This is a genomic window from Thermomonospora cellulosilytica (assembly GCF_014138835.1).
In the GTDB taxonomy this organism is placed as follows: domain Bacteria; phylum Actinomycetota; class Actinomycetes; order Streptosporangiales; family Streptosporangiaceae; genus Thermomonospora; species Thermomonospora amylolytica.
This window is the reverse complement of sequence record NZ_JACJII010000001.1, coordinates 1,240,582-1,464,787: the sequence shown is the minus strand read 5'-3', so window position 1 is coordinate 1,464,787 and position 224,206 is coordinate 1,240,582. Positions and strand designations below refer to the sequence as shown.

At 72.5% G+C, this 224,206-nt stretch carries 225 protein-coding genes, 3 tRNA genes and 2 pseudogenes (2 of these 230 running past the window's edge); 106 read left to right on the top strand and 124 right to left on the bottom strand.

Features of this window, described 5'->3' with window-relative positions; genetic code table 11:
• Both purM and HNR21_RS07155 read left to right on the top strand, forming a co-directional pair.
• A protein-coding gene (gene purM, locus HNR21_RS07160; protein WP_182704546.1) for a phosphoribosylformylglycinamidine cyclo-ligase crosses the window boundary here: on the top strand, positions 1-894 show its 3' portion. It extends 129 nt beyond the left edge of the window; 894 of the gene's 1,023 nt are visible here — the last part of the coding sequence; the start codon falls outside the window, past its left edge; it ends in the stop codon at positions 892-894.
• A gap of 291 nt (positions 895-1,185) precedes the next feature.
• Positions 1,186-1,866: a SanA/YdcF family protein gene (locus HNR21_RS07155; RefSeq protein WP_376766576.1), complete on the top strand. Its 681-nt coding sequence runs from the start codon at positions 1,186-1,188 to the stop codon at positions 1,864-1,866.
• An 82-nt stretch (positions 1,867-1,948) separates the two neighbouring features.
• On the opposite strand, the gene HNR21_RS07150 is transcribed toward HNR21_RS07155, so the two are convergent.
• The gene (locus tag HNR21_RS07150; protein ID WP_119726621.1) at positions 1,949-2,164 is read right to left on the bottom strand and encodes a DUF3073 domain-containing protein; all 216 of its coding nucleotides are present in this window, start codon (positions 2,162-2,164) and stop codon (positions 1,949-1,951) included.
• Positions 2,165-2,544: 380 nt separating this feature from the next.
• A complete protein-coding gene (locus HNR21_RS07145; protein WP_182704545.1) occupies positions 2,545-3,633 on the bottom strand; it encodes a Leu/Phe/Val dehydrogenase in 1,089 nt (362 codons plus the stop codon).
• A 129-nt stretch (positions 3,634-3,762) separates the two neighbouring features.
• Here HNR21_RS07145 and HNR21_RS07140 point away from each other — a divergent pair, with 129 nt between their 5' ends.
• Together HNR21_RS07140 and bldC are read left to right on the top strand one after the other, a co-directional pair.
• Entirely contained in the window at positions 3,763-4,722 is a 960-nt protein-coding gene (locus HNR21_RS07140) for a DUF8083 family protein (protein ID WP_182704544.1), read from the top strand.
• 237 nt (positions 4,723-4,959) lie between these two features.
• Entirely contained in the window at positions 4,960-5,163 is a 204-nt protein-coding gene (bldC, locus tag HNR21_RS07135) for a developmental transcriptional regulator BldC (protein WP_012850682.1), read from the top strand.
• 433 nt (positions 5,164-5,596) lie between these two features.
• Here bldC and HNR21_RS07130 read toward each other — a convergent pair whose 3' ends face one another.
• Positions 5,597-6,289, bottom strand: a complete 693-nt coding sequence (locus HNR21_RS07130) for a TetR/AcrR family transcriptional regulator (RefSeq protein ID WP_233358879.1) — start codon at positions 6,287-6,289, stop codon at positions 5,597-5,599.
• A gap of 345 nt (positions 6,290-6,634) precedes the next feature.
• Here HNR21_RS07130 and HNR21_RS07125 point away from each other — a divergent pair, with 345 nt between their 5' ends.
• The 4 genes from HNR21_RS07125 (at position 6,635) to HNR21_RS07110 (ending at position 10,590) form a co-directional block, all read left to right on the top strand.
• A complete protein-coding gene (locus tag HNR21_RS07125) occupies positions 6,635-7,711 on the top strand; it encodes a LacI family DNA-binding transcriptional regulator (RefSeq protein ID WP_233358878.1) in 1,077 nt (358 codons plus the stop codon).
• 167 nt (positions 7,712-7,878) lie between these two features.
• Complete coding sequence (locus tag HNR21_RS07120) at positions 7,879-8,142, top strand: hypothetical protein (protein ID WP_119731555.1); 264 nt, start codon at positions 7,879-7,881, stop codon at positions 8,140-8,142.
• 134 nt (positions 8,143-8,276) lie between these two features.
• The gene (locus tag HNR21_RS07115; protein ID WP_312880893.1) at positions 8,277-9,107 is read left to right on the top strand and encodes an N-acetylmuramoyl-L-alanine amidase; all 831 of its coding nucleotides are present in this window, start codon (positions 8,277-8,279) and stop codon (positions 9,105-9,107) included.
• A gap of 34 nt (positions 9,108-9,141) precedes the next feature.
• Complete coding sequence (locus HNR21_RS07110) at positions 9,142-10,590, top strand: DUF7059 domain-containing protein (RefSeq protein ID WP_182704543.1); 1,449 nt, start codon at positions 9,142-9,144, stop codon at positions 10,588-10,590.
• On the opposite strand, the gene HNR21_RS07105 is transcribed toward HNR21_RS07110, so the two are convergent.
• On the bottom strand, positions 10,587-11,669 hold the full coding sequence (locus tag HNR21_RS07105; RefSeq protein WP_119726616.1) for a quinone-dependent dihydroorotate dehydrogenase: 1,083 nt from the start codon (positions 11,667-11,669) through the stop codon (positions 10,587-10,589). The genes HNR21_RS07110 and HNR21_RS07105 overlap by 4 nt on opposite strands.
• Before the next feature lie 125 nt (positions 11,670-11,794).
• Here HNR21_RS07105 and HNR21_RS07100 point away from each other — a divergent pair, with 125 nt between their 5' ends.
• Positions 11,795-12,805 carry a hypothetical protein gene (locus HNR21_RS07100; RefSeq protein WP_119726615.1) on the top strand — a complete coding sequence of 337 codons (1,011 nt, stop codon included), beginning with the start codon at positions 11,795-11,797 and terminating at the stop codon, positions 12,803-12,805.
• Positions 12,806-12,990: 185 nt separating this feature from the next.
• Positions 12,991-13,887: a DMT family transporter gene (locus tag HNR21_RS07095; RefSeq protein ID WP_182704542.1), complete on the top strand. Its 897-nt coding sequence runs from the start codon at positions 12,991-12,993 to the stop codon at positions 13,885-13,887.
• 42 nt (positions 13,888-13,929) lie between these two features.
• Here HNR21_RS07095 and HNR21_RS07090 read toward each other — a convergent pair whose 3' ends face one another.
• Both HNR21_RS07090 and HNR21_RS07085 read right to left on the bottom strand, forming a co-directional pair.
• The gene (locus HNR21_RS07090; protein WP_246442008.1) at positions 13,930-14,103 is read right to left on the bottom strand and encodes a hypothetical protein; all 174 of its coding nucleotides are present in this window, start codon (positions 14,101-14,103) and stop codon (positions 13,930-13,932) included.
• Between the two features lie 10 nt (positions 14,104-14,113).
• Positions 14,114-15,316 (bottom strand): RNA-guided endonuclease InsQ/TnpB family protein, encoded by a 1,203-nt coding sequence (locus tag HNR21_RS07085; protein WP_312880892.1) that lies wholly within the window; start codon positions 15,314-15,316, stop codon positions 14,114-14,116.
• 27 nt (positions 15,317-15,343) lie between these two features.
• Between HNR21_RS07085 and HNR21_RS07080 the strand changes: the two genes are divergently transcribed.
• The gene (locus HNR21_RS07080) at positions 15,344-15,616 is read left to right on the top strand and encodes a hypothetical protein (RefSeq protein WP_182704541.1); all 273 of its coding nucleotides are present in this window, start codon (positions 15,344-15,346) and stop codon (positions 15,614-15,616) included.
• 43 nt (positions 15,617-15,659) lie between these two features.
• Here HNR21_RS07080 and HNR21_RS07075 read toward each other — a convergent pair whose 3' ends face one another.
• The 6 genes from HNR21_RS07075 to HNR21_RS07050 are packed head-to-tail and all read right to left on the bottom strand — an operon-like array spanning position 15,660 to position 20,920.
• Positions 15,660-16,769, bottom strand: coding sequence for an NAD(P)/FAD-dependent oxidoreductase (locus HNR21_RS07075; protein ID WP_182704540.1), 1,110 nt, complete (start codon positions 16,767-16,769; stop codon positions 15,660-15,662).
• A gap of 57 nt (positions 16,770-16,826) precedes the next feature.
• Positions 16,827-17,333, bottom strand: a complete 507-nt coding sequence (locus HNR21_RS07070) for a GNAT family N-acetyltransferase (protein ID WP_376766617.1) — start codon at positions 17,331-17,333, stop codon at positions 16,827-16,829.
• Between the two features lie 18 nt (positions 17,334-17,351).
• Positions 17,352-18,020: a response regulator transcription factor gene (locus HNR21_RS07065; RefSeq protein WP_182704539.1), complete on the bottom strand. Its 669-nt coding sequence runs from the start codon at positions 18,018-18,020 to the stop codon at positions 17,352-17,354.
• Complete coding sequence (locus HNR21_RS07060; RefSeq protein ID WP_182704538.1) at positions 18,017-19,171, bottom strand: sensor histidine kinase; 1,155 nt, start codon at positions 19,169-19,171, stop codon at positions 18,017-18,019. Before HNR21_RS07060 ends, HNR21_RS07065 begins: the two co-directional genes overlap by 4 nt.
• 4 nt (positions 19,172-19,175) lie before the next feature.
• On the bottom strand, positions 19,176-20,705 hold the full coding sequence (locus HNR21_RS07055; RefSeq protein WP_182704537.1) for a multicopper oxidase family protein: 1,530 nt from the start codon (positions 20,703-20,705) through the stop codon (positions 19,176-19,178).
• A complete protein-coding gene (locus HNR21_RS07050) occupies positions 20,702-20,920 on the bottom strand; it encodes a hypothetical protein (RefSeq protein WP_182704536.1) in 219 nt (72 codons plus the stop codon). The genes HNR21_RS07055 and HNR21_RS07050 overlap by 4 nt, the downstream gene beginning before the upstream one ends.
• 296 nt (positions 20,921-21,216) lie before the next feature.
• On the opposite strand from HNR21_RS07050, the gene HNR21_RS07045 reads away from it, so the two are divergent.
• Entirely contained in the window at positions 21,217-22,257 is a 1,041-nt protein-coding gene (locus HNR21_RS07045; protein ID WP_182704535.1) for a zinc metalloprotease, read from the top strand.
• 114 nt (positions 22,258-22,371) lie between these two features.
• On the opposite strand, the gene HNR21_RS07040 is transcribed toward HNR21_RS07045, so the two are convergent.
• Positions 22,372-25,446, bottom strand: coding sequence for an AfsR/SARP family transcriptional regulator (locus HNR21_RS07040; protein WP_182704534.1), 3,075 nt, complete (start codon positions 25,444-25,446; stop codon positions 22,372-22,374).
• A 324-nt stretch (positions 25,447-25,770) separates the two neighbouring features.
• Here HNR21_RS07040 and HNR21_RS07035 point away from each other — a divergent pair, with 324 nt between their 5' ends.
• From HNR21_RS07035 to HNR21_RS07025, 3 genes are all read left to right on the top strand, one after another.
• Positions 25,771-25,938, top strand: coding sequence for a hypothetical protein (locus HNR21_RS07035; RefSeq protein WP_182704533.1), 168 nt, complete (start codon positions 25,771-25,773; stop codon positions 25,936-25,938).
• Positions 25,939-26,093: 155 nt separating this feature from the next.
• A complete protein-coding gene (locus HNR21_RS07030; protein WP_182704532.1) occupies positions 26,094-27,326 on the top strand; it encodes a hypothetical protein in 1,233 nt (410 codons plus the stop codon).
• Positions 27,323-27,808, top strand: coding sequence for a hypothetical protein (locus tag HNR21_RS07025; protein ID WP_182704531.1), 486 nt, complete (start codon positions 27,323-27,325; stop codon positions 27,806-27,808). Before HNR21_RS07030 ends, HNR21_RS07025 begins: the two co-directional genes overlap by 4 nt.
• Here HNR21_RS07025 and HNR21_RS07020 read toward each other — a convergent pair.
• The 6 genes from HNR21_RS07020 to HNR21_RS06995 form a co-directional block, all read right to left on the bottom strand.
• A complete protein-coding gene (locus HNR21_RS07020) occupies positions 27,774-28,280 on the bottom strand; it encodes a tetratricopeptide repeat protein (RefSeq protein ID WP_182704530.1) in 507 nt (168 codons plus the stop codon). The two genes, HNR21_RS07025 and HNR21_RS07020, sit on opposite strands and share 35 nt — an antisense overlap.
• The gene (locus HNR21_RS07015) at positions 28,187-29,959 is read right to left on the bottom strand and encodes an AAA family ATPase (protein WP_182704529.1); all 1,773 of its coding nucleotides are present in this window, start codon (positions 29,957-29,959) and stop codon (positions 28,187-28,189) included. The genes HNR21_RS07020 and HNR21_RS07015 overlap by 94 nt, the downstream gene beginning before the upstream one ends.
• A gap of 255 nt (positions 29,960-30,214) precedes the next feature.
• The gene (locus tag HNR21_RS07010; RefSeq protein WP_182704528.1) at positions 30,215-30,580 is read right to left on the bottom strand and encodes a hypothetical protein; all 366 of its coding nucleotides are present in this window, start codon (positions 30,578-30,580) and stop codon (positions 30,215-30,217) included.
• Positions 30,581-30,854: 274 nt separating this feature from the next.
• Entirely contained in the window at positions 30,855-31,544 is a 690-nt protein-coding gene (locus HNR21_RS07005) for an IclR family transcriptional regulator (RefSeq protein ID WP_182704527.1), read from the bottom strand.
• The gene (locus HNR21_RS07000) at positions 31,541-32,803 is read right to left on the bottom strand and encodes a cytochrome P450 (RefSeq protein WP_182704526.1); all 1,263 of its coding nucleotides are present in this window, start codon (positions 32,801-32,803) and stop codon (positions 31,541-31,543) included. The genes HNR21_RS07005 and HNR21_RS07000 overlap by 4 nt, the downstream gene beginning before the upstream one ends.
• A complete protein-coding gene (locus tag HNR21_RS06995; protein WP_182704525.1) occupies positions 32,800-34,023 on the bottom strand; it encodes an alpha/beta fold hydrolase in 1,224 nt (407 codons plus the stop codon). The genes HNR21_RS07000 and HNR21_RS06995 overlap by 4 nt, the downstream gene beginning before the upstream one ends.
• 627 nt (positions 34,024-34,650) lie before the next feature.
• Between HNR21_RS06995 and HNR21_RS06990 the strand changes: the two genes are divergently transcribed.
• The 3 genes from HNR21_RS06990 to HNR21_RS06980 all read left to right on the top strand — a co-directional run bounded on the left by HNR21_RS06990 (position 34,651) and on the right by HNR21_RS06980 (position 37,416).
• Positions 34,651-35,745 carry an LLM class flavin-dependent oxidoreductase gene (locus HNR21_RS06990; RefSeq protein WP_182704524.1) on the top strand — a complete coding sequence of 365 codons (1,095 nt, stop codon included), beginning with the start codon at positions 34,651-34,653 and terminating at the stop codon, positions 35,743-35,745.
• A complete protein-coding gene (locus HNR21_RS06985; protein ID WP_182704523.1) occupies positions 35,742-36,359 on the top strand; it encodes an FMN reductase in 618 nt (205 codons plus the stop codon). The genes HNR21_RS06990 and HNR21_RS06985 overlap by 4 nt, the downstream gene beginning before the upstream one ends.
• An 88-nt stretch (positions 36,360-36,447) precedes the next feature.
• Entirely contained in the window at positions 36,448-37,416 is a 969-nt protein-coding gene (locus HNR21_RS06980; protein WP_182704522.1) for a trypsin-like serine peptidase, read from the top strand.
• 180 nt (positions 37,417-37,596) lie between these two features.
• Here HNR21_RS06980 and HNR21_RS06975 read toward each other — a convergent pair whose 3' ends face one another.
• The 4 genes from HNR21_RS06975 to HNR21_RS06960 all read right to left on the bottom strand — a co-directional run bounded on the left by HNR21_RS06975 (position 37,597) and on the right by HNR21_RS06960 (position 39,204).
• Positions 37,597-37,794 (bottom strand): DUF397 domain-containing protein, encoded by a 198-nt coding sequence (locus HNR21_RS06975; protein ID WP_182704521.1) that lies wholly within the window; start codon positions 37,792-37,794, stop codon positions 37,597-37,599.
• A gap of 90 nt (positions 37,795-37,884) precedes the next feature.
• A complete protein-coding gene (locus HNR21_RS06970) occupies positions 37,885-38,073 on the bottom strand; it encodes a DUF397 domain-containing protein (RefSeq protein ID WP_182704520.1) in 189 nt (62 codons plus the stop codon).
• A 99-nt stretch (positions 38,074-38,172) separates the two neighbouring features.
• Complete coding sequence (locus tag HNR21_RS06965) at positions 38,173-38,358, bottom strand: DUF397 domain-containing protein (protein ID WP_182704519.1); 186 nt, start codon at positions 38,356-38,358, stop codon at positions 38,173-38,175.
• Positions 38,359-39,204 carry a helix-turn-helix domain-containing protein gene (locus tag HNR21_RS06960; protein WP_182704518.1) on the bottom strand — a complete coding sequence of 282 codons (846 nt, stop codon included), beginning with the start codon at positions 39,202-39,204 and terminating at the stop codon, positions 38,359-38,361.
• A 234-nt stretch (positions 39,205-39,438) separates the two neighbouring features.
• On the opposite strand from HNR21_RS06960, the gene HNR21_RS06955 reads away from it, so the two are divergent.
• Positions 39,439-40,002, top strand: coding sequence for a hypothetical protein (locus tag HNR21_RS06955; protein WP_182704517.1), 564 nt, complete (start codon positions 39,439-39,441; stop codon positions 40,000-40,002).
• Positions 39,999-40,262, top strand: a complete 264-nt coding sequence (locus HNR21_RS06950) for a hypothetical protein (protein ID WP_182704516.1) — start codon at positions 39,999-40,001, stop codon at positions 40,260-40,262. Before HNR21_RS06955 ends, HNR21_RS06950 begins: the two co-directional genes overlap by 4 nt.
• 182 nt (positions 40,263-40,444) lie before the next feature.
• Here HNR21_RS06950 and HNR21_RS06945 read toward each other — a convergent pair whose 3' ends face one another.
• The 11 genes from HNR21_RS06945 to HNR21_RS06895 all read right to left on the bottom strand — a co-directional run bounded on the left by HNR21_RS06945 (position 40,445) and on the right by HNR21_RS06895 (position 48,357).
• A complete protein-coding gene (locus HNR21_RS06945; protein ID WP_182704515.1) occupies positions 40,445-42,277 on the bottom strand; it encodes an acyl-CoA dehydrogenase in 1,833 nt (610 codons plus the stop codon).
• Positions 42,278-42,453: 176 nt separating this feature from the next.
• Entirely contained in the window at positions 42,454-42,816 is a 363-nt protein-coding gene (locus tag HNR21_RS06940; protein WP_312880890.1) for a gas vesicle protein K, read from the bottom strand.
• Entirely contained in the window at positions 42,809-43,063 is a 255-nt protein-coding gene (locus HNR21_RS06935) for a gas vesicle protein (protein ID WP_198679316.1), read from the bottom strand. Before HNR21_RS06935 ends, HNR21_RS06940 begins: the two co-directional genes overlap by 8 nt.
• Positions 43,064-43,126: 63 nt before the next feature.
• Entirely contained in the window at positions 43,127-43,921 is a 795-nt protein-coding gene (locus HNR21_RS06930) for a GvpL/GvpF family gas vesicle protein (protein WP_182704514.1), read from the bottom strand.
• Entirely contained in the window at positions 43,914-44,345 is a 432-nt protein-coding gene (locus tag HNR21_RS06925; protein ID WP_182704513.1) for a gas vesicle protein, read from the bottom strand. Before HNR21_RS06925 ends, HNR21_RS06930 begins: the two co-directional genes overlap by 8 nt.
• Positions 44,345-44,677 carry a gas vesicle protein GvpO gene (locus HNR21_RS06920; protein WP_119726602.1) on the bottom strand — a complete coding sequence of 111 codons (333 nt, stop codon included), beginning with the start codon at positions 44,675-44,677 and terminating at the stop codon, positions 44,345-44,347. The genes HNR21_RS06925 and HNR21_RS06920 overlap by 1 nt, the downstream gene beginning before the upstream one ends.
• A gap of 29 nt (positions 44,678-44,706) precedes the next feature.
• On the bottom strand, positions 44,707-44,949 hold the full coding sequence (locus HNR21_RS06915) for a gas vesicle protein GvpG (protein WP_182704512.1): 243 nt from the start codon (positions 44,947-44,949) through the stop codon (positions 44,707-44,709).
• A gap of 10 nt (positions 44,950-44,959) precedes the next feature.
• Complete coding sequence (locus HNR21_RS06910) at positions 44,960-45,727, bottom strand: GvpL/GvpF family gas vesicle protein (protein ID WP_182704511.1); 768 nt, start codon at positions 45,725-45,727, stop codon at positions 44,960-44,962.
• A 1-nt stretch (position 45,728) separates the two neighbouring features.
• Positions 45,729-46,181, bottom strand: a complete 453-nt coding sequence (gvpJ, locus tag HNR21_RS36740) for a gas vesicle protein GvpJ (protein ID WP_182704510.1) — start codon at positions 46,179-46,181, stop codon at positions 45,729-45,731.
• Positions 46,178-47,680 (bottom strand): SRPBCC family protein, encoded by a 1,503-nt coding sequence (locus HNR21_RS06900; protein ID WP_182704509.1) that lies wholly within the window; start codon positions 47,678-47,680, stop codon positions 46,178-46,180. Before HNR21_RS06900 ends, gvpJ begins: the two co-directional genes overlap by 4 nt.
• 5 nt (positions 47,681-47,685) lie before the next feature.
• A complete protein-coding gene (locus HNR21_RS06895; RefSeq protein ID WP_182704508.1) occupies positions 47,686-48,357 on the bottom strand; it encodes a hypothetical protein in 672 nt (223 codons plus the stop codon).
• 533 nt (positions 48,358-48,890) lie between these two features.
• Here HNR21_RS06895 and HNR21_RS06890 point away from each other — a divergent pair.
• The 3 genes from HNR21_RS06890 (at position 48,891) to HNR21_RS06880 (ending at position 51,993) form a co-directional block, all read left to right on the top strand.
• Entirely contained in the window at positions 48,891-49,676 is a 786-nt protein-coding gene (locus tag HNR21_RS06890; protein WP_119726597.1) for a sporulation protein, read from the top strand.
• Positions 49,677-49,762: 86 nt separating this feature from the next.
• Positions 49,763-51,208 (top strand): hypothetical protein, encoded by a 1,446-nt coding sequence (locus tag HNR21_RS06885; protein ID WP_312880889.1) that lies wholly within the window; start codon positions 49,763-49,765, stop codon positions 51,206-51,208.
• 29 nt (positions 51,209-51,237) lie between these two features.
• Positions 51,238-51,993, top strand: a complete 756-nt coding sequence (locus HNR21_RS06880) for an SDR family oxidoreductase (RefSeq protein WP_182704507.1) — start codon at positions 51,238-51,240, stop codon at positions 51,991-51,993.
• 6 nt (positions 51,994-51,999) lie between these two features.
• Here the strand turns inward: HNR21_RS06880 and HNR21_RS06875 are convergent, their stop codons facing one another.
• From HNR21_RS06875 to HNR21_RS06840, 8 genes are all read right to left on the bottom strand, one after another.
• Positions 52,000-52,563 carry a rhomboid family intramembrane serine protease gene (locus HNR21_RS06875; RefSeq protein WP_119726596.1) on the bottom strand — a complete coding sequence of 188 codons (564 nt, stop codon included), beginning with the start codon at positions 52,561-52,563 and terminating at the stop codon, positions 52,000-52,002.
• Positions 52,564-52,741: 178 nt separating this feature from the next.
• Positions 52,742-53,698 carry a hypothetical protein gene (locus HNR21_RS06870; protein ID WP_157995683.1) on the bottom strand — a complete coding sequence of 319 codons (957 nt, stop codon included), beginning with the start codon at positions 53,696-53,698 and terminating at the stop codon, positions 52,742-52,744.
• Positions 53,695-55,644, bottom strand: a complete 1,950-nt coding sequence (locus tag HNR21_RS06865; protein ID WP_182704506.1) for a protein phosphatase 2C domain-containing protein — start codon at positions 55,642-55,644, stop codon at positions 53,695-53,697. The genes HNR21_RS06870 and HNR21_RS06865 overlap by 4 nt, the downstream gene beginning before the upstream one ends.
• Positions 55,645-55,685: 41 nt before the next feature.
• On the bottom strand, positions 55,686-56,354 hold the full coding sequence (locus HNR21_RS06860) for a vWA domain-containing protein (protein WP_182704505.1): 669 nt from the start codon (positions 56,352-56,354) through the stop codon (positions 55,686-55,688).
• 9 nt (positions 56,355-56,363) lie between these two features.
• Complete coding sequence (locus HNR21_RS06855) at positions 56,364-56,828, bottom strand: hypothetical protein (protein ID WP_312880888.1); 465 nt, start codon at positions 56,826-56,828, stop codon at positions 56,364-56,366.
• A complete protein-coding gene (locus HNR21_RS06850; protein ID WP_182704504.1) occupies positions 56,825-58,267 on the bottom strand; it encodes a coiled-coil domain-containing protein in 1,443 nt (480 codons plus the stop codon). Before HNR21_RS06850 ends, HNR21_RS06855 begins: the two co-directional genes overlap by 4 nt.
• A gap of 213 nt (positions 58,268-58,480) precedes the next feature.
• Entirely contained in the window at positions 58,481-58,765 is a 285-nt protein-coding gene (locus HNR21_RS06845; RefSeq protein WP_119726591.1) for a WhiB family transcriptional regulator, read from the bottom strand.
• Positions 58,759-59,154: a hypothetical protein gene (locus tag HNR21_RS06840; protein WP_157995679.1), complete on the bottom strand. Its 396-nt coding sequence runs from the start codon at positions 59,152-59,154 to the stop codon at positions 58,759-58,761. The genes HNR21_RS06845 and HNR21_RS06840 overlap by 7 nt, the downstream gene beginning before the upstream one ends.
• 77 nt (positions 59,155-59,231) lie before the next feature.
• Between HNR21_RS06840 and HNR21_RS06835 the strand changes: the two genes are divergently transcribed.
• Complete coding sequence (locus tag HNR21_RS06835) at positions 59,232-59,732, top strand: GNAT family N-acetyltransferase (protein ID WP_312880887.1); 501 nt, start codon at positions 59,232-59,234, stop codon at positions 59,730-59,732.
• Between the two features lie 38 nt (positions 59,733-59,770).
• On the opposite strand, the gene HNR21_RS06830 is transcribed toward HNR21_RS06835, so the two are convergent.
• The 3 genes and pseudogenes from HNR21_RS06830 to HNR21_RS06820 all read right to left on the bottom strand — a co-directional run.
• Positions 59,771-60,445, bottom strand: a complete 675-nt coding sequence (locus HNR21_RS06830) for a DUF2637 domain-containing protein (protein WP_157995678.1) — start codon at positions 60,443-60,445, stop codon at positions 59,771-59,773.
• Between the two features lie 110 nt (positions 60,446-60,555).
• The gene (locus HNR21_RS06825; protein ID WP_182704503.1) at positions 60,556-61,050 is read right to left on the bottom strand and encodes a GyrI-like domain-containing protein; all 495 of its coding nucleotides are present in this window, start codon (positions 61,048-61,050) and stop codon (positions 60,556-60,558) included.
• A 159-nt stretch (positions 61,051-61,209) separates the two neighbouring features.
• Positions 61,210-62,190, bottom strand: a pseudogene (locus HNR21_RS06820) (sigma-70 family RNA polymerase sigma factor); the annotation flags it as partial.
• Positions 62,191-62,237: 47 nt separating this feature from the next.
• Here HNR21_RS06820 and HNR21_RS06815 point away from each other — a divergent pair.
• Together HNR21_RS06815 and HNR21_RS06810 are read left to right on the top strand one after the other, a co-directional pair.
• Positions 62,238-63,917 (top strand): hypothetical protein, encoded by a 1,680-nt coding sequence (locus HNR21_RS06815; RefSeq protein WP_182704501.1) that lies wholly within the window; start codon positions 62,238-62,240, stop codon positions 63,915-63,917.
• A 109-nt stretch (positions 63,918-64,026) separates the two neighbouring features.
• A complete protein-coding gene (locus HNR21_RS06810) occupies positions 64,027-65,568 on the top strand; it encodes a CYTH and CHAD domain-containing protein (RefSeq protein WP_182704500.1) in 1,542 nt (513 codons plus the stop codon).
• Here HNR21_RS06810 and HNR21_RS06805 read toward each other — a convergent pair.
• The 5 genes from HNR21_RS06805 to HNR21_RS06785 form a co-directional block, all read right to left on the bottom strand.
• Entirely contained in the window at positions 65,565-66,485 is a 921-nt protein-coding gene (locus tag HNR21_RS06805; RefSeq protein ID WP_119726584.1) for an NUDIX hydrolase, read from the bottom strand. The two genes, HNR21_RS06810 and HNR21_RS06805, sit on opposite strands and share 4 nt — an antisense overlap.
• Positions 66,478-68,562 carry an RNA degradosome polyphosphate kinase gene (locus HNR21_RS06800; RefSeq protein WP_233358873.1) on the bottom strand — a complete coding sequence of 695 codons (2,085 nt, stop codon included), beginning with the start codon at positions 68,560-68,562 and terminating at the stop codon, positions 66,478-66,480. The genes HNR21_RS06805 and HNR21_RS06800 overlap by 8 nt, the downstream gene beginning before the upstream one ends.
• A 145-nt stretch (positions 68,563-68,707) precedes the next feature.
• A complete protein-coding gene (locus HNR21_RS06795) occupies positions 68,708-69,103 on the bottom strand; it encodes a gamma-glutamylcyclotransferase family protein (RefSeq protein WP_182704499.1) in 396 nt (131 codons plus the stop codon).
• Positions 69,100-69,465 (bottom strand): MmcQ/YjbR family DNA-binding protein, encoded by a 366-nt coding sequence (locus tag HNR21_RS06790; RefSeq protein WP_182704498.1) that lies wholly within the window; start codon positions 69,463-69,465, stop codon positions 69,100-69,102. The genes HNR21_RS06795 and HNR21_RS06790 overlap by 4 nt, the downstream gene beginning before the upstream one ends.
• 72 nt (positions 69,466-69,537) lie before the next feature.
• Complete coding sequence (locus HNR21_RS06785; protein ID WP_157995677.1) at positions 69,538-69,702, bottom strand: hypothetical protein; 165 nt, start codon at positions 69,700-69,702, stop codon at positions 69,538-69,540.
• 241 nt (positions 69,703-69,943) lie between these two features.
• Here HNR21_RS06785 and HNR21_RS06780 point away from each other — a divergent pair, with 241 nt between their 5' ends.
• The 3 genes from HNR21_RS06780 to HNR21_RS06770 all read left to right on the top strand — a co-directional run bounded on the left by HNR21_RS06780 (position 69,944) and on the right by HNR21_RS06770 (position 72,075).
• A complete protein-coding gene (locus HNR21_RS06780; RefSeq protein WP_182704497.1) occupies positions 69,944-70,786 on the top strand; it encodes an arylamine N-acetyltransferase family protein in 843 nt (280 codons plus the stop codon).
• 144 nt (positions 70,787-70,930) lie between these two features.
• Positions 70,931-71,482 carry a hypothetical protein gene (locus tag HNR21_RS06775; protein WP_182704496.1) on the top strand — a complete coding sequence of 184 codons (552 nt, stop codon included), beginning with the start codon at positions 70,931-70,933 and terminating at the stop codon, positions 71,480-71,482.
• Positions 71,482-72,075, top strand: a complete 594-nt coding sequence (locus tag HNR21_RS06770) for an OmpA family protein (RefSeq protein ID WP_182704495.1) — start codon at positions 71,482-71,484, stop codon at positions 72,073-72,075. Before HNR21_RS06775 ends, HNR21_RS06770 begins: the two co-directional genes overlap by 1 nt.
• Positions 72,076-72,175: 100 nt before the next feature.
• Here HNR21_RS06770 and HNR21_RS06765 read toward each other — a convergent pair whose 3' ends face one another.
• Positions 72,176-72,487 carry a hypothetical protein gene (locus HNR21_RS06765; RefSeq protein ID WP_312880884.1) on the bottom strand — a complete coding sequence of 104 codons (312 nt, stop codon included), beginning with the start codon at positions 72,485-72,487 and terminating at the stop codon, positions 72,176-72,178.
• Positions 72,488-73,088: 601 nt separating this feature from the next.
• Between HNR21_RS06765 and HNR21_RS06760 the strand changes: the two genes are divergently transcribed.
• From HNR21_RS06760 to HNR21_RS06750, 3 genes are read left to right on the top strand one after another with little or no spacing between them, the layout of a single operon-like run.
• Positions 73,089-73,298, top strand: coding sequence for a hypothetical protein (locus tag HNR21_RS06760; RefSeq protein ID WP_119726577.1), 210 nt, complete (start codon positions 73,089-73,091; stop codon positions 73,296-73,298).
• 45 nt (positions 73,299-73,343) lie between these two features.
• Positions 73,344-74,306, top strand: a complete 963-nt coding sequence (locus HNR21_RS06755) for an ATP-grasp domain-containing protein (RefSeq protein WP_182704494.1) — start codon at positions 73,344-73,346, stop codon at positions 74,304-74,306.
• Complete coding sequence (locus tag HNR21_RS06750; protein ID WP_182704493.1) at positions 74,303-76,060, top strand: ABC transporter ATP-binding protein; 1,758 nt, start codon at positions 74,303-74,305, stop codon at positions 76,058-76,060. The genes HNR21_RS06755 and HNR21_RS06750 overlap by 4 nt, the downstream gene beginning before the upstream one ends.
• An 87-nt stretch (positions 76,061-76,147) precedes the next feature.
• Here HNR21_RS06750 and HNR21_RS06745 read toward each other — a convergent pair whose 3' ends face one another.
• The 4 genes from HNR21_RS06745 to HNR21_RS06730 all read right to left on the bottom strand — a co-directional run bounded on the left by HNR21_RS06745 (position 76,148) and on the right by HNR21_RS06730 (position 79,527).
• Positions 76,148-77,422, bottom strand: a complete 1,275-nt coding sequence (locus tag HNR21_RS06745; protein ID WP_182704492.1) for an endonuclease Q family protein — start codon at positions 77,420-77,422, stop codon at positions 76,148-76,150.
• A gap of 237 nt (positions 77,423-77,659) precedes the next feature.
• Positions 77,660-78,211: an NAD(P)-binding domain-containing protein gene (locus HNR21_RS35050; RefSeq protein ID WP_312880883.1), complete on the bottom strand. Its 552-nt coding sequence runs from the start codon at positions 78,209-78,211 to the stop codon at positions 77,660-77,662.
• On the bottom strand, positions 78,208-78,750 hold the full coding sequence (locus HNR21_RS06735) for a carboxymuconolactone decarboxylase family protein (RefSeq protein ID WP_182704491.1): 543 nt from the start codon (positions 78,748-78,750) through the stop codon (positions 78,208-78,210). The genes HNR21_RS35050 and HNR21_RS06735 overlap by 4 nt, the downstream gene beginning before the upstream one ends.
• A 435-nt stretch (positions 78,751-79,185) precedes the next feature.
• Positions 79,186-79,527 (bottom strand): VOC family protein, encoded by a 342-nt coding sequence (locus HNR21_RS06730; RefSeq protein ID WP_182704490.1) that lies wholly within the window; start codon positions 79,525-79,527, stop codon positions 79,186-79,188.
• Positions 79,528-80,120: 593 nt separating this feature from the next.
• On the opposite strand from HNR21_RS06730, the gene HNR21_RS06725 reads away from it, so the two are divergent.
• The 4 genes from HNR21_RS06725 (at position 80,121) to HNR21_RS06710 (ending at position 83,210) form a co-directional block, all read left to right on the top strand.
• Positions 80,121-80,996 (top strand): hypothetical protein, encoded by an 876-nt coding sequence (locus HNR21_RS06725; RefSeq protein ID WP_182704489.1) that lies wholly within the window; start codon positions 80,121-80,123, stop codon positions 80,994-80,996.
• Between the two features lie 439 nt (positions 80,997-81,435).
• The gene (locus tag HNR21_RS06720; RefSeq protein ID WP_182704488.1) at positions 81,436-81,972 is read left to right on the top strand and encodes an RNA polymerase sigma factor; all 537 of its coding nucleotides are present in this window, start codon (positions 81,436-81,438) and stop codon (positions 81,970-81,972) included.
• On the top strand, positions 81,969-82,946 hold the full coding sequence (locus tag HNR21_RS06715) for a CU044_5270 family protein (RefSeq protein WP_182704487.1): 978 nt from the start codon (positions 81,969-81,971) through the stop codon (positions 82,944-82,946). The genes HNR21_RS06720 and HNR21_RS06715 overlap by 4 nt, the downstream gene beginning before the upstream one ends.
• 69 nt (positions 82,947-83,015) lie before the next feature.
• A complete protein-coding gene (locus HNR21_RS06710; RefSeq protein WP_182704486.1) occupies positions 83,016-83,210 on the top strand; it encodes a hypothetical protein in 195 nt (64 codons plus the stop codon).
• An 80-nt stretch (positions 83,211-83,290) separates the two neighbouring features.
• Here the strand turns inward: HNR21_RS06710 and HNR21_RS06705 are convergent.
• Positions 83,291-83,361 (bottom strand) — tRNA-Gly (locus HNR21_RS06705).
• A 119-nt stretch (positions 83,362-83,480) separates the two neighbouring features.
• On the opposite strand from HNR21_RS06705, the gene dcd reads away from it, so the two are divergent.
• The gene (dcd, locus tag HNR21_RS06700) at positions 83,481-84,056 is read left to right on the top strand and encodes a dCTP deaminase (protein WP_119726564.1); all 576 of its coding nucleotides are present in this window, start codon (positions 83,481-83,483) and stop codon (positions 84,054-84,056) included.
• Positions 84,057-84,250: 194 nt separating this feature from the next.
• Here the strand turns inward: dcd and HNR21_RS06695 are convergent, their stop codons facing one another.
• The 8 genes from HNR21_RS06695 to HNR21_RS06660 form a co-directional block, all read right to left on the bottom strand.
• Positions 84,251-84,505 carry a type 2 periplasmic-binding domain-containing protein gene (locus HNR21_RS06695; protein WP_182704485.1) on the bottom strand — a complete coding sequence of 85 codons (255 nt, stop codon included), beginning with the start codon at positions 84,503-84,505 and terminating at the stop codon, positions 84,251-84,253.
• 1 nt (position 84,506) lies between these two features.
• Positions 84,507-85,379 (bottom strand): ectoine hydroxylase, encoded by an 873-nt coding sequence (gene thpD, locus HNR21_RS06690; protein WP_182704484.1) that lies wholly within the window; start codon positions 85,377-85,379, stop codon positions 84,507-84,509.
• Between the two features lie 41 nt (positions 85,380-85,420).
• Entirely contained in the window at positions 85,421-85,816 is a 396-nt protein-coding gene (locus HNR21_RS06685) for an ectoine synthase (protein ID WP_182704483.1), read from the bottom strand.
• 189 nt (positions 85,817-86,005) lie between these two features.
• Positions 86,006-87,265, bottom strand: a complete 1,260-nt coding sequence (gene ectB, locus HNR21_RS06680) for a diaminobutyrate--2-oxoglutarate transaminase (protein ID WP_182704482.1) — start codon at positions 87,263-87,265, stop codon at positions 86,006-86,008.
• 48 nt (positions 87,266-87,313) lie between these two features.
• Entirely contained in the window at positions 87,314-87,847 is a 534-nt protein-coding gene (ectA, locus tag HNR21_RS06675) for a diaminobutyrate acetyltransferase (RefSeq protein WP_119726560.1), read from the bottom strand.
• 520 nt (positions 87,848-88,367) lie between these two features.
• Positions 88,368-90,494: a (Fe-S)-binding protein gene (locus tag HNR21_RS06670; RefSeq protein ID WP_182704481.1), complete on the bottom strand. Its 2,127-nt coding sequence runs from the start codon at positions 90,492-90,494 to the stop codon at positions 88,368-88,370.
• Between the two features lie 304 nt (positions 90,495-90,798).
• On the bottom strand, positions 90,799-91,719 hold the full coding sequence (locus tag HNR21_RS06665) for an NADP-dependent oxidoreductase (protein WP_182704480.1): 921 nt from the start codon (positions 91,717-91,719) through the stop codon (positions 90,799-90,801).
• Positions 91,720-91,749: 30 nt separating this feature from the next.
• A complete protein-coding gene (locus HNR21_RS06660; protein WP_182704479.1) occupies positions 91,750-93,201 on the bottom strand; it encodes an MFS transporter in 1,452 nt (483 codons plus the stop codon).
• Between the two features lie 101 nt (positions 93,202-93,302).
• Here HNR21_RS06660 and HNR21_RS06655 point away from each other — a divergent pair, with 101 nt between their 5' ends.
• The 3 genes from HNR21_RS06655 (at position 93,303) to HNR21_RS06645 (ending at position 95,768) form a co-directional block, all read left to right on the top strand.
• Complete coding sequence (locus HNR21_RS06655; RefSeq protein WP_182704478.1) at positions 93,303-94,229, top strand: LysR family transcriptional regulator; 927 nt, start codon at positions 93,303-93,305, stop codon at positions 94,227-94,229.
• 180 nt (positions 94,230-94,409) lie between these two features.
• Positions 94,410-95,048: an SAM-dependent methyltransferase gene (locus HNR21_RS06650; RefSeq protein ID WP_182704477.1), complete on the top strand. Its 639-nt coding sequence runs from the start codon at positions 94,410-94,412 to the stop codon at positions 95,046-95,048.
• A gap of 174 nt (positions 95,049-95,222) precedes the next feature.
• Positions 95,223-95,768, top strand: coding sequence for an alpha-ketoglutarate-dependent dioxygenase AlkB (locus HNR21_RS06645; RefSeq protein WP_182704476.1), 546 nt, complete (start codon positions 95,223-95,225; stop codon positions 95,766-95,768).
• A gap of 187 nt (positions 95,769-95,955) precedes the next feature.
• Here HNR21_RS06645 and HNR21_RS06640 read toward each other — a convergent pair whose 3' ends face one another.
• The 3 genes from HNR21_RS06640 to HNR21_RS06630 all read right to left on the bottom strand — a co-directional run bounded on the left by HNR21_RS06640 (position 95,956) and on the right by HNR21_RS06630 (position 98,087).
• Positions 95,956-96,531 carry a GNAT family N-acetyltransferase gene (locus HNR21_RS06640; RefSeq protein ID WP_182704475.1) on the bottom strand — a complete coding sequence of 192 codons (576 nt, stop codon included), beginning with the start codon at positions 96,529-96,531 and terminating at the stop codon, positions 95,956-95,958.
• A gap of 138 nt (positions 96,532-96,669) precedes the next feature.
• Entirely contained in the window at positions 96,670-96,960 is a 291-nt protein-coding gene (locus HNR21_RS06635; RefSeq protein ID WP_182704474.1) for a hypothetical protein, read from the bottom strand.
• Positions 96,927-98,087, bottom strand: coding sequence for a helix-turn-helix domain-containing protein (locus HNR21_RS06630; RefSeq protein ID WP_182704473.1), 1,161 nt, complete (start codon positions 98,085-98,087; stop codon positions 96,927-96,929). Before HNR21_RS06630 ends, HNR21_RS06635 begins: the two co-directional genes overlap by 34 nt.
• Before the next feature lie 143 nt (positions 98,088-98,230).
• Here HNR21_RS06630 and HNR21_RS06625 point away from each other — a divergent pair, with 143 nt between their 5' ends.
• From HNR21_RS06625 to HNR21_RS06615, 3 genes are read left to right on the top strand one after another with little or no spacing between them, the layout of a single operon-like run.
• Positions 98,231-98,605 (top strand): hypothetical protein, encoded by a 375-nt coding sequence (locus HNR21_RS06625; RefSeq protein WP_182704472.1) that lies wholly within the window; start codon positions 98,231-98,233, stop codon positions 98,603-98,605.
• The gene (locus HNR21_RS06620) at positions 98,605-98,865 is read left to right on the top strand and encodes a hypothetical protein (RefSeq protein WP_182704471.1); all 261 of its coding nucleotides are present in this window, start codon (positions 98,605-98,607) and stop codon (positions 98,863-98,865) included. The genes HNR21_RS06625 and HNR21_RS06620 overlap by 1 nt, the downstream gene beginning before the upstream one ends.
• Positions 98,866-98,904: 39 nt before the next feature.
• A complete protein-coding gene (locus HNR21_RS06615) occupies positions 98,905-99,339 on the top strand; it encodes a hypothetical protein (protein WP_182704470.1) in 435 nt (144 codons plus the stop codon).
• 43 nt (positions 99,340-99,382) lie between these two features.
• Here the strand turns inward: HNR21_RS06615 and HNR21_RS06610 are convergent, their stop codons facing one another.
• From HNR21_RS06610 to HNR21_RS06580, 7 genes are all read right to left on the bottom strand, one after another.
• Positions 99,383-100,552 carry a CU044_5270 family protein gene (locus HNR21_RS06610; RefSeq protein ID WP_182704469.1) on the bottom strand — a complete coding sequence of 390 codons (1,170 nt, stop codon included), beginning with the start codon at positions 100,550-100,552 and terminating at the stop codon, positions 99,383-99,385.
• Positions 100,549-101,085, bottom strand: coding sequence for an RNA polymerase sigma factor (locus HNR21_RS06605; RefSeq protein WP_182704468.1), 537 nt, complete (start codon positions 101,083-101,085; stop codon positions 100,549-100,551). Before HNR21_RS06605 ends, HNR21_RS06610 begins: the two co-directional genes overlap by 4 nt.
• Positions 101,086-101,254: 169 nt before the next feature.
• Positions 101,255-104,557, bottom strand: a complete 3,303-nt coding sequence (locus HNR21_RS06600; RefSeq protein WP_182704467.1) for a S8 family peptidase — start codon at positions 104,555-104,557, stop codon at positions 101,255-101,257.
• Between the two features lie 120 nt (positions 104,558-104,677).
• On the bottom strand, positions 104,678-105,829 hold the full coding sequence (locus HNR21_RS06595; RefSeq protein WP_182704466.1) for a CU044_5270 family protein: 1,152 nt from the start codon (positions 105,827-105,829) through the stop codon (positions 104,678-104,680).
• Positions 105,822-106,418, bottom strand: coding sequence for an RNA polymerase sigma factor (locus HNR21_RS06590; RefSeq protein WP_182704465.1), 597 nt, complete (start codon positions 106,416-106,418; stop codon positions 105,822-105,824). Before HNR21_RS06590 ends, HNR21_RS06595 begins: the two co-directional genes overlap by 8 nt.
• Before the next feature lie 97 nt (positions 106,419-106,515).
• Complete coding sequence (locus HNR21_RS06585) at positions 106,516-107,631, bottom strand: CU044_5270 family protein (RefSeq protein WP_182704464.1); 1,116 nt, start codon at positions 107,629-107,631, stop codon at positions 106,516-106,518.
• Positions 107,628-108,215: an RNA polymerase sigma factor gene (locus HNR21_RS06580; protein WP_312880879.1), complete on the bottom strand. Its 588-nt coding sequence runs from the start codon at positions 108,213-108,215 to the stop codon at positions 107,628-107,630. The genes HNR21_RS06585 and HNR21_RS06580 overlap by 4 nt, the downstream gene beginning before the upstream one ends.
• A 343-nt stretch (positions 108,216-108,558) precedes the next feature.
• Here HNR21_RS06580 and dnaK point away from each other — a divergent pair, with 343 nt between their 5' ends.
• The 6 genes from dnaK (at position 108,559) to HNR21_RS06550 (ending at position 115,988) form a co-directional block, all read left to right on the top strand.
• Entirely contained in the window at positions 108,559-110,412 is a 1,854-nt protein-coding gene (dnaK, locus tag HNR21_RS06575; RefSeq protein ID WP_182704463.1) for a molecular chaperone DnaK, read from the top strand.
• Positions 110,409-111,068 carry a nucleotide exchange factor GrpE gene (grpE, locus tag HNR21_RS06570; RefSeq protein ID WP_119726546.1) on the top strand — a complete coding sequence of 220 codons (660 nt, stop codon included), beginning with the start codon at positions 110,409-110,411 and terminating at the stop codon, positions 111,066-111,068. The genes dnaK and grpE overlap by 4 nt, the downstream gene beginning before the upstream one ends.
• 93 nt (positions 111,069-111,161) lie before the next feature.
• Positions 111,162-112,319: a molecular chaperone DnaJ gene (dnaJ, locus tag HNR21_RS06565; RefSeq protein WP_182704462.1), complete on the top strand. Its 1,158-nt coding sequence runs from the start codon at positions 111,162-111,164 to the stop codon at positions 112,317-112,319.
• A 5-nt stretch (positions 112,320-112,324) separates the two neighbouring features.
• On the top strand, positions 112,325-112,774 hold the full coding sequence (locus tag HNR21_RS06560; protein ID WP_182704461.1) for a heat shock protein transcriptional repressor HspR: 450 nt from the start codon (positions 112,325-112,327) through the stop codon (positions 112,772-112,774).
• A 20-nt stretch (positions 112,775-112,794) separates the two neighbouring features.
• Positions 112,795-115,392: an ATP-dependent chaperone ClpB gene (clpB, locus tag HNR21_RS06555; RefSeq protein ID WP_182704460.1), complete on the top strand. Its 2,598-nt coding sequence runs from the start codon at positions 112,795-112,797 to the stop codon at positions 115,390-115,392.
• Positions 115,393-115,820: 428 nt separating this feature from the next.
• On the top strand, positions 115,821-115,988 hold the full coding sequence (locus HNR21_RS06550; RefSeq protein WP_182704459.1) for a hypothetical protein: 168 nt from the start codon (positions 115,821-115,823) through the stop codon (positions 115,986-115,988).
• A 259-nt stretch (positions 115,989-116,247) separates the two neighbouring features.
• On the opposite strand, the gene HNR21_RS06545 is transcribed toward HNR21_RS06550, so the two are convergent.
• The 3 genes from HNR21_RS06545 to HNR21_RS06535 all read right to left on the bottom strand — a co-directional run bounded on the left by HNR21_RS06545 (position 116,248) and on the right by HNR21_RS06535 (position 119,275).
• Positions 116,248-117,366, bottom strand: coding sequence for a serine hydrolase domain-containing protein (locus tag HNR21_RS06545; RefSeq protein ID WP_182704458.1), 1,119 nt, complete (start codon positions 117,364-117,366; stop codon positions 116,248-116,250).
• Positions 117,367-117,521: 155 nt separating this feature from the next.
• Positions 117,522-118,313 carry a MerR family transcriptional regulator gene (locus HNR21_RS06540; protein ID WP_312880878.1) on the bottom strand — a complete coding sequence of 264 codons (792 nt, stop codon included), beginning with the start codon at positions 118,311-118,313 and terminating at the stop codon, positions 117,522-117,524.
• A gap of 68 nt (positions 118,314-118,381) precedes the next feature.
• On the bottom strand, positions 118,382-119,275 hold the full coding sequence (locus HNR21_RS06535; RefSeq protein ID WP_182704457.1) for an SDR family oxidoreductase: 894 nt from the start codon (positions 119,273-119,275) through the stop codon (positions 118,382-118,384).
• Between the two features lie 149 nt (positions 119,276-119,424).
• On the opposite strand from HNR21_RS06535, the gene HNR21_RS06530 reads away from it, so the two are divergent.
• The 3 genes from HNR21_RS06530 (at position 119,425) to HNR21_RS06520 (ending at position 123,445) form a co-directional block, all read left to right on the top strand.
• On the top strand, positions 119,425-121,017 hold the full coding sequence (locus HNR21_RS06530; protein ID WP_182704456.1) for an alkaline phosphatase D family protein: 1,593 nt from the start codon (positions 119,425-119,427) through the stop codon (positions 121,015-121,017).
• 383 nt (positions 121,018-121,400) lie between these two features.
• The gene (locus HNR21_RS06525; protein ID WP_182704455.1) at positions 121,401-122,738 is read left to right on the top strand and encodes an NYN domain-containing protein; all 1,338 of its coding nucleotides are present in this window, start codon (positions 121,401-121,403) and stop codon (positions 122,736-122,738) included.
• A gap of 122 nt (positions 122,739-122,860) precedes the next feature.
• The gene (locus HNR21_RS06520; protein ID WP_233358870.1) at positions 122,861-123,445 is read left to right on the top strand and encodes a tetratricopeptide repeat protein; all 585 of its coding nucleotides are present in this window, start codon (positions 122,861-122,863) and stop codon (positions 123,443-123,445) included.
• An 11-nt stretch (positions 123,446-123,456) separates the two neighbouring features.
• Here HNR21_RS06520 and HNR21_RS06515 read toward each other — a convergent pair whose 3' ends face one another.
• A complete protein-coding gene (locus tag HNR21_RS06515; protein ID WP_182704454.1) occupies positions 123,457-123,981 on the bottom strand; it encodes a hypothetical protein in 525 nt (174 codons plus the stop codon).
• Positions 123,982-124,076: 95 nt separating this feature from the next.
• Between HNR21_RS06515 and pyrE the strand changes: the two genes are divergently transcribed.
• Complete coding sequence (gene pyrE / locus HNR21_RS06510; RefSeq protein WP_119726534.1) at positions 124,077-124,613, top strand: orotate phosphoribosyltransferase; 537 nt, start codon at positions 124,077-124,079, stop codon at positions 124,611-124,613.
• Positions 124,614-124,661: 48 nt separating this feature from the next.
• On the opposite strand, the gene HNR21_RS06505 is transcribed toward pyrE, so the two are convergent.
• Positions 124,662-125,111, bottom strand: coding sequence for a hypothetical protein (locus HNR21_RS06505; protein ID WP_157995671.1), 450 nt, complete (start codon positions 125,109-125,111; stop codon positions 124,662-124,664).
• Positions 125,112-125,120: 9 nt separating this feature from the next.
• On the bottom strand, positions 125,121-125,825 hold the full coding sequence (locus HNR21_RS06500; protein ID WP_233358869.1) for a DedA family protein: 705 nt from the start codon (positions 125,823-125,825) through the stop codon (positions 125,121-125,123).
• Positions 125,826-126,067: 242 nt separating this feature from the next.
• Between HNR21_RS06500 and fbaA the strand changes: the two genes are divergently transcribed.
• The 6 genes from fbaA (at position 126,068) to HNR21_RS06470 (ending at position 131,827) form a co-directional block, all read left to right on the top strand.
• Positions 126,068-127,090 (top strand): class II fructose-bisphosphate aldolase, encoded by a 1,023-nt coding sequence (gene fbaA, locus HNR21_RS06495; protein WP_119726531.1) that lies wholly within the window; start codon positions 126,068-126,070, stop codon positions 127,088-127,090.
• 113 nt (positions 127,091-127,203) lie between these two features.
• Complete coding sequence (locus HNR21_RS06490) at positions 127,204-127,653, top strand: winged helix-turn-helix transcriptional regulator (RefSeq protein WP_119726530.1); 450 nt, start codon at positions 127,204-127,206, stop codon at positions 127,651-127,653.
• 107 nt (positions 127,654-127,760) lie between these two features.
• A complete protein-coding gene (locus tag HNR21_RS06485) occupies positions 127,761-128,279 on the top strand; it encodes a GNAT family N-acetyltransferase (protein ID WP_246442001.1) in 519 nt (172 codons plus the stop codon).
• Positions 128,280-128,367: 88 nt separating this feature from the next.
• Positions 128,368-128,793: a DUF3151 domain-containing protein gene (locus tag HNR21_RS06480; RefSeq protein WP_119726528.1), complete on the top strand. Its 426-nt coding sequence runs from the start codon at positions 128,368-128,370 to the stop codon at positions 128,791-128,793.
• Positions 128,794-129,319: 526 nt separating this feature from the next.
• A complete protein-coding gene (locus tag HNR21_RS06475; protein ID WP_182704452.1) occupies positions 129,320-130,603 on the top strand; it encodes an adenylosuccinate synthase in 1,284 nt (427 codons plus the stop codon).
• A 300-nt stretch (positions 130,604-130,903) separates the two neighbouring features.
• Positions 130,904-131,827: a glycerophosphodiester phosphodiesterase family protein gene (locus HNR21_RS06470; RefSeq protein WP_312880876.1), complete on the top strand. Its 924-nt coding sequence runs from the start codon at positions 130,904-130,906 to the stop codon at positions 131,825-131,827.
• 123 nt (positions 131,828-131,950) lie between these two features.
• Here the strand turns inward: HNR21_RS06470 and HNR21_RS06465 are convergent, their stop codons facing one another.
• Positions 131,951-133,051, bottom strand: coding sequence for a magnesium and cobalt transport protein CorA (locus HNR21_RS06465; RefSeq protein WP_220500059.1), 1,101 nt, complete (start codon positions 133,049-133,051; stop codon positions 131,951-131,953).
• Between the two features lie 397 nt (positions 133,052-133,448).
• Here HNR21_RS06465 and purD point away from each other — a divergent pair, with 397 nt between their 5' ends.
• Positions 133,449-134,699 carry a phosphoribosylamine--glycine ligase gene (gene purD / locus HNR21_RS06460; RefSeq protein WP_182704451.1) on the top strand — a complete coding sequence of 417 codons (1,251 nt, stop codon included), beginning with the start codon at positions 133,449-133,451 and terminating at the stop codon, positions 134,697-134,699.
• Positions 134,700-134,884: 185 nt separating this feature from the next.
• On the opposite strand, the gene HNR21_RS06455 is transcribed toward purD, so the two are convergent.
• Positions 134,885-135,448: an NAD(P)H-dependent oxidoreductase gene (locus tag HNR21_RS06455; protein ID WP_182704450.1), complete on the bottom strand. Its 564-nt coding sequence runs from the start codon at positions 135,446-135,448 to the stop codon at positions 134,885-134,887.
• Between the two features lie 122 nt (positions 135,449-135,570).
• Here HNR21_RS06455 and HNR21_RS06450 point away from each other — a divergent pair, with 122 nt between their 5' ends.
• The 9 genes from HNR21_RS06450 to HNR21_RS06410 all read left to right on the top strand — a co-directional run bounded on the left by HNR21_RS06450 (position 135,571) and on the right by HNR21_RS06410 (position 146,241).
• Positions 135,571-136,221, top strand: a complete 651-nt coding sequence (locus tag HNR21_RS06450) for a TetR/AcrR family transcriptional regulator (RefSeq protein WP_182704449.1) — start codon at positions 135,571-135,573, stop codon at positions 136,219-136,221.
• Positions 136,222-136,350: 129 nt separating this feature from the next.
• Entirely contained in the window at positions 136,351-136,941 is a 591-nt protein-coding gene (locus tag HNR21_RS06445; RefSeq protein WP_182704448.1) for a hypothetical protein, read from the top strand.
• A 56-nt stretch (positions 136,942-136,997) separates the two neighbouring features.
• On the top strand, positions 136,998-138,308 hold the full coding sequence (gene purB / locus HNR21_RS06440) for an adenylosuccinate lyase (protein WP_119726521.1): 1,311 nt from the start codon (positions 136,998-137,000) through the stop codon (positions 138,306-138,308).
• A gap of 22 nt (positions 138,309-138,330) precedes the next feature.
• The gene (locus tag HNR21_RS06435) at positions 138,331-139,119 is read left to right on the top strand and encodes an MOSC domain-containing protein (protein ID WP_182704447.1); all 789 of its coding nucleotides are present in this window, start codon (positions 138,331-138,333) and stop codon (positions 139,117-139,119) included.
• Positions 139,116-139,973: a phosphoribosylaminoimidazolesuccinocarboxamide synthase gene (locus HNR21_RS06430; protein ID WP_182704446.1), complete on the top strand. Its 858-nt coding sequence runs from the start codon at positions 139,116-139,118 to the stop codon at positions 139,971-139,973. The genes HNR21_RS06435 and HNR21_RS06430 overlap by 4 nt, the downstream gene beginning before the upstream one ends.
• Before the next feature lie 304 nt (positions 139,974-140,277).
• On the top strand, positions 140,278-141,564 hold the full coding sequence (gene murA, locus HNR21_RS06425; protein WP_119731537.1) for a UDP-N-acetylglucosamine 1-carboxyvinyltransferase: 1,287 nt from the start codon (positions 140,278-140,280) through the stop codon (positions 141,562-141,564).
• A gap of 651 nt (positions 141,565-142,215) precedes the next feature.
• Complete coding sequence (locus tag HNR21_RS06420) at positions 142,216-143,490, top strand: transcriptional regulator (RefSeq protein WP_233359120.1); 1,275 nt, start codon at positions 142,216-142,218, stop codon at positions 143,488-143,490.
• A gap of 196 nt (positions 143,491-143,686) precedes the next feature.
• Positions 143,687-145,204 carry a serine/threonine-protein kinase gene (locus HNR21_RS06415; RefSeq protein ID WP_182704445.1) on the top strand — a complete coding sequence of 506 codons (1,518 nt, stop codon included), beginning with the start codon at positions 143,687-143,689 and terminating at the stop codon, positions 145,202-145,204.
• Between the two features lie 56 nt (positions 145,205-145,260).
• A complete protein-coding gene (locus HNR21_RS06410) occupies positions 145,261-146,241 on the top strand; it encodes an EamA family transporter (RefSeq protein WP_246441998.1) in 981 nt (326 codons plus the stop codon).
• 293 nt (positions 146,242-146,534) lie between these two features.
• Here HNR21_RS06410 and hisC read toward each other — a convergent pair whose 3' ends face one another.
• The 11 genes from hisC to HNR21_RS06355 all read right to left on the bottom strand — a co-directional run bounded on the left by hisC (position 146,535) and on the right by HNR21_RS06355 (position 159,454).
• Entirely contained in the window at positions 146,535-147,602 is a 1,068-nt protein-coding gene (hisC, locus tag HNR21_RS06405; protein ID WP_182708508.1) for a histidinol-phosphate transaminase, read from the bottom strand.
• A gap of 59 nt (positions 147,603-147,661) precedes the next feature.
• Positions 147,662-148,336, bottom strand: coding sequence for an NUDIX hydrolase (locus HNR21_RS06400; RefSeq protein WP_119726513.1), 675 nt, complete (start codon positions 148,334-148,336; stop codon positions 147,662-147,664).
• A 109-nt stretch (positions 148,337-148,445) separates the two neighbouring features.
• Positions 148,446-149,165: a hypothetical protein gene (locus HNR21_RS06395; protein ID WP_157995669.1), complete on the bottom strand. Its 720-nt coding sequence runs from the start codon at positions 149,163-149,165 to the stop codon at positions 148,446-148,448.
• A gap of 270 nt (positions 149,166-149,435) precedes the next feature.
• A complete protein-coding gene (locus HNR21_RS06390) occupies positions 149,436-150,110 on the bottom strand; it encodes a lysophospholipid acyltransferase family protein (protein WP_182704444.1) in 675 nt (224 codons plus the stop codon).
• A gap of 335 nt (positions 150,111-150,445) precedes the next feature.
• Positions 150,446-151,273, bottom strand: a complete 828-nt coding sequence (locus HNR21_RS06385) for a glutamate ABC transporter substrate-binding protein (RefSeq protein WP_182704443.1) — start codon at positions 151,271-151,273, stop codon at positions 150,446-150,448.
• A 22-nt stretch (positions 151,274-151,295) separates the two neighbouring features.
• A complete protein-coding gene (locus tag HNR21_RS35910; RefSeq protein WP_312880874.1) occupies positions 151,296-152,786 on the bottom strand; it encodes a GlnX family signal transduction membrane protein in 1,491 nt (496 codons plus the stop codon).
• A 6-nt stretch (positions 152,787-152,792) separates the two neighbouring features.
• Positions 152,793-153,548 carry an FHA domain-containing protein gene (locus tag HNR21_RS06375; protein ID WP_119726509.1) on the bottom strand — a complete coding sequence of 252 codons (756 nt, stop codon included), beginning with the start codon at positions 153,546-153,548 and terminating at the stop codon, positions 152,793-152,795.
• A 4-nt stretch (positions 153,549-153,552) separates the two neighbouring features.
• The gene (locus HNR21_RS06370) at positions 153,553-154,842 is read right to left on the bottom strand and encodes a vWA domain-containing protein (protein WP_119726508.1); all 1,290 of its coding nucleotides are present in this window, start codon (positions 154,840-154,842) and stop codon (positions 153,553-153,555) included.
• Positions 154,843-154,849: 7 nt separating this feature from the next.
• Positions 154,850-155,890: a PP2C family protein-serine/threonine phosphatase gene (locus tag HNR21_RS06365; RefSeq protein ID WP_246441996.1), complete on the bottom strand. Its 1,041-nt coding sequence runs from the start codon at positions 155,888-155,890 to the stop codon at positions 154,850-154,852.
• 1 nt (position 155,891) lies between these two features.
• Positions 155,892-158,246 carry a serine/threonine-protein kinase gene (locus HNR21_RS06360; protein ID WP_182704442.1) on the bottom strand — a complete coding sequence of 785 codons (2,355 nt, stop codon included), beginning with the start codon at positions 158,244-158,246 and terminating at the stop codon, positions 155,892-155,894.
• On the bottom strand, positions 158,246-159,454 hold the full coding sequence (locus HNR21_RS06355; protein ID WP_220500055.1) for a hypothetical protein: 1,209 nt from the start codon (positions 159,452-159,454) through the stop codon (positions 158,246-158,248). Before HNR21_RS06355 ends, HNR21_RS06360 begins: the two co-directional genes overlap by 1 nt.
• Positions 159,455-159,632: 178 nt before the next feature.
• On the opposite strand from HNR21_RS06355, the gene HNR21_RS06350 reads away from it, so the two are divergent.
• Entirely contained in the window at positions 159,633-159,980 is a 348-nt protein-coding gene (locus HNR21_RS06350) for a hypothetical protein (RefSeq protein ID WP_182704440.1), read from the top strand.
• Positions 159,981-159,984: 4 nt separating this feature from the next.
• On the opposite strand, the gene HNR21_RS06345 is transcribed toward HNR21_RS06350, so the two are convergent.
• The 3 genes from HNR21_RS06345 to HNR21_RS06335 all read right to left on the bottom strand — a co-directional run bounded on the left by HNR21_RS06345 (position 159,985) and on the right by HNR21_RS06335 (position 162,744).
• A complete protein-coding gene (locus HNR21_RS06345) occupies positions 159,985-160,485 on the bottom strand; it encodes a YfbM family protein (protein ID WP_182704439.1) in 501 nt (166 codons plus the stop codon).
• Positions 160,486-160,631: 146 nt separating this feature from the next.
• Positions 160,632-161,438, bottom strand: a complete 807-nt coding sequence (locus HNR21_RS06340) for an MBL fold metallo-hydrolase (protein ID WP_182704438.1) — start codon at positions 161,436-161,438, stop codon at positions 160,632-160,634.
• Positions 161,439-161,907: 469 nt separating this feature from the next.
• A complete protein-coding gene (locus tag HNR21_RS06335) occupies positions 161,908-162,744 on the bottom strand; it encodes an undecaprenyl-diphosphate phosphatase (protein WP_119726502.1) in 837 nt (278 codons plus the stop codon).
• A 449-nt stretch (positions 162,745-163,193) separates the two neighbouring features.
• Here HNR21_RS06335 and HNR21_RS06330 point away from each other — a divergent pair, with 449 nt between their 5' ends.
• A complete protein-coding gene (locus tag HNR21_RS06330; RefSeq protein ID WP_119726501.1) occupies positions 163,194-163,694 on the top strand; it encodes a DUF6790 family protein in 501 nt (166 codons plus the stop codon).
• Positions 163,695-163,781: 87 nt separating this feature from the next.
• Positions 163,782-164,222 (top strand): tyrosine-type recombinase/integrase, encoded by a 441-nt coding sequence (locus HNR21_RS06325; protein WP_220500054.1) that lies wholly within the window; start codon positions 163,782-163,784, stop codon positions 164,220-164,222.
• On the opposite strand, the gene HNR21_RS06320 is transcribed toward HNR21_RS06325, so the two are convergent.
• Positions 164,196-164,268: transfer RNA gene (locus HNR21_RS06320), tRNA-Arg, on the bottom strand. The genes HNR21_RS06325 and HNR21_RS06320 overlap by 27 nt on opposite strands.
• 645 nt (positions 164,269-164,913) lie before the next feature.
• Here HNR21_RS06320 and HNR21_RS06315 point away from each other — a divergent pair.
• From HNR21_RS06315 to HNR21_RS06270, 11 genes are all read left to right on the top strand, one after another.
• The gene (locus HNR21_RS06315) at positions 164,914-165,822 is read left to right on the top strand and encodes a GH25 family lysozyme (RefSeq protein WP_182704437.1); all 909 of its coding nucleotides are present in this window, start codon (positions 164,914-164,916) and stop codon (positions 165,820-165,822) included.
• A 377-nt stretch (positions 165,823-166,199) separates the two neighbouring features.
• Entirely contained in the window at positions 166,200-167,306 is a 1,107-nt protein-coding gene (locus tag HNR21_RS06310) for a glycerophosphodiester phosphodiesterase (protein WP_182704436.1), read from the top strand.
• Positions 167,307-167,444: 138 nt separating this feature from the next.
• Positions 167,445-167,834, top strand: coding sequence for a hypothetical protein (locus HNR21_RS06305; protein ID WP_119726498.1), 390 nt, complete (start codon positions 167,445-167,447; stop codon positions 167,832-167,834).
• Positions 167,835-167,983: 149 nt separating this feature from the next.
• Positions 167,984-168,073, top strand: a tRNA-Ser gene (locus tag HNR21_RS06300).
• A gap of 501 nt (positions 168,074-168,574) precedes the next feature.
• The gene (locus HNR21_RS06295) at positions 168,575-169,018 is read left to right on the top strand and encodes a lamin tail domain-containing protein (protein ID WP_312880873.1); all 444 of its coding nucleotides are present in this window, start codon (positions 168,575-168,577) and stop codon (positions 169,016-169,018) included.
• Positions 169,019-169,192: 174 nt separating this feature from the next.
• Entirely contained in the window at positions 169,193-169,570 is a 378-nt protein-coding gene (locus tag HNR21_RS06290; RefSeq protein WP_312880872.1) for a VOC family protein, read from the top strand.
• 12 nt (positions 169,571-169,582) lie between these two features.
• On the top strand, positions 169,583-169,729 hold the full coding sequence (locus HNR21_RS36295; protein WP_312880871.1) for a hypothetical protein: 147 nt from the start codon (positions 169,583-169,585) through the stop codon (positions 169,727-169,729).
• On the top strand, positions 169,722-170,525 hold the full coding sequence (locus HNR21_RS06285; RefSeq protein WP_182704435.1) for a MerR family transcriptional regulator: 804 nt from the start codon (positions 169,722-169,724) through the stop codon (positions 170,523-170,525). The genes HNR21_RS36295 and HNR21_RS06285 overlap by 8 nt, the downstream gene beginning before the upstream one ends.
• Before the next feature lie 402 nt (positions 170,526-170,927).
• A complete protein-coding gene (locus HNR21_RS06280; RefSeq protein ID WP_182704434.1) occupies positions 170,928-171,656 on the top strand; it encodes a DUF1963 domain-containing protein in 729 nt (242 codons plus the stop codon).
• 618 nt (positions 171,657-172,274) lie between these two features.
• On the top strand, positions 172,275-172,400 hold the full coding sequence (locus HNR21_RS35905) for a hypothetical protein (RefSeq protein WP_267898971.1): 126 nt from the start codon (positions 172,275-172,277) through the stop codon (positions 172,398-172,400).
• 116 nt (positions 172,401-172,516) lie between these two features.
• A complete protein-coding gene (locus HNR21_RS06270) occupies positions 172,517-173,638 on the top strand; it encodes a suppressor of fused domain protein (RefSeq protein ID WP_182704433.1) in 1,122 nt (373 codons plus the stop codon).
• 19 nt (positions 173,639-173,657) lie between these two features.
• Here HNR21_RS06270 and HNR21_RS06265 read toward each other — a convergent pair whose 3' ends face one another.
• The 7 genes from HNR21_RS06265 to HNR21_RS06235 form a co-directional block, all read right to left on the bottom strand.
• The gene (locus HNR21_RS06265; protein ID WP_182704432.1) at positions 173,658-173,852 is read right to left on the bottom strand and encodes a hypothetical protein; all 195 of its coding nucleotides are present in this window, start codon (positions 173,850-173,852) and stop codon (positions 173,658-173,660) included.
• A 99-nt stretch (positions 173,853-173,951) separates the two neighbouring features.
• Positions 173,952-174,569 carry a dihydrofolate reductase family protein gene (locus tag HNR21_RS06260; protein ID WP_182704431.1) on the bottom strand — a complete coding sequence of 206 codons (618 nt, stop codon included), beginning with the start codon at positions 174,567-174,569 and terminating at the stop codon, positions 173,952-173,954.
• Between the two features lie 62 nt (positions 174,570-174,631).
• Positions 174,632-175,660, bottom strand: a complete 1,029-nt coding sequence (locus HNR21_RS06255) for a sigma-70 family RNA polymerase sigma factor (protein ID WP_182704430.1) — start codon at positions 175,658-175,660, stop codon at positions 174,632-174,634.
• A 45-nt stretch (positions 175,661-175,705) separates the two neighbouring features.
• Entirely contained in the window at positions 175,706-176,092 is a 387-nt protein-coding gene (locus HNR21_RS06250) for a hypothetical protein (RefSeq protein WP_119726490.1), read from the bottom strand.
• Positions 176,093-176,239: 147 nt separating this feature from the next.
• Positions 176,240-177,913 carry a glycerol-3-phosphate dehydrogenase/oxidase gene (locus HNR21_RS06245; RefSeq protein ID WP_182704429.1) on the bottom strand — a complete coding sequence of 558 codons (1,674 nt, stop codon included), beginning with the start codon at positions 177,911-177,913 and terminating at the stop codon, positions 176,240-176,242.
• Between the two features lie 105 nt (positions 177,914-178,018).
• On the bottom strand, positions 178,019-179,536 hold the full coding sequence (gene glpK, locus HNR21_RS06240; RefSeq protein WP_182704428.1) for a glycerol kinase GlpK: 1,518 nt from the start codon (positions 179,534-179,536) through the stop codon (positions 178,019-178,021).
• A 44-nt stretch (positions 179,537-179,580) separates the two neighbouring features.
• A complete protein-coding gene (locus HNR21_RS06235) occupies positions 179,581-180,447 on the bottom strand; it encodes an MIP/aquaporin family protein (protein ID WP_182704427.1) in 867 nt (288 codons plus the stop codon).
• Positions 180,448-180,697: 250 nt separating this feature from the next.
• On the opposite strand from HNR21_RS06235, the gene HNR21_RS06230 reads away from it, so the two are divergent.
• Together HNR21_RS06230 and glpK (HNR21_RS06225) are read left to right on the top strand one after the other, a co-directional pair.
• On the top strand, positions 180,698-181,465 hold the full coding sequence (locus HNR21_RS06230) for an IclR family transcriptional regulator (protein WP_119726486.1): 768 nt from the start codon (positions 180,698-180,700) through the stop codon (positions 181,463-181,465).
• Positions 181,466-181,507: 42 nt separating this feature from the next.
• The gene (gene glpK / locus HNR21_RS06225) at positions 181,508-183,109 is read left to right on the top strand and encodes a glycerol kinase GlpK (RefSeq protein ID WP_182704426.1); all 1,602 of its coding nucleotides are present in this window, start codon (positions 181,508-181,510) and stop codon (positions 183,107-183,109) included.
• 222 nt (positions 183,110-183,331) lie between these two features.
• Here the strand turns inward: glpK (HNR21_RS06225) and HNR21_RS06220 are convergent, their stop codons facing one another.
• Positions 183,332-183,697, bottom strand: coding sequence for a hypothetical protein (locus HNR21_RS06220; RefSeq protein ID WP_182704425.1), 366 nt, complete (start codon positions 183,695-183,697; stop codon positions 183,332-183,334).
• A gap of 20 nt (positions 183,698-183,717) precedes the next feature.
• Positions 183,718-187,617 (bottom strand): tetratricopeptide repeat protein, encoded by a 3,900-nt coding sequence (locus tag HNR21_RS06215; RefSeq protein ID WP_182704424.1) that lies wholly within the window; start codon positions 187,615-187,617, stop codon positions 183,718-183,720.
• 366 nt (positions 187,618-187,983) lie between these two features.
• On the opposite strand from HNR21_RS06215, the pseudogene HNR21_RS06210 reads away from it, so the two are divergent.
• A pseudogene (locus HNR21_RS06210) lies at positions 187,984-188,094 on the top strand (IS5/IS1182 family transposase); the annotation flags it as partial.
• Positions 188,095-188,855: 761 nt separating this feature from the next.
• Here the strand turns inward: HNR21_RS06210 and HNR21_RS06205 are convergent.
• Together HNR21_RS06205 and HNR21_RS06200 are read right to left on the bottom strand one after the other, a co-directional pair.
• The gene (locus HNR21_RS06205) at positions 188,856-190,076 is read right to left on the bottom strand and encodes a CU044_5270 family protein (protein ID WP_182704423.1); all 1,221 of its coding nucleotides are present in this window, start codon (positions 190,074-190,076) and stop codon (positions 188,856-188,858) included.
• Positions 190,069-190,638: an RNA polymerase sigma factor gene (locus tag HNR21_RS06200; protein ID WP_233358860.1), complete on the bottom strand. Its 570-nt coding sequence runs from the start codon at positions 190,636-190,638 to the stop codon at positions 190,069-190,071. The genes HNR21_RS06205 and HNR21_RS06200 overlap by 8 nt, the downstream gene beginning before the upstream one ends.
• Positions 190,639-190,807: 169 nt before the next feature.
• On the opposite strand from HNR21_RS06200, the gene HNR21_RS06195 reads away from it, so the two are divergent.
• On the top strand, positions 190,808-191,290 hold the full coding sequence (locus HNR21_RS06195) for a hypothetical protein (RefSeq protein ID WP_182704422.1): 483 nt from the start codon (positions 190,808-190,810) through the stop codon (positions 191,288-191,290).
• Positions 191,291-191,440: 150 nt separating this feature from the next.
• On the opposite strand, the gene HNR21_RS06190 is transcribed toward HNR21_RS06195, so the two are convergent.
• The 5 genes from HNR21_RS06190 to HNR21_RS06170 all read right to left on the bottom strand — a co-directional run bounded on the left by HNR21_RS06190 (position 191,441) and on the right by HNR21_RS06170 (position 196,744).
• Positions 191,441-193,684: a sulfatase family protein gene (locus HNR21_RS06190; protein ID WP_182704421.1), complete on the bottom strand. Its 2,244-nt coding sequence runs from the start codon at positions 193,682-193,684 to the stop codon at positions 191,441-191,443.
• Positions 193,685-193,987: 303 nt separating this feature from the next.
• Positions 193,988-194,542 carry a DUF4240 domain-containing protein gene (locus HNR21_RS06185; protein WP_182704420.1) on the bottom strand — a complete coding sequence of 185 codons (555 nt, stop codon included), beginning with the start codon at positions 194,540-194,542 and terminating at the stop codon, positions 193,988-193,990.
• Positions 194,543-194,667: 125 nt separating this feature from the next.
• On the bottom strand, positions 194,668-195,240 hold the full coding sequence (locus tag HNR21_RS06180; RefSeq protein ID WP_220500053.1) for a DUF4240 domain-containing protein: 573 nt from the start codon (positions 195,238-195,240) through the stop codon (positions 194,668-194,670).
• A gap of 299 nt (positions 195,241-195,539) precedes the next feature.
• Positions 195,540-196,085 (bottom strand): hypothetical protein, encoded by a 546-nt coding sequence (locus tag HNR21_RS06175; protein WP_182704419.1) that lies wholly within the window; start codon positions 196,083-196,085, stop codon positions 195,540-195,542.
• 29 nt (positions 196,086-196,114) lie between these two features.
• Positions 196,115-196,744 (bottom strand): DsbA family oxidoreductase, encoded by a 630-nt coding sequence (locus tag HNR21_RS06170; RefSeq protein WP_182704418.1) that lies wholly within the window; start codon positions 196,742-196,744, stop codon positions 196,115-196,117.
• A gap of 58 nt (positions 196,745-196,802) precedes the next feature.
• Between HNR21_RS06170 and HNR21_RS35900 the strand changes: the two genes are divergently transcribed.
• Both HNR21_RS35900 and HNR21_RS06165 read left to right on the top strand, forming a co-directional pair.
• Entirely contained in the window at positions 196,803-196,928 is a 126-nt protein-coding gene (locus HNR21_RS35900) for a hypothetical protein (protein WP_281402027.1), read from the top strand.
• Positions 196,925-197,152, top strand: a complete 228-nt coding sequence (locus tag HNR21_RS06165) for an ADP-ribosylglycohydrolase family protein (RefSeq protein ID WP_246443099.1) — start codon at positions 196,925-196,927, stop codon at positions 197,150-197,152. The genes HNR21_RS35900 and HNR21_RS06165 overlap by 4 nt, the downstream gene beginning before the upstream one ends.
• On the opposite strand, the gene HNR21_RS06160 is transcribed toward HNR21_RS06165, so the two are convergent.
• Positions 197,147-198,109 carry a helix-turn-helix transcriptional regulator gene (locus HNR21_RS06160; protein WP_182704417.1) on the bottom strand — a complete coding sequence of 321 codons (963 nt, stop codon included), beginning with the start codon at positions 198,107-198,109 and terminating at the stop codon, positions 197,147-197,149. The genes HNR21_RS06165 and HNR21_RS06160 overlap by 6 nt on opposite strands.
• A 90-nt stretch (positions 198,110-198,199) precedes the next feature.
• Between HNR21_RS06160 and HNR21_RS06155 the strand changes: the two genes are divergently transcribed.
• The 5 genes from HNR21_RS06155 to HNR21_RS06135 all read left to right on the top strand — a co-directional run bounded on the left by HNR21_RS06155 (position 198,200) and on the right by HNR21_RS06135 (position 203,534).
• Positions 198,200-198,649: a VOC family protein gene (locus HNR21_RS06155; protein ID WP_182704416.1), complete on the top strand. Its 450-nt coding sequence runs from the start codon at positions 198,200-198,202 to the stop codon at positions 198,647-198,649.
• Positions 198,650-198,715: 66 nt separating this feature from the next.
• The gene (locus tag HNR21_RS06150; RefSeq protein WP_312880867.1) at positions 198,716-199,465 is read left to right on the top strand and encodes a phytanoyl-CoA dioxygenase family protein; all 750 of its coding nucleotides are present in this window, start codon (positions 198,716-198,718) and stop codon (positions 199,463-199,465) included.
• 144 nt (positions 199,466-199,609) lie between these two features.
• A complete protein-coding gene (locus tag HNR21_RS06145) occupies positions 199,610-200,011 on the top strand; it encodes a MerR family transcriptional regulator (RefSeq protein ID WP_182704414.1) in 402 nt (133 codons plus the stop codon).
• A 149-nt stretch (positions 200,012-200,160) separates the two neighbouring features.
• Positions 200,161-202,410 (top strand): LodA/GoxA family CTQ-dependent oxidase, encoded by a 2,250-nt coding sequence (locus tag HNR21_RS06140; RefSeq protein WP_182704413.1) that lies wholly within the window; start codon positions 200,161-200,163, stop codon positions 202,408-202,410.
• Positions 202,407-203,534: an NAD(P)/FAD-dependent oxidoreductase gene (locus HNR21_RS06135; protein WP_182704412.1), complete on the top strand. Its 1,128-nt coding sequence runs from the start codon at positions 202,407-202,409 to the stop codon at positions 203,532-203,534. The genes HNR21_RS06140 and HNR21_RS06135 overlap by 4 nt, the downstream gene beginning before the upstream one ends.
• Here the strand turns inward: HNR21_RS06135 and HNR21_RS06130 are convergent.
• Positions 203,497-204,126 (bottom strand): hypothetical protein, encoded by a 630-nt coding sequence (locus tag HNR21_RS06130; RefSeq protein ID WP_182704411.1) that lies wholly within the window; start codon positions 204,124-204,126, stop codon positions 203,497-203,499. The genes HNR21_RS06135 and HNR21_RS06130 overlap by 38 nt on opposite strands.
• 163 nt (positions 204,127-204,289) lie before the next feature.
• Here HNR21_RS06130 and HNR21_RS06125 point away from each other — a divergent pair, with 163 nt between their 5' ends.
• A complete protein-coding gene (locus HNR21_RS06125) occupies positions 204,290-204,772 on the top strand; it encodes a hypothetical protein (RefSeq protein WP_182704410.1) in 483 nt (160 codons plus the stop codon).
• A 101-nt stretch (positions 204,773-204,873) separates the two neighbouring features.
• On the opposite strand, the gene HNR21_RS06120 is transcribed toward HNR21_RS06125, so the two are convergent.
• Positions 204,874-205,227 carry a DUF8129 domain-containing protein gene (locus tag HNR21_RS06120; RefSeq protein WP_182704409.1) on the bottom strand — a complete coding sequence of 118 codons (354 nt, stop codon included), beginning with the start codon at positions 205,225-205,227 and terminating at the stop codon, positions 204,874-204,876.
• Between the two features lie 219 nt (positions 205,228-205,446).
• Between HNR21_RS06120 and HNR21_RS06115 the strand changes: the two genes are divergently transcribed.
• The 3 genes from HNR21_RS06115 (at position 205,447) to HNR21_RS06105 (ending at position 207,845) form a co-directional block, all read left to right on the top strand.
• Positions 205,447-206,040 carry a sigma-70 family RNA polymerase sigma factor gene (locus tag HNR21_RS06115; protein ID WP_119731530.1) on the top strand — a complete coding sequence of 198 codons (594 nt, stop codon included), beginning with the start codon at positions 205,447-205,449 and terminating at the stop codon, positions 206,038-206,040.
• A gap of 320 nt (positions 206,041-206,360) precedes the next feature.
• Positions 206,361-207,581: a PucR family transcriptional regulator gene (locus HNR21_RS06110; protein WP_182704408.1), complete on the top strand. Its 1,221-nt coding sequence runs from the start codon at positions 206,361-206,363 to the stop codon at positions 207,579-207,581.
• Positions 207,582-207,632: 51 nt separating this feature from the next.
• On the top strand, positions 207,633-207,845 hold the full coding sequence (locus HNR21_RS06105) for a hypothetical protein (protein WP_182704407.1): 213 nt from the start codon (positions 207,633-207,635) through the stop codon (positions 207,843-207,845).
• A 121-nt stretch (positions 207,846-207,966) separates the two neighbouring features.
• Here HNR21_RS06105 and HNR21_RS06100 read toward each other — a convergent pair whose 3' ends face one another.
• Positions 207,967-208,179: a hypothetical protein gene (locus tag HNR21_RS06100; protein WP_157995666.1), complete on the bottom strand. Its 213-nt coding sequence runs from the start codon at positions 208,177-208,179 to the stop codon at positions 207,967-207,969.
• Between the two features lie 101 nt (positions 208,180-208,280).
• On the opposite strand from HNR21_RS06100, the gene HNR21_RS06095 reads away from it, so the two are divergent.
• The 4 genes from HNR21_RS06095 to HNR21_RS06080 all read left to right on the top strand — a co-directional run bounded on the left by HNR21_RS06095 (position 208,281) and on the right by HNR21_RS06080 (position 211,653).
• The gene (locus HNR21_RS06095) at positions 208,281-209,465 is read left to right on the top strand and encodes a site-2 protease family protein (protein WP_182704406.1); all 1,185 of its coding nucleotides are present in this window, start codon (positions 208,281-208,283) and stop codon (positions 209,463-209,465) included.
• A gap of 120 nt (positions 209,466-209,585) precedes the next feature.
• Entirely contained in the window at positions 209,586-209,984 is a 399-nt protein-coding gene (locus HNR21_RS06090; RefSeq protein ID WP_182704405.1) for a hypothetical protein, read from the top strand.
• An 81-nt stretch (positions 209,985-210,065) separates the two neighbouring features.
• The gene (locus HNR21_RS06085) at positions 210,066-211,031 is read left to right on the top strand and encodes a GlxA family transcriptional regulator (RefSeq protein ID WP_119726466.1); all 966 of its coding nucleotides are present in this window, start codon (positions 210,066-210,068) and stop codon (positions 211,029-211,031) included.
• A 1-nt stretch (position 211,032) separates the two neighbouring features.
• Complete coding sequence (locus tag HNR21_RS06080; protein WP_182704404.1) at positions 211,033-211,653, top strand: DJ-1/PfpI family protein; 621 nt, start codon at positions 211,033-211,035, stop codon at positions 211,651-211,653.
• Positions 211,654-211,703: 50 nt separating this feature from the next.
• Here HNR21_RS06080 and HNR21_RS06075 read toward each other — a convergent pair whose 3' ends face one another.
• Together HNR21_RS06075 and HNR21_RS06070 are read right to left on the bottom strand one after the other, a co-directional pair.
• Positions 211,704-212,828, bottom strand: coding sequence for a low temperature requirement protein A (locus HNR21_RS06075; protein WP_220500052.1), 1,125 nt, complete (start codon positions 212,826-212,828; stop codon positions 211,704-211,706).
• Positions 212,829-212,865: 37 nt separating this feature from the next.
• Entirely contained in the window at positions 212,866-213,669 is an 804-nt protein-coding gene (locus tag HNR21_RS06070; RefSeq protein WP_182704403.1) for an SDR family NAD(P)-dependent oxidoreductase, read from the bottom strand.
• A 261-nt stretch (positions 213,670-213,930) separates the two neighbouring features.
• Between HNR21_RS06070 and HNR21_RS06065 the strand changes: the two genes are divergently transcribed.
• Entirely contained in the window at positions 213,931-214,779 is an 849-nt protein-coding gene (locus HNR21_RS06065; protein ID WP_182704402.1) for an LLM class F420-dependent oxidoreductase, read from the top strand.
• Positions 214,780-214,903: 124 nt separating this feature from the next.
• Positions 214,904-215,662, top strand: a complete 759-nt coding sequence (locus HNR21_RS06060; RefSeq protein ID WP_119726462.1) for a MerR family transcriptional regulator — start codon at positions 214,904-214,906, stop codon at positions 215,660-215,662.
• Between the two features lie 8 nt (positions 215,663-215,670).
• Here HNR21_RS06060 and HNR21_RS06055 read toward each other — a convergent pair whose 3' ends face one another.
• The 3 genes from HNR21_RS06055 to HNR21_RS06045 all read right to left on the bottom strand — a co-directional run bounded on the left by HNR21_RS06055 (position 215,671) and on the right by HNR21_RS06045 (position 220,055).
• Complete coding sequence (locus tag HNR21_RS06055; RefSeq protein WP_182704401.1) at positions 215,671-217,368, bottom strand: sigma factor; 1,698 nt, start codon at positions 217,366-217,368, stop codon at positions 215,671-215,673.
• 295 nt (positions 217,369-217,663) lie between these two features.
• A complete protein-coding gene (locus HNR21_RS06050; protein ID WP_220500573.1) occupies positions 217,664-219,289 on the bottom strand; it encodes a long-chain fatty acid--CoA ligase in 1,626 nt (541 codons plus the stop codon).
• 238 nt (positions 219,290-219,527) lie between these two features.
• Positions 219,528-220,055, bottom strand: a complete 528-nt coding sequence (locus HNR21_RS06045; protein WP_182704399.1) for a SigE family RNA polymerase sigma factor — start codon at positions 220,053-220,055, stop codon at positions 219,528-219,530.
• 321 nt (positions 220,056-220,376) lie between these two features.
• Here HNR21_RS06045 and HNR21_RS06040 point away from each other — a divergent pair, with 321 nt between their 5' ends.
• Positions 220,377-221,345 carry a hypothetical protein gene (locus HNR21_RS06040; protein ID WP_246441991.1) on the top strand — a complete coding sequence of 323 codons (969 nt, stop codon included), beginning with the start codon at positions 220,377-220,379 and terminating at the stop codon, positions 221,343-221,345.
• Positions 221,346-221,347: 2 nt separating this feature from the next.
• Complete coding sequence (locus HNR21_RS06035; protein ID WP_182704398.1) at positions 221,348-222,286, top strand: MauE/DoxX family redox-associated membrane protein; 939 nt, start codon at positions 221,348-221,350, stop codon at positions 222,284-222,286.
• A 186-nt stretch (positions 222,287-222,472) separates the two neighbouring features.
• Here the strand turns inward: HNR21_RS06035 and HNR21_RS06030 are convergent, their stop codons facing one another.
• Together HNR21_RS06030 and wrbA are read right to left on the bottom strand one after the other, a co-directional pair.
• Positions 222,473-223,666, bottom strand: a complete 1,194-nt coding sequence (locus HNR21_RS06030; RefSeq protein ID WP_182704397.1) for an ATP-binding protein — start codon at positions 223,664-223,666, stop codon at positions 222,473-222,475.
• Between the two features lie 301 nt (positions 223,667-223,967).
• Positions 223,968-224,206: the final stretch of an NAD(P)H:quinone oxidoreductase type IV gene (gene wrbA / locus HNR21_RS06025; protein ID WP_119726456.1), read on the bottom strand. It continues 391 nt past the right edge of the window; 239 of the gene's 630 nt are visible here — the last part of the coding sequence; the start codon falls outside the window, past its right edge — the gene reads right to left on this strand; it ends in the stop codon at positions 223,968-223,970.

The window sequence follows — 224,206 nt, the reverse complement described above, 5'->3', positions numbered from 1 at the left end:
TTCGACGCCTCGGCGCTGCTGCGCTACCGCCGCCCGCTGCTGGCGACCTCCACCGACGGGGTCGGCACCAAGGTGGACCTGGCCCGCCGTCTCGGCGTCTACGACACCGTCGGCCACGACCTGGTCGGCATGGTGGTGGACGACCTGGCGGTGTGCGGGGCCGAGCCGCTGTTCATGACCGACTACATCGCCTGCGGCAAGGTGGTCCCCGAACGGATCGCCGACATCGTGGGCGGCATCGCCGAGGCGTGCGCCCTGGCGGGCTGCGCGCTGGTGGGCGGCGAGACCGCCGAGCACCCGGGCCTGCTGGAGCCCGACGAGTTCGACATCGCGGGCGCCGCCACCGGGGTCGTCGAGGCCGACGAGATGCTGGGCCCCGACCGGGTCCGCCCCGGCGACGCGATCGTGGCGCTGGCCTCCTCCGGCATCCACTCCAACGGCTACTCCCTGGTCCGGCACGTGCTGCGCAACAGCGACCTGACCCTGGAGTCCCGCCCCGCCGAGCTGGACCGCACCCTGGGCGAGGAACTGCTGACCCCCACCCGCATCTACGCCCGGGACTGCCTGGCCCTGGCCAGGGCCGGCGGCGTCCGGGCGTTCGCCCACATCACCGGCGGCGGCCTGGCCGCCAACCTGGCCCGCTCCCTGCCCGCCACGGTCGACGCCCGCCTGGACCGCTCGTCGTGGACCCCGCCGCCGATCTTCACCCTCCTGCAGGAGCACGGCGGCATCCCCCAGCCGGAGATGGACAGGACCTTCAACCTCGGCGTGGGCATGGTCGCCGTCGTCGCCCCCGACGCCGCCGACGCCGCCCTCCGCCTCCTGGCCTCCCGCGACGTCCCCGCCTGGATCCTCGGCGAGACCACCGAGGGCACCGGCGCTTGTCACTTGTAGGGGGGCGACCCCCTACGACCCCCGCGCGCGGATCCGGGCATCCTCGCCGACCCCGGCTCCGCTCGCCTGGGGGCTCGGCTCCGCCGGGGTCGGCTGCGGTGCCCGGACCGCGCTCAGTCGTCCGGAGCTCCGCCCTGGGGGCTCCGCTCCGGCCGACTGAGGGGTGGTTGGTCTGGGGTTGCTGTGGAAGTTCTGGGGGCTCCGCCCCCAGACCCCCGCCTGTTCCTGTTCGCTCGTTCCTGCGTGTTCTGGGGGTGGAAACCTTCGGGCGGGGACGGGCGTCGAACGGGTGTGATCTTGCGGTGGGTTCGCGGGGTCGTCCGGTCGCCGTGGGCGGGGCCGGGGGCCGTGGTGCTGGGCCTTGCGGTGTACGCGGGGTTGCTGCCGAGCGCGTGGATGAACGCGGAGACGGCGCCGTACCGGATGGACGTGGCGGACGTGCGGCCGGCTCCGGTGGCGATCGTGCTGGGCGCCGGGGCGTGGGGGGATCGGCCGTCGCCGTTCCTGGCGGGCAGGCTGGACGTGGCGCTGCGGCTCTACCGGGAGGGCAAGGTCCGGGTCATCCTGGCGTCGGGGGACAACAGCCGCCGCGACTACGACGAGCCCACGGTGATGTGGCGGTACCTGGTCGAGCGGGGCGTGCCCGGCGACAGGGTGGTGCGCGACTACGCCGGGTTCGACACCTGGGACTCGTGCGTGCGGGCCAGGCGGATCTTCGGCGTGGACCGGGCGATCGTGGTCAGCCAGGTGTTCCATCTGCCGCGGGCGGTCACGTTGTGCCGGGCGGCGGGCGTGCGGGCCACCGGCGTCGGGCACGACAGCATGGACGTGCAGGCGACCACCACCCGATACGGCTATCTGCGGGAGGGACTGGCCTCGTTCAAGGCGATGGTCGACGTCGCCCGCAAACCCGAACCGCGCTTCCTCGGCCCCCGGGAACCCGGCGTGCGGCGCGCACTGCAGGGCCCCTGACCCCGGAAGGGAAGCACCCCGGTGTGACAAACGCCACCGCCCTGCCGGAGCAGGGCAGTGGCGGGGTCACGCGGAAGACGGCTCAGCGCCCCGGCCGGTCGTCCTCGCCGTCATCGGTGTCGGCGTAGTCCGCGTACTTCTCGATGAGGTCGTCGTAGGAGTCGTCATAGGGGTCGTGGTGGTTCGACGACGGGACTCCCAGTTCCTCCTTTAGGCGGTCGAGATCCGTGCCGCCGCTGTTGTACTTCAGCCGGCGGGCAACCTTTACCTGCTTGGCCTTGGCTCGGCCGCGCCCCATGGCTCGACCCCCTCGATGGTCAGGACCTTTGCGTCCCATCTACGCTCGCGTACGCCACACGCATCGGCTCGACCTCAGCCGTGCGTCAGCACGGATACAACCGTACCCGTTTTGCGCCCGGCTCGGTACGTGCTCGAACGTCATGGCCCGCTCGCTGCGGCGTCTCCAAGTGTATCCGGTGATTGCAGATGCACTCACCTGACCCGGGCGGACTCCCTTCCGCCCCCGGGAAACCCGGCTCTCGCAAACCCGGCGGCGGCGCCCCGGATCACGGGAACGCCGCCGCCGGACGAACGGGTCGGACGGGCCGGACGACCGCGGCGAAGCGAGGATCGCCCGACCCGCCCCTCGGGTCCGGGGTCGCCCCCCGGACGGATTCGTCAGTTGTCGAGCCAGATGCCGCGGAGGCGGCCGATGGCGGCCATGCGGCGTTCGGCGAGGCGGTCGGCGGCCACCGCCGGCGGCACGCCCTCCTCGGCGGCCAGGGCGAAGATCCGTCGGGTGGTGTCGAAGATCTGGGTGGCCTTGGCCTTGGCCCGCTCGAAGTCGAAGCCCTCGATCTCGTCGGCGACCTGGATGACGCCGCCGGCGTTGACCACGTAGTCCGGGGCGTACAGGATCCCGCGGTCGGCCAGCCGCTTCTCGATGCCGGGGTGGGCGAGCTGGTTGTTGGCGCCACCGCAGACGATCTTGGCGCGCAGGACCGGGACGGTGTCGTCGTTCAGCGAGCCCCCGAGCGCGCACGGCGAGTAGACGTCCAGGTCGGCGCGGACCAGCGCGTCGCCGTCGTCCACCACCTCGACCTCCGGGTGCCGGGCGCGGATCCGTTCGATCGCGGCCTCGTTCACGTCGCAGATCACGATCTCGGCACCCTCCTCGCGCAGGTGCTCCACCAGGCGGTGCCCGACCTTGCCGACGCCCTCGACGCCGACGCGGCGGCCGCGCAGCGAGGGGCTGCCCCACAGCGCCTCGGCGGAGGCGCGCATGCCCTGGTAGACGCCGTACGCGGTGAGCACGGAGGAGTCGCCCGCGCCGCCGTGGGCGACGGTGCGCCCGGTGACGAACGTGGTCTCGCGGGCGATGACGTCCATGTCCTCGCTGTAGGTGCCGACGTCGCAGGCGGTGTAGTAGCGCCCGTTCAGCGACTGCACGAACCGGCCGTAGGCGCGCAGCAGCGCCTCGGACTTGTCGATGTTCGGGTCGCCGATGATGACGGCCTTGCCGCCGCCGAGGTCCAGCCCGGCCATCGCGTTCTTGTACGCCATGGCCTTGGACAGGTTGAGGACGTCGGCGAGCGCCTCGTCCTCCGAGCCGTACGGGTAGAAGCGGGTGCCGCCCAGCGACGGGCCGAGCGCGGTGGAGTAGATCGCGATGATCGCGCGCAGGCCGCTGGCCTCGTCCTGACAGAAGACGACCTGCTCGTGGGAGGGTCCGGTGCCCTTGTGGGGCGCCCCGAAGACATTGGTCACGGTGGTGACTCCTTTCTGCCTTGGGTTCAGCGTAGGACGACGGACACCGGAGGGAACCCCCGACCCGGCCAAGAGGTGACACGCGCCAAGGTCCCCGCGTCGGGAACGGCGGCATGTCACGATGCGCACGTGTTGCCCTACGCCGCTTACCTACGGGTCTATGAGCCGGTCATCGCGTTCCCCGAGCCGTTGCGGTCGGTGTGGACGGCGTACGCCGAGTCGGGCGCGCGGCCCCGGCGGGCCGAGGCCCTGGCCGCCGAGCACGAGGAGGCGGTGCGACGGCTGGCGTCGGCCGCCCCCGTGGTGGCCCCGCACACCGAGAGCCGGCACGCGTACGTGCGGCGGGCCGGCGGGATGACGTTCGTGTGCCCGTGGGAGACCCGGCTGCGGTCCTGGCTGGCGTTCGCGGAGCTGGACGGGGGCGGGATGCCGGCGGGGCTGGCGGGCGCGCTGGTGCCCGCGGCCGAGGCGCGCCGGGTGGCGGCGGAGTTCGAACGCTGGAAGGCGGGCGGGCGGACGCTGCGGCCGCACATCCGGTCGAGCACCTGGCACGTCCCGCCGGCCTGGTTCACGCTGTTCGACCCCGGCGAGCGGTGCCTGCTGCTCGGGGACGGCCCGGCCGCCCCGGCCGACCCGGAGGACGAGCCGCCCGGACCGCGCGGACCGGCGGGGACGTGGATCGCCGGGGCGGGCGCCGGGCATCCGGAGGGCGGCGGGAGCAACGGCCCCACAACGGCGCCTCCGACCCGTACCCTCATCTATGTCACGACCATGCGCGATGCACGCGGCCGGCTGGCGCGTGCGCGGCGGGTGGCGGCGGCCGGGCCGGAGGACGGGCCGACGGCGGGCGAGCTGGCCGACGTGGACCGCTGGCTGGCCGAGTTCCATCCGCTGGCGCTGGTGGAGCTCGACTACGGCGGGCTGGTCTGCCTGATCGACGACGACCGGCTGCGGGCCGACGAGTCGGTGCACGAGACGGCCGTGGCGCTGGCCGCCCTGGAGCGGGGTGAGGTGGAGCTCACCGTCGCGATGTACCAGCGGCTGCGGGCCCGCTGGCGGGCGGTGCGGGCGCTCGAATCCGCGAACTGACCAAAATTCCTAAATCCGCGGGCGATGCGACCATACGTGTCGCTAGAATCACGCAGCGTGATGCAGTCACCACGAACACGCAGTTGCCGCCAGGGACTTGATTGTGGCGCTCTGTGGTGGCAAGGTTACACCTTGTGATGTCATAGTGGCTCTTTCGGGCCATAGGGGACATCGGTGACCGCGCGAGATCAAGACATCGCAGGATCGTGATCGGTCCACGGAGGAGAGGCCGCAAACATGTCAGCACGTACGCCAGAGGCCGAGCCCCTGTTGACGCCGGCGGAGGTGGCGACGATGTTCCGCGTCGACCCCAAGACCGTCACCCGCTGGGCGAAGGCAGGCAAGTTGACCTCCATCCGCACCCTGGGTGGCCATCGTCGCTACCGCGAGGCCGAGGTGCGCGCGCTGCTGGCGGGGATCCCGCAGCAGCGCTCGGAGTAACGCGTCCCGACCCTCCGCCGGGGGGAGGGCGCATCACCGAGAGCACCGAGTGCCGGGCCGAACGCCTGGTCGGGGGGGCGGCTAGGAGACCGCTGAACTCCACGGTCCGCGGTGGCCGGGAGCCGTCAGCGATCCCCTGGACGACGGTCCGGCAGCCGGACGCCAAGCGCCGGCCGGCCGGGAGACACGACCCGGTGTTCGGCGACGCCCCGTCCGTGCCCGTACGCCAAGCCGTACGGGCGCGGACGGGGCTCGTTCGCGTCCGGGGCCCGGTGGGTGCGGCCGACTCCGGCCGACTCCGGCCGAAGGGCGGCGCGGGCGGGCCCCGGTGCGGTTCACTGGGAGGGCCGTTCCAGCCGACCGCCGCCGCAGAGCACCCATGCAGCCGACCCGCCCTCCGGGGGCCTGGGAGGCGCGCCCCAGACGGGACGCCTCAGCCCAGTTCCTCCTCGGTGAGCCGGGCGAACAGTTCGGCGATCCGGGCGTCGTGCCGGCCGGCCGTGTGCAGCAGGACCACGATCTGGTCGACCAGCAGCCGCTCCAGGTCCTGGCGTGCCATGTCGCGGTGCTCCAGCCAGTCCATGGCGGCGGTCTCCACGCACGCCATCCACGAACGCAGCGTGACCCGCAGGACCGGTCCCGGCTCGGGGGTGCCGAGCGCCACCAGGATCCGGTCCAGCAGCAGGTTGCGGATCCCGTTGACGATCTCCCCGACCTCGCCGGTGCGGTCGGCGGGCCCGCCGCGCAGCAACGCGCTGTAACCGGAGGCGTGGCTCTCCACGAAGCCGAAGTACCGCGCCAGCGACAGCCGCAGCCGGTCCAGCGGCCGTCCCTCGGTGGGCGGCTCGAGCAGGTCGGTGAGCTGGGCGGCGGCGCTGCGCAGGGCCGCCACGTACAGCTCGTACTTGCCGCCGAAGTAGTGGTAGACCAGCGCCCGCGACGCGCCCGCGGCCGCCGCGACGTCGTCGATGGACACCTCGTCCGGAGGACGGGTGCTGAACAGGCCGAGCGCGGCGGCGATCAGCTCCTCACGCCGCTCGTCGACGCTGAGCCTGCGCCTGCCCCGCTGCCCGCGCCGGCCCGGCGCGGGGGCGGTGGCGCGTTCGCTGGTCACTTGAACGTCCACCGATCCGTCCGCTGTCGCTGGCGGGCGATGCCGGTCCGGCGATGTCCCCGGCACCGGCCGCCGCCCTGGGTCACCCTGCGCAGCGTAGCCGAGGAGCGCACCGATCGAGCCCTGTGCGGGTCAAGCCCTCACGGTTGCCCGGGAACGCTGTGATTCGTGACACCACATGCCCCAACCCCCCTTTGACGGCTGTCCGTTACTCGTTGTTGCGACCATTTGGAGCCCCTCCGATGCATCATGGGCTATCTCCTCCTTCGAGGATCAGGTCCCGTGCCGGGTCGCCGTCGATCAGGTGGCGGGGTGCAAGGCGGCAAGTCCTGCAACGCTCCCCCCGACAGGAGTGCCATGTCAGCTCGTGAAGGTGTCCCCCCCGCCAGATCCGGCCAGGGCGGAGAGTCCCCACCGGGTCCGCCCGCGCCCCGGCCGGCCACCCCCAAGCCGACGATCCGCAACGTCGCCGAGCGCGCCGGGGTGTCCAAGTCCCTGGTCTCGCTGGTGATGCGCGGCTCCCCGCACGTGAGCGAACGGCGCCGCCAGGCCGTGCTCAAGGCCGCCCGCGAGCTGGGCTACCGGCCCAACGCGGTGGCCCGCAGCCTGGTCGAGGGACGCACCCGGCTGATCGGCGCGATCGTGGCCGACCTGCACAACCCGTTCTTCGCCGAGTTCCTGGACGGCCTGCAGGAGAGCCTGCACGGCGAGGGGCTGCGGATGCTGGTCGGCAGCGGGCGCTGGGACCCGCTGTTCGAGGCCGAGGCGGTCGAGGCGTTCCTGGAGATGCGGGTGGACGGGCTGGTGCTGCTCAGCGTGGTGCCCGACTCGCTGCGCGAGGCCGCGGCCAGCGTCCCGGTGGTGGTCGTCGGCGAACGCGACGTGGCCGGCGTGGACATCGTGGTCGACGACGACGAGCTGGGCGCCAGCCTGGCGGTCGACCACCTGGTCCGGCTGGGGCACCGCCGCATCGCGCACATCGAGGGCGCCCCCTCCACCACCGCCCGTTACCGGCGGGCCGGCTACGAGAACGCGATGCGCAAGCACGACCTGGCCGACCAGATCGTGGTCGAGACCGGCGACTTCACCGAGGAGGGCGGCTACCGGGCGGCCCGCAGCCTGCTGTCGCGGCCGGACCGGCCGACCGCCATCTTCGCCCCGAACGACCTGGTCGCCACCGGCGCGCTGTCGGCGGCCGACGAGCTGGGGCTGGGGGTGCCCGCGGACGTGTCGATCGTCGGCTACGACAACACCCACCTGGCCGCGATCCGGCACATCTCGCTGACCAGCGTCGACCAGCCCCGCCGCGACATGGGCCGGATCGCCGCCGAGATGCTGTGCGCGCGGATCGAGGACCCGTCCCGGGAGGCCCGGCAGAACCTGGTCGTCCCGCATCTGGTGGTGCGTTCCACCACCGGCCCGGCCCCCTCCTGACGCCCGCCGGACCGTTCCCGTCGCCCGGCTCCCGGTAAGAGGTCGGTCAAGGCTCGCGCAACCGCGGGTCGCCCCGCCGCCCCCGGGTGGTTAATGGGTGGCGCCGTCCCCGCAGGCCGGCGACGTGCCGGACGGGGACGATCATGCTCACTCAGGGGGTGGAGTCCGTGCGTGATCCGGAGTTGGTGTCGTGCGCCCAGCGTGCGGCGAGCGAACTGGAGCGCGCCTGGTCGCAGTGGCGGCACGCGCGCGGCCTGACCGACGGCGGCCACGAGTCGGTGGCCAGCTACGTGGCCCACTCGATCGACCATCCGTGGGGCCGCCCGCGCGTGGTGCTGGGCCTGGACGCCGAGGAGGCGCATGCGCTCGCCGCGCTGCTCGGGCGGGCGGAGACCGGCCCGGTGTGGGAGAGGACGCCCGCGGACAGGTGACATTTGCCACACTGGCCTCGGCGGTCGCACCGGCCGCCGCCCCGCCGGAGCCGTCCGCGCAGGCCGTTTTGACGTACGCGGACGCACGGGCAGACTGGCAGGGTCGATAACGAATCCGTCACGGGGGGTACATCGTGGGCATCCGTCGATGCAGGTCGGCGGCGGTCGTGCTGGCCTTGGGCGCCGCCGCGCTCACCGCCTGCGGAGGCGGTGACGACGGCGGCGAGGGCGCCCGCAACGCACCCGCCCCCACGACCGCCACCCAGGACGGCGGCGGCTCCCCCGGGCGGGAGGAGGGCTCGGGGCTGCGCGGCAGGACCATCGTGATCGACCCCGGCCACAACGGCGGCAACGCCCGCAACCCGGACGTCATCAACCGGCAGGTGGACATCGGGAACGGCAAGAAGGCCTGCGACACCACCGGCACCGCCACCAACGCCGGCTACCCCGAGCACGCCTTCACCTGGGACGTGTCGGTCAAGCTGCGCGACATCCTGACCGAGCAGGGCGCCAAGGTGCTGCTCACCCGCCCCGACGACAAGGGCGTCGGCCCGTGCATCGACCGCCGCGCCGAGATCGGCAACCGGGCGAACGCCGACGCGGTCATCTCGGTGCACGCCGACGGGGCGGCCCCGAACCAGCACGGCTTCCACATCATCGAGCCCGCCCTGGTCCGCGGCGTCACCGACCCCGAGATGGTGGAGGAGTCGCACGAGCTGTCGCTGGCCGTCCGCCAAGCGTTCCGCGACGGCACCGGACTGCCGTACTCCAACTACCGCGGCGACGGCGACGCCATCGACCGCCGCAACGACCTCGGCGGCCTCAACCTGTCCGACGTGCCGAAGATCTTCATCGAGTGCGGCAACATGCGCAACGCCGGCGACGCCGCCAAGCTCTCCAACGAGCAGTTCCGCGAGCGCATCGCCCAGTCCCTGGCCCAGGGCCTGAAGGACTACCTGTCCTGACCCCGCCCATCCGTTCATCCGCCAGGATGGGCGGGTGGGGCTTTTCGAGGATGCGCGAGGACGGATTCGCGAGGCGTTCGGGCGGGCCGGGTACACGGTGGCCGGGGTGCGGGAGCTGCTGGGGCCGGTGGCCGGGGGCGCGCTGGCCCGGGAGGAGATCGTTCCGGCGCTGCGGGCGACGGGCGGCGGGAGCGCGCTGGAGGTCTTCACCCGGCTGTTCTGGTTGCAGGTGCCGGTGGCGGCCGACGCCGTGCCGGAGGAGTTCTTCGCGGCCGGGCTGGTGGAGCGTTCCGGGGGCGAGGCGCGGGCGCTGCTGCACGTTCAGCCGCTCGAGGGGCACGACGGGCGGCACCTGGGGTACGTGGTGTCGGATCTCAAGGTGCGGCCGGGGTCGGGGACGGCGTTGCGGGCCGATCATGTGGTCGGGTCGGGCGGGGCTTCCGCGGGGCTGGCACAACTGGTTGCCCACAGGGCTGTGGACAGTGCGCTCGATCTCGGCACGGGGTGCGGGGTGCAGGTGCTGCATCTGGCGGATCGGGCGCGGCGCATCACCGCGACCGACCTGAACCCGCGGGCGCTGGAGCTGGCGCGGATGAGCTTCGCACTGTCCGGGGTGGACGGCGTGGAACTGCTCGAGGGGTCGTTGTTCGAGCCGGTGGCGGACCGGCGGTTCGACCTGATCGTGTCCAATCCACCGTTCGTGATCTCGCCCGAGGGCGGTCTGACGTACCGGGAGTCGGGGCTGCCCGGGGACGAGGTGTGCCGGCGGCTGGTGGCCGGTGCGGCGGAGCGGCTGAACGAGGGCGGCTGGTGCCAGATGCTGGCGAACTGGCTGCACGTCGAGGGTGAGCCCTGGGAGGAACGGCTCGCCGGATGGGTGCCCGCCGGCTGCGACGCGTGGATCGTCCAGCGTGACGTGCAGGACCCCGCCGAGTACGCCGAGCTGTGGCTGCGGGACTCCTGCGAGGTCGGCGCCCCCGAGTACGCCGCGCGGTACGACGCCTGGCTGGACTGCTTCGAACGGTGGCGGGCGACGGGCGTCGGGTTCGGCTGGATCACGCTGCGCCGGACCGGCGCCGAGCACCCCGCCGTGCGGGTGGAGGAGATCCGGCACGCGGTGGAGCAGCCGGTCGGCGCGTACGTGGAACGGGTGCTCGACGGGCTGGCCGCCGGACCGAAGTTTTCCACAGATTGTCCACAGGGATTGCGCACGGCTGTGGACATCGTGCAGGAGCAGGTCGGCGCGCCCGGGGCCGAGGATCCGGAACGCATCGTGCTCCGCCAGCGCGGCGGGCTGCGCCGGGCCGCCGCGGTCGGCACCGTCGAGGCCGCGCTCGCCGGGGTGTGCGACGGGACGCTGCCGCTGCCGCCGCTGCTGGACGCCATCGCCCAGCTCATGGACCTGCCACCGGAGCAGGTCCGGGCGCACGCCGACGCGGTGCTGCCCGAGCTGATCGCGGACGGGTTCTTCGAGACGGTCTAGCCGCGGGGGCCGATGGCGTCCTGGACGGTGGCGTACGCGCTGCCCCGCAGGCGGCGGGCCAGGTCGCGGTGGACCTTGTGCGCCCACAGCGGGCCGCCGTAGATCATGCCGGTGTAGGCCTGCACGAGGGTGGCCCCGGCGCGCAGGCGCTCCCACACGTCGTCGGCGTTCTCCACGCCGCCGACCGAGATCAGCACCAGCCGGTCGCCGACCCGGGACCGCAGCCGCCGCAGCACCTGCGTCGACCGTTCCCTGAGGGGCGCGCCGGACAGGCCGCCGGTCTGCGCGGTCAGCTCGGGGGCGCTGCGCAGGCCCTCGCGGGCGATGGTGGTGTTGGTCGCGATGATGCCGTCCAGGCCCAGGTCCAGGGCCAGGTCGGCGACCGCGTCGACGTCCGCGTCGGCCAGGTCCGGGGCGATCTTGACCAGCAGCGGCACCCGCCGTCCGGGGCTCGCCTCGTCGGCGGCCGCGCGGACCGCCGCCAGCAGCGGGCGGAGCCGCCGCACGGCCTGCAGGTCGCGCAGGCCCGGGGTGTTGGGCGAGCTGACGTTGACGACCAGGTAGTCGGCGTGCGGAGCCAGGCGGCGGGCGCTGGCCACGTAGTCGGAGATCGCCTCCTCCTCCGGCACCGCCTTGGTCTTGCCGATGTTCGCGCCCACGATCACGCCGGGCCGCCGGTCGCGCAGCCGCCGCGCCGCCGCCTGCGAGCCGTGGTTGTTGAAGCCCATCCGGTTGATCACCGCCCGGTCGGCGGGCAGCCGGAACAGCCGCGGCGTGGGGTTGCCCGGCTGGGGCCGTCCGGTCACGGTGCCGACCTCCACATGGCCGAACCCGAACGCCCCCAGCGCCTCGTACGCCTCGGCGTCCTTGTCGAACCCGGCGGCCAGCCCCAGCGGCCCGGGGAACTCCAGCCCCAGCGCCCGTACCCGCAGCGCCGGATCGCGCGGCGCCAGCATCCGCCGCAACAGCCCGGTCAGCCCGGGAACGGACTGCAGCCACCGCAGCAGCCGCAGGGTGAGCCGGTGCACGGTCTCGGCGGGGATCCGGGCGATGACCAGAGAGAAGAGCAGCGAGTACATCGGCGTCGATTCTGTCAGGCGCGTCGCGGCCCGGTTGAACCCGCCCGGCGGGAGTGCCCGTACTGCCTGCCGACCCGGGAGTTCGGCGCCGCTCCCACGCACAGCCCCTTATCGGAGGACACGCAATGGACATTCCCCGCTGGACGCTCCCCGTGGCGGCGCTGGCCACCTCCGCGATGCTGCTGGCCGCGTGCGGCAACGACTCCGGCGGCGGACAGCGCAACGTCGCCGCCGGGACCGGGCAGACCGCCGAGCCGCTGGAGGACCCGTCCGCCGACCCGTCGGCCGGTGCCGAGGCCACCCTGGAGGTCGCCGACGATCCCGAGCTCGGCAAGATCGTCGTGGACGGCCAGGGCCGTACCCTCTACCGCTTCGACAAGGACAGCGCGGACCCGCCGGCCTCCAACTGCGAGGGCCAGTGCGCCCAGGCCTGGCCGCCGGTGACCACCGCGGACGAGGCCACCGTCAAGGGACTGGATCCCGAACTGGTCGGCACCGTCCAGCGCTCCGACGGCACCAAGCAGGTGACGCTGGGCGGCTGGCCGCTGTACCGGTACGCCAAGGACACCCAGCCCGGTGACACCAAGGGGCAGGGCGTGCAGGGCACCTGGTACGTCAGCACCCCGACCGGCAAGAAGGCCGGCGCGCCGGTGGCCTCTCCCCCGCCCGCCCAGCCTCCGCAGCAGAACAACGGCAACGGCAACGGCGGCCGCTGGGCGGGCAAGACGGCGCTGCGGGCCGTGCAGAACGACCAGCTCGGCCCGATCGTGGTGGACGGCAGGGGCCTGACCCTCTACCGCTTCGACAAGGACAAGCCGGGCTCGGGCACCTCGAGCTGCAACGGCCAGTGCGCCAAGGCCTGGCCGCCGGTGAAGTTCACCAAGAACATGAAGCTCACCGGCATCACCGGCAAGATCGGCAACATCATGCGCGCCGACGGCATCTGCCAGGTCACCCTGAACGGCTGGCCGCTGTACCGGTTCGCCAAGGACACCCAGCCCGGTGACATCCGCGGCCAAGGCGTGCAGGGCACCTGGTTCGTCTCCGACCCCAGCGGCAAGAAGGCCCTCGGCTCCGGCGGCGCGGGCGGCGGTGGCGACACCGGAGGCGGCGGAGGCGGCGGCTACGGCTACTGATCTCTCCCCCGGCCACCCCCCAGACCCGGCGTGATCCCGCGACCCCACCCGCGGGGTCACGCCGGCGTCATGTCCGTGCAAGGTGGTCCCGCCATGAGCGGCCTGCTGCTCCGTTGACGGGAAACCGCTGTTGGATGACCGAAAATCGCTGGTCGCCGGGGAACGCCCGGTCCTAGCGTTGCCGGGTGACTTCGCAGACGGCTTCCGGCCCGCAGGCCGACTCGGGGAAGGCGGCGGCGCTGGCCGCGGTGGCGACCACCATCGTGGCGTGGGCCTCGGCGTTCGTGGCGATCCGGTGGGTCGGCCGCAGCTACGAGCCCGGGACGCTGGCGCTGGGGCGGCTGCTGGTCGGCACGCTCGCGCTCGGCGGCATGGTGGCGGCCCGCCGCGCCTGGGTGACCCCCACCCGCCGGGAGTGGGGGCTGCTCCTGCTGTGCGGGGTGGCCTGGTTCGCCGTCTACAACGTCGCGTTGAACGCCGCCGAACGGGAGGTGGACGCCGGGACCACCGCGATGCTGGTGAACATCGGCCCGATCCTGATCGCGGTGTTCGCCGGGCTGCTGCTGGCCGAGGGCTTCCCACGCTGGCTGCTGGCCGGGCTGGCGGTCGCGTTCGCGGGCGCGGTGCTGATCGGCCTGGGGACCTCCGGCGAGGGCGACGCCTCGGTGACGGGCGTCCTGCTGTGCCTGGTCGCCGCCGTCACCTACGCCGTCGGGGTGCTCAGCCAGAAGCCCGTGCTGCGCCGCCTGCCCGCCCTCCAGGTGACCTGGCTGGCCTGCGCGATCGGCGCGGTCGCCTGCCTGCCGTACGCCCCGGCGCTCGTCGCCGACGTCCGGGACGCCCCGGCGGGGGCGACCGCCGGGCTGGCCTACCTCGGGCTGGTGCCGACCGCGCTGGCGTTCAGCACGTGGGCGTACGCGCTGGCCCGGATGGACGCCGGGCGGCTGGGCGTCTCGACGTACCTGGTGCCGCCGGTGACGATCGTGATGGCCGCGGTGCTGCTGGGTGAGTTCCCCCGGCCGCTGGCCCTGCTCGGCGGGGCGCTCTGCCTGGCGGGCGTGGCGCTGTCCCGCCGGAAATGACATCGCGCAGGGGCCGGCCGCCCCTGCGCGATGCCCGCCCGGTCAGAACGAGGTCGGGATGGTCGGGTGGCGTTCGAAGAGGACCGTGCTGCGGACGATCGTCTCCTTGTAGCGGGCGGCGAGGCGGCCGGTCAGGACGGCCTCGCGCGGGCTGTCGTCGGCGCGCACGAACTGGATGAGCCCGTCCTTACGGCCCAGGCTGATGCACTGGGTCAACTACCCGTCTCTAGCGGGGCGGGTTTGCGGCTCGTGACTGCCCCCGACGATAGGACGGTGACACGGCCGCATCAGGCGTGTTGACGAACACCCACGCCGTGCGCGCCCGGGTGCGGACGTTCACGGCGGCGATGTGGTCGGCCGGGCCAGCGAGCCCGCACACCACACAACAGAAGGCGTCCCGGCTGGGACGGTTCATACGGGACACGTGCCCGCAGCGCGGGCACGTCTGGGAGGTGTAGGCCGCGTCCACCTCCAGCACCGGCACGCCGACGCGGCGGGCCTTGTAGGCGATGAACTCGCCCAACTGGTGGAACGGCCAGGACGAGTGGGTGGCCCGCTGGTGCCGCCTGAGCCGTACCCGGTCGCGGATACCGTCGAGAATCTCGAGGGCGATGCCGCGGCCGGTGCGTTGGGCATCGGCCACCACCGTCTTGGCGATCGTGTGGTTGATGTGCGCGGCGTGCCGCGCCTCCCGGCGCGCCCGCCGCCTCAGTTTCCTTTTGGCGGACTTGGTGCCCTTGGCCTGTAGCTCGGCCCGCACCCTGGCCATCCGCCGCCGATACCGCTTCAAACCCCGGCCCTGGTGGTTGTCCCCGTCGCTGGTGGTGGCCAGGTTGACGATCCCGCGATCGACCCCGATCCAGTCGGCCGGATCGGTGTTCAGCGGCGCCTCGGGTACCTCACAGGTGACGGCCAGAAGCCACTTCCCATCGCGGTACACCAGGTCCGACTCACCCTGGCGGTGCTCGGCCAGCGTTTTGAGCTGGGACGGCTCACCGGTGAACGCCAGATTCTTCATCCGGCCGCGCACCGTCCAGATCGACACCGTCCGGGCGTCCACCTGCCACGACAGACACCGGTCATCGAACGGCTGCGCGGCGTCCGGCCGGAAACGAACCGGCTTGCCCTCGGCCTTGACGCGGCGCGGCGACTCCGGCTCGCCGAGCAGCCCGGCGGCGATCTGAGCCCGCAGAACGGTGTAGGCATCGGCGACCTTGCGGATCACATGCAACGCCGGCTGCGCCGACAGCCCCCGTGCCTTCATCTCGCCGTACACGAGCTCCTGCAGCCTGGCGCGGGAGAACACCTTCCGCTCGAACGCCACCCGGGACACGAAACCGGCGGCGGAATTACAGGCGTGCAGGGTCTCTGCCAGCGCCGCCGCCTGCTCAGGCGTCGGCAATAGCTTCACCCACACCACCAATTTCACAACCCGTGACCATAACATAACCCTGCCGTGAATGACAGGAGCCACGAAGATGTCGATAGAGACGTGCGTGCCAGTAATCGAAGTCGGTTCTCCTCGCTGTACTGGATCAGCCACGAACGGCCACGCGGTGAGAATCTCGCGTTTCCGGTCGGTGAGAAGGCCAAGCGGAAGTCGACAAAGCACCATCAGCCCAGCACGACCAGGGCCAACAGCCACTCCGCCGGTAACGATCGTGTGGCCACGGTGCTGATCGGCGATGTGCTTTTCCTGGCGGGCGTGGCGCTGTCCCGCCGGAAATGACCATCGCGCGGGAGCCTGCCGCTCCCGCGCGATACCCGCCCGGTCAGAACGAGGTCGGGATGGTCGGGTGGCGTTCGAAGAGGACCGTGCTGCGGACGATCGTCTCCTTGTAGCGGGCGGCGAGGCGGCCGGTCAGGACGGCCTCGCGCGGGCTGTCGTCGGCGCGCACGAACTGGATGAGCCCGTCCTTGCGGCCCAGGCTGATGCACTGGTTAAAGTAGCGGAACTTGAGCGGCTTGGGCTCCTTGCCGGCCAGCCGGGCGGCGATCGCCTTCATGGCGGCCTGCGCGGCCGGCAGGCCGGTGGCGCAGGCCATCCGGAGTTCCTGGCCGTCGGGCCGCCGGGCCGCCGCCGCGTCGCCGATGCCGTACACCTCCGGGTGCGACACCGAACGCAGCGTGCCGTCCACGATCATGCGGCCGTATCCGTCCACCTCGAACCCGGCCTCCCGCGCCAGGTCCGGCACCCGGAACCCGGTCGTCCACACCACGGTGTCGGCGTCGACGAGGTCGCCGCCCTCCAGGACCAGCCCGTCCGGGCCGACCTTGGCGACCCGCACGTGGTCCCGGACGCCGATGCCCAGCCGGTCGAACGTCCTGCGCAGGTACGCGCGGCCCTTCCGGGACAGCGCCTCGCCGAACTCGCCGCCGGTGACCAGTTCGACCTTGAGGTCCGGATGGCTCTCGGCGATCTCGGTGGCGGCCTCGATGCCGGTCAGCCCGCCCCCGACGACGGCGACCGTCTTGCCGCCGTCGCGGAGCCGTTCCCGCAGCCGCCGGGCGCTCTCGACGTCGGTGACCGTGTACGCGTGCTCGGCCGCCCCGGGCACCGAGTCCAGGTCGGCCCGGCTGCCCAGGGCGTAGACGAGCAGGTCGTAGTCCAGGTCCGGCACCGGCCCGGCCAGCCGCACCTTCCGGGCGCCGGCGTCGATCCCGGTCACCCGATCCACCACGAGCGACACCCCGGTCCCCTCCAGCAGGTCGCTCAGCGGCAGGTCCCGGAGCCGGTCCCCCGCCGCGAGCTGGTGCATCCGCACCCGCTCCACGAACCGGTCCCGCTCGTTCACCAGCGTCACCCGGGCGTCCGTCCACCGGGCGGCGAGCTTGGCCGCGGCGAGCCCGGTGTAGCCGCCGCCGAGAACCACGATCTGCATGTCGCGCTCCCTTCGTCCTCACCCCCAAGGACGGGACGGGCCGCCGATGTGTGACATTCAGTCCCGGAGCTCTTCGGCGAGCAGGTCCATCAGGAGGCCGTCGTGCCAGCCCCGGCCGTCGGGGTCGCGTTCGTACCGGCGCATGCGGCCCACGGGACGGAAGCCCACGGCGGCGTAGCAGCGGATGGCGGGCTCGTTGTCGGCGGCCGGGTCGATGGTCAGGCGGTGGTGGCCGCGGTCGTGGACGAGGTGGCGGGCCAGGGTGCGCACGGCGTCGCGGCCGACTCCCCTGCCGTGGACGGCGGGGTCCACGAAGATGTCGATGGAGGCGTGCCGGTAGTCGGGGTCGGTCTCCTCGCTGTACTGGACCAGCCCGCGGACGGCCCCGTCGAGCAGGATCGTGTAGACGGCGGTGTCCGGGTCGTCGAACGGCCAGTCCGGCTCCCGGTCCACGTCGCCCCAGCGGTCCCGCACCTCGGGGGTCCGGCGGATGCGCCTCAGCTCCTCGACGTGCTCGGCGGTCACCGGGGTCAGGACCACGTTCCGCCCGGTCAGTTCTGCCACGTCTGCCACGGTCGGAGGCTAGCCGAGGCGGCCGGGGGTCACCAGGCCGGATTCGTAGGCGATGACGACCAGCTGGGCGCGGTCGCGGGCGCCGAGCTTGGCGATGATCCGGGTCACGTGGGTCTTGGCGGTGAGCGGGCTCATGTGGAGGCGTGCGGCGATCTCGGCGTTGCCGAGCCCGGCGGCCACGGCGGCGAGCACCTCGCGTTCCCGGTCGGTGAGGACGTCCAGGCGGGGATCGGGAGCGGGCTCGGCGGGGGCGGAGAAGTACTCGACGACGCGGCGGGTCACGTCGGGGCTGAGCAGCGCATCGCCGGCGGCGGCGATGCGGACGGCCTGGCGGAGCTCGTCGGGGCGGATGTCCTTGGCCAGGAAGCCGCTGGCGCCGGCGCGGAGGGCGGCGAAGATGTACTCGTCCATCACGAACGTGGTGAGGATGACGACGTGGACGCCCGCCAGTTCCGGGTCGGGGACGATCCGGCGGGTGGCCTCCAGGCCGTCGATGCCGGGCATCCGGATGTCCATCAGCACCACGTCGGGGCGCAGCTCGCGGGTGAGGGCCAGCGCCTGCAGCCCGTCGGCGGCCTCGGCGACGACCTCGATGTCGGGGGCGCGTTCGAGCAGGCTGCGGAAGCCGGCCCGGACCAGGTGCTGGTCGTCGGCGATCAGGACGCGCAGCGCGGTCATCGGACGGCCTCGCCGAGCGGCAGCCGTGCGCGCACCTGGAAGCCTCCCGTCTCGCCGGGTCCGGCGGTGAGCGTACCGCCGACGCCCGCCGCGCGCTCGGCCAGCCCGACCAGGCCGTGGCCGCCGCCGCCCGATCCGGACGGGCCCCGGCCGTCGTCGGTGACCTCGATGCGCAGGGCGCCCTGGTCGTGCCCGACGCGGACCTCGGCGCGGGACGCGGACGCGTGCTTGACGACGTTGGTCAGCGCCTCCTGGACGATCCGGTACGCGGTCAGCGCGACGGTCGGGGACACCGGCCCGGGCGTCCCGGTCCGGTGCAGGGTCACCCGCAGGCCGGTCGCGCGGGCCCCGTCGACCAGGGCGTCCAGCTCGGGAAGGCCGGGCGGAGGGGCCGTGACCAGGCCGCCGGGGTCGCCGGGATCGTCGCGCAGGACCCGGACGGCGGTGCGCAGCTCGTCGATCGCCTGGCGGCTCACGTCCGCGGCGACCTCCAGCGTCCGCCGGGCCTCCTCGGGCTCGTCCGGCAGGGCGTCGGCGGCCACGTTGATCTGGACCGCGACCACGGCGAGGGTGTGCGCGGTGATGTCGTGGATCTCGCGGGCGATCCGCAGCCGGTGCTCCGTGATCGCCTGGCGGGCCTGGCGTCCGGTCTCCTCCTCGACCCGGCGCAGCCGTTCCCGGGTCTCGGCCGCCCAGCCGCGGCGGCTGCGGACCGCGTCGCCGAGCGCGACGGCCAGCCCCGACACCACCACGTCCGGCACCGACATGGCGACGACCGGGAGCACCGGATGTCGTTCGGCGACCAGCAGCCAGCCCGTGTCCAGCGCCGTCATCGCCGCGCCCGTCCCGACGGCGACCGCGAGGTGCCCGGCCGCGGCGGCGGTGTAAAGCCCCAGCAGCATCGGCCACACGAACCCGATCCCGGCGAAGCCCGCCATGTTGTAGGCCACCGTCACCAGCGCCAGCCCGGCCAGTACGCCCACCGGGTGGCGGCGGCGCACCAGCAGCAGGCCCACCACGACCAGCGCCAGCAGCCACCCGGCCAGGTCGGACGAACGGCTCCCCGGCTCCTCGGCCGACAGCGCGGCGGTCGCCACGATCGCCCCGGCACCGAGCGCGAGCCCGGCGTCGACCACCCGCGCCCTGCTCATGGCGTCAATGATGACCGCCCGGCGGCCGGACCCTGCCGCGGTCCCGCGGGGACACGACGACGAACTGGCCCATCATCCCGGCGTCCTCGTGGGCGAGCAGATGGCAGTGGTACATGTAGGGGTGCGCCGGGTCGGACCACCGGCCGAACCGCATGGCCAGCCGCATCGTGGTGCGCGGCGGGACGAACACCGTGTCCTTGCGCCCCCGCAGATGCGCGGCCGGGGGCCTGCCGTTCACGTCGAGCACCTGGAAGCCGACCTCGTGGACGTGGAAGCTGTGCGGCAACCCGTTGGCCGGGAACCCGCCCGCGTTGGTGACCCGCCAGATCTCCACCGAGCCGGCGGTGACGACCTGGTCGATCCGGCCGTGGTCCATGGTCCGGCCGTTCAGGGTGAAGTCGCCCATCACGAACTCGCGGGTCAGGGTCCGCGGGGTGACCGGGATCGGCTCTGGCTCGGCAAGGCGGGCGGGCAGCGGCGGCGACTGCTCCAGCCGCGCCGCCGCCCGGATCTGCAGCAGGTCGAACGCGTCGTCCCCACCGGTCAGCCGTTCGTAGATCCGGTTGGCCCCCATCCGGGGCGGATGGCCGCGCAGCACGGCGCGCTCTCCGGGCCGGAGGACCACCACGATCTCGGCGCGTTCCCCGGGCGACAGCATGATCCGCCTCATCCGCTGCGGCGCGGCCGTCAGCCCCGCGTCCGTCGCGACCAGCCAGAACGGCCGGTCGTCGGCGAACCCGATGTCGTAGACGCGGGCGTTGGAGGCGTTCAGCAGCCGCAGCCGGGTGTGCGTCCGGGTGACCTCCAGGTACGGGTCGTAGGTGCCGTTGACCAGGATCGTGTCGCCCAGCAGCCCGGTCAGCGACAGCCCCTGGAACGTGATGCCGCCGTCATCCAGCGAGCCGTCGTCGTGGAACTTCTTGTCCTGCACGATCACCGGCACGTCGTCCACCCCGTACTCGCCCGGCAGCCCGTCCGGCCCGTCGTCGTCCACCAGGAACATCCCCGCCATCCCCCGGTAGACGTGCGCGGCGGTGCGCCGGTGCAGGTGCGGGTGGTACCAGAGGGTCGCGGCGGGCTGCTCGACCGTCCAGTACGGCCGCCAGGTCGCCCCCGGCCCGATCGGCTGGTGCGGCCCGCCGTCCATCACCGCGGGCAGCCGCATCCCGTGCCAGTGCGTGGTGGTCGTCTCCCCCAGCCCGTTGGTCAGCTCGATCGCCACCCGGTCGCCGCGCGCCGCCCGCAGAGTCGGCCCCAGGTGGGCGCCGTTGTAGCCCCATGTGCGGGTGCGTCTGCCGGGCAGCAGTTCCGCCGTTCCCTCCTGGGCCCGCAGGACGAACGTCTTGCGTCCGTTCCGTTCCGTCGGCGCCGGCAGCGGCGGGATCCGCAGCCGGTTGCGGAACGACAGCCGGCCCACGTTGGACCGCCCGCTGCCGGCGTACAGCCAGCCGCCGTAGCCGATCACCGGCCCCAGCGCCACCAGCCCGGTCGCCCCGCCCCAGCCCAGCACCGCCCGCCGGGTCGGCCGCCTCACCGGCGCTCACCGCCCCGCGCGGACAGCAGCACCACCAGCCCGATCCCCGCCAGCCAGAATCCGGCGAGCCCTTCCGGAATCCACCGGATCTCCGGGTCCCGGACCAGTTCCGGGATCAGCGCGTGCGGCGGCACGAACGCGAATCCCGACGCGACCGCGACCCCGGCCGCCGTCAGGACCGCGCCGATCCACATCCGGCCCCGTCTCATCGGCATCGACCTCCCACGTTCCTCGCGAGCCCGGTCGGCACGCTAGGAACGCAGGTCACCGCGCGCGTACACCGCACGGTGCCGATCTCCGTACACCACCGGGAGTACAGGGCCTTTTTCAATCACTTTCCACTTATGGGCGGGTTCGCTGGGTTTTGGTTTGATTCGGGGCTGCGCTTCACCCTTGACCGGGTATGTGACGAAATTGTCAAAACCGGGTGGTCGCCCGCCTCGCGGGACGGCCGAGCGCGGGCGTCCGCACCTCCCGCCCGGAACTGCCGACACAGGACGAGGAGACGGGCATGACCTACGCCCCAGAACAGCTCACCGATCTCAGCCCCGACGACATCGTGCTGGAGAGCCTGCCGGAGGAGATCGTCGCCGCGATGGAGAGCCGCGACCGCTGGGTCGCCGGCCTGCCCCAGCCCACCGACGCCTTCGAGTTCCTGGTCTCGGACGTGCAGGCCTGGGCGCCGGACCAGGTCGTCCGGGTGGCGTTCATGGGCGGGGACACCACCCTGCACAACAAGATCGCGGACGCCTGCCAGGAGATCACCGACGCCTGCGGCATCACGCTGGACTTCGGCGGGGGACGCGGCGGCTTCCGCACCTGGACGACCCGGGACACCGAGCACGCCGCCGAGATCCGGGTCAGCTTCGACATGGGCGGCTACTTCTCGCTGGTGGGCACCGACAGCATCTCGACGTTCGTGCCCCACCAGTCGCCGGTCGGCGGCCGTCCCAACCAGCGCAGCCTGAACCTCGGCGGCTACGACCAGGCGCTCCCGCCGCGCTGGAAGGGCACGGTGCTGCACGAGTTCCTGCACGCCCTGGCGTTCCACCACGAGCACCAGAACACGCGGGGACCGTGCGAGGCCGCGTTCCGCTGGGACGACGACCCCGGCTACCAGCCGGTCCAGGACAGGCGGGGCCGCTTCATCCCCGACGCGAGCGGGCGCCGCCCCGGGATCTACACCTACCTGTCGGGGTTCCCGAACTTCTGGTCGCGCGCCAAGGTCGACCACAACCTGCGGGGCCTCCGCGAGGGCGGCGGGATCACGGCGGGCAGGTTCGACCCCGCCTCGATCATGCTCTACCGCTTCCCGGCGATGTTCTACCGCACCACCCCCAGCCCGTGCGCCCCGATCGGGGACGGCGAGAGCCTGTCCGAGGGCGACAAGGCCGCCCTGCTGCGGCTCTATCCGGAGATTCCCGACGACCGCAAGCAGATCGTCGAACGCCGGATGGCCGTCGCCGACGAGATCGAGCAGCAGGCCCGGGAGATGCCGGCCGCGACGTTCATCGAACCCACGGTCACCCAGCTCCGCGCCGGAATCACCTGACCCGCCCGCCCAGGGAACACCCCCTGACCACCGCAGGGGCCGACGCGCACCACAGGCGCCCGGCCCCTGCACCCACCACCGGGCACATCCCCGACTCCGACATGCCCCGCGCCGTCAGCCGAGCTCGTGGTCGACTCCGTCGAGGTCCTGCAACCTGATCGCGACTGTCTTCGCCTCGGGCACACCGAGTTCCTGATAGATCGCCAGAGCCTGCCGCCAGTGGATGCGCGCCTCGTTCGGTCCGCGCAGGAGGAACGTCGTCTGCGCGATGCCCTCGTGAGCCCTGGCCTCCTGGTACAGGTCGCTGATGTCGCGGGCGATCTCTCCGGCTCTGCGGTAGACGTCGAGGGCGGTCTGCAGCTGTCCGTTCATCCGGTGGGCGTCGGCCATCCCGCACAGGGCGCGGGTGTGCTGGTACGGGTCCTCGACCTGGGTGGCCAGTTCCTCGGCGTTCTGGAAGTGGATGAGCGCCTCGGCCGTCCTGCCCTCCATGAGATAGGTCGCGCCCAGGCCGATGAGGGTGTCGGCGACGTTGCGACGGTCGCCCGTGTCACGGAACACCGTCACCGCCTCGCGGTAACAGGCGCGCGCCTGCGCGTAGTCGCCCTTGTAGTGGTGCACGTAGCCGATGTTGCCCGCGATGATGGCGGCGTTCTGGACGCCGTCGATGTCCTGAAAGATCTCGCTGGACTCCAGGTAGCACCGCATCGCGTCGCGGTGGTAGCCGCGCTGCCGCTGTACCTCCCCGATGTTGTTGAGCGTCTTGGCCTCACCGCGCCGGTCCCCCACCGCCCGGTAGCCCTCCAGCGCCCGCCGCAGATGCCGGATCGCCTCGGGGTAACGCCCCAGATGCCACAGGCTGATGGCGGTGTGGGCGAGGGTGTCGGCCTCGCCGTGCAGGTCACCGGCCGACCGGTACAGTGCCCACGCCTCCTGGAAGTGCGCCTGCGCCTCCCGGTAACGGGCGGTGGCGCACAGCACCATGCCGACCCTGTCGAGGGTCTCGGCCTCGGCCTGGCGGTCGCCCAGCCCGCGGTGGATCGGCAGCGCCTCGCCGTACCGCTGCAACGCCTCGGTGTGGTCGCCAAGCCGGAACAGGGCGAATCCCAGGTCGGTCAGGACCCGGGCGACGAGTTCGGGCTCCTCGGTCTCGCGGGCCGCGCGCAGTGCCGTCTCCAGGGCCTGACGGGCGGCCGTATGGCCACCCTGCGTCTCCAGAAACGCGCACAGCAGGTGCACCATCAGCACGCCCTCGCGCTGCCGTTCGCAGGCGAAGGCGTGGTCGGCCACGGACAGCGCGTTCCGCCACTCCTCCCTGAACCACCGCCGCGCCTCGGCGTCGGTCACGGGTTCGGGCGTCCGGGGAACGAGGAGCCGCCGCCGGTGCGGGTGCAGCCGCCGGTCGGCTCGTGCGGCGTCGCGCAGGTAGTGGTCCAGCAGTTGGAGCAGGAAACGTCTTCGCTCATACCCGGTGTCCTCGGCGACGGAGCGGGCGCGGGCGAACTCCCGGACCAGGTCGTGCATCCGCAGCCGACCCGGCTGGTGCTCCTGGAGGAGGTGGTGGTCGAGCATCGCGTCGAACGCCGGCCGCAGCGCCTCGACCGGCAGGTCCGCGCAGGCCGCGATCGTCGCAACGGTGAAATCGGTGCAGGGCAGCAGGCCGAGCCGGCGGAACACCCGGCGGTGCCGCTCGTCCAGCGCCCGATAGGACAGCTCGAACGCCGCCCGTGCCGCGCCGTCGCGCACTCCGGTGAGGAACTCGCCGACCAGGCCGTCGGTCCCGGGGACCGCGGGAACCGCACGGGCGACCAGCCGCAGCGCCAGCGGGAGGCCCCCCGACCGGGCCACGATGTCGTCGGCCACCCGCCGGTCCAGGCCGCCGCCGGCGATCCGGGCGACCAGCTCGGCCGCGTCCGCGGGCGGCAGCACGTCCAGCGAGAGGTGCCGCGCCCCGGCCGGGCCGATCAGTCTTCGGCGGCTGGTGACCAGGATCCGGCAGTTCGGCGCGCCCGCGACGACCGGCCCGAACTGCTCCACGTCGGTGGCATCGTCCAGCACGATCACCGCGCGACGGTGCGCCATCTCCTCCCGCCACGCCTCGGCGCGCCGGATCGGGTCGGCGGGGATGCGGGTGGCCGGGACGCCCGTCAGCCGCAGCAGCTCGGCCAGCACGGCGGGCGCCGACAGGGGCGGCCGCTGCGGATGATGTCCATACAGGTCCAGGTGGATCCGGCCGTCGGGGAAGCGCCGGGCCAGCCGGTGCGCCGCGTGCAGCGCCAGGGCGCTCTTGCCCACCCCCGCCATCCCGGTGATCACGGTGACCCCGGTCTGCTCCGGGTCGAGCAACTGCCTGAGCTCCCGGTCCCGGCCGGTGAAGTCGGGGATGTCGGGCGGCAGCGTCCCGTTCAGGGCCGCGTCCCTGTATCGGGGAACGGCCGCCAGCTCGGTGTCCTGCCGGAGGATTCGCTCGTGCAACGTGCGGAGCCGGGGCGATGGCTCGGACCCGTGCTCGGCGGCGAGCCGCCGGTGCAGGCTCCGGTAGGCCGTCAGCGCGTCGGCCTGACGGTCGCAGCGGTACAGCGCCGTCATCAGGTGAGCGGTGACGGTCTCGTCGAACGGCCGGGCCGCCGCCAGCTCGCGCAGCTCGCCGACGACCTCGCGGTGCCTGCCGAGCCGCAACTGCAGCTCGACCCGTTCCAGCCGGACGGCGTGGCGTTCCTCCTCCAGGCTCTCCCGCAGGTTCCTGGCCCAGTCTCCGGGCAGGCCCGCCAGCGGTTCGCCCCGCCACAGCCCCTCGGCCTCGGTCAGCAGCTCCAGGGCGTGCTGGTCGTCGCCGGTACCGGCGATCGCCCTGGCCTGCCGGTAGAGCCGGCGGAACCGGTGCAGGTCGATGATGTCGCGGTCGACCGTGAGGGTGTGCCCGCCGGCCTTGGAGGCGATCGGCGGCGTCCCTCCGGTGGCCCGCCGCAGCCTGCCGCGCAGCCGAGACAGATAACTGGTCAGCGTGGTGCGCGCGTTCTGCGGCGGATGCTGCCCCCATACCCGCCTGGCCATCATGTCGGTGCTGACCACCCGGCCGCATTCGACCGCCAGCACCGCCAGGACGCACGCCTCTTTCAACGAGCCGGGCGCCAGCGCCTTTCCGCGTACGCGCAGCTCGATCGAGCCGAGGAGTGAAATCTCCTCCATGGCCCCTCCCCGTCCAGGCCCGCTCCCCCCGCCCGAACAGCCTCGAGTCTGACACGCAATTTGTCCGGTTTCCACCCTTATTTACCGCGTTGCAACTCCCTGTCCACGGCGGCCGCCGGGGCCGCTGCGCACACCTGCACGAACGCCTCTCACCTGGCGCGAATCGACCACACGGTCACGGAAACGGGCCTTCGTCATTACCTCGGAACAAGTGTCCCGAATACCACAGAGCGCCAATATCAGGCGGTACTCTTCCTGTGGCCATTCGTTCAGGAGTGAACCGAGTGATTGCACATCACATCGATTTGCTCCATGATCTCCTTCATGAACTTGCGCCTGCACTTGCAGGTGCACGACCCTTCCAAGGAGACAAATATGCGCCTGATGCGCATGCTCAACGTCGCGCGTGCACTGATGGCCCGAGCCATGACCCAGGCGGCGCACTCGCCCACCGCCGCGGTCCTCGCTCTCTGCCTCATCTTCATGTTCTAAGCCCTCCGCGGTGGGGCGGGCATACCCCGCCCCACCCTTCCTGACCTGGGCTGCAGCAATGGCATCCAGTTCCGTGCAAGAGGTCCGTCCACAGTGGGGCCGCATCGTCCCGGGTGGTGGCCGGCGCGGTCGCCGGCCGAGCACGGGAGGATGCGATGTCATGTGACGGATGGGCGCCGGGCCCGTTCGGGCTCGACGCGGCGAAGGGCTCGACGATCGCCGCCGAGCGGACGGTGCTGGTGGTGGTGCACCACCTGACCGCCGCCACGCGGCTGGCCGACGTGGTGCCGCTGGTGGGGCGGGACCGCCGGATCCAGACGGTGTTCACGGCATCGGCGGCATCGGTGCTGTCGGCCGGGATCGGCGAGCACCTGCGGGCCTGCGGCGGGGTGGTGATCCCGTTCCGGCAGGCCACGCAGATCCGGTTCGATCTGGCGGTGGCCGCCGGTGACGGCGACCTGGCCCGGGTGCACGCGCCGGTGCTGCACCTGCAGCACGGAATGGGGCCGGGAGTCCGCTCGCACCGCTGGGCCGGTGCGGGGCCCGCTGCACCGCGCCCGATGCCGGGACTGCGCCGGGAGACCCTTCTGGGAGGCGGCCGCATCATCCCGGCCGTGATCGGGCTGCCCCACCGGGGCGACCTCAACCGGCTGGCGGAGATCTGCCCGGAGGCGCTCCCGGCGGCGCGCGTGGTGGGGGATCCGGCGTTCGACCGGCTGACGGCGAGCCTGCCGCTGCGGGAACGGTACCGGCGGGCGCTCGGCGTGACCGGCGGGCGGCGGCTCGTGGTGGTGTCGTCCACCTGGGGACCGCGCGGGCTGGTCGGCAGGTATCCCGGCCTGCTCTCCCGGCTGGCCGCCGAACTGCCCGCCGACCGGTACGCGGTGGTCGCCGCGCTGCACCCGGTGATCTGGGCCTGGCACGGACCCCAGCAAATCCTGGCGTGGTTCGACGACTGCCGACGGCGCGGGGTGGGGCTGCTGCCACCGCAGGAGGGCTGGCGGGCCGCCCTGGCCGCCGCCGACCTGGTCGTCGGCGACCATGGGTCGGTGACTCACTATGCGGCGGGGGTGGGGATCCCGGTGATGCTGGGCGCGTTCCCGGACGACGACGTGGTGCCGGGAACGGCGGCCGACCGGCTTCGCCTGACGGCGCCCCGCCTCATGCCGGACCGGCCCCTGCGGGAGCAGATCGACGCCTTCCTGGCGGCGGGCACCGCCGGTGCCGACGCGGTGCTGCGCGACCGGCTGACCTCCGAGCCCGGCAGGTCGGCCGTCCTGCTGCGCCGGGTGATGTACGAACTGCTGCGCCTGCCGGAGCCGGTGGAGCCGCCGTCCGTCGACCCGGCACCGCTTCCCGTTCCGATCGACCAGGAGGGCGTCCGGTGAGCGTTCACCTGGTACGGGTTCATCCGGTCCCCCGCCGCGCACCGGCGGACGGCGAGGCCGTCGTCACCGTCCCCGGGACGGCCGGAATGCTGCTGGCGGCCCTTCCCCTCCCGCCGGGCGGCCTCGCCGCCGTCCGGGAACCGGCCGGCGCGGTGCTCGACGAGCACCTGGTGGTCCAGGCGGACGAGCGGCGGTGGCTGCCGCTGGCGGACGTCGTCATCGGCCCACCGCGGTCCGGTTCCGCGGCGCTGGTGAGCTGTGACGCGAACGGCGTCCTGACCACTCCGCGAGGCCGTTTCCAGATCCGGTACGAGGCCGGGAACGACGCGTCGGCGTGGGTCGCCTCGTTCGTCCACGCCTGGCTGGTGGCGGGACACGACCTGCCGGACCTGGTGAACGTCCCCCTGTGCGTCGACTGTGCCGGGGCGGGTCGGACCGGCGTGCGGCTCAGCGGGGAGCCTGCGGGTCCGGCCGCCGCCTGAGCTCGGCGAGCCGTGCCGCGACGGCCTCACCCCGCCGGGCGCCGAGCTCCTGGAACAGGGCCACGGCCTGCTCCAGGTGCCGGCGCTCGGCGGCGGGGTCGCCGAGCAGCCGGGCGACGTCGGCCAGGCTCTCGTGGATCCCGGCGACCTCGCGGCGCGCCCCCACGGCACCGGCCGCGTCCAGGGCGTCGTGCAGAGCCGTGCGGGCGTCGGCGGCGCGGCCGTCCGCGACCAGGGCGCGGGCCAGCCCGGACAGGACGCGGGCACGGTTGTAGTGGTCTCCCCGGCCGGTGAAGAAGGCCAGCGCCTCGGTCAGCGGACCGATCGCCTCGCGCGGCCGGTCCTGGGCGACCAGCGCCTCGCCGACCCGCCGGGTCATCATCGCGACACCGCGCTCGCTCCCGAGCCTCCGGTTGACCTGCAGCGCGTGGGTGAACATGGCCAGGGCCGCGGCCCCGTCACCGGCGGCCATCCGGGCCACCCCCAGGTACTCCAGCGCGGTGGCCTCGCCGCGCAGATGCCCGCTGGACCGTTCGAGGTCCAGCGCCTGCTCCGCCAGACGGGCGGCGGTCGCGAAATCCTCCACGTTGAGATGGGCGAACGCCAGTCCCTCCAGCATCCGGGCGTGAGCGCGGGGGTCGCCGCAGGCGGCGGCGGACTCCACCCCGAGTTCGTGCGTCCGGATCCACGCCGCGTAGTGCTTGCGGTACACGAACAGCCCCACAGGGCCTCGCACACCTGCCACACCTGCCGGTGCAGCCCCCGGTCGTGCGCCTCCTGGACGAGGTCGGTCAGGTTCGCCAGTTCGGTCTCCAGCCAGTCGATGGCCGCCGGCACGTTCTCGAAGGAGACCACCGGCGGACGCTCGTAGTACGGGCCGAGACGCCAGCGTTCGGGGATGATGACCCGGTCGGCGGCGACCGCCGTGGCCAGGTAGTGCTCCAGCAGCCGGACGAACGCGCCGGCCCGCTCGTCCGCCGGGTCGGCCCGTTCGGCGATCTGCCGCGCGTGCAGCCGGGCCAGGTCGTGCAGCCGGTAGCGGCCGTCCGTTCCGGCCTCCAGCAGGTGGGCGTCCACCAGGTGCTCCAGCCGTGCGGTGGCCTCGGCGTCGTCCACCTCGGCGAGGGCGGCGACGGCGGCGGCGTCGAAGTCCGCACCGGGGTGCACGCTCAGCAGCCGGTAGAGCGCCGCGGTCTCGGGCGGCAGATCCCGGTAGGCCAGGTCGAAGACCGCTTGCACGGAGGTTCCCTCCTCACCGCCGAGTGCCGCCAAGCGCCCGCTCTCGTCGGCCAGTTCCGCCACCACCCGGCTGATCGGCAGGTGCCCGCGGGACGCCAGCCGGGCCGCCGCGGTGCACAGTGCCAACGGCAGCCGCCCGCACAGCTCGGCCAGCTCGTCGGCCGCCCCCTGCTCGGCCCGGGTACGGGACATGCCCAGCATCCGGTCCAGCAACTGCCGCGCCCCGTCCTGGCCCAGCGGCGCCAAAGGCAGGAACGCGGCCCCGTCGACGGCCAGCCCGGACAGCCGCCGCCGGGACGTCACCGCGACGACCACCGGTCCCTGTCCGGGGAGCAGCGGCCGGACCTGGGCGGCGGTGGCGGCGTTGTCGAGCATGATGAGCATCCGCCGGTCGGCGAGAAGGGAACGGAACAGGGCCGCCTGCTCGTCGGCGTCGGGCGGGGTCCGTTCCGGCGGCACCCCGAGTGCGCGCAGGAAGCGGCCGAGCAGTTCGCCGGGGTCGCGGGGGACGCCCGCGGAGACGGCGGTGAACGCCCGCAGGTCGGCGAACAACTGGCCGTCCGGGAACGCGGAGCGGATGCGGTGCAGCCAGGTCAGCGTCAGCGAGGTCTTCCCCACGCCGCCCACCCCGGTGATCACCACGACCGCCGGGGAGCCGCCGGCCAGTGCCGCGTCACTGAGCTCCGTCAGCCGGTCCAGTTCCCGGGCGCGGCCGGTGAAGTACGGCGGCGGCGCGGGGAGCTGCGCGGGCACGGGCGGCACGGCCGGGGCGACGTGCAGGTTGACGTCACCGCCCACGGAGCCGACCTGGACCACGGTGCCGTGCGCGCCGCCGGACACCTCGTTGCGCGATGCCGGGGGCCGCCCGTCCGGCCTGCCGGGTTCCGGCCGCCGGGCATCACGATCGCGCATGACCGGAATTTCGCTCCACGAAAATCGGATTTGACAATTCGCGTCAAGGTAACTCCGGATCCGCGCTCCGGGCAAGGCCGGGAAGGTCTTGCGGCGGGGTCAGATCAATGCATCCGCAGCATCCCGGAAATGACCTTCGGTCGTTCGAGGTGGCCTTTCCCCGGCGCCGGCCCGGCCCGCACGAACGGATGTGCGGTTCGGTGGGCGTGTGTCACCCGATGCGATCGGACGCCTGCGGCCGTTCGCGGCACCCGTTCACCGGTGCAGCGGCGTGCCGCCCCCGGCGCCGGGGCGTGCCCGCGCGGCGGCGCGGGCCTCCTGCAGGATGCGCATCCATTCGGGAATGACCGCCGGGCCCGGATCGGTCGCCAGGGCCATGGTCTCGAAGGCCCGGCGCTGGCAGGAGAGCACGAACGCGGCCACCCACCCCGCTGACGGCGGATTGGCCCGGCGACCGGACAGCACGGCGCTGATCGCGCTGACCGACAGCGTGGGCAGATCCCTTTCGGCCTGGTCCGGATACAGCTCGGTCAACCGCCGGGACACCGCCGCCAGTGACCGGTACGCGGGCGCCCCGCACGCCTCGTGGAATTCTCGTAACCGTGCCGCGAAAGCCGCCACCGCAGCATCGTCACGCATTCACCGCCCCCGTGCCTCGTTCGTCCAGCCTTGCCCGCACGATTTTGCCAGAGCGTCGCGACTCTCCGGCACGGCATTTTATTCCCGAAATGTTTCGCCTTGTTCCGCCCCGTATCGGGGCGCTGAACAGCGGCTACCCGGCCCGCCGACCGACAGCACCGCCGCGAGAGCGCATTCTCCGATCGGGGCCGGACGATATTCTCACCAGACCAGTCAACTGCTTGTTATGGGGGATGTTCCGCACATTGGGCGCCGGTCACAGCAGGCGGGCTATGTGGTGGGCGGCGGTCAGGACGCGGGGGGCGATGGCGGTCTCGTCCTGCTCGCCTATGGTCACGATGCCGACGCTGGCCTCGGCGGGACGGTCGTCGACGCAGATGGGGGCGGCCAGGCCCCAGGCACCGGGTTGCAGTTCCCCGGCGGTGACCGAGTAGCCGGCGCTGCGGGCCGTGGTGACGGCCGCGCGCTCGCCGGGGCGGGGCGGGCGGCCGACCAGGATGGCGATGCCGGAGGCGCCCCGGTCGGCGGGATGCCGGTTGCCCGCCCGGTAGGCGACGTGGATGTTGGAGCCGCGCGGCTCCACCACGGTCAGCACCACCGCCTCGTCCTCGGTGTCCAGGACGGTGATGAACGCGGTGGCGTGGCAGGCGTCGGCCAGCTTCTGCAGCTCGGCGGCGGCGGCCCGGCGCAGCCGCTGCCGGACGGCCGCGTTCAGCTCCACGATGCCCAGGCCCAGGGAGTAGGTGTGGCCGTCGCGGGTCACCAGCCGGTGCCGGCCCAGCGCGGTCAGGTGCCGGGTGACGGCGTTGCGGTGCAGGCCGGAGGCGCGCGAGAGCTGGCTGACGGTGAGCCCGTCGGGGTGGTCGCGCAGGATCTCCAGCAGGCCCAGCCCGGCGTCGATGGTCTTGGACCCCGTCTGCGCCTGGGGGCGGTCGGTCGTCTTCATCGGGCATCACCGATCCTGCGGGCCGGCGTGAACCGGACGGGCAGATGCTTGATCCCGGCGATGAAGTTGGACACCAGCCGGGTGGGCTCGGCGACCGGTTCCAGGTCCGGCAGCCGCCACAGCAGCTCGGCGCAGAACGCGCGGAGCTGGAGCCGGGCGAAGTGCGCGCCCAGGCACACGTGCGGGCCGTCGCCGAACGCCACGTGGTCGTTCGGGCGCCGGGCGACGTCGAACCGCATCGGGTCGGGGAACCGCCGCTCGTCGTGGTTGGCCGACCCGTGGAAGACCACCACCTTGTCCCCGGCGACGATCGGCCGTCCGGCCAGCACCGTGTCCCGGACGGCGGTGCGGCGGAAGCCGATCACCGGCGGATGGCGGCGCAGCATCTCCTCGACCGCCGTGTCCAGCAGGCCCGGGTCGGCCAGCAGCCTGCGGTGCTCGGCGGGGTGCGACAGCAGCGTCCACAGTCCGCCGGGCAGGGCCGCGCGGACGGTGTCGTTGCCCGCGATGACCAGCAGGAAGAAGAACATCGACAGCTCGCCGTCGGTGAGCCCGGCGGTGGCCAGCGCGGTCATCAGGTCGTCGGCGGGGTCGCGGCGCTTGCGCTCGGCCAGCCGGTGGGCGTACTCGAACATGTCGGCCAGCCGCGCCGGGGACCGCGGGTCGACCGGCCGCCCGGCGGCGTCGCGGACGGTCTCGGCGTGCTCGGGGTCCTGGTAGCCGATGACCCGGTCGGTCCACTCCCTGATCAGCTCCCGGCCCTCGGGCGGGATGCCCAGCAGGTCGGCGAGGTTGCGCACCGGGTAGTCGTCGGTCACGTCCACCGGCAGGTCGCACTCGCCGCGTTCGGCGATCCGGTCGACCAGCGCCCGGGCCCGCGCCGCCGCCTGCGCGGCGAACCGTTCGATCCGCCGGGGGGTGAACGCCCCCGACACCAGCCGCCGCAGCCGCCGGTGCGCGGGCGGGTCCATGTTGAGCATCATCTGCCGGATGAACGGCAGGTCCTCCGGGTCGGGGTCGCGGATCTGCGTGGCCCCGATCCAGGAGCTGTACTCGTCCGGGCTGCGCAGCACGCGCACCACGTCGTCGTACCGGGTCACCGCCCAGAACCCCGGCCCGGCGGGCCAGCCGCCGACCTCGTGCTCGGCCTGCCAGGCCACGGGGTTCTCGTCGCGCAGCGTCCGGTACGCGTCGTGCGGCAGGCCGCGGGCGTAGACGCGGGGATCGAACACGTCGATCCGCTGCCGCGTACCCGTCATCCCAGGAAGCGTTCGATGTGGGAGATCAGGGCGAGGGGGGTCTCCTCGACGGCGTAGTGGCCGGCGTCGGCCAGCACCGCCAGCTCGGCGTTCGGGTACCACTCCAGCCAGGTCTGCCGCATCACGTCGGGGGACAGCGCCGGGTCGTGGGCTCCGGCGATGACCAGGGCGGGGGTGGGGTTGCCGACGATCTCCTTGTGGTAGTCGGTGCGCGCCCAGGCGTCCAGGTAGGCGCGGAACGCGGCCGGGTCGCAGTTGCCGACCGAGGCGGCGACCATCTCGTCCAGCCAGCGGGACGGCATCCGGTTGCCGGTGGTGAAGTCGATGATGGCGCGGCGGTTGGCGGGCTCGGCGGCGGCCCCGGCGAACAGCGCCCAGCCCTCCTCGTCGAACGGCACCCCGGAGGCGGGCACCGGGGAGACGCCCACCAGCCGCCGCACGCGGCCGGGCGCGTCCAGCATGACCCGCTGCATGACCGTTCCGCCCATCGAGTGGCCGACCAGCGAGAACGTGTCCCAGCCGAGCTTGTCGGCGAGGGCGATCACGTCCCCGGCGATCTCCGTCAGGGTGTAGTCGCCGGTGAGGTCGCGGGCGTCGCCGTACCCGCGGTACTCGGGGAACGCGTAGGTGAAGGCGTCGCCGTCCAGGTACGGGTGGAGCCTGCGCCACTGGGTGCGGTCGCCGAACCAGCCGTGCAGCGCGATCACCCGGTTGGGCCCGGATCCGAGGATGTCGTGGGGGAGGGCGACGGGCATGGGGGTCTCTCCTTCGTCCGGGCCTTCGGGGGGTGCGCCGGTGCACGGGACGCTGAACCAGACCCGCTTGCCGCGCCCGCCCGGGTCTCGGACGGCGCCCCATTCCGTGGCCTGCACGTTCACCAGGAAGAGGCCGCGGCCGCTCTCGGCCACCCAGTCGGGTTCGCGCACCGTCGGCAGTGCGGGGTCGGGGTCGTGCACCTCGACGCGGACGGTCCCGCCGCCCGCGCTCATCCGGATCGCCAGTTCGCGCCGGCCGCGTTCGGCCGGGGCGGCGTGCACGATCGCGTTGGTGACCAGTTCGCTGGTGAGCTCCACCAGCAGGGCGGCGGCCTCGTCGGTCAGGACCAGGCCCCACTGCCGGAACGTCTGGGCCACCCACCGCCGGGCGATGGCGGGAGCGCGCAGCGAGTCGGGAAGCTGCCGGGCCGCGGCCGGCCGGTGCCGCGCGGGAGCGGTGGTCACGTCTGGTCCGCCTAACACCATGACCATGCCCGGATAGTGGGCATGGTGATCAAAATGTGGGCATCTTTGAGAAGATTCGACCGCCGCCGCCGCGTTGTCAATGGAAATGCCGAAACTGCTCGGGCGACACCGTGAACGGATCGCATTCTCCCAGGTGAGCGGAAGAATGGCGGGGGCCGCGGGCCATCGGCGGCCGTCGGCGCCAGTCCGGCGGGCGTCCGCGTCGCGTTGCCGCCGGCCGCCGGGACGCGCCCGGCGCGGTGCCGGAGCTGCCGCGCATCGGGACGCGACCGGGAAGGCGATCCGCTTTCAACCGGATGTCCTGGACATATTCGAGTGAATCGGGTGCGGCGATCCGATGGCCGCCGAAGGCGTCACCCGGACCACCGGCCGCACTCGCCATCGCGAACACGAGTTGAACATGAATTTTTCTCACTCGCCTTTACCGCCGCCGATCCCGCCGCCGATCCCGCCGCCGATCCCGCCGCCGTCCCGCCGGAGCCCGATCCGGCGACCGCGGCGGACGTACGGACACCCCCGGCCCGGCAGGCCCCGGTCCATGCTGGAATAACCGGGCGGGGGCACCGGTTGAGATAGTTGAAACTTCTACTAGCGGAGGCGGTCGCCATGCAGTTCGGGATCTTCACGGTGGGCGACGTCACCCCCGATCCCACCACCGGCCGCACCCCCACCGAGGCCGAGCGGATCAAGGCCATGGTGCGGATCGCGCTCAAGGCCGAGGAGGTCGGGCTGGACGTGTTCGCCACCGGCGAGCACCACAACCCGCCGTTCGTGCCGTCCTCGCCGACCACCATGCTCGGCTACGTCGCCGCCCGCACCGAGCGGCTGATCCTGTCCACCGCGACCACGCTGATCACCACCAACGACCCGGTGAAGATCGCCGAGGACTTCGCGATGCTGCAGCACCTGGCCGACGGGCGGGTGGACCTGATGCTGGGCCGCGGCAACACCGGGCCGGTCTACCCGTGGTTCGGGCAGGACATCCGGCAGGGCATCCCGCTGGCCATCGAGAACTACCACCTGCTGCACCGGCTGTGGCGCGAGGACGTGGTGGACTGGCAGGGCAAGTTCCGCACCCCGCTGCAGGGCTTCACCTCCACCCCGCGTCCCCTCGACGGGATCCCGCCGTTCGTCTGGCACGGCTCGATCCGCAGCCCGGAGATCGCCGAGCAGGCCGCCTACTACGGCGACGGGTTCTTCGCCAACAACATCTTCTGGCCCAAGGAGCACTTCCAGCGGCTGATCGGCCTGTACCGCAGGCGGTACGAGCACTACGGGCACGGCTCGGCCGACCAGGCGATCGTGGGCCTGGGCGGGCAGGTGTTCATGCGCAAGAACTCCCAGGACGCGATCCGCGAGTTCCGGCCGTACTTCGACAACGCCCCGGTGTACGGGCACGGCCCGTCACTGGAGGAGTTCATGGCCGAGACCCCGCTGACCGTGGGCAGCCCCCAGCAGGTCATCGACCGGACCCTGCAGTTCCGCGAGTACTTCGGCGACTACCAGCGCCAGCTGTTCCTGATGGACCACGCCGGGCTGCCGCTGAAGACCGTGCTGGAACAGCTCGACATCCTCGGCGAGGAGGTCGTCCCGGTGCTGCGCAGGGAGTTCGCCGCCCTCCGGCCGGCCCACGTGCCGGACGCCCCCACCCACGAGAGCCTCAGGAAGGCCGCCGCAGCGAAGGAGACCGCGAACCGATGAGCCCGCGCAAGATCGCCGTCGTGTCCGCCGGGCTGAGCGTCCCGTCCGCCACCCGGCTGCTGGCCGACCGCCTCGCCGCCGCCGTCACCGACGCCCTGCGGGAACGCGACGTCAAGGCCGAGGCGCAGGTCGTGGAGCTGCGCGACCACGCCCACGCCGTCACCGACAACCTGCTGACCGGCTTCCCCTCCGCCGCGCTGCGCGAGGTGCTCGAAAGCGTCGCCGAGGCGGACGCGGTGATCGCGGTGACCCCGGTGTTCAGCGCCTCCTACAGCGGCCTGTTCAAGTCGTTCTTCGACGTGCTCGACCCCGATGCACTGGCCGGGAAGCCGGTCCTGGTGGCCGCCACCGGCGGCACCGCCCGGCACTCGCTGGTGCTGGAGCACGCGCTGCGCCCGCTGTTCTCCCACCTGCGCGCGTTCGTCGTCCCGACCGCCGTGTACGCGGCCTCGGAGGACTGGGGCGGGGGCGGCGACGGCGCGCAGGCCCTCACCGACCGGATCGCCCGCGCCGCCGGGGAGCTGGCCGACCTGGTCGCCGAACGGGCTCCCGCGGTGCGCAACGACCCGTACGAGAACCCCACACCGTTCGAGGACCTGCTCTCCGGGGCATGACACAGCGTCCCATATCGGTCACCCTATGGACGGAAAATCGGGCAAAGGGTAGCTTCCCACCCAGGTTCCCCCTCCGAAAGTGGTGACCATGGCCCCCACCCCCCGCAGACGCGTCCTCGTCACGCTGAGCACCGCCGCACTGGCCGCCCCGCTGCTGGTCCCGGCCACCGCCCACGCCCGGACCACCGCCGCTCCCCACCCCGTCGCCCGCGCCCAGGCCACCAGCACCGCCGTGCAGCAGCAGGTCCGGGCGTTCTGGACGCGGGACCGGATGCGCTCGGCGGTGCCCATGGAACGGCTGCTGGAGCTGACGCCCGCCCAGCGGCGCAAGCTCACCCGGACCCAGGCCCCGGGGCAGGTGACCCCGATGGCGTTCCCCCACGGCGGCGGCACCTGGACCGGCGGCGGCCAGGTGGTCCGCTCCACCGGCCGGGTGTTCTTCACCTACCAGGGCCGTACCGCCTCCTGCTCGGGCAGCGCGGTGGTCAGCCAGAACAAGAGCACCGTCATCACCGCCGGCCACTGCGTCAAGATGGACGGCGCCTGGCACACCAACTGGGTGTTCGTCCCGGGCTACGACAACGGCAACACCCCGTACGGCACGTGGACCGCCCGCCAGACGCTGGCCACCTCGCAGTGGGCGGCGTCGGAGAACATCACCTACGACGTCGGCGCGGCCGTGCTGAACCCCCTGAACGGGCAGAGCCTCACCGACGTCGTCGGCGGCCGGGCGATCGCGTTCAACCAGTCGCGGACGCAGCGGATGTACTCGTTCGGCTACCCGGCGGCGGCCCCCTACGACGGCTCCAAGCTGACCTACTGCAGCGGCACCACGTCGTCCAGCCTGCTGTACGGGTCGATCGGCATGGTGTGCAACATGACCGGCGGCTCCAGCGGCGGCCCGTGGTTCAGCGGCTTCGACGAGTCCACCGGCGTCGGCACCCTCAACTCGGTCAACAGCTACCGGATGAACCTGCCGATCCTCAACCGCTACATGTACGGCCCCTACTTCGGCCCCGAAGCCCAGGCCCTCTACACCCAGGCCCAGAACGCCTGACCCGTTCCCGCGCGGGGACCGGCACACCCCGTGCCGGTCCCTTCGCCTTCCGTACGAGGAACGACATCAGCGCGCCATCGCGCAAGTCGGTGGTCCACGGCACCGACACCCGGCCGCCGGGACGGATGCTCCGCCCCGGCATGGGGGATCCGCTCGGCCGCAGCGGTGACGATCACCCGGTCAGGCCCGGCGGGCGGCCTCCAGCAAAGCGGCCAGGCCATCGCGCGTGACGCTGAGAACGGGACCCTCGGGATCCTTGGAGTCGCGGATGCCGACGACCCGGCCGAGGTCGGCCAGCTCGACGCAGGAGTTGCTCCCGCCACCGCTATATGAGCTCTTGCGCCACCCAGACCTCCGCAGGCTGGGGAAGTTGCCCATCCTTCACAGCTCCTTCATGGTGGTGCGGATCAGCGTCACCGAGCCCAGGCGTGGGGGATCCGCCCGGCCGCGGCGGTGACGATCACCCGGTCAGGCCCGGCGGGCGGCCTCCAGCAAAGCGGCCAGACCGTCGCGCGTGACGCTGAGGACAGGACCCTCGGGATCCTTGGAGTCGCGGACGCCGACGACCCGGCCGAGGTCGGCCAGCTCGACGCAGGCTTCGTTGCCGGTGGCACTGTGGCTGCTCTTGCGCCACTGCGGGCGGGAAACCTCGCTCATTCACATCTCCTCTGCGATGGTGCGGATGAGTCCCGCCGAGTCCTTCTCGTCAAGGGCGGCATGGGGGTCCGCTCGGCCGCGGCGGCGCCGATCACCCGGTCAGGCCCGGCGGGCGGCCTCCAGCAGAGCGGCCAGACCGTCGCGCGTGACGCTGAGAACGGGACCCTCGGGATCCTTGGAGTCGCGGATGCCGACGACCCGGCCGAGGTCGGCCAGCTCGACGCAGTCAGGACCACCGCCGGAGTAGCTCGACTTACGCCACTGCGGGCGGGGAACCTCGCTCATTCACATCTCCTCTGCGATGGTGCGGATGAAATCCGCCGAGTCCTTCTCGTCGAGGGCGGCATCGGCGACCCGTTCGAACATCACCTTACAAGCCCGCACCTCGGTGACGTTCTCCTCATATCTGCCGCCCGCGATCGTCTCCATGTACGCGACGGACAGGTCGGCCAACGAGTCGAACTCGAACAGCACGAGGCCACCGGTGCCGATCGACGGGTAGTAGCCCTGCTCGATCGGCACGACCCGCAGCGAGACGTTCGGGCGCTCGATGGCGAACAGCAGGGCACGCAACTGCGCGCGCATCACGTCACGGCCACCGACTGGGCGGCGCAGCACCTCCTCGGCGAGCACGCATTCCAGCCGGGGCGGGTTCTCGCGGGCGAGCATCGCGCGACGGGTCATACGGGCCTGGACCCGCCGGTCGATCTCCTCGGCCGCCAGGTCGGGAAAGTGCCCCCGGATGAGCGTGCGGGCGTAGTCCTCCGTCTGGAGCAGCCCGTGCACAAGCTGAGGCTGCCATGTACGGATGCGGGAAGCGGCGTGCTCCAGCTCGGCGTAGGAACCTGGCAGTACGTCTGAGTAGGAGGCCCACCAGCCTCGTCGCCGGACGTCACGGGCCAGTTTCAGCAGCGCCAGCCGCAGCGGTTCCGCGGGACCGTAGGCGCCGAGGATGCGGTCGACATCACCGACGGAGGGCAGTTGGCTGGCCGTCTCGATCTTGACCAGTTTGGGACGCGACCAGCCGAGCAGCCCGGCGGCCTGCTCCGGGGTGAGGCCGGCCGCCTCACGCAGCCTGCGCAGCTCGCTGGCGAGCTTACGTTGCCGGGCGGTTGGTCCTTGCTTCGTCATGCCGGGATGCTCCCATGCATCACACCAACCTGAGGTAACCATTCAGATACAGCGACCATACCTGCTTCGAACTAGTTCTTGCACATCTTCACTAGTTCCGACATGGTGAAGGGCAGGCGCGCCGAGGGTGTCCCCGGTGCAGGGGGACGGGCGCGCCTGCCCTCACACAGGAAGCAGTCCCGGCGGCGTTGGCGCGCCGTGAGTCCGGGACCGGGCCAGAACGGAGGTCCTGGCTTGTCCATCATCGTAATGCCGCCCGCGTGGCCGCTCCCCCGGTCCGCCGAGGCCGAGCGGGTCGATTTCCGGCTCGGCTGGCTTCGTGCCGAGTACCCGCGTGCGGGCTGCTGGTACGCCGAGAGGTGCGGGACGTGGATGGCCGCTCCCGCCGGGGCGACCCGGCTCATCGAGGCGCCCACCGCCGTGGCGCTGGCCGCCCGGCTGGCCGAGCACTACCGCCGCCGCCCCGAGCACCCGAAGTCCTCCGCCGTCCCCCGCCCGGCACGCCGGATCGCCCCGACCCGCGCGGGTGAGCCCGGCATGTCCGCGCGGCGGGGCCCGGCGGCGCACAGGGACGGGGCGAGCACATCGGTGCGGCGTGGTCCGGGTGGACGCGGAGAAGTGGCGCGGCCGACGCGGGCCCCGGTGCCCGGCACCGCTTCGCCCGGCGGCCCGCCGCCCGTCTCACCGCCGGGACCGGCGGCGGGCGCGCGGCGGGTCCGCCATGGGCGTGCCGGGCTGGGAACGTTCTGGCGCGGGGTGCGTCGTCGGCTGGGGTTCGCCGTGGGGGCCGCCGCATGATGCCCACGGACGACGATCGTCGACGCGCCCTTCACGCGCTCGCCGCCGCCCTCCGTGGGCAGGGCTATCGCGTCACCGTCTTCCATTGGTACCTGGTCGCCGAGAGCCACGAGGGCCGCAGCGCCGAGGTCTGGGCGCAGGGGCGCGCATCCGACAACGGGCGTCTGTGGTTCACCGGTCCCGGTGGTACGCCCATCTGCGAGGCCGAGCAGACGACGAACGCCGTGGTGGCGGTCAAGGGCGTCCTGCACGGACGGTAAGACGGCCGCATCGACGCGGGGACTCGCCCGCCGAGCGGACGGCCCCCGTCGCCACAGGGCGGCGGGGGCCGTCACTCACCAGTCCGCGGGAGACGGACATCAGGGCTCTGGGGGTCGCGCCGCCCCCAGAGAGCCGGGGGCCGGACGACCGCAGAGAATCGTCCGACCCGCCTGCGGGCGGGTCAGAAGGCGCTCTCGGGCAGCTCCATGACGTCCAGCGTGGTGGCCTCGGTGGCCGCGCGGTCGGCGGCGATCCGGGGCAGCACGTTGGCGCAGAAGAACTGGGCCGCGGCGACCTTGCCGGTGTAGAAGTCGCGGTCGGCCTCCGACAGCTCCCCGCCCAGCCGCTGCAGGGCGATCTCGGCCTGGCGGCACAGCAGCCAGCCGACCACCAGGTCGCCGAGGGCCAGCAGCAGGCGGGTGGTGTTGAGCCCGACCTTGTAGATCTCCTTGGGGTTCTCCATCGAGGCCAGCGCCCACCCGATCATCGGGTTGAGGATGCCCTCGACGTTCTCCAGCGCCTGGCCGAGCAGGGCGCGCTCGTTCTTGAGCCGGCCGTTGCCCGCCTCGCTGGCCACGAACTCCTTGATCTCGCCGGCCAGCACCTTCAGGGCCTCGCCGTTGTCCCGCAGGATCTTGCGGAAGAACAGGTCCTGGCCCTGGATGGCGGTGGTGCCCTCGTACAGGGTGTCGATCTTGGAGTCCCGGATGTACTGCTCCAGCGGGTACTCCTGCAGGAAGCCCGAGCCGCCCAGGGTCTGCAGGGACTCCGCGCCCAGCAGCTCGTAGGCCCGCTCGGAGCCGAAGCCCTTGACGATCGGCAGCAGCAGGTCGTTCAGCTTCTCGGCCAGCTTGTCCTCGCGGCCCTCGTGCTGCGCGATCTGCACCTGGTCCTGGAAGGTGGCGGTGAACAGCACCAGCGCCCGCATGCCCTCGGCGTAGGCCTTCTGGGTCATCAGGCTGCGCCGGACGTCGGGGTGGTGGGTGATGGTGACCCGCGGCGCCGTCTTGTCGGTCATCTGGGTCATGTCGGCGCCCTGCACCCGCTGCTTGGCGTACTCCAGCGCGTTGAGGTAGCCGGTGGACAGGGTGGCGATGGCCTTGGTGCCGACCATCATCCGGGCGTACTCGATGATGAGGAACATCTGCTTGATGCCCTCGTGCACGTCGCCCACCAGGTAGCCGACCGCCGGGTGCCTCTCGCCGAAGGTGAGCTCGCAGGTCGTGGAGACCTTGATGCCCATCTTCTTCTCGAGGTTGGTGACGTAGACGCCGTTGCGCTCGCCCAGCTCGCCGGTCTCCAGGTCGACCAGGTACTTGGGCACCAGGAACATCGACAGGCCCTTGGTCCCGGGGCCGGCGCCCTCGGGGCGCGCCAGCACCAGGTGGAAGATGTTCTCGGACATGTCGTGCTCGGCCGAGGTGATGAAGCGCTTGACGCCCTCGATGTGCCAGGTGCCGTCGGGCTGCCGGATCGCCTTGGTGCGGCCGGCGCCCACGTCGGAGCCGGCGTCCGGCTCGGTCAGCACCATGGTGGCGCCCCACTTGCGCTCCAGCGCCAGCTCGGCGAAGCGCTTCTGCTCGGGGGTGCCGATCTGCCACAGGATGTGGGCGAAGCCGGGGCCGGAGGAGAACATGTAGACCGGCGGGTTGGCGCCCAGGATCTCCTCGGCCACCGCCCACACCAGGGTCCGCGGGGCGCCGGTGCCGCCCAGCTCGGCGGGCAGGTCGAGGCGGTACCACTCGGCGTCCATGTACGCCTGGTAGCTCTTCTTGAAGCCCTCGGGCATGGTGACCGCGCCGGTCGCCGGGTCGAACCTGGGCGGGTTGCGGTCGCCCTCCTCGAAGGAGTCGGCGATCACGCCGGTCGCCAGCCGGTCGACCTCCTCCAGGATGCTGCGGACGGTGTCCTCGTCCAGGTCCGCGTACGGCCCCTTGCCGAGCAGCTCCTGACGGTTGAACACCTCGAAGAGGTTGAACTCCAGGTCACGGAGGTTGCTCTTGTAGTGCCCCATGGATACCTCGCCAGGTGCGGTGTGTGGGCCGGCGGCCGGCCAACTACTGGTCAGTAACTGACCATATGCTACCCGCTGGTAACCAGGACACAAGACATCAATCGAACCCGATTCGGCGTGGGCTGCCTCACCTGCGGGAACGGCATGAGGTCCCGCCTCGGCGGGGGGGCGGCGGGTCAGTCCCGCGGCGGCAGCAGGGTGCCCAGCGGGCCGAGGTCGAGGTTGAGGTCGCTCGGGGACAGGCCGAACCGCTCGCACAGTTCGTCCATGGCCTCCTCGAGGCGCATCAGGGTCGTGCCGATCGCCTCGACCTGCTCGTCGGTCAGGTCGCCCCGCTCGAACCGGCGGATGCACTGCCGCTCCACGAGCTGGCGGACCAGCTCGACCACGGTGAGCACCAGCCGGGTCAGGTCGCGCTGGACGTTCTCGGGGTCGGTCTCGATGCGCCGGCCGCCGACCCGCGGCCCGTCATGCTCCGGCGGGGCGGCGCGGGTCACCCGGAAGCCGTCCCGGAAGTCGTCGCGCGGCGGCTCAGGCACGGCCGATCGGCTCCCCGTCCTCGCCCACCGAGGCGATCAGCACCCGCAGCGAGATCCGCACCAGGTCGACGTCGGCGATGGACAGCGTCAGGTCCCCCTGCAGGACGACCCCGCCGGCCAGCAGCCGGTCCAGCAGATCGACGAGCGTGGCCCGCTCGGCGGTCATCCGCTCCCCGGCCGGCAGGTCGTCGCCGCGCGGGTACCCGGCCGCCGGCGCGGGGTACGCCGTGGAGCGTTCGACCGTCATCGCAAGGTCCTCACATCCGTCGCGTCACGAAGCCCCGACGTCCGCCCAGTCGTCCGGCCGTCATCACGGGCCCTCCGCGTCCGGCCCGCCGGACTCCAGGACGGTGAAGGAGTAGGGGGCCCAGGGGCCGGTGAGCTCGACCTCGATCTCCGGGGTGCTCAGGGATCCGGCGGTGGAGGCGAACTCGCCGCCGCGTTCGTCGTCGACGAGGTAGGCGGCGTTGAGCACCATCCACTCGCTGCGGCCGGACAACTGGGGGTCCTGGGGGCGGTGCAGCCGCCTGGCCACCGCGAGGTCCGACAGCGTCCTGTCGACGTGTTCGGCGTGCGCCACCGCCCGGCGCCAGGCCTCCTCGCGGGTGCGCAGGCCGGTCCGGCGGCGTTCCAGATAGGCCGCCCCGGGGCGGCGGCCCGCCGAGGCGCCCGAGGACCCGGAACGGGCGGGAGCCGCAGCCGTCTGCGGATTCGCGTAGACCTTGACCCCCCACTCCTGCCGCCCGGCCACCATGTCGAGCGTCTCGGCGAACTCCGCGAAGCCCCGCTCCAGCAGATCGCGCACCTGCTCGTCGCCCCGGTAGACGGTCACCAGCCGCACCGGCGCGGTGGTGGTGCGCCGGGCCACCGCGTCGACCACGCGATGATGGGCGCGGGCGGTGGCCTCCAGCCAGCCCAGGTCCTCCAGGTTGCGCCGCAGCGCCCGCTCGCCGAACTCCGACAGGGGCACCGTGCCGACGACGCCGATCAGATCCTCGTGCCCCACCGTCCGCACGGGTTCCCCGGCGACACCGGCCAGTCCCTCCGTCAGGCCCTCCCCGGTGCTCCTGGCGATGGCGTACAGGTAGGTTCCGGTATCACTCACGGGGTTCCTCCGACCCGGCCCTGCGCTCCTCGGCCGGCTCCTCCTGTTCTTCCTGCTCCTCCTGTTCCTCCTGGGGAGCACGCACCGCCCGGGTCCCGCGTTCGCCGCCCTCCAGGGCCTCGAGCCGGTTGCGCAGCCGCCGGTTCTCCTCCTCCAGCTCGCGCTGCCGCCCGCTCAGCCAGGGGTCGTGCTCCCACCAGTCGATCCCCAGCTCCTTGGCCGTCTCCACGGACACGATCAGCAGCCGCAGCTTGATGGTCAGCAGCTCGATGTCGAGCAGGTTCACCCGGATGTCGCCCGCGATGACGATGCCCTTGTCCAGCACCCGTTCCAGGATGTCGCCGAGGTTGGCGGGCTGGCGGTCGGCACGGCCCCCGCCGTGGGACGAGACGATGGAGCCCTGCTGCGGCGGCCGGCCCGGCATCACTGCTCCTCCCTGGAGGCGCCCTTGCCGCGCCGGTAGCGCTGCGTCCTGCGGTACGCCACCAGCGCGCCGTCCGCGTCCAGCTCGATCTCGTAGATCGCGAGGACGTCGGAGGAGGACGGGACGTGACGGGCCTCCAGCACCTCCACCTCGACGATCCAGCCGTCCTCGACCGGCTCCACGGAGACGACCCCCTCGGGGGTCCTGGAGATGATGTCGGCGAGCTGCCGTGCACCGGCCCTGGCGGCCTCCACCACCGACAGGTCCCCGTTCCCCGCTTCTTCCTCGTAGTCTTCGCGCCCGTCCGTGCGGGCCCTGTCCTCGGTGCGCACGTCTCCCCCCGGTCGGTGCGTTCGCGGTGTCAGCCGGGCGGGGCGGGCGGTTCGCCGAACGCCTCGGCGAAGATCTCCTCCATCGCCCGTTCCTCCTCCTCGGCGGAGATCCGGCCGGCCGCACGGGCCTGCTCCAGCTCCTCCAGCCGCCGCCGGAGCGCCGGCGGGTACCTGGTCTGCCGTTCGGCCTCCTCCTGCAGGATCTCCGCGATCTTGAGCACCCCCTGGAGGGGCAGGAACGGCAGCCTCCAGGGCAGCGACAGCAGGTTCATCCGCGTTCCCCTATCCCGGTGTCACGACGAAGTCCCAGGGCGCGAGGGGGCCCAGCAGGCGCAGCTCGGCACGCCCCTCCCACTTGCGGACGGCCGTCGCCACCGCCTCCTCGAACTCCGGGCGCCGCGCGTCCTCCACCAGGAAGGCGGCGTGCACGGCGTCCAGATGATGGGTGGGGTCCCGCACCGCGCTCGCGACGCAGTACGGGGACAGGTCCTGGACCAGCCGCTCGGTGGCGGCCTGCCGCCTGGCCTCGATCTCCTGGTAGACCAGCTCGCCGAGCCGCACCCGGTCCTGGTGGGACTCCGCCTCCGGACGGTCCCGGATCCGCTCGCGCAGCCGGGCCGCCTCGGCGTTCTCCCGGACCACCTCGGCCAGCACCGCGCGCTCGTCGAAGCGGCCCTTCACCACGTACTCGACCCGCCCCTCCAGGTTCGCCAGCGCGTCGGCGAACCCCTGGTGGTTGGGCGCCAGCAGGTCATCGACCACCGCCTGCTCGGTCGTCATGACCGCGCCGAACCGCAGCGGCAGCACGGGCGCGTCGACGGCGGCGTCGTCCAGCAGCCGCTCGTGCGCCAGCAGGTCGTCGGGACGGCCCAGCCGGACCTTCGGGTCGATCTCGCTGACCAGGGCGGCGACGTCGCCGTGCCGGACGACCCGCACCTCGCGGCCGTCCACGCCGCGCACGCCGGCGGCGGTCTCCACGTCCGCGGGAACGATGCCGTACACGTACCAGGCGGAGTCCGCCCGGTCCGGTTCCCGCTCGGAGGCCGTCATCTCATTCCTCCCGGGACCGGTCCTGTGCGGATCGGCGCCCGCGGCGGGGAACGGCCTCGGCCTCCTCCTCGTCCCGGGCGGCCTCGAGCTCGAGGCCGGCCTCGTCGCCTGCCTCGTCGCCGGTCCGGGCGGCCTGCAGGGCCTGCCGGTCGGAGTCCTCCACCTCCTCGTCGGAGCGCCCGCCGGGCAGCAGCCCGCCCACCAGGTCGCCCACTCCGGGCTTCTCGTGCTCGGTGAGGTCCAGCCGGTTGGTGGCCTCCGCGAACTGCAGGTAGGTCTCCACGCTCGCCACGACGACGCGGGCGTCGACCGTCAGCAACTGGATGCCGAGCAGGGAGACGCTGACATAGGCGTCGATCACCAGGCCCTTGTCGAGAATGGTGTCGATGACGTCGGCGAGCCCGCCGGCGGACGCTCCGCCGCCTCCGCCCGCCGGTTGGACGGCCGTGGTCATTCCTCGGTCCTTCTTCCTCGCCGGGTACGCCGCTCGCCCACGGAGGCGGCCGGCCGCGCACCGCGCCGGACGACCGGGCGCCGCGCCCTGCGGGGCCTCGGCTCCGGCTCCTCTTCCTCTTCCTCACGGGCGCCCTCGGGCCTGCGCTCCTCGGGCTCCTCTTCCTCCGGCTCGGGTTCCCCGGCCTCTTCCTCCTCGCCCTCGGCCTCTTCTTCGCCCTCGGCCTCTTCCTCCTCGGCCCGGGGCTCCTCTTCCTCGACGTCCTCGGGCTCACGTTCCTCGGCCTCGGGTTCTTCTTCCTCAACGGCCTCGGGCTCGCGATCCTCGGCCTCGGGCTCCTCTTCCTCGACGGCCTCGGGTCCGCGCTCCTCGGCCTCGGGTTCTTCCTCCTCGACGGCCTCAGGCTCGCGCTCCTCGGCCCGGGGCTCCTCCTCCTCGACGGCCTCGGGTCCGCGATCCTCTGCCTCGGGCTTCTCCTCGCCCTCCCGCTCCTCGCGCATCGCGGTCTCGTGGTCCTTGACCACCTCGCCGTCGCGGATCTCGCCCCGCCAGCCCTCGATCTCGTCCGGATGCAGGAGCGTCCTGGTCATCACGTGCCGCCGGAAGTGCTTGAGCTCCAGCCTCGCCCGCCGGCCCTGGGCCCGCCACAGATTGCCGGTGTGCTCGAAGAGGCCCTGCGGGTGGTACTCCAGCACCAGGACGATGCGGGTCAGGTCGGGGGCCAGCTCGTGGAAGGTCACCGCGCCGTCGACGTGTCCCTTGGGGCCCTTGGAGCGCCAGACGATGCGCCGGTCCGGGATCTGCTCGACGATCGTGGACTCCCACTCCCGGTGGGACCAGAAGATCTGCGCCTTCCAGGTGAGCCGCTCGCTGCCGTTCTGCTCGACGTTCTCGACCTTCTTGGTGAAGTTCGGCCACTGCTGGAACGAGGTCCACTGGTCGTAGGCCAGCCGGACCGGGACGCCCACGTCGATCGTCTCGACGATGTTGGTGACCTTGAGCTTGCCGCCCTTGCCCTTGCCGCGTCCGGTCACCTTCTTGATCGCGCCGCCGAGCGCGCCCTTCACCGCCCCGCCGAGCGCGCCCTTGACCAGGCCGCCACCGCCGTCGTCCGCGCGGTCGCCGCCCAGGAGTCCGCCGACCGCGGTGTCCTTCAGCCTGCCGCCGACCGCGCCCAGCCCGGCGCCGAGCAGCGACCTCACCGGGGACCGGCCCTCCCCGTCACCGTCCTTGCCCCCGGCTCCGGTCACGGCCGCCAGCAGTCCCGGCCCGCCGCCCTTCTCGGCGTAGTCGGTCAGCCGGTCCGCCGCGTCGTCGACCTTGTCGATCATGGAGTTCAGCGCCCGCGTCCCCAGCGCGCCGACCAGGTTCTGCAGTTCCGTCACCAGCCGGTCGGTGGGCAGTTCGTCGGCGAGCCGGCCGACCGGCGTCTTGCGCACGGTCTCCTGTGCGGAGTCGGTGACCTGCCGGGCGGAGTCGGCGACCGTCTTCTGCGCCATCGTCCTCACCTCCGCGTCCGCCGGCCGACGACGCGTTCGGCCGTACCGCCGGCGGCCCGGCGCGCCCTGGCCGGCCGGTCGGACACCGCCTCCGCCGCGTCCTTGGCCGTGTCCTTCGCCGTCTCCTCCGCCGCGTCCTTCGTCGTGGCCTTCGTCGTGACCTTCGCCGTGTCCTTGGCCGTGTCCTTGGCCGTGTCGCGGCGCCGTCGCGGTGAACGGGTCTTGGACGCCCGGGTCTCCTCCGCGGGCTCCTCGGACTTCTCGGGCTCCTCCGCGTGCTCCTCCCGGTCCTCTTGGCCCTTCCGGCCCTTCCGGTCCTGCGGCTCCTCCTCGCGGCGCCCGCCCTCGCCCTCGTCCTCTTCGGGCTCGATCTCGGCGAGCAGCAGGTCGGTCCGCTTGTGCAGCCGGTCGCTCAGGTCGTCGATCCGGCTGCTCGCCGCGGCCATGACGGCGGCGCGGCCGGCCTCGGTCAGGCGGCCCCGGACGGTCTGGGTGAGCGCCTTCGCCTCCGGGGAGGATCCGAGCAACTGGACGCCCTGCGCGGTCAGCCCCTTGACGTTCCCGGGCAGTCTGCGGGACGCGCCGGCGCCGGCGAGAGTGAGCGCCCAGCGCAGCTTGCGGGTCCGGCCCAGGAGGTAACCGGCGCCCACGGCGATGGCCAACTGTGCCTTGTTCACGATCCCCCCTCGCGGCGCGGACGCACGGTTCGGACCGGCCGCCGTCCCCACGGCGCTCCCAAGGCCACAGGGGGTGCGCGGGAGGATCCGGCCACGTCCGTGTCGACGCCCTTGCAGGTCGATATGTCCGTGATGTCCGCATCGGGCGGGCCGTACCCGAATCGATGTTCAGGAAATCGTTGCAACAGGCCAAAAAGAGGTATAGACGGCCTCAGCCGGCCGATCCGTTCGTCGACGACGGGCGGCCACCGGTCGGCGACCGCCCATGCGCCGCCCATCGGCGACCCGGGGGACCCGGGACGCGCCCCGTCGGACCGGCCGGATCCGGAGCGCCCTGGCCCACCTGCGACGACTTCGTCACCCTCCGTCTCTTCCGGGGACCGGGTCCGGTGCGCCACGATGTGAACCCCTGGCGGGCGGGATTTCCGAGATTCGTGGGAACGCGTCGATCGCCCCGTGCGCCTAAGGGACATACGGCCCTTGAGCGGCGAACCGAGTACGGGGGCCAACGCCACACCACGGGAGGACAAGAAGTGGTCTTCAAGAAGCTGATGAAGGCGATGGGCGTCGGGGGACCGTCCGTCGAGACCGTGCTGCACAACCCGAACACCCAGCCGGGCGGCACCATCACCGGCGAGGTGAACATCATCGGGGGCGAGCACGACTCCGACATCAAGCACCTGTCGATCGCGCTCAAGACCCGCGTCGAGGTCGAGTCCGGCGACAACGAGTACCACACCGACATGGAGTACGCCAAGATCGTGCTCGCCCGGGAGTTCGAGCTGGAGGACGGCGCCCGGCACACCCTGCCGTTCAGCCTGGAGATCCCGTGGGAGGCGCCGCTCACCCACATGTACGGCCAGCCGCTGCGCGGCACCACCGTCGGCGTGGCCACCGAGCTGGAGGTCGCCCGCGCGGTCGACGCCACCGACCTCGACCCGATCGCGGTGCACCCGCTGCCCGCCCAGGAGCGCATCCTGGAGGCGTTCGGCAACATCGGCTTCCGCTTCCGCGGCGCCGACTGCGAGCGCGGCCGGATCTGGGGCGTGAACCAGAAGCTGCCGTTCTACCAGGAGATCGAGTTCTTCCCGCCGCCGCAGTACGTCAACGGCATCAAGGAGCTGGAGGTCACCTTCGTCTCCGGGCCCAGCTCCATGGAGGTCGTGCTGGAGCTGTCCAAGCGCGGCGGCGTCTTCACCGAGGGCCACGACTCGTTCGCCCGGTTCACCGTGGACTACGCCACGTTCGCCAACACCAACTGGGAGCAGCAGATCACCCAGTACCTGGACCAGGGCGCGCGCCGTAAGGGCTTCTTCTAGCCCTTCCGGTTTCCCGACCGGCATCCCGACTCCGCCGTGGCCCGCCCGAGGCCGCGGCGGAGTCGCGCGTACGGGTGGAGACAGCAGTGGACCTGACCGTACCGGAGCGGCTGCTCTGGGACGCCTACCCGACCGGGCGGCACGTCGTGCTGGGCACGGACCGGCCCGCCGGCCCCCTCCCCGACCGGACCGTGCGCGCCGAGGTCGTCTCCCGGCTGCTGCTGGGCGCCGGTGAGCAGCGGCCCGGGCACGTTCCGGCGGTACGGCTGCGCGGCGCGTACGTCACCGGGCGGCTGGACGTGTCCGGCGGCACCGTCGAGTGCGAACTGCTGCTCGACCACTGCGTCCTGGAGGAGGAGCCGGACTTCTCCAACGCGCAGACCCGGCAGATGCGGATGTCGAACTGCACCATGCCCGGGTTCGACGGCGGCGGGCTGCGGGCCGACGGCTTCCTCAGCCTGTCCGGCTCCCGGATCGACGGCTCGGTGCGGCTGCCACGCGCCCAGCTCGCCGGCGGGCTGCGGATGAACCGCACCCGCGTCACCGAGACCGAGCCGAACAGGTGGGCGGTGTTCGCCGGCGGAACGGTGGTGGACGCCGGGGCGTTCCTGCGCGACGCCGAGATCACCGGCGGCCTCCGGCTGACCGGGGCGCGGATGAACGGCGGCCTGTTCATGGAGGGCGCGGCGCTGCGCAACCCCGGCCGGATCGCGCTGGACGCGCAGAACATCGTGGTCGAGGACGCCGCCGAGCTGAGCCACGGCTTCACCGCCGAGGGGATGGTGCGGCTGCGCAGCGGCCAGGTCAACGGGACGCTCTCGTTCGACCGGGCCGGGGCGATGCGCAACCCCGGCAAGGTGGTGCTGCACCTGAGCCACATGCAGGCCGACGAGCTGATCCTGACGCCGGACGAGCCCGTCGAGGGCGTCGTCACCCTGGTCTACTCCAGGATCGGGGTGCTGCTGGACCGGCCGGACCGCTGGCCCGCGCGGCTCCGCCTGCAGGGCCTGGTGTACGAGTCGCTGCGCGGCGGCGGCGTCACCGAGCGGATCGACTGGGTGTCCCGCGACGTGGAGGGCTTCCGGCCGCAGCCGTACGAGCAGCTCGCCGCCTGGTACCGGCGGGACGGCAACGACCACCTGGCCCGCCGGGCGCTGCTGGCCAAGCAGCGGGCGCGCCGCCGGTCGCTGCCGCCGCGCAGCCGGGCGTGGGGGTTCCTGCTGGACGCCACGGTGGGGTACGGGTACCGGCCGTGGCTGGCGGCGGGCTGGCTGGCCGCGGTGCTGACGGCGGGCACGGTGCTGTTCGGGATCTTCCCGCCCAACCCGTTGAAGCAGCCGGCCGAACGGCCCGACTTCCACTCGTTCGTCTACACGCTGGACCTGCTGATCCCGTTCGGGGCGTTCGGGCAGCGGGAGGCGTGGGACCCGGCGGGCTGGACGCAGTGGCTCGCCTACGGGCTGATCGCCTGCGGCTGGATCCTGGCGACCGCGCTCATCGCCGGGGCGACCCGGGTGCTGCGGCCCGCCTGATGTCACCCCGGTCAGCGACAATGGCGGGCATGGGAACGTACCTGATCACCGGGGCGACGGGCGGCATCGGCGCGGCCCTGGCGGAGATGCTGGCCGACCGGGGGCACGACCTGGTGCTGCTGGGGCGCTCGCCGGAACGGCTGGCCGAGGTCGCCGCGGCGCTGAGCGGCGGCGCGCACGCCCGCACCCAGGTCCTCGTCCGCAACGGCGCCGGCGCCCCGCAGGCGCCGTCCGGGCCGCGCGGCACCGTGCAGACCGTGGCGGTGGACCTGGCCAAGCCGCGCCGTCTGGAGGCCGCCCTGGCCGCCGCCGACCTGCCCGGCCGGCTCGACGGGGTGGTGCACAGCGCGGGCGTCGTCGACCTCGGCCCGGTCGCCGAGGCGGGCGCCGACCACTGGATCGACCAGCTCATGGTCAACCTGGTGTCCGCCGCCGAACTGACCCGGCTGCTACTGCCCGCGCTGCGCGCCGCCGCAGGGCACGTGGTCTTCGTCAACTCCGGCGCCGGGCTGCGCGCCAACCCCGGCTGGTCGGCGTACGCGGCCAGCAAGCACGGCCTGCGGGCGCTGGCCGACTCGCTGCGCGCCGAGGAGCCCGCGCTCCGCGTGACCAGCGTCTACCCGGGCCGTACCGCCACCGAGATGCAGCGCAGGGTCCGCGCCCAGGAGGGCCGGCCGTACGACCCGAGCGAGTTCGCCGACCCCGCCACGGTGGCCCGGGTGATCCTGGGGGCCCTGCAGACGCCGCGCGACGCCACCGTCACCGACGTGTCCGTACGCCCCTAGCGCCGGCTATGCCTCGACGCGGCGGCGCAGCGCGTAGGCGGCGAGCACCCCGCCGATCAGCCCGAACAGGTGACCCTGCCAGGAGATCATGGTGTCGGTCGGGATGACCCCGTAGATCAGCCCGCCGTAGACCACCACCACGCCCACCGCGATCACCAGGTCCAGCAGGCTGCGCTCGAACACCCCGCGGCCCAGCAGGTAGCCGAAGAACCCGAAGATCAGGATGCTGCTGCCCAGGGTGTCCACGGTCGGCGAGCCGGTGAACCACACCCCCAGCCCGCCGACCACGATGATGATCAGGCTGGCCAGCAGGAACCGCCCGATCCCGCGCGCCGCCGCGATGAACCCCAGCACCAGGAACGGCACCGTGTTGGCCAGCAGATGCTCGATGCCCCCGTGCAGGAACGGCGCGGTGAAGATCTCCGGCAGCTCGTACGGGTCCCAGGCGCGGATCCCGTACTCGTCCAGCGCCCCGCCCATCGCGTAGTCGAAGAACTCCAGCACCCACATTCCCGCGGTCGCCGCGCCGACCAGCAGAGCCGCCGAGACCGCCCGGGTCGCGTGCGTCATCAGCCCTTCCGACCGGCTCCGTCGCCGCGGAACCACGGGATAACCCATCTCGCCGCCTCCGTCGGGACTTCCGTGGGCAATGGCGTCGTCATGACAACGCCTCGCGTTCCGAGAAGGTGCCCGACATATCCGACCTCACACCGCCCGCCCTTACCCGGACGGCGACGGCGTCCGCCGTTCAGCCCTGGCCGGGCGGCCGCAGCCGGATGACCGGCCGCTGCACCGGCCGCACGTCGAGCGGGGCCTTGGGCAGGTCGGGGGGCTTGCGCACGGGCGGCAGCGGTGGAAGGTCGATCGTCCCCCGGTCGCTCAGCGCCTTGATCCACTGGGCGGCGTCCGGGCGCAGGCCCGGGCCCCGGGCGGCCTCGGCGAACCGCGCGGCGACCTCCTTGACCACCCGGCCGGGCAGGCCGTCGACGAACGGCACGGGCTCGCCCGGCCGCAGCTCCGCCCGGACGGACAGCACCCGGGCGACCAGCAGGGCCAGCTTGTAGCGGTCGGTGTCGAGCTCGGGTCCGGTCGGCGGCTGGTGCGGGTCGTTCCAGTCGGGCGTCTGCGGCTGGGGCATCACCGGCCGCTCGCCCACGACCCGGATGGCGTCGCAGTCCAGCAGGTAGATCGACACCGGCGGCGGCGACCACAGCAGGTTGCGCATCGACACGTCGCCCACGACCAGATGCCTGGAGTGCAGCAGGAAGAACAGCTCGGCGGCCTTCCGCGCGACCTCCAGCCTGCCCGGCGCGTCCAGCGGGACGATGTCGCCCCACAGCTTCTTGGGCTCGTACAGCAGGTACTGCAGCTCCCGCAGCGCGGGCTTGTTCGCGCGGCGTCCCCAGAATCCGGGGGGCACCTTCCGCATGACGAAGCCCCTGACCTTCGCGCCGTCCACCACGCGGGCCAGCGGCCAGGCCGACTGGCCCAGCAGCAGGTCCCGTTCGTGGGCGGCCATCGTCCTGGGGACGTTCACCAGGCGGGTGAGGGCGTCGCCGTTGACGTTGGCGGCGAGGTACTCCTTGTAGACGTATCCCGACTGGAGGCCCTGCAGCTCGTGCACCGCCCCCTGGCCGCCCTGGCCGAGCTTCGCCCCCACCCGCAGGTCGCGCACCTGGACGTCGGAACCGTCGAGCCACGTCATCGGCGCCCCCACACACAGACGGCCGTACGGTCATCGCCGAACGACCTGGCCCGGAAGCCGACCTGCCAGCCGAACTCCAGCGCCCCCGGCACCGGGCCGCTCCAGCACCGGACCAGCCGGTCCCTCACCTCGTCGTTCCGCATGGGACCGACGAGCCCGTCGGTGCACAGCACCAGGACGTCGTCGGCCCCGACGGTCTCCACGGCGGTCTGCACCCGACCGACGCTGGTGGGCAGCGCGGCGGTCGCGGAGCCGACGATCTCCTCGTCGTCGCGGGCGTCGTCGAACGCCTCCCCGAACCCGCCCTCGCGCAGCAGGTACGCCGTGCTGTCGCCGACCCGCACGAGGAAGCACCGGCGCGGCCCCGGCGGCGGCGTCAGCTCGACCGCCGCCCCGACCAGGGTGGTGGACAGCTCCCGGCGCTCCAGCCCCTCGCGTCCGGCCCGCTCGATCATCGCCGCGGCGATCCGTTCGGCGATCCGCCGCCCGAGATCCTCGATGTCGTCCTGGACGAGCACCTCGGCGGCGTGCGCCGCGATCTGCTCGCGGAACAGCCGGCAGGCCCACGACGACCCCAGGTGCGACAGGGACCTGCTGCCCACCCCGTCGGCGACGGCCGCCACCAGCAGGTCCGGCCGGTCCTGCCGGGACACCGTCCACAGCCCCAGCGAGTCCTGCCGGGGCTTGCCGGTCCACCGGTGGTCGTCGCCGCGCAGCGAGGCCGCCCGTACCGCCAGCCCGTCGAAGTCCGCCAGATCCAGCACCGTGTCCGGCACCGCCTGCTCCACCTGGGGCAGCCCCCGCGGCTCCCCGGCCCGGGGATGCACCTTCCCGAACTTCACCGGCCCGGGGAACGGCGCCTCGGCCGGCGACGACCTGTCCTCCCGCCGCGCGAGCTTGATCCTGGGCCGCTGCGTCCGAGCCTCGTCCCCGGCGGGCGGGAGCACGGTGTCCACCACGGGCTCCACCCGCCGCGCGGCCTCTCCCGCCGCCGCGGCATCGGGACGCTCAGGCTGCCGCGCATCTTGCCGCCGGTCTTCCCGGTGGGACTCGGCCCCCGGCGGGACCTGCACGGCACGCGCCACCGCCTCGAGGTCGTCCACCTGCTCGTCCTGCTGTGACCGGTCGGCGTCCGGTACGGTCGGCGCGGCGGAGGCCGCCGCTTCGGGACGTTCGACCTGTTCGGCCTCCTGAGCACCGGCGGACGGAGCGGCCTGTGCAACGGGGGCGACCGGCCCTGGCTGCTCGAAGTGCCGAGCCTGCTGGTGCCCGTACGCCTGTTCGGCGTCCGGCACGGAGGCCGCCGTCCACCGGCCCTCGGCGTGCTGCGGCTGGGGGTACGTCTGGTGGCCCTGGTATGCGCCGCTGTTCGGGGCGGGCCGGTACTCGCCGGGCTGAACCTCGGGCGCGCCTTGGGCGTACAAGTCATCGGGGGGCGCCCACTGCGGAGTGGGCTGGGCGCCGTACGGAGGATGACCGTAGGGCGGCGGAGCCTGGCCGTACTGCTGCTGTGGCGGGCCCTGCGGATGACCGGGCCAGCCCGCTGACGCGTCCTGCGGGTAGGCGCCCTGGGCGGGAGGAACCCCGTGCAGCGGCGGCCCGGCGTTGGGCGGGGCGTACGGCGGCGGTACGTGCTGTCCCGGGGGCTGAGGGCCTGGCGCTCCGTACCCCTGTGGGGGCACTGCCGGAGGCGGGTACTGCTCGCCCCAGTGCGGAGGAGGCGTGCCGCCGGAGTGTGGCGCATGGCCCCTCTCGACCTCCGCCCAGTCGTCAGGCGGTGGCGCGGTGGGCTGAGGCGGTGGCGCCACCGGAGGCGGGTCGGTGACGTACTGCGGCTGACGCTCCGTGGCGACGTACGGCGGCGGGGGGCCGGAGGGCGCGTTGTGGGGGACTCCGGGCTCCTGGGCGGGCCGGTCCTCGGGACCCGGGTCGTTGGTTTCGCGCACGGCGTTCCCTCTCGGTCTGGGGGTCGGCTACCGGGCGGGGGTCACACCGGGTCGGCGGCGACGGTGGTGAAGCCGGGGACGTTGTCCGGCATGGCCAGGCTCATGCCGCCGCCGGCGTCGGCGGAGGTGCCGGAGTTGATCACCGACTGGATCAGCGACTGGGCGAACTCCTGCAGGGCCTGGGCGGGGCCGAGGGAGCCGTCGGCGATGAAGCCGCGCACGGTGGCGATCTGCTGGATGGTGCCGACGTTCACCCCGCCGAAGCCGAACGCCAGGATGTTCGGCCGGGGGCCCCAGTTGGGGTCGACGAGGCGCTTGTAGGCGCCGCCCCAGTCGCCGTCGGTGGGCTGCCCGTCGGTCAGGAAGAACACCGCCGGCCGCAGCACCTGGTGACCGGCCGCCTTCAGGTCGGCGACGTCCTTGGCGATCGTGTCGCGCAGCAGGGTGAACGCCGCCGAGTAGGAGGTGGTGCCCGAGGCCGTCATGGCGGGCATCGAGGTCACCTCGCTCAGGTCCGACAGCGGCAGCAGCACCTGCGCGGTGCTGGAGAAGCTGATCAGGCAGAACCGGGTCTTGTCGGCGACGACCGGGTTGCCGCCGATCTCGGCGTGCAGGTCGGGCAGCGAGGCGTTGATCGCGTTGATCGGGTCGCCGTCCATCGAGTACGACTCGTCGCACACCAGGTAGAACGGGAGGACCTGCTGGCTCATGGAAGCCTCCTAGTGGTCGTAGAAGAGGTAGATGTTCAGCAGCACCGCTCCGCCGGAGGCTCCGAGGAGCTGGAAGTCGCGGGTGGCGACGTCGCCGAAGAGCAGGCCGTCGGCTCGGGGCAGGAGCCTGTTGACGTCGTTCGCGAAGCCCTCGCCGCCGCTGTGCTGGGCGCCGAAGGTCAGCACGATGCCGGCCCGGCGGCCCGCCAGCCGGGGGCCCTGGGCGCGGACGGCCCGGCGGATCGCCTGGACCGCGGACTCGTCTCCGCGTGCGGCGGCGTCCGGGTCGACGTTCAGGCTGACCTGGACGTACCGGCGTTCCAGGGCCAGCCGGCTCGGGGTCGGCGCGGGCGTGGGGGTCGCCCGCGGGCGCGGCGGCGGGTCCTGGGTGCCGAGCGCCACGATGGAGAAGGCCAGCAGCAGGTCGGCGAACAGCCAGCCGGCGAGGGCGATCATCGGCAGCCGGGGCCTCACCAGGGCCACCGTCTCCGCCCGCCGGTCTGGGCGATCTGGGCGCGCAGCCCGTCCACCGCGGCGCGCAGCGCGGCCAGCTCGGCGGCCACCTGCTGGGCGCGGCCGTCCGGGAGACCGTCGAGCAGCACCACGACCTCGTTGTTGATCCGGTCGGCCGCCCGGACGAGGTCGTCGGCGATCCGCGCCGAGGTGTCGGTCATGGTGCGTTCCAGGCGCTGGGCGGCCTGTCCGGCGTGGTCCTCGAAGCGGTCGACGGCGGCGGGCAGCTCGCCCAGGGACCGGACGGTGCGGCGCAGGATCTCCTCGATCGCCCCGGCGACCGCCGCCAGGTGCTCGGTCGTGGTCTCGTGCCGGTGGGAGTAGATCGCGCCCTCGGTGCGCCAGTCGTCCAGCGCCCTGCGGATGTCCTCGCCGCCGCGTTCCAGGGCGGCGGCGATCCGGGCGGCGAGCTCCTGCTGCCCGTCGGTGAGGGCGGCGCGCAGCTCGCGGGCGGTGCCGTCGAGCGCCTTGCGGGTCCGTTCGCTGTCGTCGCCGGCGGCGCGGGCCAGGTCGCCGATCCCGGTCGCGACCGCGTTGGTGGCGGCCGACACCTGGTCGAGCCGGGCCGTCAGGTCGGCCTTCGTGCCGCCGAGCTGGTCGGCGGCGGCGCGGACGGCGTCCCCGCTCTGCGCGACCGTGTCGGCGAGCCGTTCCACCCGCTCGACGGCCTGGCGCACCAGCCGCAGGCTCTTGGCGGCCTCGCGTTCCACGGCGCGCACCTGGTCGACGACCCTGCCCATCTCCTGGGAGGCGTCGACCAGGTGCTGTGCGCCGGACTGCATCCGGGTGGCGTCGTTCACCCGGAACCGGCTCAGCTCCAGGTCGACGTCGGTGAGCGCGGCGGTGAGCCGGCCCATCAGCGCGGCGCGCTCCTGCCGGTCGAGCCTCTCCTCCCGGCGCTGCCACAGCACATGCCCGGCCGAGATGGCCATCAGGAACACGATGGCCAGCACCGTCCACCAGGCGATCCGGTCGAAGTAGAGCCAGTCCGACAGCCGGCCGCCGAAGCCGGTCTGCCACTGCTCGAGGAAGGACCTGCCGGCCAGGGCGGCGTCCCCGCGGCCGGCCCGGTACGCGGCGGTGGCCTTGAACAGCCCGAACCAGGTGATCAGGATCGGGGTGAAGATCACCAGGCCGGACACCAGGTCCAGGGCCGCGCCGGCGCGGGTCCGCCGGGCGCTGCGGACGGCGGGGCCGATCGTCTCCTCGCGCAGGAACGCCGCGTACAGGTCGATCTGGGCCCAGCGGTCCAGATCACGGCCGGCGTCCAGATCGTCGGCGAGGCGCCGCAGGTGCCGTTCGCGCGCGGTCAGCCGCGGATGCGCGGCGAGGGCGCGGAGCTCACCGGCCGTATCGAGCATTCCCGGCGCAGCGACCGCCACCGGCACGATCTTCGTCAAGGAACCGTCCAAACATTCGGCACGACGCACATTATTCACATGACGCGTGCGCATCCCGGCCATTTGGACGGTATCGGTGACCGGACGTCCGGAATATGCAGTTTTACGCACCCGACCGGGGCAGTCGGCCCACCGGACCGGTTGCGCCCTATTGCGGAGGACCTTAATTCATCGGGCGGTCGCCATTATGGCGATGTGCCCGTTGTGGAACGATCAGGCGGCCGTGGCGGTGCGGTTCGGGCGGGCGGCGGTGCGGCGGTCGCGGCGGAGGTAGCGGCGCTCCTCGGGGGTGGTGCCGCCCCAGATGCCGTCGGGCTCGCCGGCGCGCAGGGCCCAGTCGAGGCACTCGGCCCGTACCGGGCACCGGGCGCAGATGGACTTGGCCGCCCGGACCTGCTCGGCCATCACCGGCACCGAGTAGTTGATCGGGTAGAACAGCTCGGGGTCGGCACCGCGGCAGATGGCGTGGTCGGTCCAGTGCTTGTCCGGGTTCAGCATGTTCTCTCCAGGTCGAACAGCGCCGCCAGCACCGGCGGCTCGAGGTGGGCGCCCCTTACCCGGTCGAGCAGCAGGGAATCGGCCAGCCGGTGCAGCGCGTCGGCGACGGTCTCCAGCGCGTCGCGGTCCAGCGTGCTGCGGCCCGCCAGCCGGGCCAGCTCGGCGTCGATCACCGCCGTGCAGCGTTCCAGCAGCGCGCCGGCCGGCCCGCCGTCCGGCCGCTCGCCGCCGCGCGGGTCGGCGGACGCCGGAACGGCGTGGAGACGGCGGTCCTCCGTCGCGCCGGGCCGGTGCGACGGCGCGGACGGCGCGGACGCGGGCGTGCTGCGGCGCAGGTCGGCGAGGGCGACCATGACGGCGGCCTCCAGGGGATCCGGGTGGGTCTGCACCCAACGTAGTACTACAAGGCGTAGTACTACAAGCGAGGGTAACTCATAGGTCTTACCGTGCGGATACCCTGAGCCACGTGGCCCGTGATCAAAAGGTGACCTTCCGCGAGGCGGTCCGCGAGGACGTGCCCACGATCGTCCGCCTGCTGGCCGACGACCCGCTCGGCAGCACCCGCGAGTCCCCCGGCGACGAGCTGCCCGAGGCCTACTGGCGGGCGTTCGAGGCGATCGAGTCCGACCCCAACAACGCCATCATCGTCGCCGAGATCGACGGGGAGATCGCCGCGTCCCTCCAGCTCACCTACATCCCCAGCCTGACCTACACCGGTGGCGAACGCGCCCAGATCGAAGGCGTCCGCGTCGCCTCCGAGCACCGCGGCCGCGGCGTCGGCCAGGCCCTCATCGGGTGGGTCATCGACCAGGCCCGCGCCCGGGGCTGCCGCGTCGTCCAGCTCACCACCGACCGCCAGCGCCCGAACGCCATACGCTTCTACCAGAAGATGGGCTTCCGTCCCAGCCACATGGGCATGAAATATCCGCTCATCGAGAAGGACCCCCGGACCTCGCCCACCCGGTAGCCCCGCCGCCCGAGACCCGGCCCGTACGCCCGATCGGGTCAGCGGGCGCTCTCCAGGGCCGCGCGGATGCGGACGGCCCGGGGGTGGCCGACCTTGAGTTCGCGGCGGATGGCGGTGAGGGTCGGCAGTTCACCGGCGGCCAGCAGGTCGGCGAAGCGGTCGCGGGCCTTGGCGACCGCGGGCTCCACGGACTCGGCCGGTGCCGCCGCGGGGACGGGCGCATCGTCGGCCGGGGGCCTCGGCCGGGGTACGGAGGCCGGACGCACCGCCGGGACGGGGGCGGGGGCGGGGACCGGCTCGGCCGCTGGGCGGGCCCGGCGGATCATGGTCATCAGGAGTTCCACGACGACCACGAGGGTGACGGCGGGCCAGGCGGCGATGACGGCGCCCACCGGGCCGTGGGCCAGCCCGTGCAGGACGTTCACCGCGACGGTCGCGCCGATGCCCAGGGCCAGCGCCAGGCGGGCCAGCGCGGGCGAGGGCATCCGGCGGCGGGCCGAGTCCAGCATCACCAGGGACGCCACGAAGACCAGGCCGTCGATGGTCAGCGGAGTGAGGTACGCGGTGACGCCGGTCTCGCCGTGCGCTCTGACCTGGGCCAGCGCGTGGCGGTAGGAGATCACCGCCGCGATGGCGCCGATGCCGACCACGGTGGCCGCCGCGCTCACCCGGATGGCCAGGTCGGCGCGGGCGGGCCGTCTCGGGTTGTCCATCTCCTGGACCTCCATCGTCCGGATCGCCTGACCCCCACACCGGCGCAGTGGTCACCGCACCCCGGGCGGCATTATCCCGACATCCCGGACGACCCGTCCGGCCTCCCCGGTCAGGCCAGGAGGTAGGCCAGCTCGATCGACCAGTTGTCCATGTCGGGTTCCTCGGCGGGATCGGTCAGGTAGTACTCGAAGCAGCCGCCCCACACCTCCTGGTCGCCCTCCCGGGTGTTGCGCCACTTCAGGCCGCGTTCGTCCGCCCAGCGCAGCAGGGCGGTGATGGAGCCGAACAGCTTGTCCGGGTGTCCCTGGTGCAGGAGGGTCGCGTACCGGCCCGCCGGGATCGTTCCGGCGATGACCCGGCCGTCCCCGGTGACCGGCGCGGGGGTGGGAACGCCCACCTCCAGCCGGAACGGCCGGTCCATGTCACCGGCCACGCGGTAGCGGTAGAACAGCGGCCCGGCCGGCGGCACGCCCTGCTCGGCCAGCCAGCCGAACACCTCGGGCACCAGCGCGTTCACCCGTCCCCACTCGCGCATCGGCGCCTCGATCGGGATGGCGGCGTACGGGCGGGCGGCGCGCTCCTGGATCTGCGGCTCGTTCGGCATCGGGATCTCCTCGCATGTCGTTCGACGCGTTCATCCCCGTTACGGGCGAGGGCGGCGGAACTCATCGCGGCGACCCGAAAAGTCTTGGTGTGCGGCGTGCCCCGCCGCCTACGGCGCCGAGGTGGGCACGGCGGCGCGTGAACGGGCGCCCACGCCCGGTCAGTGGTGTACGGGCCGTCCGGCGTTCCGTGGCTCCGCAGGGAGGCCGAAGAAGGGGAACAGGCGTTCGGTGTCCAGGAACGACGTGGTCCCCGCGATCCGCCCGTCGCGCACGTCCATGACCACCAGAGCGCGCGGCTCGTACCCTCCGCCCACCGGGACGTACTGCGCGAAGGCCGGGGACCCGTTGGCCGCCACCGGCACCAGACGGGATCCGGCGCAGTCGGAGGTGGCCGACAGCACCCGGCGGATGTGCTCCCGCCCGGCCAGCCACCAGGCGAACGGCGGCATCGACATCGTCGCGTCCTCGGCCAGCAGCGCCACCAGCCGTTCCACGTCGTGCCGTTCGAAGGCGTCGCAGTAGGAGGCCAGCAGCCGCGCCTGCCCGGCGTCCAGCGGGTCGAACGCCTCCGCACGCCCCGGGTCCGCGGCCCGCAGCGCACCGCGAGCCCGCTGCAGCGCGCTGTTGACCGCCGCGACGGTGACGTCCAGCAGCCCGGCGACCTCGGCGGCCGTCCACCGCAGCACGTCGCGCAGGATCAGCACCGCCCGCTGCCGGGGCGGCAGATGCTGCAACGCCGCCACGAACGCCAGCCGCACCGTCTCCCGCGCCACCGCGACCTCGGCCGGGTCCGCCCCTGCCGGGATCACCGCCGCGTCCGGCACCGGCAGCACCCACCGTTCCCCGGGCGGCGGAGCCCCCAACGACGCACCCGGCTCCGCCGCGGGCCCCAGGTCCACCGCCAGCACCCGCCGTTCGGCACCGCGCAGCATGTCCAGGCAGACGTTCGTCGCGATCGCGTACAGCCAGTTGCGCGGGCTGCCCTTGGCCGGGTCGAAGCGGTCCGCGTGACGCCAGGCCCGCACCAGCGTCTCCTGCACCGCGTCCTCGGCGTCGAACGGCGACCCCAGCATCCGGTAGCAGTAGCCGGTCAGCCCACCGCGATGCTCCTCCCACCACTGCTCCACGCCCATCCCCCCAGTCTCGCGCCGACGACCGACATTCCGGGCCCGTTAACGTTCCGGGTGTGGACAGCCCGTTCGACTGGCAGGCCGCGGTGTACCGGGACTGGGACGTCGACCTGGACGAGCCCGGACGCCGCAGCGGCGCGGCCCTGGAGAAGGCCCTGGAGGCCCTGGGCCTGCCACCCGAGGAGCCCGACCCGGGGGCAGTGGTGATCTCCGAATGGGCCGGCCGACTGGCGAGCCTGCGCCGCGCGGGGCTCTCGGCGCTGCTGGACGCCCTCGACCATCCCGACCTGGCGGTCCGCCGCATCGTCGCCGTCTTCTTCGCCTACGTGGACGTCGATCCCGGAGCCCTCCGGGCCCGCGTCGGGTCCCAGGCCGACGACCCGACCAGGCTCGCCCTCCTGGTCGCCCTGGGCCTCCACGAAGGTCACCACGACCACCTGCGGGAACGCATCCGCCGATCCCCCGGCTCCAGCGACGCGTTCGGAGCGGCGATCGGGCTGCTCCACCATCGGCAGGACCTCGACGAGGAGGTCGTCGAGGCCCTCACCCTGTGCACCGGCCCGCCCGGCGCGGCGCTGGCGGAGCTGGCCTGGGCGGACCCCGAGTGGTGCGGGACGCCCCCGGTCGACCCGGTCGGCGACTGGTTCCTGTGGCCTGCGGTACGCCAGGAACCGGCGGCACGATGGCTGACCCGCATGCTCCCCGCCGTGCAGGACGGGCGGTTGCCGCCCGCCACGGTCACCTCGCTGGTGGCCGTGGCCGAACACGTCGACCACGCCGCGCTCGTCCCGGCCGTCACGGCCCTGCTCCGCCACCCCGACCCGCAGGTACGGCGGCGGGCCCTCCGCCCCGCCCTGCTCCGCCATCCCGGTTACGCCGACGCCGTGGCCGAGGCCCAGGACGACCCCGAACTGTCCTCCCAGGCCACCAGGTTCCTGGCACAGCACCGGGATCCGCGCTGCATCCCGTACGTCCGGCGGCGGATCGAGCAGGGGGACACGACCCTGCTGTCCTGGGCCGGGCACTTCGCCGACGATCTGTGGCCCGCGGTCCGGGCCAGGCTCCCCAAGGCCCCGGCGGACGAGGTCGCGGCCCTGCTCCGCAAAGCCGTCTGGTGGTCCATGGACCACCCGGAGCTCTCCGAAGTCCTCGCCGCCCTGGAACGCACCGGGGCGTACGAGGAAGGCTGCGCGTTCCTGCGCCGCCACGGCCGAGGCGACGACGGGGCCGTGACCCTGCTGACCCGCCTGGCCGAGGACGACGATCTGGAATTGGCCCTGTCCGCCGTCCAGGCCCTCACGGCCCTCGACCGGCCCGTCGTGGATCTCCTCCTGGGCATTCTCGACCGCCCCGACAGGCACGGCCGTGAGACCAGCGGACGGGAGCGCGAGAGGTTCGACGTCATCGCCTGTGCCCGGCTCGGCGAGCTCGGCCCCCGTGCCCGTGACGCGGCCCCCGCCCTGCACCGGATCGCCGTCGACGGCACCGCCGCCGTCCACGCCCGCATCGCCGCCGCCACCGCGCTCCACAAGGTCACCGGCATACCCGGCACGACCCTGGCCGTTCTGCTGTCCCTCCTCCACCGCCACCCGGCGTGGATCCTGAACGAGCTCGGCGACATGGGCTCCGCGGCCCGGCCCGCGCTCCCGGCGATCCGCCGTCTGGCCGGCACGGGCGGTCCGCACGCCGCCGTCGCCGCCAGGGCGATTCGCCGGATCACGGGCTCCCGCCCCTGACCGGCGACCGGCCTACTGGTGTTCACCCGAACGTGTAATCCTGGCCGCTGGAGCGTTCTCCCGGGTCGACCCCCGCCGCCCGGGGAGGCCGACACGGAGGAGAGCACGCGTGGCCCAGACGAAACGTCAGCTGGAGATCGAGCGCAAGTACGACGCCGAGCGGGACTTCCGGATGCCCGACCTGTCCGGGCTCCCGGGGGTGGCGGCGGTGAGCGGGCCCCGTACCCACCAGCTCGTGGCGAACTACTTCGACACCGACGATCATCGGCTGGCGGCCTGCGGGATCACGCTGCGGCGCCGCCGGGGCGGCCAGGACGCCGGATGGCATCTGAAGATCCCCGCCGGCCCGGACGGCAAGATCGAGCTGCACGCCCCGCTGGGCCGCCCGCAGGTCGTCCCGGCCCGGCTGGCCTCGCTGGTCGCCGCGCAGACCCGGGGGGCGGCGCTGCGCCCGGTCGCGGCCCTGGAGACCGAACGGACCGTGGTGGACCTGCTGGACGCCGACGGGCGGGTGCTCGCCGAGGTCGCCGACGACGCGGTGATCGGCCAGGTGATCGACCCGGTGGTGACCGGGGACGCCGAGCCGCCGCCGATGACGGCGTGGCGGGAGATCGAGGTCGAGCTGGGGCCCGCCGGGACGCCCGAGCTGCTCAAGGCGGCGGGCAGGCTCCTCAAGAAGGCCGGCGCCCGCAAGGCCGGCAGCTCGGCCAAGCTGGGCCGGGTGCTGGAGCCGGTGATGGCGGTCCCGTTCAACGGCGGCCGGACCCGCCCGGCGGCGCTGCCGCGGCGCACGGCGGGCGCGGCGGTGCTCGGCTACCTGGCCGAGCAGGTCGACGCGGTGCTGGCCTTCGACCCCAAGGCGCGGCTGGCCGAGTTCGACGCGGTGCACCGGATGCGGGTGGCGACCCGGCGGATCCGCAGCGCCCTCAAGAGCTACGCGCCCGTTCTGGACGCCGGGCGCATCGAGGCGCTGGAGCCGGAGCTGCAGTGGCTGGCCGAGGTGCTGGGCGAGGTCCGCGACCTGGAGGTGCTGCGGATGCGGTTCACCGACCGCCTCGCCCGGCCCTACGGGCTGGACGTCGCCGGGACCCCGTCCTGGCTGGAGGGGCTCGCCCAGCAGGAGAAGTCCGCCTACCGCAGGCTCAACGCCCACCTCAAGAGCGACCGATACTTCGCGCTGCTGGACGCCCTCGACGCCCTGTTCACCGACCCTCCGCTGGGCGAACGCGCCGACCGCGACGCCGCCAAGGAGCTTCCGAAGCTGGTCGACCGCCAGTGGCGGCGGCTCGCCGGGAAGTACGCCGCGATCACCACCGCCGAGGACCCCGAAGAGGCCCGCCACGACGTCCGCAAGGCCGCCAAGCGCACCCGCTACGCCGCCGAGCTGGCCGCCGCCGCGCTCCGGGACCTGGACCCCGGGCGGGCCGAGGCCGCCAAGCGCACCGCCGCCGACGCCAAGCGCCTGCAGGAGGTCCTCGGCGGCTACCAGGACGGCGTGATCGCCATGGACTGGCTCCGCGGCGCCGCCGCCGAACGCAACACCACCTCCAGTGAGGCGTTCGTGCTCGGCGCCCTCTACGGCGTCGAACGCTGCGAGGCCCTGGAGTCCCTGTCCCATCTGGAGGAGACCTGGGAGCAGGTCAACGCCTAGCGGGGCTCGGTGCTGTGACGTTCCAAGGCGGCGATCGAGGTCCGCCCGGTGATCTGGTCGCCGCCCAGGTGCGCCACCCAGAACCCGGCCTTGCGCAGCGACGGGTCCTCGGGGACCTTCTCCCCGTACCGGCGGCACAGCTCGATCACCAGGTCGGCGACGATCTCGCCGTGCGTGCACACCACCAGCGGCCCGTCGGTCGCCTCGACCAGCTCCACCAGCCGGGCGCAGGCCCGCTCGGCGGTGGCCCGCCCGACCGTGAACGCCAGTTCGGTGACCGGCTCGATCCCCGTCGCCAGCGAGTACGGCAGCAGCGTCTCCAGGCAGCGGGCGGTCAGCGAGCTGTGCAGCCGCGCGGGCCCGAACGCCCCCAGCAGCCGGGCCAGCAGCCCCGCCTCGCGGCGGCCCTGCGCGTCCAGCGGGCGCAGCGCGTCCAGGTCGCGCCACTGGCTCTTCTCGCCCGCCGAGGCGTGCCGCAGCACCACCACCGGCCGGGTCCGCAGCGGCCCGGCGGCGAACTCGTGCAGCAGGTCCACGTCCCGCTCGTAGGTCAGCAGCCGCGCGGCCTCGTCGACCGTCCGCCACTCCAGCAGGTCGACCTCGTCGTTCGGCCGGAACGCCGCACCGTTCACCGGGGAGGCGCTCCAGTAGTCGACCCGCTTGGGACGGCCGTCCTTGAGGTAGGTGGTGGTGGGCAGCCGGCGGCCCAGCCGGATCGCCACCCCGGTCTCCTCCTCGACCTCGCGCAGCGCCGCCCGCAGCACGTGCTCGCCGCGGTCGAGCTTGCCCTTGGGGAACGACCAGTCGTCGTACTTGGGCCGGTGCACCAGTGCGATCTCGGGCCCGGCGGGGCCCTCGCGCCACAGCACCGCGCCCGCCGCCCGGATCACCGAGTTCCGGGAGCCCGAATCACCCATCCACCGTCCTCCAGCGCCTGGTCTTCATCAGATGCCGCTGGATGTCGCGCAGCGGCTCGCCCTGGGCGTCGAGGTCGCCGGTCTCGGCGTACTGGTGGCGCGTCCAGTCGCCGTCCGGCCCCAGCCACCAGGTCGAGGTGCCGTCGTCCATCGCCATGTCCAGCAGCCGGACCAGCTCGGTGCGGTGGGCCTTGTCGGAGACCCGCACCAGCGCCTCGACCCGCCGGTCCAGGTTGCGGTGCATCATGTCGGCGCTGCCGATCCACACCTCCGGGTCCCCGCCGGCCTCGAACGCGAAGATCCGGGAGTGCTCCAGGAACCGGCCCAGCACGCTGCGCACCCGGATGTTGTCGCTCAGCCCCGGCACGCCCGGCCGCAGCGCGCAGATCCCGCGCACCCACACGTCCACCGGCACCCCGGCCCGCGACGCCCGGTACAGCGCGTCGATGATCACCTCGTCGACCAGCCCGTTGCACTTGAAGCGGATGTGCGCGGGGCGGCCCGCCTCGTGGTGGTCGATCTCCCGTTCGATCCGCAGCACCAGGCCGGACCGCAGGCTGCGCGGGGCCACCAGCAGCCGGTTGTAGGTGTTCTGCCGGGAGTAGCCGGTCAGGTGGTTGAACAGGGTGCCGACGTCCTCGCCCACGTCCGGGTCGGCGGTCAGCAGGCCCAGGTCCTCGTACTGGCGGGCGGTCTTGGGGTGGTAGTTGCCGGTGCCGATGTGGCAGTAGCGGCGCAGCGTCCCGTCCGGGTCCTGGCGCACCACCAGCGACAGCTTGCAGTGCGTCTTGAGGCCGACGAACCCGTACACCACGTGGCAGCCGGCCTGCTCCAGCTTGCGCGCCCACTCGATGTTGGCGCGCTCGTCGAACCGGGCCTTCAGCTCGACCACCACGACGACCTGCTTGCCCTCCTCGGCCGCGTCGATGAGCGCGTCCACGATCGGGGAGTCGCCGCTGGTGCGGTAGAGGGTCTGCTTGATCGCCAGCACGTGCGGGTCGCAGGCGGCGTCCTCGATGAAGCGCTGCACGGTGGTGCTGAACGAGTCGTACGGGTGGTGGATCAGCACGTCCCGTTCCCGGATGGCGGCGAAGATGTCCGCGTCGATCGGCACCGCCTCCTTGGACGGCACGAACGGCGGGTACTTCAGCTCCGGCCGGTCCAGGTCGGCGATGGCGTGCAGCCCGCCCAGGTGCAGCGGGCCGCGGATCTTGTAGACCTGCCGTTCGGGGACGCCCAGCTCCTCGACCAGCATCTCCAGCACCTCGGGGGAGATGGAGTCCTCCACCTCCAGCCGCACCACCGGGCCGAACCGGCGGCGCAGCAGTTCCCGTTCCAGCGCCTGCAGCAGGCTCTCGCTGATGTCCTCGTCGATCTCCAGGTCCTGGTTGCGGGTGACCCGGAAGACGTGGTGCTCCACGACCTCCATGCCGACGAACAGCTGCCCGAGGTGGGCGGCGATCACGTCCTCCAGCGGGGTGAACCGGTCCGGGGAGGCCTCGATGAAGCGGGGCAGCACGGGCGGCACCTTGACCCGGGCGAACAGGCTGGCCTCGGTGTCGGGGTCGCGGACGATCACCGCCAGGTTGAGGGACCGGCCGCTGATGTAGGGGAACGGGTGCGCCGAGTCCACCGCCAGCGGGGTGAGCACCGGGTAGATCTCGTCGCGGAACAGCCGGTGCAGCCGTTCCTGCTCGGTCCGCGACAGCTCGTCCCAGCGCAGGATCTCGATGCTCTCCTTGGCCAGGGCGGGCAGGATCTGCTCGTGGAAGACGGCGGCGTGCCGCTGCATCAGCTCGCCGGCCACCTCGGCGGTGCGTTCCAGCACCTCGCGGGGGCGCCGGCCGCTGGCCGACTTGACCGCCAGCCCGGTGGCCATCCGGCGGGTCAGCCCGGCCACCCGCACCATGAAGAACTCGTCCAGGTTGGTGGCGAAGATCGCCAGGAAGCGCACCCGCTCCAGCAGCGGCAGCGTCGGATCCTCGGCCAGTTCCAGGACGCGTTGGTTGAACCGGAGCCAGCTCTCCTCGCGGTCGAGGTACCGATCGTCCGGCAGGCCCTCCCCCCGAGAGGACATTTGTCCTGGATTGACGCTCATGTCCATCATCATCCCCGACCCACGTGAACCCAAGCCCCGGTCAAATGAACAGCAGGTGAACGGCCCTGTGCGGCCCCTGCCGTTCCGATAAGACGATCATGTCAATGGTTCCGCGACGGCGGCCTCAGCGGTACGTTCCCCGCCATGCCCGGCATCCCTCGGCGTACGCCGCCAGATGCCGCTCGGCGAACGCCTCCGGATCCCAGTCGCGTTCCTCGGTGGGGCCCTTCCAGACGTAGGCGCGGCCGGACCGCCCGCCGTCCAGCGCGATCACGCGGGGCTCGTACAGGTCGCCCTCGTACTCGTCGAGCAGCGCGCTCTCCGCCGGGGTCAGCCCGACGATCAGCATCCCGTCCGCCGTCGCCCGCGGATCGGGGACCATGCCCGGATAGACGACGCCGGGCAGCGCCCGGACCCGCCATCCCGCGGCCCTGGCCGGCTCCATCGGCGGCACCCGCCCGAGCAGCGCCCCGACCACCTCGGGGAACCGCAGCGTCCCGTAGACGAACAGCCCGTTCATACCTGCGCGGCGAGCCTCTTGGGCGCGACCATCCGGTAACTGTCGGCGGCGAGCTGCCCGATCTCCGCCCAGTCCACGTCCGGCACGTCGAGATAGACGCCGATCCAGCCCCGCGGCCCCACGTACGGCGGGACGAAGTAGCGCCGCCCGTCGCCGTCGAGGAGTGCCTGCCGCTCGTCCGGCGCGGCCTTGCACTGGAACGTCAGCCGCCCGTCGCCATGGTGGTCGTCGGTGTAGTAGGCGAACGTCTTCCCGCGCACACGGAACACGATGTGCTGCCCGGACTCGGCCGTCGCCTCCGGAAGCGCCGAACAGATCGCGACGACCCGCTGCCGCGGGTCATCGTCCCTGGAAGTGCCCATCCTCCATCTTTGCGGGCGGACGCCGGGAAGGACACCCCTCGGAGCCCAGGGGCGCCCTCCGGACGGAGCGCGTCAGGAACCGGAGTCGCCGGGGGCGGCGGGATCCGCGCCGTTCAGGAGCGACAGCGCCTCCGGCACGTCGTCCAGCCGGATGCGCGGCGGGCCGTCGCCCGGCAGCGCACCGGCCGCGATCACCACGGCCGCCACGATCGCCCAGCGGACCATCCGTCTGCGCATCCCGACCTCGGAACGTTCTTCGTCTGGGTGGACTCGGCTACGGCGCCCCCGTGCACCGCCCAGAAACAATGGCTCAAACCGGCACGTCCCGTGACCGAATCCCGCGTATGTGACTCAGGTCACACGCCGGGCGGGCACCGGGGCCTGCCGGTCCACCTCCCGGCCCGTCCTTGACCTTCAGTGAACTTGAGGTTTTACGGTCGAGGCGCACGGGCGACTTCCGGACACGGGACGGTGGATCATGGAACGTTCTCACGACTGGCACGGCGACGCACTGGACCTGTCCGCGTACCTGGAGCGGATCGGTCTCTCGGGGGACCGGGCGGGCGAACACGCCCCGACCCTGGACACCCTGCGGGCGCTGCAGCGCGCCCACGTCACCGCGATCCCGTTCGAGAACCTGGAGATCATCCTGGGCCGGTCGATCCCGCTGGACCTGCCGAGCCTGCAGGACAAGCTGGTGCGCCGGCGCCGGGGCGGCTACTGCTACGAGCACGCGATCCTGTTCGCCGCCGCCCTGGAACGACTCGGCTTCGGGGTCGTCGGCCTGCACGGACGCGTCACCCTGGGGGCCACGAGCCCCCGCCCCGCCACCCACGCCCTGCTGCACGTCACGGTCCCGGGGCTGGACGGGGCCTGGCTGTGCGACGTGGGCTTCGGCAGCGGCCCGCTGGAGCCCCTGGAGCTGAAGGACGGCCTGGAGGCCGACCAGGACGGCTGGCGGTTCCGCCTGGAACGGCGCACCGCCGAGCTGGACACCGGGCTGTGGACGCTCCACCAGCTCGATCCCGAGGGCTGGATCGACCGCCACACCTTCACGGTGCATCCGCAGTACCTCATCGACTACGTCGTCGGGAGCCACTTCGTCGCGACGAGCCCCCGCTCCCCGTTCACGACCCGCCCCTTCGCCCAGCGCTTCACCGGCTCCGAGCACCACGTGCTCGACGGCCTGACGTGGACCACGACGCTCCCCGACGGCTCCCGCTCCGTCCAGGAGCTCAAGCCCGACCAGGTCCCCGACGTCCTGGACGACGTCTTCGACATCTCGCTGTCCCCGGACGACCGCGACAGGCTCCGCTCCTGAGCCTCCTTCCGCCCCCTCGCGCCGCTCGCCCGCGGTCACGGCCGGGCTCAAGTTGACGTAAGGCACCGACCTGGCCAAAGTGATCTGCCGCCGATCATCGTGACATGATCGCGGATCGGCTGGACGGTGCTGAGGAGAGCGGGCGTGACATTGCGCAGGAACCTTCGCGCCGCGGCGGCCGCCGCGGCGCTCGTGGTGATGGCCACCGGTTGTTCGGTCGTCGGCGGGGGCGAGGACTCCTCCGGTGCGTCTCCCACCGCCAAGGCCACGCCGGTCGCCGGAGTCGATCCCGGCAAGGTGGTGGCCAAGGCCACCTTCCCGTCGCCGCTGGCCGACGGGGCCACGGTGGACGTCAAGATCCACGGCCTGCACGCGACCGGCAGGCTGGCCGTGCTCGCGGTGTCGCTGACGCCGCACGTGCCGGGCGGGTACGACGACGACATCAGCCCGTACGACGTCAACGGCGATCGCGGGCTCTACCCGTACCTGGTCGACGTGGTGAACCTGAAGCGGCATGTCGTCCTGAAGGACGCCGGAGGCAGGGAGCTGGGCTCCGACGACGTGTTCACCAACGGCCGCAACAACACGCCCATGTACCTGCGGTACACCTACGCGGCGCCACCGGAGAACGTGTCGGCGATGGACGTCTACATCGGGGAGTGGCCGCCGTTCCGCAACATTCCGCTGGAGCGGTGATGGAACGCGCGAGCCGATCCGCCAGGGTGTTCGCGGCCCTGCTCGCCGGGGTGGCCGGCACCGTGCTGACCACGGGGTCCGCGCTGGCCGACCCCACACCGAGCCCCCCTCCGCACGTACCGGACGCCAACATCCGGGCCGGCATCGTGCCGATCCTGCCGGCGACCACCGACATCCCGCTGCCGCCCTCGCTCGTCCCCCTGGAGAGCGAGAGCACCGCCGGCGGGCGCATCACGGTGTCCCTGTCGTCGGACGTGCTCTTCGACTTCGACAAGGCGACGCTGACCCCCCACGCGCGCCGCCGGATCACCGAGCTGGCCGGCCGGATCCGCCGGACGTCCGGAGCGGTGCGAGTGGAGGGCCACACCGACGCGAAGGGGGCTCCCGCCTACAACCTGCGGCTGTCCCGGGCACGTGCCGCCGCCGTCAAGGCGGCGCTGGAGCAGGCGCTCGCCGGGAGCGGTGTGCGCATCGTCGCCGTCGGCCACGGCGAAGCAAGACCGGTCGCGCCCAACACCCGCCCCGACGGCAAGGACGACCCGGCGGGCCGGGCGAAGAACCGCCGGGTCACGGTGACCTTCCAGCAGAGCTGAGCGACGGTCCGCTGGACCTGGGAGGGGACGCTCCGTTCGCCGCTCAGCGGCCGGGCGCGTCGCGGAACATGGGGACGGCCGGTGGGGGCGGAGCGTTCCGTCAGTCCGGGCCCGCGCCGTCCCGGGGGGCGGGGCCGAGGCGGCGGGTGTTGCTGGTGCCACAGGTCAGGCACACCACCCAGTCCCGCAGCTCGCCGTCCTCTTCCCAGGGATCGCTGGCGACGTTGCTCTCGTCCTCGCCGCAGAAGAAGCAGACCGCCTCGTCGCCGTCCAGCCGGCGCATCGGGCTCAGCCGCTCGCCCGGCAGGTTCTGGCAGCCCAGCCAGCCGCACCGCTGACACCGCCACCACAGCTCCGGCCGCGGTCTCGGCCCTCTTCCGCCCCAGCCGTTCCGGCGGAACAGGACCTCCACGGCCGTCAGGTCCTTCCCGCACCTCGGGCATTCGGGGCTCACGACGTCTGTTCGGGGGTCGTACGGCGGCATCGTCATCATCACCGCACCCCCATGCTCGCCATCCGCGCCTGCAGACCACCCACGGTCCCACCGAAGCGACCGCGCGGGCAACGGCCGGACGGCGGCGAGAACGATGAGGAATCCGCGCATCGGACGGCCCGCACGCCCCGGCGACGAAAAAGAGTTGGACGCGAACGGCAATGAACAGGTTCGGGCGAAGAAGGCGCGTATCCCGATCCGCCGGAACCGGACCACGAGCCGGTCCCGATCCCGGCCGGGACCGGTGTCCCTCCCGCGAACAGGACGGCGGCGAAATCGGTGAGGAATCCGCGCACCGGGGCGGTCTTCACGCCCCCGGCGACGAGAAAAGACTTTAGACGCAAGCGGCGAGGAATCGGTTCGGACCAAAAAGGCGCGTGTCCTGATCCGGCCGGAATCGGATCACGAGCCGATCCCGTCACAGCCCGGGACCGATGTCCCTTCCGGGCCCGTCCGGGCTCGGCGCATCCTTCGAATCGGCGGACGAACCCGCGTCCCGCCCCTGTCGAAGGGAGACACGATGACGGTGGACACCCAGGTCCGGCCCGCGATCTACACGGGCCAGGAGCGGATGGCGATCGCGCCGGCCCCCAAGCTGGCCCAGTGGGAGCGCGACCTGATCGAGCGGCTCGAGCTGGAGTGGGACCTGCACCAGATCGAGTCGATGCACCCGGACGAGACGATCAGCGGTTCCGGTGACGGCTGGGACGACTGCGACTACATGCCGTAACAGGCGCCGCACCACATTCACCATCGAGTAGAAAGGGTCGCGCTCATGCGTCACCACGAAAAGTCCGCGCGGATCGCCGTCGTCACGCATGAGCGCGACCTGCACGCCCATGCCGTGAAGGCGGAAATGGAACGGCGCCACCCGGCGACCGTGCACATCCTGGAGACCGACCATTTCAGCCGGGCGCCCGGCCTGAGCTGGTCGCCGCAGGAATTCACCGAGCCGGTGTTCCCCGCCGCCGACGGCACGGCGGTGGATCTGCGGGGGATCGACGCGATCTGGTTCCGGCGGCTGGGCAACCCCCGGACGTCGGCCAATCCCGAGGTGACCGACCCCGTCGACCGCGAGCTCATCAACGCCGACACCACCGCCGCCGCGCTCGGCATGCTGACGACCGAGTTCCGCGGGCGGTGGATCGACCATCCGACGGCGTTCTGGGCGGCGCAGAACAAGGTCGTCCAGTTGCGGGCGGCCCACGAGGTCGGCCTGCGGATCCCGGAGACGCTGATCAGCCAGTCGCCCGAGCGGATCCGCAAGTTCTGCGACATCCACCCCAGGGCGATCGTCAAGGCCGTGCGCGGGGTGCCGCAGGCTCCGGCTGCGACCACGACGGTCGGCGAAGAGCTGCTGGCCGACGAGCCGGCGATGCGCGTGTGCCCGGCCATCTACCAGGAGCTGGTCCCGGGACGGCGGCACGTGCGCGTGCAGGTCTTCGGGGAGCGGGTGCTGGCCGCCCTGCTGGAGTCCGACGACCTGGACTGGCGGCCGAACCTCGACATCCCCGCGGCCGAGCACCGCCTGCCCGCCGGCCTGGAGGACGCCCTGCGCGCCGTGCTGCGGCGCCTGGACCTGACCATGGGCGTCTTCGACCTCAAGCTCACCGACGACGACGAGTACGTCTGGCTCGAGGTCAACCCGCAGGGCCAGTGGCTGTTCGTCGAGGGCATGACCGGCCTGCCGCTGATCAGCACGTTCACCGACTTCCTGTACGAGCGGGCCACCGGATGAACCGGCGGGTGCTGTCGCTGTTCCGGCCGTACGCGCGGCAGATCCTGCTGATCACCGTCCTGATCCTGGTCTCGGCCGGGCTCGGCGCGGCGCTGCCGTTCCTGACCAGGGAGATGGTCGACGAGGGCCTGTTCGCGCCCGGCGGGGCGCGGATCGGGCTGCTGTGCGGCCTGCTGGCGGTGATGGCCGCGCTCACCGCGCTGGGCGGCGGGCTGGGCGTCCTGCAGTCCTACCTGGCCGGCCGGATGGGCCAGGACGTGATGGAGAGGCTGCGCGGCGACCTGTACGCGCACCTGCAGCGGATGCCGCTGACCTTCTTCACCCGCACCCGGACCGGGGAGATCCAGTCCCGGGTGATCGGCGACGTGGCCGAGGTCCAGACCACGGTCGGCACGACCGTGCCCACGATGCTGGCCAACGTCCTGACCTGCGCGGCCACCCTGGCGGCCATGTTCGCCCTGTCGTGGCGGCTCACCCTGGTCACGCTCGCCCTGCTGCCGGTCGCCGCCTGGCTCACCGCGAGGGTGGCCGTGCACCAGCGCCGCGTCATCGCCTCCGTGCAGCGGTCGCGGGCCGAGATGAACGTCATCGCCGAGGAGACGCTGTCGGTCTCCGGCATCCTGCTCGCCCGCGTCTTCGGCCGTACCGACCACGGCGTGCGGCGGTTCCAGGACGAGAGCCGCCGCCTGTCCCGCCTGCAGTTGCGGGCGGCGGTGTCGGCGCAGGCGCTGGGCACGGCGCTGCAGGCGCTCTTCCTGATCATGCCTCCCGTGGTCTACGTCGCCGCCGGGTTCGCCGGTGCGCTCACCCCGGGGACCCTGCTGGCCTTCACCTCGCTGCAGGCCCGCCTCTTCCTCCCCGCGGGCCAGCTCATGCAGGTCACGGTCCAGTTCCGCGCCGCCACCGCGGTGTTCGAGCGCATCTTCGAGTACCTCGACCGCCCGCCGGCCGTCGTCGACGAGCCGGGCGCGCTCGCCGTGCGCAGGGAGGAGACCCGCGGCGAGATCCGGCTGGACCGGGTGACCTTCCGGCACGACGACCAGCCCGCCCTCCAGGACGTGACGCTGACCATCCGCCCCGGGCAGTTCGCCGCGGTCGTCGGGGAGAGCGGATCGGGCAAGACCACCCTGACGCACCTGGTCATGCGGCTGCACGACCCGGACCACGGCCGGATCGCCCTCGACGGCACCGACCTGCGCCGCCTGACCCGCGGCTCGCTGGCCGCCCTGTTCGGCGTGGTCACCCAGGAACCGGTGCTCCTGCACGCGACCATCGCCGACAACCTCCGATACGCCAAGCCGGCCGCCACGATGGCCGAACTGGAGGCCGCCTGCCGGGCCGCCAGCATCCACGACCGCATCATGCGCCTGCCGGACGGCTACGACTCCGTGGTGGGCGAACGCGGCTCCCGCCTGTCGGGCGGCGAGAAACAGCGCCTGGCCATCGCCCGCGCCATCCTGAACGACCCCCGCATCCTCGTCCTCGACGAGGCGACCTCCGCCCTGGACGCCGAAAGCGAGCAACAGGTCCAGCAGGCCCTGCTCCCCCTGCTCGCCGGCCGCACGACGATCGCCGTCACACACCGCCTCGACCTGATCCGCACGGCGGACGTCATCTTCGTCCTGCACGAGGGCCGCCTGGTCGAACAGGGCACCCACGACGAACTGATCAACACGGGCGGGCGCTACGCGGAACTCCACCGCCACTGGTCCAGGAACTCCCCCACGGGCCGGGCAACGGCCGAGGTGCGCTAGGAAACGGCAGGTGAGCGAGCGGCCGTACCCGGCGTGGCAAAGGGTCCTTTCATCGTCCCCGCAACCGGACCGCCCGGCGGCGCTCCCTCAGAAGAGCGTCGGGGCCGCCCGCTCCAGCCGACCGGGCTCGAAGAGCCGGATCGTGCCGTACTCGCCGTCATAGCCGGACTCCCGGATCACCTCCCCGCGGCGCAGCCGGTCGACGGCCTCGGCCAGCAGCGGCGAGCGGGTCCTGATGACCTCGACCGGCACCTCCTCCAGGATCGCCAGTTCGGGCCCCAGGGCGGCGACGAGCTCGTCGATCTCCCGCAGCACCCGCTTGCTCTTGGGCCCCACTCCCAGGATCTCGCCCATGATCTCCGGCAGCGGGACGAGGCTGCGGAAACCCGCGGCGCCCTCCGGCCGGACGCCCTCGGGCCGGTCGGCCAGTTCCTCGACCCGGCTGAGCACCCCCACCGTGAGCGGCCTGCCGCACACCGGGCAGATCCCGTCGCGCTCGCGCGTCTGCCGCGGCGTCATCCGGACGCCGCAGGCGCGGTGCCCGTCGAGGTGGTACCTGCCCTCCTCGGGAAAGAACTCGACCGACCCCAGGTGCCCCGCGCCGGTCTCCAGCGCCCGCCGGATCGCGAAGTAGTCCACGTCGGTGTCGAGCACCGTGGTCTCGCGGCCGAGTATGGGCGGCGAGTGCGCGTCGGAGTAGCTGACCATCCGGTAGCGGTCGAGCGCGGACACCCGCCAGTTCATCGCCGGATCGCTGGACAGCCCGGTCTCCAACGCGAAGATGTGGCCGGTCAGGTCGAGGTAGCAGTCCTCGATCGCGTCGAATCCCGACTTGGAGCCGAGGACGCCGAACCACGGCGTCCAGACGTGGGCGGGCACCAGATAACAGCCGTCACCGCACGCCAGGACCGCCTCCAGCAGGTCGCGGGAGTCCAGGGTGAGGGTGGGACGGCCGTCGGAGGCCAGATCGCCGAACCGGCCGAGCCTGCGGTTGAGCTCCGCCGCCGCGTCGAAGCCTGGCGCGTACACCAGGTGGTGGATCTTGCGGGTGCGCCCGGCACGCCGGTACACGGTGGAGACCTCCACCGACAGCATGAACCGCACCGGAGCGGCGGCCACCCGGGACGGCAGCCCCGCCGCCGCCTCCCGGTCCAGTTCCTCCCGCAGCCGGAACAACCCCGGTTCCGCCGGAACGAGGCTCTCGCGCAGCCGGGCGAACCAGGCCGGATGGGTGAAGTCACCGGTGCCCATCACCGTGACGCCCTTGCGCCGCGCCCACCAGGTCAACTGCTCCAGGTCGCTGTTCTTGCTGCACGCCCTGGAGTACTTGGAGTGAACATGCAGATCGGCATGAAAACGCACTCGTGCACCCTCCCGCGGTCTGGTGCCCCGATACCCCGCCGGACACGACGGACACGCCGACGCCGTGACCGCCGGATCACGGACGGGCCGCACGCCTCGGTCCAGGCCGAGCGGGCGGAAACGAGGCTCGGCAGTTTCCGAGAAGGCCCGTGCACGACCCGCCTCGATACTGAACGAAGCCGGCCGAAATCGGACGGACACCACGTTTCGACGCGAAAAGCGGGGAATCGCCGGATGTTACAGCGGAGGGTGCTGCGCTGGGCGGCCGAGGAAAGGGCCGCCGAGATGCTCGACCGGCTGGGCGAACTGGTGTCCTGCGAGTCGCCGCCCGGGTCGGCGCCGCATCTGGCCGCGTGCGCCGACCTGCTGGCCGGCTGGGGCCGTGCCGTGCTGCGCCGGGAGCCCCGGCGGTCGGGGGCCGCGCTGGTCTGCGAGCCGGGCACGCCGTCCGGGGAGCTGAAGGTGGCGCGCAAGGGAGGGTCGGCCTACCGGCTCACCGGCCGCGGCCGGGCCTCCCCGGCTGTAGGAGGGGAAGAGCAGGCCCGAGTCGTTCAGCAGGGAGTTCCAGTCCCAGCGCAGCCGGATCTCCGGATCCGTGCTCGTGGTGTGCACCTTGTTGAGGGAGATGAGCCGCCGGTGCCGGGGGTAGCGCTCGAAGAACCCGCCCGGCCGGTCCTCGCGCTCCAGCGTCAGGTAGTCGGCGCCGGCCTGCTGCAGGAAGTAGCTGAGCTGCAGCCCGGCGGGACCGGCGCCGATGATCAGGTACTGGTGGCGGGCCTGCGTCGTCACCGGGACGGCCCCAGGTAGCCGTGCTCGACGATCCGCTGCGCGGCGAACTCGTACACGGCCGGGTTCTCGGGCGCGGTGGCCGCCAGCCCGTCGACGTACCGGTTGTACATGCAGAACGCGGCGGCGATGAGCACCGTGTCGTGGATCTCGACGTCGGTGGCGCCCTCCTTGCGCGCGGCGGCCACGTCGTCGGCGGTGACCGTCCGGGCGTCCGCCTGGACCAGCGCGGCGATCCGCAGCAGCGCCTTCAGCTTGGCGCTGACCGGCGCCCCGTCGGGATCGTCCCGGACCTGGTCCACCAGTTCCATGCCCTCGGGAAGCTGGGCGGCCGCGAACGCCGCGTGCGAGGCGGTGCAGAACCCGCACTGGTTCAACGACGACACGTACGCGGCGATCAGTTCCCGCTCGCCACGGGTCAGGCTGCTCGGCCCCCGCAGCAGCACCTCGGCGAGGGCGTTGAGGGGGCCGGCGGTCTCGGGCCGGTAGGCCATCAGGCCGGTGATGCCCGGAAGGTCGTTGCCCAGTTCGATATGCGGCATCAGGCCCCCATTTCGCGCGGCGAGGATGGCCGGAGCCTATCCGGCGGCCCCAACCGCATCAATAGACCCTGGATGAAGCCCGATGCTCTTTCCGGAGATCGCCGGGTTGCGGCGAGCCTTTTCCCATTGGGCCGGACCGGAATTCATAATCCGGTCGGCTTGTTCATCGAGGCTCGACGGACGCGACACCGCCGTTCCGGTTCCCCGCCGGCAGACCGTTCGGCCTCGTCCGAAGGGACCGCCGCAGCCGAATGCCCGGCCTCCGTGCTGTCGGCCACGCGGGCACGCCCCGGCGGTCGCTTCGTCAGTGGCGGGCTGTCCTGACCACCCGCGAAGTCCGCAGTATCGGGACCGACGTGGCATGACTCGCCCCGCTCGGGAACCGGGCCGTCGCCAGACCCGGAGCGCCTCAGTTCCTCTCGACCGCCGGGGCCGTCACAGTGGAGCGCCGCCGAACCCGATCTCGTTCCCCTCGGGGTCGCGGTATATGGCCTTGCGCACGCCGTTCGAATAGGTCTCCCGATCCGCCGGCTCCAGTCCCCGATCCGCGATCCGCGCGACGAGCGCATCGAAGTCGTCGACGAAGATCGTGTGCATGGCGTGGCCGGCGTGCTCGGGCCGATGCTCGATGAACACGTACCGATGCTCCGCGAGCTCCCACACGACCTCCGTGTCGCTCGCGACGAACGTCGGCGGGGAACCCAGCAGCCGCTCGTACCACTCCAGGGCCGCCGCATAATCCGCGACCGGGATTCCCGCGAACAGTTCGAGAGCCATACCGCGATCATAGGAACATCCCCGCCCCCATGACCGGCAGCACGCGAGCCGCCCGGCCGACGAACGGCCCGGGATGGGTACGGCGCGAAGTCCGGCAGGGCGAGGCGCCCCGACCCCGCCGAAGGCCCGGCAGGGAACCTGCCACTCCCGCGAAGTGGTCATCTTCGATGAGCGCACCGCTGTCCCGACAGGACGTGCTGACCAGGCCCGGCGGCCCGCCCTCCGGCCTGCGACAGCACGGGCACCGCCCGGCAGGCCCGGAACCGGACACCGGGAACCGTCGCCGAGGAAGGCATGAGCCTGGCCCCACGCATCGGTCTGGAGGCGATGCCAGTACGGCTGTATCGAACCGGTGAATGACGCTGCGCGTCGAATGTCACATTGAGGTACGACGATCAGGTTCGCGGTCACCGTTTCGTACCGGCGGAAGCCGCCGGCCAGGGGACGACCGGCCTCGGTCGCGCACGAGACCGTCGAACCTCGAGCAGGCCGTGCCGCAATGCCCTTTGCGCGGGTGCCGCGGACGGTCTGGAAACGGCAGAACATGTCCTGGCCGGCCAGGCCGGTGCAGCAGATTCCGCGAAGGAGTGGAAATGCGAGTTCGGCGAAGGGTCAGGCTGCTGGGAGCAGCCGCCGTCCTGGGACTGGCCGCGACCGTGATGTCCGGGCTGACGCAGCCGCCACCGGCGTCGGCGGCCACGGGCCTGCAGATCGTCACCGCCGACTCCGCGTCCGACTACACCGACAGCAAAGGGGCCTATGCCTTCTGCCCCACGGGCAAGCGGGTCATCGGCGGCGGAGGTATCGTCCGGAACGCCGGGAGCAACGCCGCGATCCGCATGCTGCGCCCGGAACCCGGGTCGTTGCGGGACGCCTTCGTCGCCGCGGCCAGCGAGACGACGTCCTACAACGGCAACTGGTCGGTGACCGCCATCGCCGTGTGCGCCGACCCGCTGCCCGGCCTGGAGCACGTCTACTCCGAGAGCTCCCGGGACTCCAGCGCGTTCAAGAGCAACATCGCCACCTGCCCGGCCGGGAAGAAGGTCATCGGCACCGGCGGCTGGGTCGGCAACGACCGGGGCCGCGTCGTACTCGACGAGATCATCCCGGCGACCAACCTGCAGACCGTGCGCGCCGGCGCCTACGAAGCCGAGGGCGGCAACCCCGACGTGTGGTGGCTGGGCACCTGGGCCGTCTGCGCCGACCCGATGCCGGGGCTCACGCTCATCACCAAGACCGGCACCCAAAGCACCGCCCAGAGCAAGGCCATCTTCGCCGACTGCCCCGCCGGCACCAAGGTGCACGCCGTCGGCGGGGACGTCCACGGCGGCAACGGCCAGGTCGTCCTCAACTCGCTGTACCCCCAGACCGGCCTGACCTCCGCAATGCTGCAGGCACGCGTCGATCCCACCGGCTACACCGGCCTATGGCAGACACGCATCTTCGCCATCTGCGCCCCCGAAGCCTGAGCGCACCAGGCATATTTACTCCTCCTCGCCATGTGCGGCACTCTGCGACAAGACCTGTCCGAGCCCGGTGGAGGCACAGATCGCGCGGTATACGTTCTCGATTTCTTGCGCCGGGCCGCTGAAGTCCTCCAAATGCGCCACATGACTTTGCAGGGCCCTCCTGTTCGCAAGCCTTTGCATGGAGCTCGACGCCTATCAGACAGTGCGACAGTTCGATTCAGCTTCGCAGTTTTTTGGGACATGACGTCGAGCCTGGCGGCGATCATGTCGGCGGCTTGGCGATACCGGCGGGCTTGCGGGTGTACGCAGGCCCCGCCAGCCATCCTTGAGTTCGTTCCAGTGGCCCGGTAACACTCCGGTCGGTCTCGACACGTAGGGGGTGTCCGCCTCCCAGAGTGAAGGAGATCCCCGATGTGCCGCCAAAGACACCGGGCCGCAGATGGCTGACCGCGAGACCGCCTTCGAGATGATGTACGCCGCGGCGTACGAGCCGATCCTGGGGTATGCGCTGCGCCGCTGCTCGTCTCCGGAGGACGCCGCCGACGTCGTCGCGGAGACCTTCACCGTCGCCTGGCGCCGCTTTGAGGAGATACCGTCCGGCGACCGGGCACGGCTGTGGCTGTACGGCGTCGCCCGCCGCGTCCTGGCCAACCACCGTCGTTCGCAGGAACGGCATCGGCTGCGGACCACGAGCCTGCGCGACGAGATCGCCACGGCGGCCGTCGATCCCACCGACACCGCCGCGATCTCCCAGGCGTTCGGCCGCCTGTCCGAGAGCGACCGCGAAGTGCTGAGCCTGGTCGCCTGGGAGGGGCTGGACCACACCGGCCTGGCCATGGTGCTGGGCTGCTCGACCGCGGCCGCGCGCGTCCGGCTGCACCGCGCGCGCAAGCGTCTGTCCCGCGCACTGCGCTCGGCGGGCGTCGAATACCGGCCCGTGACCCGCCCCATGAACGAACGGAGCTCGCTGACATGAAGCCTCACCCCACCGACGATCTGGTTCGTGCGATGGCCCGCGTCGACGACGCCTCCCTGGCCGGGTACGCCGGCCGGCCCGCCGCGCGCGCTCTGCTGAACGACGTCATGACCGTCCCCGAACCGCCGGCCGTGCCGACCCGCCGTTTCCGGCCGCCCGGCCTGCGGCTCGCGGTGGCCGGCGCGGCGGCGCTCGCGATCACGGCGGGGGTCAGCGTCGCCGTCCAGACCGGCGGCGACGCCGTGCCGCCCGGACCGGTCCAGCCCGAGATCCGGCTGGCATCGGCCGCCGAGACGGGCCGGGTGCTCGACCGCGCCGCCGCGGCCGCCGAGAGCCGCCCGGTCACCGCCCCCAAGGCCCAGCAGTGGGTCTACACCAAGATGCGGCTGACCACCGGAGCCAGACCGGGCGGGGCGGTCGCCGGCGGCCCCTATCGGACCGACGAATGGGAGCTCTGGCGGCGGGCCGACGGCAAGCGGTTCGCCGCGTACAAGAACGGCGAGATCGAGGTCAGCCACGAGATGGTCTCGTCGGTCATCGCGGCCAGGTACAACCCCATCCCCACCGATCCCGCGGCGCTGCTGCGCAAGGTCGGCGGCGACCGCCCGAAGGGCCGCGAGATGGCCTACCTGACGCTCATCACGCTGCTCCGGGACAACGTCCACCCGCCGGCGACGGAGGCGACGATCTTCCGTGCCATCAAGCTGATCCCGGGCGTGACCCTCCTCAAGGACAGGGTCGACGCGGCCGGCCGCCCGGCCCTGGCCCTCGGCCTGACGACAGGCTGGGTGCACGAGGAAGTGCTGCTCGATCCCCAGACCTACAGCTACCTCGGCGAACGCGCCATCGCCATCAAGGACCGCACGCTGCGGTCAGAGGGCGAACCCGCCCTCCGGATACCGAAGGGAACCCTGCAGCGCCTCATGGTCCGCGTCACCGCCAAGATCGTGGACAAGCCCGGCCAGCGCTCCTGACCTCACCCGGACAGGCCCGGCGAACCGACCCGCATACCGCCCGCCGGGGCGTTGGGGCTGGAGGCGGCTGTGGAGTGGGAGCGGTCGGCCTCGGTGGTGCGGTCGTTCGAGGCGGCGGTGGCCGCGCTGCGCTACCAGCACCGGCCCAAGAACGCCGACCGGGCCATCACCGACGGGCTCGACGCCCTGGTCCAGGCACAGCGCACGCAGAAGGGCGACGATGACGAGGACGGGGCGACCGGCAAGCTGGTGCCGGTGGCCTGATCGCACGAGGGTGGCCCGCGCTCTGAACGACCAAGGCCCAGGTCCGGGGACCGTGTCCCTGGCCTGGGCCTTCACGTGAGAGCGAGTGACGGGAATCGAACCCGCGCTACCAGCTTGGGAAGCTGGAGTTCTGCCATTGAACTACACTCGCCTGCGGTCCACCGATGAGGTGGCTGCGGTCATATGTTACCGGATGTTCGGCGGTTGGCCAGCCGGGGCGGTCGGTGGGCGGGGCGGGAGCAGGGGGCCGGGGGCGGTAACTTTGCCGGCATGTTGCTCTCTGACCGTGACATCAGGGCCGAGATCGAGTCGGGGCGGGTCAAGATCGATCCGTTCGATCCGGAGATGGTGCAGCCGTCCAGTGTGGACGTGCGGCTGGATCGGTACTTCCGGGTGTTCGAGAACCACCGGTACCCGCACATCGATCCCGCGGTGGAGCAGCCTGACCTGACGCGGCTGGTGGAGCCGGACGGGGACGAGCCGTTCGTGCTGCATCCGGGGGAGTTCGTGCTGGCCTCCACCTACGAGGTGTTCGCGCTGCCGGATGATCTGGCGGCACGGTTGGAGGGGAAGTCGTCGCTGGGGCGGCTGGGGTTGCTGACGCACTCGACGGCGGGGTGGATCGATCCGGGGTTCACGGGGCACGTGACGTTGGAGCTGTCGAACGTGGCGACGCTGCCGATCAAGTTGTGGCCGGGGATGAAGATCGGGCAGATGTGCCTGTTCCGGACCAGCTCGCCGGCGGAGTACCCGTACGGGTCGGAGCGGTACGGGTCGCGGTACCAGGGGCAGCGGGGGCCGACTCCCTCGCGGTCGTGGGTGAACTTCCACCGGACCAAGATCTGACCCTCGGGTCCGCGGGACGGCCTGGAGGAGGTCGGGGGTGCGCCGCTCGGACGGGTCGGTGACGAACGGCCTGATGCCCTCCGGCGGGCCGCCGCCGGACCGGAGCCGCTCGAGCTCGGTGTCGAGCGCCTCGGGCAGTCCGGTGTCGTCCTTGCGGAGGCCGAGGCCGCTCGCGCCGGCCTCCTTCCCGCCGTTCACCACGGGTACAACGACGGAGTGACCTCGATCGGGGCGTCGGCGTAGTTCTGCTGCCTGTTCCAGTTCAGGGTGATGGAGGTCAGCGCGACCGCGTCGATCCGGTCGTCCGGCGGCCCCTGGAACGCGGCGTCGGCGTCCGGGTACGTCCTGATCTGCGGCTCCTTGACCCCGGCGGCGATGACGTCGTGCCGCCGGGCGGTCGGGCCGGGGATCATCGCGCCGGACGAGTCGACCGGCAATTGAATCCTCATGTCACAGCACCGGGGTGAAGTCGCGGGATGCGATGAACTCGGGGCGGCGGGAGGGGGCCGCGAAGGGCTCGGCGCAGGCGTTCTCCACGCTGTTGAAGACGATGAAGACGTTCGAGCGGGGGAACGGGGTGATGTTGCCGTTGGAGCCGTGCATGCAGTTGCAGTCGAACATCGTCGCCGAGCCCGCCGGGCCGGTGAACAGTTCGATGCCGTGCTTGCCGGCCAGGGCGGTCAGGCTGTCCTCGTCGGGGACGCCGATCTCCTGGTCCTTCAGTGAGTGCTTGTAGTGGTCCGGCGGGGTCTCCCCCGGGCAGGACACGAAGGTACGGTGCGACCCGGGCATGATCATCAGGCCGCCGTTGGTGGCGTGGTTCTCGGTCAGCGCGATGGAGATGCTGACCGCCCGCATCCGCGGCATCCCGTCCTCGGCGTGCCAGGTCTCGAAGTCCGAGTGCCAGTAGAAGTCCCGGCCGCGGAACCCGGGCTTGTAGTTGACCCGGCTCTGGTGCACGTACACCTCCGAGCCGAGGATCTGCCGGGCCCGGCCCGCCACCCGCGGGTCGCGCACCAGTTCGGCGAACACCTCGCTGACCCTGTGCACCTCGAAGATGGAACGGACCTCGTCGGAGCCCTTCTCGGTGACCACCCGCTCGTCGCCGCGCATGTCCCGGCCGAGCCGCCGCATCTCGGCGCGGTAGCGTTCGACCTCCTCGGGCTCGATCAGCCGCTCGATGGTCAGGAAGCCGTCCCGGTCGAAACCGGCCAGCGTTCCGGCGTCGATCGGCCCGTCCTCCGCCGTCCCGTACACGACCGGGTCCTGCCGGTCGATGAACCGGGGCTCGTCGCCGCCGCGCGTGGGATACAGGTCGATCATGGCATTGCTCCTTTCCAGCGGGGTCCGGCGGGGGCGCGTCGTCAGGCGTCTTCCTCGACCAGCAGCGGGTAGGCCCCGTTCTCGTCGTGGACCTCGCGGCCGGTGACCGGCGGGTTGAACACGCAGACCGTCCGGACGTCGGTGTGCGCGTGCAGGGTGTGGTGCTCGTGCCCGTCCAGCACGTAGAGGGTCCCGGGCTCGATCGCGAAGCGCTCCCCGGTCTCGTCGTCGACCAGTTCACCCCGGCCGTCGATGCAGTACACCGCCTCGACGTGGTTGGCGTACCACATGGACGTGCTGGTCCCGGCGTACAGCACGGTGTCGTGCAGCGAGAACCCGACCCCGTCCCGCGCCAGCAGCAGCCGCCGGCTCCGCCAGGTCCTGGCCTCCACATCGGCCTCGGTGCCGATCACGTCGTTCAGCGTTTTGACGATCACGTCTTCCGTCCAATCCGTCGATCTCTTCACTGCGGTCCCGGGCCGCCGCCCCGCGATCCGGGAACGCCGGCCGCCGCCCGGGACCCTGAAGGCGCCGGCGGCCGGTGCGGGGTTCCGGCCGCCGGCGGAGCCGTTTCTTCCGGGTGGCCGTGTCCGAGCGGGGGTGACACGGCTCCGGGAGGAACGGGCTCAGGCGGGTTGCAGGTTCAGGGCGGCGGTGACGGAGTCGGCGAGGATCTCCAGGCCCTGGGTGAGTTCGCGGTCGGTGATGGTCAGCGGGGGCAGCAGCTTGGCGACCTCGCCGTCGGGGCCGGAGGTCTCCATGAGCAGGCCGCGTTCGAACGCCTCGGCGCAGACCCGGCCGGCGACCGACGGGTCGGCGAAGGCGATGCCCTGGGCCAGGCCGCGGCCGCGCAGGCCGGTGACGGCGTCGCCGAGGTGGTCGGCGAGGTCGGCCAGGGCGCGGCGGACCTGCTCGCCCTTGGCCCGGGTGGACTTGTCCAGTTCGTCGTCGGTCCAGAAGCGCAGGGCGGCGGTCGCGGTCACGAAGGCGGGGTTGAAGCCCCGGAACGTTCCGTTGTGCTCGCCGGGCTCCCAGACGTCCAGTTCGGGGCGCAGCAGGGTGATCGCCATCGGCAGCCCGTAGCCGCTCAGCGACTTGGACAGGCAGACGATGTCGGGAACGATCCCGGCCTCCTCGAAGCTGAAGAACGGGCCGGTCCGGCCGCAGCCCATCTGCACGTCGTCGACGATCAGCAGCATGTCGTGGCGGCGGCACAGGTCGGCCAGGCCGCGCAGCCACTCGGGGCGGGCCGCGTTCAGGCCGCCCTCGCCCTGGACGGTCTCGACGATGACCGCGGCGGGCTTGTCCAGGCCGCTCCCGCCGTCCTGGAGCATCCGCTCGAACAGCATGAAGTCGGGGGTCTGGCCGTCGAGGTAGTTGTCGTAGGGCATGGTGACCGTGTGGCCGAGCGGCACGCCCGCGCCGCCGCGCTTCATCGAGTTGCCGGTGACCGCCAGCGAACCCAGCGTCATGCCGTGGAAGGCGTTGGTGAAGGTGACGACGGTCTGCCGGCCGGTGTACTTGCGGGCCAGCTTGAGCGCCGCCTCGACGGCGTTGGTGCCGCTCGGGCCGGGGAACTGGATCTTGTACTCCAGCCCGCGCGGGGCCAGCACGATCTCGGTGAACGCCTCCAGGAAGTCGCGTTTGGCCACGGTGTGCGCGTCCAGGCTGTGCACGATCGAGTCGGCGACCAGGTAGTGCAGCAGCCTGAGCTTGAGTACGGGGTTGTTGTGGCCGTAGTTGAGCGCGCCGGCGCCGGCGAAGAAGTCGAGGTAGACGCGGCCGGACTCGTCGGTGACGGTGCTGCCCTCGGCGGTGCGGAACACCGTGGGCCAGCCGCGGCAGTAGCTGCGCACCTCCGACTCGACGCGTTCGAAAACGTTCATGGACAAGGCCGCCTTCCGTGATGAGGGTGGGCGAGTACGGACAAGGGATCAGCGGGCGAACGGGCCGATGCGGTAGAGCACCTCGGGCTCGTGCGCGGCGTGCTCGTCGGGGAACATCGCCGGTCCGAACAGCTCGCGGCGGACCAGGGCGCAGCCGCGCCGCCGGGCGAACGACTCGAACAGGCGGGCCGAGGCGGTGTTGCCGGGGGTGACCGTGGCCTCGAGGTGGCGGACGCCGGGGCGGCGGGCGGCCAGCTCGTCCAGCATCCGGTGCGCCAGGCCCCGGCCGCGGTGCCGGTCGTCGACCGCGACCTGCCAGACGAAGAGGGTGTCGGGGGCGCCGGGCCGCAGATATCCGGTGACGAACCCGCAGGGCCCGCCGGGGCCGTGCGCGACCACCGAGGTGTCGGCGAAGTCGCGGCACCACAGCGCGTAGGCGTACGGGGAGTTGAGGTCCAGGGAACGCGAGTCGCGGGCGATGCGCCACAGTTCCCGCCCGTCGGCGGGCCGCGGCCGGGCCAGCCTGATCGCGCTCTCCGTCCGGCGTGGGTCGATGTCGTGGATGAGGGGTTGCGCCGCCATGGGGAGTGAACGTAGCTCACGTTCCGAAACGGCTCCGGAGCCCGGAGTGACGCGCGATGTTTGCGATCGGACGAGATCGGGTAAGGCGAGCCTATTTGGGACACCCGGTCAGGCTTTCGGTCTGCCCCTAACCAAGCTTTGAGCCACGTTCTGGGCGCTCACCTGGGGGTTCACCGGCCTCGTCGATCACGGATCGCGCCTCTGCCCGCCGTCCGAATCCTGGACCCGGAGGGCGGGAAGGCCCATGAGAACGACACTTTCCACGTGATCTAGATCATGCGGATTTGATGTCAACCCGCGAGGCGACCAGAGCGTCGGAGCCGTCCTCACCCGCCCCGATCGGCGCCCCCACCGGCCGCCCCCGGGACTCGTGGGTCCACCGGGACGGGCATCCGAGCGCGCACGCCCCACCACTACCCGGCGCACGCGTTCCACACATGCCGTTCCGCCACATCGGCCACGGAAAGCGACGAGCGCCCCTCTCCCGGCTCGCAGGAGAAGGGCGCTCGATCAGAAGGTCTTACTCGGCCGCCACGGGCTCCTTCTCGCCCTTCACGGAACGGATGAGGAGCTGCGAGACGTCGACCACCTCGAGGCTCTCCTTGGCCTCTCCGGCGTTCTTCTTCTCGTTGATGGCGTCGCCCAGCATCACCAGGCAGAACGGGCAGGCCGTCGAGACGGTGTCGGGGTTGGTCCCCAGCGCCTCGTCCACGCGCTCGGTGTTGATGCGCTTGCCGATCCGCTCCTCCATCCACATCCGGGCGCCGCCGGCGCCGCAGCAGAAGCCGCGGTCCTTGTGCCGGTGCATCTCCTGGGTCTTGACCCCGGGCACCGTGGCCATGACGTCGCGGGGCTGCTTGTAGACCTTGTTGTGGCGGCCCAGGAAGCAGGGGTCGTGGTAGGTGATGTTCTCCTCGATCGGGGTGACCGGGGTGAGCTTGCCGGTCTCGACCAGGTGGGCCAGCAGCTGGGTGTGGTGGACGACCTCGTAGTTCCCGCCGATCTGCGGGTACTCGTTGGCGAGGGTGTTGAAGCAGTGCGGGCAGGTCGCCACGATCTTCTTGACGCCCGCGTCGTTGAGGGTCTCCACGTTCTGCTGGCCGAGCATCTGGAAGACGAACTCCATGCCCAGACGGCGGGCCGGGTCACCGGTGCACGCCTCCATGGGGCCGAGCACCGCGAACTTGACGCCCGCGATGTGCAGCAGCTCGGCGACGGCCTTGGTGGTCTTCTTGGCGCGGTCCTCCAGGGCGCCCGCGCAGCCGACCCAGAACAGATATTCGACATCTTGGCCCAGCTTGTCGTCGACGACCTCGACCTCGAAGTCGAGCTCCTCGATCCACTCCAGGCGCTTCATCTCGGACATGCCCCAGGGGTTGCCCTTGTTCTCCAGGTTCTTCAGCATCACGCCGGCCTCGCTGGGGAACGAGGACTCGATCATGACCTGGAAGCGGCGCATGTCCAGGATGTGGTCGATGTGCTCGATGTCCACCGGGCACTGCTCGACGCAGGCGCCGCAGTTGGTGCACGACCACAGCACGTCGGGGTGGATGACGCCGTCGTCGCCGACGAGCGGCTTGTCCACCTCCATGGCGGCCTTCTGCTCGTCGGTGAACTTCTCCCGCTCCTCCTCCGAGGCCAGGATGTAGGGCGCCTTGTGGAACGCGTGGTCGCGCAGCTCGAGGATGACCATCTTCGGCGACAGCGGCTTGCCAGTGTTCCAGGCCGGGCACTGGGACTGGCAGCGACCGCACTCGGTGCAGGTCGCCATGTCCAGGAAGCCCTTCCAGGTGAAGTCCTCGATCTTGCCGCGGCCGAAGGTGTCCTCGTCGGGGTCGGCCTCCTCGAAGTCCAGCGGCTTGCCCTTGCTCATCATCGGCTGGGCGGCGCCCAGGCCGTCCGGGCGGCGCTTGAACATGACGTTCAGCGGGGCCAGGAAGATGTGCAGGTGCTTGGAGTTGACGACGATGACCAGGAAGACCAGGGCGACGCCGATGTGCGCCAGGAGGAAGGCGGCCTCCAGGAAGACCATCGGGCCGGACTCGGGCTCGCCGATGTTCTTCATCAGCTGGCCGACGCCGTAGGAGGCGTAGGCGGCCTTGCCGTAGGAGAAGTTCTCGTTCGCCACCTCGGCGCCGCGGAAGGCGAACATCGTCCAGATCACGTTGAAGATCATGAACAGGATGAGCCAGGCGCCGCCGGTGTGCGAGCCCTTGAACCGCGACCTGCGGTCGAGCTTCTTCGGCGAGTTCTTGATCCGGATCGCGGTGAAGGTGGCCAGGCCCGCCAGGCAGGCCAGCGCGATGGTGTCCTGGACGAACCCGATCGGCCCCCAGGTCTGCAGGAACGGGATGTGCGCGTGCAGCCCGAACAGCAACTGGACGCCGGCCTCCAGGTAGACGGTCGCCAGCAGGAAGAAGGCCCACATCACGGCGAAGTGCGCGGCCCCCGCCACGGTCCACTTCAGCAGCTTGCGCTGCCCGAGGACCTCGACGACCTGGCCCTCCACGTCGCCCTTCGGGTCACGCTTGACCTGAAGCACCCGCTCGGGGTCCGGCTGGCCGCTCTGGAAGAGCTTCCACAGGAACATCACCCGCCGGCCGGCCAGCGCAACCGCCACCGCCGTACCGACGAGCCCAACGATCAACGTGACCGCGTATTGCAAGGTTCCGTCCTCCTGAAGGTACGGGCGTCGGCTGTCAGCGTAGGGCTCGCGACGGACAGCCCAGCATCCGGGGGCCGAATACTACTCGGGAGTAGCATAAGCGGTCACTCGACCGAACGGCCCGTCACCCACCGAAGTCGTGGTATACCTCCCGCACCCGCCCGCCTGCAAACAAATGTGCAGGTCAACGCCGCTGTTCTCGGCCGGTTGTGTGACCTCACAGCGCCGGGCGGGCACCGGGTGTCCCGGCGCCCGCTCCCGTCCCGTGCCCGGCCCCGGGTCCAGGTCACTCCTCGGCGACCCGGATGACGGTCTTGCCGGGGACGCCCCGCCCGGCGGCGAACGCGGACGCGGTCTGCGCCAGCGGGAGAACGGCGCCCACCAGCGGGCGGAGCCGTCTGTCGTGGACCCGCCGGGCCAGGTCGGCGAGCCGGTGCCGGTCGGGTTCGACGATGAAGAAGATCGCCTGGCCGTTCTCGGGACGGACCCGGGGCGGCGCGGCGATCGTCACCAGCCGGCCGCCGGGCCGCACCAGCGCCGCCGACCGGTCGAGCGTCTCGCCGCCGATCACGTCCAGCACCAGGTCCACCCGGCCGACCTGCGCCGGCCACCCGGCCCGCAGGTCGACGAACACGTCCGCGCCGAGTTCCAGCACCGTGGCCCGGTGCGCCGCGCGGCCCGTCCCGATCACGCGGGCGCCGGCGTCGCGGGCCAGCTGGACCGCGAGCGAGCCGACCCCGCCGGCCGCGCCGTGGATCAGCACGGTCTGCCCGGCCTCCAGGCGCCCGTGATCGAACAGGCCCTGCCAGGCGGTGAGACCGGACAGCGGCAGCGCGGCGGCCCGGACGTGGTCGACGGTCGCGGGGAGCGGCGCCAGGTTGCGGGCCTCCACCGCGACGTACTCGGCGAGGGTGCCGTCGCGGGTCCAGTCGGTCAGTCCGAACACCCGCTGTCCCACCGTCAGGCCGGTGGTGCCCAGCCCCAGCTCGGCCACCACGCCGGACACCTCGTGCCCGGGGATCACGGGGGTGCGGTCCCGGCCCGCCCGGTCGGTCCAGGTGCCCGGCCAGTCGAGCTCGCCGGGGGTGAACGCGGCCGCGTGCACCTTCACGATCACGTCGTTCTCGGCGGCGTGCGGATACGGCGCGTCCTGCAGCGCCAGCCCGGCCGGACCGGCCTCCCGGTCGCGCGTCCTGATCGCCTTCATGGTCCCTCCTCAGGTTCGTAGCGTGACGGGTCAGTCCCGGCGGAGCAGCAGGGGCAGCAGGAACAGGGCGGCGAGCGCGAGCCCGAGATTGCCGAGCAGGGTGACGGTGAACGCGCCGGTGTGCGCGGCCGGGAACGCCTCATGGCCCGTGGCGGTGAGGAAGACCAGGCCGAGGACGGCCACCCCGAGCGACATCCCGAGCTGCCCGGCGGTCTCCAGCACGCCGCCCGCCGCGCCCGCGTCCTCGGCGGGCGCATCGCGCAGGGCCGCCGCGATCAGCGGGCTGACGCCCAGGCCCTGGCCGAAGCCGATGACCGCGAGAGCGGGCAGCATGGTCCAGCCGGTCAGCTCCGTTCCGGCCGCCCAGGCGGTGCCGAGCAGGGCGAGGGTGCCGACGGCGTTGACGGCGTAGCCGAGGGTGAGGACGTGGTGGCCGAGCCGGGCCTGCAGCCGCGGTCCCAGCAGCGAGGCCGCCGAGAAGGCCACGGCCAGGGGGACGAACGTCAGTCCCGCCGCCAGCGGCGAGTAGCCCATCCCGCTCTGCAACTGGAGGGTGAGGATGAAGAACAGGCCCGCGTTCCCGGCGAAGAAGGCCAGCGCGATCGCGTTCCCGGCCGTGAAGGCGCGCAGGCGGAACAGCGCGGGGTGGACCAGCGGGCTGCCGCCGCGCGCGGCCAGCCGCCGTTCCCAGGCCGCGAACGCCGCCAGCACGACCGGCGAGGCGGCCAGCGAGATCCAGGTCCAGGCCGGCCACCCGGCGTGCTGACCCTCCACCAGCGGGACCGACAGCAGCAGCAGCGCCCCGCTGAGCAGGCCCACACCGGCCAGGTCGAGGCGGGCGGCGGAGGCACCGGCCGCACGGCCCCCGGGCAGCAGGCGGGCCGCGCCGACGAGGGCCAGTACCCCGAACGGCACGTTCACCAGGAACACGTTCCGCCATCCCAGCCCGAGCACGTCCAGGTGGATCAGCAGCCCGCCCAGCACCTGCCCGGCGATCGAGGCCAGCCCGATCGTGGCGCCGAACACCGCGAACGCCCTGGCGCGCGCCCGGCCGGTGAACGCGGTCTGCAGCACGGCCAGCACCTGCGGGTAGAACAGGGCGGCCCCCACCGCCTGCACGGCGCGGAACGCGATGAGCACCGCCGGGCCGGTGGCCAGCCCGGCTCCCAGGGAGCCGAGGAGGAAGACCGCCATCCCGGTGAGGAACAGCCGCCGCGTTCCGAACAGGTCGCCCAGCCGGCCTCCGGTCACCAGCAGCAGCCCGTACACCAGGACGTAACCGCCGACCGCCGTTTCGACCTGGGCGAAGCTCGCGCCCAGGTCGGTGCGCAGGGAGGGCACCGCCACGTTCACGATGAACGAGTCCATGATCGCCATGAAGGTGCCGGCCATCACCACCAGCAGCGTCCACAGCTGCCGGCCGGACATCCGGCGCGGGTCCGCCGCCCCGATCCGCCGGGGGGCTTCGAGCACTGCGGTCATACCGCTCATCTCCTTGATCGTCGATCGGGCACGGCTCCACGATCGATCGGCGCGCTCACCCGAACAACGACGGACCGGACAACGGTCGATAATCGAGGCTTATGGATGGGGCGCAGGTGCCCGAGCGGCACGAACTGGAGGCCTTCCTGACGCTGGCCGAGGAACTGCACTTCGGCCGCACCGCCGAACGGCTGCGGCTGTCCCAGGCCCGGGTCAGCCAGACCATCAGGAAGCTGGAGCGCAGGGTCGGCGCGCCGCTGTTCGAGCGCACCAGCCGCAGGGTCGCGCTCACCCCGCTGGGCGCGCGGCTCCGCGACGACCTGCGGCCGCTCTGGGAGGGCGTGCGGGAGGCGATGGCCCGGGCGCAGGCCACGGCCCGGGGCGTGGACGGGGTGCTGCGCGTGGGGTTCCTGGGCTCCGGCGCGGGCGAGCTGACCTCCGCGATCATGGACACGTTCACGGCCCGGCACCCGGGCTGCGAGATCGTGATGCGCGAGACCCACTTCGCCGACCCGCTGGGGCCGCTGCGGGCGGGCGAGGTCGACATGCTGATCACCCGCCTGCCGGTGCGGGAGCCGGACCTGGTGGTGGGACCGGTGGTGCTGTCGGAGCCGCGGGTGGTGGCCGTGCCCGCGCGCCATCCGTTCGCCCGCCGCGCCGCGGTCTCACTCGAGGACCTGGCCCGCGACACCGTGTTCGGCGTCACCGGGCCCGCGCCCGACTACTGGTGGGACTTCCACGTGCCCCGCTTCACGCCCGGCGGGAGGCCCATCCCGCGCGGGCAGGACGTGGCCACCTTCCAGGAACTGCTGGCGCTGATCGCGGCGGGCCGCGGCATCTCACCGATGGCCGCCTCGGTGGAACGCTATTACGCCCGCCCCGACATCGCCTTCGTCCCGCTGAAGGACGCCCCGCGCACCGAGGTCGCGCTGGTGTGGCGCGCCGCGGGCGTCACCGCCCGCATCCGCGCCTTCGCCCAGGCCGCCCGCGACGCCGTCACCGCCAACGGCGGCCCCGCCCGCTTCTGATCCGGTGCACCGGCCGCCTCACCCGGCGACACCGGGCCGGCACGCGGGAACCGCCTCTGCCGGACCTTGCCGGAACGGCAAAGAAGTTTGCGCTTCCATCGATGTGACGGGCACTGTCCGTTCAGAACCCCGTGCGTCCCGCCGGACGCCGCGACCTTCCGCCGAGCACGAGGACCCGTGATGACCGCACCGCAGCCGCAGAACGACGCCGAGCAGTTCTGGGAGGACCGCTACACCAGCCGTCCCCAGGTCTGGAGCGGCAACCCCAACCAGCCCTTGGCCGACCTCGTCGCCACCCTGTCCCCCGGCCGCGCCCTCGACCTGGGCTGCGGCGAAGGCGGCGACGCCGTCCACCTGGCCGCCCGGGGCTGGCAGGTCACGGCCGTCGACATCTCCCCCACCGCACTGGCCCGGACCCGTGCCCTCGCCGAACGCGCGGGAGTCGCGGACCGGATCACCACCGAGCAGCACGACCTGGCCCACACCTTCCCCGAGGGCGCCTACGACCTGGTCTCGGCCCAGTTCCTGCAGAGCCCGCTGGAGTTCCCCCGCGACGAGATCCTGCGCAAGGCGGCCCGGGCCCTGGCTCCGAACGGCCTCCTGTTCATCGTCGAGCACGGCTCCGTACCGCCCTGGGCGCCCAACCCCCATGTCCACCACCGCTTCTCCACTCCCCAGGAGATCTACGACGGCATGGCCCTGGACCCCGCCCGCTACCGCCCCGAGCGCCTGGCCACCCAGGAACGCCTGGCCACCGGCCCCAACGGAGTGACCGGCCCCCTCACCGACGTCGTCGTGCTGATCCGCCGCATCTCCTGACCCGCCCGGCGCCCCGCCCCGGAAAGGACCGGTCCCTTGGGCTATTGGATGTTCCTGTCCAGGCACGAGGCCGACGAGGCCGACGAGGTCGCGGCCCCGCTCGACCGTCCCGGCGGCTCCCGTGCGGCGCCGGCCCATGGACGGGCCGGGCCGTGATCGAATAGGTTTTCGAAGGTGGTCCCAGGTCTCCTCCGTGTGCCGGGCTGGCTGGACGACGAGGCCCAGCGGCGGCTGTCCCAGGACATCGACGCGGCGCCCTGGTCGTCGCAGTTGCGGCGGCGCGTGCAGCACTACGGGCATCGCTATGACTACGGGCGGCGCGGCATGGGCGGCGATCCGGCCCCGCCGCTGCCCGGCTGGGCGGTGGCACTGGCCGGACGGCTGCACCGGGAGGGGCACTTCGACCGCCCGCCCGACCAGGTGATCGTGAACGAGTACCTGCCCGGGCAGGGCATCAGCGCCCACGTGGACTGCGTGCCGTGCTTCGGGCCGGTCGTCGCCTCGGTCAGCCTGCTGTCGGCGTGCGTCATGGAGTTCACCCACCCCGAAGAGGGGACGCGCGTGCCGGTGCGGCTCGCGCCCGGCGACCTGTGCGTGATGACCGGACCGGCACGGTTCACCTGGCGGCACGCGATCCCGGCGCGCAAGACCGATCCCGGACCGGACGGACGCGTACCGCGCGGACGCCGCGTGTCAGTGACCCTGCGCACCGTTCTGTGACCCGGACACGCCCGAGGCCGACGTCGCATCGACACCACCGGCCGGGGCTGGGGGCGCGGGATCAGTCGACATGGTCCAGAGCGGCGTCCTGGCCGAGGTCTTTGACACCGTCCGCGCCTTCTACACCCGCGCCGCCACCGCTGCCAACGCCGTCATCAAGGAACTCGGCTGACTCCGGGCGTGCGCATCACCGTGTGCGAGAGGCCGCGCGGGTCAGCGGAAGCCCGATGACGAGCGCGTCATAGTGGGGAGCGTCCGGATAGGGGCGCAGCTTGCCGACCTTCTTCCAGCCCCACCGCGCGTAGGCGGTCTGGGCGGGCTCGTTGTCCTCGCGGACCAGCAGCGTCGCGCGTTCCTCCTTGCGTCCGCCCAGCAGCTCGTCGTGCAGTGCGTGCGCCACGCCCTTGCCCTGCCACTCGGGAAGCACCATCAGCTCGTTGAACGCGAACGTGCGCGAGCCCGTCTCGACGGTGAACCCGTCCGGCACCGGCGTCGTGAGCCCCTCCCACCAGCGAGAGGTCGCCGGCAGCGCGTACCCGAACGCCTGCCCCACCGGCGTTCCGTCCAGGTAGGCCACCACGATCTCGAACCCGGGCGCCCGCACGTACCCGCGCACCCGCTCAGCGAACCGCGCGGCACTGTAGAACGGGTCGTCGATCACATCGGCATGGGTCGCCTCGTAGAGCGGAACGACCACCGCGTCCAGAATCCGCTCGATCCCGGCAGGGTCATGACGAGTGAACGTGAGATCAAGCGCGTCCATCAGTCTCCAGAGAAAGCGAGCGTGGGATCAGTCGACATGAGGACGTGGGCCGCCTTGTGCAGCGGATCGATCATCATGCCCGTGATCCATCCGGTCTCAGCAGATCATGACGGCCGAGCGCGAGTCGGGGGGCGGTCGTCAGGACCGAGCCTCGCCGTCCACATGCCGTCCGCACCTGTCGCGTCGATGGTGCCGAGGCGTCACATCACCGGAATCGAGCACCTCCGCCAACGCCGCGGCGAACACCTGCAACGCTTCGACCCGGCCCATCGGAGTCGCGGACTCACGCACGCCGTCATCACGTCGGCACAGCCACGTCTGGCCGCTGTCGTCGGTAAGGACGATCACCTTGGTTCCCGCCAGATGGAACGTCGCGTCCTTGTGGCCGCCGCCGTTCAGGACGTCCTCCATGCTCGGCCCGTCGGCCATCCGCTCACCTCCGCGAGTCGTTCACGGGCGTCCTTGACCTCCAGGATGGTGCTCCAACCGCGCGTTCCGTCCAGAAGGTGCCGAACGTGGATGTCCACCCGGCGAGAAGTCACCAGGGGGACCGTCCGGGACAGTGCTGTCATCGCCCGGGCGGTCTCGTCGATGTCTCGCGCCCGGACAGCAGTCTTAGCCAGACGCGCCTGGTAGAGGGCCAGCAGCAAAGGTGATTGCGACTCGACCGCCGCCACCGCCGACCGGAGATCGATCGCGCCCCGAGCGGGGAGCCCGCAATCGCTGAGCGCGATGCCCGCGTTCGCCATGATCTCAGCGCTGTCGAGCGCACCGAGCCGGTCCATGAGCTCTTGCGCCCGATCAACTGCGCGGCGTACTTGCCGCTCCTGCCCGGGGAGCACCGCCAGAGATCGTCCGAGTCGTACGAGCAGCATTGCGCGCGTGGCATCGTCCAGTCCGCCAAGGGCCAGGCCACGGCGGGCGCACTCCACCGCAGATGCCGCTGCGCTTCCATAGGTGCGAATGAGCGCAAGCGTGTCGTAGGCCAGCGCCTGCGCCTGCGCATCACCGGCTTTCCCTGCCAGGGCCAGTGACAGTACGGCCGCCTTCTCCGCCTGGCCAAGCCGTCGAGTGTCATGCAGGACCAAGGCCGCCTGACGCGCAAGACGGGCTGCGGCACCTTGCAGTCGGCGTTCTCCACCCTCGATGGCGGAGGCGACGTGATGCACATGACGGACTGCTTCACGCACCAGTGGTGCGCCGCCGATCTGCTCTTCGGTGTGGGCGAGACGATCAGCCAGAACACGGACGTAGTCGGCATCTCGGTAGGGCTTCGCGCTGGGTGTCAGCTGTGGCATGAACGCCACGCTCGTCGCCGACGCCAGGAACCGACGCCGTTTCACCGGGTCATCCTCCTTGCTCGGTACGAGTTCCAACTCCCAGCCCACGCGGCGCAGCAAGGCGGCGGAGCGGGCCATCCCCGGATCGCGCTTTCCGGACAGAACCATGGATACCCATGGCTGAGACGTTCCGATCTCGCGGGCGAGCCGAGTACCGGTCCAGCCATGACGACGCATGATCACCATTAATGCATCACCAAGGGATTTCACTGCCATGGCTGCAACGTATAACGGCCCGTTATGGGGCGCCTGGCGCACGTGGATTTCGGCTGCTTGCCTCTGCTTCAGAGATGAAGCGGCCCCGGCCCGGCGGTGGCGCGCCGGGGGTTCCGGGGCCTGGCCAGGAGGTGAGTCCTGACGTGGACACGAGGGTAGCGGTGCCGCCTCGGGCGGCGGTGGCTCGGCAGACGGCCGAGTTGCGGAGGCGGTTCCCCGGGGCGGCGTGCTGGTACGGGGAGAGGTCGCGGTTGTGGCTGGCCGCGCCGGTGGGGGCGCGGGGGTTGCTCTGCGCACCGACCGCGCGGGAACTGGCCGGGCTGCTGGCCGAGCACTATCGGCTGCTCGCGATGCAGGTGCAGGCCGCCCGCCAGGCTCGGGCGGGTGCGGGCGGCACGGTGGTGCGAGCGTCCTCGTCCCGGCGCGTTCCGGACCGGCCCTCGGTTCGGGGGCGGCGGGAGGGGCGGCGTACGGGCGGGTGGCTGGTGCGGCTTGGGCTGGTTGCGGGGGCGGCGTGATGTCAGGAGAAGTCGAGCGGCGGCGGGCGCTGCAGGTGCTCGCGGGGATGTTGCGGGGGCAGCGGTACGACGTGGTGGTGGAGTGCTACCACCTGACGGTTCGGGGGAACGAGCGGACCGTCGAGGTGTGGGTGCAGCGGCGGGTCTCGGACGGGGGGCGACTGTGGTTCACGCGGGAAGGGGGGCGGCCCATCTGTGAGGTGGATCGGCCCATGGACGCTGTGGTGGCGGTCAAGGGGGCGTTAGAGGGGGGCGTGTAGTGGGGGCGGGCAGGCTGCGGCGTTGCAGACTTGGGTGGTGTGAGCATCGCATCGTTCGACTACGACGGGTACTGGCGTAGTCCTCGCGATGACTGGCGGGACAAGGGGCTGCACTGGCACTGCTACGCGTCCCGCATGGACGGGGCCACATTCGGCAACGACCTGTTGCGCGAGGATCCCAACACCGACGCGGCACCGAAGATCATCCGCGACTGGCTGCGGAAGCCGGCGCGGACGCTGCAGCACGTGGCCAAGACTCCCGACAGCGCGGTGGAGTGGCTGCGGGGGCAGTGGGAGTCCGTCAAGGGGGGCGCCGGGGAGGCCGCCACGGCGATCGAGCCCGAGACCCTGTTCGGACGGGCGCTGTACGACCTGTCCTGCGGCACCGACATCTGCTGGGGCCACTGGATCTCCGGCGGCTCGACCCACGTCCACATGGCGGTCGTCGGCGTCGCGGACAACTGCCACAACTGATGCCTCCGCCCCTCCCGACGCCGGTCGGGAGGGGCGGAGGGTTTCAGCCCCGGGGAGGGCGAGGCATCTCGGGGAGCGTGTCGACCCATTGGGAGGTCACTGCCTCGTAGTACCAGCGGGTGCCGGGCTTGAGCCAGGACTTGCCGGCCTTGGGCTCCAGGTAGCGGATCTCCTTGGCGAGACCGGCCCCGGTGGTGCGGTCGACGACGAAGTGGATCTCATAGGCGCCCTCGCGGCCCGTCTGGCGCATCTTGAGGGCGGTGCCGGGACGGCCGGTGGCGTCCTTCACACCGTCGACCGCGGTGACGCCCTTGATGTCGGCGAGCATCCGGTAGAACGCGGCGCGCTTGTCAGGGGACAGCGGGCGGCTCATCAGGATGCCCGCCGCCGTCTCGAACAGCTCCGCGTCGGTGTTGTCGCCGTCGTCGGCCTCGCCCAGGGGGTGGGACAGCAGCAGGGCGCGGAGCCTGGCCGGGTCGGCGGGGGTGCGGTCCAGTTCCCGCTGGGTGATGTTGAGGTCGTCGGGTGCGTCCGAGGGCCTGCCCGTCGCGTGGGCGAACGCGCTGTCCTTCGGATGCATCTCCAGGTCGCGTGCCAGACTGGCCGCCGTGTCCCGGCCGCCGCCCTTCGGGACGGGGGCGGTGCTCCAGGAGGTCGGGCGTCCGTCCTTCCGCCAGGCCGCCTCGTCGGCGGGGGTGGCGGGCTTTGCGCCCAGATCCTCGGCGCGGAACCAGCCCTCGTCGTCCACCGCGCGCGGGGTCCACACGTCGTGCTGGTACTGGTGCAGGACCGCGTACCGGTTGCCCGCCGGGCCGACCTGTTCGAGCACCCCGTACCTGGTCCGGGTGTGCCAGTAGCGGCCCGATCGTTCCGGCTGCCGCCGCGCCCCGTCCGCCGCCGCCAGCAGCACCGTGCGGGCGTTCACCACCGTCTGGGTCGTCCCGGCGCCCGGCCGCCGCACCGGGTCCGCGCCGCCCGGCTCCGTGCCGCCCGGGCCCGCGATCACCGGGAACGCCACCGCCGCGGCGGTCGCCGCGCTCACCAGGCCGAGCCCCCACATGGGCCGCACCCGGAGTCGCCGCCGCGCCCGGGAGCGCCGGGGCGCCGCCATCGCCCGGGTCAGCTCGGCCTCCCGCACGGCGGGATCGACGGGTGTCTCGGGATCGAGGTGGTCGGGACGGGCCTCGGCCAGTCGCCGCATCACGTCGCTCATCGCGCCGTCCTTCCAGTGATCGGCATCCGGACGGGAACGGGAACGGCCTCGCCGCCGCCCTCGACGGCGCGGACCAGGCGCCTGCGGGCGCGGTGCAGCCGTACGCGCAGGGCCGGGGCGCCGCATCCGACGACCTTGGCGGCCTCGCGCGGGGTCAGGCCGTGCCAGGCGACGAGGAGCAGGATCTCCCGGTCGTCCTCCGGCAGCGTCGTCAGCGCCCGCAGCACGGCGAGGCGTTCGGCGACGTCCTCGGCGACGTCCGCGCCCGGACGGTGCCCGCTCCGCAGTTCCGCCTCCAGGGCGTCCCGCCGGATCTGCGCGCGGTGGCCGTCGCGCAGCACGTTGCGGGCCACCCCGAGCAGCCACGGCAACGCCGGGTCCGGCATGTCGGCGAACCTGCGCCAGGCGATGGCGAAGGTCTCGCTCACCACCTCGTCGGCGACCTGCCGTCCGGCCCGGCTGACCGCGTACGCCCAGACGTGCTGCCTGCAGGCGTCATAGATGGCGGTGAAGCGTTCCGCTTCGTCGTCCACCGCCCACCTCCGTCCCGTCCCGGTGTCATGTCACCGGGAAGTGGCCCGGGAGGCCCCATCGTTACCGATCGATCCGAAAAGGGGCCTCCCGGACCAGGGGTCGGACGACCACGGCGGAACGAGGATCGTCTGACCCCTGCTCTGGGGTCGTCCCCCAGAGCAACGGACGTCAGCCGGTGCGGTAGGCGCGGATGATCCGCTGGTCGATCACGCTGCCCCGGTCGTCGGACGCCAGGACGCGCAGCGACACGTTCCCCGTAGCGGGCAGGGCGGCGGCGTAGCGGCCGTCGCCCAGGGCACGAGCCGTGACCTTGGTCCACGTGGCACCGTCATCGGTGGACGTCCACAGCTTGAACGACGTCACCCGCGACGACCCGCCGCCGTAGGGCGCGACGGTGAACACCGACTCCTTGCCCGGAACCGGCCGGTTGTGCAGGTCCAGCGCCAGGTCGTAGTCCACCAGCAGCAGCGGCAGCAGCACCGAGGAGTGGTCGGACGGCGCCTTGGAGGTGAACGACCAGGCCGTCGACGTGCGGACCGACACCGGCAGGATCTTCGACGCGTCCACGTCGTACTCCAGCCGGTAGCGCGCCTTCTTCTCCGGGACGGAGAACTCACCCGCCGGTGCGGTGTGCTCGGCGATCTTCTCGCCGTTCGCGTACAGGGCCAGCCGGTGCGTCAGCGGGTCCTCCTCGAAGAACCCGCAGTCGAACCCGTCGACGCGGGTCTGCAACGGCACCAACGCCACCCGCAGCACCCCGCGCGTACGGGTGGACTGCCAGCGCTCGCACTCGCTCAGCGAACCGAAAAGACGCGAGTACGGCCCCGGCCGGACCGGCTGCCGCCCCCAGGTGAACGACTCGCGGCCCCCGGGAGAGACCTCCCGGAACGGCAACTGGTCCACCATGTCCTCGACCATGCCGGGAGAGCCGACCTCGGTCCACAGCGCTCCGGGCGACAGGTAGTCGGTGCGGGTGGTGCCGGGCCTGACCTCACTGCTCGCCTCGACCAGGAAGATGCCGGCCTCGTGGTGGCCGTATCGCTTGTGGCCCATCTGCCGCGTGGCGTCCCCGTCGAACGCGGCGAACCGCTGGTCCACGCGGGCCAGCCTGCCCCGTTCGGCGGGCGTCACCGTGTACGCCGGGTCCTCGGGGAACCGGTCCCCGAACGCGCGCACCAGGTCGTACACCTCGCCCGGCGCGGTCAGCCGGAACCCGGCGAACGCCTCGAACGTGCCGGTGGTGACCTCCTCGGTGGGCTGCACGTAGATCTTCTCGCCGGGATCAAGAGCGTACGTGGCGCCGGCGATGTAGCCCTGCCGCACCTTGTGCAGGTATCCGGCGCCGACCATCTCCGTCTGCGTGGTCCGGTCCGTGACCCTCGCCGCGACCTGTTCCGCCCGTGCGGCGTCCAGCGTCACCGTCACGTCGCGGTCCACCACCACGTCGGGGTCGCCGACGATGGCGAACGAGGACCCGCCGTAGACCTTCCCCATCACGTTGTAGCGCCCCTCGGGCACCCGCAGCGTCGCGGTCCCGTCGTCGAGTTCGACGTACTCCATCAACTCCGCCACGTCACCGACGTTGATCACCTCGGCGTACGCGTCGAACGTCTCCACGCCCGGCAGCGGCGTGGCCTTGAGCGTCAGCGTGTGCATGCGCGGCTCGGCATGGAACGTCAGCGGCGTCCGCACCACCGTGCCGCCGCTCTGGGCCACCACCTCGACCCCGTGGAGCCCGCGCCCCGGCAGCCCGGCCGGATCGACCCGCAGCCCGACCTTCGCGGTGCCGTTCGCGGGGACCTGCACGGAGGACGCCGACAGCCGGACCGCGGACGAGGCGTCCCGGCCCTCCCGGTCGGTCGCCTTCACCGACAGGGACAGGGTCGTCCCGGCACGCCCCTTCCAGGTCACCTCGCCGGTCAGCGGCTCGGTGCCGCCGAACGGGGAGGCGCCCAGGTCGACGATGCCCTGCCCGGCGGTGACGGGCGCGGTGACGGCGGCGCCCGCGTCCAGCCGCCCGGCCCCGCGTTCGAAGACGTCGCCGCCCTGCGCGGGGTCGGCCGCGCCGGTCAGCGCGGCCTTGAGGTCGGCGGCCCTCCAGCCCGGATGCCGCTGCGCCAGCAGTGCGGCGGCCCCGGCGACGTGCGGGGCGGCCATCGAGGTGCCGCTGGCCGCCGTGTAGCGGGAGTCGATCGGACGGCCCATCGACGTGCCCTCGGCGCGGGCGGCGACGACCTCCACGCCCGGCGCCACGATCTCCGGCTTGGCGACGGGACGCCCGCCGCGCGGACCCCGGTTGGAGAAGTCCGCGAGCCTGTCCGCGCCGTCCACCGCGCCCACCGTGAGCGCGGAACCCGCGGCACCCGGCGCGGGCAGCCCGCCGATCATCCCGTCGTTGCCGGACGCCACCACGAACAGCGTGCCGTGCCGCTCGGTGAGCCGGTCGAGCGCCGTGGACAGCGGGTCGGTCCCGTCGGAGGGCTCCCAGCCGCCCAGGCTCATGTTGACGACCCCGGCGCGCGGGGCGGCCCACTCCATGCCGGCGATGACCATCGAGTCGGTGCCGTAGCCCTCGTCGTCGAGGACCTTGCCGACCAGCAGTGAGGCCTCGGGGGCCACGCCCTTGCGCTCGCCGCCGGAACCCGCTCCGGTGCCCGCGATCGTGGCGGCCACGTGGGTGCCGTGCCCGTTCCGGTCGGCGGTCGAGCCGGAGCCGGAGAAGTCCCGGCTCTCGGCGATCCGGCCTTTCAGGTCGGGGTGGTTCGCGTCGGCGCCGGTGTCGAGGACGGCGACCTCGACGCCCTCGCCGGTGTAGCCCGCGTTCCATGCGGTGGGGGCGCCGACCTGGGTGAGGTTGCGGTCCAGCGCGGGCGCCTGGACGGTGGTGGCGGTGGTCGCCCTGACGCGGCGGTCCAGCCAGATCTTGCGGATGCCGCCCGCGGAACGCTGCTTCAGCGCCCCACTGAGCCGGTGCGCCTCCCGCTTGGGCTGCCGCGCCGCCACGGCCCCGAGGCTCGGCAGTTGCCGCCCTTCCTTCAGGGTGCCGCCCAGCGCGGCGAACGGCCGCACGCCCGGGTCCCGCTGCACGATCAGCGGTACGTCTTTGGTGCCGGAGTCGTCGTAGCCCTGCTCGATCAGCCCGGTGACCTCGAACAGCGCCGGGTCCAGCTTCTCGCCGACCAGCCCGGCCACGTCGGCGGGGATGACGCGGATGGTGCCGTCGGGGCGGATCGAGGTGCTGAACGTCGTCTTCCGGCCCTCGCCGGGGGTGACGGACACCGTGGGGACCTTGCCCGCGGCCGTCCGTACCCGGACGACGTCGCCGGTGACCAGCGTGACCGTCCACGACTTGCCCGCCGGGAGGCGGGCGGGCGCAGAGCCGCCGGGCGGATCGGCGTGCGCGGGGGGCGCGGCGCCGAGGGCGGTGACGGCCATCAGGGCGGCCACCGCCGTGCGGAGGGTTCGTCTCAAGGAAGGACTCCTTCGGTTGGGAGCGTCTCCCAGTGATCACCCTTCGCCCCCGCGATCTTTCCCGGACGCACGACAAGGGGGCGCCCTCGCTCGGCGCCCCCTTGCGGTCCCGTGGGTTCGCTACGGGTGTGCGGGTGTGTCGTTCGTCCAGCCCACCTGGTGCACGACGGTGTGGCTCAGCACGGTGCCGGGGGCCATCCCGCGATGCGTGCCGTTCGCCTCGACGACCACCTTCTGCTCGCCGAGGACCCGGTACGTCCCCGGCTCCAGGATGATCACCTGGTCGTAGACGGTGCCGCCGTCGTCCCTCGTGGCGCGCGCCGCCAGGCCGATGCCGCGCCGTCCGGCCCGGTCGGTGACCGTGCCGATCGACCGGACCCCCGGGGTGTCGGCCAGCAGCCGGAACGCCTCCGCCCGCACCTGCGGGGTGGCCGCCTGGGTGAGGAACCCGTAGATGATCGGCATGTCGAACCGGGCGGCCATCTCCTTCTCGAGTTCGGGCTCGGCCTCCAGCATGAACGCGCGCCTGGCCCGCATCTGGGACAGGCGGTCCTTGAGCCGGCTCGGGTCCGTCAGCACACGGTCCCGGCCCGAGAGCCCCACCAGCGGATCGCACCTGGGATCGGCCGGGGAGGCCGGGGAGTCGGCCGGGGACCCGTCCGCGCACATCTCCGCAAGGCGGCGCTTCCGCTCCGGAGAGATGGCCGAGGAGCGCCAGCCGGTGGATTCGGTGGTGAGGGTGTGCGGCTGGCCGCTGGAGATCACCTTCCACACCCTCGGTGATCCGGCGCGGCGCCAGGCGGCCTCGTCGGCGGGGGTCTGCGGCCTGCTGGGCAGGTCCCGGTCGAAGTTGCGGTCGGGGTCGTCCGTCGAGCGGGCCGTCCACCGGTCGGACTCCCAGCGGTTGCCCTCGACGTTGTAGCCCTCCTTCACCCGGTAGGTGTCCGCATATGTGGTGTGCAGCCGCCAGTACCGCCCCGGCTGCTCCTTCTCGGCGTTCTCGGCCGCGGCCAGCAGGATGGTGCGGGCCGACCCGTCGCCCCCGGGGGTGCCGATCACGACGGGTCCTCCCGCCGTCCCGCCGCCCAGCAGGTTCGTTCCCGCGATCACCGCGGTGGTGGCGGCGGCGACCAGCCCCAGCCCGAACGTCATCCGCCGGCGGGGCCGCCGTGCGGGGCGCTCGCCGGTGATCCGGGCGCGGACCCGCTCCCTGACCGCCGGGTCGGGCTCGGGCCGGCCGTACAGTTCGCGCACCATCGTGATCTCATCCACGGCCGTCCTCCTCCTGCCGCATCGGGTTGACGTCGCCGAGCGCGGCGCGCAGCTTCTTGCGGGCCCGGCTGAGCCGGGAGCCGACCGTGCCGTACGAGACGCCGAGCACGGTCGCGATCTCGTCATGGCTGAGCTCGGCCAGCGCCGTCAGCAGCAGCACGTCGCGTTCGCCCCGGTTGAGCCCCGCGATGGCCGCGGCCAGGTCGGGGCGCAGCCGCCGGGCGCTGACCTCGTCCAGCACCCGGTCCTCGGGGCCCGCCTGCGGCCGGTCGGGGCCGCGGCGTCCCAGCGCGCGCAGCGCCCGCCGCTCCGACCGGCGGTGCCGGCCGATCAGGTTGGTGGCGATCCCGTACAGCCAGGTCCGCACGGCGGCGCGGTCGGCGTCGTAGGTGTGCCGTTTGCGGAACGCGGTCGCGAACGTCTCGGCGACCACGTCCTCGGCGACGTCCGGCCCCAGCCGGGCCGCGACGTACCGGTGGATCTCGTCGAAGTGCAGGTCGAAGACCTCGTCGAAGCGGTCCGCCACGGCCTGCAACGGCCGGGACCGGCGGACCGCCGCGGGTTCCCCGGCCCGCGACAGGGCCGTCATCGGGGTCTTCCAGTCATGAGGGGGCCTTCCTGGAAAAGGACAGCGGTCACGGGGTATCACCCGTGACCGCCGTTCGCTTTCCCGCAGCGGATCCCCGTCAGGGTAGGGAGGGCGGCTGCGGCCTGGTGTCGGTCCACCCGACCTCGAGGTAGACCGTGGCCATCTCCTTGTCGATCCGGGCGCCGTCACGGCCGGCCGTGATGTTGCTGGACAGGACCGAGGAGGTGGCCGGGTCGACGATCAGGCGGGTCGTGGTGGTGGCCCCCTGGTACGAGTTGGTGATGACGATGCCGACGCCGGTGCGGCCCTGCGGGTCCTTGACCCTCCCCAGGCTGCGTGCCTCGGGCATGTCGGCCAGCGCCCGGAACGCCGCCGCGCGGACCTTGGGCGGCGCGGGCACCTGGGCCAGGAGGGCGGTGAGGGACTGGGCCGCGTAGATGGCCTGGGCCTCGGGCGGCACCGGGTTGGCCCTGTCCGGGTTCTCCTTGTCGTCCCGGAGCCGGGTGAGGGTGAGCGCCGCCCGCAGCGCCCGCGGGTCGGTCGGCAGAGACTGCACCTGCTCGAAGGTCAGCCACCGTTCACCGATCGAGAATCCCCTGGTCTGACCGGCATCGATCAGCGTTCCCGGTCGCGGCGCGGTGTGCAGGTGGATCCTCTGGCGGTCCACGGTGTCGCCGACGCCCAGGTCCCATCGGGTGGGGGAGCCGTCCTTGCGCCAGGCGGCCTCGTCGGCCGGTGTCCTGGGGCGCGCCCCCGCCAGGCGGTCGCCGACCCACTCCCTGCCCTGCCGGGTCGTCCAGTGCTCGCGGATCCGGAGCCTCTCCATCGTGTAGCGGTTGTCCTTCGGGCCGACCGTCACGGGCAGGGCCGTCAGCGTCTTGACGCGCCAGTAGGTCCCCTTGGCGTCCGGGGTCGTGGTCGCCTTCTCGGCGGCGGCCAGCAGCACGGTACGGGCGGACAGGTCCTGGGCGGAGGGCTGCGGGGCGGGATCCGGCGGCGTCGTTCCGGACACGGCCACGGCGACCGCCACCGCCGCGGCGGCCCCGGCCAGGCCGAGGCCCAGCGGCCAGCGCGGCATCCCGAACCGGCGGCGCCGCCCGGCCGGAGCGCGCCCGCCGGAGACGGCGCCCCGGAGCCGTTCCCGGCCCTCGGCCACGGTCCGCTCGGACGGGTTCTCGTCCAGCATCTCGGCGATCATCTGCAGTTCGTTCATCGGGCCTCCTCCTGGCCGAGGGCGGCACGCAGCTTCCTGCGGGCCCGGCTGAGCCGCGACCCGACCGTGCCGTAGGGGATGTCGAGGGCCTGGGCGACCTCCTCGTGGGCCAGCCCGCTCAGCGCCACCAGCAGCACCACGTCCCGTTCGCCGCGCGACAGCTTCGCCAGCGCGCGGGCCAGGGCGGGCTGCATCCGTTCCGCCGTCACCAGGCGGACGACCCGGTCCTCGTGGCCGCCGGTGGTGTGCCGCTCCGCACCGGCGCGGGCCAGCGCCCGGTAGCGCCGGACCTCGTCCCGCCGGTGCTGGGCGACCAGGTTCGTGGCGATCCCGAACAGCCAGGGCCGCACCGCCCCGCGCCCGGGATCGAACGTCCCGCGCTTGTGGAACGCGATCAGGAACGTCTCGGCCGCCAGGTCGTCGGCCGCCTGCGGCCCCAGCCGCCCGGCGACGTACTTGTAGACGGCCGTGAAGTACCGGTCGTAGATGGCGGTGAACCGTTCCGGCTCGTGCAACGACCGCCGCAGGTCGGCGGCATCGGGAGGATGGGCGGCCTGGTCGGCCATGTCGGCCTGCGCGGTCACGCGACCGTCTCCGTCATGCGGGCACCTCTCAGGGGTGAACGTCAAGCTTCACCCACACTCCGGCGAAGCGCCCGATCTCTTTCACGCTCCGCCGCCGCGGCGCGTCCCGCCGCCCGGACCCCCCGATCCGCCCCGGTCCGGGAACGGAATAGCGGGCTCAACCGTCTTGTTAGTATGGGCAGCAGCAAAGTTGAGTCCGGTCGACTCAAGTGATTTGACACGGTAGGACGGCGCGGGCACCCTGTGCTGCAGAACGGACTGCAAACCCGTGCCCGCCGGGGGACGGGCACCGACGAAGCGGCCGCCCCGGGGGACGGCCGAGTGACGACGGAGGACGAAGACCATGGCACGTGCGGTCGGTATCGACCTCGGGACGACCAACTCGGTCGTCGCGATTCTGGAGGGCGGCGAGCCCACCGTCATCGCCAACGCGGAGGGGTCGCGGACCACGCCGTCCGTCGTCGCCTTCGCCAAGAACGGCGAGGTCCTCGTCGGCGAGGTGGCCAAGCGCCAGGCCGTCACGAACGTGGACCGCACCATCCGGTCGGTCAAGCGCGAGATGGGCACCGACTGGAAGACCACCATCGACGGCAAGGACTTCACGCCCCAGCAGATCAGCGCGTTCGTGCTGCAGAAGCTCAAGCGGGACGCCGAGGCCTACCTGGGCGAGAAGATCACCGACGCGGTGATCACGGTGCCCGCCTACTTCTCCGACCACCAGCGGCAGGCCACCAAGGAGGCCGGCCAGATCGCCGGCCTGAACGTGCTGCGGATCATCAACGAGCCGACCTCGGCGGCGCTGGCCTACCACCTGGAGAAGGAGAACGAGGCCACCATTCTGGTCTTCGACCTCGGCGGCGGCACCTTCGACGTGTCCCTGCTGGAGGTCGGCGACGGCGTGGTCGAGGTCAAGGCCACCAGCGGTGACAACCACCTGGGCGGCGACGACTGGGACAACGCCATCGTCGACTGGCTGGTGAGCCGGTTCAAGAACGCCCACGGCGTGGACCTGTCCAAGGACAAGATGGCGCTGCAGCGGCTGCGCGAGGCCGCGGAGAAGGCCAAGATCGAGCTGTCCGGCTCCACCGAGACGCAGATCAACCTGCCCTACATCACCGCCTCCGCCGAGGGCCCGCTGCACCTGGACGAGAAGCTCACCCGGGCCGAGTTCCAGAAGATGACCGCCGACCTGCTGGACCGCTGCAAGGGCCCGTTCCAGCAGGTGATCAAGGACGCCGGGATCAAGGTCTCCGACATCGACCACGTGGTGCTGGTCGGCGGCTCCACCCGGATGCCCGCGGTCAGCGAGCTGGTCAAGGAGCTGACCGGCGGCAAGGAGCCCAACAAGGGCGTCAACCCCGACGAGGTCGTGGCGGTCGGCGCCAGCCTGCAGGCCGGCGTGCTCAAGGGCGAGGTCAAGGACGTCCTGCTGCTGGACGTCACCCCGCTGAGCCTGGGCATCGAGACCAAGGGCGGCATCTTCACCAAGATCATCGAGCGGAACACCACCATCCCGACCAAGCGGAGCGAGGTGTTCACCACCGCCGACGACAACCAGCCGTCCGTGGAGATCCAGGTCTACCAGGGCGAGCGGGAGATCGCCGCGTACAACAAGAAGCTCGGCCAGTTCCAGCTGGTGGGCATCCCGCCGGCGCCGCGCGGCGTGCCGCAGATCGAGGTCACCTTCGACATCGACGCCAACGGCATCGTCAACGTGCACGCCAAGGACCTGGGCACCGGCAAGGAACAGAAGATGACCATCACCGGCGGCTCGGCCCTCCCCAAGGAGGACATCGAGCGCATGATGCGCGAGGCCGAGCAGTACGCCGAGGAGGACCGCCGGCGCAAGGAGGAGGCCGAGGTCCGCAACCAGGCCGACACGCTGGCCTACTCGACCGAGAAGTTCCTGCGGGAGAACGGCGACAAGGTCCCCGAGGACGTCAAGAAGGAGGTCGAGGACGCCGTCGCCGAGGTCAAGAAGAACCTCGAGGGCTCCGACGTGGACGCCATCCGCTCCAGCGCCGAGAAGCTGGCCCAGGTCAGCCAGAAGATGGGCGCCGCCATCTACGCGCAGAACCAGGGCGGTGAGGCGACCGCCGACGCCGGCGCCGGTGCGGGCGCGACCGGTTCCTCCTCCGACGACGAGGTCGTCGACGCCGAGATCGTGGACGAGGACAAGAAGGACGGTGCCGCGTGAGCTCACCTGACAAGGGTGAGGAGCGCGAGGGCCCGGTGATCCGCGACAGGCGGCGGATCGACCCGGAGACGGGCAAGGTCCGGGAGCAGGCCGCCGAGGAGGCGGCCGCTCCCGGCCCCGCCGCCGAGCCGGACACCGCCTCGGCTCCCGCCGGGGACGAGATCGACGCGCTGAAGGCCCAGCTCGAGGAGCGCACCGGCGACCTGCAGCGGCTGCAGGCGGAGTTCTCCAACTACCGCAAGCGGGTCGAGCGGGACCGGGTGGCGGTCCGCGAGCAGGCGCTGGCCAACGTGCTGACCGAGCTGCTGCCGGTGCTCGACGACATCGGCCGGGCCCGCGACCACGGCGAGCTGACCGGCGGCTTCAAGTCGGTCGCCGAGGCGCTGGAGGCCACGGTCACCAAGCTGGGGCTGCAGCGGTTCGGCGAGAAGGGCGAGCCGTTCGACCCGACGGTGCACGAGGCGCTGCTGCACTCCTACTCCTCCGAGGTGACGGAGACGACCTGCAGCCAGGTGCTCCAGCCGGGCTACCGGATCGGTGAGCGCATCCTGCGGCCGGCCCGGGTCGCGGTGGCCGAGCCGGGCGAGCCTCAGCAGCAGGAGCAGGAGCCGGCCGCCGAGACCTCCGGCGAGTCCGGATCGTCCGACGACGAGTGAACCCGTCCGCCCGGCCCGCGCCCCGCGACGGCGCGGGCCGGGCGGAGCCCAGAACCTGACGACCAGAACGCGAGAGTACGAAAGCGGGGCGCCGTGAGCACCAAGGACTTCCTGGAGAAGGACTACTACAAGGCCCTTGGTGTTTCGAAGACGGCCACCCAGGACGAGATCAAGAAGGCCTACCGCAAGCTGGCCCGCCAGTACCACCCGGACGCCAACAAGGGCGACCGGGACGCCGAGGAGCGCTTCAAGGAGATCTCCGAGGCGTACGACGTGCTGAGCGACGAGAAGCGCCGCAAGGAGTACGACGAGGCGCGCCGGCTGTTCGGCGCGGGCGGGTTCCGCGGGGCCCCCGGCGGCGGGTTCGGTTTCGACCTGGGCGACCTGTTCGGCCAGGGCCAGACGGCCGGGGCGGGCGCCGGAGACCGGCTCGGCGACCTGTTCGGCGGCCTGTTCGGGCGGTCCGGGACGCGCACCGGCGCCCGGCGGGCCCGCCGCGGCGCGGACGTGGAGACCGAGGCCACGCTGACGTTCGGCGAGGCGATGGACGGGGTGACCGTTCCGCTGCGGCTGACCAGCGAGGCGGCCTGCCCGCACTGCCGGGGCACCGGGGCCAGGGCCGGGACCGTGCCGCGGGTCTGCCCGTCCTGCGAGGGCACCGGGCAGGAGACCCGCAACCTGGGCACGTTCGGGTTCTCCGAGCCGTGCCGCGAGTGCCGGGGCCGCGGGCTGGTGGTCGACGACCCGTGCCCCAACTGCCACGGCAGCGGCCGGGCCACCGGCACCCGCACCATCCAGGCCCGGATCCCCGCCGGGGTGGCCGACGGGCAGAAGATCCGGCTCAAGGGCAAGGGCGCGCCCGGCGAGAACGGCGGCCCGGCCGGCGACCTGTACGTCACCATCAAGGTCAAGCCGCATCCGGTGTTCAGGCGCAGCGGCGACAACCTGACCGTGACGGTGCCGGTGACGTTCGCCGAGGCCACGCTGGGCGCCCAGATCAAGGTGCCGGTGCACCGCGGGATGCCGGTCACGCTGAAGATCCCCGAGGGCACCCCCAACGGCCGTACGTTCCGGGTCCGCGGACGCGGCGTCCCCCGGCGCGACGGCACCAAGGGCGACCTGCTCGTCACCGTCGACGTGCAGGTGCCGCAGAAGATCGACGACACCATGCGCGAGGTGCTGGAGCGGCTGCGCGCCACCGACCACGGTGAGTCGCTGCGGGCCGAACTGCTCCAGTTGGCGAAGGAATGATCCCGATGGACCATTTCGGCGACGACACGCCCGTCTACGTGATCTCGGTGGCGGCGCAGCTGTCCGGCCTGCACCCGCAGACGCTGCGCACCTACGACCGGCTGGGACTGGTGTGCCCGGGCCGCACCGCCGGCCGGGGCCGCCGCTACTCGATGCGCGACATCGTGATGCTGCGCGAGATCCAGCGGCTGTCCCAGGAGGAGGGCATCAACCTCGCCGGGATCAAGCACATCCTGGAACTGCAACGCGACAACCAGCGGCTCCGCGACGAACTGGCCCGCATGCGCGCCGCCCTCGAGGAGCTGTCCAACGAGCTCGAATCCACCCGCGCGGTCGCCGCCCGGCTGGCCGGCCAGCTGCGGCGCGGCGGCCAGGCCGCCCCCACCGGCGGCGACCTGGTCCCGATCCGGCAGACCAGCGTGGTGCTGTGGCGCGAGCGCGATGACCGAACCTGAACGAACATCGGGGAACGAACGTGGACTACAAACTGACACGCAAGAGCCAGGAGGCGGTGTCGGTCGCGGTCCGCCGGGCTGCGGCCGAGGGTCATCCCCAGGTCGAGCCGCTGCACCTGCTGGTGGCGCTGCTGATGCTGCCCGAGGGCACCGCCGTCCCGCTGCTGGAGGCGATCGGCGCCGACTGGCAGGCGGTGCGGCGCGAGGCGGAGGAACGGCTGGACCGGCTCCCGAAGGCGGCCGGCTCGACGGTGAGCAGCCCGCAGATGTCGCGGCAGCTCATCGTGGCGATGAACACCGCCGGCAACCGCGCCCGGCAACTGGAGGACGAGTACGTCTCCACCGAGCACCTGCTGGTGGGGCTGGCCGCCGACGGCGGTCCGGCCGCCGAGGTGCTGCGCGAGGCCGGCGCCACCCCGCAGGCCCTGCTGGAGGCGTTCGAGAAGGTCCGCGGGCACGCCCGCGTCACCAGCGAGGACCCCGAGACCACCTACCAGGCGCTGGAGAAGTACGGCGTCGACCTGACCGCGCGCGCCCGTGAGGGCAGGCTCGACCCGGTGATCGGCCGGGACACCGAGATCCGCCGGGTGGTGCAGGTGCTGGCCCGCCGGACCAAGAACAACCCGGTGCTGATCGGCGAACCCGGCGTCGGTAAGACCGCCGTGGTGGAGGGCCTGGCCCAGCGGATCGTGGCCGGGGACGTCCCCGAGTCGCTGCGCGGCAAGCGGCTGGTGGCCCTGGACCTGGGCGCGATGGTGGCCGGCGCCAAGTACCGCGGCGAGTTCGAGGAACGCCTCAAGGCCGTGCTCACCGAGATCAAGGAGAGCGAGGGCCGGATCATCACGTTCATCGACGAGCTGCACACCGTCGTCGGGGCGGGCGCGGCCGAGGGCGCGATGGACGCCGGCAACATGCTCAAGCCGATGCTGGCGCGCGGCGAGCTGCGCATGATCGGCGCGACCACCCTGGACGAGTACCGCGAGCGGATCGAGAAGGACCCCGCCCTGGAGCGCCGCTTCCAGCAGGTGTACGTGGGCGAGCCGTCGGTGGAGGACACCATCGCGATCCTGCGCGGCCTCAAGGGCCGCTACGAGGCGCACCACCAGGTGCAGATCGCCGACTCGGCGCTGGTGGCCGCCGCGACCCTGTCCGACCGCTACATCACCGCCCGGTTCCTGCCGGACAAGGCGATCGACCTGGTCGACGAGGCCGCGTCCCGGCTGCGGATGGAGATCGACTCCCGTCCGGTGGAGATCGACGAGCTGCAGCGCGCGGTGGACCGGCTGCGGATGGAGGAGCTGGCGCTGGCCAAGGAGTCCGACGAGGCCTCCAAGCAGCGGCTGGAGCGCCTGCGCCGCGACCTGGCCGACAAGAACGAGCAGCTGAGCGCGCTGGTCGGCCGGTGGGAGCGGGAGAAGGCCGGGCTCAACCGGGTCGGTGAGCTCAAGAAGCGCATCGACCAGTTGCGCGGCGAGGCCGAGCGCGCCCAGCGGGACGGCGACCTGGAGACCTCGGCGCGGCTGATGTACGGGGAGATCCCGGCGCTGGAGAAGGAGCTGGCCGCCGCCACCGAGCAGGCCCAGACCCGGGAGGCGATGGTCAAGGAGGAGGTCGGGCCCGACGACGTCGCCGACGTGGTGGCGTCCTGGACCGGCATCCCCGCCGGGCGGCTGCTGGAGGGCGAGACCACCAAGCTGCTGCGGATGGAGGAGGAGCTGGGCCGCCGGCTGGTCGGGCAGACCGAGGCGGTCAAGGCGGTGTCGGACGCGGTGCGCCGGGCCCGTGCCGGGGTGTCGGACCCGGACCGGCCGACCGGGTCGTTCATGTTCCTCGGCCCGACCGGCGTCGGCAAGACCGAGCTGGCCAAGGCGCTGGCGGAGTTCCTGTTCGACGACGAGCGCGCGATGGTGCGCATCGACATGTCGGAGTACTCCGAGAAGCACAGCGTCGCCCGGCTGGTCGGCGCCCCGCCCGGCTACGTCGGGTACGAGGAGGGCGGCCAGCTCACCGAGGCGGTGCGGCGCCGGCCGTACTGCGTGGTGCTGCTGGACGAGGTGGAGAAGGCCCATCCGGAGGTCTTCGACATCCTGCTGCAGGTCCTCGACGACGGCCGGCTGACCGACGGGCAGGGCCGCACGGTGGACTTCCGCAACACCATCCTGATCATGACCTCGAACCTGGGCTCGCAGTTCCTGGTGGACCCCACCATGGAGAGCGCGGCCAAGCGGGAGGCGGTCATGACCGCGGTGCGCTCGTCCTTCAAGCCGGAGTTCCTGAACCGGCTGGACGACGTGATCGTCTTCGAGGCGCTGTCCACCGACGAGCTGACCCGGATCGTGGACCTGCAGGTCGACCGGCTGGCCCGCCGGCTGGCCGACCGCCGGCTCACCCTGCGGGTCACCGACGCGGCCCGCGAGTGGCTGGCGCTGACCGGATACGACCCGCTGTACGGCGCCCGCCCGCTGCGCCGCCTGGTGCAGACCGCGATCGGCGACCAGCTCGCCCGCGAACTGCTGTCCGGCGTCATCGGCGAGGGCGACGAGGTGGTGGTGGACCTCGACGAGTCCGCCGACCGCCTCACGGTCAAGCCGTCGTCGTCGGTCACGCTCGACAAGTGATCCCAGGTCGCAATGGCCGTCTCCACCTCCGGGCGGGGACGGCCATTTTTTCTCGCCTTTTTCTGTTGACAGCCTCGGGCTCCGGGCTGCTAATGTCGTGCGCATGGAGAAGTGATCCCTCCGGGTTGAGCCCCTGAACCGGCCGTCCTCCGGCCCCCTTGGCCGCAGGCACGCGCCCTCCGCGCTCCCCACATCGCCGTTCCGGCACTCGCTCGATCGCCTCGCTTCGTACGCTCACGAACCCGTTCGCACGGCGGCCGTTGACCGTCCCGCCGCGCACACCGGCCCGTGACCTGCGACCGGCGCGTTCCCGCCGAACGCTCCGGCAAGCCGATCGTCCCGCGATTCCCGTTCCGGCGACGCCATTTCACGTCCATTTTCCAACGGCCGCCGAGGCCGTAATTCAGCCTGCCCGGAGGTGTCCCTTCATGCGAAATGTCGACCCTGCCAATAAAGCCGCCAAGAAGGTCGGGAAGACCGCCGACCCGGCCTCCCGCCTCGGCGGGTTCCCGGACCGCCGCTCCGCCGCCCTGGCCCGCGGCGCCCGCCCCAACGCCCGCCGCCTCCCCACCCGCAACATGACCCGAGGCCGCTGACCCGCGCCCGACGATCGGCGCGGGCGACACCTCACCCAGCTCGGCGTCCCCGCACGAACCGAGGCCGCCGACCCCCGAAGGGCCGTCCCACCCGGGACGGCCCTTCCCCGTCTCCGCCTTCCCCGCAGCGCCGAGGGCGGCGAATGCCACCGCGGTGCGTTCTCGGTTCGCCGTCCGGGCCGGCGGCATCGGCGCGGTGATCCGTCGGCCCGATGCCGGTCGCCGGTGGTGAGGGCGGTCTCGCAATGGACGTGCGGGTTCAGCAGAGGGCGGTGGTGAGGGCCTTGGTGAGGTCGTCTTTCTGGGCCTGGGTGCCGCCGGGGTTGAGGTTGGCCATGACGGAGGCCCGGCGGCCGCTCGTGGTCGCTCCGGCCAGAGCGGTGAAGCCGAGCATGTCGCCGCCGTGGCCCCAGAAGCCGTCGTCGGAGCAGGGCAGCGGACGCCACTGCAGGCCCAGGCCGTACCGTGCGCCGGACGAGCCGCCGGTGGGCATGGCGGTCATCATCTGGCGCCGCTGGGCGGGGCGCAGCAGGCGGCCGTGCAGGAGCGCGCCGAAGAAGCGGTTGAGGTCGGCGGCGCTGGAGATCATGCCGCCGGAGGAACCGGCCAGGGTCGGGTTGAGGTGGGTCAGGTCGAGCAGGCCGTCGGGCGTGCGGACGTATCCGCGCGGATGCGGCGCGGGGATGCCGGGATCGTCACCGGGGACGCTGGTGCCGTGCAGCCCGAGGGGTTCGATGATGCGCCGCTCGATCTCCTCGCCGTACGGGCGTCCGGTGACGCTCTCGACGAGCATGCCGGCGAGCAGGTAGTTGGTGTTGGAGTAGTCCCACCGCCGACCGGGTTCGAAGAGCCTGGGGTGCTGGAGGGCGATGTCCACCAGTTCCCGCGGCTCCCAGTGCCGCAGCGGGTCCCGCAGGAACTCCTGCGGGGTCCGGTGGTCGAGAACGTCCGGCAGCCCGCTGGTGTGCTGGAGCAGGTGCCGGACGGTGATCTCGCGTCCGTCGTTGCCGTTGCCGCGCACCACCCCGGGCAGGTGACGTTCGATCGGCTCGTCCAGAACGACCCGCCCCTCGCCCACGAGCTGGAGCACCACCGTCGCCACGAAGGGCTTGGTCAGGCTGCCGATCCGGAACCGGCTGCGCGGGTCCATCGGCGCCCCGGTCCGCACGTCCGCCACGCCACTGGCGATCGCCGTGCGGCCACGCCGGTCGCGTACCTCGGCCAGCGCCCCCGGAGCCCCGTCCTCCGTGGTCAGCCGCCGCATCACCTCCCGCAGCTCCGCGTGGCCCGTACCCGCCCCCGCCGTCCCGGCGGAGGACACGACCGCCGTCATGGCCAGAGCGGCCGCGGCCCCCACCGCCATCGCGCGTCGCAGCATGTCGCCTCCTTGATCGTGAGGCCGCCACGCTACGAAGCCCGGCATCGCTCCGGCATCGCCCCCAGGGCCCATCGGCCGTCTCCCTCCCGGGAGGCACCGGCGGCGGGTGGCATCGACCCGGAGTTCCGGCGGGCGAACGCCCGGGTCCGCCTGGTTCAGCGTTCCCGGCCCGCTGCCCTCCGCTCGGCCGGGGAACGGTCCGGTGCGGTCAGGCGCGGGGTGAGGTGGGTGAACTCCTTGCGGATGCGGCGGTCCATGGCCCTGGCGAAGTGCTCGTCGGCGACGGTGCGGGTGACGGGCCGCAGGCGTTCGACGGACTCGGCCAGCCGGGCCAGCTCGGCGGGCGTCGGCGGATCGCCCATGCGGTCGACGAGGTGGCGGCGGGCCAGCCGGACGAACGTGTAGGCGATCCGGTCGAAGGCGGCCTCCAGCTCCCAGCTCAGCGCCAGGATCTCGGCCAGCGGGATGCCCTCGGCGACCAGCGCGGCGGTGGCCTCCATCAGACGCGGCACCCGGTGCACGATCCGGTCGCCGCGGATCTCGATGTAGCCGAGCTCGGCGGCCTCGTCGAGCACCTCGGGGGTGAGCTGGTCGCCGAACAGCCCGGCCAGCTCGTCCATGGTCATCTCGGTCTCGGCCTGCTGGCTCCACGGCGCGGTCACCGCCCACTCGAAGCCCAGCAGCTCCCCCACGTCGCGGCCCTGCTCCCAGGCGGCCAGCAGTTCCTCGATGCCGTCCAGCCGGTATCCGCGTTCCAGCAGCTCGGAGATCAGCCGCAGCCGTTCCAGATGCCCCTGCGAGTAGACCGCCACCCGCCCGCGCCGCCGCGGCGGCGGCAGCAGCCGGCGCTCCTGGTAGTAGCGCAGCGTGCGAACGGGCACCCCCGCCGCCTCGGCCAGCTCCTCGATCCGGTACTCCCGCTCGGCCTGCGCCGCCTCCTCGCTCACCCGATCACCGTACCGCCCGTCCCCCACTCTGCCATCTCACACTGGCAACCACGCCGCCCTTCTCTCGCCTACTCCCGGGCCTTCCCGGAGTCGGCGGAGGAGGCCGCGGCGCCGCCCGCGCCCACGAGGGCGCTGGGGGCGCCGGCGGCGAGCCAGCGGCGTTCGAAGTCGGCCATGACGCGGCGGGCGTGGCGGGTGACGACGGCCGGGACGAAACCGCGGACGAGCTGCATCGCGGGGATCCAGCGCTGGCCGTAGACGTGGGCGCGGCGGCGGACGATGCCGTCCACCAGGCGGTCCACGGTGGGCTCCAGCGGGTAGGTGCGGCCCGCGGGGAACGGCAGGCCCGCGCGCATCTCGCGGAGCACCTCGTTCTCGTCGGCGCCCCGGACCATGTCGGTGTCGGTCCAGCTCAGGTAGCCGACGCCGACCCCGACGCCGTGCGGGGCCAGCTCGGCGCGCAGGCAGTGGGCGAACGCCTCGACGCCGGACTTGCTGGCGCAGTAGGCCGCCATCATCGGGGCGGCGCACAGCGCGGCCAGCGACGCGACCTGGAAGAAGTAGCCCCTGCTCTCGCGCAGCGCCGGGACGAACGCACGGGCGGTGGCCACACTGCCCAGCAGGTTGACCTCGATGACCTTGGCGAACGTGCGGGGGTCGGAGTACTGCACGGGGCCGCCGGTGGCGATGCCGGCGTTGGCGACGACCACGTCGACGCGGCCGTACCGTTCGACGACCTCGGCGGCGGCGCGCGCCATGGCCTCGTCGTCGGTGACGTCGACCTCCCACCAGCCGGCGTCCCGGCCGCAGGACTCGGCGACCCCGGCCAGCTCCTCGGGCTCCAGCCCGAGCAGCGCGAGGGTGGCGCCGCGGGCGGCGAGCCGCCGGGCGATCAGCGCGCCCAGGCCCCGGGCCGCCCCGGTGACCACCACGACCTGTCCTGCCGCACCCGCCCTCGCCATCGCGGCCGCCTCCTCGTCCCCTCAGAACGCCACTTCGAAGATGCCAGTCCCAACTGGCAATGACGGCAGGGTAAACCATCATCGCTACCCACCGGTAGCCCCGCCGGACGGTGGACGCGGCCCCCGCGGGTGCACTAGAGATGCCAGATATGACCGAACTGGTTCTGGGCCCCCTGCTCCGCCACGTGGACGAGCGCACCGCGACCGTCTGGGTGGAGACCGACCGCCCCTGCGAGGTCGCGGTCCTCGGCGCCGCCGCCCGGACGTTCACCGTGCACGGCCACCACTACGCGCTGGTGGAGATCGACGGCCTGGAACCGGGCTCGCAGACCCCCTACGAGGTGCGGCTGGACGGGGAGGTGGTCTGGCCGGAGCCGGGCGAGGACCGGTTCCCGCCCAGCGTCATCCGCACCCCGGGCGGCGGCGAGCCGCTGCGGCTGGCGTTCGGCTCCTGCCGGCGCAGCCCCGACCCCGAGGGCGTGCACGGCCCCGACGCGCTGTCGGCGTACGCGCACCGGCTGGCCGGGGGCGGCGAGCGGCCGACCGCGCTGCTGATGATCGGCGACCAGGTGTACGCCGACGAGCTCGGCGACGAGATCCGCGCGTTCATCCACCGGCGGCGCGGCGCCGACAGCGAACCGCAGGGGGAACTGGCCGACTTCGAGGAGTACACCTACCTCTACAGGCTGGCCTGGCGGACCGACCCGGCGGTGCGCTGGCTGCTGTCCACCGTCCCCACCTACACGATCTTCGACGACCACGACGTGCGGGACGACTGGAACACCTCCTACGCCTGGCGCGAGGAGATGTGGTCGCAGCCGTGGTGGCGCAGGCGCATCATCGGCGGGCTGGCCTCGTACTGGATCTACCAGCACCTGGGCAACCTGTCGCCCGCCGAACGCGCCGCCGACCCGCTGTACGCGCGGATCCGGGACGCCGGTGACCGGGACGTCGCCGACCTGGTGGACGAGTTCGCCGAACAGGCCGACCGGCGGCCCGACAGCACCCGGTGGAGCTACGCCCACGACTTCGGCGCCACCCGGCTGATCATGGTGGACAGCCGCTGCGCCCGGCTGCTGACCCCCGACCGGCGCGCCATGCTCGACGACGCCGAACTGGCCTGGCTGGACGAGCAGTGCCGGGGCGACCGCGACCACCTGCTGATCGCCAGTTCCCTGCCGTACCTGCTGCCGCGTTCCATCCACCACGCCGAGAACTGGAACGAGGCGATGTCCGGCGGCGCCTGGGGCCGGGCCGGCGCCCGGCTCGGCGAGAAGATCCGCCAGGCCGCCGACCTGGAGCACTGGGCGGCGTTCGAGGGCTCCTTCCGCGCGGTCGCCGAGGACGTGACCGCGGTGGCGCGGGGCGAACGCGGCGCCGCGCCGGCCAGCATCGCGTTCCTGTCCGGCGACGTGCACTACTCGTACCTGGCGCGGGTCACCGCCCCGGACACCACGACGCCGATCTCACAGGTGGTGTGCTCGCCGCTGCGCAACCCGCTGGCCGGCCGGTTCCGCTGGGCGAACGTGGCAGCCTGCAGGCGGGGAACGGCCTGGATGTTCCGCGGGCTGGCGGCGCTGGCCCGGGTGCCGAGGCCGCCGCTGCGGTGGCGGCTGACCCGGGGACCGTGGTTCGACAACATGATCGCCACGATCGAGATCGACGGCCGGCGGGCACGGGTCCGCTGGGAGGCCGCCGACGGGACGAGCCTGGTGGAGCGCTCCGCCGCGACGTTGTCGTGATCGGCGCGTGATGCGGATGCGTGAACTCTTGATGTCCTCTTAATACCGTCGGCCGCCGGTTCCATCTACGATCGAACCGCCGGTCGGACGCCCCTGTAAAAGATCATGGTGAAGCGTTCCGGTCGGCCGGAACGGCTGGTAGCGTCCACTCCCAGCGTTCGTGGAGGTCCGCGTGGTGAGTCGATGGCCGATCGCCGGATCGCCCTGCGGCGGCCGGGGCCTTCACTACGCTGGAGGTGCCCGGGGTCCCCGCGCAGACCGGCGTCCGCCCAGCGGGGCCGTGGGTCACCGGCCACATCACCGGCAAGGTCGGCGGATCCCTCCGGTCCGGCCAGCGGAGCCGGCCGCCGAACGGGTCCCCTACTGAGGAAGGGCGGTGCGACATGGATCGCTGTGCGCTGTTCGTGGACGCCGGCTACCTGCTGGCGGACGGCGCGATGGCGGTGCATGGCACCCGCCACCGGGAGACCGTGTCCTGGGACTTCGCCGGGCTGCTGCAACTGCTCGGCAACCTCGGCCGCGAGCGCACCGGGATGCCGCTGCTGCGCTGCTACTGGTACGAGGCCACCGTCGAGGGCCGCCGTTCCCCCGAGCACGAGGCGCTGGCCGACCTGCCCGGGCTCAAGCTGCGGCTGGGACGGATCCGGCCGGGCCGCCGCGAGGGCGTGGACACCGAGATCCACCGGGACCTGATGACGCTGGCCCGCAACCGGGCGATCTCCGACGCGATCGTGGTCAGCGGCGACGAGGACCTGGCCCCCGCCATCGCCGACGCCCAGGACCTCGGCGTCCGCGTCACCGTCGTGCACGTCGCGGTGGACGGCAACTGGACGATCTCGCGGACGCTGCGCCAGGAGTGCGACGACCTCATCGAGATCGGCGCCGGCCACCTGCGCCCGTACGTGAACCTGCTCAGCGGCCTCGACCAGGGCGGCGGCTCGGTGTCGCCGCTGTCCAACGGGCACGGCACCAGCACCGGGCAGACCGTCTCCTCGATGCCGACCGGCCCGCACTCGGCCCCGCCGCCGGCCTCCCCCATCACCGGCCGGCCGCCGGTCGGCGGGTCGTCCTCCGGCGGCGGATCGTCGTCGTCGAGCAGCGGCCCGCAGTCGCTGCCGTCCTCCTCCAACGGGTCGTACGGATCCTCCCTGGGTAACACCGGGATGCGGAACCTGGGGACCACCTCCATGGACCAGCCGCCCTCCACCGGCTACGGCTCCCTGGGCAACACGAACGGCACGACCTCCAGCGGCCCCCAGATGCTGCCGCCGTCGCCGCCCATGCAGTCCGCCCCGACCCCGTCCCCCGGGTACGGCCAGCCGCCGTCGCCGGGCTCATCCGGCTCGTCGGGCTCCGGAGGCTCGCAGCAGACGCCCCCGCAGTCCTCGCCCCCGCCGGTCGTTCCGCAGCAGAGCAGCCCCTACACCGGCCCGCAGCAGCTCTCCCCCCTGCCGGCCGTGCCGCAGAACCAGGCCCCCACCCTGTCCGACGCGGTGAAGGCCGCGCACAAGGAGGGCCAGGACTTCGGCGAGTCGGTGGCCCGCGACGCCCCCGCCCTCTGGCTGGAGGCCGTCCTGGCCCGCAAGCCCCGCATGCCCTCCGACCTGGAGGCCCGTCTGCTGCAGGGCTCCTCCCTGCCGATCGACTTCCTGCTGCACGACGAGGTCCGGCACGCCCTGCGCCGGGGCTTCTGGGACGCCCTCGAACGCTCTCGCCGCTGACCGCGACCGGCCCCGTGATCGGTCCCGCGGCCGGGACGTACGGGCGGGCGAAACTCGAATCGGGTTCGCGATCATCCGCAAATACCCCGCTTCGGGAGGCGACCGGCGGGTAGCGTTGAACCGTGACGCATGTGACGGAAGACGATCTCGACGATCTGGAGTTCGACACCCTGCGCACTGGCGATCACACGTCGGCCGCGCGGCGCCTGTCCGAGCTGGCCGCGTCGGTGTCCGGAGGGGTCTCCCGCGCGAACGTCCTGCTGCGCGCCGGCGAGCAGTGGCAGCACGCCGGGGACCACGCCAAGGCCGCCGACCTGTACCGGCAGGCGATCGAGGACGGCGGCGAGACGTACGGGGACCCCCGCGCCTACCTCGCCGACGCCCTGTTCGAGCTGGGCGAGACCGGCGAGGCCCGCTCCCTGCTCGACCAGATCCGCGCCGACCGCCCCCGCGACCCCGAGGTCTACCGCACCGTCGCCGAGATCCTCTACGCGCACGGCGACATGACCGGCGCCTACGACTGGGCCACCTCCGGCGCCGACATGGTCCTGTCCCTCCGCGAGCAGGACCCCGGCAACGAGGAGAACCTCATCGCCGAGGACAGCCTCGAGGCCCTCCTCCGCCTCCGCTACCGGGCCCGCATCGACCTCGGCCGCCCCGAGGACGAGTACGACGCGATGCTGGACGACCTCCTCAAGACCTCCTGACCCGAACGCCCCTAGAGGGTGGTGATGAGGGCGTTCAGGGTGGCGGCCAGGTGGGTTTCGGACTGGGTGTAGAGGGTTTTGATCTGCCAGCCGCGTAGCCGGGCCTGGCGCAGCCGGGGGGTCTCGTCGGTGGTGCTCAGGTAGCCGCAGGGGGCTTCCGGCCAGTCGGCGGGGACCGGGGCCGTGTCGTTGGGGGCGTGGCCGTGGCCGTGGCCTGTTGCGGGCGTACGGTGCACGGGGAGGTCGGCGTCCAGGAAGACGTAGGCCCCCACGGGGCGGTGGGCGGCGCGTTGGGCGGCGGCTATGGCGGGCAGCAGGGGGCCCGCGGTGCCCTGACCGACCAGCACCAGGGGGACGGTGGGGCCTGCGGCGGCTATGACCAGGGAGGCGCGGGCCACGTAGCGCATGCCGCCCTCCTCGCGGATGTCCGGGGTGATGACGTCGCGGCCGTACGAGCGCAGCAGTTCGGGAACGTCCCCCCAGGCGGCAGCGGTGGCGTGCGGGGGGTGCAGCAGGATCAGCGAGCCGGGCGTCACGGCGCTGTCCGGCCCCTGCGGAATCGACGCGGCATTCAGCCGAAGGTACACCGTGACGGACCGGTCACGGTATGCCCGCCACTAGGGTTCCTCACGTGAGCGACCGCGAAGAGCTGCTGCAAGAGATCAAGAAGAAGGCCGTGGTGCACGGCGACTTCATCCTGTCGTCGGGCCGGCGCGCCAGCTGGTACGTGGACCTGCGGCGGGTGACGCTGGACGGGCACGCCGCCCCCCTGGTGGGCCGGGTGATGCTGGAGCTGACCGCCGACCTCGACTACGACGCGGTGGGCGGCCTCACCCTGGGCGCCGACCCGGTGGCGACCGCCATGCTGCACGCCGCCCACGCCCAGGGCCGCCGCCTGGACGCCTTCGTCGTCCGCAAGGCCGGCAAGACCCACGGCCTCCAGCGCCGCATCGAGGGCCCGGACGTGGCGGGCCGCCGCGTCCTGGCCGTGGAGGACACCTCCACCACGGGCGGCTCCGTCCTCACCGCCGTCGAGGCCCTCCGCGAGGCCGGCGCCGAGGTCGTCGCCGTCGCCACCATCGTCGAACGAGGCGCCGCCGAACGCCTGGCCGCCGAGGGCCTGGCCTACCGCTCCGCCTACCGGATGGCGGACCTCGGCCTGGACTGACGGCCGACGCCGTGCGGAGCTGTGGGGGTCACCCCCCACAGCTCGCTCTCACTGATTTCGCTCGGGAACCTCCCACTCGCCCCGGCCGCCGTCCGGATCCTCGGCTATCTCGCCGTAGATGCGGACCTCGACCGAGGTGGAGTCGTACACGACCACGTTCAGCGGTACCTGTTCGTATCTGCGGGTCTCGCCGGGGCCGAGCACGCCGCGCTGCAGGACCGCCCCGCCGCTGCCGGACACCTTCACGAAGACCTCGGTCGGTTTGCCGATGACGGTGATCTGCAGGGGAGGGGCGGTCGGATTCGACGGCTCCGCGGTGTCGCCGCCGTCGGCGGTCTCACTGGCCGCCCGGCTCGGCGACGGGCCCGGTGACGGGGCGGTGAGCGCGTTGAACAGCGCCAGTCCACCGACGACGACGAGTGTCAGCGCCGCCGCCACGGCGAGGGCCGCGAAGAGGATGCGCGCGAGACCCCTAGGGTCCGACCGATGACGTCCCACATGGGGAGGTTAGCGAGAACTGTCACCGCTCAGCGACGGTCGCGACTCTTCGGCGGCCATCTTGTTGCCTGCGCGGCGGTTCTCGGAGCGCGCCTTGAGGACTTCGCGGAGGATCGGAATCACCGAAAGCAGGATGATGACGAAGATTCCGGGCAGGATGTAGGTCTCGATGTTCGGGATCTTCGAACCGAGAAAGTGGCCCGCCAGGAACAGCCCGTCGGTCCACAGCACCCCGCCGATCACGTTCCACAGGAAGAACTTGCGGGCGTCCATCCCCAGCATCCCGGCCAGCGGGTTGAGGAAGGTCCGCACGATCGGGATGAACCGCGCCAGCACCACCGCCTTGGCCGGGCCGAACTTCTCGAAGTAGTACTCGGCCTTGTCCACCCACTCCTGGCGGAAGATCCGCGAGTCGGGCCGGTCGAACAGCTTGCGCCCGTATCTGGCGCCGAGCCAGTGCCCGAGCTGCGCCCCGGCGATCGCGCACAGGGGCCCGCCGACCAGCAGCACCGGCAGCGACAGGGGTTCGTCCAGGCCCAGGCCCTGCGCGGCCGAGCCGACGGTGAAGATGCCGGCCGCGAACAGCAGCGAGTCGCCGGGCAGGATGCAGCCGAACAGCAGCCCGGTCTCGGCGAAGATGATCGCCAGGATGCCGGCCACGCCGAAGGCCAGGATGAGTTTCTGGGGGTCTAGGAAGTTCACCGCGAGATCCACACCGTGAGCTTAACGGGCCACGCCCGGCGTTTCCCTCCGAAGCGGCACACCGGCAGGCCCCCGCACCCCCTCTCACCAGGCCAAGCGGGACCGGTCCAGGCCGCCCCGGCGGTGCTTTCCGGCGGCCCGTCCGCGATACTGGGCCCTAGGCTGGCCGGTGGCGTCCCCACCGGGGGCGGCCCCCGTCACAGGGCCGGTCATGGCACCTCGCAGCGGACAGGCGTGAAGAAAGGACGTTCACAATGCCCATCGCGACCCCTGAGGTCTACGCGGAGATGCTCGACCGCGCCAAGCAGGAGGGCTTCGCCTTCCCCGCGATCAACGTGACCTCGAGCCAGACGCTGAACGCCGCGCTGCGCGGGTTCGCCGAGGCCGAGAGCGACGGCATCATCCAGATCTCCACCGGCGGCGCCGAGTACCTGTCCGGCACCGCCGTCAAGGACATGGTGACGGGCTCGGTCGCCTTCGCCGAGTACGCCCGGGTGGTGGCCGCCAAGTACCCGGTCAACATCGCCCTGCACACCGACCACTGCCCCAAGGACAAGCTGGACGGCTTCATGCGGCCGCTGGTGAAGATCTCCCAGGAGCGGGTGGCCAACGGGCAGGAGCCGCTGTTCCAGTCGCACATGTGGGACGGCTCGGCGGTGGAGCTGCACGAGAACCTGCAGATCGCCGCGGAGCTGCTGGAGGAGTGCGCCAAGGCCCGCGTGATCATGGAGATGGAGATCGGCGTCGTCGGCGGTGAGGAGGACGGCATCGTCGGCGAGATGAACGAGAAGCTCTACACCACCGCCGGTGACGCGCTGGCCACCGCCGAGGCCGTGGGCGTGGGCGAGAAGGGCCGCTACATCCTGGCCGCCACCTTCGGGAACGTGCACGGCGTCTACAAGCCGGGCCACGTGAAGCTGCGCCCGGAGGTGCTCAAGGAGATCCAGGAGGCGGTCGGCGCCAAGTACGGCAAGGACAAGCCGTTCGACCTGGTGTTCCACGGCGGCTCGGGCTCCTCGCTGGAGGAGATCCGCCAGGCGGTGTCCTACGGCGTCGTCAAGATGAACATCGACACCGACACCCAGTACGCGTTCACCCGCCCGATCGCCGACCACATGTTCCGCAACTACGACGGCGTGCTGAAGGTCGACGGCGAGGTCGGCAACAAGAAGCAGTACGACCCGCGCTCGTACGGCAAGGCCGCCGAGGCCGGCATGGCCGCCCGCGTGGTCACCGCCTGCGAGGACCTGATGTCGGCGGGCAAGAAGCTCAAGTAACGCCCGTCTGGCCCGTCACGGCCGTGACCGCCCCGTCCGGGGCGGTCACGGCCGTCGCCGTTCCGTCTGTGCGACGAAGGAGTTTTGTCACGCAACGCGGGTAGCCTCATAGCGTGTTGCCGCGCACCTACGAGACGCAGAACTGCTCGATCGCCCGCGCCCTGGAGGTCGTCGGGGATCGCTGGACGCTGCTGGTGATCCGCAGCGCGTTCGAGGGGGTGCGGCGCTTCGACGACTTCACCGAGCATCTGGGCGTCGCCCGCAACGTCCTGACCGACCGCCTCAACCGGTTGTGCGACGAGGGCATCCTGCGCAAGCACCGCTACTCCGAACGCCCCGAGCGCCACGAGTACCGCCTGACCCGCAAGGGCGTCGAACTCTGGCCCACCATCATGACCCTCCTCAAGTGGGGCGACCGCTACTACGCCGCCGACGGCCCGCCCGTCGTGGTCCGCCACCGCGGTTGCGACGGCGCCCTCACCGAACGCCTGACCTGCGACTCCTGCGGCGCCCCTCTGGGCCCCACCGACGTGGAGGCCCACCCCGGCCCCGGCGCCCGCTGACCCCGCCCGCATCCCCGCCGGGGGGGACGAAACCGTTCACGGACATGTCACACCTCGCACCCCTCAAGGGTTGCTTGAAGCAACCCACATGCGGTCCAATGGGTTTCATGACGCAACTCAATGGAGAGGGCGATCACCTCCGGCTGGAGGACGTGCGGGTCCGCCCGTACGGCATCACCGACGCGCCCCGGCTGCGCCGCATGTCGGCACGGCTGTCCACGGCCAGCCTGTTCACCCGGTTCTTCACCGGGACCCCGTACATCCCCGAGACGTACGTCCGCAGGCTGGACCGCCTCGACCACTGGAACCACGAGGCGCTGGCGGCCCTGCTCGACGACGACATCGTGGGCATCGCCGAGTACGTCCGCGACCGCGCCGACCCGCACCGCGCCGAACTGGCGGTCCTGGTCACCGACCCCTGGCAGCACCACGGCGTGGGCCGTCTCCTGGTCGGCTGCCTGGCCCGCATGGCCGCTCGGCGGGGCATCACCGCGTTCGGCGCCGACGTCCTCCTGGAGAACCGCGCCGCCCTGTCCGCCGTCCACACCGGCTGGCCCCTCGCCCGGCCGTCGTACGAGGACGGCTCGGCGACCTTCCGCCTCCCGCTCGCCCCGACCGCCGCCTAGAGCTCTCCATCGGCGCACGGGCACAGACCGCCCGACCACGCCCGCCACCTGAACAGGCGGAACGGCCGGGGCGAACTACGATGACGGCATGAGCCAGAACCTGCTCGGCGGACCGCCGCCCACCGAACTTCCGGACAACCCCGAAGCCCGAGAGGCTCTGGAGAACGGCGTGGACCCGGTCGAGGTCGCCGCCAAGCACCCGACCTACTCGGCGGCCTGGGCGGCCCTGGCCGACCGCGCGTTCGAGAACAAGAACGTGATCGAGTCCTACGCGTACGCGCGGACCGGCTACCACCGCGGCCTGGACCAGTTGCGCCGCGCCGGCTGGAAGGGCCACGGCCCGATCCCGTGGGAGCACGAGCCCAACCGCGGCTTCCTGCGCGCCCTGCACGCCCTGGGCCGCGCCGCCGCCGCGATCGGCGAGACCGAGGAGGCCGAACGCTGCCGCACCTTCCTGCGCGACAGCAGCGCCGAGGCCGCCGACACCCTGGAGTCCGCCGACCGCCCCTCCTGACCGACGGTCCCCCGGGTCGACCGACTCCTCACCCAACGGTTCACCCGTCTCCTCCAGGGGTAGAGCCCGGAGCGCCAGCGACCCGATAATCCGGCGGGGGTCTGGGGGCGGAGCCCCCAGGACTTCCACACCAACTCGAGACAGGCCACTCCTCGATCGGCCGGAGCGGAGCCCCCAGGCGGAGCTCCGGCCGATCGAGCGCGGTCGGGCCACCGCAGCCGCCCCGTCCGGAGCGAGCCGCCAGGCGAGCGCAGGACGGGGCGGCGAGGATGGTCCGAGCCGCGCGCGGGGGGCGTGGGGGGTCGCCCCCCCACAAAGAAGCAGGTACGATTTGCCTGCAAGAGGCCCCTTCGCGCTTGCGCACAGGGGCCTTCGTCGTGAGAGGGATGTGGCCGCCGCCGGTGTGCCGCGGAGGAGATTCCCCTGATGCCTGCCAGCGCCCTCGCCGGACTCCCCGGTGGTGCGGACATGCAGGGGCCGCAGCGTACCCCCGGCCACCGCACAGCCGCTTGAAGGAGATGACCTGATGCCTGCCATCGTGCTTGTCGGCGCCCAGTGGGGAGACGAGGGCAAGGGCAAGGCCACGGACCTGCTCGGCGGGGACGTCGACTACGTCGTTCGTTACCAGGGCGGTAACAACGCCGGCCACACCGTCGTCATCGGCGACAAGAGCTACGCGCTGCACCTGCTGCCGTCGGGGGTGCTGTCCCCGGACGTGATCCCGGTGATCGGCAACGGGGTGGTGATCGACCCCGGCGTGCTGCTCGGCGAGATCGACGGGCTGGCCGAGCGCGGCGTCTCCTGTGAGCGGCTGCTGATCTCGGCCGACGCGCACCTGATCATGCCCCACCACCGGGCGCTGGATAAGGTCACCGAGCGGTACCTGGGCAAGGCCCGGATCGGCACCACCGGGCGCGGCATCGGCCCGGCCTACGCCGACAAGATCAACCGGATGGGCATCCGGGTGCAGGACCTGTTCGACGAGGGCATCCTGATGCAGAAGCTGGACCTGGCGCTGCGCGAGAAGAACCAGGTCCTCACCAAGGTCTACAACCGGCGGCGGATCGAGACCGGCCCGGTGGTGGAGGAGTACCTGCGGTACGGGGAGCGGCTGCGCCCGTACGTCGCCGACACCACCCTGGTCCTGAACCGGGCGCTGGACGAGGGCAAGGTCGTGCTGCTGGAGGGCGCCCAGGGCACCCTGCTGGACATCGACCACGGCACCTACCCGTTCGTCACCTCCTCCAGCCCCACCGCGGGCGGCGCCTGCGCGGGCTCCGGCATCGGCCCCACCAAGATCAGCCGGGTGATCGGGATCCTCAAGGCGTACACCACCCGGGTCGGCTCCGGGCCGTTCCCCACCGAGCTGACCGACGAGATGGGCGAGTACCTGCGCAAGACCGGCGGCGAGTACGGGGTGACCACCGGCCGGGACCGCCGCTGCGGCTGGTTCGACGCGGTGATCGCCCGCTACGCCACCCGGGTGAACGGCATCACCGACTACTTCCTGACCAAGCTGGACGTGCTGTCGGGCCTGGAGCGGATCCCGGTCTGCGTGGCCTACGACGTCGACGGCGTGCGGCACGACGAGATGCCGCCGTCGCAGACCGAGTTCCACCACGCCAAGCCGATCCTGGAGTACCTGGACGGCTGGCAGGAGGACATCTCCGGCGCCAAGACCTTCGAGGACCTGCCGCCGAACGCGCAGACCTACGTCCGCGCCATCGAGGAGATGTCCGGCGCGCAGATCTCCGCCATCGGCGTCGGCCCGGGCCGCGAGCAGACCCTCTCGATCCGTCCCCTGGTCTGACCGCGGCTCACCGGCCGTCCGCGCGAGGAACGGCGGCGCCGGGACCGGCTCGTGGCCGCCTTCGCCGAACACGCTCGGCACATCACGGCCGGCGGCCTGGCGGCCCGGCACACCGCCCTCCAGGTTCGTCACGGAGAGTAGCGATCACGCCCGGGTGTGGCGTGCGCCACTTTGTCGCCCTGTGCTGTGAATCGCCCATGGTCACCTCGGCGATGCCGCTACGCTGACGCCAGCGGCCGTTGGTGAGGTCGTAACCACGGGATCGGGGGACGTTTGGTCACTCCTCGTAACGTTCCCGGCGTGACCTTGCTGAACGGACGCGTCGAGGTGCACGGGCATCGGGGGGCGCGCGGGCTGCGGCCGGAGAACACGCTCCCCGGTTTCGCGCACGCCCTCCGGCTCGGCGTGGACGCCGTCGAGCTGGACGTGGGTCTCACCGCCGACGGGGTGGTGGTGGTCAACCACGACCAGTCGCTGTCCGCGGTCACCGCCACCGACACCGCTCCGGCGGTCCCCGGCGACCCGCTGTTCCCCTATGTGGGCCGCGACATCCGCGACCTGACCCTCGCCCAGGTCAAGACCGTGGACGCGGGGATGCGGCGGCTCGGTCCCGGCCAGGACTCCGACCCGTTCGTCCTCACCCAGTTGCCGATGCCCGGCACGCGCGTGCCGACCCTCGCCGAGGTCTGCGGCCTGCTGCACGGCCTGCCCGCCGTCCGCCCGGCGGTCGAGCTCAAGACCGACCCGGGCTGGCCGGACGACGAGATCCGCCGTTTCGTCGCCGCCGTCGCCGAGGTCCTGGACGACTTCGCCCTGCTGTCCCGGTCCCGGCTGCTGGCGTTCGACTGGCGGGTGCTGGTCGAGGCGCACCGGCAGGCCCCGCAGGCCACCCGGGTCGCCCTGGTCGAGCGCAAGACCCTCGTCCCCGGCACCGAGTGGCTGGCCGGCCTGTCCCCCGAGGACCCCGCCGCCGCCGCGGTCGCCGTCGGCGCGGGCATCCTGTCCCCCGAGCACCACCTGGTGACCTCGCAACTGGTCCACGACGCCCACGGCCTGGGCCTCCCGGTCGCCGTCTGGACGGTGAACGACCCCGCCGACATGGCCCGCTTCGTCGAGTACGGCGTCGACGCCATCGTCACCGACTACCCCGACCGCCTCCGCCGGGTCCTCACCGCCTACGGCCTGCCGCTGCCCGAGTCCTGCGCCCCGGCCTACCTGCCCTGAGCACGCCCCTTCGAGGGGAACGGGACGCCGTCCGCGTCGTGATCCCCACCGCTCCTGCGCTCCGCCACGACGGTCCGGAGGCGCGTTCCCGCGGAAACGGGGTCCCCGGCGTCGGGGACCCCGTCACAGCCAGCCGTTCTTGCGGAAGCCGCGGTGCAGGGCCAGGCACATGACGGCGATGACGGCCAGGACCGCCACGTAGCCCCACTCGGTGTGCAGGGCGGGCATGTTGTCGAAGTTCATCCCGTACACGCCGGTGACGGCGGTGGGGAGCATGATGATGGCGCCCCAGGCGGAGATCCGGCGCATGTCCTGGTTGTCGGCGACCGTCACCTGGGTCATGTGCGCCTGGAGGATGGGGTTGAGCAGTTCGTCGTAGGACTCGACCTGGTCGCGGACGCGGGTCAGGTGGTCCTCCACGTCGCGCAGGTACTCCTTGATCTCCGGCGGTACGAAACGGCGGCCGGCCAGGCTGCGCAGCGGCCCGGCGAGGGGGCCGACGGCGCGCTTGAGCTGGATGACCTCGCGCTTGAGGCGGTAGATGCGGCGGGACTCGTCGGTCCGGCCGGGGGAGAAGACGGCCTCCTCGACCTCGTCGATGTCGTCCTGGACGGCCTCGGCGACGCACATGTAACCGTCCACGACGTGGTCCACGATGGCGTGCACGACGGCGGTCGGGCCGAGGTTGAGGCGGTCGGGGTCGGCCTCCAGGCGGCGGCGGACGCGGCGCAGGTCGCCGTGGCGGCCGTGGCGGACGGTGACCACGAAGTCGGGGCCGCAGAAGATCATGATCTCGCCGGTCTCCACCACGTCGCCGTCGTGCCGGTCGACCAGCCCGACCGTCTTCATCACGAAGAACTGGACGTCGTCGTACCGTTCGAGCTTGGGCCGCTGGTGGGCGTGGATGGCGTCCTCGACCGCCAGCGGGTGCAGGCCGAAGACGGGGGCCAGGCGCTCCAGCTCGGCGGCGTCGGGCTCGTGCAGGCCGATCCACACGAAGCCCATGCCGTTGCCGTTGTCGGCGAGCTCGCCGTCGCGGACCAGGCGCACCGCGTCGGCGACGGTCTCGGTGTCGACGCGCTGCCCGTCGATGTAGGCGGCCCAGTCGATGACCGCGGAACTGCGCGGCTCGGGAACGGATTCGGGGGCGGTACGGCTCGGCCGGGCCAGCGGCTTGAACAGCGCCATCGTCGCCCGGCGGGGGCGAACGCGAGTCATGGCCATCGGAAGTGCTCCTTCCCGCCGGCCGCGAGCACGCAGGGCGCGCTCGACCTACGCGTTCAGCGGAGGGAGCGCACGAGGGCTGCGGCCGGACGCCGGACAAAGGCGGACGGATGAACGGTCACGCTCGGACTGTGAGGGATCTCTGCCGTACTGCAAGGATCACCAGGACTCATCCCGACCACCTCCCTTCGTGCAACGGCGTCAGGGCACAACCTCAAAAGGTTACCAACCACAGGGAAAGACGCCCTGTTCCTGGCGGCGGTTGGCGCGCCGCGCTGTGGCGCCCGTCTCAGCACAAGCATTCATACACGACGCAACCCGGCGGAACCCGGTGTTCGGCCGGTTTGTCGCGGGCGTCGCACGGACCGCGCGCCGCGGCCCGCTAGGCTCGTCCGACGTGCGCATCCTCCTCCTCGGCTCCGGTGGGCGCGAACACGCCATCGCCCGCGCCCTGCATCTCGACCCCGCCGTCACCGCCCTGCACGTGGCCCCCGGCAACCCGGGCACGCAGGCGTTCGCCGACAACCATGTGATCGATCCGTCCGATCCGGTGGCGGTGACCGAGCTGGCCGCCCGGCTGCGCCCGGAGCTGGTGGTGATCGGCCCGGAGGCGCCGCTGATCGCCGGGGTGGCCGACGCGCTGCGCCGCAACGGCGTGCTGGTGTTCGGCCCGGACCGGGCGGCGGCGCGGATCGAGGGGTCCAAGGCGTTCGCCAAGGAGGTCATGGCGGCGGCGGACGTGCCGACCGCCGATGCGCGGGTGTGCACGACGGACGACCAGGTGAACGAGGCGCTCGACGTGTTCGGCCCGCCGTACGTGGTCAAGGACGACGGGCTGGCTGCCGGGAAGGGCGTGGTCGTCACCGAGGACCGGGAGCTGGCGGTCCGGCACGCACGGGCCTGCGGCCGGGTGGTGATCGAGGACTACCTGGACGGGCCGGAGGTGTCGCTGTTCGCCCTCAGCGACGGGAACACGGCCGTCCCGCTGATGCCCGCGCAGGACTTCAAGCGGGCCTACGACGGCGACGAGGGCCCCAACACCGGCGGCATGGGGGCGTACACCCCGCTGCCGTGGGCGCCGGAGGGCCTGGTGGACGAGGTGATGGCCACCGTCGTCCAGCCCACCATCGCGGAGCTGCGCCGCCGGGAGACCCCGTACGTCGGCGTCCTGTACGCGGGGCTGGCGCTGACCTCCAAGGGCGTGCGGGTCGTGGAGTTCAACGCGCGGTTCGGCGACCCGGAGACCCAGGTGGTGCTGGACCGGCTGGCGACCCCGCTGGGCGGGCTGCTGCAGTCGTGCGCCATCGGCGGGCTGGTGCCCGACCAGCGGCTGGAGTGGCGCCCGGGGGCCGCGGTGACGGTCGTGGTGGCGGCGGAGGGCTACCCGGAGAGCCCCGTCAAGGGCGACCCCATCACCGGCCTGGAGGAGGCCGCCGCCGTCGAGGGCGCGTACGTGCTGCACGCGGGCACCAAGGTGAACGAGGACGGCGTCCTGGTCGCCAACGGCGGGCGGGTCCTGAACGTCGTCGGCACCGGCCCGGACCTGGCCGCCGCCCGCGACACCGCCTACGAGGCCGTGGGCAGGATCCGGCTGCGCGGGTCGCACCACCGCACCGACATCGCCCTCAAGGCCACGCGGCTGGGCTAGAGCCCGAAGGCCCCGCCCTCGGCCAGGATGACCAGGCCGAGGACGAACAGCCCGGCCGCCTGCCCGACCACGCCGACGTCCACAGGGCGGCCCCCTCATCCACGCGTTCGCGGCCGGTCCCCGGCCGGATCGGCACGCTAGCGGATCGCGTGCCGCCGGCCGGGGCCGGGTGCGGCCGTGACCGGTCAGGCGGCCTTGGCGGCGGAGATCTCGGCGGCCAGGCGGTCGATGACCTTGGTCAGGCCCTCCACGACCTCGGGGTCGTCGGCGGGGTGGGCGGCGGCGAAGCGGTTGATCGAGTCGGGGATGGCCAGCTTCACGTCGTCCAGGACGGTGGCCCCGGCGATGCCCGCGGCCTTGCGGATCTCCTCCTGCGCCCACACGCCGCCGTACCGGCCGAAGGCGGTGCCGGCCACGGCGACCGGCTTGCCGTGGATCGCGCCGGCGCCGTACGGGCGGGACAGCCAGTCGATGGCGTTCTTCAGCACCGCCGGCATGGTCCCGTTGTACTCGGGCGAGAAGAGCAGCAGCGCGTCGGCCTCGGCGGCGGCGGCGCGGATCCGGGCGGCCTGCTCGGGCAGGGCGGCCTCGGTGTCGATGTCCTCGTTGTAGAAGGGCAGCTCGCCCAGGCCCTCGTACAGGCTGATCCGGACGTTCTCGGGGGCGAGGCGGACGGCGGTCTCGGCGAGACGGCGGTTGTGGGAACCGGCGCGCAGGCTTCCGACGAGTGCGAGGACGCGGACGGTCATGACGGGTTCTCCCTGGTGAAACGAGCAGTCCGAACCAAGCGGACCGCAGTCCGCTTAGCGTGTTCGACAGCATACAACCGGACTGAGGTCCGTTTATTCCACCCCGGGGTTAGGCTGTGGTCATGACCACACCCCTGCCGCCCCTGCCCGCCCCCTCCGAAGTCCCGGGCGGACGGACCAGGGTGGTCCTCACCCCCATCGGCGCACCGCCCCGGCTGCGGGCCGACGCCGCCCGCAACCGCACCCGCCTGCTGGAGGCCGCCGCCCGCCTGGCCGCCGAGCACGGGGCCGCCAACCTGACCATGGAGGCCGTCGCCGCGGCCGCCCAGGTCGGCAAGGGCACCGTCTTCCGCCGGTTCGGCGACCGCGCCGGACTGATGCTGGCCCTGCTGGACCACCGCGAGCGGCAGCTCCAGGCCTCGTTCCTCACCGGCCCGCCCCCCGTGGGCCCCGGCGCGCCCGCCCTCGACCGCCTCCACGCGTTCGGCCCGGCCGTCCTCCGCCATGAGCACGAGAACCGGGACATCTACCTGGCCGCCGGCGCCGACTCCGCCCGCCGCTACGCCAGCCCCGCCTACGACTTCCGCCTCACCCACGCGCTGGTGCTGCTGCGCCAGGCCGGAGCGCGCGGCGACCTGAACCTGCTGGCCCACACCCTGCTGGGCTATCTGGACATCCTCCTCGTCCACCACCTCCTCACCCGCCGCGGCATGTCCCTGGAGCGTCTGGAGGCCGGCTGGCACGACCTCGTCGGCCGCCTCACGACGACCTGAGGCCCGCCCGGGTCCGGCGTCGGCGCAGGCGAACGTCGGTGTGAGGCGAACCCGGAATCCGCCATCGGCATCTCACTCGACATACGGCCCGATAGGGCCGCCTAACGCCTCAAGAAAGGCATATCCCCCATGCCGCGGATTCGCCCCCTCGTCGCCATCACCACTGCCGTCACTCTCTGTGGCATCACCGTCACCGGATGCCTTCCCGGAGGCGAGCCCGGCCGTCCCGGCGGCTCCCCTTCCGCCTCGGTCACCGCGTCCCCCGGCGACGATCGGCCGGGGACCCCCGAGCCGGCACCGCCCACCGAGTCCGGCCCCTCGACCGCCTCTCCGCCCAGCGAGCCCGGCGCGCCCACCCCGGTCACGCCCTCTTCACCCACCCCCGGCGCGCCGACCCCCGAGGCCGGTACGCCCACCCCGACTCCCGGGGCGATCCGCTTCGCCTCTCCCGTCGCGGCCATCGAGCACCTGGCCCAGGCGCGCCGACGCAACGACCGGACGGACGCACTGCGCGCGGCCAACGCCGCCACGGTGGACTACGTGTTCGGCTTCCCGCCGGCCAGCCTGCTGACCCCGAATCGCGACTGCCGGCGCACCCCCTCGGGGCCGTACGCCTACCACTGCTTCTACTACTACGAGGGCGGCGGCCTGAACTACTACGTCAACTTCAGCGCGACCAGCGGCTTCCTGGTCGTCAGGGCTCTCTTCGTGGCCGACTGACGGCGGGGGGACTCCGCCCATCAAAGCGGGCATGACCTCCCCATAGACTCCCTCGTGTGATTGAGCGGTACACCCTTCCGGAGATGGGGCGCGTCTGGAGCGACGCGCACAAGTACGAGCTGTGGTGCCAGGTGGAGACCCTCGTGGTCGAGGCCCACGCGGCGGCGGGGACCATCCCGGCCGACGTGGTGGAGCCCATCCGCAAGGCCCCGCCGCCCACCCCGGAACGGGTGCACGAGATCGAGGCCGTCACCCAGCACGACGTCATCGCGTTCCTGACCGCCTGGGCCGACAACACCGAGCCGCGCGAGGCCGCCGCGTACGTGCACTTCGGCATGACCTCGTCGGACCTGCTGGACACGGCGCTGGCGGTGCAGTTGGTCGAGGCCACCGACATCCTGCTGGAGAAGGCCGACCGGCTGGTGGCGGTGCTGCGCGACCACGCCCTGGAGCACCGGAACACGCTGCGGGTCGGCCGTACGCACGGCATCCACGGCGAGCCGGACGTGTGGGGGCACCGGGTGGCGGACTTCGCGTTCGCGATGGCCCGGTCGCGGGACCGGCTGCGGCGGGCGCGCGAGTCCGTGGGTGTGATGGCCATCTCCGGGGCCGTGGGCACGTACTCCAACATCGACCCGGCCGTCGAGCGGTACGTCGCCGAGAAGCTGGGGCTCAGGCCCGCCGACGTGTCGACCCAGGTGGTGATGCGGGACGGCATCAGCGAGTGGGTGTCCGCGCTGGCGATCATGGCGACGGTGTGCGAGGCCATCGCGCTGGAGGTGCGGCACGGCCAGCGCACCGAGGTCCGCGAGCTGTGGGAGCCGTTCGGCAAGGGCCAGAAGGGCTCCTCGGCCATGCCGCACAAGAAGAACCCGATCCTGTCCGAGCGGCTGGCCGGGATGGCGCGGATCGTGCGGGCCCAGGTCGTCCCGGTGCTGGAGGGCATCCCGCTGTGGCACGAGCGGGACATCTCGCACTCCTCCACCGAGCGGATCGCGCTGCCGGACGCCTCGATCGCGCTGGACTACATGCTCAACCTGACGATCAGGCTGATGTCCGGGCTGGTCGTCGACACCGCGCGGATGCGCGCCAACCTGGACTCCACCGGCGGGCTGATCTACACCTCGACGGTGCTGCTGGAGCTGGTCGAGATGGGCATGTCCCGCGACGACCAGGCGTACCCGCTGGTCCAGAAGGCGGCGATGGAGACCTGGGAGACCGGCGTGCCGTTCCGGGAGACGCTGCGCCGGCACGCCGCCGAGGCGGGGCTGACGCTGGACGAGGCCCGGCTGGACGAGGTGTGCCGCCCGGAACGGTTCGTGGAGCGGCTCGGGCCAGTGTTCGACCGGGTCGCCGCGCTGACCTGATCGCGAGCGAGCAGGAGATGTGATGACCGCCGTGCTGACCGGCCTGACCGCCTACCCCCTCAAGGGCGGTGGCGGGACGCCGCTGACCACCGCCGAGCTGGGGGCCAGGGGACTGCCGTACGACCGGGAGTTCATGCTGGTGACCCCGGAGGGCCGGTTCCTGTCACAGCGGGACGAGGGCCGCATGGCGCTGCTGCGGCCGGTCTACGACGGCGAGGTCCTCACCGTCGGCACGACCGACCCGGCGCTGTCCAGGCTGGTCCACAAGGCGACCGACGACGGGCCGGTGCGGGAGGTGTACGTGCACCGGTCGCAGTGCGAGGGCGTCGACCAGGGCGACGAGGCGGCCGCGTGGTTCTCCGACTTCATGGGACTGGAGTGCCGGCTGGTGCGGTTCACCGGGCACCGGGACACCAGCCGGGGCGGCGGCGAGGTGGCGTTCGCGGACGGCTACCCGCTGCTGCTGATCTCCGAGGAGTCCCTGGAGGACCTGAACGGCCGGCTGGACGAGCCGCTGCCGATGAACCGCTTCCGCCCCAACCTGGTGGTGCGCGGGCTCGGCCCGTTCGGGGAGGACGAGGCCCGGCTGCTGCGCATCGGCGAGACGGTGGTCGAGCTGGTCAAGGCGTGCGCGCGGTGCGTCGTCACCACCACCGACCAGGACACCGGGGCACGGGGCCGCGAGCCGCTGCGCACGCTGGCCGCGTACCGGACGATCGGCCGGGGCATCCGCTTCGGCCAGAACGGGATCCCCCGCACCACCGGCGCGCTGCGGGTCGGCGACCCGGTCGAGATCTTGGAGAGGCGTTGAAGCACCTGCACAGCGGCAAGGTCCGCGACCTGTACGAGCTGCCCGGCGGCGAGCTGCTGATGGTGGCCCGGGACACGATCTCGGCGTACGACTTCGTGCTGGACTCGCCGATCCCCGACAAGGGCCGGATCCTCACCCAGCTGTCGCTGTGGTGGTTCGAACGGCTCGCGGACGTGCTGCCCAACCACGTGATCTCCACCGACCTGCCGGACGGCGCGCCCGCCGAGTGGCGGGGCCGGGTGATGGTGGTGCGGCGGCTGGAGATGGTGCCGGTCGAGTGCGTCGCCCGCGGCTACCTGACCGGATCCGGGCTCAAGGAGTACCAGCGCACCGGCTCGGTGTGCGGGGTGCCGCTGCCGGGCGGGCTGGTGGACGGCTCGAAGCTGCCGGAGCCGGTCTTCACCCCGACGACCAAGGCCGCGGTCGGCGACCACGACGAGCCGATGACGTTCGCCGAGGTGGCCGCCGAGGTCGGGGCGGACGTGGCGCGGCGGCTGCGGGAGATCACCGTCGAGGTCTACCGGCGGGGAGCGGAGCTGGCGGCCGAACGCGGCATCATCGTGGCCGACACCAAGATCGAGCTGGGCTGGTCCCCGGAGGGGGAGCTGGTGCTGGCCGACGAGGTGCTGACCCCGGACTCGTCCCGGTTCTGGCCCGCCGACCAGTGGCGGCCGGGACGGTCGCAGCCCTCGTTCGACAAGCAGTTCGTGCGCGACTGGCTGGTGTCGCCGGAGTCGGGCTGGGACCGTTCCAGCGGCCAGGCGCCGCCGCCCCTGCCGCCGCAGATCATCGAGCGGACCCGGGCCAAGTACGTCGAGGCGTACGAGCGGATCACCGGCCGCACCTTCCAGTGACCTCACTGTGACCAGGCAGAACGTCAGCCGATCCGGTTTCGGACTGTCCTGGTTTGCACACCTGCGACTCGGGTCACACTCCGAGGACGGGAAGGAGCGAACCTTCCGGTACGTTCCGCGATCTAAACAGGAGTAGGGACGGCTCCCCATAAGGGGGCGCAACGGGCATCCGGACCGTCCACACGGTGGTTTACTGAGGGAGCGCAGGCGGCGGCGTGCCTGGCACTCGTGACCCGCCGGTGCGGACGAGCGGGCAGCCGGCAACTCAACACCCGCATCCCGAAGGAGCTAAGGCGTAATGACCATGGGCCACGAGGTTCGATACCGCGTGCGCGGCGGCCACAAGCTGCAGGGCACCGTCTTCATCCAGGGCGCCAAGAACGCCGTGCTGCCGATGATCGGCGCATCCCTGATGGCGTCCAAGGGCCGCACGGTGCTGCGGAACGTTCCGATCATCGAGGACGTCCGCCGCGCGGTGGAGCTCGCCCAGGCCGTCGGCGCGCGCGCGGAACTGCACGAGGCCGAGCGCACCCTCGTCATCGACGCCTCCAGCCTGACCAGCCCGGTGCTGCCGGCCGAGATCGCCTCCCGGTTCCGCGGCTCGTTCCTGTTCGTCCCGGCGCTGCTGCACCGGCTCGGCGAGGCGGTCATCGAGGGCGTCGGCGGCTGCAACCTGGGCAGCCGCAACCTGGACTTCCACTACAACGGCTTCAAGCGGATGGGTGCCACCGTCACCGAGCAGGTCGGCGACGACGGCGACGGCGTCATCCACATCAAGGCGGGCGACCTGCGCGGCGCCACCCTGTACTGCGACACCCCCTCGCACACCGGCACCGAGAACCTGGTGATGGCCGGGGCGCTGGCCAAGGGCACCACGCTGATCAAGAACTGCGCGCTGGAGCCCGAGGTCCTCGACGTGATCGACCTGCTGCAGAAGATGGGGGCGCGGATCTCCGGCGGCGGCACCGGGTTCATCACCGTCGAGGGCGTGGACGAGCTGACCGCCGTCCAGCACACCGTGATGCCGGACCGCATCGACGCCGGCGTGTTCGTGATGGCCGCCGCGATCACCGGCAGCGAGGTCAGCCTGGTCGGCGCCAACCTGGAGCACCTGGGCGTGGCGGCCGACAAGCTGGAGCAGATGGGCGTGGAGTTCCACCAGGAGGGCGCGGTGCTGCAGGTGCGCCGCGAGCGTCCGCTCCGCCCGATCAACGTGATCACCGACGAGTACCCGGGCTTCGCCACCGACCTGCAGTCCCCGATCATGGCGGTGTCCTGCCTGGCGGACGGCCCCAGCTACATCTACGAGCGGATCTTCGACGGCCGGTTCAAGCTGGCCGGGGAGCTCGCCACGATGGGCGCCAACATCGAGGTGGACGGCAACCGCGCCAAGGTGTTCGGCCCGACCCCGCTGCGCGGCGCCGAGGTCGTCGCGCACGACCTGCGCACCGGCAGCGCGCTGGTGCTGGCGGGCCTGGCGGCCGAGGGCGAGACCACCATCACCCAGGCGTACTACCTGGACCGCGGTCACGCCCACATCGCCGACCGGCTCTCCCAGCTGGGGGCCGACATCGTCCGCGAGGTCTCCTGACCCCGACGCCGGAGGTCGCCTGCGACCTTCACCACACTTCCACCGCCCGGGCCGTCGGCCCGGGCGGTTTCTCGTTCGTCCGGGCCGTCCGCGACGGATGGTCGCGCTGTGTCGTCCGGTGATCGCTTCGCGTGCGAATGGAACGGTCCTCCGGACAGGAGGCCACGGGGACGACTGCGCAAGGAGGTTTCGGACGGACGTTGGGTGACGGCAACAAGGCCGCAGTCATCCCCCGAAAGGACCCGCGTGGGAGGCTTTCGGCGTGGTAGACGCTTGACCGGGGTACTTCGGACAGCCCAAGATGCCGGATCGAGTCTGCCCGTATGGTGACAAATTACTGTCTCGGGGGTCGCGTACGTTACTTTTTCGCCGCACTCTTGATTCGATTTCGCGTCTGGGCGTCACACTTCGTCGCCCTGACCCGATCTGCCCTTTGAGGAACGAATCGCGGGAACTGCGGTGCTGGGTCAGAAGGCAGGGGCGACTAGCCATGAGTCAACCGGCGGGCGGAACATGCGCGAGCGCGCACGAGCGGAAAGGGCCACCACCACCCCCCGGAGGAGGGTGCCCGTGACGGCGGCGAGAGCGGCCGGAGCCGCGCCCGAGCTGACGATCGGCGTGGTCGGCCCGCACGACCTGGTGGAACGCGTCATGTTGATGGGCCACGGGCCCACCCCGGTGCCGAGCAGGCTGGTCGCGGCGGCGTACCGGGACGAGCAGGAGGCCGCCGACAAGGTGGTGCGGCTGGGGTCGGGGGTGGACGTGTGCCTGTTCGCCAGCCCGGTCCCCTACGACTTCGCGCGCAAGGCCGGGGTGCTGACCATGCCGGCCACCTACGTCCCGCTGAACGGGGCGGCGCTGCAGGGGGCGCTGCTGCGGGCCGCCCTCGACGAGCGGTACGACCCCGCCCGGGTCAGCATCGACGTGCTGGGGCGGGCCGAGGTCGAGGAGGCCTACAGCGAGATCAGCCTGGGCACCGAGCACGTGCACCTGCGCGAGGAGGCCGCCGGGCCGGGCACGCTGGCGGCGTTCCACGAGCGGCTGTGGCGGCGCGGCGCCACCACGGTGGCGATGACCTGCGTGCACGCCACCGCCGAACGGATGGAGATGGCCGGGGTGCCCACCATCCGGGTGCGCCCGACCGGCGCGGCCATCCGCAGCTCGCTGCAGACGGCGGCGCTGCTGGGCGCGCACCACCGGCTGGAGGAGTCGCAGCTCGTCGTGGTGCTGGTGGACGTCCCGACGCTGCGGGAGACCCCGCGCCGGGTCACCCCCCGCTACTGGCGCGACGAGCTCAAGCTGGCCCTGCACCGCACGCTGCTGCAGGAGGCCCACCGGATGAACGCCTCGGTGTGGCCGGTGGACGACCACAGCTATCTGGTGACCGCCACCCGGGGCTCGGTCGCCGCGGCCACCGAGGGCTTCCGGACGCCGCCGTTCGTGGAACGGGTCCGCGAGGAGCTGGGCCTGGCGATCGAGGTCGGGATCGGCATGGGCCGGACCGCCCACGAGGCCGAGACGCACGCGCGGGCGGCGCTGGCACGCTCCCAGACCTCGCAGCGGGCGCAGGGCTTCGCGCTGGACCGCGACGGCCGGGCGCTGGTGCCGGCGCCCCGGACGCCGCCGCGTCCGCAGCCGCAGCCCAAGCCGAAGGGACTGGAGATCCTGGCCCGGCTGGCCGACAAGCTCGACCAGGAGGGCGCGGGCAAGGGCGGCGACGGCCAGCCCCTCATCGTGGACGCCGAGAACGCGGGCCGGATGCTGGGGGTGACCCCGCGCACCGCCCGCCGGCTGCTGCGCACCCTGGTGGAGGAGGGCCTGGCCTGGCCGCTCCCGCCCAACCGGACCCCCCAGCCGGGCCGTCCCCGCCAGCTCTACCGCCTGATCGTGGAGAAGCTCGGCCCGGGCCCCAAGGCGACCGCCTGACCCGTTGTCGGTGATGGCAACCGCCCGGACGGCTCGGGCGTCTCACCGATAGCGGTCGTCTCCGGAGATTCGGCGCGAAACGCCGGACACCGGCAGTGTCCGGCACGCCGCGCCCTGCGCCGCCGCAACGCCACCTCGGCCGCGGCGGCGGGTCTCCCTCGGGGCGTCGGGAGACGACCGGGACGAAGGGTGTGATGTGAGCGGCGACTGGGCGGTTGCGGGGTATCGCCATGTCCGTGAACTGGGAAGAGGCCCCGGCGGCCGGGTCGTGCTGGCGGTCGCCGGACGGACCGGCGAGCCCGTCGCGATCCGGTATCTGCCGCCGGGCGGGCGGGACGCCGCCGCCGAGGCGGAGCTGATCACCGCCCTGGACCATCCCACGCTGGTGCGGCAGCACGAGTACGTCGCCGCCCCGCACGGCGCCGCCCTGGTCGGCGAGCTGGTCAACGGCCTCAGCCTGGAACGGCTGCTGATGGCCGAGGGCCGGCTGGCCCCCGAGGCCGCCCTGGTGGTCTTCAAGACGATCCTGCTGGGGCTGAAGGCCGTGCACGGCGCGGGCCTCCTGCACGGCGCGGTCGGGCCCGGCGCCGTGCTGGTCACCGGGGACGGCACCAGCCGGCTGGGCGGCCTGGGCGTGGCCGCGTTCACCGGGGGCGGCCCGGCCCGGCAGCGGGCGCCGGAACTGTGGCGGGGCGGGCCGTGCACGGTCGCCACGGACCTGTACGCGGCGACGGCGGTGCTGCACGAGTGCCTGACCGGCGAGCCGCCGTTCCCGTCCGGGACCGCCGACGAGCACTGCTCCGCACCGGTCCCGCTGGACGGCGTGCCCGGGGAGCTGGTCCCGCTGATCGCCGCCGGGCTGGCCAAGGACCCCGGCGAACGCCCGCTGACCGCGCCGATCTTCCTGGGCCGGCTGGAGAGCGTCGCGCTCGCCGCCTACGGCACCGCCTGGGAGACGCGGGGACGCGAGCAGCTCGGCGCACGGGCCGCGGTGCTGTCCCTGCTGTTCCCGCTGGCCGGCAGGCTGCCCGGCGAGCGAGCCGCCCGGTTCCGCGGCGGCCGGCGGGCACGGCGGGGCGCGCTCACCGCGCTGGCCGCCGCCCTGGCGCTGCTGGCCTGCACCGCCGCCGCGGTCTACGCCGGCGGTTCCTCGGGCGGCGCGGAGAACGCCGCCCTGCCCGGCGGTCCCGGTGACGCCTTCGCCGAGGAGCCGCCGCTGAGCGCGGCCCCCACCGCCGCCCCCTCCGTCAGGGCGTCCTCCCCCTCCCCGAGGGTCTCGGGGATGCCGACGCCGCACGCCACCCGTTCCGGTACGCCCGCCCCGAGCGGTTCGGCGGACCTCGGTGACGGGCCGGGCAGGCCGTCGGCGCGCCCGCCCGCGACCGTTCCCGGACCGCCCGGCCCGACGCCGTTCCGGGCCACCGGGGTGCAGGTCCTGGCGCTCAGCTTCGACCCGGCGACCGGGACGGCGCTCGCACAGGTCAGGGTCACCGGCTCGGGCCGGGGCACCGCCACGGTCAGCGTGCAGTTCCACGCCGACGGAGTCCCGCACGGCGACCCCGTGACGACCACGGTCGAGGTGAACGGCGAGGCGGTCGTCGGCGTGAGCCACGCGTTCGGCGCCTGCCCCTCGGCCTACTCCGCCCAGGCGTCCGTCTCGCCCGGCGACGCGCCGCCCCACGGCCTCACCGCCACCGCCGACTGCGCCGCCTGAAACGACGTCCGATTTCCGCTTCCGGCGGGCGCCGCCATGCCCTAGTGTCATGAGTCATGACCACTGATGCTCATGACACCCGCTCGCCCGGGATGACCCCGCTCGCCTGGGCGGCGCTGCTGGTGGTCTACGTGGTGTGGGGCTCGACGTACCTCGGGATCGGGATCGTCATCGAGTCCATGCCGCCGCTGCTGCACGGCGGGATCCGGTTCCTGGCCGCCGCGGCGCTGCTGGCCGCCTTCCTGGCGGTCCGGCACGGGCCGGGCGTGCTGCGGGTGCCGCCGCGGCGGCTCGGCTCGGCCGCGCTGGTCGGCCTGCTGCTGCTCACCGGCGGGAACGGCATGGTGGCCGTCGCCGAGCAGTACGTCTCCACCGGCCTGGCCGCGCTGCTGATCGCCGCCGTGCCGCTGTGGCTGGTGGTGCTGCGCACCGCCGGCGGCGACCGGCCGCCCGCCGCGACGCTCCTCGGGGTGGCCGTGGGCTTCGCCGGGGTGGCGCTGCTGTCGGTCCTGCCCGGCGGCTCCTCCGGCAGCGCGTTCGGCGCGGTCGTGCTGCTGCTGGCCGCGCTGTCCTGGTCGGTTGGATCGTTCCTGGCGGGGCGCCTGCCGATGCCCGCGAGCACCTTCACCGCCAGCGTGTACGAGATGGCCGCCGGCGGCGCGGCGCTGCTGGCCCTGGGCCTGGCCCGCGGCGAGACCCTGGACCTCGGCGCGGTCACCGCCCGCTCCTGGCTGGCCCTGGCCTACCTGGTCGTCTTCGGCTCCCTGCTGGCGTTCACCTCGTACGCCTGGCTGCTGGGCAACGCGCCGCTGTCGATCGTCGGCACCTACGCCTACGTCAACCCCGTGGTGGCCGTACTGCTCGGCGCGCTCTTCCTGGGCGAGATCGTCACCTGGCCGATCCTGCTCGGCGGAGCGATCATCGTCCTCGGCGTCGCCGTCGTCGTGTGGGGGGACAACCGCCGCCCACGCCCCCCGCGGACGAACCCGACCATCCTCACCGACCCGTCCATCGCCCGCCTACAGGCCCGCCCCTGACGAAGCGGTGTCGTGCGGGGGGCAACCCCCGCACACCCGCAGGCGGCCCCGGGCATCCTCACCGGCTTTCCCCCACTCGCCTGCAGGCTCGCCCCTGACGGAGCGGTGTCGTACAGGGGGACGACCTCCGCACGCCCGACATCCTCGCCGGTCGTCCTCCGCTCGTTCTAGGGCTCGCCCTGACGGAGCGGCTGCGGTGCCGGGCCGTCTCGGGCGAGCCGGAGCGGAGCGCCGGCGGCGCTCCGCTCCGGCTCTCGTGCCCAGGGCGCTGTGAGGTCTGGGAACGAGGGGCCTCAGCCGTTGCGGTGGGGGTAGGACTCGGCGACGGCGAGGAAGGCGTCGTTCTCCTCCGGGGTGCCGATCGAGACGCGGGCGCCCTCGCCGGGGAACGGGCGGACGCTGATGCCCTGGGCCTCGCAGGCGGCGGCGAAGTCCAGCGTGCGGTCGCCCAGGCGCAGCCAGACGAAGTTGGCCTCGGTGGGCGGGACCGTCCAGCCCTGGACGCGCAGCGCGTCGGCGACGCGCTCGCGTTCCTTGACGGTGGACTCGACCCGCTCCAGCAGTTCGTCCTCGGCCCGCAGGGAGGCGACGGCGGCGGCCTGGGCCAGGGAGTTCACGCTGAACGGCAGCATCGTCTTGCGGATCGCCCCGGCCACCACCGGGTGCGCCACCAGGAAGCCGGTGCGCAGGCCCGCCAGCCCGTACGCCTTGGAGAACGTCCGCAGCACCGCCAGGTTGGGGCGGTCGCCGTACAGGGTGAGGCCGTCGGGCACCTCGTCGTCGCGGATGTACTCGCGGTAGGCCTCGTCCAGCACCACCAGGCAGTCGTCCGGCACCCGGTCCAGGAAGCGCTCCAGCTCGGCGCGGCGCACCACGGTGCCGGTCGGGTTGTTGGGGTTGCAGACGAAGACCAGCCGGGTCCGCTCGGTGATCGCGTCGGCCATCGCGTCCAGGTCGTGGGTCTCCTCGCGCAGCGGCACCTGCACCGGCTCCGCACCGGCCAGCGACACCAGCACCGGGTACGCCTCGAACGACCGCCAGGCGTACAGCACCTCGGCCCCGGGCTCGGCCACCGCCTCCAGCAGCATCTGGGTGACCCCGACCGACCCGCAGCCCACCGCGACGTGGTCGGCGGGCACCCCGAACCGCGCCGAGATCGCCTCGATCAGCGCGACGGCGTTGTTGTCCGGGTACCGGTTGATCCGCTGCGCCGCGTCGGCGATCGCCTCCAGCACCGACGGCAGCGGACCGAACGGCGACTCGTTGGACGACAGCTTGAACGACCGCCCGTCCGGCGACACCGCGGTCTTGCCGGGCTTGTAGGCGGTGAACCGGTCGAGCACGGAACGGAAGCGTGGCACGGACACCGTTGTCCTCCAGGGGGATGACGGGTGGGTGCCCTAAGCCTACGAAACCCAGTTCAGGGCCGTGGCCGCAGCATCGGGGGACGCAGCTGCTCGGCGTCCCCGCGCCGGTAGAGCTGGGCGGGCCGGCCGCCGTCGCGGGTGGTGGTGCGGCCGGTGGGGATCAGGAAGCGGTCCGCGCCGGTGACCTTGCGGTGGAAGTTGCGGGGATCCAGCGGGGTGCCCCACACGATCTCGTACACCCGGCGCAGCTCGGCCACCGTGAACTCCGGCGGGCAGAACGCCGCCGCCAGCGAGGTGTACTCCAGCTTGGCGCGGGCCCGTTCGATCCCGTCCCGCAGTATCCGCCGGTGGTCGAACGCCGCCCTGTCGCGCTCGACCAGCTCCTCCACGCACCGCCACAGCACCTGCGCCCTGCTGGAGGCGGGCAGGTCGGGCGCCAGCCCCAGATAGGCCACGCTGACCACCCGCTGGCGGGGATCGCGGTCCGGATACCCGTAGGTGGCGAGCTGCTCCAGGTGGATCCGCACGTCCTCCAGCCCGGCGCGCTCGGCCATCAGCCGCGCCGCCGCCACCGGCAGGTCCTCGTCGAGCTGGATGAACCCCCCGGGCAGCGACCAGCACCCGTCATAGGGCGGCCGGTCCCGCCGCCACACCAGCGCGCACAACCGTTGCTCGCGCACGGTCAGCACGACGAGGTCCACGGTGACGGCGACCCGGTGCACGGTCATGACTGAACGTTAGCGCGCGCTCCTGACGCTCGCGCCCGTTCATGCCGCGGCGGAGCCGGGACATGAACGGGCGCACGGGAGCCGGGACGGAGGCGGCGCAGGCCCGCCGTCAGGGGAGGATGCGTTCGGCGTGGTCGTAGGTCTGGCGGGCCAGTTGCTCGGCCTCGGCGCGGGTGACCTTGGGGCCGTAGACGGCGACGGTGGCCAGGTAGCCGCGGCCGCGCATGACCGCGTACCAGGTGTTGACCGCGGTGTCGCCGCTGGTGGTGGAGACGCCCAGGATCCGCGAGGCCATCCCCACGTTGCCGGCGCCGGCCTCCACGACCTGGTGGTCGGACCAGCGCGGGCCGACCCTGGTGCGGAACCGCTTGCAGTCCTCGGGGGCCCGGACCCGGACGTACCGCTCGGCCACCTCGTCGGGAACGGACATCAGGGTCGCCGACGCCGACTGGCCGGGGCCCTTGGCGAACTGCACCACCGCGGCCGGCACCGCCCGCAGCGAGGCGTCGGAGGCGGTCGCCGCCCCGGTCATCTCCCGGCACCGCGGCTTGTCGTAGGTGATCTCGTTCCGGAGCTGGTTGAAGTTCTGGATGCCCCTGAGCGCCCCGTACTCCCCGGCCTCCGGCTCCCCGACCCGCCGATACCCCACCAGCTCGACCGGCAGCGCCTCCCGGAGCTGCGCCGCGGTGTACCCCCCGGGCGGCCCGCCCTGCTGCGCCGCCCGCGTCTGGGCGCTCTTCCCGTCGTCCCCACCACCACAGCCCGTGGCCAGCAGAGCACTCGCGATCACGATCGGCGAGACGACACGGACGCTACGTGACAAGACCATGCCCGCGACCATACTCGCGCCCCACCCCCCGACACACCGTTCACACCCGGCGAGCCCCCTCCCAAGAGGAACGGCCACCACTCCCGGCTCACTGTGGACCCTGCACCCGAAGGTCCTGAAGGCCACCGCGAGCGGGCCCGCGTGGTCGTGAGGAGGAACGGGTCAAGATCGCTCGTTCCTCGCGATCTTGACCCGCGACGACGAACGGCCGCGCGTCAAAGGCCCGCTCGCCGCCGCGCCGGAGGCGCGGCAATCAGACCCGCGCGGCAATCAGCCCGCGGACTGGTTGTAGGTGCCGGCGTAGTCCTGGCCGGAGAGCTTCTGGATGGTCTCGACGATCTCGTCGGTGATGATGCGGCGGGCCTTGGCCGGGGGCAGGTCCTTGTAGTGGGAGAAGTCCATGACCGGGCCGATGCGCACGACGGGGCGGGGGCGGCCGGGCCAGACGACGCGGGGCAGGGACGCGCCGACGGGCTGGACGGTCTCGGTGTTCTGCAGGCCGATGGGCAGGACGCGGGCGCCGGTGGCCAGGACCAGCCAGCCGGTGCCGGTGCGGCCGCGGTAGAGGCGGCCGTCGCGGGAGCGGGTGCCCTCGGGGTAGATGGCGAACGCGCCGGAGTTCTGCAGGACCTCGACGGCCTGCTCGAGGGCGCCCATGGCGGCGCGCTGGGCGCCGCGGCGGATGGGCATGTGGCCCAGGGTGGTCAGGAACCAGCGGACGAAGCGGCCCTTGAGGCCGGGCTGCTCGAAGTACTCGGCCTTGGCGATGTAGGTCACCGGCCGCGGGATGACCAGCGGGATGATGAAGCTGTCGATGAACGACAGATGGTTGCTCGCGATGATCAGCGGCCCGTAGGCCGGCACGTTGTCCAGGCCCTCCACCTGTGGCCGGAAAAGCAGCCGAAGGATCGGAGCCACCACGCGTGCCATGAACGTATAGAACACCCGACCTCCCGAATTCCGCACGGCCACTGTAACGCCCCGCCCGAACGGCGATCGCATCGGCACCGCCGTCATGTCCGGCTGGCCGCCAGGTGACGGAGAACGTTCCTACCAGCGCGTATGGTGCCGATCGGGCCGGGTCCTCAGGTGGTGCGGGGCCGCGGTCCGGGTGACGGCCGCCACTCGGGAAGGGTTCGGGAAATCCTCCGCACTACTGGACGGTATGTCCAGCCCGGGAACGGTTGAATGCTTTACGACCGGTCCCGGATCCGCCGCGGCCGTGGCACGAATTCCGAAGAAGCCTCATTTCTACCGATCGGTCATGAATGACCGCCCGCTCAGCCGCAGCCCTCGAACTGCGGCACGCTGGTGGTCGGCTGCAGCGTGGTCCGCCCGAACCACTTGTCCAGCAGCCGCGCCGCCGTCCCGTCCTGGTACATCTCGGTGAGCGCCCGGTTGATCGCCTCGCAGCCGTCCAGATCCCCCTTGTGCAGCCCGATCCCGTACTTCTCGTCGGAGATCGGCGCGTTGACGATCATGACGGCGTTCCCGTGCCGGGCGGCGAACCCGGCCAGGATCAGGTCGTCGGTGCTCACCGCGTCCACCCCGCCGCTGATCAGCCGGTCGACGCAGTCGCTGTAGGAGGTGGTCTCCACCAGCCGGGCGGGCACCCGGCGCTCCTCGGTCACCCGCCGCCAGGAGTTGGACCCGGCGACCTTGCACAGCCGGCGCCCCGCCAGGTCCCGCACGTTCCGGACCACGGCGTCACCGGCGCGGACCAGCGTGTCCTGGTGCGCCACGTAGTACGGCCCCGCGAAGGTGACCTTGGTCTTGCGGCTGGCGGTGATCGAGTACGACGCCACCACCATGTCCACCCGCCGCTGTTCCAGCACCTGCTCCCGCACGTTCGACGGGGTCTCGGTGAAGCGGACCTCGTCGCCGGTGAAGCCCAGCCTGCCCGCCACGTACCGGGCCACGTCCACGTCGAACCCGGCGAACGTGCCGTCCGGCTGACGCAGCCCCAGCCCCGGCTGGTCGGCCTTCACCCCGATCGTCAGGGTCCTCCCGTCCAGGATCGACTCGTCCTCACCGGTGCCGCAGCCGGTCACCAGGCCCGCGGCCAGGACGGCCGCCGAGACCAGCGCGGCGGTACGGGGGATGCGCATGTTCCACCTCCGGTGCAGCGGCTCAGCGGTACTCGGCCAGGCGGGGCCGGACCCCGAGCAGGATCAGGACGACCAGGACGGCGGACGCGGCGGGCAGCGCGACGTTCCAGCCCCGCAGTCCCCGGTCTCCCCGGCGGATGGCGTCGTCGAAGGTGGCGCGGTGCATCCGGGCCAGGTCCACCAGCGCGGCGTCGTACCGGGTGAACTCCTGCGCGTTCAGATGCAGGGTCAGCGCCTGCCCCGGCTGACCGGACGTCACCATCTCCCGGACGGAACGGTCCTTGTGCTGGAACGCCCGGTACCGGTCCAGGACCTGCGCCACGGCGGCGGCCTCCGCGCTGCCGGGCCGCGCCGCCCGCGCCTGGTCGCCGAAGAACCCCAGGAACGTCACCCGCGGCTCCGACCGGTAGGAGTTCACCGCCCCGTCCAGGTTGGCGTAGTAGTCGGCCAGGCTCTTGGTCCGTTCGGCGTCCAGGTACAGGATCGACTGGGACTTGTCGAAGTACACCTGCTCGTAGGTGTCGCGGCGCACCGGGTCCAGCAGGTAGCGGCTCTCGTCGGCGTACGCGCTGTTGCCGATCGCCCGCGCCCGCGACAGCGCCAGCACCGAGTCGAACCCGTCCTCCTTGGCCGTGCGCAACCGGTCGGCCTGCGCCCCGACCAGCCCGGCGACCAGCGCCGTCAGCACCACCGTCCCGAGCGTGGCCAGCGCCAGCGCCGGGTTCAGCAGCCGCCGGAACCGCCGCGTCAGGTACACCTGGACGGCCACCAGCACCACGACCACCGCCAGCCCCGCGCCCAGCACCCACAGCCGCCCCGCCGCCAGCGAGGAGTGCTCGGTCTCGTAGGTCCTGCGGACGATCGACCCGCTCTCCAGCGTCAGGTTGTAGGCCTGCGGCAGCAGCTTGACCTTCATCAGGTCGGTGGCCTGCCGGTACAGCGCCAGCACCTCCTCGGACGGCGGCCCGGCCGGGTGCGCCCGCTGCTGGTCGAGCTGCATCGCCTGGGCGGCCAGCCGCTCGTACTGGCCGAGCCCGTCCAGCACCGCGCGGACCGTGCGCTGCTCGGTGCGGTCGTCCCCGGCGAGCTGGGCGGCCTGCAGCAGCGCCTGGTTGGCCTCGGTGCGGCGCTGCTCGTACAACCGCAGCGAGGCGTCCCGGCCGCGCCCCAGGTCGTGGTCGCGGCCCAGCAGCAGCACGTTGGCGACCTGCGCGTCCATGTCGTTCAGCGCGAAGAACAGGTCACCGGTCGCCACCACCTGCGGGCCGGCGTCGTGCCCGATGGTCTCCAGGCCGTCGCGGGCGTTGCCGATCGCCCAGGCCGCCGCGCCGAACAGCGCGCCCACCGCCACCACCGACACCAGCGCCATCGCCCGGATCCGGGCCGGCACGGTGCGCAGATGGATCCGGCGGGCCAGCCGCCGGACGGTGCCGGGCCGCGCGGGACGCGCGGGAAGGGCCGGATCGGGGACGGCGGGCGCCGGTCCCGCCGGGGGCTGCGTGGTCACCGTCACGGCGGGTCACTCCTTCCGCAGGGTGATGGTGGTCCAGGCGCCGACATGGATGCGGTCGCCGTCGTGCACCGGCACCTCCTCGTTGAACGGGATCGGCTCGGTGGACCCGTTGATGGTCGTGCCGTTGGTGGAGCCCGGGTCGACCAGCACCCAGGTGCCGTCCGGCCGGGCCATCAGGACGGCGTGGATGTGCGACACCCCGGGGTCCTCCGGCGGGGTGCTCAGGTCGATCTCGGGGACGAAGCCCCGCGAGGCGCTGCGCCGCCCGATCCGCACCTGCCGCCCGACCAGCATGTACCGGCGCTGCGGGGCGAACGGCGGGAACTTCAGCGACGCGCCGTCCGGGCCCAGGTCGGCCAGCACCGTCTCGAAGTACTCCCGGTCGGCCGACACCACCGCCGACCAGCCCCCCGGCGCGGGCCGCTGCACCGGCCGCTGGTAGATCGGGGCCGGCACCGCCGGGGCGGCGGCCTGCTGCTGCGGCTGCGCGGGCACCCCGGGGAACTGCAGGGTCGGCCGGCTCACCGCCGGCCGGTTGCCGGTCTCGAAGTCGTACCCGCAGGTCTCGCAGAACCGCCCGGTGCGCGGGGCGGCACAGGCCGGGCAGGGCTCGTCGCCGCCGTCCGGCCCGCCGGAGGGCCCGGCCGGCGGATCGCCGCCGGGCGTCGGCGCCGGCGCGGGCGCGGCCCCGGCCATCAGGTCCCCGCAGACGTCGCAGTAGTCGTCCGCGACGGAGGAATGGCCGTTCGGACAGGTCGGCATGGCGTCAGCCTCCGTCCTTGCGGGTGCGCACCGTCTTCGTCGACCGGGTGTCGAGGGACATCTCGTCGGCCTTGTCGACGTTCTTCTTGAGCCGGACCGTACCGGTCGCCGGGTCGACGACGTCCACCACACGGTCCAGCAGCCGTTCGATCTGCTCGTTGCCGGCCTGCCTGGCCAGCACCACCGCCCGGCCCAGCCGGGCCGTCGCGGTGTCCAGGTCGCCCTCCCGGCGGGCCGCCAGCCCCTCCTGGATCGCCTCGGCCAGCTCCGCCTGCCCGGTGTAGCCCGCCACCCGCGGGTTGATCTGGGTGGACTTGGCCTCGTCGTCGGTCCACTCGGCGAGCACGTTCCCCGTCGCCAGCACCTGCTCGCCGCCCGCGCCGTCCGGGGCGACCAGCTTGATCCAGGCCGCCCGCATCTGCCGGCCCACCTCGCCCGGCGGGACCTGCACGCAGACGTGGTAGTCGCGGATCTCGTCGCCCCACGAGCCGGTCGGGTAGTCGCCGGACTGCGGGGCCGACTCCACCCGCCGGTCGGTCAGGTCCTCCAGGCTGGGCGCGACCTGCTTGACGAACTTCAGCACCCCGTTCTGCGGCGTCCACACCCGCAGCGCCACGTCGGCGACCGCCTTGCCCATCGCCTTCTCGGCCATCGCGCGGAAGTCGGCCTCCAGGTCGCGCGGGTCGGCCACGATGTCCACGCCGCCCAGCATCGCCGAGGCGATCTTGCGCAGCTCGGCGACCTCCCAGTCGGTGCCCACGCCCCGGCAGTCGCACACGAAGCCCCCGTCCACCGCGGCCAGCGCGGCGTCCAGCTCGGCGGCGGTCTCGTGCTGGTTCTTGCCGTCGGTGAGCAGGATGGCGTGCCGCACGCCCGCGCCGTGCCGCGACATCAGCTTGTGCGCCATCCGCAGCCAGGAGCCGATCGCGGTGCCGCCGGCCGCGTCCAGCCGGCCGATCGCCGCCTTGGCCTCCTGGCGGGTCCGCGGCGAGACCACCGCCAGCGTCTCGTCGGCCGGGTAGACCGGCCGGGCGAAGTTGAACCCGGCCACCACCGCGAAGTGCACCCCGTCGCGCAGCGCGTCCACCGCCGCCTTGGCCGCCCGCTTGGCCTCGGCCATCTTGCCGTCGAACGACATCGACCCGGAGGTGTCGATGATGATCACCTCGGCGGCCGGGGCGCCCGAGGCAGCCGGGCCCGCGCCGGTGGCCTCCACGGTCACGATCGCGTGCACCTCGCGCCCGCCCTCGGGCAGGTAGCGGTTCTGGTCGACCTTGATGGTGAACTCGGGCATCGCTCGTTCAGCTCCTCGCCTGGCCGGGAACGTGGGGGACCGCCGCGGGCGGCGGGAAGGGGATCAGCACCACCGTGACGTTGTCGTGTCCGCCCGCGTCCAGCGCCGTGCGCACCAGCTCGCCGGCGATCTGGCGCGGCGGCCGGGCGGGGTCGCCGGCGCGGGCCCGGTGCACCGCCTCGGCCAGCTCGGCGGCCTCCGGCAGGTAGTTCCACAGCCCGTCGGTGCACACCGCCACCACGCCCGGCCCGCCCGGCTCGAACGTCTCCACCCGGGGCCGCAGCTCACCGGCGTCGGCCCCGAGCCAGGCAGTGAGGGTGTGCGCGCGCGGGTCGGCGTGCGCCTCGGCGGGCGTCATCACCCCCAGCTCCACCATCCGCGCCGCCCACGAGTCGTCCGCGGTCAGCGCGGCGGACGGGCGGGCGCCGGTGCCGTCGGAGATCCAGTACGCCCGGCTGTCCCCGACCCAGCCCACGGTGACGGTCCCGGCGTCCACCACGGCCGACACGTACGTGCAGGCGGGGGCGTCGTGCGGGGAGGCGGCCAGCGCGGCGACCGCCTTGCCCGCCCGCAGGACCGCCGCCCGGGTCGCCGTCTCGGCGTCCGCGCCCGCGGTGAGCTGGGCGGTCAGCATCGCCGCCCCGGTCTCGGCGGCGATCTGCGAGGCATCCTCGGGGCGGGGCGCCGACGACACCCCGTCGCACACCACCGCGATCACCCGCCCGGCGGCCTCGGCGACCGCCATCGCGTCCTCGTTGCGGCTGTGCCGGTGGCCCCGGTCGCTGATCCCGGCCGCCGCCGCGGTCCCGGTCTCCACGTGCTCGCGCCCGCTGGGCTGCCGCAGCCCGCACTGCCCGCAGAACCCGTCGCTGATCTCGGTGCTCCCGCACTCCGCGCACCCCGCCGGGCGCTGCGGGCCCGGCGGCGGGGCGGCCGGGGGCACGCCGCGCAGGGGGATGCCGCAGGACTCGCAGAAGCCGTGGTGCGGCAGGACGGGATCCCCGCAGTCCGGGCAGCGGGTGGCGGCCTCCATCTCGCTTCCGGCCATGTCAGAACAGCGTCCGCGGGCGTACGGCGTTGGCCCGGTGCACCAGCCGGTGCCTGTCGCCGGCGCGGTCGGCGAGCCTGGCCAGGTTCCGGTAGGCGGCCTCCAGGCTGCGGCGCAGCGCGTCCTCCCGCAGCGGAACGCCCAGCACCTGCGGCCCGTCCGGCGGCGGCCGGTGGTGCAGAGTCCAGCGCAGCGCGGCCTCCAGGACCTCCGCGGTGAACAGGCCGGCCCGTTCGGCGTCCAGCTTGTGGTCCCGTTGCAGGTCCGCCAGCCGCCGCCCGGCGTCCATCAGGTCCGGCTGCGTCAGCTCCTCGGGGGTCCGCCCGCGCACCGCCGCCGCCACCGCGGCGAGCTGCGCGGCCACATGGTGGGTGGAGATCCGCGGCACCGAGTCCAGGATGCGCACCGCCCCGGCCCGGTCCCCCATCGCCAGCCGCACCCGCGCCGCCCCGAACGCCGCGCTCACGTAGCCCGGGTCGGTGCGCGCCACCATGTCGTAGAAGTAGGCCGCCGCCGGCAGGTCCCCGCCGCACTCGTGGGCGAACGCCAGCGCCAGCTTCGGCGGCAGCTCCCCCGGCAGCAGGTCGTACAGGCCGTCGAAGAGCTCCACCGCCCGCATCCGGTCCCCGGCCGCCAGCGCCGCCAGCCCCTCGTACCAGTCCAGCCGCCAGTCGCCCGGCAGCGTGGTGCGGTCCAGCTCCTCCAGCAGCTCGGCGGCCTCGGCGAACCGCCCCCGCTCGATCCGGACCCGGACCAGCATCAGCCCGACCTCTGGCGACCGCACCGGCGCCGCCTCCAGCGCCGCCTCCAGGTCCGCCGGATCCCGCGCCGTCAGGCCCGCCAGATAGCCCGCCGCCGGGTCGCTCCCGCTGACCTGCGGCGCCGGCAGCGCGCTCGCCGCGGCCCGGGCGTCCACCGGCGGCAGCACGATCCGCTCGTCGGTCCCGGTGACGATCTCCGTGCCCGCGGTCTGCGGCTCGGGCCCGAACAGCGTCGAGGCGCCCGGCCGCGGCCGCCCGTCCTCGCCGGCCAGCACCTCCCGCAGCACCCCGGTGAGCTGCTCGGCCATCTCCGCCGCGTCCTGGAACCGGGCGTCGGGGTCCTGGTGCGTGGCCCGCAGCAGGAACCGGTGGAACGACTCGTGCCGCCGGAAGAGCGGCACCTCCTCGCGCGGCGGCAGGCTGGTGGCGTACCGGCCGGTGTAGCCGCGGAACGGGAAGCTCAGCACCGCCAGGGTGCGCGCCACCGTGTACAGGTCGGAGGTGACCGACGGGCCCTCGGTGGCGATCTCCGGGGCCTGGTAGCCGACCGTGCCGAAGATCGGGCTGTCCTCGTCGTCGATCCGCCGCACCCCGCCCAGGTCGATCAGCTTGAGCTGCTCCTCGGACTGGATGGCGTTGTCCGGCTTGAAGTCGCAGTACAGCAGGCCCCGGCTGTGCAGGTAGCCCATCGCGCGCAGCACCTCCAGGCCGTAGGCGATCACCTGGGGCAGCGGCAGCGCCGCGTCCTCGCCCTGCTCCCTGCGCAGCCGGGACAGGATGTCCTTGAGGGACTGCCCGCCGACGTACTCCATGACGATGTAGCCGACGAGCTCCCCGGTCCGCGGGTCCGGGTGCTGCACGAAGTTGTAGATCTTGACGATGTTGGGGTGGTCGACCTGCGCCAGGTAGGCCCGTTCGGCGGCGGCGGCCTGCATCGCGTCGGCGTCGCCGGAGTCCAGCAGGCCCTTGAGCACCCGCCAGCTGTCGCTGACGTTCTTGTCCCGCGCCAGGTAGATCCAGCCCAGCCCGCCGTGCGCCAGGCAGCCCAGCACCTCGTACTGGCCGCCGACCAGGTCGCCGGGCTGCAGCTTGGGGGCGAACGAGTAGGCGTGCCCGCACTTGGGGCAGAACCCCTCGGTCCGCCCCGGCCGGCCGTCGCGGCTGCGGCCCACCGGCTCGCCGTCGACGCTGCAGAACCGGCGGTTCTCGGGGACCTCCGGGTTGCGCATGACCGCGGTGGCCGGGTCCCGGTACGGAACGGGCGGCACCTCCACCAGGCCCGCGCCGAGCATCCCGCGCCGCGAGGACCCGGAGGAGCCGGTGCGCCCGGTGCGGGCGCTGCGCCCGGAACCCGTCCGGCCCGAGCCGGTACGGCCGGAGGTCGAGCGGCCCGAGCCGGTGGAGGGCGTGGACGAGGGCCTGGTGGGCGGGGCGGGTCGCATGTGGTCGGGCTGCGCGGCGGCGATGCCCGGCGTGGCGTCGGGGGCGCTCCTGGGCCGGGGAACGGCGGGGGCGGGCTCGGGGGCGAGGCCGTCGACGTTGCAGAAGCCGTCCTCGATGTAGCCCGGGCAGCCAGGCCTGGTGCACTTTTCCATCAGTCCGTCCCGGTTTCGAGGGATCTGAGCACTCGCTGGTACTCGGCGAGCACGACGGTGGCCTGCCGCAGGTCGCAGGGCGCCGTCCACAGCAGCGCGCGGGCCCGCTCCTGGAGCCGGGCCAGCTCGTCGTGCTCGGCGAACCCCAGGCGCGCGGCCTTCACCCGGTAGGCGTCCAGCCTTCCGCGCAGCTCGTCGCGGCGCTCCAGCAGCCCGGCGCTGAGGGCCCGGGCGCGTTCGGCCTGCTCGCGGGCACCGGCGACGCCCGCCTCCAGCTCGGCCAGCCGGGCGGCCAGGTCGGGCCAGCGCCCGGCGGCGCGCAGCGCGGCCAGGGAGTCCAGCCGTTCCCGCAGCACGGGGACGGGGTCGGCGGGCTCCGGCACACCGGGATCGGCGATCTTGACCTGGACGGTCCGGTGGGCGCTCCGGGCGTCGGCGACGGCCTGGGCCAGGGCGCCCAGCCCGGCCTCGAGGGCCGCGACCCTGCCGTCGTACCCGGCGCGCAGCCGGGCGGCCTCGGCGAGGGAGCCCCGCACCGCCGCGAGGTCCTCGCGCAGCGTCTCGATCCGCCCGGGATCGGCCCGCCCGTCCCTGACCAGCGCCAGCGGATCGGTCCGGACCGTCTGCCCGGCCGCGGCCAGCTCCCGGCCGATCCGGTCCAGTTCGGCGTTGCGCCCCTCGCCCAGCGACTGCGCCAGCCGGACCGTCTCCCGCCACTCCTCCTCGGCGGCGTCCAGCGGCCCCAGCAGCGCCTCCCAGGCCGCGTCCACGGCCGAGACCAGCTCGATGACCTCCTGGTACGCGGCGGTCATCCGCTCCTTGGCCTCGTCCAGGGTGTACCTCTCGCGGGCCGGTCCGAGCAGGGTGCGCCGCCGCAGGGGGATCTCGCCGTGCGGGGACTCGACGGAGGGGCCGGTCAGCAGGTCCGTCAGCTCCCGGAGCGTCGCCTCGTTCGGCCGCCGCCGGCCGAGACCGGCCGCCTTGTCCAGCACGTCCTGGCACACGTTCTGGTACGCGTCGAACAGCCGCCACAGGAAGGTCAGCGCGGCCTGGGCCCGCTCCCAGCTGTCCCGCGTGCCCCCGGTCAGGCGGGCGCCCTTGAGCAGCCGGTGGCCGTGGTGGTTCTCCAGATCCAGCAGCGAGGCGGAGATGCGCTCCCGCTCGTCGTGGAGCGTGGCGAGGGCATGGTCGACCGCCTCCCGACTCATGGGCGCCGCACCCTTGCCAGTCACCGCCGCTCCGCGCCGTCCGCCTCTGTTAAAGCCTCCACCTTGGGACGCTCGTGGTGAACCCTTCGTTCAGCTTTCCGCACATTGTCCCGATCATCTGTGAACGATGACACTGTCGGCCGCTGCGCCGTCGCCCGCCCACAGGTACCGTCCGGGCATGCGCATGCCCGAACTGACGGACCTGATCTGGCTCTTCGAGGACCCGCCGACCCCCATGGAACCCGACCTGAGCTGGCCCTGGGGGCTGCACACGTTCCGGCTGACCCGGGGCTCCCGCTCGGTCTCGTTCTCCCTGGACCCCCAGGCCGGCGAGGCCTACCTGATGCTCTACGAGTCCGACGAGCTGCTGCTGTCGCTGGGCAGGCTGCGGACCCTGAGCCATCTGACCGTGGAGAAGGACGCCCTGATCCTGCACTTCGCTCAGGACGACCTGGCCCCGCTGACGCTGCGGACCCATCCCGTGCCGAGCGTGACCTGGCCCGTCCGGCCCGCGGGCTCCCGGTGACCCGTCAGCCGAGATACGCGATCATCCCGTGGCCGGCCTGAGCGGCGGCGGCGAAGTACCGGACCAGCCCGTCGTAGTGCTCCCTGAGCATCTCCACGCCGTCCCGATCCCAGGGCCCCAGGTAGGCGCCCGCCAGCGCTCCCTCGTCGAACGCGTCGAGCAGCCTGTCGAACGCGACCGCGCCGAGCCCCTCGGCGATCGAACGCACCTGCTCGACGGTGAGCGCCCGCGGCCGGTCGTAGGACCACACCTCGCCGAACGGCGTCCCTCCCAGGAACGGGCACGTCTCGAACGGCGCGGCCCGATGCAGCAGGATCCGCATCGCGTCCCACGTCTTGTCGACGTCGTATCCCCGCCGGTCGGCCTCCGTGACCTCGCCGTCCAGGACCGCGTCGAACTCCCCCTCCAGGAGGTCGTCGGTGAACTCCTCCGCCCACTCGGGGTCGGCCAGCGCACGCTCCAGTTCGACCGGCGTCATCCGCACGTATTCGGCGACCATGCCCATGGCGCCGCACCCTAACGAGCACCGCTGACAAACGACCTCGACGATGCGGCCGTGCGCAGGGCACCGTGTCCGCCGCCTCCTGCGGGGATGACGCTGATCGCGTTCCGCTGCGTCCGGTCCGGCGGCCGTACGCGGAACGAGCGGTCTCAGGCGTGCCGCGGCTCCATCTCCGCGAGCATCTGCTGGAGGGCGGCCTGGTCCGGGCCGACGAAGGGATCCGCGTCCGGGGCTTCCGCCAGGGTGTCGAGCAGTCCCTTCGTCGTGTGGTGCGCCGGCGGCAGATGCGTGCTGAGCACGGTCGGCGGGTCGAGGCGGCGCAGCGGTTCCAGCGACGCGTGGAAGGCGGCCCGGTCGACCTGGGTGATCCAAGGGCTGTCGACCGTGGCCCACAGCCGCTGGCCGGCGGTCAGGTCGTCGGGCGGGATCTCGGCGACGTCGTCGGCCTGGGCGAGCCCGGCGTCGGCCATCGGCGCCCCGAAGCAGTCGGCGCTGAAACAGGTCCCGGCGAGGTCCTCGTACATCCCCGTCGTCGCGGGGTTGTCGTAGACCGGCGGGTGGAAGACGGTGATCCGGCGGTCGCCGAGGTCCAGCGACTGCCCCGGGTTGAGCAGGTGCACCCGGTCGAGCGGGACCGGCCGTTCCAGCGACAGGATGCCCGCGCCCAGGAACGTGGTCACGAGCTTGGCGGCGGGCGCCGCGTCGAGGATCTCGTAGAGGCTGCCGGTGTGGTCGCGGTCCGGGTGCGTCAGGTAGATCCACCGCAGATCCGCGGGATCGACCTGCTCCCACAGCGCCCGCAGGAACTCCGGGCTCGAACCCCGCAGCCCGGTGTCGACGACCATCGGCTGCTCGGCGTGCAGGACGTAGGCGTTGACGGGCAGGAAGCCGAGCCCGGGGACCGGGAAGGCGTCGGCCAGTTCGACAACGTCGGGGGCGGGTCGCAGGATGCGCATCGTGCCCTCCTTCGACATGGGCGGAACGAGCGGAACAGCCGGAACGGTGTCCGCACCGCGGGAACGAGGAGCGCACGATCATCGTCGTGCCGGACAGTGCGAATGAGGGGAGTCGACGCACGGCGGCGGTGCCGCCGTTCCGGACGGCATCACGGGTCGCGCGGAAACGGTCAGGCCGGCTCTCGCCCGCACCGAGCAGCCGCACGCCGCCCGGCTCGCCGCCATGTGTTCACTTTTCCTGACCTGTCAGACGCTTCTCCTCCCCCGCCGCCCTGTCAAGACCGGCACGGGCCGCCTGCTCGCAGTGCCGTCAAAGGCGGCCGGCGCGTACGGCGGGGCCTGCTGACGGGACAGGCCGCATGCCCACCGCGCCGGGCGGGCATGCGGCCTGTTCCATGGAGGTTCTCGTTCGGCCGGCAGGGGATCCGGGCCGCCGGTCGCCGATCGCCGGTGGCCAGGAGGCCGGTGGTCAGGAGGCCGCGACCGTGCCGGTCGCGACCAGCGCGAGCACGATGACGCCGAGGATCACCCGGTACACGATGAAGACGGTGTAGGAGTGCTTAGCGACGAACTTGAGCAGCCAGGCCACCGCGACGTAGGCCACGACGAAGCTCACCGCCGTGGCGGTGAGCGTGGCGGGCCATCCCACGCCGCGCGAGATGGCGTCGTACTCGTCGACGACCTGGAGCGTGCCGGCGGCGGCCAGCGCGGGGACCGACAGGAAGAACGACAGCTTGGTGACCGTGACCCGGTCCAGGCCGCGCAGCAGACCGGCGGACATGGTGGCGCCCGAACGGGAGACCCCCGGGATCAGCGCCAGGCACTGGACCAGCCCGATGATCAGGGTGTCCTTCCAGGTCACGTCCTTCTCGTTGCGGATCTGGGTGGCGGTCCGGTCGGCGAAGTACATCACCCCGCTCCACAGGATCAGCGCCGACCCGACGAACCAGAGGGTGCGCAGCGTCGTCTCGATGTGGTCCTTGAACAGCAGGCCGACGACGCCGATCGGGATCGCGCCGAGGATCACCGCCCACGCCTGGCGGTAGTCGACGTCGTCGCGGTACTCGGGGCGGGTCACGCCCCGCAGCCACGCGCCGATCAGCCGCGCGAAGTCGGACCGGAAGTAGATCAGGGTCGCCAGGACGGCGCCGACCTGGATGATCGCGGTGAACGCCGTGATGTCGGGATCGTCGGGGGAGTATCCGAGCAGGCTCTCCAGAATCGTGAGGTGCCCGGTGCTGGAGATCGGCAGAAACTCGGTCAGCCCCTCCACGGCACCGAGGAAGACCGCTTCCAGGATGTTCAAGGTGTGACCCTCATGTTCGTTCGTCGGTGTATGCCACGACGCGGGCACGGCAGTCCACCACAGCCGGCTGGACTTCGCTGCTCAGGGGGTGTGCGCCGCGCGCCATGAAGCTCCGCGCAGGCGACGGCCGGCCCGAGGAACTTCTTCAGCGCCAGCAGAGACAGTACTGATCAACGCCGCCCGGGCAAACCCGCCTTCGAGCACTGCTCGCACCTTACTTTGGTCGAGCCCCCCGACGGGCGTGACCTGGCACTCATCACCCGGCCCGGTCCGCTGCCCCACCACCCGGCCTTTCAGACCGGCCCCCGCACCCGGCCACATCCGTCGTGGGCGCAGGGCGGCCGGCGCCTGCCGCAGGTTGGCGGCAGCAGCCGACCGAGCGCCCCTCCCCGAACCCGTCCGATGACCGTAAGTAAGCTCATCATCACTGAACGTTCGGGGGGTGGAGTGTGGAGACACTTTTGCTGCCGGTCGTCGCGCTCATCGGGGCGACCGTCCAGTGGCGCAGGAGCAAGGCCAGGCCCAGGGGAGCCCTCGCCGCCGACATCTACCTGGTGTGGTGGCTGGTGGTGGCCGTGGGGGTCGGGGGGCTCCTGGGGGCGGGCGCCCACCTCTTCGACGGCCCCGCCACCGCGGAGGAGATCGGATACACCCGCGGAAACGGCGGATTCCAGTTCGAGAACGCGATGGGCGACCTGTCGATCGGCGTCGCCGCCGTCATGTGCCTGTGGTTCCGCGGCGGCTTCTGGCTGGCAGTGATCGTCGTCCTGTCCATCCAGTACCTCGGCGACGCCGCCGGCCACTTCTACTACTGGCTCGCCGAAGGCAACACCAAGCCCGGCAACATCGGCCCTCCCCTGTGGATCGACCTCATCCTCCCCCCGGTGGCATGGGCGCTGTACGCCGCGTCCTGCCGCGCGGGCGGCGACGCCGTTCCCCGCCTCCGCTGACGACCACAACGCACCTGCAGCATCCGCCCGATTGCACCTGCTCAAGCAGAATGGCGGCGGCGACTGGGCCGTGGCGAGTGCGTTGACGTGGGAGCCGACGCGACGGGCGGAGATGCGTTCGGCCGTTCCGGTCGGGCGTTCACCACCCGCACGGGGCGCCCGATCGAACCCCGCACCGTCAACCGGGCGTTCGAATCCCGTTGCACCGCCGCCGGCGTCAAGGTGATCCGGGTTCATGACACCCGTTACACCTGCGGCAAACTCCTGACCGACCTCGACGTACACCCGCGGGTCGCCATGCAGATCCTGCGGCACAGCCGGATCAGCATCGCCATGGAGATCTACACCGAGGTGCCCTCAGAGGACACCCAGGCGGCGCTCAAGCGGCCCGGCGCCCACCTGGGGGGCCACGATCCCGTACGGCGGTGTAGCTGTAATCAGATGCTGTACCCACAACGCAAAGGCCCCCCGCGAAGATCGCGAGGGGCCTTTGACCTGGTGCGCAGCCGAAGGGATTCGAACCCCTAACCTTCTGATCCGTAGTCAGATGCTCTATCCGTTGAGCTACGGCTGCTTGGTCGCCCTGTGACCAGGGGGTCTGTTGCTGCTGGAGATTCTAGCAGGTCCGCACATAGGCGGCAGACCATGTGATCTCCGCGCCGCAACACCCACAAGTGTAGGGCACTCGGCGCTGTGGCCCGAACCTTCGGAGGCCTGGCACGGCCGGTTCTCCGGCCGCGGAGGCCGCTGCGGCGGAGCCTCGGCCGCTCCCGCCGCCCTGCGTCCGCGCTGCTGGTGCCGACCATGGTCGGCTCGTGGGCGCTCGCGCTCAAGATCGCCGTGTCCGAGTGCGTGATCGGCTCGTACACGTGCGCTGACCGGGCGTTCGCCGCTTGGCTGACCGGCCGCGGCCAGCCCGCCGACACCGGGCGCATTCGGCCGCTGGGACGGTGGCGGCGCTCGATCGCTGCCTCAGGGCTTGCGACGAGCACTCGAAGGCGTCCGTCTCTCCCTACCTCTTCTTGGTGTGAAGGGCGGGAACACCAGCCGCAGGACCGAATCCGGAGGTCTGTCGGATATGTCTCCGTGGTGGAGAAGGTACTCGCCGGTGGTCGGATCCGGACCGTCGAGGGGAACACTGGTAACGCAGTGTGGTGACGCGTCCGCTCGGTGAACGTCATCGCCGGGTACGGGCGACCGGACCAGGAAGGAGTCGGCGATGCTGTTCGGTGTCGACGTGGCCTCCTACCAGGGCCGTCCGGACTGGCCGCGCGTGCGTGCGGCGGGGATCGGGTTCGCCTTCTCCAAGGTCACCGAGGGTGTGGACTACAAGAACCCCACCTGGGGGCACAACAAGGCCGGGATGCTCGCGCTCGACGGCGAGTTCCTGCCGGGCGCCTATCACTTCCTGCGGTCCGACTCCGATCCCGTCGCCCAGGCCCGGCACTTCCACCGGGCCGCCGGCGACATGGACCGGTTCGCGGTCGCCCTGGACGTGGAGCCGTCCGGCGACTCGCGGCCCACCGCGGCGCAGGCCCGCGCCTGGGTGGCCGAGTACAAGCGGCTGAGCGGGGGGCATCCCGTCATCGGATACTTCCCGCGCTGGTACTGGGCTCAGGTCGGCCGGCCCAACCTCGGGTTCTTCGACAGCATCTGGCAGAGCCAGTACGTCGACGGCGCCGGAAGCCCGGCCGGCCTGTACGACAAGGTGTCCGCATCCTGGTGGAACCCGTTCGGCGGCGAGCCGGTCAGCATCCTGCAGTACTCGAGTTCGGCGACCGTGCCCGGCATCCCCGGCCGGTGCGATATCAACGCCTACCGCGGCACCGCCTCCCAGTTGAAGGCGCTCGCCCTGGAGTCCGCACCCGCGCCGGAGCCGAAGCCGGCCGTCAAGGCGCCGAAGTGGCCGGGCCGGTACCTCACCCAGCCGCCCGTCATGCGCGGGGACGACGTCCGCCAGTGGCAGGCCAGGATGCGCGAACGCGGCCGGCAGATCAAGGCGGACGGTGTCTACGGGCCGCGTTCCGAGGAGGTCTGCCGGGCGTTCCAGGAGGAGAGGGGCCTGGAGGTGGACGGTGTCGTCGGCCCGGAGACCTGGCGGCTGACCTGGGAGGCGCCGATCGCCTGAGCCGGCATGCCGGCCGGTGCGCAATCGGACGGCCCGCACTCCGTTTCGATGTCCTTCCCGGGCACATTGCCCATGACCTGTGCCGACGCGTCAGCCGTCCCTTGAGGTGTCCGTACATCGGATCGCGCATTGGTGCGGAACGGCCTGCGTGTTCGCGTGTCCGCACATCGGCGTGATCCGTGGTCGGATGCCCTGTCCGTTGAGCTGCGGCCGCCTGCCAGAGCAGGGCATGCCGGGCCCTGCGGCCTGGGACGAATCGGTTCCGTGGGGTGGGGTGGCGGGACGGTCAGGTGGTGTTCGGCTGGGCGTCGGGCCGGGGACCCGTGACGGCAAGGTCGCGGCCATAGCTTCCGGGCGCACCGGAACGGAGGTAGGGCATGTCTCGAATGACGCGTGTGCTGGCCGGAGGGTTGGCCGCGGCGGCTGTGGCGGGTGTCTGTACGGCGGTGGCGGGCGGGGGTTCTCCCGCGGCGGCCGACCGGGCGAGCGAGCCGGTGGTGATCGGGCACCGGGGGGCCAGCGGGCTGCGGCCGGAGCACACGCTGGCGGCGTACCGGATGGCGATCTCCCAGGGCGCCGACTACATCGAGCCGGACATCGTGGCGACGAAGGACCGCCGTCTGGTGGCGCGGCACGACAACTGGCTCGCGGACTCCACCGACGTGGAACAGCACCCCGAGTTCGCCGACCGCAGGAAGACCAAGACCGTGGACGGGGTGACCCGTACCGACTGGTTCACCGAGGACTTCACGCTGGCGGAGCTGCGGACGCTGCGCACCGAGGAGCGGATCCCGGCCACCCGGCCGGACAACGTCGTGTTCAACGGGCTGGAGCCGATCCCGACCCTGGAGGAGGTGCTGGAGCTCGCCCGTCAGCACGGCGTCGGCGTGTACCCGGAGACCAAGCACCCGACCTACTTCGACGAGCTGGGGCTGTCGATGGAGGAGCCGCTGGTCGCGACCCTGCGCAGGTACGGCTTCGACGGACCCGGGGACGGGGTCTACATCCAGTCGTTCGAGACCGCCAACCTGCGGGACCTGGCCAGGATGACCAAGGTGCCGCTCGTCCAGCTGATCAACGGGTCGGGCGCGCCGTACGACTTCGTCGAGAGCGGCGACGGGCGGACCTACGCGGACCTGGTCAAGCCCGAGGGCCTGAAGTGGATCGCCTCGTACGCCGCCGGGATCGGGCCCGCCACCAACCTGCTCATCCCGGTCGACTCCACCGGCCGGCTCGGCAGGCCGACCACGCTGGTCCGCGACGCGCACCGGCGGGGCCTGACCGTGCACACCTGGACGATCCGGAACGAGAACGAGTTCCTGCCCGCCGACCACCGCCAGGGCAACGCCACCGCGCCCGGCTACCGTTCGGCGACCGGTGACGTGGGCGGCTGGGTGACCCGCCTGTACCGGCTGGGCGTGGACGGCGTGTTCTGCGACGACCCGTCGGCCTGCGTGGGCGCCCGCACCGCCGCGTACGGCTGATCCATAACGAAAGGCGGAACGCGGGAACCGATCGCCGCGGCGCAACGACAAAAGGGGTGATCGGGGCGCGGTCTCCAGGCCCGGCCATCGGGCGGACCCCGTCCCGCACCCGACCCCCGAAGAAAGCGAGCAGCTCCCATGCGTCTGCGGACCACCCTCGGCGTACTGGCCATCGGCGGTGCGATGCTCACCTCCACCGCCTGCCTCCCCGGCCTGACCAGCAGCGCCGAGCAGAAGACGGCGTGCGCCAACATGCTCCGCGAGCTCCAGGCCATCCCCTCGAAGGTCTCCCAGAACCTGACCAACCCCACCGCGGCCGCCCAGGTGTACGACGACGCGGCCGGCACCCTGCGTTCCGAGGGCCAGAAGGCCGGCGGCGACGTCCAGACGGCCGCCGAGAAGGTCGCCAACGACCTGGAGGATCTCGGCCAGACCCTCCGCGACGCCGGCAACGGCAACCCCAGCATCCCCGACACCAGCAAGATCACCAGCAGCGGCGCCGAGCTCGAGCGGGCCTGCAACAACTGACCTCCGCAGACCGGTCGCGGCCCGGGCCCGGCGGCCCGGCCCGCGACCGGCACTTCCCGAGCACGGCCACCTCTGGCTACCCTTGGTTTCCCCGAGCGCTTTGCCGCCCGGACCATCGCCCGGTAGCCTGTTTCCGGCTACTGAGCCCAGGAGGATTCGCCTAGTCAGGTCTATGGCGCCGCACTGCTAATGCGGTTGAGGCTTACCGCCTCTCCGGGGTTCAAATCCCCGATCCTCCGCCGCCGACCAGCGGGGACACCTCAAGCGGGTGTCCCCGCTTCGTCGTCTCAGACGATCTTCCGACGGCACTGCCGGCACACTGCTGGCACAAACGGCGGGCGGCGTCCTCGGCGGTCTTCGCGCGGCCACGGCGGGGCACGAACGCCGCGATCTTGGCGGCCACGCCGCAGGTCGTGGAACCGGATCGGGGCAGCGGTCCGCCGTCCAGGGAGGCCTGGACCTTCTCCGGCGGGATCCGGTGTCGCCGCGCCATCCAAGGGGAGGAGCGCGCCCATCCTGCCGATCCCCGCAGCCGTGCCCGCCCGCCGTGAATCTGCCGACCCCCTCTGGCCACGGCCTTCACCTCGGCAAACGGGTCGAAGACCGCACTCCGGAACGTGGCCGCCACCGCGCGGACGTCTATAGAGGGCACCCGGATGACACCGGAGCCCGGCCAATTACGGCCAGATACGTCCAACAATCCGCTTGTCGATAGAGTTCACAAGCAATACCGTTGCAGCGTGCGCAAACTCATCACCACGGCGGTCGCCGCCTGCGCCGGCGCCGCCGTCCTCATGTCGCCCACGGCCGCCGAGGCCGCCCCGGCCATCCAGATCTACCGGGTGTACTACAACTCCCCCGGCAGTGACACCGGCTCCAACAGCAACCTGAACGCCGAGTGGGTGCAGATCATCAACCGCGGCACCACGTCCCGGCAGCTCAAGGACTGGAAGATCAAGGACAAGACCGGCTACACCTACACCTTCGGGTCCTTCACCCTGGGGGCGAAGAAGACCGTCACGGTGCACACCGGCAAGGGCACCAACACCGCCTCGCACCGCTACTGGGGCCGGTCCTGGTACGTGTGGAACAACAGCGGGGACACCGCCTACCTGCGCAACCCGTCCGGAACGCTGATCGACTTCTGCTCGTGGGGCAGCAGCGGCAGCTCCAAGTACTGCTGACATCCCGTGGGGCCCGGCGCCGCCGGGCCCCACGGCCCACCCACGGCTCACCAGCGGTTCCGACCGTGGCGCCGAGCAGCCACAGCAGATGTGGCGAACGCCGAGAAGCAGCTGGAACAGACAGACCACACGCACCTTGACCCTCACGTTGCGTGAGGCTGGAGGGTGGGGTGCATGAGCGACTACTTCGACGCGTTCGAGATGAGTCCCGTGCCCCCTCCCGGCCCGGATGCGGTTCCGCCGGAGCCGTTCCGTGGCATCTATGGAATGCCCGCGTTCGCGACGATCCCCACGAGCGATCTGGCGGCGTCGGTGGACTTCTGGACTCGTGGGCTCGGGTTCTTCGAGCTGTTCAGCATCCCCGGCAGGCTTGTGCATCTGCGCCGGTGGGCGTTCCAGGACGTACTCCTGGTCACGGCGGGAAGCGTTCCGGAGCAGGCACCGGCGATGAGCGTCAGTTTCGCGTGCGTGCTCAGCCAGGTCGATTCCCTCGTCGCGGCCTGTCGTGCGTTGCGCCCGGACTCGGTCGACGGTCCACGGGACACTCCCTAGAACACCCGCGACGTGGAGGTGATCACCCTCGAGAACGCCCGGATCGTCTTCACCGCGGCCAAGCCCTTTGATCCGGCCAGTCAGGAGGCGCGGAACCTTGCAGCCGTCGGGATCACCCCACCCGGCTTCGGTCGCGGCGACAATGAGGGGCATGCCTGATGCCGCTGACGCCGATGGCCTGACCGTCGGGCAGGTCTCGACGCGTCTGGGCGTGACGGTCCGCGCGCTGCACCACTGGGACGAGATCGGTCTGGCGCGACCGTCGCTGCGCACGGCCGCCGGATACCGGCTCTACACCGCCGGTGACCTGGAACGCCTGCACCGCATCGTCGTCTACCGTGAGATCGGTCTCGGCCTGGACGAGATCCGGGCCATCTTGGACGACTCGACCGCGGACGTGCCCGGCGCATTGCGCGCGCAGCGCACCCAGGTCGCCGAACGGATCGGCCGACTCCGGCGGCTCAGCGCGGGACTGGATCGGATGATCGACGCCCACGAGCGCGGCCTGCTGCTGACCGCCGAGCAGCAGGCCGCGATCTTCGGCCCCCGGTGGAACCTGGACTGGCCCGCCCAGGCCCGCCGGCGCTACGGGGACACGACGCAATGGCGGCAGTACGCCGAACGCTCGGCCTCGCGCGGCCCGCAGGAATGGCAGGCCATCGCCGACGCCATCACCGGCCTCGAACGCGCCCTCGGGGATGCGATGGACGCCGGCGTCACACCTGGCAGCCCAGAAGCGAATCAACTCGTCGAGCGGCACCGCGAAATCTTCGCTTCGTACTTTCCCCTCACCAGGCAGATGCAGGTCTGTCTGGGCCGCATGTTCGAGGCCGATCCGGGATTCGCCGCCCACTACAACGGCATCCGCACCGGCCTCGCCACCTGGTTCCGTCGAATCATCGACGCCAGCGCACGCGCCCACGGCATCGACCCCGACACCGCGACCTGGCAGTAGAGCGGGGTCCGGAAGCCCGCACCCGTGGGAGCGTCCGACGCCTTCACGAACCCGGAGATCCTCCCGACCCACGCAAACGCCCGCCCGGCCCCTCGCGGAAGACGGCTGATCGTTGAGCGATCCCCTGCGGGCCGGAAACAGCTGCGGGGCGGGGCCGTGGGAGAGGGCCGTTCGGTAGTGCGCGACGGCGTTGCGCAGCACTGTCGGTCGGAGGTCCTATGGTGTGCCGATCGGCAGGACCGGTGACGATCGGAGGCATCAAGCATGGGACTGACGACGCCCCCGCCGCCCTTGGACGTCGCGGAGCTCTTTCCCGAACTGGCCGGCCTGAGCAGGACCAGCGTCCGGTTGCACCCACGTCGTGGAGCCCCGTCCCCGGCCGACAGTTCTCTGGGCGGACCGTTGCTGTGGCCTGCGGACGAGCCCTGGCCGTTCTGCGGGTCCTCCGAGCATGAGGATCTTCCGGGCTCGCAGCCGATCGCGATGGTGCCGATCCTCCAGATCTACGCCCGGGACGTCCCCGAACTGCCGTTCCCGGCCGCCACCAACCTGTGCCAGGTGTTGTGGTGCCCCTTCGTCCACGAGTACGACTACCGGCCCGTGGTGCATGTGAGCTGGCGTGACTCCAGCACCGTCACCGAGGTCCTCGCCCACCCGCCCCAGCCGGCAGCAAGCGAGGAGGGGCTCCTTCCGAAGCCCTGCACGTTGTCTCCCGAACGGGTGACGGAGTACCCGGCCTGGGAGTTGCCGGAGGAGGTGACCGAGAAGATCCGCGCGTGGCAGGAGTCCCGGCAGCGCAATCCCGACGGGTGGGAGTACGACTATCACCTGGCGGTCGCCCCCGGAACGAAGGTCGGCGGGTGGATCTCCTGGATCCAGGCCCCGGAGACGGTGACGTGCGACCAGGGCCACCAGATGCATCACCTGCTGACGATCGCCAGCTGGGAGCACGAGCCCGGGAGCGCGCAGAGATGGACTCCGCTCCAGGAGCGTCATCTCCTCGGCCCGGACTTCGATCCCAACCGGCTGAGCCCCACCGGCCTCCTGATCGGTGACGCCGGATCGATCTACCTCTTCACCTGCCTGCAATGCCCCGACCGTCCCGTCGAAGGCGTCAGCCAGTGGTCGTGAACCCGTCACAACACGCCCGGAGCATCCGGCTCGGAGCCGAGAATCGATCCAGCCCTGCCGGCATGAGAACCACACCGAGCCGCACGACCGATTCACCAACGACGGCCGCCCACCTTTACGCGCTTATCAGCGGACAGGTGTCCCGCTCCTGAAGAGCCGACTCAGACCCGCCCTTGCCTTGGTGGCCGGAGGCCGTCCGTCCGACAGGAACGGCTCACCCGAAGCGGCGTGGAGGCGGCGCACCCGGGTCGACGTCAGCGTGACAGCGGCGTGTCCCATGGCTGTCTGGTCGGGCTCTTCGCCGTTCCCGCCTCCGCGTGAGCCTCCACCACCAGGGTCTCCACCTGGCACCACAGCTCGTACTTGTGCGCGCCGCTCCAGACGCGCCCCATCTCCGGAAGGGTGTCGGCGCTGATGGGCGCGTCCGTCCCTACTCGCGGAGAACGGGGCCTCGGGGCGAGCGGCCGTGGGCTCAGAGCCCGAATGTGAACATCCTCGCCGGGACGAACACCTCGTGCCCGGTGTTGAACCGGACCCGGACTCCCGCCGCAGCCCGGACGGCGTCTCGCGGCCCGCCTTCTCCACGGCGAGCATCGCCTCGCGGGCCCGTTCCGGCTGGTGACGGTGAACCCCGCCCCGACGCCCCATCCCTGGACGACCGGCGGGGCCTGGACCGTCTACGCGGTGTGGACCCTGGTCGCAGCCGTGCTCGCCGTCATCGGAGTGCATCGGCGCGACCAGTGAGGCCGTTCCGGTCGTGGGAGCTGACGGGAACGGTCCGGTGGCCTCGTTCCGGTCACCGGGCCGCGCCACGGACAATACGATCTTCGTGCTCCCTGACCCCTTGTGGAAGGCATCACATGGCCACGCACTCCCAGCTCGTCCAGGTCTTCGGCGAGGAAGGGGTGATCACGCTCGACCGGGCCGACGTGGAGCCCCACGGCGTACGGCCCGAGGACGTCGAGGTGCTGTGCTCGGTCGGGATCCCGGTGACCGCCGACATCTTCTTCACCATGCAGGCGGACGGCCCGTACGAGGCCCTGACGCTGCTGGAGGCCGAGACGCAGGACCGGCCGGCGCGGCTGCTGATCCTGGGCCAGGGGTGCACCGACGACCGGATCCGGTACGCGATGGAACTGGAGAGCGGCAACGTCCTGCTCCTCGGCATGGAGGACGGCGAGCCCGACGGCCACGCCGAGACGATCAACACCACGCTCGACGCGTTCGTGGAGTTCCTCTACCGGATCGAGTTGCGCCGCATCGAGCTGGCCGGAGCCTCCGCCGAGGAGGCGCGCCCGTACACCGAGAAGCTCATCGCCGAGCTGAAGGCCCTGGACGAGCGCGCCCTCGATCCCGACACCCTGTGGGGAGGGGTGTTCGAGGCGCTCCTGGAGATGGGCGTGCCGGAGGCCCGCGAGGGCAGCCGCACGGCGATCGTGGCGGCCCTGCAGGCCCGCGTCCCCGACCCGCGGCCGCTGCGCTGGTCCACCGGAGCCTCGTTCGGCGAGGGTGTGCAGGAGCTGAGCGCCCACCGCGCGGACGGCCACTGGCTGCTGGTCACCCACGGGTTCAGCGACCTGGACGGCGTCCTGGACCTCGACACCGGGACCAGCGGCCTCGGCTTCGAGCTGACGATGCGGGTCCCCCGAGGCGACGAGGAGCTGCCGCCGGCCTGGGCACTGGAGACCCTGGGCAAGCTCGGCGAGTACGTCTTCAGCGAGGACGGCCGCCCCTTCGCCGACGGTCACCGGATGGGCGTCGCCGGCACCCTCGGCCCGGAGGGCGGCCGCCTGGGCGCTCTCGCCTTCGTCACCGACCCCCTGCTCGGCGGGATCGACGCCCCCAACGGCCGGGTCGAGTTCGTCACCGCCGTCGGCATCACCCGTGAGGAACTCGCCGAGGCCAAGGCCGCGGGCAACGACCTGGTCGTGGGCCGCCTCCGCGACGAGAACGGCCTGCCGATCACCGACCCCGCCCGCTGAATCCGCCCTCACTCGACGGTCAGGACCTCGTGCATTCCTTCGGCGGCGAGCAGGCGGCCGGTGTCGTGGTCCCGGGCCGTACCGGCATCAGGATCGCCTCCTCGTACCGGTGGGAACGGTTGACGACGACCTCGAAGCCGGGCGCCCGCAGGTAGGCGCGGACCCGCTCGGCGAACCGTTCGGCGCCGTAGACCGGATCCGCGATCACAGACAAGCCCGGGCAGCGCCCGTGACGGTGGCCTGGCGGCCCGGGCGTGCCCATCGGTCGTACGGACGCGGCCCGGGCCGTCAGCCACACCGAGGTCCGGGTTGGTCATGCGGTGGGCCTGTAGCGGAGGAGGACGTTGTCGGAGGCGTTGCGGTGGCGGGCCTCCATGAGGTGGAGGTGCGGGAGGGGGTGGTGGGGGTCGAAGGCGGGGGTGCCTGCGCCCAGGACGGCGGCGCCGACCATGAGGTACAGCTCGTCGACGAGGCCGGCGGTCAGCAGGGCGTTCCAGAGCGTGCGGCTGCCGAACACCAGGATGTCGCGGCCCGGCTGTTCCTTGAGCTTGGTGATGGTCCGGTGGGCGTCGGCGCGGCGGACGATGGTCGTGGTGTCGGTCCAGGGGGCGGTGTCGGCCTCGGTCAGGGAGTCGGAGACGACGACCTTGTGGATCTCGTTGTTGCGGCGGGCGATCTCCCGGTGCAGGTCGGCCGTGGTGGGGTCGGCGGCCACCGCCGGGGACAGGGCGGGGTCCTCGGCCACCGGCGGCCAGTAGGACTTGAAGCCCAGGTACGTCGTCGCGCCGAGCAGCAGGGTGTCGGCGGCGCGCAGCCGTTCCAGGTTGTGCTCGTCGAAGAAGCCGTCCATCGGCAGGGCCATGACGTCGCGGCCCGGGCCCTCGAAGTACCCGTCGAGCGAGACGATGGCGGAGACGATCAGCTTGCGCATGGTGCGTCCTTCGGGTCGGTGTCGGAACCGTCACCCGTTCAGAGACACCGGCGGGGGCGGATTCATCGGTCCGGCGGGAGGATTTCCGTGGGAACGGGGAAGCGGGCGACCACCTCGGGGTCGATGAATCCGGCGATCCACCGGATCCGCCCGTCCCGCAGGTTCAGCACGTTGACCGCGCCCAGCCGGAACCGTTCCCCGTCCCCCTGGTAGCAGGCGAATCCGGGCTGCCCGTTCACCGTCATCGGCACCAGCCGCCACGGCGTGGCGAACACCCGTTCGGCCAGGAACCGGCCCACGTCCCGGCGGCCGTCGAACCAGGCCGGCAGCGGCGGCATGGTGAACCGGGCGTCCTCGGCCAGCAGGTCCAGCAGGGCCGGGACGTCGGCCCGTTCCCACGCGGTCGCGAACGCCTCCACCAGCGCGCGCCGTCCGTCCGGTCCGAGTGCGGCCAGCTCGGCCTGCTGGGTGCGCCGGGGCGTCCGTTCCCGTACGGTCGCGCGGGCGCGTTGCAGCGCGCTGTTGACCGAGGCGGGCGTGGTGCCGAGGATCTCGGCGACCTCCACGGCGGTGAACCCGAGCACCTCGCGCAGGATCAGCACCGCCCGCTGGGTGCCCGGCAGGTGCTGCAGCGCGGCGACGAACGCCAGCTCGACGCTCTCCCGGCGCAGGTACGCCGCCGCCGGGTCGGACTCCTGGTCGGCGGTCAGGTCGTCGGGCCACGGCTCCAGCCAGACCGGCCCGGTCACCGGCTCCCCGAGATCGTGGACGTCGGAACGGGGCGGGCCGTGCTCGAACGACAGCATCCGGCGGGGCCGCCGGGCCGACAGGCGCAGGCAGACGTTGGTCGTGATCCGCAGCAGCCAGGTCCGCAGCGAGCTGCGCCCCTGGAAACCGGCCAGCCCCCGCCATGCCGCCACCAGCGACTCCTGGACGGCGTCCTCGGCGTCCTGGATCGAGCCGAGCATGCGGTAGCAGTGGGCGTGCAGCTCCCGGCGGTACCGCTCCACCAGCGACTCGAACGCGGTCTCGTCACCCTGTTGCGCGGCGGCCAGCAACCGCTCCTCGGATGTTCCCTCGGCCTCGGCCATGAGGCCATCATTCCGCCCGGCGCCCACAGAACACCCCGGACGGGTTCAGAGACCGAGCGCCGCGTTGCGCTGCGCGAAGGCCGCCTCCAGCAGGTGCCGCAGCTCGGGTCCCTGGACGACAGCGGAGTCCGGCGCCCGCCCGTACCGGAGCCGCGTGAGCACCCACAACTCCTTACGCCCGGCCTCCTCGGCGACCTGCTCGCCGAACTCGTGGGGAACGTCGTCCGGCTCCACGGCCCGGTAGGCCGCGAAGACGTCGGGAAGCCTCATCCCGTCCCCCTCGGGGGAGAAGAGTTCGGCGAGCTCCTCGGCGGACAGATAACGCCTCGAGTCGTTCCGCAACGAGAGGGCGAAGCCCAGGAAGTCACCGATGACCCCGTCCGGATCGTCGCTGACGTTGAAGATCGGCCCCTCGAGGCGAACGCTGCGCATGCCGACGTGGATACCAGAGATCCCCTCGTCACGAACGCCCCGGCGGCGGTCCCGGCCGACGTCCTCGTCGGCTCGACGGGGAACGTCATCTGGTGCGGATGGCCGTTCCCTTCCCTGAGCCGCCGGTGCGGGCCGTGTCCGAAGGGGTCATGCGGGGGTGGGGCAGATCGCCGGGTCGCCGGACGCCAGGTCGTCGTCGCCGCGTTCGGCCTGGACGTACCGCAGGTAGCGGTCGATCTCGCCGGTGAGGTCGGTGGTGTCCCAGCCCAGGTACGGGGCGATCAGCTCCGCGACGTGGTGGCAGGCCGCCCGGCCGCCGTCGCGTTCCTCCATGGTGACGCGCATGCGGCGGGACAGGACGTCCTCCAGGTGGAGGGCGCCCTCGTGGGTGACGGCGTACACGGCCTCGGCGCGCAGGTAGTCGGGAGCGCCCTCGATCGGCTCGCCCAGGGACGGGTCGCGGTCGATGAGCCCCAGCAGTTCCGGGGTGCACGCGCCGTACCGCTTGAGCAGGTGCTCCACCCGCGCGACATGGAGGCCGGAGTCGGCGGCCAGCCGGCGGCGCTCGTTCCACAGCACCTCGAACCCGACCGCGCCCAGGATCGGCAGGCGCGCGGTCACCGACGCGGGCACCGACGCCTCCAGGCCCTCGGCCGCGACGTCCACGGCGTCCTTGGCCATCACCCGGTACGTGGTGAACTTGCCGCCGGACACCACGACCAGGCCCGGAACCGGCTCGGCGACGGTGTGCTCGCGCGACAGCCGCGTGGTGTCGTCGGTCTCCCCCGACAGCAGGGGACGCAGCCCGGCGTACACGCCCACCACGTCCTCGCGGGTGAGCGGGATCCGCAGCAGCGTGTTGACCTCGTCCAGCAGGTAGTCGACGTCGGCCTCGTCGGCGACCGGGGCGTCGGGGTCCCGGTCCCAGGGGGTGTCGGTGGTCCCGATGATCCAGTGCCGGCCCCACGGGATGACGAAGAGCACGCTCTTGGCGGTACGGGTGATCAGGCCGGTGTTCAGCGGGATCCGGTCCCGGCGCACCAGCAGGTGGACGCCCTTGGACGCGCGCACGCTGAAGGGGGTGCGGGTGCCGGTCATCCGTCCCACGCCGTCGGTCCACACGCCGGTGGCGTTCACCACCCTGCGGGCCCGTACGTCGATGGTCCGCCCGCTCTCGGCGTCCAGCACCGACGCGCCGGTCACCCGTTCGCCCTCGCGCAGGAACCCGGTCACCTCGGCACGGGTCGCCACGCAGGCGCCGTAGTGCGCGGCGGTACGGGCGACCATCATCGTGTAGCGGGCGTCGTCCACCTGCGCGTCGTAGTACTGGATGGCGCCGACCAGGGCGTCGGGGTGCAGCGCCGGGGCCTCGCGGAGCGCGCCGCTCCTGGTGAGCTGGCGGTGCCGCGGCATGACCCGCGAGCCGCCCATCGTGTCGTAGAGGGTGACGCCCGCGCCGACGTAGCAGCGTTCCCACAGGCGGTGGCGCAGCGGGTACAGGAACGGGACGGGCCGGACCAGGTGCGGCGCCAGCCGGGTCAGGAGCAGGGAGCGTTCCCGCAGGGCCTCACGGACCAGGCCGAAGTCGCGCTGTTCCAGGTAGCGCAGCCCGCCGTGGATCAGCTTGCTGGAACGGCTGGAGGTCCCCGACGCCCAGTCGCGGGCCTCGACGAGCGCGACCGACAGGCCGCGCGATATCGCGTCCAGGGCGGCCCCGGCGCCGACGATGCCGCCGCCGATCACCAGGACGTCGAACTCGGTGTCGGCCAGCCGCTGCAGGGTGGCCTCGCGGTACTGCGGTCCCAGGGGTACCGATTTCACTGCCTGCTCCTCAAGGGGACATTCGGGCGGAGGTGGGGCGGGGCCGGAGTGCTGGCTTCCGGCCCCGCCCCGGGGGCCTGGGGGTCGCCCCCCAGAGGTGACGGGTCAGGAGACGTCGACCCAGTCGAGGGTGCGCTGGACGGCCTTCTTCCAGCCGGCGTAGCCGCGTTCGCGCTGCTCGCCGTCCCAGGTGGGCGTCCAGCGGCGGTCCTCGTTCCAGTTCTTGCCGAGCTCCTCGGTGGACTTCCAGAAGCCCACGGCCAGGCCCGCGGCGTAGGCGGCGCCGAGGGCGGTGGTCTCGGCGACCACCGGGCGGGACACCGGAACGCCCAGGACGTCGGCCTGGATCTGCATGCACAGCTCGTTGGCGGTGACCCCGCCGTCGACCTTCAGCACGTCGAGGGCGACACCGGAGTCCTCGCGCATCGCCTCGACCACGTCGCGGGTCTGGTAGCAGATCGACTCGAGCGTGGCGCGGGCGATGTGGGCGTTGTTGTTGAAGCGGGACAGCCCGACGATGGCGCCGCGCGCGTCCGACCGCCAGTACGGGGCGAACAGCCCGGAGAACGCGGGGACGAAGTAGACGCCGCCGTTGTCCTCCGCCTGCCGGGCCAGGTATTCGCTCTGGGCGGCGCCGGAGATGATGCCGAGCTGGTCGCGCAGCCACTGCACCGCCGACCCCGTCACCGCGATGGAGCCCTCCAGCGCGTACACGGCGGGCTCGTCGCCGAACTGGTAGCACACGGTGGTGAGCAGGCCGTTGGAGGAGCGGACCAGTTCGGTGCCGGTGTTGAGCAGCAGGAAGTTGCCGGTGCCGTAGGTGTTCTTGGCCTGGCCGGGCGAGAAGCACACCTGCCCGACCGTGGCGGCCTGCTGGTCGCCGAGCGCGGCCGTGAGCGGCACCTCCCCGCCCAGCGGGCCGTCGGCGCGGGTGACGCCGTAGCCGCGGGGGTCCGACGAGGGGCGGATCTCCGGGAGCATGGCCCGGGGGATGCCGAACAGCGACAGCAGTTCGTCGTCCCAGTCCAGGGTCTCCAGGTCCATCAGCATGGTGCGGCTGGCGTTGGTCACGTCGGTGACGTGCACCCCGCCGTCGACGCCGCCGGTGAGGTTCCACAGCAGCCAGCTGTCGGTGGTGCCGAACAACGCGTCGCCCGCCTCGGCGGCCTCGCGGACCCCGTCGACGTTCTCCAGGATCCACTGGATCTTGCCGCCGGAGAAGTACGTCGCGGGCGGGAGACCCGCCTTGCGGCGGATCACGTCGCCGTGGCCGTCGCGGTCCAGCGCGGAGGCGATCCTGTCGGTGCGGGTGTCCTGCCAGACGATGGCGTTGTAGTAGGGCCGGCCGGTCCGGCGGTCCCAGACCACGGTGGTCTCGCGCTGGTTGGTGATACCGAGCGCGGCCAGATCGGAGTGCGTCAGGTTCGCCGTGTTGAGGGCGGTCTCGATGACGGCGCGGGTGCGCTCCCAGATCTCGGTGGGGTTGTGCTCGACCCATCCGGCGCGCGGCAGGATCTGCTCGTGCTCGAGCTGGTGGCGGGCGATCTCGTTGCCGCCGTGGTCGAAGATCATGAAGCGGGTGCTGGTCGTGCCCTGGTCGACGGCTCCGACGAAGTCGCTCATGGGGATTCGGTCCTCCTGACGGGGGTGGACGGGCGGGGTGATGCTCAGGCGGCCTCGGCGGGGACCCGGGTCGGGGCGGGCTCGGGCTCGACCGCGGGCGTGCCCGGAGCGGGCAGGAACCGTCCGACCAGTCCCTTGTAGAGGCCGGCGCCCAGCACGCCGCCCACCAGCGGGCCGATGATCGGGACCCAGAAGTACAGCTCGCCGTGCTGGTCCCGCCACGCCCCCTCGTATCCGGTGAGGAACGAGGCCAGCCGCGGCCCGAAGTCGCGGGCCGGGTTGATGGCGTAGCCGGCGTCGGTGCCCCAGGCGAACCCGATGGCCACCACGATCAGGCCGATCACCACCGGGGCCAGGTTGGCGGCGGGTCCGTCGTTGCGGGCGTCGGTGATCGCCAGCACCAGGAACAGCAGGATCGCGGTCCCGATGATCTGGTCGCGCAGCGCGCCCCAGGTGTCGATCGGCAGGGTGCCGTTGCCGGGCAGGGTGGAGAACACGCCCTGGGTCTTGATGGTGTGACCGGGATCGGCCGCGGCCAGGACCTCGCTGTAGTTCCAGCGGACGATCAGCGCGGCGACGAACGCGCCGAGGGTCTGGGCCAGCGCGTACGGGGCGACCTTGCGCCAGGGGAAGTCCTTGAAGACCGCCAGGGCGAAGGTGACGGCGGGGTTGAGGTGGGCGCCGCTGAGCCGGGCGGAGACGTAGATCGCCAGCGTGACGCCCAGGCCCCAGGCCCAGGCGATGGCGTCGTACTCGCCGATCTCGGCGGCGGCGACCTGGGCGACGACGCCGACCCCGATCAGGATGAGGATCATCGTCCCGGCGAACTCGGCCGCCACGGCGCCGAGCGTTCCGCCGGGGAAGGCGCCGGCGTCCGGGGGTGGTGCGGCGGGTTCCGCGGTCTTGCTCATGGCCTTGCCTCCTTGGCAGGAGTGGGGTGGTGGGAGGCCTCTCGATTGCCGAGGACGCTAGGCAGCGGAACCAGGGGGGTCAACGGACGGGTGTCGACAATGTCGAACACTTTCGCTGCAGACCGGCGGCCGTTACCCTCCCCGATATGCCCCAGATCACAGCGTTCGGGCAAAGTGACATGACTCTGGCGACGATGACGTGGGGTGTCGACATTGTCGGCACACTTCCTACGGTCCTAGGATCGGCCTCATGCCTGGACCGGTGCAGTCGATCGAGCGGGCCGCCGCCATCCTGCGGCTGCTGGCCAACAGCTCGGGGCTGCTGGGCGTCGGCGAGCTGGCCAGCTCCCTGGGGCTGGCGCGCGGCACCGTCCACGGCATCCTGCGCACCCTCGTCCGGGTCGGGTTCGTCGAACAGGACGAGGCCACCGGCAAGTACCGCCTCGGCGCGGCGCTGCTGCACCTGGGCACCAGCTACCTCGACGTCAACGAGCTGCGCTCGCGCGCCATCAACTGGGCCGACGCGCTGGCCGCCCGCAGCGGCGAGGCGGTGCGCATCGGAACGCTGCTGGACGGCAAGGTCCTGGTGGTCCACCACGTCTTCCGGCCCGACGACTCGCTGCAGGCCATGGACATCGGCACGCTGCTGCCCCTGCACGCCAGCGCCCTGGGCAAGGTCCTGCTCGCCTACGACGTCAACGCCGCCGCCGCGATCCGCGGCACCGAGCTGGAGTCGTTCTGCCGGCGCACCATCACCGACCACCGCTCCCTCTCCCGCGCCCTCACCCGGGTCCGGGAGCAGGGCTGGGCGGCCGAGGTCGAGGAGATCGCCCTGGGCGAGGCCTCCATCGCCGCGCCGATCCGCGGCTACGGCGGGCTGGTCGTCGGCGCGATCGGGATCTCGGGCGCGGTCGAACGGATCTGCGACGCCCGCCGCGTCCCCCAGCCCGCCCTCGTCGGCTACGTCCGCGACGCCGCCCGGGCGGTCTCCCGGGATCTGGGCGCCTCCCGTTGGTAGCCCGCAGCCCCTGCCCGCACGGTCCGGAAGGGCGGTGCACCCATGACCGAGCGTTATGTCATGTCCATCGACCAGGGCACGACCTCCACCCGCTGCATCCTGTTCGACCACCAGGGACGCCTGGTGTCGGTCGCGCAGCGCGAGCACCGCCAGCACTTCCCCAAACCGGGCTGGGTGGAGCACGACGCCCTGGAGATCTGGCGCAACCTGGAACGCATCGTGCCCGAGGCGCTCGCCCAGGCGGGCGTGACCCCGGCGCAGGTCGCCGCCGTCGGCATCGCCAACCAGCGGGAGACGACCGTGCTGTGGGACCGGGTCACCGGAGCCCCCGTCGGCCGCGCCATCGTCTGGCAGGACACCCGCACCGACGGCCTGGTCGAGCGGATGGGGGACGCGCCCGGCGTCGACCTGATCCCCGAACGCACCGGCCTGCCGCTGGCCACCTACTTCTCCGCGCCGCGCATCCGCTGGCTGCTGGACCACGTTCCCGGCCTGCGCGGACGCGCCGAACGCGGCGAGGTGCTGTTCGGCACCATGGAGAGCTGGCTGATCTGGAACCTCACCGGCGGTGTCGACGGCGGCGTGCACGTCACCGACGTCACCAACGCCGGCCGCACCCTGCTCATGGACCTCAAGACCCTGGCCTGGGACGAGGACCTGCTGGCCTTCTTCGGCATCCCCGCCGCGATGCTCCCGCGGATCGGCTCCTCCACCGAGATCTACGGCACCGCCCGCCGGGTGATCCCGGGGGTGCGGATCGGCGCCGCGCTCGGCGACCAGCAGGCCGCCCTGTTCGGCCAGACCTGCTACAGCCCCGGCGAGACCAAGTGCACCTACGGCACCGGCGGCTTCCTGCTGATGAACACCGGCACCGAACCGGTCCGCTCGCAGAACGGCCTGCTCACCACCGTCGGCTACAAGATCGGCGACGAGCCGGCGGCGTACGCGCTGGAGGGCTCGATCGCCATCACCGGCGCGCTGGTCCAGTGGTTCCGCGACGGTCTGGGGCTGATCAGCACCGCCCCGGAGATCGAGACCCTGGCCCGCACCGTGGAGGACAACGGCGGCTGCTACATCGTCCCGGCGTTCTCCGGCCTGTTCGCCCCGCACTGGCGCAGCGAGGCCCGCGGCGTCATCGTCGGCCTCACCTCCTACATCACCAAGGGCCATCTGGCCCGCGCCGTCCTGGAGGCCACCGCCTGGCAGACCCGCGAGGTCGTGGACGCCATGAACCGCGACTCCGGCCTGCCCCTGCGGGAACTGAAGACCGACGGCGGCATGACCGCCGACAACCTGCTGATGCAGTGCGTCGCCGACGTCCTCAACGTCCCCGTGGTCCGCCCCATGGTGGTCGAGACCGTCTCCCTCGGCGCCGCCTACGCCGCCGGCCTGGCCGTCGGCTACTGGGCCGACCTGGAGGGCCTGCGCCGCAACTGGCACCGCGCCGCCCGCTGGGTCCCGGCCATGGACCCCGCCCGCCGCGCCCTCGAATACCACAACTGGAAACGCGCCGTCGAACGCTCCTTCGACTGGACCAGGACCGGCCCCGTCCCCGCCGAAGACCACGGCCCCACCTGCCCCACCCCCCAGGACCCGTCCTCGTCCGTCCGCCTGTCCCCCGACCAGAATCCACCCGTCCGCTGAGCCACACTGGCCTGCGTTGCGGATGCAGCCCGCCGCAGGTAGACAGGGCCTGCCTCACGGATTCCGGAGGGAATGCCTCCGGGCGTCCAGGGGGCGGGCTGCGTGGCGGCGACCCGCCGCTCCGGCACGGCTGCCGCGAATCGTCGGACACGGTCCAGTGACCACGGACGCATCACCGCCGCCGGGGAACGAACCGCCGGACGCCTTGCTCGCGGCGCTCGGTCAGGACAACGGCGGAGGCGGGTCGGCGGGCGCGGTGAGGGTTTCCTGAACGGTGACGGTGATGACGTTCCGCTGCTCGTCGGTCAGCTCATGCTCTTGCCGGATCTGGGTGATGACGGTACGGCTGACGTACTCCGGCGAGGGGTTGGAGGCCCTGCTCTTGAGGTCGTTGTAGATGGTCCAAGCCAGGGTGGCGGCGCTGACGATGAGGGAGGCGACGGCAACCGGGTCGGCGTACTGGTCGGGTCGGCGGTCTGAGTTCTGGGAATGAAGGGCGGCTTCGACATCGTCGGCGAGGCTAGGACCGTACTGGGAGGCGAGTCGCCGTGCGGCGGCGCGTGCGCCGTTCGCCATGGGATCGTTCATGGACCTCTCCTCGGGGCTGGTCATGGGTCGGGTTGCTGAACGAAATCGCTGATGGCCTGGGGGAGCGTCCGCCCGGTGACACGCTGCCATGCCTCCTGAAGAGCCGGCATCCCGAGCGCACGCGCCAGACGCTTGAGGTGAACAGGACCCGGGCCGGTGGCCGGATGGGGGAATTCCTCGAACAGGGCAACACACCTGATCACTGATTCGAGAGCCTGAGCCGACTGGCCACGGTCCTCAGCCAAAAGACCAAGCTGCCCGTAGCTGGCGGCCATGCCAGGTCGGTCGCCGAGCTCTTCTTTGATGGTCAGGGACCGGCGGTACCACTCCTCAGCCTCATCCCAGTCCCCCCGCTCCTGCGCAATGGTGCCAAGCTGGTGATAGCCAGCCGCCATGCCGAGCCGGTCACCGAGCTCTTCGTCGATGGTCAGGGACCGGCGGTACCACTCCTCAGCCTCATCCCAGTCCCCCCGCTCCTGCGCAATGGTGCCGAGCTGGTGATAGCTGGCGGCCATGCCGGGCCGATTACCGAGCTCTTCTTTGATGGTCAGGGACCGGCGGTACCACTCCTCAGCCTCATCCCAGTCCCCCCGCTCCTGCGCAATGGTGCCGAGCTGGTGATAGCTGGCGGCCATGCCGGGCCGATTACCGAGCTCTTCTTTGATGGTCAGGGACCGGCGGTACCACTCCTCAGCCTCATCCCAGTCCCCCCGCTCCTGCGCAATGGTGCCGAGCTGGTGATAGCTGGCGGCCATGCCGGGCCGATTACCGAGCTCTTCTTTGATGGTCAGGGACCGGCGGTACCACTCCTCAGCCTCATCCCAGTCCCCCCGATCCTGCGCGACCCTGCCGAGCTGGTGATAGCTAGTGGCCATGCCGGGCCGATCGCCGAGCTCTTCTTTGATGGTCAGGGACCGGCGGTACCACTCCTCAGCCTCATCCCAGTCCCCCCGCTCCTGCGCGACCCTGCCGAGCTGGTGATAGCTAGTGGCCATGCCGGGCCGATCGCCGAGCTCTTCTTTGATGGTCAGGGACCGGCGGTACCACTCCTCAGCCTCATCCCAGTCCCCCCAATCTTGCGCGACCATGCCGAGCTGATGGGTGGCGGTGGCGATGTGGTGACGTTGCCAGTTGGAGGGAGGTTGCCGACGGAGGGCGTTGAGGATGGTCAGGTGGATGTCGTGAGCTTGGTCGAGGCGACGGGCTTGTTGATGGCGGTTGGCTTCGCTACCTACGAGGAAAAGCCACAGGCTTCCGGCGGGGGTGGTGAGGTCGGGTGGGGTGCCATCGGGGTGTTCGAGGGCGAGGCGGGCTCGGTCGGTCCATGCCTGAGCTTCTTCGGTCAGTCCGCGAAAGTCCCAGTATTCATCGAGGGGTTGGACGATGTGTTGGGCGTGTTCCCAGTGCTGATGGTCGAGGGCGTAGCCGAGCATGTTGCCCAGGTTGCGGCGGTGCAGCTCAATCACCGCCAACGCCAGACTGGCGTCACCGCCTTGGATCTGCTGGAGCAGCCAGTGGCCGAGGGCGGCGTAGGCGTCCAGCAGGGCACGTGTGGCGGTGGCGTACTGGTCGGTGAAGGCGGTGAGGTGGTGGATGCGCCATTGGTCGGTCAGGTAGGCGGGCAAGGCCGGGTGGATGCGGTACATACCCCCGCCCAGCCGGGTCAGCAAACCAACCTCCGCCGCTCCATCCAGGATCTGCTCCCACTCCTCAGTGGCGCGGCCGTGGAACTGGGCGGGCACTCCCTCCACTTGCGACAGCAGTCCCAGGACGTCGACGTCGGTGATGCCGTGGAACAGGGCGACGGCGGTCAGGGCCTGCTGGTGGTCGGAGGGCAGGTGGGTGAAGGAATAGGCGATGCTGGCGGGCAGGGACGTGATGCGGTCGGTGCCGCCACGGCCGGGCAGGGGGGTGGTGCCGCGCAGGCCGGATAGCAAGGCGGCGGGGCCGGTGGTCTCCAGCTGGGGCAGGATGAGGCGCATGCTCAGGGGGTGGCCGTCCAGCCATTCCATGAGGTCGGCGAACGCCTTGCCCTGGCGGCGTGGTCGTGTGTCCGGATAGGGCTCCAGGAGGTAGTCGGCGTATTCGATCGCCTCGTCCTCGGTCAGGCCGCCGACCTCGATGCGGCGGAGGTCGCCCAGCCAGTCCTCGGGGGTGCGGCTGGTGATCAGGATGGAACTCTTGCCGGATCTGGCGACATGGTGCAGGAAGTCCTTCAGCTCCGCGCGGGCGACCTCGTCCAAGGCGGGGGTGGCGCCGGTGGGGTCGGGCAGAGTGTGCACCGTTTCGAAGTTGTCCCAGATCAACAACAGCCGATATTTGGCGAGCAGGTCCTTGATGATCCGGCGGCGTTGATCGGTGTCGGCCAGGGAGAAGCGGGGGCCGAAGACGCGCAGGCCGATGTTGTTGATGACGCCGTCCAAGCCGAAGGACGCCACACCCGGCTCGAAGGAGTGCCAGATGACGAAGTCCGGGCGGTCCACCCCGGCGGTGTCGCGCCACCAGCGGCCGAACGCCTTGGCCAGCTCGGTCTTGCCCGTTCCGCCGGGGCCGTGCAGGACCACCACGCGTTGCAGACGGGCGGCGGACTCCAGCAGGTAGAAGAGGTTGTCGCGGCCGACGAACGTGCCGACCGGGGCGAGGTCCTCCGTACTGGTCTCGTCGGGTCGTGCGTCGGGGTCGAGGTAGTGGTCGAGCATTTCGTCCAGCGACAGCGGCCCCGTGCGTTCGGCGCGGAGGTTGGGGAAGCGCACTTCTCGCCGCTGGTAGTGGACGGGGATCATCCAGTCCGCGAGGGGGAGCTTGCCCTTGGGGCTGGGGCGTTCATCCCTTAGGGCCAGGCGCCGGCGGCCTGCAGCGACGGCGCCGGCGACACGGTCACCGGCGAACAATCTCTCGTAGAAGGCGGTCATGAACTCGGCGGCGGCCACCGCGTACACGCTGTAGGCCATCGCCACCACCGACGCCGCTCCGTCCCGCACCAGGCGGGTGGCCACAGCGGCCTCGACTTGGGGGCCGATCTGGCCGGACTGGCAGGCGTTCAGCGCCACCACCGGCACCCGGCCCTCGGCCAGCACCTGCGCCACCCGTTCGGCGGGCACCGGGTCCTCACCGCCGCCGGGCTTTTCGAACACCAGCATCCCGCGCGGCACCGATCCCTGGTAGAAGGACGGGTCCCAGCCCGCCGGGACCTGACCGTTCCCGAACACCCCGTGGCCGTCGAAGTGCACGATCTGGAACGGCTCCCCGTTCCGGGCCGCCTCGACCAGCACCTGGCGCAGGTGCTCCAGGGTCGGCGGGCGCAGGACGACCAGATCGACGTTGCCGCGCACCGCATCGAGGCGTTCCAGCAGTGGGCGGGCGATCATCTGGTAGCCCACGTCCCGCTGCCCGGCCGGGCGAGAGATCACCATCAGCGCCCGCAGCCGTTCCCCACCGACCGAGAACGAGCCCGTCAGGTCGCGGGCGGGCAGGTAGCGAGTGACCGCGACGCCGTCGAGCGCGATCGGCCTGTCGCGTTCCGGGTCGCGCATCAGCTCCCACGGCATGCCCAGCCACCGCGCCGAGTCCGATCGGATCACCAGTTCGGCGCGGTCGCCGCGGGTCCGCACCGTTGCGTACGCCGCCCGCAGTTCCGGAGTCGAGAACACCGCGTTGAACAGCGCGTCGCCCCACTCCGGGAGCTTGGCGGCGATGTCGGCGCCCCGGTCGGAGTACACCCCGTAGGGGAGCCGCAGGTACTTCTCCAGGTACCAGCGCAGGTCCTCCAGCGCCTCGGCGTCCAGTGGCCAGTCCACCTGGATCCGCTCGCCCACCGGAGTCGGCTGTTCCTCCCCCGACAGCCACACCGACACCGCCATCGAGCCGTCCTCGGCGATGTCCACCACCAGCCGATCGGGATCCTCCAGCCGATCGGACACGGCCACCCCCACTCCGCCCTCAACCCCCGAGCGGACCAATACTTCTCGTCGCGCCGCAGTCCAGACTAGGCATTCTTACGACGCCACCACCGCAGAACGCACTACTCCTGAACTTATCGTACTTGCGCCGCCATATAGGACAGGTAATGCCAATATTCGGACACGTCCAAAACACCCGCCTGTAAACCGGCTCCGATAAAGAACCACAGGGCATCGTGAGATGCCGCTGGATGGCCGGTCTGGAGCGAGCCTGCGGAGCGCTCACGGCCGGAACGCCGTTCGCAACCCACCGGGCGAATGAGCGCGGGGAGCCGAGCCGCCGGTTAAGAGATCGTCTCGTTCGGCGTGATCGGTACTCCGCCGCTCGTGGTGATGGTCGAGCGGATGGTGCCGGACGAGTCGTGGGAGCTGTTCCAGCGGATGGCACCGCCCGTGCCGACGCGTCCGCAGGGCGGCGGCCGGCGACGGCACTGGGACTAAGTGATCATCGCTGGGCGGTGGCCGCCTGCTGGAAGTCGCCGAAAATCGGCCCTCGTTCAGGGCGGCCGGTCATCGAAATGTGAACGCCATTCGGATGAGAAGGGCCCGGACCGGTGCCGGCGCCGATCCGGGCCCTTCTCGTCCGAGGCAGAGATCGCCGCCGAAGCGCCTCACTCGTCTTGGCAGGCGCGTCGGTGTGGCCGACATGGTCACCTCGTCGGGACGACCACGGTCGCGACGGCCGTGCATGCAGTGTCGCTCAGTGAACCTTTCCCAACACCGATCTTCCTGCTCACCGACGTGCCGCTCACGTCCCTCCCCACTCTGGACCGGCCGCACGGCCCGCACCGCACCGCTCACCATGAGGTCCGGTCGTCCACTGTGCGGCCCCAGGGCCACGCGTTCGTCCCCCCACGCTCTGGACCGGCCGCGGCCCGCACCGCACCGCCCGCCATGGGGCCCGCTGCACGGCCCCAGGGCCACGCGTTCGTCCCCCCACGCTCTGGACCGGCCGCGGCCCGCACCGCACCGCCCGCCATGGGGCCCGCTGCACGGCCCCAGGGCCACATGTTCGTCCCTCCCCCACGCTCTGGACCGGCTGCGGCCCACACCGCACCGCCCGCCACAGGGTCCGGTCGCCCGCTGCGCCGGGGTCTCAGGGCCACGTGTTGGAGAGGGTCAGCGGCCCTGGTGGCCCCGATGCCTCCGGCCGGTGCCGCGTCCCCGTTCAACAGACGGCACCGGCCGGGGGCGGTGGGTCAGCGGGGCTCGCTGTCGGTCCACTCCGCGACCACGTACGCCTCGTACATCGAGACCTCGCCGGGCTTGTGGAAGCGGTCGGGCTGGTTGTCGACCGTCAGGCGGCGCGGCCTGCCGTTGTCGCCGGGTGGCAGTTCCCGCGAGCCCTTCGGCGGGGTCGCCACGAGGTCCTGGATCGCCAGCAGGGTGCCGCGGGAGGGGTCGATGATCCACTGCCGCCGGTACGTGCCGAGCTGCTTGGGCGCGCTGTAGAGGCCCAGCGGGACGGTCGTCTCCAGCGGCAGGGACACCACCGTGCCGGTGCGGCCCAGCGGGTCGGTGCCCTTCCCCTCGACCTTGACGCCCGGAAGCCCCGCCAGCATCTTGAACGCCGCCGCCCGCACCGCCGGCGGGACGGGCTGGTCGCCCAGCAGACCGCCGGCCACATCGCTCAGCGCCCGGACCCGTTCCGCGCCGCTCAGCGCACGGATCGGCTCGTTCCGGCGCTCCTGCGAGAAGTCCTTCGAGTAGGCGCGCCACTCGCCCTTGAGGTCCAGCAGGACGTTCTCCAGCGCCTTGGGATCGGTGGGCAGCTCGGCGAGCTGCGCTGCGGTCAGGCCGTGGAAGTTGTAGACCTCCCCCTCTGGGAACAGCGACATCGGCGCCCGGCCGGTGAACGGCTTGACGTACAGGGACACCGTCACTCCGTCGGCGTCCGGGGTCTCGATCCGCATGGGGGACCCGGCCTCCCGCCACTTGCGTTCGTCCTCGGGGGTCACCGGGCGGGCCGGCCGGTCGCTCATGAAGGCGCGACCCTGACCGTTGCGATCCACCCAGGTCTCGAACTCCTGCCCGGTGTCCACCTTGTAGTGGTCGGCGGCGGTCCTGCCGACCGCGAACACCCGCCCGGTGAGGCGCTTGGTGTGCCAGTACCTGCCGTCCGGCGCCTTCTCCGCGTTCGCGGCGGCCACCAGTAGCGCGTTGCCGCCGTGAACGGTCGCCTGCGCGCCGGGACCGCCGGGCGTCCGCTCGTTCGACGCCAGGGTGACCACCGTCACGGACGCCGCGGCCACGGCCGTCGCGGTCACCAGGCTGAGCAGCGGCACCCTGAAACGGCTGCGGCGCGGGACGGCGGGCGCGGACGGCGCCGACCGCCAGTCGATGCGCTCGGCCAGCCGTTCCGGGGTCTCCTGCTGGGCCAGGGCGGTGCGCACCTGCCGCAGGGCGTCGATCTCATCCATCGTTCGTCTCCTCGGGAAGGGCCTTGCGGAGCTTCGCCCGGGCCCGGTGGATCTTGGCCTTCACGGTGCCGAGCGGCAGGTCCAGGGCCGCCGCGATCTCGGCGTACGACAGCTCGCCCCACGCCAGCAGCAGGACCACGTCCCGGTCCTGCGCGCTCAGCCCGGCCAGCGCCTTGGCCAGGCGCGGCCCGAGCGCCGCGGCCGACGCGCGTTCGCTGGCCAGTTCGGCGACGCCGTCCACGGCGGGGTCGACCCCGGTCCGGGCGAACGCCCGGTACATGCGGCTCTCCTGCCGGTGATGCCTGGCGATGACCTTGCTGGTGATCCCCCACAGCCACGCGCCGAACGCCGCCCGCCCGTCGAACCGCTCCCGCTGCCGGAACGCCGTCGCGAACGCCTCCGCCACCACGTCGTCCGCCAGCCCCGGCCCGAGCCGCCGCTTCACATAGGCGTGCAACCGCGGCGCGTGGCGGCGGAACAGTTCCCCGAACGCCTCGGGCTCCCGTACGGACGCGGCGACGATCTCCTCGTCGTCGAGCCGCTGCCCCGGGGGGCGGCTCACCGCTTTCGCCGGAGCCATGGACCGGTACGTCCCTTCATGGGTGCCTCCTCCGATGTCCGGATGCCAACACCCCCTCTATCCCGACCCCCGCCTCCCGGTTGCCGCCCGTCCGGAACGACCGTCTCGCACGGTGAGGCTTTGTCGGCAGGGGTCGCTACGGTGCGGCGGCATGGGGACATGGGGTGCGTTCATCGCGCATCGGGACCTCGTGGAACTCCTGGAGAGCAGGCCGGACGCCGAGCCGTGGGGAGAGCCGCTGCCGGGCTGGGTGGTCGGCTTCGACCACCCCGGTGAGGAGTACGACCTGGGTCAGGTGCCGGGGCCTGCGCTGGGGGCCGCCGTCTTCGACAGCGACTTCGCCATGGTCACGGCGGCGTTCAACGGCGTTCCCGCGTGGAGCCTGGCGCTGCACGAGGCCACCGCCGCCGACTACGGCCTTCCCGTCCCCGCCGTGCCGGCGGCCGAGGACACCGCTCTGCACGACCGGATCGCGGCATGGACGGCCGCCGCGGGATCGGTGCCGCTGGATCGTGACGCGCTCAGACGGGTGCTCACCGGCGGGTACGTGTTCGCCGACGATGCGCTGGCCGACCTGATGCACGTCCTGGGCATCGCGCACCGGCCCGACGATCCGCCGATGAGCCGGGGATGACCTTGATGCACCGGCCGGTCCGCCGCCGGGCACGGCCACGTCCCGGAGCAGCCGCCCGCCGTACGCCCGGCCGTGCCGGACGGCGGTCACGGGATGCGGTGACGAGTGGGTCCGAGGGCCGCCGGGTGGAGGGGGTTCTGTGCGGGCCGGTCAGCGGGAGGTGGAGGTGACGTGGTGGACGAAGGCGTCGGCCCAGGACGTGTGGTTGAAGCTGTTGCCGCTGTCGGCCTGCCGGACGACCAGGCGTAGGAGGCGGGCTCCGGTGATGTCGACGTCCACCGGGCGGGGGCCGCTGGCGGCGCGGAGGACGCCGCTGTCGAAGACCTTGGTGTCGTCGGCCCAGACCTCGGCGATCACGTTGCCCCGGGAGCTCTGGCGGGCGGAGAAGTCGTCGATGCCGACGAGCGCGGTGAAGCGGGTGCACTTCGCGCCCAGGTGGTAGACGACCTCGGACGGGGAGTGGACGCCCAGGCCCTTGGCGTGGACGGTGCCGCCGAAGCTGATCGGGGTGCCGTCCCCGGCGGCGGCCTTGCCGTTGCTGGTGTCCAGCTCGACGGGCCCCCAGCCGTTCACCGCGCTCAGCCAGGTCAGATCGCTGAGGTAGGCGTCGCCGGCCGGGGGCGGCGGCGGGGGCGCGAAGGTCCGTCCGGTGCCGAAGCGGAGCGGAACGTCGCCCACCGTGCAGTGGGCCGTCACGGTCAGGCGCCATTCGGCGGCGGTCGTCGTCTCCGGCACGGTGACCTGCCATTCCGCCCGTGCCCGCTCGCCGGGGGCCGGCCGGCCGAAGCCCCGGCGGACGGGCCGTACCGACCAGTCGGCGGGCACGTCGAGCCGGAGCCGTGCGCCGTCCCAGGGACGGTCCGAGCCGTTGGCGAGCGCGCCGGTGATCGTGTACGGAACGCCCGGGAGCAGGATGTCGGGAGCCTCGAGCAGGAGGCCGAACGGCTCGCGTTCGTAGGAGTCGGCCCAGGAGCTTCGCATCAGCCCGACCAGACGGGCGACGACCGCCGGGTGGGCGGCGGCGACGTCGGTGGTCTCGCCGAGGTCGGACCGCAGGTCGTACAGCTCGACCTGCCACTGGTCGTCGGGGACGGCGCGGTCCTTGCCGGGGGCGAAGCGGACCGCCTTCCAGTCGCCCTGCCGTACGGCCTCGGCGGCGCGGGAGATGCGTCCGCCGTCGGTCCGGTTGGCGCGGGAGGTGACGCCGTTGTCGAGGCGGTACCAGTACAGGTGGCCGGGTGCCGCCGCGCCGCCGGAACGTCCGTTCAGCAGGGGCGCGACCGACAGGCCGTCGATGTCGCGCGGCGCCGGGACGCCGGCCAGTTCGGCGAGCGTGGGCAGCAGGTCGATCTGCTGGGTGGGCCGGTCGGTGGTGCCGGGGCGGATCCGGCCGGGCGACCAGGCGATCAGCGGCACCCGGACGCCGCCCTCGTACAGGTTGCGCTTGTAACCGCGCAGCGGCCCGTTGGCGTCGAACCGGTCGGGGTTGAACCCGCCCTCCTCGTGCGGCCCGTTGTCGCTGGTCAGCAGAACGACCGTGGAGCCGGCCAGGCCGTGCTCGCGCAGCGCGTCGAGGATCGACCCCACGTATCCGTCCAGGCGGGTGACCTGGGCGGCGTGCCCCTTGTCGGCCGCGGGCCAGGACTGGTCGCCGTACGGGTCGGTGCTCGGCACGTCGCTGGGGGCGTGCGGCAGGTTGGGGGTCAGGAACAGCAGGAACGGCTCGCCCTGGTGGGCCTGGATGAAGTCGAGCGCCCGATCGCGGAAGAGGTCGGGGGCGAAGGCGCCCTTGTTGTCGTCGGCGTTCTCCGGCAACTGCACCCTGTCGCCGTTGTGCCACAGGTAGGCCGGGTAGTAGTCGTGGGCGTGCCCGTGGGTGATGTAGCCGTAGAACTCCTCGAAGCCCCGGGCGTTCGGGTGGCTGGCCTGGTCGGGCTGCTCGGGCCCGAAGCCCCACTTGCCGATGCAGGCGGTGCGGTAGCCGCGGGCGCGCAGGACCTCGGCGAACGTGGTGTCGCCGTCGCGCAGTGCGATGGAGGCCGGGTCTCCGGCGGGGTTGCGCCGTACGCGGGCGTGCCCGGAGTGCAGGCCGGTCAGCAGGGAGCACCGTGAGGGGGCGCAGACGGGACCGGCCGCGTAGGCGTCGGTGAAGCGCAGGCCCTCGGCGGCCAGCCGGTCGATGTTGGGGGTGCGGATCAGTTCCTGCCCGTACGCGCCGAGTTCGCCGTAGCCGAGGTCGTCGGCGAGGATCACGACGAAGTTGGGGAGCCTTGGGTCCGTGCCCGTGCCGTTGCCGGGCCGGGCGGCCGCGGGCACGGACGCCGGGAGGGAGGGCAGCGCCGCCGCCCCGAGCGCCAGGGCGGAGCCCGCGAGGAAACGACGGCGGCTGGTCATGCGGGTGTTCCTTCCCATCTCGGCCCCGGCAGGGCACTTCGAAGATCGGCTCGAACGAGCCTGCCCATAATTTCCAAGTAAGTCAACCAAATTAATAGGGAATATGCGGAGACATTTCACCCGGCCGGGACGCGGAGGTTCAAAGGCGCGAGCTCAGCCTTGGGCGAGCCACAGGCTGATGAGGCCGCCCGCCGCCAGGGCGCCGAGGAGCCCGGACAGGGTGACCTGGCGGGGAGCCCGTCCACGCGCGAACCTTCGGACGGGTCCGCAGGAGGAACGCCCGGCGCCCGGCACGGTCGTCCGTCATCCGGGCAGGAACATCTCCGCCAGGCGGGGCAGGCGCTTGCGCATCTCGGCGTCGTCCTCGAAGTCGAACTCCTCGCCCATGTCGGAGTCGGTCTCCTCGAGGCCATGAGCGGTCTTGTACTCGTCGACGGCGTCGTAGAAGTCGCAGTCGTCCTTGCCGGTGACCCGTTCGTACGCCTCACATGCCGCTTCACCGACCGCCCCGTGGAACACCTCGACGTCGGCGTCCCCGGCCGCGGCCTGGGCCACCACCGGGTGGTCGGCCAGGGCGTCGGGTGACCGGGCCACGCGTTCATACCACTCGCGGCCGAGAGCGATGAGACCCGCACGGAAGTCGATGAAGGCATCGTCGGTGCAGCCCCCGAGAATCAGGGAGGCGGCGGCCACCATGTCCCACCGGCACACCACCCCGTCCACCTCGTCGAAGCGGGCCTGGAACGCCAGGATCTCCTCCTCGGAGCGTTCCGCCAGCCGATCCACCAGCGCCTCGTGGAACGGCCTGCCGTCCGCGCGCGCAGCCTCGACGATGCCCCAGAACTCGTCCACGTTCACGACCGTCACTCTGCCATCAACGCGGACAAACCTCGAGAACCACGCTTAACAGTCCCTTGCCGGAGTGCGCCGCCGGCCGGGAGTTCGTCGATCCTCCGGCAGGGAAATCCCAGCGTTCCGGGGTGTCAGCCGGGCAGGAACAGTTCCGCCAAACGGGGGAGACGCCTGCGCATCTCCGCGGCGTCGCCGAAGTCGAAGGCCTCGCCCATACCGCTCTCGCGCTCCTCGATACCGTGGGCGGCCCGGTACTCGTCGACGGCGTCGTAGAAGTCGCAGGTCTCCTTGCCGGTGACCCGTTCGTACGCCTTGGCCGCCGCGTAACCGGCCACCTCGTAGAACACGGGATAACCGCCGTCAGCCGCAGCCCGGATCACTGCCGGGTGCTCCACGAGGTCGTCGGGTGATCGGGCCACGCGCTCGAACCATTCGCGTCCCAGGGCGATGAGCCCCTCCCGGAAGTCCATGAAGGAGTCGTCCGAGCAGCCGCCGCCGATCAGGTAGGCGGCGGCCCACACATCCCATCGGTACACCGTCCCGCGCACCTTGTCGGAGCAGGTCTGGAACGCCAGGATCTCCTCCTCGGAGCGTTCCGCCAGCCGGTCCTCCAGCGCCTCGTGGAACGGCCTGCCGTCCGCCCGCGCCGCCTCCACGATGCCCCAGAACTCGTCCACGTTCACGGCGGTCACTCTGCCACCCATTCGGACGATCCTCCAGAACCGGGCTTGACCGGCCCTCGCCGGAGAACACCGCCGACCGAGAACGCGTTCGTCCGCCTCCGGCAGGAGGAGCCTTAGCGCTCTCTGGGCGGCACTTGGGCGGGACGGTTACGCCGGGCGCGGGAAACGCCCGCGCATCTCGGCGGCGTTGAAGGCGAACCCCTGGCTCATGTCATTCGGCCCATCCGGGTCAGCGGCTCCCGTTCCACAAGCCCTGACGCCCCGGCTCATGTCGTTCGGAGAGCCCCCGAGCCAAGGCCGAAACCGGCCCCCTCGCTCCTTCACACCGGGAGGGTGATCCGCAATCCCCTGTCGAGGAGCTTCACCAGACGGCCGGACAGGTGGGGAGCGTGTGCGTCCGCCCATCGGCCGGTGAGCGACAGGAAGCCGGTCAGGTCGTTCCGCACGGCGGTCAGGATGGCGGGCAGTTCCTCCAGCGGGAGCCGGATCGAGTCACCGCCGTCCACCCGCACCAGCGCGACGCCGTCCGCGAACTCGATCTCGGGTGTCGGGTCGTGCCCCAGCCAGGGCGTCTCGCCGTCCAGCAGTTCCGCCCAGTCGCGCCACGACTCCAGCCCGAAGCAGCAGCCGGGCTCCACGACGGCGCCGGTGGAGGTGTCGGTCAGGCGCAGGCCGCCGGGGACGGCCACCTCGTCCTGGTCCGTGAACGCCCGCAGCAGATCGAGGGCCGGGAGGTCGTCCCACACGCTGGAGTCGGCGATGACGGCGACGGCGGTGCCGACCTGGGCGTCCGTCATCCGTCCCGACAAGCGCAGGAGACCGCCCGGCGGGACGTCGACCGGCCAGCCGGTGAAGCCGTCGAACACGCAGGTCTCCACGACTGCCTCGGCTGTGATCAGGAGGCGATGTTGTCGGCGACCTGGCGGAGGGCGGACTCCAGGATCTCGGTGGACTGGGCGCCCGAGACGCCCCACTGCCCCTCGAAGAGGAAGAACGGGACGCCCCCGATGCCCAGCGCACGGGCCCTGGCCCCCTGTTCCTCGACCTCCGCGACGCCCTGGTCGGTCTCCAGCAGGTCGCGTACCGCCGCGGCGTCCAGGCCCGCCTCGGCGGCCAGTTCGGCCAGGGTGCCGGCGTCGGCGAGGTTGCGCCCCTCGGCGTGATGGGCGCGGAAGAACCGTTCGACCACCGCGTCCTGCACGCCCGCGGTCCCGGCCAGCCCGATGACGCGGTGGGCGTCGCGGGTGTTGATGCTCAGCGACTTCTCCGGGGCGAACGGCAGGCCCTCGGCGGCGGTCAGCGCGCGGAGCCGGTCGTGCGCGGCGGCGACCTGCTCGGGGCCGCCGAACTTCTCCGCCAGCACCTCGCCGGCGGGCCGTACGGTCGCGGGCGCGGCGGGGTCGAGCTGGAACGGCCGCCACGTCACCCGCACGTCGCCGCCGAAACGCGCCACCGCGGCACGGAACCGCGCCTGGCCCAGGTAGCACCAAGGGCAGACCACGTCGGAGTAGATCTCTACGTTCACGCCGGGGACAACCCGCGACCCCGTGGCCGCATTCCGCACCCCGATGGGATCCGGACCGATGCCCCTCCAACGCGCCCTCGTCTCCCTGCAGGGACTCGCGATCGGAGACGCGCTCGGCTCCCAGTTCTTCGTCCCGGCCAACCAAGGGCTCCTGGCCTCCCACGAGCCGCCGCCACCCACCTGACCGGCTTCGAGCAGGCCATCTGGGCCACCGCCCGGCCCGGCGGCGACGTCGACACCACCTGCGCCATCGTCGGCGGCATCGTCGCCGCCCGCCTGGACCTCGACGACCTCCCGGGAGCCTGGCTGGAGGCGACCGAGCCCCTGCCGCACTGGCTCGGCGTCCGTGTCAGGCCCGGCCCATCGCGCGGCGGACGCCCTCTATGGCCTTGGGCGGGAACGTCATGATCCCGGTGTCTCCTCCGCGGCGGCGGCGTAGCGGGCGGCGAGGACGCGCAGGTGGGCGCGCAGCTCCGGCGGGTCCAGGACGGTGAACGGGACGCCCAGGCTCCCCAGGAACGCCGCCTGGTTGTCCAGGGAGTCGGAGCCGGTCTCCAGGATGGTGTGCTCCCCGTCCGGTGTCAGCAGCCCGGCGGCGGGCGGCAGGCGGGCGGCCATGTCCTCGTACGGGACGTGCAGGCGGACGCGGGCGGGATGGCGCCAGGCCGTCGACGCGGTGCCGCGCAGGACGTGGGCGACGGGGTCGTCGGGGACGGGACGCGGGGTGAAGCGCGGGCCGTTGGGGGTGCGCAGGTCGATCCGGTCGGCCCGGAACGTGCGCCAGTCGTCGCGTGCGCCGTCCCACGCCAGCAGGTACCAGCGGTAGCCGGTGAAGACCAGGCGGTGCGGCTCGACCTCGCGCCGCCCGGTCGTTCCGTCGTGGGACCGGTAGTCGAAGCGCAGGCGCTCGCGGTCGCGGACGGCGGCGGCGATGCGGGTGAGGGTCTCCGCGTCCACGGTCGGGCCCCGCCCGGTGACCGCGACGGTGGCGGACCGCAGGGAGGCGACGCGGTGCCGCAGCCGCGAGGGGAGCATCTGCTGCAGCTTCGCCAGGGCGCGCAGCGCGGTCTCCTCGATGCCGCCGACGGTGCCGGCCATGGCGGCGTGCAGGCCGATGGCGACGGCGACGGCCTCCTCGTCGTCGAGGAGCAGCGGCGGCAGCACCCCGCCCGCGCCGAGCCGGTAGCCGCCTGCCGTTCCGGTGGTCGAGTCGATCCGATAGCCGATGATCCGCAGGCGTTCGATGTCGTTGCGAACGGTTCGCGTGGTCACACCGAGCCGTTCCGCCAGTTCGGCGCCCGACCAGATCGGACGGGACTGGAGCAGGGCGAGCAGGCGGAGCAGCCGCACCGAGGTCTCCGACATTTGCCCAGCTTCCCACTCGTTGAGGAACCGGACATTCCGGAACGGCTCCTAGCGTGCGGAGGAAGCGGACGACGGAAAGGGAGAACGACCATGCTGCGCGGACTGGCGAACGTGAGCTACTGGGCCGAGGACGTCGAGGCGGCGATGCGGTGGTACGCCGACGTCCTGGGGGTCGAGCCGTACTTCCGGCGCTCGGGGCCGGACGGACGGGCGGCCTACGCCGAGTTCCGGCTCGGGGACCACCAGGACGAGATGGGCATCGTCGACCGGCGCTACGCGCCCGGCGGAACGTCAGAGCCCGGAGGCGCCGTCGTCTACTGGCACGTGGACGACGTCCGGGGGGCCTACGAAAGGCTGCTGTCCAAGGGGGCCAAGGAGTACGAGCCGCCCACCGAGCGCGGCGACTCGGGTTTCGTGACCGCGTCGGTGGTCGACCCGTTCGGCAACGTCCTCGGCGTCATGTACAACCCGCACTACGTGGACGTCGTGGACCGGATCCCGCCCTTCGAACTGCCGCCCATCGAGCACGACGCGGACTGACCGGCACATGGGGGCCGCCCGGATATTCGGTTGGCCCCCGCGCGGGCACCGGCGATGCTGGGCCTCGTGCGCGATGAGTTCATCCGGAACGGGTTCGTCAAGATCGAGGGCGCGGTGCCCCGGGAACTGGTCGACGAGTGCCGGGCGATCCTGTGGCGGGACACCGGCTGCGACCCCGGCGACCCGGCGACCTGGACGCGGCCGGTGGTCCGGCTCGGGGACTACGCGCAGGAGCCGTTCCGCGGGGCCGCCAACACGCCGGTGCTGCACGAGGCGTTCGACCTGCTGGTGGGGCCGGGGCGCTGGCTGCCGCGCGGGAGCCTCGGCACGTTCCCGGTGCGCTTCCCCAGCCCGCAGGAGCCGGGCGACGACGGCTGGCACATCGAGGCGAGCTTCCCCGGCGATCCCGGCGACTACATGACGTGGCGGGTGAACGTGGCGTCGAAGGGGCGGGCGCTGCTGATGCTGTTCCTGTTCTCCGACGTGGGGGAGGACGACGCGCCCACCCGCATCCGGGTCGGCTCCCATCTGGACGTTCCGCCGCTGCTGGCACCGGCCGGCGAGGACGGCATGACCTTCCCGCAGATCTCCGGGCTCGCCGTCGCGGCCTCCGGGCACAGGCCGGTGACGTACGCGACGGGCCGGGCCGGTGACGTGTACCTGTGCCATCCGTTCCTGGTGCACGCCGCCCAGCCGCACCACGGGACCGAGCCGCGGTTCATGGCCCAGCCGCCGCTGCATCCCCGGGAGCCGTTCACGCTGGAACGGCCGGCCGCCTCGCCGGTGGAGGAGGCCATCCTGCTCGGGCTGGGGTAGCCCGGCGGGAGCAAGGCGTTCCATCTCCGGATCGTTCACCCCTGAGGGACCGACCGAAAACCGGCGCCTCAGGGGTCCCCACCTGCGCCAGGCCATAACGTGGGGTCGAGCGGTTCCCCCGGCGGGCGACGCAGGAGGAGACGGATGGGCCGTAAGCACATGCAGATCGGGGAGGTCGCCGAACGGACCGGTCTCAGCCTGCGCACCATCCGGCACTACGAGGAGGTGGGCCTGGCCCCGCCGACCGCCCGCTCGCAGGGCGGGTTCCGGCTCTACACCGAGGACGACGTGGCCCGGCTGCTGATGATCAGGCGGATGAAGCCGCTCGGGTTCTCCCTGGAGGAGATGCGCGACCTGCTCTCCGTCCTGGACGCGCTGGACTCCCCCCATCCGCCCGCCGACCGCCGCGCCGAACTCGACCGCAGGCTCGCCGAGTACCGGACGCGGGTCGACCGGCGCTGCGCCGAACTCCGCGACCTGCTGGCCGACGCCGAGCAGTTCGCCGCCGAACTGTCCGCCCGCCTCCACGACCGCCAGCCCCACTGACCGCGACCACCCGGACGGTCCGGCCGGGCTCGCCGAGCCCGTCGGGACTGATCCGCTTTTTGGGGGATGGATGCCGTTCTCGGGGGTGTCTCCATGGATGGTGGCGGTTAGGTCGTTGTTGCGGCGGGTTCGACCATGGGGGGACGCGCATGGCGGACATCGGCGTCGGGGACGTCACATCGGTACGGGTCCACCCGGCGATCGGCGTGGCCCGGGTCGGCAACTCCGGCGAGCACTTCGTCGGGCCGGAGATCCCGGGCAGACCGCCGGAGCCGCCGGGGGCGAGCCTGGAGGAGAAGTTCAAGGACGCCGAAGGGCGGGTCAAGCGGCAGGCCGCGCGGTTCCGCTGTTTCGGGTTCGACGACCGGGGCCGGTGGATCGAGCTGACCGGGCGGCCCGAGGTGTCCGTCGAGTGGACGGTCACGCTGGCCAACAAGAAGGCCGCCGCCCCCAGGTTCGCCGGAGAGGGGCGCCGCAACGAGGGCCAGGACGCCGGCGATCTGACCATCGCGCCGGGTCCCCGGCGGGTGTCGGGGCCCGGGAAGAGCGCGGCGTTCGACGACGGGCGGATCGCGTTCGTCAAGGACGGCCGGCGTCACGAGTTCACCGGCGTCCACCTGGGCGAGATCCGCACCGACGAGGCGGGGCGGCTGCTGGTGCTCGGCGGGCGCGGCGTCGCCGGCTGCCATCCGGCCGCGGTGAACGACCCGATGGACGCGTTCAACAACGATCACTGGTACGACGACGTCTCCGACGGGCCGGTCGAGGCGACGGTGACCATCACCCTGCCCGGGTCCGAGCCCCGCACGCTGCGGGCCGAACGCGCCTGGGTGATCGTCGCGCCGCCCAAGTTCGCCCCCGAGCTCGACAGCCCGACGACCCTGTGGGATCAGCTCCGGTACGCCCTCGGCCTGGCACAGGTCCCGGACCGGCCGTCGTACACCCACGACATCCGGCCGATCCTGCAGCGCGCCCGGACGGTCGGCGCGGTGCACCGGCGGGCCTCGGACGCCCACGAATGGGCCGACCCGATCGACGACCCGGTGGCGCGGCAGAACATCTTCGCCAAGCTCGGCGACCCGGAGGTGACCGGCGGCGGGGGCGGCGGCGCGCAGATGCCGAGGCTGCGGGGGCTGACCGCGTCCCATCCCAGCCTCACCCCCGTGCAGTACGCGATCATGAGGCGCTGGCGCGACGGCGACTACGAGCGGGACTGGCAGGGCCCGCCCGATCCGGGCTCGGCGATCACCCCGGACGGGCTGGACCGGGCGGCGCTGGAGGCGTGCGTGGGCGCGGCGCTGTTCCCCGGCATCGAGGCGGGCCGGTTCCTCCTGGAGAAGGACGACCGGGGAACGCCGAAGCACTGGAAGCAGCCCCTGGACCGGCTCCGGCTCGCCGACACGGTCGCCGCCGGGGACGTCACCGCCCGGATGGCGATCCCCTGGCATGCCGACTTCACCGCATGCGCCGGGAGCTGGTGGCCCGTGCCGCGTCCCAACCAGGTCGTTCCCCGGGGCCAGGCCCATCACCTGGAATGGGACAGGGCCCTGGGCGGCGTCCAGGGCATGATCGAACGCTGGCACATGCTCGGCTTCGTGGTCCGCGACGCCGACGGCCGCCATGTGGAGGTGGCGCGGAGCCTGTCCCTACCGGCCAAGCAGGAGCTGGTCCATCACGCGTTCGCCGTCACCGAGGCGGTGTCCGGGCCCGGGACGCTGTGGTCGAACCCGGGCGAGCTGGCCGCCGACGTGGCCGACGCCAACCTGGTGTCGTACGGGCAGGCGACCCTGGGCGCCGCCGGCGAGGTGCAGTCCTGGCCGCTGTGGCTGACCGAGGCCGACAACGCCCTGCGCGTCGAGATCCGCTGCGTCGATCCGGACGGGCTGGACGTCAGCCTGGAGACCCCGCTCGGCCCCCGCCTGCGCCCCGACCAGATCGGGGTGATCACCACCCGGGACGGGCAGCGCCTGGTGGCCCGGATCGGCCTGCCCATCGACGTGCGCGAGGGCCGGTACGCCCAGGCCGGGCTGTGGCGGCTGCACGTGCGGGGCGTCGAGGGGCGGCTGCCGGTGACGTACCAGATGGCGGCCACGGTGGAGTCGCTGATCGTGTTCCCCGCGCTGGCGATGGCGCCGCACGACGGCGAGGTCACCGCCACCGTCGACTTCACCGGCAGCCCCATCGGGAACGCGGAGGCGGGCCTGCTGCCGATGACCGAGACCGAGCAGCAGGACGAGCTGGCGCTCACCCCGGAACGCGCGGTGGCGGTGACGCACCTGGCCGGGCGGACGACGGTGGCCAAGCAGACGCAGTACCTGCGGTTCCAGGTGACCGGGACCTCGCCGCTGGGCCACCCGTTCACCCGGGAACGGCTGGTCCAGGTCAGCGAGCTGCGATGAGCACCGCCGGGAGCGACGTGGTCGTGGTCGGCGGCGGCCCGGCGGGCGCCGCGACGGCCCTGCGCCTGGCCGGTGCGGGCGCGACCGTCACCCTGGTGCACGACGGCCGCGAACGCTGGCGCCCCGGCGGCCAGGAACTGTCGGGCGCGGCACTGCCCCTGCTGCGGGAACTCGGTGTCGCCGACGAGGTGACCGCGTCGGCGCTGCCGGTGCACGAGGCGCGCAGCGCGTGGTCCGGCCCCGGCGTCGACCACCGCTCCGCGATCTTCAACCCGTACGGTCCGCCCCGGTCCCTGGACCGCGGCGTCCTCGACGCCCTGCTGCGGCACGCGGCCCGGCGCGCCGGCGTCAGGTCAGTCCGCGCCCACGCCCGGCTCCCCGCCTCCGAGGCGCTGCGGACCTCGGCGGGGCCGATGGTCGTCGACGCCACCGGTGCCGCTCGTGCCGTCGGCGCCCGCCGGCTTCCCTGGACGACGGTCGACCGGCTGTGCTGCGCCCTGTGGCGCGTTCCGGCGCGGGCGCAGCCGTTCTCCCTGGTGGAGGCCGCGCCGGAGGGTTGGTGGTACACCGCGCCACTGCCCGGACGCACCCACCTGACCGTCATGCGGGTCGGCGACCTACCTGCCCGGACCCCGGGCGTTCCGGGAGAGACGCCGCCCCCTCCGCCGCAAACCCGCCGACGCCTGACCGCGCCCCTGCCTTCCGCACCGGACGCCTACCGGGTCGCCGTCATCGGCGTGGCCGAACGCCCCTGGGCGCCGGGCCTGGTCGCGGTCGGGGACGCCGCCGTCTCCGTCGATCCGCTGTCCTCGTCGGGCCTGCTGAACGCCCTGCGGCTGGCCGTTCCCGCCGCCGATGCCGTGCTCGGTCTCCTCGACGGGGACGAAGCCCCCGCGCGGCACTACACCCGGCTCGTTCACGCCCTGTTCGAAGAGCACCTGGCCCGGCGCCTGCACTACCTGACGCTCCCCGCCGCCCACCGCCACCACGCCTTCTGGGCGGCCCGCACGGGTCAGCTCCACGAATCCGTCATCGAGGATGAGCGCGGCCTCCCCGCCACTGCCCCTTTCGGGCGTCCCGGACGGGTCAGCTCTGCGGAGCGGGCGGCAGGTCCACGTGCCTGACCGTGTAGCCGCCCTTGGTGACCGGCGCGAACGGCGCCGGGGCCATGCAGGTCCCGACCGTCGCCTCCGCCCACTGGCCGTCGGCGTTCTGGGTCAGGTTGCTCACGACCCATGACAGCCCGACCCGGTCCCGGTGCCCGGCGGCGTCCTGGACGCTGAACCCGAGCCGCTTGCCCATCCAGCCCTTGACGAGGTCGTCGGCCCGCACCACCTTCGCGGTCAGCGCGGCGTACCCGGGGCTGGTGGTCAGGCAGTCCACCTCCGCCTCGAACCGGACGGTGATGCCCTGGGCGGCGACGTAGTGCGACACCTTCACCGTCCCCACCGCGTCGGTCGGCAGCCCCTGCGGCGCCCCCGGCACCGGCCGCGTGTACGGGGTCGCCCGAGCGTCGAACGTGAAGCTGCGGACGTCCTCGTCCGACCAGAACGTCAGCCGGAACTCCCCCGACCCCGTCACGCTCGCCGCTCTCGCCTTCCCCTGCGGAGCCTCGGGCGCTTCGGGCGCCGCCATCGCGGGGGACACCGCCACGGGGGACGCCGCCACGGCGGCCACGAGGGTGAGGACGAGGAGGTTCTTCTTGAGACCGGCCATCGGCATGCTCCCTGTAGGCGTCTCCAGGCCCCTGCGGCCCGGACACCTCCGATGCTCCGGCCGGCGCGCCCCTCCGTTCCTCCCCCGCGAGGGCGGTGCGGCTCCCCCGTAGGTACGGGCTTTCCGCCGCCGTGTTGTCGGTGTCTCCTGAGATGATCGGGACATGGCCGATGAGGGGCTTTTCGAGCAGGTCGCCGAGGTCGTCCGCGGGTCGGTGCCCCGGGAGCTGGGCCGGGTCCGCATCTACGCGCACCGGGTCGGCGTCAAGGTGTGGTTCGGCGCGGAGCGGCCGTCCCGACGCGAGCACTACGAGGCACAGCTGATCAGCGCCGACATCCTCCACGAGGCCCGCGAGCACGCCCTGGAGATCGGCTTCCACACCGAGCACTCCAAGGAGGCCGCCAACGAGGCCGTCCTCGCAGCCCTGCTCGCGCACGAGAACCGGTGGCGCCCCGGTCTGGGCGACGAGCCGGTGGCGGGCCCGTTCCTGGGCCGCACCACCTGGCGCCGCATCTCGGAGACCTGGCTGGACCCCGACCTGACCGGCCCCGACGTCCCGTTCGAGATCGGCGTCCGCCTGGCCGAGTACATCACCGCCCTGGAACCCCACGTCCGCCCCCTGACCACCACACGACACGAGCCGTAACGCCCCGACGAACGGCCCAGCGGACTGGTGCCGGGGCCGCCCGGGGTGGTCACGGAGGGCGGGGGCGGCCGGTCGGTCGGCGACCGGCCGCGCTCGCGGTGTCAGCGGGGCTGGGCGGGGTTGGTGGGGTCGCCCTGGGACGGCGGGTTCATCGGGGGGCCGCTGGTCGCGGGGGTCACCCGGGAGCCGCCCTCGGCGGCGGGGGCGCGTTCGGGGGCGGGGGCGTCCGGGGAGCCGCCCGACGGGGTGGCGCCGGCGTCGAGCTGGTCCAGGCGGGCCCGCATCACCTCCAGGACGGGGGTGCGGTGGGCGTGCTCGTTCTCGTACGCCATCAGCCGTTCCAGGTCCGCGCGGTCCAGGGACCTGATGCGGTGCTGGAGCGACGAGACCGGCAGGTGGTCGTAGTCGGGCAGGGGCAGGTCGGCGCGGTCGGGTCCGCGCTGCTCGTGCGCCATGGTCCCTCCTTGGTCGTTGCGTCACCTGTTGGCCGGTCAGTGCTGATTCCCCCGCTGCCGCGTCGCACACCGGGCCGCGCGCGTGGATCGGCGCACGCGGTGCGGCAGGGGTAAGGGCGGGCGTGCGGGGTACGTGGGGGCGCATTGGACCGTTGACCGACGCCGCCGGAACGGCGCGGAAAGGTCCGCTGTCCGACGTCGAGAACTGCCGGAGTGGTGATGACGAAAGGGACCCAGACCGTGACGGACGCCGAGGAACTGCGCGACCGTTTCGTCCGGGAAGCGGTGCCCTATCTCGACGCGCTGTATCCCACGGCCCTGCAGATGACGCGCAACAGGGCGGACGCGGAGGATCTGATCCAGGAGACGTTCATGCGGGCCTTCGTGGGTTTCCACCGGTTCCGCGAAGGGACCAATCTGAAGGCCTGGCTGTACCGGATCCTGACCAACACGTTCATCAGCTCCTATCGCAGGGGCAGGCGCCGGCCGCAGTTCGCCAGGACCGAGGAGGTCGAGGACTGGCAGCTGGCGCGGGCCGCGGCGCACACCTCCGGGGGGCTGAAGTCGGCCGAGGTCGAGGCGCTGGAACGGCTGCCGGACTCGGCGGTGATCTCGGCGCTGCGGTCGCTTCCGGAGGAGTTCCGGATGGCGGTCTATCTCAACGACGTCGAGGGGTTCTCCTACAAGGAGATCGCCGAGATCATGGGCACCCCGATCGGCACGGTGATGTCCCGGCTGCACCGCGGACGGCGGCGGTTGCGCCAGATGCTGCAGGAGCGGGCGAGCGAGCCCGGGTACGCCGCCGCGCACTGAGGAGTTCAGCGCCTCGTCGCCGAGGCCGAACCGGCGGCGCATCCTCCGGAGAGGTGTCCCGGAGGACGGTTTTCCTTATCACCTGGAACGAAATAATCACCCGACTGGTGATTTCGCCGATGCGCCGGTAGGGGTCCCGAACGACGCTCCAAGGGTTCCTTCCGCCTGCGAGCGTTGGAGGCTCCATGCGCCGGACCCCCCGCCGTCCCGCCGCCCGGGCCGCCGTTCTGCCCCCACCGTTGCACGACCGCCTGGCGGCCGTCGCCGATTCCCGGGCGCCGCGGGGTCATCCGCCCGCCGTGCCGCATCGGGGAGCGCCCTTGGACACCTCGGCCCCTCCGCTCACCGGCGACGACACGCCGCTCCCGCCCCGCGTCGCCCGGTCGCTGCGGTCCTGTCTGGAGGAGGCGACCGACGAGATCGTGCAGGAGGTGCACCGGGCCGTTCCCGAGTACGCCCGTTCGGTCGACAGCCTGCACGACCGCACCATGCGCTGGATGATCCGGCAGACCCTGCGGCACTTCGCCGACACCGCCGGCCGGGCGGACCCCGCCTGGGACGGCCTGGCCGAGGTGTACGCGGCCGTCGGCGGGTTCGAGGCCCGCAACGACCGCGGCCTGCACGGGCTGCAGACCGCGGTGTGGGTCGCCGGGCAGGTGGTCGGCCGCCGCCTCATCCGGCACGCGCCGGGCGCGGGCTGGTCGCTGGACACGCTGGAGCAGGTCACCGAGGCGCTGTTCCGCTACCTGGAGAAGATCACCAGCGCCACCGCGCAGGGGTACGCCGCCGCGCAGGACGGGGTGCTGCGGGAACGCGAGCTGGCCCGGCGGCGGCTGCGGGACCTGCTGGTCGCCGATCCGCCCGGCAGCCGGGAGGCGATCGCGGGGCTGGCCGCCGAGGCCGGCTGGGAGGTACCGGAGACGATCACGGTGGCGGCGGTGCGGCCGCCCGCCGCGCGCACCCCGAGCCTGCCGCCGGACGTGCTGGCCGACTGGACCCGCCCGATCCCGTACGTCGTGCTGCCCGGGGACGGCGACCCGGATCCGGAGGTGGCCGCCGCGCTGCGCCGCTGCCGGGTGGCGATCGGCCCGACCGTGCCGCCGGCCCGCGGGGCGCTGTCGCTGCGCTGGGCGGCGCAGGCGCTGACGCTGATGGACCGCGGGGTGATCCGGGCGCGCCGCCCGGTCCGCTGCCTGGACCACCTGCCGACGCTGGCCACCGCGTTGTGCGCGGACCTGCTGGAGGCGGCGTTCGGCACCCGGCTGGAGCCGCTGACCCGGCTTCCGGAGCAGCGCCGCCGCCCGCTGATCGAGACCCTGCTGGCCTACATCCAGAACGGCGACAACGCGGTGGCGACGGCCGAACGCCTGCAGGTGCACGAGCAGACCATCCGCTATCGGGTCCGCCAGCTCGCCCAGTTGCTGGGCGACGCCCTCGCCGACGCCGACCGCCGCACCGAGATCGCCCTGCTGCTGCACGCCTGGCTGCACTTCCACGACCGGCCCCCGGGGGCCCCTGACGGGCACCTCGACCCCCGATGATAACTTGTCGTCACATATCAACTACGTTGAGTGACAATCGGAGGTCATGCCATGACAACGTTCCAGCGTGCCATCGTCCTGCTCGCCGGCCCGCTCGCCCTCACCTCGGCTCTCACCGCATCCGCGGCGACCGCGTCGGCCGCGTCGGAGAAGGACTTCGCGCCGGACCGCTTCTGCTACACGGCGATCCTGCCCTTCCCCGCCGCGGAGCCTCCCGAGACGAACTTCCTCTACTGCTACGACTTCGGCTCGTCCTGGGAGTAGACCGCGGCACGGTGCGTGTACCCCCCGCGCACCGCGGCGGCCCTTCGGACGCGCCGCCAGGCTCCGGCCGAGCACGCGGTACGGTGCGCGCCCCCGAACGCGCACCGTACCGTCCGCCCCCTCACTCGAAGTCGTCCGGGTTGAACTCCTCCGGCCGGTGCGCGGTGCCGCCCGTCATGCCGCTGTCCTGCGTCTGCTTCGGCTGCTCCGGGGTCTGCCCCGCCGGGCGACGGGAGGTCTCCCGCTCGGTCTCGGTCAGCGGGGCGCCGGCCGCCTCTTCGCTCGCACCGCGTTCCGGCCGATCCGGCCGGGACGGCTGGGATTGCGCGCTCATGGTCTCCTCCACCGCGTCCTGGGCAGGGTGGCCTACCCGGCCGGGAGGCGATAACCCCCAGGTGAGGCCATAAGTCGGCACTGCCCGGGTAAGGGCGGAGCATGGATGAGTCGTTCCGGCTCGGCACCGTCGCCGGCATCCGCGTCGGGATCAACGTCAGCGTGCTGGCGATCGTGGCGATCATCGTGGTGGGGCTGGCGTTCGGGCAGCTTCCGGCCGTGTTCCCGGACCGCGCCCCGCTGGCGTACGCGGTGGCGGCGCTGGTCGCGGCGGTGGCGTTCCTGGCCTCTCTGCTGGCGCACGAGCTGGCGCACGCGATCGCGGCCCGCCGGCACGGGATCGGGGTCGAGGGCATCACGTTGTGGCTGCTGGGCGGGGTCGCGCGGCTGCACGGCGACCCCCGCGGCCCCAAGGCCGACTTCTGGATCGCGGTCGTCGGGCCGCTGACCAGCCTGGCGCTGGGGGCGGTGTTCGGGGTGCTCGCCCAGGTGCTGTTCTGGGTCGGCGGGACCGGCCTGACCGTGGGCGTGCTGTCGTACCTGGCCGGGCTGAACGTGCTGCTGGCGGTGTTCAACCTGGTCCCGGCGGCGCCGCTGGACGGGGGCCGGGTGCTGCGCGCGGCGCTGTGGCGGTGGCGCGGCGACCGGACCTGGGCGGCGGTCCGGGCGGCCCGGGCCGGGCGGATCTTCGGCTTCCTGCTGATCGCGCTGGGCGTGATGTGGTTCGTCACCGGCCGGGGGCTGAACGGGCTGTGGCTGGCGCTGGTCGGGCTGTTCCTGGTGAACGCGGCCGCCGCCGAGGAGCAGCAGGCGCAGACGCAGGCGTGGCTGGGCGGCGTCCGGGTCCGCGACGTGATGTCGCCCGACCCGATGACCGCGCACCCGTCCGAGAGCGTCGCCGACTTCGTGCACCGGGTGGTCCTCACCCACCGGTTCTCCACGTACCCGCTGCTGGACGAGCTGGGAAGGCTCACCGGGCTGGTCACGCTCAACCGGATCCGCGCGGTGCCGCCCGCGGAACGGCCCGCCACCACCCTCGGCCGGATCGCCTGTGATCCGGACGAGATCCCCCGGGCGCGCCCCGACCAGCCGCTCACCGACCTGATGCCCCGCCTGGCGGGCTGCACCGACGGGCGGGCCGTGGTGGTGGACGCCGAGGACCGGGTCGTCGGGCTGGTCACCCCCAGCGACATCAGCCGCGCCCTGCAACTCGGCGAACTGGCCGCCGCGGACCCCTATGCCCGGCACCACGGCGCCGATATGGTCACTCTCCCGCCCCGCCGCTGACCGCCGGCACCGGCGCACGGCCCGTTCGGCGGAACGCACGCGCGTACGGGGTGGCCGATTCCGGTGGGCGTGGGGCGGGGATGGTTACGACCACCGCCACGACCCGGAGGGAGGTCGCCGATGACGCTCGACGCCGCGACGCTGCCGATGACCGGCTGGACGGCCCGGCTGCACGGCGACAACGGGCATCCGGCCCGGCTGGTGCTGGATCCCGGCGGCGGCTCCCCCATCACCTACAGCCTGCTGCCGCAGACCGCCTCGGGCCAGCTCGTGCTCGGCGCCCACCTCACCAGGCCCAGGTCCGGGCCCGCCTCCGGGATGGTCACGCTGGCCTACGGGGTCGCGCCGAAGGCCCCGCTGACCGTCACGTTCGTCCGTTACCGCTCCTGGCGTCCCGCCGGCCGCCAGCAGACCCGGCCGCTCATCCTCGGCGACCGCGTCTGGCTGGCCGAATGCGGCGGCGTCTTCGACGAGGTCCAGGTCACCGCCGGCGGCCACACCACCACCCGCCTGCTGTGACCGCCGCCCCCGCCGGGGTGGCCGAATCTGCGAGATCCGTGTCATTGCGCCGTCCCGGGCGCGGCGACCAGCATCGACGGCATGCAGCGCCGGGTCGTGGTCACCGTCTTCGAGGGCTTCCAGCTGCTGGACCTGTCGGGTCCGGCGGACGTGTTCGCCACCGCCGACCTGCTGCTGCGCGGCGGCGGCTACCGGGTGGACGTGGCCGCCGTACGCCCCGGAACGATCACCGCGCACGGCGGCGTCCCGGTCGTGGCCGCCACCGCCCTGGACGAGGTCGCCGGGCCGGTCGACACGCTGCTGGTCGTCGGCGGGCTCGCGGCGTCCGCCCGGCCCGCCGACCGGGACCTGGTGGACGGGATCCGGCGGCTGGCCGGACGGGCCCGGCGGGTCGCCTCGGTCTGCACCGGGGCGTTCCTGCTCGCCGAGGCCGGGCTGCTGGACGGACGGCGCGCCACCACCCACTGGGTCGCGGCCCGCGCGCTGGCCGCCCGGTATCCGGCGGTGCGGGTCGACGCCGACCCGATCTACATCGAGGAACGCGGGGTGTGGACCTCGGCCGGGGTGACGGCCGGGGTGGATCTGGCGCTGGCGCTGGTGGCCGCCGACCACGGCCCCGCACTGGCCCGGGACGTCGCCTGCGGCCTGGTGGTCTACCTGCACCGGCCCGGCGGGCAGAGCCAGTTCAGCACCGCGATGCGGGCGGCGGCCCCGCGCGCCGAGCCGTTCCGGGAACTGCAGGCGTTCATCGACGGCAATCCCGCCGCCGACCTCAGCGTCCCGGCGCTGGCCCGGCGCGCCGGGATGAGCGAACGGCACTTCTCCCGCGTCTTCGCCCGGCAGACCGGCATACCCCCCGGCCGGTACGTGGAGCGCAGCCGCGCCGACGCCGCGCGGCGGCTGCTGGAGACCACCGACCACCCGATCGACCGGGTGGCCAGGGAGTGCGGGCTGGGCTCGCCCGACACCCTCTACCGGATCTTCCGCCGGTACTGGCGGATCTCACCCGGCGACTACCGTCGCCGATTCCACACCAAGGAGAGCTGACATGCTCGTCGCCATCCCCCTCTACCCCGGGTTCACCGCGCTGGACGCGGTGGGGCCGTACACGGTGCTGGCCTTCGCCCCGGGCTTCACCGTCACGTTCGTCGCCCCCGAGCCCGGCCCGTTCACGGACTGCCGCCGCTCCCTGACCCTCACCGCGACCGCCGGCCTCGCCGACCTGCCGCGCCCGGACGTGATCGTGGTCCCCGGCGGCCCCGGGACACTGGAGGCCATGCAGGACCGGGCCCTCCTGGACTGGATCGCCCGGGCCCACGAGCACACCCGCTGGACGACCTCGGTGTGCAGCGGCTCGTACATCCTGGGGGCGGCGGGCCTGCTCGAGGGTAGGCGCGCCACCACCCACTGGGGCTGGCTCGACGGGCTGCGCGGGGTGGGCGCCGAGCCGGTGGGCGAACGCATCGTGACCGACGGCCGCATCATCACCGCCGCCGGGGTCTCGGCCGGCATCGACATGGCCCTCGCCCTGCTGGCGGCGGCCACCGACGACACGACCGCCCAGACCGTCCAGCTGGCGATCGAGTACGACCCCGCGCCCCCGTTCGACGCCGGCTCGATCGGCAAGGCCCCCGCCCTGGCCGAAGCCGCGATGGCCCTGACCGGCTGACGCCCCTCAGCGGGCGGGCGCCCGGCCGGCGGCGGCGACCGCGACCAGGATCACCGCGATGAGCTCGATGGCGATCGGGGTGAACGCCGCCGGCAGCACCAGCGCCGCACCAGCGCCGCGCCCAGCAGGTGGGCGGCGGTGACGGCGGGGCCGGGCCGGTGCGGCCTGACGTGCGCGAACCAGGTGCCGAGCAGGAAGACCGCCACCGGGATCGCCAGCGCGGCGCCGGCCGCGGCGCCGCCGAGGGCGCCGTGGCCGGTCTCGGTCTTGTAGGCGACCATCACCGAGATCCCGGCGCCGACCGCCGCCGCGGCCGCGAAGATCGCGTAGTGCGTGTAGCTCCAGCGGAACGCGTGGCCGCGCTCGCGCAGCAGCCGGTGGGCGGGCCAGGAGGTGTAGATCCACCACATGGCGCAGACGATGACGAAGCCGCCGGCCGAGACCAGGATCAGCAGGCCCGCCGGCGCATGGCCCGCCATGGCGGTCCGCACCGCCGCGGTCGAGGCCAGCACCACCTCGCCCAGCACGATCATCGTGAAGAGGATGTAGCGCTCGGCGATGTGGTGCGCGTGCCAGGGGGTGTTCCGGTGCCGCTCGGCCCACCACGGGACGGCCATCTCCACCAGCGCCAGCACCACGAACGCCACCCCGCCCCACACCCCGGGCACCGCCAGCCGGGCGATCCACAGCACCTGCACCCCGGTGACCCCGGCGGCGAAGCGCAGCGCCGCGGGCCGCATGTACGGATTGGCCAGCGCGACCCGCAGCCACTGGCTCACCAGCGCCATCCGCATGATCACGTAGCCGATGACGGCGATGGCGGAGTGCCCCTCGGACACCTGGCCGATCCCGGCGGCGAGCACCAGCGCCCCGAACATCTGCACGAACGTGGCGATGCGGTACGCGGTGTCGTCGATGTCGAACGCGGAGGCGAACCACGTCCAGTTCACCCACGCCCACCAGATGGCGAAGAACGCCGCCGCGTAGCCCAGCACGCCCTCGCCCGCATGGCCCTCGGCCACCGCGTGGCTCAGGTCGTGGGCGGCCTGCGCCACGGCCACCACGAACACCAGGTCGAAGAACAGTTCCAGCGGTGTGGCGACGCGGTACGGCTGTTCCGGGTCGCGCGGCGGCATGGCGAGCCGATGACGAAGACGTCCCAGGGTCCCGGTCATCCTGCGAGGTTATGGCACCTCACACCGCAATGAACCGTCAGATCGACTTCAGCATGCCGCCGTCGACCACCACATCGGCGCCCATCGTTCCGGCGGAGCGGGGGGAGGCCAGCAGGACGACGGCGTCGGCGACCTCCTGGGGGTCGACTAGGCGGCCGATGGTCAGGCCCATCATCTGGGGGACCGCGGAATCCATGACGGTGTCGCGGTCGGTGCCGGCGCGTTCGGCGATGATGTCGGCCACGCCGCCCGGGTCGGTCCACCACGGGGTGCGGACCGGGCCGGGGGAGACGGTGTTGACGCGGACCCCCTGCGGGCCGAACTCCTCCGCCAGGACCTTGGTCAGGTTGGTGAGCCCGGCCTTGGCCGCGCAGTAGTCCACGTTGATCGGCGAGGGCTGCCGGGCGTTGGTGGAGGAGACGTTGACGATGGCGCCGCGCCGTTCCAGCAGGTGCGGGAGGGCGGCGCGGACCATCCGGACGACCGCGAACAGGTTCAGCTCGAACACCGCGTACCAGTCCTGCTCGCCGGCGTCCAGGAACGAGGTGCGCGGCAGCGTCACGCCCGGCGGGGGTCCTCCGGCGTTGTTGACCAGGACGTCCAGGCCGCCGAACGCCTCGGCCGCACGCGCGACGATCTGCGCGGGCGCGTCGGGGTGCATCAGGTCGGCCGGTACGTGGAGCAGATCCGGGCCGGCGAGGGCGTCGAGTTCGGGGGTGCTCTTGCGGGAGACGGCCGCCACCTTCGCGCCCTCGTCCAGCAGGGTGCGGACGACCGCGAGGCCGATGCCCTTGGAGGCGCCGGTGACGACGGCGACCTTGCCGGAAAGCCGCATGTCCATGAACGTTTCCCTTCTTTTCGGCAGGCCCCGTGCGAGGCGTGCGAAACGAAGCTACGGCGCGGCGGGGCGGCGATTCCGGCGTCGGCCGGACGGGCATTTCAGGCGGAAATCGGACCGCTGAACTCCTGCGCGTTCCGGGCCGCGCAGGCGTGCGCGGCCGGTGCGGCACGCGCCGACCGGCGTCCGCGGCGCGGAATGGCGGGGGACCGGGCACGGTTGGCGTCCGATGACACCGAACGATCGGCCGCTGGAGGTCAGGCGATGGAACTGGGACGTGTCGGCATCTGGAACGTCGGACTGCGGTCGGAGGACCCCGCGGCCCGGGGGGAGATCCTCGAGGCCGCCGCCGAACTGGAGGAACTCGGTTACGGCGCGATCTGGCTGGGGGCCAGTCCCGGAGTCGGGCACGCCCGGCCGCTGATCGAGGCGACCTCCCGGATCGTGGTGGCCACCGGGATCCTCAGCATCTGGGACCACCCGGCGGCCGAGGTCGCCGCCGAGCACCTCGCGCTGACCAAGGACCACCCCGGCCGGTTCCTCCTGGGCCTCGGCGTGAGTCACGGGGCGCTGGTGGGCGAACGCTACCGCCGCCCGTACACGGCGATGACGGAGTATCTGGACGCGCTCGACGAAGGCGGAGTGCCGAAGGAGGAACGGGTCCTCGCGGCGCTCGGGCCGAAGATGCTCGCCGCGTCCCGGGACCGGGCGGCGGGCGCGCACCCGTACTTCATCACCGTCGAGCACACCCGCCGGGCCCGGGAGATCCTCGGTGACGGCCCGCTGCTGGCCCCGGAGGTCAAGGTCGTGCTGGACGAGGACCGGGAGAACGCCCGCCGGATCGCCCGCGAGCACTACGGCGGCTACGCCCGGCTCCCCAACTACAGCAACAACCTCGAGCGGCTCGGCTTCACCGACGAGGACCTGCGGGACGGCGGCAGCGACCGGCTGATCGACGCCTGCTTCGCGATCGGCGGCCTCGAGGCGGTCCGGGCCAGGATCGCCGAGCACCACGCGGCGGGCGCCGACCACGTGGTGCTCCAGGTGGTCACCGAGAACCCGGCGGCCCTGACCCGCCGGGAGTGGCGCGAGATCGCCCAGGTGATCGACTGACATCCCGGAACGGGCGCCGTGCGGCGCCGCCCGCCCTTACCCTGAGCAAGAAACCGTGTCATCGCACGATGTCACAATAGGGAACGTAAGATCCTGCAGGACGGGGAGAGGCGGGTGGCGCGGCATGGCCGAGTACCGGATCGACGAGCTGGCGCACAAGGCCGGCACCACCGTCCGCAACATCCGCGCCTACCAGGACCGCGGCCTGCTCCCCCCGCCCCGGCTGGAGGGCCGGGTCGGCTACTACGACGACAACCATCTGGCCCGGCTGCGGCTGATCGGCCAGCTGCTGGCCCGCGGCTACACGTTCGCGATCATCAAGGAGCTGCTGGTCGCCTGGGAGCACGGCAAGGACGTCAGCGAGGTGCTCGGGCTGGAGAAGGTGCTCACCGACCCCTGGTCGGACGAGCTGCCCGGGCAGGTCACCGTCGAGGAACTGGTCAAGACGTTCGGCGCCGGGCTGGACGACGAGCAGGTGGCGCGGTTCCTGGACCGGGCGGTGGCGCTGGGCCTGATCGAGCCGGAGGGCGACCACTACCGGGTGCCCAGCCCCCGGCTGCTGCACGTCGGCGCCGAACTGGTGGCGGCCGGGATCCCGCTGGACGCGGTGCTGGACATCGCCGAGCAGATCCGGGCCGACTGTGACGTGATCGCCGGCCGGTTCGTGAACCTGGTGAACGAGCACGTGTTCGACCGGATGCCCGCCGCCGCGCCCGGCGCCGAGGAGATCCCCCAGCTCGCCGCGATCGTCCGGCGGATGCGCCCGCTGGTGAAGATGGTGGTCGACCCGTTCATCGCGCGGGCCATGGAGGCCCGGGCGCAGGAGGCGCTGGGCGCCCGGCTGGAGCTGATCCGCGACCACCTGCAGCAGGCCGGCCGCTGATCACATGATCACAGCAGGGACAGCGGCCACTGCACCCGGATCTGCCGCACGTTCCCCTGCTGGTCGGTCACGTCGACCACGGCCTCGCCCGGCATCCGCAGCAGCTCCGGCCCCTTGAACCGCACGACCAGCTCGGCGGTGGCGCCGGCGGCCAGCACGCCCTCGGAGACCGACAGCTCCAGCCGGTCGGTGGAGGGCTCCGCCGTCCAGGCGACCGGCCCGTCCTCGGCGCGCAGCGTGATGACCGCGCCGTCCCGGTCGACCGTCACCTCGTTCGGCCCGACCGCCAGCTCGCCCGGCCCCGGGGGCGGCGTCCTCGGCTCGCCCGGCCTGGACGGGTCCGGGTCGGCCGGCCGGTCCTGGCCGGTGTGCCGGCCGGTCTCCGGGGCGATCGGCGGCCCGCCCGGCCCGCCCGATCCGCCGGGTCCCGGCGCGGCCTGCGGGGGATCACCGCCGTTCCGGCGGTCCTTGGCCTCCTCCCGGGTGTCGCCGATGGACGGCTGCGGCTTGGGCTCGAACGGGAACCGGATCTCGGAGTTCACCGGGTTCATCAGCATGATCGCGACCAGCGCGGTGAGCAGCGCGCCCGCCGAGCCGCCGCCGACGAACAGCCAGCGCCGGGTGTAGCCGGAGGGCATGTCGGGCTGGCGGGGCATCCCCTCGGGGGTCAGCGCGCCGCCGCGCGCCGCGATGTCGGCCCGGTGCCCGGCCAGCTCCGGGTCGGTGGCGGTGTGCAGCACCCGGTGCCGCAGCGCGGCGGGCAGCACCGGCGCCGGGGCCAGCACCAGCAGCACGGCCGCCGACGCCCGGTCGCGGCGCTCGCACTCGGCGCACTCGGCCAGGTGCCGGGCCAGCTCCGGGTCGGCCGGCGGGACGGCGCCGCGACGCCGGCGGCGGCCGGTCCGGTGCGCGGGGCGGTCGCCGGCCGGACGCCGGGTGCCGCCCGGCCGCCGGCCGCCGCGCGGACCCGGGTCGCGGGACGGCCGGCCGGAGTCGCCGCCGGCCGGGGGACGGCGGGTCACGCCGGCCCGGGGATCCTCGATCCTGCGCCCGCCCGGCACCGGGGCGACCCGGACGTCCGCCGGCGACGAGGCGGCCGCCTCCCGGCGCTCCGGGGCGGTCTCGGCGAACTCGGCGAACTCGGCGGTGCGGTCGGCCAGCTCGCCCGGCGCCTCGGCGGCGTCCACCGCGGGCACCGGCGCCGTGCCGGCCCGGCAGCGCCGCGACATCGCGCGCAGCTCCCGCAGGACCGCCGCCTCGGCGCGTTCCCGGGCCCGCGCCACCTGGGCGGCCGAACGCCGGGCCGGCCGGCCGAGCACGACGGCGACCTCGGCGGCGGCCATCCCGTGCCGCAGCGTCAGCAGCAGCATCTCCTGGTCGGCGAAGTCCAGCCGGCCCAGCGCCGCGTCGACCAGCTCGCGGACCTCGCCGGCGGTCACCCCGGCGTCGGCGGCGGCCACCTCGTGCAGCCAGGCCGACCCGCTGGCCCAGTTCCACGACAGGCCCCGGCTGCGGCCCCGCTGCAGGCAGCGCCGCCGGGCCGCGCCGTACAGCCAGACCCGCAGCAGGGAACGGTCCCGCATGCGCGCCGCCCGCCGGTGGGCGTCGATGAACGTGTCGTGCACGATGTCGCCCGCCGCCCGGGGGTCGGCGACCATGGACAGGCAGTAGTCGTACAGCGCCTCGGCGTAGGTGTCGTAGAGCACGCCAAGCGCCGTGCCGCCGCCCGACTGCAGCCCCTGGACGAGTCGACGATCGACGTCCGGCCGGGAAGTTGACCACCTTGGCATGCGCTCGCTCACTCCCCCCTCGGCAGTGAGGGGGCCTCCCTTCCGGGGGCCGCGACAACACTACGGAACCCCTTGCTTACACCAATTCCGACACAGGCACCACAAGATCACAGATATGGGTCCGGCTCAGCCAGCCGCAGCGGAGCGCCAGCGGAGCGAGATGGGCCGAGCCGGGATTCGGGGGCCTGGGAGTCGCCTCCGGACGGGACGTTCAGTCGACGCGCAGGACCTCCAGCTCGCCGTCGGCGTACTGCTGCCGGATGGTCTTCTTGGAGAACTTGCCGACGCTGGTGCGCGGGACCTGGTCGACGAACGCCCAGCGCTCCGGGAGCTGCCACTTGGCGACCTGCCCGGCCAGGAACTCCTTCAGGTCGGCGGCGGTCACGGCGGCGCCCTCGCGGAGCACCACGGTGGCCAGCGGACGCTCCTGCCAGCGCTCGTCGGGCACCCCGACCACGGCCGCCTCGATCACGTCGGGATGGGCCATCAGCCGGTTCTCCAGTTCCACCGAGGAGATCCACTCGCCGCCGGACTTGATGACGTCCTTGGCCCGGTCGGTGAGCACCATGTAGCCCTCGGGTGAGATGGTTCCCACGTCCCCGGTGCGCAGCCAGCCGTCGTGGAACCGGCCCGGATCCTCGTCCCGGTAGTACGCCCCGGTGATCCACGGGCCGCGCACCTGGATCTCGCCGACCGCCTGTCCGTCCTTGGGCAGCACCACGTCGCCCTCGCCGACCACGCGGGCCTCCACCCCGGCCAGCGCGCGGCCCTGCGTCACCCGGTACGGCCACTGCTCCTCGCCGTCCGCGCCGAGCGGCGGGTGCGCGATCGTGGCCAGCGGCGAGGTCTCGGTCATGCCCCACGCCTGGATGATCCGCACGCCCCGTTCCTGGTACGCCCGCATCAGGGCCTCCGGCACCGCCGAGCCGCCGCAGGTGATCAGCCGCAGCGAGGACAGGTCGGTGCCGTGCTCGGTGACGTACCGCAGCACGTCGTTCCAGATGGTGGGGACGGCCGCGGACATGGTGGGGCGCTCGGTCTCGATCATCCGGCACAGCGGCTCGGCCTGCAGGAACCGGTCCGGCATCAGGATCGAGGCGCCCGCCATCATCGCCGCGTACGGGATGCCCCAGGCGTTGGCGTGGAACATCGGCACGACCGGCAGCACCTTGTCGGCGAAGCTCAGGCCTTTGGCGTTGGCCGTGCACACCGACATGGAGTGCAGCCACGAGGAACGGTGGGAGTAGACGACGCCCTTGGGGTTGCCGGTGGTGCCGCTGGTGTAGCACATGGCGGCGGCGGACCGTTCGTCCACCTCCGGCCAGTCGAAGTCGCGGTACGAGGCGACGCGGTCCTGGGCGGCCAGCAGTTCCTCGTAGTCGTGGACCTGCTTGCCGGCCTCGCGCAGGGGGGCGGTGTCGCCCTCGCCGGACACGATGACGTGCCTGACGGTCTTCATCTCGCCGAGCACGCCGGCCAGCAGCGGGATGAGGGAGCCGTCCACGATGACGACCTCGTCCTCGGCGTGGTCGGCGATGTAGACCAGTTGCTCGGGGAAGAGCCGGATGTTCAGGGTGTGCAGCACCGCGCCCATCGCCGGGACCGCCAGGTAGGCCTCCATGTGCTCGGCGTTGTTCCACATGAACGTGGCCACCCGCTGGTCCCCGTCGATTCCGAGGCCGCGCAGCGCCGCCGCCAGCCGCGCCGCCCGCGTCCCCACCTCGGCGTAGGACCGGCGGCGGACGCCCTCGCCGGTGTACGTGGCGACCTCGGCGGTGCCGAACACCTCGACACCGTGGCGCAGGATCGAGGCGATGGTCAGCGGGAAATCCTGCATCGTGCTCAACACGGCGCGACCTCCAGGTCAGAGCGGATCTTCCGCTCGGATTGTCGAACGCCGCAACGCGAATGTCAGTAGGCCGCCGGAACACACTTGACGCCGTGGAGGCGTCCCCCGGCTGGTCGCCGCGCACAGTCCCGGCCGTGCGCGGCGGTGCGGCGTCACCACCGGACGGCGGGTCGCCGCCCGGTCCTCGGTTCCCGCGTTCCGGCCCCGGGGACCCGCCCCACGCGGGTCAGGAGTCGGTGTCGATGGCGTGGACCTCGGCGAAGTCGTGCTCCAGGGCGGTGTCGTCGCGGAGTTTGGCGACCGCGCGGGAGACGGTGCTCTTGACCGTTCCGATGCTCACCCCGAGCACCTCGGCGATCTCCGCCTCCGGCATGTCCTCGTAGTAGCGCAGCATCACCGCGACCCGCTGGCGCCTGGGCAGCCGGTCCAGGGCGCGGCCGAGCGCGTCGTGCATCTCGCTGCGCCGGGTGTGGTCGTCGACCGGCCGGTCCGGCAGCACGTCGGTGGGGTAGACCTCCAGCTTGCGCCGCCGCCACCAGGAGATCTGCGTGTTGACCATGGCGCGGCGCACGTAGCCGTCCACCGAGCCCCGGTCGTTGATGCGCTCCCAGGCCAGGTAGGTCTTGACCAGCGCGGCCTGGAGCAGGTCCTCGGCCTCGCCCCGGTCGCCGGTGAGCTGCATGGCCGCCCGCAGCAGCGCGGGCCCGCGGGCCGCGACGTAGCGGTGGAACTCCTCGTCGTGCGCCCTGTTCACTGATCACCGACCCCAGGGGATTGCGCGTGCCCGTTCCCCGGGACCCGCGCCGGTCGTGCCCGGTGCTCGTCGGGACCGTCCAGGTGGGCCGGGGCACGGGTGTGCCGTCTCGTCCGACCCTGACACGAAGATCGTAATTATGGACCAACAAAAACGGCATATTCGGGTCAACCCGGAGGGGGATCCTCCACCCCGGTACTGTGAACTTCATCCCGGTGACCCACCCAGTCCGACATATCGGTCGACAGCCGGGCCGGTACGGGTGACTCTTAACCGACCTTCTTACTTGTGATGCCGCTACACACCACTCTGGGAGCGCCGATGCCCCACCGTGACGCGACACGGCGGCGCCGGCGCGCCGGCCAGGCCCTGGGCCTCACCCCGGGCCGCACCGCGCCCGCCGGTTCCGTTCCCGCCGAGCCCACCGCGGTGCGCGGGACGATCGTGGACGCCAGCCCGCACGTCCTCGTCCTGGACACCGGCGGCGAGCCGATCCGGCTGCCGCTGACCCCCACCACGTCCATCTGGTACGGCGGCCGCTCCGGGCTGCACGCGCTCGTCCCCGGCCGGGAGGCGATCGTCCGGCCGAGCGCCGACGGGCCCGGCGTCGAGCGCGTGTGGGTGGACATCACCCGGGTCACCGGCACGATCCTGGACCGTTCGCAACGGGCCGTCGAGGTCGACCAGGGGCCGCACCGGGGCTCCGCCGAGGTGGCCATCCCCGACCGGGTGCTGCACCGGATCCTGGTGCGCCATCCCCGGCTGGAGCCCGGGGAGCTGATGGACGTGATCTGCGTCCGGTCCCCGGACGGGCCGCGCGCCGTGCGCCCCGGAACCTCGCAGCCCGCCCAGCGGATCACTCCGGCCGCCGTGGACGCCCCCTCGCCGACGACCGTGCAGGGGACCGCCACGTGGTTCCGTTCCGACCCCGACGCGGGCGCGGCGCGCGGCGCCGCGTACCCGGCGGTCGATCCGGAGGGGCACGCCGGGGGCTGCGCGGACGCCCCGCCCGGTTGCGCTCCGCTGCCGTACCTGTCGCAGGGCAGCGAGCTGATCGTGCACAACGAGTGCACCGGCCGCTCCACCGCCGTGCCGGTCGTGGAATGCGGCTGCGTCGCCGCCCGCTACTGCGACCGCTGCGTGGAGTGCGGCACCTCGCCGCGCGGACGGGTCGTGGAGCTGACCCCCGAGGCGTTCGTCGACCTGGGCGGCGACCTGGACGCCGGATGCTTCAACGCCCGGCTGGACCTGACCGCCACCGCCGTGCGCTCCCGGCCCGAGGGGACGTGACGATGGACCTCCTCCACGACGCCCAGGTCCTGCTGCTGGCCACCGTGCTGGCGCTCTCCGGGGCGGCCAAGCTGCTGTCCCGTTCGGCGAAGGCTCCGGAACGCCCCGCCGAGATCCACGGCGTCCCGGTCCCCGCCGCCGAGCCGCACTGGGCCGTCGCCCTCCGCCACAGCCGCCCGGCCACCGTGGCCCTGGCCCTGACCGAATGCCTGCTGGCGGCGGCGCTCGTGGTCACCCCGCACCCCGCCGTGCGGATCGCCGCCGCCCTGCTGATGGTGGCCGCCACCTGGATCGTCGCCGAACTCCGCGAACGCACCCCCGACGCCGGCTGCGGCTGCTTCGGCGACCTCAGCACCGAACCCGTCGGCCGCCGCTCCGTCGTCCGCGCCGCCCTGCTGGCCGTGGCCGCCCTGGGCACGCTGGGCGGCGCCCGCACCGCCCTGGAGATCGCCGCCGGCGGCCCCTGGCAGACCTGGCTGGTGTTCACGGCCGAACTGGCCCTGGTCGCCGCCGTCTCCCCCGAACCCGCCGAACTCCTCCGCCGTCGCCGCCGTCCCCCGGTCCCCTGCGACCGCCGCCCGAGCCCGCTGCCGGAGACCCTCTCCCGCCTCCGCCGCAGCCCCCAGTGGCGGCACCACCGTCCCGCCCTCACCGCCCAGGAGCCCGTCGACGTCTGGCGCGAGGGCTGCTGGCGTTTCCTCGCCTACCCCACCCGCGACGCCGAGGTCGTCTTCGCCGTCTCCACCGCGGCCCACGACCGCACCGTCCACGCCACCGTCCTGCCTCCCGAAGACCCCCCGGCCCCGGCGTCCCAGAGCCCGGCGCAGGACGCCGCACCCCTGCGTTCCGACGAGACTTCGTCGCATCCGACCGCCTCGGACACTCCGGCGTCGACCGCCGACACCACCACCCCGGCGAACGAACTCCTCACCCCCCGCTGACACGCGTCCCGCCCGCGTTCCTGGCGTTCAGGAGGACCCGGTGCAGGCGGATAGGGGAATCTAGGGTTTTCTAGGGGCAGGGTTAGATCGTTCTAGATTTCGCGATGGGCGCGCCGGGCGAGGACTCTCTAGCGGTGTCTAGGCATTGCCGTAGACACCGGTAGAGACGGCTGCGAGCGTGCCGGGTCAGGCGGGCTGGGCTCGCAGGAACTGGCCGAAGTGGGGGACGGTGAAGGCGACCATGCCTCGTTCGGCGCTGTAGATGAGGCCCTTCTTGATGAGGCCGTCGCGGGCCGGGGAGAGGCTGGAGGGCTTGCGGCCCAGCTCCTCGGCCACGGCGGCGGTGGGGACCGGGTCGTCGCCGAGCATGGCCATGGCGCGCATGTAGTCGCGCTCGGCGGGGGTGGCCCGCTCGTAGCGGCTGCCGAAGAAGCCCACGGCCAGCTCGCTCTCGGCCTCGGGGGCGGCGACCCTGACGTCCTCGGCGTTGATCGGGCTGGCGGGGGCGACGTCCCAGGCGACCTTGGCGTACGCCTGGACGAAGTAGGGGTAGCCGTCGGCGGCCTCGTACAGGGCGTCGAGGGCCTCGGGGGTGAACGTCACGCCCTCGCGTTCGGCGGGGGCCAGCAGGGCCTGGTCGGCGGACTCGCGGTCCAGGCGGTCGATGCGGGCGTAGCGGAACAGGCGTTCGGAGTAGGACTTGCTGGCCGACAGGACGGCGGGCAGGTGCGGCAGGCCGGCGCCGACCACGATCAGCGGGCCGCCGACCTGGGACAGCTCGTGGCAGGCGGCGCACAGCGCGGACACGTCGTCGGCGGGCACGTCCTGCATCTCGTCGACGAACAGGCCGATGCCCACGCCGAGGTCGGTGGCCACCGAGGCGGCGTCCACGAACAGCTCGGTCAGGTCGATCTCCAGGTCGCCGGAGTCGGCCCGGCCGCGCACCGCCGGGACGTCGATGCCGGGCTGCCAGCGGTGCGCCCGCGCCCGGGTCTTGCCGCCGGGTTCCTCGCCGGCCTGGGCGAACGACTTGAGCACGCCGAGGAAGTACTCGATGCGCTCGGGGGCGCGGTGCCGGGGCGCCAGCTCGCGGATCGCCATGTGCAGGGCGGCGGCGACGGGGCGGCGGATCGACTGCTCGGGGCGGGCCTCGATCTTGCCGGTGCCCCACAGCTTCTGCATGGCCATCGAGCGGAACGTGTTGAGCAGCACCGTCTTGCCGACGCCGCGCAGCCCGGTGATGATCATGCTGCGTTCGGGCCGGCCGCGGGCCACCCGTTCCAGCACCACCTCGAACTGCTGCAGCTCACGGTCGCGACCGGCCAGCTCGGGGGGCCGCTGCCCGGCGCCGGGGGCGTAGGGGTTGCGCACGGGGTCCACGCTCTCGGAGCGTATGAGCCGATATAGCTGCGGCCGTAGATTTCCGTAGAAAGCGCTGTGGCGTGTCGCGTGCCGCCGCGCACTCCGGCACCGGGCCCGCTCCTGCGCGCTGGTCGGCATGGCCACCTCGTCGCGTGTGTGCTCGCTGGTCCGTCCCGCGGCCCGGCGGCCGCATCCGCCGGTGGACCGGTGCGTCGCGCCGCCCTGCCGCCCCCACGGCACGGCACCGCACGTCGAACCTGTGTTCGACCGGTTCGAACACAGTAGCGCATGCCCCGGCGCCCGTCACGCGCTCCGCGGCTCAGCCGGCGCGTCCCCGCTTGAACGCCTGGGCGACCTCCACCACCCGCCGGGCCTGGAACTCCATCGCCGCCAGCTGCACCTCGCCCGGCGGGATCTCCCCGTTCTGCGAGGTGTGGCTGGTGCCGTACGGGTTCCCGTTCCGGAACTGCACGGGGTCGGCGTAACCGGGCGGCACGATGATCGCGCCCCAGTGGTAGAAGGTGTTGTTCAGCGCCAGGATCGTCGACTCCTGCCCGC

Coding starts and splice junctions, on each gene's coding strand:
- HNR21_RS06480 (WP_119726528.1), top strand. CDS start 128,368: ATGAGCCAGAACCTGCTCGGCGGACCGCCGCCCACCGAACTTCCGGAC.
- gvpJ (WP_182704510.1), bottom strand. CDS start 46,181: ATGACCACGGCCGTCCAACCGGCGGGCGGAGGCGGCGGAGCGTCCGCC.
- HNR21_RS06635 (WP_182704474.1), bottom strand. CDS start 96,960: ATGGCCGACGGGCCGAGCATGGAGGACGTCCTGAACGGCGGCGGCCAC.
- HNR21_RS06230 (WP_119726486.1), top strand. CDS start 180,698: ATGCCTGGACCGGTGCAGTCGATCGAGCGGGCCGCCGCCATCCTGCGG.
- fbaA (WP_119726531.1), top strand. CDS start 126,068: ATGCCCATCGCGACCCCTGAGGTCTACGCGGAGATGCTCGACCGCGCC.
- HNR21_RS06315 (WP_182704437.1), top strand. CDS start 164,914: ATGCTGTTCGGTGTCGACGTGGCCTCCTACCAGGGCCGTCCGGACTGG.
- HNR21_RS06610 (WP_182704469.1), bottom strand. CDS start 100,552: ATGAGCGACGTGATGCGGCGACTGGCCGAGGCCCGTCCCGACCACCTC.
- HNR21_RS06770 (WP_182704495.1), top strand. CDS start 71,482: ATGGAACGCGCGAGCCGATCCGCCAGGGTGTTCGCGGCCCTGCTCGCC.
- HNR21_RS06975 (WP_182704521.1), bottom strand. CDS start 37,794: ATGGGCAACTTCCCCAGCCTGCGGAGGTCTGGGTGGCGCAAGAGCTCA.
- HNR21_RS07015 (WP_182704529.1), bottom strand. CDS start 29,959: ATGCGCGATCGTGATGCCCGGCGGCCGGAACCCGGCAGGCCGGACGGG.
- HNR21_RS06360 (WP_182704442.1), bottom strand. CDS start 158,246: ATGGAAAAGTGCACCAGGCCTGGCTGCCCGGGCTACATCGAGGACGGC.
- HNR21_RS07100 (WP_119726615.1), top strand. CDS start 11,795: ATGGACATTCCCCGCTGGACGCTCCCCGTGGCGGCGCTGGCCACCTCC.
- HNR21_RS06585 (WP_182704464.1), bottom strand. CDS start 107,631: ATGAACGAACTGCAGATGATCGCCGAGATGCTGGACGAGAACCCGTCC.
- HNR21_RS06255 (WP_182704430.1), bottom strand. CDS start 175,660: ATGGCCGAGGCCGAGGGAACATCCGAGGAGCGGTTGCTGGCCGCCGCG.
- HNR21_RS35900 (WP_281402027.1), top strand. CDS start 196,803: ATGCCCCTCCAACGCGCCCTCGTCTCCCTGCAGGGACTCGCGATCGGA.
- HNR21_RS06160 (WP_182704417.1), bottom strand. CDS start 198,109: ATGTCGGAGACCTCGGTGCGGCTGCTCCGCCTGCTCGCCCTGCTCCAG.
- HNR21_RS06120 (WP_182704409.1), bottom strand. CDS start 205,227: ATGGCGCACGAGCAGCGCGGACCCGACCGCGCCGACCTGCCCCTGCCC.
- glpK (WP_182704428.1), bottom strand. CDS start 179,536: ATGAGCGACTTCGTCGGAGCCGTCGACCAGGGCACGACCAGCACCCGC.
- HNR21_RS06340 (WP_182704438.1), bottom strand. CDS start 161,438: ATGCGCATCCTGCGACCCGCCCCCGACGTTGTCGAACTGGCCGACGCC.
- HNR21_RS06730 (WP_182704490.1), bottom strand. CDS start 79,527: ATGGCTCTCGAACTGTTCGCGGGAATCCCGGTCGCGGATTATGCGGCG.
- HNR21_RS06040 (WP_246441991.1), top strand. CDS start 220,377: ATGCCCCACCGTGACGCGACACGGCGGCGCCGGCGCGCCGGCCAGGCC.
- HNR21_RS06695 (WP_182704485.1), bottom strand. CDS start 84,505: ATGAGGATTCAATTGCCGGTCGACTCGTCCGGCGCGATGATCCCCGGC.
- HNR21_RS07005 (WP_182704527.1), bottom strand. CDS start 31,544: ATGAAGACGACCGACCGCCCCCAGGCGCAGACGGGGTCCAAGACCATC.
- HNR21_RS06130 (WP_182704411.1), bottom strand. CDS start 204,126: ATGGCCGGTCTCAAGAAGAACCTCCTCGTCCTCACCCTCGTGGCCGCC.
- HNR21_RS06195 (WP_182704422.1), top strand. CDS start 190,808: ATGGGGACATGGGGTGCGTTCATCGCGCATCGGGACCTCGTGGAACTC.
- HNR21_RS06665 (WP_182704480.1), bottom strand. CDS start 91,719: ATGAAGGCGATCAGGACGCGCGACCGGGAGGCCGGTCCGGCCGGGCTG.
- HNR21_RS06065 (WP_182704402.1), top strand. CDS start 213,931: ATGGAACTGGGACGTGTCGGCATCTGGAACGTCGGACTGCGGTCGGAG.
- HNR21_RS06965 (WP_182704519.1), bottom strand. CDS start 38,358: ATGAGCGAGGTTCCCCGCCCGCAGTGGCGTAAGTCGAGCTACTCCGGC.
- HNR21_RS06135 (WP_182704412.1), top strand. CDS start 202,407: ATGAGCACCGCCGGGAGCGACGTGGTCGTGGTCGGCGGCGGCCCGGCG.
- HNR21_RS06180 (WP_220500053.1), bottom strand. CDS start 195,240: ATGGGTGGCAGAGTGACCGCCGTGAACGTGGACGAGTTCTGGGGCATC.
- HNR21_RS06345 (WP_182704439.1), bottom strand. CDS start 160,485: ATGGGCATGGTCGCCGAATACGTGCGGATGACGCCGGTCGAACTGGAG.
- HNR21_RS06095 (WP_182704406.1), top strand. CDS start 208,281: ATGGATGAGTCGTTCCGGCTCGGCACCGTCGCCGGCATCCGCGTCGGG.
- HNR21_RS06205 (WP_182704423.1), bottom strand. CDS start 190,076: ATGGATGAGATCGACGCCCTGCGGCAGGTGCGCACCGCCCTGGCCCAG.
- HNR21_RS06875 (WP_119726596.1), bottom strand. CDS start 52,563: ATGACGCACGCGACCCGGGCGGTCTCGGCGGCTCTGCTGGTCGGCGCG.
- HNR21_RS06560 (WP_182704461.1), top strand. CDS start 112,325: ATGGACCATTTCGGCGACGACACGCCCGTCTACGTGATCTCGGTGGCG.
- HNR21_RS06075 (WP_220500052.1), bottom strand. CDS start 212,828: ATGACCGGGACCCTGGGACGTCTTCGTCATCGGCTCGCCATGCCGCCG.
- HNR21_RS06375 (WP_119726509.1), bottom strand. CDS start 153,548: ATGCCGACCTGTCCGAACGGCCATTCCTCCGTCGCGGACGACTACTGC.
- HNR21_RS06985 (WP_182704523.1), top strand. CDS start 35,742: ATGAGCCCGCGCAAGATCGCCGTCGTGTCCGCCGGGCTGAGCGTCCCG.
- HNR21_RS06720 (WP_182704488.1), top strand. CDS start 81,436: ATGGCTGACCGCGAGACCGCCTTCGAGATGATGTACGCCGCGGCGTAC.
- HNR21_RS06935 (WP_198679316.1), bottom strand. CDS start 43,063: ATGACGGTCGAACGCTCCACGGCGTACCCCGCGCCGGCGGCCGGGTAC.
- HNR21_RS06910 (WP_182704511.1), bottom strand. CDS start 45,727: ATGACGGCCTCCGAGCGGGAACCGGACCGGGCGGACTCCGCCTGGTAC.
- HNR21_RS06790 (WP_182704498.1), bottom strand. CDS start 69,465: ATGGGCACTTCCAGGGACGATGACCCGCGGCAGCGGGTCGTCGCGATC.
- HNR21_RS06060 (WP_119726462.1), top strand. CDS start 214,904: ATGGCCGAGTACCGGATCGACGAGCTGGCGCACAAGGCCGGCACCACC.
- HNR21_RS06860 (WP_182704505.1), bottom strand. CDS start 56,354: ATGAGCCAGCAGGTCCTCCCGTTCTACCTGGTGTGCGACGAGTCGTAC.
- HNR21_RS06800 (WP_233358873.1), bottom strand. CDS start 68,562: ATGTCCTCTCGGGGGGAGGGCCTGCCGGACGATCGGTACCTCGACCGC.
- HNR21_RS06285 (WP_182704435.1), top strand. CDS start 169,722: ATGCCTGATGCCGCTGACGCCGATGGCCTGACCGTCGGGCAGGTCTCG.
- HNR21_RS06880 (WP_182704507.1), top strand. CDS start 51,238: ATGGGAACGTACCTGATCACCGGGGCGACGGGCGGCATCGGCGCGGCC.
- HNR21_RS06100 (WP_157995666.1), bottom strand. CDS start 208,179: ATGAGCGCGCAATCCCAGCCGTCCCGGCCGGATCGGCCGGAACGCGGT.
- dnaK (WP_182704463.1), top strand. CDS start 108,559: ATGGCACGTGCGGTCGGTATCGACCTCGGGACGACCAACTCGGTCGTC.
- HNR21_RS06845 (WP_119726591.1), bottom strand. CDS start 58,765: ATGCTGAACCCGGACAAGCACTGGACCGACCACGCCATCTGCCGCGGT.
- HNR21_RS06475 (WP_182704452.1), top strand. CDS start 129,320: ATGCCTGCCATCGTGCTTGTCGGCGCCCAGTGGGGAGACGAGGGCAAG.
- HNR21_RS06650 (WP_182704477.1), top strand. CDS start 94,410: ATGACCGCACCGCAGCCGCAGAACGACGCCGAGCAGTTCTGGGAGGAC.
- HNR21_RS06750 (WP_182704493.1), top strand. CDS start 74,303: ATGAACCGGCGGGTGCTGTCGCTGTTCCGGCCGTACGCGCGGCAGATC.
- HNR21_RS06655 (WP_182704478.1), top strand. CDS start 93,303: ATGGATGGGGCGCAGGTGCCCGAGCGGCACGAACTGGAGGCCTTCCTG.
- HNR21_RS06235 (WP_182704427.1), bottom strand. CDS start 180,447: ATGAGCAAGACCGCGGAACCCGCCGCACCACCCCCGGACGCCGGCGCC.
- HNR21_RS07035 (WP_182704533.1), top strand. CDS start 25,771: ATGAACTTGCGCCTGCACTTGCAGGTGCACGACCCTTCCAAGGAGACA.
- HNR21_RS06270 (WP_182704433.1), top strand. CDS start 172,517: ATGGCCACGCACTCCCAGCTCGTCCAGGTCTTCGGCGAGGAAGGGGTG.
- HNR21_RS07030 (WP_182704532.1), top strand. CDS start 26,094: ATGTCATGTGACGGATGGGCGCCGGGCCCGTTCGGGCTCGACGCGGCG.
- HNR21_RS06395 (WP_157995669.1), bottom strand. CDS start 149,165: ATGGTCTTGTCACGTAGCGTCCGTGTCGTCTCGCCGATCGTGATCGCG.
- HNR21_RS06535 (WP_182704457.1), bottom strand. CDS start 119,275: ATGGCGAGGGCGGGTGCGGCAGGACAGGTCGTGGTGGTCACCGGGGCG.
- HNR21_RS06050 (WP_220500573.1), bottom strand. CDS start 219,289: ATGCAGGATTTCCCGCTGACCATCGCCTCGATCCTGCGCCACGGTGTC.
- HNR21_RS07125 (WP_233358878.1), top strand. CDS start 6,635: ATGTCAGCTCGTGAAGGTGTCCCCCCCGCCAGATCCGGCCAGGGCGGA.
- glpK (WP_182704426.1), top strand. CDS start 181,508: ATGACCGAGCGTTATGTCATGTCCATCGACCAGGGCACGACCTCCACC.
- HNR21_RS06435 (WP_182704447.1), top strand. CDS start 138,331: ATGACCGCCGTGCTGACCGGCCTGACCGCCTACCCCCTCAAGGGCGGT.
- HNR21_RS06250 (WP_119726490.1), bottom strand. CDS start 176,092: ATGCGCAGCGTTCGCCTCGAGGGGCCGATCTTCAACGTCAGCGACGAT.
- HNR21_RS06990 (WP_182704524.1), top strand. CDS start 34,651: ATGCAGTTCGGGATCTTCACGGTGGGCGACGTCACCCCCGATCCCACC.
- HNR21_RS06725 (WP_182704489.1), top strand. CDS start 80,121: ATGCGAGTTCGGCGAAGGGTCAGGCTGCTGGGAGCAGCCGCCGTCCTG.
- HNR21_RS06260 (WP_182704431.1), bottom strand. CDS start 174,569: ATGCGCAAGCTGATCGTCTCCGCCATCGTCTCGCTCGACGGGTACTTC.
- HNR21_RS06795 (WP_182704499.1), bottom strand. CDS start 69,103: ATGAACGGGCTGTTCGTCTACGGGACGCTGCGGTTCCCCGAGGTGGTC.
- HNR21_RS06715 (WP_182704487.1), top strand. CDS start 81,969: ATGAAGCCTCACCCCACCGACGATCTGGTTCGTGCGATGGCCCGCGTC.
- HNR21_RS06970 (WP_182704520.1), bottom strand. CDS start 38,073: ATGAGCGAGGTTTCCCGCCCGCAGTGGCGCAAGAGCAGCCACAGTGCC.
- HNR21_RS06785 (WP_157995677.1), bottom strand. CDS start 69,702: ATGCGCAGACGGATGGTCCGCTGGGCGATCGTGGCGGCCGTGGTGATC.
- HNR21_RS06085 (WP_119726466.1), top strand. CDS start 210,066: ATGCAGCGCCGGGTCGTGGTCACCGTCTTCGAGGGCTTCCAGCTGCTG.
- HNR21_RS06780 (WP_182704497.1), top strand. CDS start 69,944: ATGGAACGTTCTCACGACTGGCACGGCGACGCACTGGACCTGTCCGCG.
- HNR21_RS06950 (WP_182704516.1), top strand. CDS start 39,999: ATGATGCCCACGGACGACGATCGTCGACGCGCCCTTCACGCGCTCGCC.
- HNR21_RS07040 (WP_182704534.1), bottom strand. CDS start 25,446: ATGGAGGAGATTTCACTCCTCGGCTCGATCGAGCTGCGCGTACGCGGA.
- HNR21_RS06365 (WP_246441996.1), bottom strand. CDS start 155,890: ATGGCCGGAAGCGAGATGGAGGCCGCCACCCGCTGCCCGGACTGCGGG.
- HNR21_RS07045 (WP_182704535.1), top strand. CDS start 21,217: ATGACCTACGCCCCAGAACAGCTCACCGATCTCAGCCCCGACGACATC.
- HNR21_RS07075 (WP_182704540.1), bottom strand. CDS start 16,769: ATGCAGATCGTGGTTCTCGGCGGCGGCTACACCGGGCTCGCCGCGGCC.
- HNR21_RS06385 (WP_182704443.1), bottom strand. CDS start 151,273: ATGCGCATCCCCCGTACCGCCGCGCTGGTCTCGGCGGCCGTCCTGGCC.
- HNR21_RS06545 (WP_182704458.1), bottom strand. CDS start 117,366: ATGCTGCGACGCGCGATGGCGGTGGGGGCCGCGGCCGCTCTGGCCATG.
- HNR21_RS06305 (WP_119726498.1), top strand. CDS start 167,445: ATGCGTCTGCGGACCACCCTCGGCGTACTGGCCATCGGCGGTGCGATG.
- murA (WP_119731537.1), top strand. CDS start 140,278: ATGGGCCACGAGGTTCGATACCGCGTGCGCGGCGGCCACAAGCTGCAG.
- HNR21_RS06870 (WP_157995683.1), bottom strand. CDS start 53,698: ATGACGTGGCTCGACGGTTCCGACGTCCAGGTGCGCGACCTGCGGGTG.
- HNR21_RS06925 (WP_182704513.1), bottom strand. CDS start 44,345: ATGCCGGGCCGGCCGCCGCAGCAGGGCTCCATCGTCTCGTCCCACGGC.
- HNR21_RS06370 (WP_119726508.1), bottom strand. CDS start 154,842: ATGCCCGAGTTCACCATCAAGGTCGACCAGAACCGCTACCTGCCCGAG.
- HNR21_RS06590 (WP_182704465.1), bottom strand. CDS start 106,418: ATGACGGCCCTGTCGCGGGCCGGGGAACCCGCGGCGGTCCGCCGGTCC.
- HNR21_RS06140 (WP_182704413.1), top strand. CDS start 200,161: ATGGCGGACATCGGCGTCGGGGACGTCACATCGGTACGGGTCCACCCG.
- HNR21_RS07060 (WP_182704538.1), bottom strand. CDS start 19,171: ATGAGCAGGGCGCGGGTGGTCGACGCCGGGCTCGCGCTCGGTGCCGGG.
- HNR21_RS06220 (WP_182704425.1), bottom strand. CDS start 183,697: ATGAACGATCCCATGGCGAACGGCGCACGCGCCGCCGCACGGCGACTC.
- HNR21_RS07150 (WP_119726621.1), bottom strand. CDS start 2,164: ATGGGGCGCGGCCGAGCCAAGGCCAAGCAGGTAAAGGTTGCCCGCCGG.
- HNR21_RS06420 (WP_233359120.1), top strand. CDS start 142,216: ATGTTGATGGGCCACGGGCCCACCCCGGTGCCGAGCAGGCTGGTCGCG.
- ectA (WP_119726560.1), bottom strand. CDS start 87,847: ATGGCGGCGCAACCCCTCATCCACGACATCGACCCACGCCGGACGGAG.
- HNR21_RS06455 (WP_182704450.1), bottom strand. CDS start 135,448: ATGACCGTCCGCGTCCTCGCACTCGTCGGAAGCCTGCGCGCCGGTTCC.
- HNR21_RS06400 (WP_119726513.1), bottom strand. CDS start 148,336: ATGACCGTGCACCGGGTCGCCGTCACCGTGGACCTCGTCGTGCTGACC.
- HNR21_RS06530 (WP_182704456.1), top strand. CDS start 119,425: ATGACCGAACTGGTTCTGGGCCCCCTGCTCCGCCACGTGGACGAGCGC.
- HNR21_RS06190 (WP_182704421.1), bottom strand. CDS start 193,684: ATGACCAGCCGCCGTCGTTTCCTCGCGGGCTCCGCCCTGGCGCTCGGG.
- HNR21_RS06090 (WP_182704405.1), top strand. CDS start 209,586: ATGACGCTCGACGCCGCGACGCTGCCGATGACCGGCTGGACGGCCCGG.
- HNR21_RS06755 (WP_182704494.1), top strand. CDS start 73,344: ATGCGTCACCACGAAAAGTCCGCGCGGATCGCCGTCGTCACGCATGAG.
- HNR21_RS06550 (WP_182704459.1), top strand. CDS start 115,821: ATGCGAAATGTCGACCCTGCCAATAAAGCCGCCAAGAAGGTCGGGAAG.
- HNR21_RS06915 (WP_182704512.1), bottom strand. CDS start 44,949: ATGAACCTGCTGTCGCTGCCCTGGAGGCTGCCGTTCCTGCCCCTCCAG.
- HNR21_RS07050 (WP_182704536.1), bottom strand. CDS start 20,920: ATGCCGATGAGACGGGGCCGGATGTGGATCGGCGCGGTCCTGACGGCG.
- HNR21_RS06805 (WP_119726584.1), bottom strand. CDS start 66,485: ATGGGTGATTCGGGCTCCCGGAACTCGGTGATCCGGGCGGCGGGCGCG.
- HNR21_RS06825 (WP_182704503.1), bottom strand. CDS start 61,050: ATGCCGAACGAGCCGCAGATCCAGGAGCGCGCCGCCCGCCCGTACGCC.
- HNR21_RS06080 (WP_182704404.1), top strand. CDS start 211,033: ATGCTCGTCGCCATCCCCCTCTACCCCGGGTTCACCGCGCTGGACGCG.
- HNR21_RS06145 (WP_182704414.1), top strand. CDS start 199,610: ATGGGCCGTAAGCACATGCAGATCGGGGAGGTCGCCGAACGGACCGGT.
- HNR21_RS06900 (WP_182704509.1), bottom strand. CDS start 47,680: ATGGCGCAGAAGACGGTCGCCGACTCCGCCCGGCAGGTCACCGACTCC.
- HNR21_RS06960 (WP_182704518.1), bottom strand. CDS start 39,204: ATGACGAAGCAAGGACCAACCGCCCGGCAACGTAAGCTCGCCAGCGAG.
- HNR21_RS06035 (WP_182704398.1), top strand. CDS start 221,348: ATGGACCTCCTCCACGACGCCCAGGTCCTGCTGCTGGCCACCGTGCTG.
- HNR21_RS07065 (WP_182704539.1), bottom strand. CDS start 18,020: ATGACCGCGCTGCGCGTCCTGATCGCCGACGACCAGCACCTGGTCCGG.
- HNR21_RS06450 (WP_182704449.1), top strand. CDS start 135,571: ATGACCACACCCCTGCCGCCCCTGCCCGCCCCCTCCGAAGTCCCGGGC.
- HNR21_RS07105 (WP_119726616.1), bottom strand. CDS start 11,669: ATGTACTCGCTGCTCTTCTCTCTGGTCATCGCCCGGATCCCCGCCGAG.
- HNR21_RS06830 (WP_157995678.1), bottom strand. CDS start 60,445: ATGGACAACCCGAGACGGCCCGCCCGCGCCGACCTGGCCATCCGGGTG.
- HNR21_RS06350 (WP_182704440.1), top strand. CDS start 159,633: ATGCGCATGCCCGAACTGACGGACCTGATCTGGCTCTTCGAGGACCCG.
- HNR21_RS06355 (WP_220500055.1), bottom strand. CDS start 159,454: ATGAGTCGGGAGGCGGTCGACCATGCCCTCGCCACGCTCCACGACGAG.
- HNR21_RS06290 (WP_312880872.1), top strand. CDS start 169,193: ATGAGCGACTACTTCGACGCGTTCGAGATGAGTCCCGTGCCCCCTCCC.
- HNR21_RS06660 (WP_182704479.1), bottom strand. CDS start 93,201: ATGACCGCAGTGCTCGAAGCCCCCCGGCGGATCGGGGCGGCGGACCCG.
- HNR21_RS06760 (WP_119726577.1), top strand. CDS start 73,089: ATGACGGTGGACACCCAGGTCCGGCCCGCGATCTACACGGGCCAGGAG.
- dcd (WP_119726564.1), top strand. CDS start 83,481: ATGTTGCTCTCTGACCGTGACATCAGGGCCGAGATCGAGTCGGGGCGG.
- HNR21_RS06525 (WP_182704455.1), top strand. CDS start 121,401: ATGGATCGCTGTGCGCTGTTCGTGGACGCCGGCTACCTGCTGGCGGAC.
- HNR21_RS06945 (WP_182704515.1), bottom strand. CDS start 42,277: ATGGGGCACTACAAGAGCAACCTCCGTGACCTGGAGTTCAACCTCTTC.
- HNR21_RS06105 (WP_182704407.1), top strand. CDS start 207,633: ATGACAACGTTCCAGCGTGCCATCGTCCTGCTCGCCGGCCCGCTCGCC.
- HNR21_RS06115 (WP_119731530.1), top strand. CDS start 205,447: ATGACGAAAGGGACCCAGACCGTGACGGACGCCGAGGAACTGCGCGAC.
- HNR21_RS06735 (WP_182704491.1), bottom strand. CDS start 78,750: ATGCCGCATATCGAACTGGGCAACGACCTTCCGGGCATCACCGGCCTG.
- HNR21_RS06445 (WP_182704448.1), top strand. CDS start 136,351: ATGCCGCGGATTCGCCCCCTCGTCGCCATCACCACTGCCGTCACTCTC.
- bldC (WP_012850682.1), top strand. CDS start 4,960: ATGTCAGCACGTACGCCAGAGGCCGAGCCCCTGTTGACGCCGGCGGAG.
- HNR21_RS06070 (WP_182704403.1), bottom strand. CDS start 213,669: ATGGACATGCGGCTTTCCGGCAAGGTCGCCGTCGTCACCGGCGCCTCC.
- thpD (WP_182704484.1), bottom strand. CDS start 85,379: ATGATCGACCTGTATCCCACGCGCGGCGGCGACGAGCCCCGGTTCATC.
- HNR21_RS06410 (WP_246441998.1), top strand. CDS start 145,261: ATGACCACTGATGCTCATGACACCCGCTCGCCCGGGATGACCCCGCTC.
- HNR21_RS06465 (WP_220500059.1), bottom strand. CDS start 133,051: ATGGCCATGACTCGCGTTCGCCCCCGCCGGGCGACGATGGCGCTGTTC.
- ectB (WP_182704482.1), bottom strand. CDS start 87,265: ATGAACGTTTTCGAACGCGTCGAGTCGGAGGTGCGCAGCTACTGCCGC.
- HNR21_RS06125 (WP_182704410.1), top strand. CDS start 204,290: ATGGCCGATGAGGGGCTTTTCGAGCAGGTCGCCGAGGTCGTCCGCGGG.
- HNR21_RS06155 (WP_182704416.1), top strand. CDS start 198,200: ATGCTGCGCGGACTGGCGAACGTGAGCTACTGGGCCGAGGACGTCGAG.
- HNR21_RS07000 (WP_182704526.1), bottom strand. CDS start 32,803: ATGACGGGTACGCGGCAGCGGATCGACGTGTTCGATCCCCGCGTCTAC.
- HNR21_RS06630 (WP_182704473.1), bottom strand. CDS start 98,087: ATGGCAGTGAAATCCCTTGGTGATGCATTAATGGTGATCATGCGTCGT.
- HNR21_RS06620 (WP_182704471.1), top strand. CDS start 98,605: ATGTCAGGAGAAGTCGAGCGGCGGCGGGCGCTGCAGGTGCTCGCGGGG.
- HNR21_RS06310 (WP_182704436.1), top strand. CDS start 166,200: ATGTCTCGAATGACGCGTGTGCTGGCCGGAGGGTTGGCCGCGGCGGCT.
- HNR21_RS07020 (WP_182704530.1), bottom strand. CDS start 28,280: ATGGCCGCCGGTGACGGGGCCGCGGCCCTGGCCATGTTCACCCACGCG.
- HNR21_RS06640 (WP_182704475.1), bottom strand. CDS start 96,531: ATGGACGCGCTTGATCTCACGTTCACTCGTCATGACCCTGCCGGGATC.
- HNR21_RS06485 (WP_246442001.1), top strand. CDS start 127,761: ATGACGCAACTCAATGGAGAGGGCGATCACCTCCGGCTGGAGGACGTG.
- HNR21_RS06980 (WP_182704522.1), top strand. CDS start 36,448: ATGGCCCCCACCCCCCGCAGACGCGTCCTCGTCACGCTGAGCACCGCC.